General features: G+C 57.5%; 205 protein-coding genes, 4 tRNA genes, 1 other RNA gene, 2 pseudogenes and 1 riboswitch (2 of these 213 cut by a window edge). Of the genes and pseudogenes, 125 read left to right on the forward strand and 87 right to left on the reverse strand.

The annotated features are described in order from the left end of the window. Window positions 1-9, forward strand: partial view of an ornithine decarboxylase gene (locus CSK29544_RS07800; protein ID WP_029038990.1) — the end only. It extends 2,130 nt beyond the left edge of the window; only the last 9 of its 2,139 coding nucleotides appear in the window; its start codon lies beyond the left edge, outside the window; its stop codon occupies window positions 7-9. 367 nt (window positions 10-376) lie between these two features. Here the strand turns inward: CSK29544_RS07800 and CSK29544_RS07805 are convergent, their stop codons facing one another. Together CSK29544_RS07805 and CSK29544_RS07810 are read right to left on the reverse strand one after the other, a co-directional pair. Next, a complete protein-coding gene (locus tag CSK29544_RS07805) occupies window positions 377-1,075 on the reverse strand; it encodes a response regulator (RefSeq protein ID WP_029038991.1) in 699 nt (232 codons plus the stop codon). Further along, window positions 1,065-2,699 (reverse strand): ATP-binding protein, encoded by a 1,635-nt coding sequence (locus tag CSK29544_RS07810; protein ID WP_029038992.1) that lies wholly within the window; start codon window positions 2,697-2,699, stop codon window positions 1,065-1,067. Before CSK29544_RS07810 ends, CSK29544_RS07805 begins: the two co-directional genes overlap by 11 nt. 337 nt (window positions 2,700-3,036) lie before the next feature. Between CSK29544_RS07810 and CSK29544_RS07815 the strand changes: the two genes are divergently transcribed. Genes CSK29544_RS07815 through citG form a run of 8 tightly spaced genes read left to right on the forward strand, consistent with a single transcriptional unit; the run spans window position 3,037 to window position 10,415 of the window. After that, window positions 3,037-4,401 (forward strand): 2-hydroxycarboxylate transporter family protein, encoded by a 1,365-nt coding sequence (locus tag CSK29544_RS07815; protein ID WP_029038993.1) that lies wholly within the window; start codon window positions 3,037-3,039, stop codon window positions 4,399-4,401. Between the two features lie 18 nt (window positions 4,402-4,419). Continuing rightward, on the forward strand, window positions 4,420-5,283 hold the full coding sequence (locus tag CSK29544_RS07820) for a fumarylacetoacetate hydrolase family protein (RefSeq protein WP_029038994.1): 864 nt from the start codon (window positions 4,420-4,422) through the stop codon (window positions 5,281-5,283). Between the two features lie 17 nt (window positions 5,284-5,300). Further along, the gene (gene citC, locus CSK29544_RS07825; protein ID WP_029038995.1) at window positions 5,301-6,332 is read left to right on the forward strand and encodes a [citrate (pro-3S)-lyase] ligase; all 1,032 of its coding nucleotides are present in this window, start codon (window positions 5,301-5,303) and stop codon (window positions 6,330-6,332) included. Between the two features lie 26 nt (window positions 6,333-6,358). Further along, window positions 6,359-6,652 carry a citrate lyase acyl carrier protein gene (gene citD, locus CSK29544_RS07830; RefSeq protein ID WP_029038996.1) on the forward strand — a complete coding sequence of 98 codons (294 nt, stop codon included), beginning with the start codon at window positions 6,359-6,361 and terminating at the stop codon, window positions 6,650-6,652. Beyond that, entirely contained in the window at window positions 6,649-7,524 is an 876-nt protein-coding gene (gene citE / locus CSK29544_RS07835) for a citrate (pro-3S)-lyase subunit beta (protein ID WP_004388225.1), read from the forward strand. The genes citD and citE overlap by 4 nt, the downstream gene beginning before the upstream one ends. A gap of 10 nt (window positions 7,525-7,534) precedes the next feature. Next, window positions 7,535-9,052, forward strand: a complete 1,518-nt coding sequence (gene citF / locus CSK29544_RS07840; RefSeq protein WP_014728058.1) for a citrate lyase subunit alpha — start codon at window positions 7,535-7,537, stop codon at window positions 9,050-9,052. Between the two features lie 3 nt (window positions 9,053-9,055). Beyond that, window positions 9,056-9,595, forward strand: coding sequence for a citrate lyase holo-[acyl-carrier protein] synthase (citX, locus tag CSK29544_RS07845; protein ID WP_014728059.1), 540 nt, complete (start codon window positions 9,056-9,058; stop codon window positions 9,593-9,595). Next, on the forward strand, window positions 9,573-10,415 hold the full coding sequence (gene citG, locus CSK29544_RS07850; RefSeq protein WP_014728060.1) for a triphosphoribosyl-dephospho-CoA synthase CitG: 843 nt from the start codon (window positions 9,573-9,575) through the stop codon (window positions 10,413-10,415). The genes citX and citG overlap by 23 nt, the downstream gene beginning before the upstream one ends. Before the next feature lie 225 nt (window positions 10,416-10,640). On the opposite strand, the gene mltC is transcribed toward citG, so the two are convergent. The 3 genes from mltC to mutY are packed head-to-tail and all read right to left on the reverse strand — an operon-like array spanning window position 10,641 to window position 13,131. After that, a complete protein-coding gene (gene mltC, locus CSK29544_RS07855) occupies window positions 10,641-11,723 on the reverse strand; it encodes a membrane-bound lytic murein transglycosylase MltC (protein ID WP_007870939.1) in 1,083 nt (360 codons plus the stop codon). Window positions 11,724-11,767: 44 nt separating this feature from the next. Then, window positions 11,768-12,043, reverse strand: coding sequence for an oxidative damage protection protein (locus tag CSK29544_RS07860; protein WP_004388230.1), 276 nt, complete (start codon window positions 12,041-12,043; stop codon window positions 11,768-11,770). Window positions 12,044-12,045: 2 nt separating this feature from the next. Then, window positions 12,046-13,131, reverse strand: a complete 1,086-nt coding sequence (gene mutY / locus CSK29544_RS07865) for an A/G-specific adenine glycosylase (protein WP_029038997.1) — start codon at window positions 13,129-13,131, stop codon at window positions 12,046-12,048. Window positions 13,132-13,283: 152 nt separating this feature from the next. Between mutY and trmB the strand changes: the two genes are divergently transcribed. The 6 genes from trmB (at window position 13,284) to CSK29544_RS07895 (ending at window position 16,444) form a co-directional block, all read left to right on the forward strand. Further along, window positions 13,284-14,003 (forward strand): tRNA (guanosine(46)-N7)-methyltransferase TrmB, encoded by a 720-nt coding sequence (gene trmB, locus CSK29544_RS07870; protein ID WP_012123788.1) that lies wholly within the window; start codon window positions 13,284-13,286, stop codon window positions 14,001-14,003. Next, window positions 14,003-14,329, forward strand: a complete 327-nt coding sequence (locus CSK29544_RS07875) for a YggL family protein (protein WP_004388233.1) — start codon at window positions 14,003-14,005, stop codon at window positions 14,327-14,329. Before trmB ends, CSK29544_RS07875 begins: the two co-directional genes overlap by 1 nt. A 50-nt stretch (window positions 14,330-14,379) precedes the next feature. After that, on the forward strand, window positions 14,380-15,096 hold the full coding sequence (locus tag CSK29544_RS07880) for a YggN family protein (RefSeq protein ID WP_007870927.1): 717 nt from the start codon (window positions 14,380-14,382) through the stop codon (window positions 15,094-15,096). 152 nt (window positions 15,097-15,248) lie between these two features. Beyond that, complete coding sequence (locus tag CSK29544_RS07885; RefSeq protein WP_029038998.1) at window positions 15,249-15,602, forward strand: hypothetical protein; 354 nt, start codon at window positions 15,249-15,251, stop codon at window positions 15,600-15,602. A 199-nt stretch (window positions 15,603-15,801) separates the two neighbouring features. Continuing rightward, window positions 15,802-15,990: a type II toxin-antitoxin system HicA family toxin gene (locus tag CSK29544_RS07890; protein WP_007764109.1), complete on the forward strand. Its 189-nt coding sequence runs from the start codon at window positions 15,802-15,804 to the stop codon at window positions 15,988-15,990. Window positions 15,991-16,006: 16 nt separating this feature from the next. Further along, window positions 16,007-16,444 (forward strand): type II toxin-antitoxin system HicB family antitoxin, encoded by a 438-nt coding sequence (locus tag CSK29544_RS07895; RefSeq protein WP_029038999.1) that lies wholly within the window; start codon window positions 16,007-16,009, stop codon window positions 16,442-16,444. Window positions 16,445-16,482: 38 nt separating this feature from the next. Here CSK29544_RS07895 and yjiA read toward each other — a convergent pair whose 3' ends face one another. The 3 genes from yjiA to CSK29544_RS07910 all read right to left on the reverse strand — a co-directional run bounded on the left by yjiA (window position 16,483) and on the right by CSK29544_RS07910 (window position 20,033). Then, complete coding sequence (yjiA, locus tag CSK29544_RS07900; protein WP_029039000.1) at window positions 16,483-17,448, reverse strand: GTPase; 966 nt, start codon at window positions 17,446-17,448, stop codon at window positions 16,483-16,485. An 18-nt stretch (window positions 17,449-17,466) separates the two neighbouring features. Further along, on the reverse strand, window positions 17,467-17,670 hold the full coding sequence (locus tag CSK29544_RS07905; protein WP_029039001.1) for a YbdD/YjiX family protein: 204 nt from the start codon (window positions 17,668-17,670) through the stop codon (window positions 17,467-17,469). A gap of 209 nt (window positions 17,671-17,879) precedes the next feature. Next, window positions 17,880-20,033 (reverse strand): carbon starvation CstA family protein, encoded by a 2,154-nt coding sequence (locus CSK29544_RS07910; protein ID WP_029039002.1) that lies wholly within the window; start codon window positions 20,031-20,033, stop codon window positions 17,880-17,882. An 889-nt stretch (window positions 20,034-20,922) separates the two neighbouring features. On the opposite strand from CSK29544_RS07910, the gene CSK29544_RS25085 reads away from it, so the two are divergent. Beyond that, window positions 20,923-22,863, forward strand: coding sequence for a methyl-accepting chemotaxis protein (locus CSK29544_RS25085; RefSeq protein ID WP_029039003.1), 1,941 nt, complete (start codon window positions 20,923-20,925; stop codon window positions 22,861-22,863). Between the two features lie 174 nt (window positions 22,864-23,037). Next, a complete protein-coding gene (locus CSK29544_RS07920) occupies window positions 23,038-23,580 on the forward strand; it encodes a sterol desaturase family protein (RefSeq protein ID WP_029039004.1) in 543 nt (180 codons plus the stop codon). Here CSK29544_RS07920 and crtB read toward each other — a convergent pair. From crtB to CSK29544_RS07960, 7 genes are all read right to left on the reverse strand, one after another. Further along, window positions 23,468-24,439 carry a 15-cis-phytoene synthase CrtB gene (gene crtB / locus CSK29544_RS07925; RefSeq protein ID WP_029039005.1) on the reverse strand — a complete coding sequence of 324 codons (972 nt, stop codon included), beginning with the start codon at window positions 24,437-24,439 and terminating at the stop codon, window positions 23,468-23,470. The two genes, CSK29544_RS07920 and crtB, sit on opposite strands and share 113 nt — an antisense overlap. Continuing rightward, window positions 24,436-25,914, reverse strand: a complete 1,479-nt coding sequence (locus tag CSK29544_RS07930) for a phytoene desaturase (RefSeq protein ID WP_029039006.1) — start codon at window positions 25,912-25,914, stop codon at window positions 24,436-24,438. The genes crtB and CSK29544_RS07930 overlap by 4 nt, the downstream gene beginning before the upstream one ends. Beyond that, on the reverse strand, window positions 25,907-27,082 hold the full coding sequence (gene crtY, locus CSK29544_RS07935) for a lycopene beta-cyclase CrtY (RefSeq protein ID WP_029039007.1): 1,176 nt from the start codon (window positions 27,080-27,082) through the stop codon (window positions 25,907-25,909). The genes CSK29544_RS07930 and crtY overlap by 8 nt, the downstream gene beginning before the upstream one ends. After that, window positions 27,079-28,353 carry a glycosyltransferase gene (locus CSK29544_RS07940; protein ID WP_029039008.1) on the reverse strand — a complete coding sequence of 425 codons (1,275 nt, stop codon included), beginning with the start codon at window positions 28,351-28,353 and terminating at the stop codon, window positions 27,079-27,081. Before CSK29544_RS07940 ends, crtY begins: the two co-directional genes overlap by 4 nt. Then, the gene (fni, locus tag CSK29544_RS07945) at window positions 28,350-29,393 is read right to left on the reverse strand and encodes a type 2 isopentenyl-diphosphate Delta-isomerase (protein WP_029039009.1); all 1,044 of its coding nucleotides are present in this window, start codon (window positions 29,391-29,393) and stop codon (window positions 28,350-28,352) included. The genes CSK29544_RS07940 and fni overlap by 4 nt, the downstream gene beginning before the upstream one ends. Before the next feature lie 42 nt (window positions 29,394-29,435). After that, on the reverse strand, window positions 29,436-30,341 hold the full coding sequence (locus tag CSK29544_RS07950; RefSeq protein ID WP_029039010.1) for a polyprenyl synthetase family protein: 906 nt from the start codon (window positions 30,339-30,341) through the stop codon (window positions 29,436-29,438). A 261-nt stretch (window positions 30,342-30,602) separates the two neighbouring features. Continuing rightward, on the reverse strand, window positions 30,603-31,151 hold the full coding sequence (locus tag CSK29544_RS07960) for a YtfJ family protein (RefSeq protein WP_029039012.1): 549 nt from the start codon (window positions 31,149-31,151) through the stop codon (window positions 30,603-30,605). Between the two features lie 157 nt (window positions 31,152-31,308). Here CSK29544_RS07960 and CSK29544_RS07965 point away from each other — a divergent pair, with 157 nt between their 5' ends. After that, window positions 31,309-31,515, forward strand: a complete 207-nt coding sequence (locus CSK29544_RS07965) for an STY0301 family protein (RefSeq protein WP_038860519.1) — start codon at window positions 31,309-31,311, stop codon at window positions 31,513-31,515. Between the two features lie 753 nt (window positions 31,516-32,268). Here CSK29544_RS07965 and CSK29544_RS07970 read toward each other — a convergent pair. Continuing rightward, a complete protein-coding gene (locus CSK29544_RS07970) occupies window positions 32,269-32,979 on the reverse strand; it encodes a hypothetical protein (RefSeq protein ID WP_029039013.1) in 711 nt (236 codons plus the stop codon). A gap of 70 nt (window positions 32,980-33,049) precedes the next feature. On the opposite strand from CSK29544_RS07970, the gene CSK29544_RS24545 reads away from it, so the two are divergent. From CSK29544_RS24545 to CSK29544_RS07985, 3 genes and pseudogenes are all read left to right on the forward strand, one after another. Further along, on the forward strand, window positions 33,050-33,307 hold the full coding sequence (locus tag CSK29544_RS24545; protein ID WP_029039014.1) for a hypothetical protein: 258 nt from the start codon (window positions 33,050-33,052) through the stop codon (window positions 33,305-33,307). A 33-nt stretch (window positions 33,308-33,340) separates the two neighbouring features. After that, window positions 33,341-34,888 (forward strand): annotated as a pseudogene (locus tag CSK29544_RS07980) (hypothetical protein); the annotation flags it as partial. A gap of 498 nt (window positions 34,889-35,386) precedes the next feature. Continuing rightward, window positions 35,387-35,716 carry a hypothetical protein gene (locus CSK29544_RS07985; RefSeq protein WP_042390296.1) on the forward strand — a complete coding sequence of 110 codons (330 nt, stop codon included), beginning with the start codon at window positions 35,387-35,389 and terminating at the stop codon, window positions 35,714-35,716. A gap of 132 nt (window positions 35,717-35,848) precedes the next feature. Here CSK29544_RS07985 and CSK29544_RS07990 read toward each other — a convergent pair whose 3' ends face one another. Next, on the reverse strand, window positions 35,849-36,469 hold the full coding sequence (locus CSK29544_RS07990) for a hypothetical protein (RefSeq protein WP_029039016.1): 621 nt from the start codon (window positions 36,467-36,469) through the stop codon (window positions 35,849-35,851). A gap of 200 nt (window positions 36,470-36,669) precedes the next feature. Between CSK29544_RS07990 and CSK29544_RS07995 the strand changes: the two genes are divergently transcribed. Next, window positions 36,670-37,367 (forward strand): IS1-like element IS1B family transposase gene (locus CSK29544_RS07995; RefSeq protein WP_095033700.1). Its coding sequence is split into 2 segments (ribosomal slippage): window positions 36,670-36,919 and window positions 36,919-37,367, totalling 699 coding nucleotides; the frame shifts between segments, so codons are not numbered across the junction. A 427-nt stretch (window positions 37,368-37,794) separates the two neighbouring features. On the opposite strand, the gene CSK29544_RS08000 is transcribed toward CSK29544_RS07995, so the two are convergent. After that, a tRNA-Ile gene (locus CSK29544_RS08000) sits at window positions 37,795-37,870 on the reverse strand. 125 nt (window positions 37,871-37,995) lie between these two features. Between CSK29544_RS08000 and mug the strand changes: the two genes are divergently transcribed. Beyond that, the gene (mug, locus tag CSK29544_RS08005; RefSeq protein WP_004385589.1) at window positions 37,996-38,502 is read left to right on the forward strand and encodes a G/U mismatch-specific DNA glycosylase; all 507 of its coding nucleotides are present in this window, start codon (window positions 37,996-37,998) and stop codon (window positions 38,500-38,502) included. A 52-nt stretch (window positions 38,503-38,554) separates the two neighbouring features. On the opposite strand, the gene CSK29544_RS08010 is transcribed toward mug, so the two are convergent. The 4 genes from CSK29544_RS08010 to rpsU form a co-directional block, all read right to left on the reverse strand. Then, window positions 38,555-38,977: a YuaE family lipoprotein gene (locus tag CSK29544_RS08010; RefSeq protein WP_007897018.1), complete on the reverse strand. Its 423-nt coding sequence runs from the start codon at window positions 38,975-38,977 to the stop codon at window positions 38,555-38,557. 242 nt (window positions 38,978-39,219) lie between these two features. Further along, window positions 39,220-41,064, reverse strand: a complete 1,845-nt coding sequence (gene rpoD, locus CSK29544_RS08015; protein WP_004385591.1) for an RNA polymerase sigma factor RpoD — start codon at window positions 41,062-41,064, stop codon at window positions 39,220-39,222. 239 nt (window positions 41,065-41,303) lie between these two features. Continuing rightward, entirely contained in the window at window positions 41,304-43,049 is a 1,746-nt protein-coding gene (dnaG, locus tag CSK29544_RS08020) for a DNA primase (protein WP_004385592.1), read from the reverse strand. Between the two features lie 112 nt (window positions 43,050-43,161). Beyond that, the gene (gene rpsU, locus CSK29544_RS08025) at window positions 43,162-43,377 is read right to left on the reverse strand and encodes a 30S ribosomal protein S21 (RefSeq protein ID WP_001144069.1); all 216 of its coding nucleotides are present in this window, start codon (window positions 43,375-43,377) and stop codon (window positions 43,162-43,164) included. Window positions 43,378-43,625: 248 nt separating this feature from the next. Between rpsU and tsaD the strand changes: the two genes are divergently transcribed. Further along, window positions 43,626-44,639, forward strand: coding sequence for a tRNA (adenosine(37)-N6)-threonylcarbamoyltransferase complex transferase subunit TsaD (gene tsaD / locus CSK29544_RS08030; protein WP_007778149.1), 1,014 nt, complete (start codon window positions 43,626-43,628; stop codon window positions 44,637-44,639). Between the two features lie 36 nt (window positions 44,640-44,675). On the opposite strand, the gene plsY is transcribed toward tsaD, so the two are convergent. Further along, window positions 44,676-45,293: a glycerol-3-phosphate 1-O-acyltransferase PlsY gene (gene plsY, locus CSK29544_RS08035; protein ID WP_004385594.1), complete on the reverse strand. Its 618-nt coding sequence runs from the start codon at window positions 45,291-45,293 to the stop codon at window positions 44,676-44,678. Window positions 45,294-45,400: 107 nt separating this feature from the next. Between plsY and folB the strand changes: the two genes are divergently transcribed. Both folB and bacA read left to right on the forward strand, forming a co-directional pair. Beyond that, entirely contained in the window at window positions 45,401-45,760 is a 360-nt protein-coding gene (gene folB / locus CSK29544_RS08040; RefSeq protein ID WP_007707315.1) for a bifunctional dihydroneopterin aldolase/7,8-dihydroneopterin epimerase, read from the forward strand. Between the two features lie 127 nt (window positions 45,761-45,887). Further along, window positions 45,888-46,706, forward strand: coding sequence for an undecaprenyl-diphosphate phosphatase (gene bacA / locus CSK29544_RS08045; protein ID WP_007895186.1), 819 nt, complete (start codon window positions 45,888-45,890; stop codon window positions 46,704-46,706). Window positions 46,707-46,711: 5 nt separating this feature from the next. On the opposite strand, the gene CSK29544_RS08050 is transcribed toward bacA, so the two are convergent. Both CSK29544_RS08050 and CSK29544_RS08055 read right to left on the reverse strand, forming a co-directional pair. Continuing rightward, on the reverse strand, window positions 46,712-47,959 hold the full coding sequence (locus CSK29544_RS08050; RefSeq protein ID WP_029039017.1) for a multifunctional CCA addition/repair protein: 1,248 nt from the start codon (window positions 47,957-47,959) through the stop codon (window positions 46,712-46,714). Between the two features lie 95 nt (window positions 47,960-48,054). Then, window positions 48,055-48,669: a TIGR04211 family SH3 domain-containing protein gene (locus tag CSK29544_RS08055; RefSeq protein ID WP_004385598.1), complete on the reverse strand. Its 615-nt coding sequence runs from the start codon at window positions 48,667-48,669 to the stop codon at window positions 48,055-48,057. Window positions 48,670-48,919: 250 nt separating this feature from the next. Between CSK29544_RS08055 and CSK29544_RS08060 the strand changes: the two genes are divergently transcribed. The 3 genes from CSK29544_RS08060 to hldE all read left to right on the forward strand — a co-directional run bounded on the left by CSK29544_RS08060 (window position 48,920) and on the right by hldE (window position 54,573). Further along, a complete protein-coding gene (locus CSK29544_RS08060) occupies window positions 48,920-50,221 on the forward strand; it encodes a CYTH domain-containing protein (RefSeq protein ID WP_007895199.1) in 1,302 nt (433 codons plus the stop codon). Between the two features lie 19 nt (window positions 50,222-50,240). Continuing rightward, window positions 50,241-53,078, forward strand: coding sequence for a bifunctional [glutamate--ammonia ligase]-adenylyl-L-tyrosine phosphorylase/[glutamate--ammonia-ligase] adenylyltransferase (gene glnE / locus CSK29544_RS08065; protein ID WP_029039018.1), 2,838 nt, complete (start codon window positions 50,241-50,243; stop codon window positions 53,076-53,078). Window positions 53,079-53,145: 67 nt separating this feature from the next. After that, entirely contained in the window at window positions 53,146-54,573 is a 1,428-nt protein-coding gene (hldE, locus tag CSK29544_RS08070; RefSeq protein WP_004385601.1) for a bifunctional D-glycero-beta-D-manno-heptose-7-phosphate kinase/D-glycero-beta-D-manno-heptose 1-phosphate adenylyltransferase HldE, read from the forward strand. Between the two features lie 50 nt (window positions 54,574-54,623). On the opposite strand, the gene ubiK is transcribed toward hldE, so the two are convergent. After that, complete coding sequence (gene ubiK / locus CSK29544_RS08075; RefSeq protein WP_007895210.1) at window positions 54,624-54,989, reverse strand: ubiquinone biosynthesis accessory factor UbiK; 366 nt, start codon at window positions 54,987-54,989, stop codon at window positions 54,624-54,626. 123 nt (window positions 54,990-55,112) lie between these two features. Continuing rightward, window positions 55,113-55,296: riboswitch (FMN riboswitch) on the forward strand. A 107-nt stretch (window positions 55,297-55,403) separates the two neighbouring features. Between ubiK and ribB the strand changes: the two genes are divergently transcribed. Then, window positions 55,404-56,057: a 3,4-dihydroxy-2-butanone-4-phosphate synthase gene (gene ribB, locus CSK29544_RS08080; RefSeq protein ID WP_029039019.1), complete on the forward strand. Its 654-nt coding sequence runs from the start codon at window positions 55,404-55,406 to the stop codon at window positions 56,055-56,057. A 64-nt stretch (window positions 56,058-56,121) separates the two neighbouring features. Here ribB and zupT read toward each other — a convergent pair whose 3' ends face one another. Then, window positions 56,122-56,898: a zinc transporter ZupT gene (gene zupT, locus CSK29544_RS08085; RefSeq protein ID WP_007895215.1), complete on the reverse strand. Its 777-nt coding sequence runs from the start codon at window positions 56,896-56,898 to the stop codon at window positions 56,122-56,124. Between the two features lie 191 nt (window positions 56,899-57,089). On the opposite strand from zupT, the gene ygiD reads away from it, so the two are divergent. Beyond that, window positions 57,090-57,881: a 4,5-DOPA-extradiol-dioxygenase gene (ygiD, locus tag CSK29544_RS08090; protein ID WP_029039021.1), complete on the forward strand. Its 792-nt coding sequence runs from the start codon at window positions 57,090-57,092 to the stop codon at window positions 57,879-57,881. 27 nt (window positions 57,882-57,908) lie between these two features. Here the strand turns inward: ygiD and CSK29544_RS08095 are convergent, their stop codons facing one another. The 3 genes from CSK29544_RS08095 to tolC form a co-directional block, all read right to left on the reverse strand. Continuing rightward, window positions 57,909-59,069 carry a glutathionylspermidine synthase family protein gene (locus tag CSK29544_RS08095; protein ID WP_029039022.1) on the reverse strand — a complete coding sequence of 387 codons (1,161 nt, stop codon included), beginning with the start codon at window positions 59,067-59,069 and terminating at the stop codon, window positions 57,909-57,911. Between the two features lie 3 nt (window positions 59,070-59,072). Further along, entirely contained in the window at window positions 59,073-59,726 is a 654-nt protein-coding gene (locus tag CSK29544_RS08100) for a DUF1190 family protein (RefSeq protein WP_007895221.1), read from the reverse strand. A 150-nt stretch (window positions 59,727-59,876) separates the two neighbouring features. Continuing rightward, a complete protein-coding gene (gene tolC, locus CSK29544_RS08105; RefSeq protein ID WP_007895224.1) occupies window positions 59,877-61,364 on the reverse strand; it encodes an outer membrane channel protein TolC in 1,488 nt (495 codons plus the stop codon). Window positions 61,365-61,577: 213 nt separating this feature from the next. Between tolC and nudF the strand changes: the two genes are divergently transcribed. The 6 genes from nudF (at window position 61,578) to katG (ending at window position 68,501) form a co-directional block, all read left to right on the forward strand. Further along, window positions 61,578-62,210 (forward strand): ADP-ribose diphosphatase, encoded by a 633-nt coding sequence (gene nudF, locus CSK29544_RS08110; RefSeq protein WP_004385611.1) that lies wholly within the window; start codon window positions 61,578-61,580, stop codon window positions 62,208-62,210. A 2-nt stretch (window positions 62,211-62,212) separates the two neighbouring features. Then, the gene (locus tag CSK29544_RS08115; protein ID WP_004385612.1) at window positions 62,213-62,635 is read left to right on the forward strand and encodes a DUF1249 family protein; all 423 of its coding nucleotides are present in this window, start codon (window positions 62,213-62,215) and stop codon (window positions 62,633-62,635) included. 24 nt (window positions 62,636-62,659) lie between these two features. Further along, window positions 62,660-63,487, forward strand: a complete 828-nt coding sequence (cpdA, locus tag CSK29544_RS08120; protein ID WP_004385613.1) for a 3',5'-cyclic-AMP phosphodiesterase — start codon at window positions 62,660-62,662, stop codon at window positions 63,485-63,487. Further along, window positions 63,487-64,062 carry an esterase YqiA gene (yqiA, locus tag CSK29544_RS08125; RefSeq protein ID WP_004385614.1) on the forward strand — a complete coding sequence of 192 codons (576 nt, stop codon included), beginning with the start codon at window positions 63,487-63,489 and terminating at the stop codon, window positions 64,060-64,062. The genes cpdA and yqiA overlap by 1 nt, the downstream gene beginning before the upstream one ends. A gap of 42 nt (window positions 64,063-64,104) precedes the next feature. Next, window positions 64,105-65,997, forward strand: a complete 1,893-nt coding sequence (parE, locus tag CSK29544_RS08130; protein WP_004385615.1) for a DNA topoisomerase IV subunit B — start codon at window positions 64,105-64,107, stop codon at window positions 65,995-65,997. Window positions 65,998-66,320: 323 nt separating this feature from the next. Continuing rightward, a complete protein-coding gene (gene katG, locus CSK29544_RS08135) occupies window positions 66,321-68,501 on the forward strand; it encodes a catalase/peroxidase HPI (protein ID WP_007895231.1) in 2,181 nt (726 codons plus the stop codon). A 63-nt stretch (window positions 68,502-68,564) separates the two neighbouring features. On the opposite strand, the gene CSK29544_RS08140 is transcribed toward katG, so the two are convergent. Beyond that, window positions 68,565-68,879 (reverse strand): putative quinol monooxygenase, encoded by a 315-nt coding sequence (locus tag CSK29544_RS08140; RefSeq protein ID WP_004385617.1) that lies wholly within the window; start codon window positions 68,877-68,879, stop codon window positions 68,565-68,567. Window positions 68,880-68,910: 31 nt separating this feature from the next. Beyond that, window positions 68,911-69,492 carry an NAD(P)H-dependent oxidoreductase gene (locus CSK29544_RS08145; RefSeq protein WP_029039023.1) on the reverse strand — a complete coding sequence of 194 codons (582 nt, stop codon included), beginning with the start codon at window positions 69,490-69,492 and terminating at the stop codon, window positions 68,911-68,913. 199 nt (window positions 69,493-69,691) lie between these two features. Between CSK29544_RS08145 and parC the strand changes: the two genes are divergently transcribed. The 3 genes from parC to ftsP all read left to right on the forward strand — a co-directional run bounded on the left by parC (window position 69,692) and on the right by ftsP (window position 74,399). Further along, window positions 69,692-71,962, forward strand: coding sequence for a DNA topoisomerase IV subunit A (gene parC, locus CSK29544_RS08150; RefSeq protein WP_004385619.1), 2,271 nt, complete (start codon window positions 69,692-69,694; stop codon window positions 71,960-71,962). A 239-nt stretch (window positions 71,963-72,201) separates the two neighbouring features. Beyond that, complete coding sequence (locus tag CSK29544_RS08155) at window positions 72,202-72,939, forward strand: 1-acylglycerol-3-phosphate O-acyltransferase (RefSeq protein ID WP_007895237.1); 738 nt, start codon at window positions 72,202-72,204, stop codon at window positions 72,937-72,939. A gap of 47 nt (window positions 72,940-72,986) precedes the next feature. Then, the gene (ftsP, locus tag CSK29544_RS08160) at window positions 72,987-74,399 is read left to right on the forward strand and encodes a cell division protein FtsP (protein ID WP_004385621.1); all 1,413 of its coding nucleotides are present in this window, start codon (window positions 72,987-72,989) and stop codon (window positions 74,397-74,399) included. Between the two features lie 373 nt (window positions 74,400-74,772). Here the strand turns inward: ftsP and hemW are convergent, their stop codons facing one another. The 5 genes from hemW to CSK29544_RS08185 are packed head-to-tail and all read right to left on the reverse strand — an operon-like array spanning window position 74,773 to window position 78,080. Continuing rightward, the gene (gene hemW / locus CSK29544_RS08165) at window positions 74,773-75,909 is read right to left on the reverse strand and encodes a radical SAM family heme chaperone HemW (RefSeq protein WP_029039024.1); all 1,137 of its coding nucleotides are present in this window, start codon (window positions 75,907-75,909) and stop codon (window positions 74,773-74,775) included. Further along, a complete protein-coding gene (locus CSK29544_RS08170) occupies window positions 75,902-76,495 on the reverse strand; it encodes an XTP/dITP diphosphatase (protein WP_004385623.1) in 594 nt (197 codons plus the stop codon). The genes hemW and CSK29544_RS08170 overlap by 8 nt, the downstream gene beginning before the upstream one ends. Before the next feature lie 14 nt (window positions 76,496-76,509). After that, complete coding sequence (yggU, locus tag CSK29544_RS08175; protein ID WP_004385624.1) at window positions 76,510-76,800, reverse strand: DUF167 family protein YggU; 291 nt, start codon at window positions 76,798-76,800, stop codon at window positions 76,510-76,512. Beyond that, entirely contained in the window at window positions 76,797-77,351 is a 555-nt protein-coding gene (locus CSK29544_RS08180; RefSeq protein WP_004385625.1) for a YggT family protein, read from the reverse strand. Before CSK29544_RS08180 ends, yggU begins: the two co-directional genes overlap by 4 nt. Before the next feature lie 15 nt (window positions 77,352-77,366). Next, window positions 77,367-78,080, reverse strand: a complete 714-nt coding sequence (locus tag CSK29544_RS08185; RefSeq protein WP_004385626.1) for a YggS family pyridoxal phosphate-dependent enzyme — start codon at window positions 78,078-78,080, stop codon at window positions 77,367-77,369. 15 nt (window positions 78,081-78,095) lie between these two features. Here CSK29544_RS08185 and CSK29544_RS08190 point away from each other — a divergent pair, with 15 nt between their 5' ends. Continuing rightward, the gene (locus tag CSK29544_RS08190; RefSeq protein WP_007892661.1) at window positions 78,096-79,112 is read left to right on the forward strand and encodes a type IV pilus twitching motility protein PilT; all 1,017 of its coding nucleotides are present in this window, start codon (window positions 78,096-78,098) and stop codon (window positions 79,110-79,112) included. On the opposite strand, the gene CSK29544_RS08195 is transcribed toward CSK29544_RS08190, so the two are convergent. Continuing rightward, on the reverse strand, window positions 79,109-81,367 hold the full coding sequence (locus tag CSK29544_RS08195; protein ID WP_007892659.1) for an FAD-dependent oxidoreductase: 2,259 nt from the start codon (window positions 81,365-81,367) through the stop codon (window positions 79,109-79,111). The two genes, CSK29544_RS08190 and CSK29544_RS08195, sit on opposite strands and share 4 nt — an antisense overlap. 62 nt (window positions 81,368-81,429) lie before the next feature. Here CSK29544_RS08195 and CSK29544_RS08200 point away from each other — a divergent pair, with 62 nt between their 5' ends. Next, a complete protein-coding gene (locus CSK29544_RS08200; protein WP_007892657.1) occupies window positions 81,430-82,122 on the forward strand; it encodes an IclR family transcriptional regulator domain-containing protein in 693 nt (230 codons plus the stop codon). Window positions 82,123-82,281: 159 nt separating this feature from the next. Here CSK29544_RS08200 and ruvX read toward each other — a convergent pair whose 3' ends face one another. The 8 genes from ruvX to metK form a co-directional block, all read right to left on the reverse strand. Beyond that, a complete protein-coding gene (ruvX, locus tag CSK29544_RS08205) occupies window positions 82,282-82,698 on the reverse strand; it encodes a Holliday junction resolvase RuvX (protein WP_007892655.1) in 417 nt (138 codons plus the stop codon). Then, entirely contained in the window at window positions 82,698-83,261 is a 564-nt protein-coding gene (locus tag CSK29544_RS08210) for a YqgE/AlgH family protein (protein WP_004385631.1), read from the reverse strand. The genes ruvX and CSK29544_RS08210 overlap by 1 nt, the downstream gene beginning before the upstream one ends. A gap of 113 nt (window positions 83,262-83,374) precedes the next feature. Further along, window positions 83,375-84,322, reverse strand: a complete 948-nt coding sequence (gene gshB / locus CSK29544_RS08215; protein ID WP_029039025.1) for a glutathione synthase — start codon at window positions 84,320-84,322, stop codon at window positions 83,375-83,377. 12 nt (window positions 84,323-84,334) lie between these two features. Further along, a complete protein-coding gene (gene rsmE / locus CSK29544_RS08220; protein ID WP_004385633.1) occupies window positions 84,335-85,066 on the reverse strand; it encodes a 16S rRNA (uracil(1498)-N(3))-methyltransferase in 732 nt (243 codons plus the stop codon). Window positions 85,067-85,139: 73 nt separating this feature from the next. Beyond that, window positions 85,140-85,847 (reverse strand): deoxyribonuclease I, encoded by a 708-nt coding sequence (gene endA / locus CSK29544_RS08225; RefSeq protein WP_007849015.1) that lies wholly within the window; start codon window positions 85,845-85,847, stop codon window positions 85,140-85,142. An 88-nt stretch (window positions 85,848-85,935) separates the two neighbouring features. After that, complete coding sequence (locus tag CSK29544_RS08230; RefSeq protein WP_004385635.1) at window positions 85,936-86,436, reverse strand: SprT family zinc-dependent metalloprotease; 501 nt, start codon at window positions 86,434-86,436, stop codon at window positions 85,936-85,938. 90 nt (window positions 86,437-86,526) lie between these two features. Continuing rightward, entirely contained in the window at window positions 86,527-87,921 is a 1,395-nt protein-coding gene (locus CSK29544_RS08235) for a sugar porter family MFS transporter (RefSeq protein ID WP_007796137.1), read from the reverse strand. Window positions 87,922-88,333: 412 nt separating this feature from the next. Next, on the reverse strand, window positions 88,334-89,488 hold the full coding sequence (gene metK, locus CSK29544_RS08240; protein ID WP_004385637.1) for a methionine adenosyltransferase: 1,155 nt from the start codon (window positions 89,486-89,488) through the stop codon (window positions 88,334-88,336). Between the two features lie 420 nt (window positions 89,489-89,908). On the opposite strand from metK, the gene yqgG reads away from it, so the two are divergent. The 4 genes from yqgG (at window position 89,909) to speB (ending at window position 93,402) form a co-directional block, all read left to right on the forward strand. After that, entirely contained in the window at window positions 89,909-90,055 is a 147-nt protein-coding gene (gene yqgG, locus CSK29544_RS25215; protein ID WP_419715444.1) for a small protein YqgG, read from the forward strand. An 87-nt stretch (window positions 90,056-90,142) separates the two neighbouring features. Further along, window positions 90,143-90,289 carry an acid stress response protein YqgB gene (gene yqgB, locus CSK29544_RS22600; RefSeq protein WP_004385639.1) on the forward strand — a complete coding sequence of 49 codons (147 nt, stop codon included), beginning with the start codon at window positions 90,143-90,145 and terminating at the stop codon, window positions 90,287-90,289. Continuing rightward, the gene (speA, locus tag CSK29544_RS08245; protein WP_004385640.1) at window positions 90,282-92,258 is read left to right on the forward strand and encodes a biosynthetic arginine decarboxylase; all 1,977 of its coding nucleotides are present in this window, start codon (window positions 90,282-90,284) and stop codon (window positions 92,256-92,258) included. The genes yqgB and speA overlap by 8 nt, the downstream gene beginning before the upstream one ends. Window positions 92,259-92,481: 223 nt before the next feature. After that, a complete protein-coding gene (speB, locus tag CSK29544_RS08250) occupies window positions 92,482-93,402 on the forward strand; it encodes an agmatinase (protein WP_007718896.1) in 921 nt (306 codons plus the stop codon). Window positions 93,403-93,514: 112 nt separating this feature from the next. Here the strand turns inward: speB and loiP are convergent, their stop codons facing one another. Next, the gene (loiP, locus tag CSK29544_RS08255) at window positions 93,515-94,273 is read right to left on the reverse strand and encodes a metalloprotease LoiP (RefSeq protein WP_004385643.1); all 759 of its coding nucleotides are present in this window, start codon (window positions 94,271-94,273) and stop codon (window positions 93,515-93,517) included. A 280-nt stretch (window positions 94,274-94,553) separates the two neighbouring features. Between loiP and tkt the strand changes: the two genes are divergently transcribed. Further along, window positions 94,554-96,545 carry a transketolase gene (gene tkt / locus CSK29544_RS08260; protein ID WP_004385645.1) on the forward strand — a complete coding sequence of 664 codons (1,992 nt, stop codon included), beginning with the start codon at window positions 94,554-94,556 and terminating at the stop codon, window positions 96,543-96,545. Between the two features lie 56 nt (window positions 96,546-96,601). On the opposite strand, the gene CSK29544_RS08265 is transcribed toward tkt, so the two are convergent. Next, the gene (locus CSK29544_RS08265; protein ID WP_007892640.1) at window positions 96,602-97,738 is read right to left on the reverse strand and encodes an ADP-ribosylglycohydrolase family protein; all 1,137 of its coding nucleotides are present in this window, start codon (window positions 97,736-97,738) and stop codon (window positions 96,602-96,604) included. 353 nt (window positions 97,739-98,091) lie between these two features. Between CSK29544_RS08265 and epd the strand changes: the two genes are divergently transcribed. The 6 genes from epd to CSK29544_RS08295 all read left to right on the forward strand — a co-directional run bounded on the left by epd (window position 98,092) and on the right by CSK29544_RS08295 (window position 104,336). Then, the gene (gene epd / locus CSK29544_RS08270; RefSeq protein WP_007892635.1) at window positions 98,092-99,111 is read left to right on the forward strand and encodes an erythrose-4-phosphate dehydrogenase; all 1,020 of its coding nucleotides are present in this window, start codon (window positions 98,092-98,094) and stop codon (window positions 99,109-99,111) included. A 76-nt stretch (window positions 99,112-99,187) separates the two neighbouring features. Further along, entirely contained in the window at window positions 99,188-100,351 is a 1,164-nt protein-coding gene (gene pgk / locus CSK29544_RS08275; protein WP_004385648.1) for a phosphoglycerate kinase, read from the forward strand. Window positions 100,352-100,447: 96 nt separating this feature from the next. Further along, window positions 100,448-101,524: a class II fructose-bisphosphate aldolase gene (gene fbaA, locus CSK29544_RS08280; protein ID WP_004385649.1), complete on the forward strand. Its 1,077-nt coding sequence runs from the start codon at window positions 100,448-100,450 to the stop codon at window positions 101,522-101,524. Between the two features lie 190 nt (window positions 101,525-101,714). Next, window positions 101,715-102,653 (forward strand): small-conductance mechanosensitive channel MscS, encoded by a 939-nt coding sequence (locus tag CSK29544_RS08285; RefSeq protein WP_007892632.1) that lies wholly within the window; start codon window positions 101,715-101,717, stop codon window positions 102,651-102,653. Window positions 102,654-102,798: 145 nt separating this feature from the next. Beyond that, window positions 102,799-103,434: an arginine exporter ArgO gene (gene argO, locus CSK29544_RS08290; protein ID WP_007892629.1), complete on the forward strand. Its 636-nt coding sequence runs from the start codon at window positions 102,799-102,801 to the stop codon at window positions 103,432-103,434. Window positions 103,435-103,538: 104 nt separating this feature from the next. Further along, complete coding sequence (locus CSK29544_RS08295; RefSeq protein ID WP_007870732.1) at window positions 103,539-104,336, forward strand: oxidative stress defense protein; 798 nt, start codon at window positions 103,539-103,541, stop codon at window positions 104,334-104,336. 28 nt (window positions 104,337-104,364) lie between these two features. Here CSK29544_RS08295 and argP read toward each other — a convergent pair whose 3' ends face one another. Beyond that, complete coding sequence (gene argP, locus CSK29544_RS08300; protein WP_004385653.1) at window positions 104,365-105,258, reverse strand: DNA-binding transcriptional regulator ArgP; 894 nt, start codon at window positions 105,256-105,258, stop codon at window positions 104,365-104,367. 167 nt (window positions 105,259-105,425) lie between these two features. Between argP and rpiA the strand changes: the two genes are divergently transcribed. Then, entirely contained in the window at window positions 105,426-106,085 is a 660-nt protein-coding gene (gene rpiA, locus CSK29544_RS08305) for a ribose-5-phosphate isomerase RpiA (RefSeq protein WP_007796106.1), read from the forward strand. A gap of 269 nt (window positions 106,086-106,354) precedes the next feature. Next, on the forward strand, window positions 106,355-107,593 hold the full coding sequence (gene serA, locus CSK29544_RS08310; RefSeq protein ID WP_007892625.1) for a phosphoglycerate dehydrogenase: 1,239 nt from the start codon (window positions 106,355-106,357) through the stop codon (window positions 107,591-107,593). An 80-nt stretch (window positions 107,594-107,673) separates the two neighbouring features. On the opposite strand, the gene CSK29544_RS08315 is transcribed toward serA, so the two are convergent. The 3 genes from CSK29544_RS08315 to zapA form a co-directional block, all read right to left on the reverse strand. Then, window positions 107,674-108,270, reverse strand: coding sequence for a 5-formyltetrahydrofolate cyclo-ligase (locus CSK29544_RS08315; protein WP_032975607.1), 597 nt, complete (start codon window positions 108,268-108,270; stop codon window positions 107,674-107,676). A 15-nt stretch (window positions 108,271-108,285) separates the two neighbouring features. Beyond that, window positions 108,286-108,469, reverse strand: a non-coding RNA gene (ssrS, locus tag CSK29544_RS22610) — 6S RNA. 42 nt (window positions 108,470-108,511) lie between these two features. After that, entirely contained in the window at window positions 108,512-108,841 is a 330-nt protein-coding gene (zapA, locus tag CSK29544_RS08320; protein WP_004385658.1) for a cell division protein ZapA, read from the reverse strand. Between the two features lie 161 nt (window positions 108,842-109,002). Between zapA and CSK29544_RS08325 the strand changes: the two genes are divergently transcribed. From CSK29544_RS08325 to CSK29544_RS08365, 8 genes are all read left to right on the forward strand, one after another. Next, the gene (locus tag CSK29544_RS08325) at window positions 109,003-109,581 is read left to right on the forward strand and encodes a YecA/YgfB family protein (RefSeq protein WP_004385660.1); all 579 of its coding nucleotides are present in this window, start codon (window positions 109,003-109,005) and stop codon (window positions 109,579-109,581) included. A gap of 23 nt (window positions 109,582-109,604) precedes the next feature. Continuing rightward, window positions 109,605-110,921: a Xaa-Pro aminopeptidase gene (gene pepP / locus CSK29544_RS08330; RefSeq protein WP_007892623.1), complete on the forward strand. Its 1,317-nt coding sequence runs from the start codon at window positions 109,605-109,607 to the stop codon at window positions 110,919-110,921. After that, window positions 110,918-112,096, forward strand: a complete 1,179-nt coding sequence (gene ubiH / locus CSK29544_RS08335) for a 2-octaprenyl-6-methoxyphenyl hydroxylase (protein WP_007892622.1) — start codon at window positions 110,918-110,920, stop codon at window positions 112,094-112,096. Before pepP ends, ubiH begins: the two co-directional genes overlap by 4 nt. Before the next feature lie 10 nt (window positions 112,097-112,106). Next, window positions 112,107-113,309 (forward strand): FAD-dependent 2-octaprenylphenol hydroxylase, encoded by a 1,203-nt coding sequence (gene ubiI / locus CSK29544_RS08340; protein ID WP_007892620.1) that lies wholly within the window; start codon window positions 112,107-112,109, stop codon window positions 113,307-113,309. 422 nt (window positions 113,310-113,731) lie between these two features. Next, entirely contained in the window at window positions 113,732-114,829 is a 1,098-nt protein-coding gene (gene gcvT, locus CSK29544_RS08350; RefSeq protein ID WP_029039028.1) for a glycine cleavage system aminomethyltransferase GcvT, read from the forward strand. A gap of 23 nt (window positions 114,830-114,852) precedes the next feature. Continuing rightward, the gene (gcvH, locus tag CSK29544_RS08355; RefSeq protein ID WP_004385667.1) at window positions 114,853-115,242 is read left to right on the forward strand and encodes a glycine cleavage system protein GcvH; all 390 of its coding nucleotides are present in this window, start codon (window positions 114,853-114,855) and stop codon (window positions 115,240-115,242) included. A 129-nt stretch (window positions 115,243-115,371) separates the two neighbouring features. After that, complete coding sequence (gene gcvP / locus CSK29544_RS08360; RefSeq protein ID WP_007892615.1) at window positions 115,372-118,245, forward strand: aminomethyl-transferring glycine dehydrogenase; 2,874 nt, start codon at window positions 115,372-115,374, stop codon at window positions 118,243-118,245. Window positions 118,246-118,412: 167 nt separating this feature from the next. Next, on the forward strand, window positions 118,413-119,156 hold the full coding sequence (locus CSK29544_RS08365; RefSeq protein ID WP_007892613.1) for an SDR family oxidoreductase: 744 nt from the start codon (window positions 118,413-118,415) through the stop codon (window positions 119,154-119,156). Window positions 119,157-119,370: 214 nt separating this feature from the next. Here the strand turns inward: CSK29544_RS08365 and CSK29544_RS08370 are convergent, their stop codons facing one another. Together CSK29544_RS08370 and CSK29544_RS08375 are read right to left on the reverse strand one after the other, a co-directional pair. Further along, complete coding sequence (locus CSK29544_RS08370; RefSeq protein WP_007892604.1) at window positions 119,371-120,804, reverse strand: 6-phospho-beta-glucosidase; 1,434 nt, start codon at window positions 120,802-120,804, stop codon at window positions 119,371-119,373. A gap of 151 nt (window positions 120,805-120,955) precedes the next feature. Next, on the reverse strand, window positions 120,956-121,684 hold the full coding sequence (locus CSK29544_RS08375; protein ID WP_032975612.1) for a MurR/RpiR family transcriptional regulator: 729 nt from the start codon (window positions 121,682-121,684) through the stop codon (window positions 120,956-120,958). A gap of 175 nt (window positions 121,685-121,859) precedes the next feature. Here CSK29544_RS08375 and yqfB point away from each other — a divergent pair, with 175 nt between their 5' ends. Together yqfB and trhA are read left to right on the forward strand one after the other, a co-directional pair. After that, the gene (gene yqfB / locus CSK29544_RS08380; protein WP_007892602.1) at window positions 121,860-122,174 is read left to right on the forward strand and encodes a N(4)-acetylcytidine aminohydrolase; all 315 of its coding nucleotides are present in this window, start codon (window positions 121,860-121,862) and stop codon (window positions 122,172-122,174) included. A 142-nt stretch (window positions 122,175-122,316) separates the two neighbouring features. Then, window positions 122,317-122,970: a PAQR family membrane homeostasis protein TrhA gene (gene trhA, locus CSK29544_RS08385; RefSeq protein ID WP_007777939.1), complete on the forward strand. Its 654-nt coding sequence runs from the start codon at window positions 122,317-122,319 to the stop codon at window positions 122,968-122,970. A gap of 104 nt (window positions 122,971-123,074) precedes the next feature. Here the strand turns inward: trhA and ygfZ are convergent, their stop codons facing one another. Further along, window positions 123,075-124,064, reverse strand: coding sequence for a tRNA-modifying protein YgfZ (gene ygfZ / locus CSK29544_RS08390; RefSeq protein WP_007892600.1), 990 nt, complete (start codon window positions 124,062-124,064; stop codon window positions 123,075-123,077). A 277-nt stretch (window positions 124,065-124,341) separates the two neighbouring features. On the opposite strand from ygfZ, the gene sdhE reads away from it, so the two are divergent. Further along, a complete protein-coding gene (sdhE, locus tag CSK29544_RS08395; protein WP_007892598.1) occupies window positions 124,342-124,608 on the forward strand; it encodes an FAD assembly factor SdhE in 267 nt (88 codons plus the stop codon). Continuing rightward, complete coding sequence (locus CSK29544_RS08400) at window positions 124,589-125,005, forward strand: protein YgfX (protein ID WP_029039029.1); 417 nt, start codon at window positions 124,589-124,591, stop codon at window positions 125,003-125,005. Before sdhE ends, CSK29544_RS08400 begins: the two co-directional genes overlap by 20 nt. A 13-nt stretch (window positions 125,006-125,018) precedes the next feature. Here CSK29544_RS08400 and fldB read toward each other — a convergent pair whose 3' ends face one another. Then, entirely contained in the window at window positions 125,019-125,540 is a 522-nt protein-coding gene (fldB, locus tag CSK29544_RS08405; RefSeq protein ID WP_004385676.1) for a flavodoxin FldB, read from the reverse strand. Window positions 125,541-125,641: 101 nt separating this feature from the next. Here fldB and xerD point away from each other — a divergent pair, with 101 nt between their 5' ends. From xerD to CSK29544_RS08460, 11 genes are all read left to right on the forward strand, one after another. Next, window positions 125,642-126,538 (forward strand): site-specific tyrosine recombinase XerD, encoded by an 897-nt coding sequence (gene xerD / locus CSK29544_RS08410; RefSeq protein ID WP_007892593.1) that lies wholly within the window; start codon window positions 125,642-125,644, stop codon window positions 126,536-126,538. A 22-nt stretch (window positions 126,539-126,560) separates the two neighbouring features. Continuing rightward, window positions 126,561-127,280 (forward strand): bifunctional protein-disulfide isomerase/oxidoreductase DsbC, encoded by a 720-nt coding sequence (gene dsbC, locus CSK29544_RS08415; RefSeq protein WP_004385678.1) that lies wholly within the window; start codon window positions 126,561-126,563, stop codon window positions 127,278-127,280. A gap of 3 nt (window positions 127,281-127,283) precedes the next feature. Next, entirely contained in the window at window positions 127,284-129,017 is a 1,734-nt protein-coding gene (gene recJ, locus CSK29544_RS08420; protein WP_007870697.1) for a single-stranded-DNA-specific exonuclease RecJ, read from the forward strand. A gap of 96 nt (window positions 129,018-129,113) precedes the next feature. After that, a protein-coding gene (gene prfB / locus CSK29544_RS08425; RefSeq protein ID WP_097564053.1) for a peptide chain release factor 2 occupies window positions 129,114-130,212 on the forward strand; the annotation gives its coding sequence in 2 pieces (ribosomal slippage) (window positions 129,114-129,188 and window positions 129,190-130,212; 1,098 coding nt in all). A 9-nt stretch (window positions 130,213-130,221) separates the two neighbouring features. Further along, complete coding sequence (gene lysS, locus CSK29544_RS08430; RefSeq protein WP_007870695.1) at window positions 130,222-131,739, forward strand: lysine--tRNA ligase; 1,518 nt, start codon at window positions 130,222-130,224, stop codon at window positions 131,737-131,739. 141 nt (window positions 131,740-131,880) lie between these two features. After that, complete coding sequence (actS, locus tag CSK29544_RS08435; protein WP_029039031.1) at window positions 131,881-132,639, forward strand: amidase activator ActS; 759 nt, start codon at window positions 131,881-131,883, stop codon at window positions 132,637-132,639. Window positions 132,640-132,748: 109 nt separating this feature from the next. After that, window positions 132,749-132,822 (forward strand) — tRNA-Gly (locus CSK29544_RS08440). Between the two features lie 539 nt (window positions 132,823-133,361). Continuing rightward, complete coding sequence (locus tag CSK29544_RS08445) at window positions 133,362-133,982, forward strand: LysE family translocator (RefSeq protein ID WP_004385683.1); 621 nt, start codon at window positions 133,362-133,364, stop codon at window positions 133,980-133,982. 121 nt (window positions 133,983-134,103) lie between these two features. After that, window positions 134,104-134,763: a helix-turn-helix domain-containing protein gene (locus tag CSK29544_RS08450; protein ID WP_029039032.1), complete on the forward strand. Its 660-nt coding sequence runs from the start codon at window positions 134,104-134,106 to the stop codon at window positions 134,761-134,763. A gap of 147 nt (window positions 134,764-134,910) precedes the next feature. Continuing rightward, a complete protein-coding gene (locus CSK29544_RS08455) occupies window positions 134,911-136,089 on the forward strand; it encodes an acetyl-CoA C-acetyltransferase (RefSeq protein WP_007892582.1) in 1,179 nt (392 codons plus the stop codon). 362 nt (window positions 136,090-136,451) lie between these two features. Further along, a complete protein-coding gene (locus CSK29544_RS08460; RefSeq protein ID WP_007892579.1) occupies window positions 136,452-137,132 on the forward strand; it encodes an oligogalacturonate-specific porin KdgM family protein in 681 nt (226 codons plus the stop codon). Between the two features lie 272 nt (window positions 137,133-137,404). On the opposite strand, the gene CSK29544_RS08465 is transcribed toward CSK29544_RS08460, so the two are convergent. Both CSK29544_RS08465 and CSK29544_RS08470 read right to left on the reverse strand, forming a co-directional pair. Next, window positions 137,405-138,102, reverse strand: a protein-coding gene (locus CSK29544_RS08465) for an IS1-like element IS1B family transposase (protein ID WP_095033700.1) whose coding sequence is annotated in 2 segments (ribosomal slippage) — window positions 137,405-137,853 and window positions 137,853-138,102 — 699 coding nt in all. Because the reading frame shifts where the segments join, the coding sequence is not laid out codon by codon here. A gap of 50 nt (window positions 138,103-138,152) precedes the next feature. Continuing rightward, window positions 138,153-139,328, reverse strand: a complete 1,176-nt coding sequence (locus CSK29544_RS08470; RefSeq protein WP_007901290.1) for an oligogalacturonate lyase family protein — start codon at window positions 139,326-139,328, stop codon at window positions 138,153-138,155. 609 nt (window positions 139,329-139,937) lie between these two features. Between CSK29544_RS08470 and kduD the strand changes: the two genes are divergently transcribed. Beyond that, window positions 139,938-140,699, forward strand: coding sequence for a 2-dehydro-3-deoxy-D-gluconate 5-dehydrogenase KduD (gene kduD / locus CSK29544_RS08475; protein WP_007870604.1), 762 nt, complete (start codon window positions 139,938-139,940; stop codon window positions 140,697-140,699). 276 nt (window positions 140,700-140,975) lie between these two features. Here kduD and CSK29544_RS08480 read toward each other — a convergent pair whose 3' ends face one another. The 4 genes from CSK29544_RS08480 to CSK29544_RS08495 are packed head-to-tail and all read right to left on the reverse strand — an operon-like array spanning window position 140,976 to window position 145,216. Further along, the gene (locus CSK29544_RS08480) at window positions 140,976-142,265 is read right to left on the reverse strand and encodes an ABC transporter substrate-binding protein (protein ID WP_029039238.1); all 1,290 of its coding nucleotides are present in this window, start codon (window positions 142,263-142,265) and stop codon (window positions 140,976-140,978) included. Window positions 142,266-142,278: 13 nt separating this feature from the next. Continuing rightward, a complete protein-coding gene (locus tag CSK29544_RS08485) occupies window positions 142,279-143,406 on the reverse strand; it encodes an ABC transporter ATP-binding protein (RefSeq protein WP_007894378.1) in 1,128 nt (375 codons plus the stop codon). 12 nt (window positions 143,407-143,418) lie between these two features. Beyond that, a complete protein-coding gene (locus tag CSK29544_RS08490; RefSeq protein ID WP_007894379.1) occupies window positions 143,419-144,333 on the reverse strand; it encodes a carbohydrate ABC transporter permease in 915 nt (304 codons plus the stop codon). Next, window positions 144,326-145,216, reverse strand: a complete 891-nt coding sequence (locus CSK29544_RS08495; protein WP_004385692.1) for a carbohydrate ABC transporter permease — start codon at window positions 145,214-145,216, stop codon at window positions 144,326-144,328. The genes CSK29544_RS08490 and CSK29544_RS08495 overlap by 8 nt, the downstream gene beginning before the upstream one ends. Window positions 145,217-145,824: 608 nt before the next feature. Here CSK29544_RS08495 and wzz(fepE) point away from each other — a divergent pair. Continuing rightward, a pseudogene (gene wzz(fepE) / locus CSK29544_RS08500) lies at window positions 145,825-146,966 on the forward strand (LPS O-antigen length regulator Wzz(fepE)). Window positions 146,967-147,022: 56 nt separating this feature from the next. Here wzz(fepE) and CSK29544_RS08505 read toward each other — a convergent pair. Beyond that, window positions 147,023-147,346 (reverse strand): cupin domain-containing protein, encoded by a 324-nt coding sequence (locus CSK29544_RS08505; protein WP_004385694.1) that lies wholly within the window; start codon window positions 147,344-147,346, stop codon window positions 147,023-147,025. A gap of 152 nt (window positions 147,347-147,498) precedes the next feature. Between CSK29544_RS08505 and CSK29544_RS08510 the strand changes: the two genes are divergently transcribed. Continuing rightward, window positions 147,499-148,200, forward strand: a complete 702-nt coding sequence (locus CSK29544_RS08510) for an aspartate/glutamate racemase (RefSeq protein WP_007894393.1) — start codon at window positions 147,499-147,501, stop codon at window positions 148,198-148,200. Here CSK29544_RS08510 and CSK29544_RS08515 read toward each other — a convergent pair. Next, window positions 148,178-149,116 (reverse strand): LysR family transcriptional regulator, encoded by a 939-nt coding sequence (locus CSK29544_RS08515; protein WP_007894396.1) that lies wholly within the window; start codon window positions 149,114-149,116, stop codon window positions 148,178-148,180. The genes CSK29544_RS08510 and CSK29544_RS08515 overlap by 23 nt on opposite strands. Before the next feature lie 202 nt (window positions 149,117-149,318). On the opposite strand from CSK29544_RS08515, the gene lysA reads away from it, so the two are divergent. Then, on the forward strand, window positions 149,319-150,581 hold the full coding sequence (lysA, locus tag CSK29544_RS08520) for a diaminopimelate decarboxylase (protein ID WP_007894406.1): 1,263 nt from the start codon (window positions 149,319-149,321) through the stop codon (window positions 150,579-150,581). Here the strand turns inward: lysA and CSK29544_RS08525 are convergent. Next, window positions 150,558-151,595, reverse strand: a complete 1,038-nt coding sequence (locus CSK29544_RS08525) for a LacI family DNA-binding transcriptional regulator (protein WP_029039237.1) — start codon at window positions 151,593-151,595, stop codon at window positions 150,558-150,560. The two genes, lysA and CSK29544_RS08525, sit on opposite strands and share 24 nt — an antisense overlap. 275 nt (window positions 151,596-151,870) lie before the next feature. Here CSK29544_RS08525 and CSK29544_RS08530 point away from each other — a divergent pair, with 275 nt between their 5' ends. The 5 genes from CSK29544_RS08530 to CSK29544_RS08550 all read left to right on the forward strand — a co-directional run bounded on the left by CSK29544_RS08530 (window position 151,871) and on the right by CSK29544_RS08550 (window position 156,278). Next, window positions 151,871-153,208: a PTS sugar transporter subunit IIC gene (locus tag CSK29544_RS08530; RefSeq protein WP_007700846.1), complete on the forward strand. Its 1,338-nt coding sequence runs from the start codon at window positions 151,871-151,873 to the stop codon at window positions 153,206-153,208. Between the two features lie 7 nt (window positions 153,209-153,215). Further along, window positions 153,216-154,643: a glycoside hydrolase family 1 protein gene (locus CSK29544_RS08535; protein ID WP_007894411.1), complete on the forward strand. Its 1,428-nt coding sequence runs from the start codon at window positions 153,216-153,218 to the stop codon at window positions 154,641-154,643. Window positions 154,644-154,652: 9 nt separating this feature from the next. Beyond that, window positions 154,653-154,970, forward strand: a complete 318-nt coding sequence (locus CSK29544_RS08540; RefSeq protein ID WP_007894413.1) for a PTS sugar transporter subunit IIB — start codon at window positions 154,653-154,655, stop codon at window positions 154,968-154,970. A 61-nt stretch (window positions 154,971-155,031) separates the two neighbouring features. After that, complete coding sequence (locus CSK29544_RS08545; protein WP_004385941.1) at window positions 155,032-155,805, forward strand: FCD domain-containing protein; 774 nt, start codon at window positions 155,032-155,034, stop codon at window positions 155,803-155,805. Further along, window positions 155,802-156,278, forward strand: coding sequence for a GNAT family N-acetyltransferase (locus tag CSK29544_RS08550; RefSeq protein WP_029039236.1), 477 nt, complete (start codon window positions 155,802-155,804; stop codon window positions 156,276-156,278). Before CSK29544_RS08545 ends, CSK29544_RS08550 begins: the two co-directional genes overlap by 4 nt. On the opposite strand, the gene galR is transcribed toward CSK29544_RS08550, so the two are convergent. Then, window positions 156,239-157,255 carry an HTH-type transcriptional regulator GalR gene (gene galR, locus CSK29544_RS08555; RefSeq protein ID WP_007894415.1) on the reverse strand — a complete coding sequence of 339 codons (1,017 nt, stop codon included), beginning with the start codon at window positions 157,253-157,255 and terminating at the stop codon, window positions 156,239-156,241. The two genes, CSK29544_RS08550 and galR, sit on opposite strands and share 40 nt — an antisense overlap. 494 nt (window positions 157,256-157,749) lie before the next feature. Between galR and aas the strand changes: the two genes are divergently transcribed. Continuing rightward, entirely contained in the window at window positions 157,750-159,909 is a 2,160-nt protein-coding gene (gene aas, locus CSK29544_RS08560; RefSeq protein ID WP_014728131.1) for a bifunctional acyl-ACP--phospholipid O-acyltransferase/long-chain-fatty-acid--ACP ligase, read from the forward strand. Further along, window positions 159,902-161,095: a lysophospholipid transporter LplT gene (gene lplT / locus CSK29544_RS08565; protein ID WP_007894423.1), complete on the forward strand. Its 1,194-nt coding sequence runs from the start codon at window positions 159,902-159,904 to the stop codon at window positions 161,093-161,095. Before aas ends, lplT begins: the two co-directional genes overlap by 8 nt. Before the next feature lie 57 nt (window positions 161,096-161,152). Here lplT and CSK29544_RS08570 read toward each other — a convergent pair whose 3' ends face one another. The 4 genes from CSK29544_RS08570 to mutH form a co-directional block, all read right to left on the reverse strand. Continuing rightward, complete coding sequence (locus tag CSK29544_RS08570) at window positions 161,153-162,193, reverse strand: NADP(H)-dependent aldo-keto reductase (protein WP_007894424.1); 1,041 nt, start codon at window positions 162,191-162,193, stop codon at window positions 161,153-161,155. 136 nt (window positions 162,194-162,329) lie between these two features. Further along, the gene (locus tag CSK29544_RS22630) at window positions 162,330-162,548 is read right to left on the reverse strand and encodes a YgdI/YgdR family lipoprotein (RefSeq protein ID WP_004385948.1); all 219 of its coding nucleotides are present in this window, start codon (window positions 162,546-162,548) and stop codon (window positions 162,330-162,332) included. A 128-nt stretch (window positions 162,549-162,676) separates the two neighbouring features. Beyond that, on the reverse strand, window positions 162,677-163,390 hold the full coding sequence (locus tag CSK29544_RS08580) for a TerC family protein (RefSeq protein ID WP_007894426.1): 714 nt from the start codon (window positions 163,388-163,390) through the stop codon (window positions 162,677-162,679). Between the two features lie 78 nt (window positions 163,391-163,468). Beyond that, window positions 163,469-164,155 carry a DNA mismatch repair endonuclease MutH gene (mutH, locus tag CSK29544_RS08585; RefSeq protein WP_004385950.1) on the reverse strand — a complete coding sequence of 229 codons (687 nt, stop codon included), beginning with the start codon at window positions 164,153-164,155 and terminating at the stop codon, window positions 163,469-163,471. 683 nt (window positions 164,156-164,838) lie between these two features. Between mutH and rppH the strand changes: the two genes are divergently transcribed. The 12 genes from rppH to recD all read left to right on the forward strand — a co-directional run bounded on the left by rppH (window position 164,839) and on the right by recD (window position 183,165). After that, window positions 164,839-165,372 (forward strand): RNA pyrophosphohydrolase, encoded by a 534-nt coding sequence (gene rppH, locus CSK29544_RS08590; RefSeq protein ID WP_004385951.1) that lies wholly within the window; start codon window positions 164,839-164,841, stop codon window positions 165,370-165,372. A 12-nt stretch (window positions 165,373-165,384) separates the two neighbouring features. Then, window positions 165,385-167,631 (forward strand): phosphoenolpyruvate--protein phosphotransferase, encoded by a 2,247-nt coding sequence (ptsP, locus tag CSK29544_RS08595; RefSeq protein ID WP_007894428.1) that lies wholly within the window; start codon window positions 165,385-165,387, stop codon window positions 167,629-167,631. 164 nt (window positions 167,632-167,795) lie between these two features. Next, window positions 167,796-168,671, forward strand: coding sequence for a prolipoprotein diacylglyceryl transferase (lgt, locus tag CSK29544_RS08600; RefSeq protein ID WP_029039235.1), 876 nt, complete (start codon window positions 167,796-167,798; stop codon window positions 168,669-168,671). A 6-nt stretch (window positions 168,672-168,677) separates the two neighbouring features. After that, window positions 168,678-169,472, forward strand: coding sequence for a thymidylate synthase (gene thyA / locus CSK29544_RS08605; RefSeq protein ID WP_029039234.1), 795 nt, complete (start codon window positions 168,678-168,680; stop codon window positions 169,470-169,472). A 180-nt stretch (window positions 169,473-169,652) separates the two neighbouring features. Next, a complete protein-coding gene (locus tag CSK29544_RS08610) occupies window positions 169,653-170,126 on the forward strand; it encodes a prepilin peptidase-dependent protein (RefSeq protein ID WP_007894437.1) in 474 nt (157 codons plus the stop codon). Then, a complete protein-coding gene (locus CSK29544_RS08615) occupies window positions 170,117-170,680 on the forward strand; it encodes a prepilin peptidase-dependent protein (protein WP_007894438.1) in 564 nt (187 codons plus the stop codon). The genes CSK29544_RS08610 and CSK29544_RS08615 overlap by 10 nt, the downstream gene beginning before the upstream one ends. Window positions 170,681-170,697: 17 nt before the next feature. Continuing rightward, a complete protein-coding gene (locus tag CSK29544_RS08620) occupies window positions 170,698-171,099 on the forward strand; it encodes a DUF2509 family protein (protein ID WP_007894440.1) in 402 nt (133 codons plus the stop codon). Then, entirely contained in the window at window positions 171,084-171,416 is a 333-nt protein-coding gene (locus tag CSK29544_RS08625) for a prepilin-type N-terminal cleavage/methylation domain-containing protein (RefSeq protein ID WP_029039233.1), read from the forward strand. Before CSK29544_RS08620 ends, CSK29544_RS08625 begins: the two co-directional genes overlap by 16 nt. 12 nt (window positions 171,417-171,428) lie before the next feature. Beyond that, window positions 171,429-174,800, forward strand: coding sequence for an exodeoxyribonuclease V subunit gamma (gene recC, locus CSK29544_RS08630; protein ID WP_007894441.1), 3,372 nt, complete (start codon window positions 171,429-171,431; stop codon window positions 174,798-174,800). A 105-nt stretch (window positions 174,801-174,905) separates the two neighbouring features. Further along, on the forward strand, window positions 174,906-177,794 hold the full coding sequence (gene ptrA, locus CSK29544_RS08635; RefSeq protein ID WP_029039232.1) for a pitrilysin: 2,889 nt from the start codon (window positions 174,906-174,908) through the stop codon (window positions 177,792-177,794). Further along, window positions 177,791-181,333 (forward strand): exodeoxyribonuclease V subunit beta, encoded by a 3,543-nt coding sequence (gene recB, locus CSK29544_RS08640; protein WP_029039231.1) that lies wholly within the window; start codon window positions 177,791-177,793, stop codon window positions 181,331-181,333. Before ptrA ends, recB begins: the two co-directional genes overlap by 4 nt. Continuing rightward, window positions 181,330-183,165 (forward strand): exodeoxyribonuclease V subunit alpha, encoded by a 1,836-nt coding sequence (gene recD / locus CSK29544_RS08645; protein WP_029039230.1) that lies wholly within the window; start codon window positions 181,330-181,332, stop codon window positions 183,163-183,165. Before recB ends, recD begins: the two co-directional genes overlap by 4 nt. A 36-nt stretch (window positions 183,166-183,201) precedes the next feature. On the opposite strand, the gene argA is transcribed toward recD, so the two are convergent. Continuing rightward, window positions 183,202-184,533 carry an amino-acid N-acetyltransferase gene (gene argA, locus CSK29544_RS08650; RefSeq protein WP_007701355.1) on the reverse strand — a complete coding sequence of 444 codons (1,332 nt, stop codon included), beginning with the start codon at window positions 184,531-184,533 and terminating at the stop codon, window positions 183,202-183,204. 227 nt (window positions 184,534-184,760) lie between these two features. Between argA and amiC the strand changes: the two genes are divergently transcribed. Next, window positions 184,761-186,014 carry an N-acetylmuramoyl-L-alanine amidase AmiC gene (gene amiC, locus CSK29544_RS08655; RefSeq protein WP_007894455.1) on the forward strand — a complete coding sequence of 418 codons (1,254 nt, stop codon included), beginning with the start codon at window positions 184,761-184,763 and terminating at the stop codon, window positions 186,012-186,014. Window positions 186,015-186,102: 88 nt separating this feature from the next. Here amiC and CSK29544_RS08660 read toward each other — a convergent pair. Both CSK29544_RS08660 and CSK29544_RS08665 read right to left on the reverse strand, forming a co-directional pair. Further along, window positions 186,103-186,179: transfer RNA gene (locus CSK29544_RS08660), tRNA-Met, on the reverse strand. 41 nt (window positions 186,180-186,220) lie between these two features. Further along, window positions 186,221-186,297 (reverse strand) — tRNA-Met (locus CSK29544_RS08665). Window positions 186,298-186,500: 203 nt separating this feature from the next. Between CSK29544_RS08665 and mltA the strand changes: the two genes are divergently transcribed. Further along, a complete protein-coding gene (gene mltA, locus CSK29544_RS08670; RefSeq protein WP_029039229.1) occupies window positions 186,501-187,598 on the forward strand; it encodes a murein transglycosylase A in 1,098 nt (365 codons plus the stop codon). Window positions 187,599-187,707: 109 nt separating this feature from the next. After that, entirely contained in the window at window positions 187,708-188,517 is an 810-nt protein-coding gene (gene tcdA, locus CSK29544_RS08675) for a tRNA cyclic N6-threonylcarbamoyladenosine(37) synthase TcdA (RefSeq protein WP_007894457.1), read from the forward strand. Here the strand turns inward: tcdA and csdE are convergent, their stop codons facing one another. After that, window positions 188,518-188,961, reverse strand: a complete 444-nt coding sequence (gene csdE / locus CSK29544_RS08680; protein ID WP_004385387.1) for a cysteine desulfurase sulfur acceptor subunit CsdE — start codon at window positions 188,959-188,961, stop codon at window positions 188,518-188,520. It abuts the gene before it with no gap. Further along, a complete protein-coding gene (gene csdA, locus CSK29544_RS08685; RefSeq protein ID WP_007894459.1) occupies window positions 188,962-190,167 on the reverse strand; it encodes a cysteine desulfurase CsdA in 1,206 nt (401 codons plus the stop codon). It lies immediately after the preceding gene. 192 nt (window positions 190,168-190,359) lie between these two features. Here csdA and CSK29544_RS08690 point away from each other — a divergent pair, with 192 nt between their 5' ends. From CSK29544_RS08690 to rlmM, 4 genes are all read left to right on the forward strand, one after another. Then, window positions 190,360-190,587 carry a YgdI/YgdR family lipoprotein gene (locus CSK29544_RS08690; protein WP_004385389.1) on the forward strand — a complete coding sequence of 76 codons (228 nt, stop codon included), beginning with the start codon at window positions 190,360-190,362 and terminating at the stop codon, window positions 190,585-190,587. Between the two features lie 345 nt (window positions 190,588-190,932). Next, window positions 190,933-191,850, forward strand: coding sequence for a glycine cleavage system transcriptional regulator GcvA (gcvA, locus tag CSK29544_RS08695; RefSeq protein ID WP_004385390.1), 918 nt, complete (start codon window positions 190,933-190,935; stop codon window positions 191,848-191,850). Between the two features lie 45 nt (window positions 191,851-191,895). Next, window positions 191,896-192,291, forward strand: coding sequence for a DUF423 domain-containing protein (locus CSK29544_RS08700; RefSeq protein WP_007701398.1), 396 nt, complete (start codon window positions 191,896-191,898; stop codon window positions 192,289-192,291). After that, a complete protein-coding gene (gene rlmM / locus CSK29544_RS08705) occupies window positions 192,284-193,384 on the forward strand; it encodes a 23S rRNA (cytidine(2498)-2'-O)-methyltransferase RlmM (RefSeq protein ID WP_007894464.1) in 1,101 nt (366 codons plus the stop codon). Before CSK29544_RS08700 ends, rlmM begins: the two co-directional genes overlap by 8 nt. 252 nt (window positions 193,385-193,636) lie before the next feature. On the opposite strand, the gene xni is transcribed toward rlmM, so the two are convergent. From xni to queF, 5 genes are all read right to left on the reverse strand, one after another. Beyond that, window positions 193,637-194,392: a flap endonuclease Xni gene (gene xni / locus CSK29544_RS08710; RefSeq protein WP_007894467.1), complete on the reverse strand. Its 756-nt coding sequence runs from the start codon at window positions 194,390-194,392 to the stop codon at window positions 193,637-193,639. Window positions 194,393-194,522: 130 nt separating this feature from the next. After that, a complete protein-coding gene (locus tag CSK29544_RS08715; RefSeq protein WP_007894470.1) occupies window positions 194,523-195,890 on the reverse strand; it encodes an L-serine ammonia-lyase in 1,368 nt (455 codons plus the stop codon). Between the two features lie 66 nt (window positions 195,891-195,956). Continuing rightward, window positions 195,957-197,243, reverse strand: a complete 1,287-nt coding sequence (locus CSK29544_RS08720; RefSeq protein WP_004388154.1) for an HAAAP family serine/threonine permease — start codon at window positions 197,241-197,243, stop codon at window positions 195,957-195,959. A 450-nt stretch (window positions 197,244-197,693) separates the two neighbouring features. Then, the gene (gene ppnN / locus CSK29544_RS08725) at window positions 197,694-199,058 is read right to left on the reverse strand and encodes a nucleotide 5'-monophosphate nucleosidase PpnN (protein WP_004388155.1); all 1,365 of its coding nucleotides are present in this window, start codon (window positions 199,056-199,058) and stop codon (window positions 197,694-197,696) included. A 117-nt stretch (window positions 199,059-199,175) separates the two neighbouring features. Then, window positions 199,176-200,021 carry an NADPH-dependent 7-cyano-7-deazaguanine reductase QueF gene (gene queF / locus CSK29544_RS08730; RefSeq protein ID WP_029039228.1) on the reverse strand — a complete coding sequence of 282 codons (846 nt, stop codon included), beginning with the start codon at window positions 200,019-200,021 and terminating at the stop codon, window positions 199,176-199,178. A gap of 69 nt (window positions 200,022-200,090) precedes the next feature. Between queF and syd the strand changes: the two genes are divergently transcribed. The 4 genes from syd to CSK29544_RS08750 all read left to right on the forward strand — a co-directional run bounded on the left by syd (window position 200,091) and on the right by CSK29544_RS08750 (window position 202,853). Continuing rightward, complete coding sequence (syd, locus tag CSK29544_RS08735) at window positions 200,091-200,636, forward strand: SecY-interacting protein (RefSeq protein ID WP_007894476.1); 546 nt, start codon at window positions 200,091-200,093, stop codon at window positions 200,634-200,636. 640 nt (window positions 200,637-201,276) lie between these two features. Next, a complete protein-coding gene (locus CSK29544_RS08740; protein WP_029039227.1) occupies window positions 201,277-201,606 on the forward strand; it encodes a YqcC family protein in 330 nt (109 codons plus the stop codon). After that, window positions 201,603-202,400, forward strand: a complete 798-nt coding sequence (gene truC / locus CSK29544_RS08745; protein ID WP_007894490.1) for a tRNA pseudouridine(65) synthase TruC — start codon at window positions 201,603-201,605, stop codon at window positions 202,398-202,400. The genes CSK29544_RS08740 and truC overlap by 4 nt, the downstream gene beginning before the upstream one ends. A 3-nt stretch (window positions 202,401-202,403) precedes the next feature. Next, the gene (locus CSK29544_RS08750) at window positions 202,404-202,853 is read left to right on the forward strand and encodes a flavodoxin (RefSeq protein ID WP_007894492.1); all 450 of its coding nucleotides are present in this window, start codon (window positions 202,404-202,406) and stop codon (window positions 202,851-202,853) included. 34 nt (window positions 202,854-202,887) lie between these two features. Here CSK29544_RS08750 and barA read toward each other — a convergent pair whose 3' ends face one another. Continuing rightward, window positions 202,888-205,647, reverse strand: coding sequence for a two-component sensor histidine kinase BarA (barA, locus tag CSK29544_RS08755; protein ID WP_007894495.1), 2,760 nt, complete (start codon window positions 205,645-205,647; stop codon window positions 202,888-202,890). A 57-nt stretch (window positions 205,648-205,704) separates the two neighbouring features. Between barA and rlmD the strand changes: the two genes are divergently transcribed. The 5 genes from rlmD to eno all read left to right on the forward strand — a co-directional run bounded on the left by rlmD (window position 205,705) and on the right by eno (window position 213,425). Then, window positions 205,705-207,003 carry a 23S rRNA (uracil(1939)-C(5))-methyltransferase RlmD gene (gene rlmD, locus CSK29544_RS08760; RefSeq protein ID WP_029039226.1) on the forward strand — a complete coding sequence of 433 codons (1,299 nt, stop codon included), beginning with the start codon at window positions 205,705-205,707 and terminating at the stop codon, window positions 207,001-207,003. Between the two features lie 51 nt (window positions 207,004-207,054). Continuing rightward, entirely contained in the window at window positions 207,055-209,289 is a 2,235-nt protein-coding gene (relA, locus tag CSK29544_RS08765) for a GTP diphosphokinase (protein ID WP_004386865.1), read from the forward strand. Between the two features lie 100 nt (window positions 209,290-209,389). Then, window positions 209,390-210,181, forward strand: a complete 792-nt coding sequence (mazG, locus tag CSK29544_RS08770) for a nucleoside triphosphate pyrophosphohydrolase (RefSeq protein ID WP_007894501.1) — start codon at window positions 209,390-209,392, stop codon at window positions 210,179-210,181. Between the two features lie 225 nt (window positions 210,182-210,406). Continuing rightward, window positions 210,407-212,044 carry a glutamine hydrolyzing CTP synthase gene (gene pyrG / locus CSK29544_RS08775; RefSeq protein ID WP_004386866.1) on the forward strand — a complete coding sequence of 546 codons (1,638 nt, stop codon included), beginning with the start codon at window positions 210,407-210,409 and terminating at the stop codon, window positions 212,042-212,044. An 82-nt stretch (window positions 212,045-212,126) separates the two neighbouring features. Next, window positions 212,127-213,425 carry a phosphopyruvate hydratase gene (gene eno, locus CSK29544_RS08780; RefSeq protein WP_004386867.1) on the forward strand — a complete coding sequence of 433 codons (1,299 nt, stop codon included), beginning with the start codon at window positions 212,127-212,129 and terminating at the stop codon, window positions 213,423-213,425. A gap of 50 nt (window positions 213,426-213,475) precedes the next feature. Here the strand turns inward: eno and CSK29544_RS08785 are convergent, their stop codons facing one another. Both CSK29544_RS08785 and CSK29544_RS08790 read right to left on the reverse strand, forming a co-directional pair. Further along, window positions 213,476-214,585, reverse strand: coding sequence for an SDR family oxidoreductase (locus CSK29544_RS08785; protein WP_007894504.1), 1,110 nt, complete (start codon window positions 214,583-214,585; stop codon window positions 213,476-213,478). Window positions 214,586-214,907: 322 nt separating this feature from the next. Next, window positions 214,908-215,735: a MurR/RpiR family transcriptional regulator gene (locus CSK29544_RS08790; RefSeq protein WP_007894510.1), complete on the reverse strand. Its 828-nt coding sequence runs from the start codon at window positions 215,733-215,735 to the stop codon at window positions 214,908-214,910. Window positions 215,736-215,905: 170 nt separating this feature from the next. Between CSK29544_RS08790 and CSK29544_RS08795 the strand changes: the two genes are divergently transcribed. Together CSK29544_RS08795 and CSK29544_RS08800 are read left to right on the forward strand one after the other, a co-directional pair. Next, window positions 215,906-217,459, forward strand: a complete 1,554-nt coding sequence (locus CSK29544_RS08795; RefSeq protein ID WP_029039225.1) for a PTS transporter subunit EIIC — start codon at window positions 215,906-215,908, stop codon at window positions 217,457-217,459. 8 nt (window positions 217,460-217,467) lie between these two features. Then, window positions 217,468-218,157, forward strand: a complete 690-nt coding sequence (locus tag CSK29544_RS08800; protein ID WP_007894513.1) for an N-acetylmannosamine-6-phosphate 2-epimerase — start codon at window positions 217,468-217,470, stop codon at window positions 218,155-218,157. Here the strand turns inward: CSK29544_RS08800 and CSK29544_RS08805 are convergent. Then, complete coding sequence (locus CSK29544_RS08805; protein ID WP_007894515.1) at window positions 218,143-219,111, reverse strand: TPM domain-containing protein; 969 nt, start codon at window positions 219,109-219,111, stop codon at window positions 218,143-218,145. The two genes, CSK29544_RS08800 and CSK29544_RS08805, sit on opposite strands and share 15 nt — an antisense overlap. A 197-nt stretch (window positions 219,112-219,308) precedes the next feature. Between CSK29544_RS08805 and queE the strand changes: the two genes are divergently transcribed. Beyond that, complete coding sequence (gene queE, locus CSK29544_RS08810; RefSeq protein WP_004386873.1) at window positions 219,309-219,980, forward strand: 7-carboxy-7-deazaguanine synthase QueE; 672 nt, start codon at window positions 219,309-219,311, stop codon at window positions 219,978-219,980. A 183-nt stretch (window positions 219,981-220,163) separates the two neighbouring features. Here queE and queD read toward each other — a convergent pair whose 3' ends face one another. Both queD and CSK29544_RS24845 read right to left on the reverse strand, forming a co-directional pair. After that, window positions 220,164-220,526, reverse strand: coding sequence for a 6-carboxytetrahydropterin synthase QueD (gene queD, locus CSK29544_RS08815; protein WP_004387911.1), 363 nt, complete (start codon window positions 220,524-220,526; stop codon window positions 220,164-220,166). A gap of 180 nt (window positions 220,527-220,706) precedes the next feature. Continuing rightward, entirely contained in the window at window positions 220,707-220,832 is a 126-nt protein-coding gene (locus CSK29544_RS24845; protein ID WP_007701306.1) for a hypothetical protein, read from the reverse strand. Here CSK29544_RS24845 and cysJ point away from each other — a divergent pair. From cysJ to cysH, 3 genes are all read left to right on the forward strand, one after another. Continuing rightward, on the forward strand, window positions 220,831-222,633 hold the full coding sequence (gene cysJ, locus CSK29544_RS08820) for an NADPH-dependent assimilatory sulfite reductase flavoprotein subunit (RefSeq protein WP_029039224.1): 1,803 nt from the start codon (window positions 220,831-220,833) through the stop codon (window positions 222,631-222,633). The two genes, CSK29544_RS24845 and cysJ, sit on opposite strands and share 2 nt — an antisense overlap. Next, entirely contained in the window at window positions 222,633-224,345 is a 1,713-nt protein-coding gene (cysI, locus tag CSK29544_RS08825) for an assimilatory sulfite reductase (NADPH) hemoprotein subunit (protein WP_029039223.1), read from the forward strand. The genes cysJ and cysI overlap by 1 nt, the downstream gene beginning before the upstream one ends. Before the next feature lie 155 nt (window positions 224,346-224,500). Beyond that, window positions 224,501-225,235, forward strand: coding sequence for a phosphoadenosine phosphosulfate reductase (gene cysH, locus CSK29544_RS08830; RefSeq protein WP_004387915.1), 735 nt, complete (start codon window positions 224,501-224,503; stop codon window positions 225,233-225,235). Window positions 225,236-225,266: 31 nt separating this feature from the next. Here cysH and CSK29544_RS08835 read toward each other — a convergent pair whose 3' ends face one another. After that, window positions 225,267-226,256 carry an aminopeptidase gene (locus CSK29544_RS08835; RefSeq protein WP_007894539.1) on the reverse strand — a complete coding sequence of 330 codons (990 nt, stop codon included), beginning with the start codon at window positions 226,254-226,256 and terminating at the stop codon, window positions 225,267-225,269. A 244-nt stretch (window positions 226,257-226,500) separates the two neighbouring features. Here CSK29544_RS08835 and cysG point away from each other — a divergent pair, with 244 nt between their 5' ends. Further along, complete coding sequence (gene cysG, locus CSK29544_RS08840) at window positions 226,501-227,916, forward strand: siroheme synthase CysG (protein ID WP_029039222.1); 1,416 nt, start codon at window positions 226,501-226,503, stop codon at window positions 227,914-227,916. Between the two features lie 9 nt (window positions 227,917-227,925). Continuing rightward, window positions 227,926-228,119, forward strand: partial view of a sulfate adenylyltransferase subunit CysD gene (gene cysD, locus CSK29544_RS08845; RefSeq protein ID WP_004387918.1) — the start only. Its footprint extends 715 nt past the window's final position; only the first 194 of its 909 coding nucleotides appear in the window; its start codon is at window positions 227,926-227,928; its stop codon lies off the right edge, out of view.

Below are 228,119 nucleotides of genomic sequence, written 5' to 3' on the forward strand. Positions count from 1 at the left end.
CGCGAATAAGGCGTTATCGGGCGGGTGTTGGATGTGACGCTGGCGGGTGCGCTGCGCTTACCCGCCCTACATAATTTCAGCGCCTTATGTGTCATTGGTGATGGCGGGGCGTGAATGGTGGGTGCGCTTCGCTTACCCACCCTACGAGAATGCCATCATTTTTATCGTGTAGGGCGGGTAAGCAACGCGCACCCGCCGTACAGTCAGAGCATCACTTTCCGTAGGGCGGGTAAGCAACGCGCACCCGCCGTACAGCCAGAGCATCGTTTTTCGTAGGGCGGGTAAGCAACGCGCACCCGCCGTACAGCCAGAGCATCGTTTTCCGTAGGGCGGGTAAGCAACGCGCACCCGCCGTAAAATCACATCCACCGTAACATCACGCTTCTCCTTCCGCCCGACGGTACAACCGCCGCGGATGGCCAATCTTCCCGTACAGCATCTCCACCGTCAGAAACCCACTCTCCACGCAGTGCTCCAGATACCGCCGCGTGGTGGTTTTACTCAAACCCGTCGCGCTCACCACATCATCGACTGAAAAAATCTGCTCGCGGCTCTCCACAAACAGCCGCTGCACCAGCGTCAGCGTATTCTCCTCAATCCCCTTTGCGCCGGAGTCTGGCCGGAAGCTGCGCGCCTGCAACTGATACAACGAATCCACGTTCTGTTGATCGACAATTTTCCACACCCGCTGCTGCTCGCGAAACTGCACAAAGCGTTCCAGCGAATGGCTGAGGCGCTTCCACGACACCGGCTTTAACAGATAATCGAACGCGCCGTTGCGGATCGCCTGGCTACAGGTGTCCATATCGCTCGCGGCGGTAATAAAAATCACTGAGCAGGCGCTGTTCTTCAGCGTCAGGCTCTCCGTCAGCGTAATCCCTTTGCCGTCCGGCAGATAATTGTCCAGCAGCACCAGATGCGGGCGCTTCTCGCGGATCTGCCGCTCGGCGTCGGCGAGCGTCGCCACCATGCCCACCAGCCGCAAATGCGGGTGCTGCTTTACCATTTCGGCATGCAGCGCCGCCAGCTGGTTTTCATCTTCCACAATCAGTACGTCGGTCATCTCAGGTGGCATAGTCAGGTTCTCCCTGCGGTTGGGCCGGACGAACGTCGGGCGCGTCAGGAATAAAAAGTGAGAAAATCGTGCCGCGCGGCGTATTGGCGGACACTTCCAGCGTGCCGCCTGCGAGCTTCACATAGCTGGCGATAAGATGCAGGCCGATACCGTGATCGCCGCGGCGTTTGGTGGTAAAACCCGGCTCGAAGATCCTGTCGCGAAGCGCGGGCGCGATCCCGACACCGCGATCCGCCACTTCAATGATCAGCTCCCGCTCATTCAGGCGGATCAACACCTCGACCGGATCGTGCGGCCCTTCGGCGCGCTGGGTGGCTTCAATAGCGTTATCCAGCAGATTGCCGATAACCGAAATCAGCTCCGGCTCGCCAAGCCCGCGGAACGCGCGCGCCATCTCGCAGGCCGGATCGAACGTCAGCGTCACGCCTTTCTCGCGCGCTCTGGCGCATTTGCCGATAAGCAGCCCGCATAACGTGGGGGAGTGAAAGCGCCGGGAGATAAAATCGAGCAGCTCCTGGGTGTGCTCGGTCTGGGCCTGAATATAGCTCAGCGCCTGGTCGTAGTGGCCCAGATGCAGCAGCCCGGCGAGCGTCGACATCCGGTTTAACTGCTCGTGACGCAGAATGCGCAGGTTATCCGCGTAGCGCTTCACCTGGCTTAGCTGCACGCTCAGGCTGTCGATATCCTTGCGATCGCGAAAGGTAATCACCCAGCCCTGAAGCTCGCCTTCCAGCAGAATGCGCACCCGGCTTGCGATCACCGTCAGATGGTTAAATACGCAAATCTCATCATGCGTGTCGTTCTCCAGCATCACCTGCGGGGAGAAAAAAGAGACCGGGTTAATCACCGCCTCCAGCGGCTGGCCGCGCAGCGAACGCGACGACATGTTCAGCCCCAGCAGCCGTTTGGCGGCGCGGTTGATCACCGCGATGCGCGAATGCTCGTCGATGGCGATAACGCCTTCGTAGATGGACTCCATCAGCGCCTTTTGCTGGCGCACGAGAAGCCCGATTTCCCGCGGCTCCAGAAAAAACATCTGTTTTTTAATACTGCGGGTGAAAAACCACGAAAAGATAAACAGCGCCAGCAGCAATAACACCGCGCCAATCAGGATATTGACCACTTTGCCGAGCGTAATGGTGTCGAGATAGCTGGTCAGATAGCCGACCGAGACAATGCCGATGACGCGGCCCTGATCGTCAAAAATCGGCGCTTTGCTGCGCAGAGAGACCCCAAGCCCGCCCCGGCGAATGCTGGTAATGGTTTTTCCTTCTAACACATCCTGATTATCGCCACCGATAAGCGGAGTGCCGATGCGGTCATGAAAAACGGAATGAAACAGGTGCAGACCTTTCTCATCGCCAATAACCATAAAACTGGCGTCGCTGTGGCGCGCCATGCCTGTCATAAAGGTGTTAATCGCCGAAATATTACGTTGTCTGACCGCTTCACGTAATGACGGAATGAGCGAAATCTCTTCCGCCTGTATTCTCGCGCGACTGCTCATCTCCTGATAAAGCTGGCGGCTGATATCGAGATAATAATAAACGCCGAGCGCCGTAAACAATACGGAGAAGAATATGATGAGATGAATAAATAACTTTATGCGAAAGGAAAATTTCATCGTTCACTGGCGCGCCGGAATACAAACAATAGAGAACTGTACCATTTTTTCAGGCGCTTACCGGAACAGTGCCTGAAACTTGTGATCCCCGGCACAGGGCGTGGCGCGCGGCGGTAACTGTTTACCCGCGTTACGTTTTTACGCCAAAAACGGTGCTTACTGAATAAACGCCATAAAAACCACGCCCGTAAATTGAGCGCTGATCACATCGCGTTAATTAAAACCATAAACACCATAGGTGCCATTAAATTACCGCTGCCGATTCGGCCTTCCTCACAAATTGTAAGGGTAACCTCTTTTACGCTTGTCGGGAAATATAACTACGGAGCTTAATAAAATGAGCACAACCGATGATTCTTACGTTGTACCCCACACATCGTCTGCTACGAAGCAAATATCTCTGAAAGAAAAGTGGTGGCATATCATGGATACCTGGAAAATCGGGATTATTCCATTGCCGCTGTTTCTGCTCTCCGGCGCGCTTATCGCCATTGACTGCCTCGGCGGCAAACTGCCGAGCGATATTGTGGTGATGGTCGCGACACTTGCCTTCTTCGGTTTCGCCTGCGGCGAGTTCGGCAAGCGCCTGCCGGTGGTCGGCAAAATGGGCGCGGCGGCGATTTGCGCCACTTTCATCCCTTCCGCGCTGGTCTATTACGGCTGGCTGCCGGATGAGGTCGTGGAATCCACCACCAAATTCTATAAGTCCACCAACATTCTCTATCTTTACATCTGCTGCATTATCGTCGGCAGCATCATGAGCATGAACCGCACCACGCTGATTCAGGGCTTTCTGCGTATTTTCTTCCCGATGCTGTGCGGCGAAATCGTCGGCATGCTGGTGGGGATGGGCGTCGGCATCGCGCTGGGTATGGAGCCGTTCCAGATCTTCTTCTTCCTGATCCTGCCTATCATGGCGGGCGGCGTGGGCGAAGGGGCGATCCCGCTTTCTATCGGCTACGCGACGCTGCTGCATATGGACCAGGGCGTGGCGCTGGGCCGCGTGCTGCCTATCGTGATGCTCGGCAGCCTCACCGCGATTATTATCGCTGGTTGCCTTAACCAGCTCGGCAAACGCTATCCGCACCTGACCGGCGAAGGCGAGCTGATGCCGGATCGCGGCGATAAACCGCAGGCCCAGACGCTGAACACCGCGTTCAGCGGCAAGGCTGATGTCACCACCATTGCCTCCGGCGCGCTGCTGGCGGTGCTGCTCTATATGCTCGGTATGCTCGGCCATAAGCTGATTGGCCTGCCCGCGCCGGTTGGCATGCTGTTTATCGCGGTCTTTATCAAGCTGGTGCACGGCGTTTCTCCTCGCCTGCTGGAAGGCTCGCAGGTGGTTTATAAATTCTTCCAGACTTCCGTGACCTACCCGATTCTTTTCGCCGTCGGCGTGGCGATCACCCCGTGGGAAGAGCTGATGCACGCCTTTACGCTCAACAACCTGCTGGTGATTGTCAGCACCGTGTCGGCGCTGGTGGCGACGGGCTTTTTCGTCGGCAAGAAAATCGGTATGCACCCGATTGATGTGGCCATCGTCTCCTGCTGCCAGAGCGGGCAGGGCGGCACCGGCGACGTCGCCATTCTCACCGCGGGCAACCGCATGACCTTAATGCCTTTCGCTCAGATTGCCACCCGCATTGGCGGCGCGATTAACGTCTCGCTCGCGCTGCTGGTACTGGGCAATTTCCTTGTTTAATCGTCAGGATACGTTGTTATGAAACTTGCGAGTTATCTCCATCAGGGCCGCCGCAGTTACGGCATCGTCACGGATAACGGCGTGGTGGATCTCGGCGCCCGTCTCGGGGCGCACTACGCGGATCTCAAAACGCTGCTGGCGCGGGACGCGCTGGAACAGGCGCGCTGCCATGCGCAGGCGCCCGCTGATTTTGCAATTAGCGATGTGACATTTTTGCCGGTTATCGAGCAGCCGGAGAAGATCCTCTGCGTGGGCATGAACTACGCCGAGAAACGCAAAGAGTTCGACCAGCACAACCCGGCGCCGACGCTGTTTGTCCGCTTCCCGGATTCGCAGACTGGCCATAACGCGCCGGTGCTCAAACCGCGCCACTCCAGCGAGTTTGATTACGAAGGCGAGCTTGCGGTGATCATCGGGCGCGGCGGCGAGAACATCGCCCGCGAGGCGGCGCTCTCGCACGTGGCGGGCTACAGCTGCTACATGGACGGCTCGGCGCGCGACTGGCAGCACACCTGGTTTACGGCGGGCAAAAACTGGCGGCAGACCGGCGCGTTCGGCCCATGGATGACCACCGCCGATGAGATCCCCGATCCGCACCAGCTCGCCATCCGCACCTGGCTTAACGGCCGCATGGTGCAGGACGACAACACCCGCAGCATGATCCACGGCGTTGCGGAGCTTATCGAGTACATCAGCACCTTCACTCGCTTAAACGCGGGCGATGTGATCATCACCGGATCGCCGGGCGGCGTTGGCAAAAAACGCACGCCGCCGCTGTTTATGAAGCCGGGCGACAAAATCGAGGTGGAGATCGAGCGGATCGGCCATCTGTGCAATGTGATCGCCGAAGCGCCCGTCGCGCAACCGGCACCCGCCCACTAAAGAGACCGGACGGACGTATGAGCAATCTGGAACTCATCACCGTGGCGCTTGCCCGCCAGCCGCAGGAGAAAGCCCGCGTCGCGGCGTTTCTCGCCAGCCATCAGTTAGGCATGGATGAAGACGTCACGCATGTCGTCATCGCCGTCGCGCAGGGTGAGATCGCAGGCTGCGCCGGGCTTGCGGGCAATGTGATTAAAGGCGTGGCGGTGGATGAGCGCTGGCGCGGCGAAAACCTCAGCGCGCGTCTGCTGGTGGAGGTGGAAAACCTGGCGATGAGCCTCGGCCACTTTCACCTGTTCCTCTCCACGCGTCCGTATAACCTGGAGCGTTTTCGCCGCTGCGGCTTCTGGCCGCTCGCGCAGTGCGACGACATCGCGGCGCTTCTTGAAAACACGCCCTCCGGCATCCGCCGTTACTGCCAGCAGCTTGGCAGGCTGAAACACCCCGGCAAGCGTATCGGCGCGGTGGTGATGAACGCCAATCCGTTTACGCTCGGCCACCGCTTTCTCGCCGAACAGGCGGCGAGTGAGAGCGACTGGCTGCATCTTTTTGTGGTGCGTGAAGAGGCGTCGTTTTTCCCTTACCGCGAACGGCTTGCGATGGTGCGGGCGGGCGTCGCGCATCTGCCGAACGTCACGGTGCATGAGGGCTCGTCGTATCTCATCTCTCGCGCCACCTTTCCGGGTTATTTCCTCAAGGAGCGCGGGCTGGTGGATAAAGCCTGGAGCGGGCTGGATTTGCAGATTTTCCGCCGCTATATCGCGCCGGCGCTTGGCATTAACCAGCGCTTTGTCGGCAGCGAGCCGTTCTGCCCGGTGACACGCGCCTACAACCAGGCGATGCACGCGTGGCTTGAGCGCGCGCCACTTAACACGCCGTCGGTCAGCGTTATCGAAATTCCACGTCTCAGCCACGCCGAAGGCGAGGCGATTTCCGCCTCCGAAGTGCGCCGCCTGCTGCGCGCGCAGCGTTTTTCTTCGATTCGCGAACGGGTGCCGGAGAGCACTTTCGCCCTTCTCGCGCAACGCTATCGCGCTGAAGTGGCCTGAATTCTTATCTGACAGGACAAACCGTAATGAAGATAGTTAAAGAGGCGCTGGCGGGGACCGCCGAGTCCAGCGACCTGATGGTGAAAATCGCCCCGGCGGCGGGCGAGCTGGAGATTGAAATCTACAGCGATGTGATAAAGCAGTTCGGCGATCAGATCCACCGCGTGGTGAAAGAGACGCTCGCGGCGATGGAGGTGTACGAAGGGCTGGTGATTATCGAAGATAAAGGCGCGCTGGATTGCGTTATCCGCGCCCGGCTGCAAAGCGCCGTACTGCGCGCCTGCGAGGCGCAGCCGCTGCGCTGGGAGGCGCTCAAATGAGCAAACTTCGCCGCAGCATGCTGTTTTTACCCGGCGCGAACGCCGCCATGCTCTCCACCGCGTTTATCTACCGGCCTGATTCCATCATGTTCGATCTCGAAGACGCCGTGGCGCTACGTGAGAAAGACACCGCGCGCCTGCTGGTTTTCCACGCCCTGCAACACCCGATGTACCGGGATATCGAAACCGTGGTGCGTATTAACCCGCTCAGCACGCCGTTCGGCTTGCCCGATCTCGACGCGGCGGTGCGCGCAGGGGTCGATGTGATCCGCCTGCCGAAAACCGACTCGCCGGAGGATATCGACGAGCTGGAAGGCCATCTGGCGCGCATTGAGCGCGAGTGCGGCCGCGAGCCCGGCTCGACGCGCATTATGGCGGCGATTGAATCGGCGGTGGGCGTTATTAACGCTGTGGCGATCGCCCGCAGTTCGCCGCGGCTTATCGGCATTGCGCTCGCGGCGTTCGATTACGTGATGGATATGCAGACCGAGCGCGGCGACGGCACCGAACTCTTCTACGCCCGCTGCGCGGTGCTGCACGCGGCGCGCGCCGCCGGCATCGACGCATTCGACGTGGTGTGGTCAGACGTCAACGACGAAGCGGGCTTTTTAAAAGAGGTCGACCTGATTCGCAAGATGGGCTTTAACGGCAAATCGCTGATTAACCCGCGCCAGATAGATCTGCTGCACAACGCCTACGCGCCGACACAAGACGAAGTGGATTACGCCCGCCGCGTGATTGCCGCCGCCGAAGAGGGTGAGCGCAACGGGCTCGGCGTGGTGTCGCTCAACGGCAAGATGATTGACGCGCCGATTATCAACCATGCGCAGGTGGTGCTGGAACGCGCTGCCGCCTCCGGCGTGCGCCGTTAAGGAGAGAACCATGAATCAGACAGAACTTCTGCATGTGCAGTTTCCGCACCTGCGCGACCTTGTGCCGTTCGATACCGCCCATACCGCCACGCCGTGGCTCGCGGATGACGAGTGCAAGCACACCCGCAAACTCTGCGCGTCGCTGGAAGAGGCGGTGCGCAAAAGCGGCCTGCGCGACGGCATGACAATTTCTTTCCACCATGCGTTTCGTGAAGGCGACCGGGTGATCAACCAGGTGGTGGCGACGCTTGCGCAGATGGGCTTTAAAGACCTGACGCTGGCGTCAAGCTCGCTGATGACCTGCAACGAGCCGCTGATTGAGCATATCCAAAGCGGCGTCATCACGCGGATTTACACTTCCGGCATGCGCGGCAAACTCGCCGAGGCGGTCTCTCACGGGCTGATGGCGGAGCCGGTGCAGATCCACTCCCACGGCGGGCGCGTCAAACTGTTGCAGGATGGCGAGCTGAAGATAGACGTGGCGTTTCTCGGCGTGCCGTGTAGCGATGAATTCGGCAACGCCAACGGCAGCCACGGCAAATCCTGCTGCGGCTCTCTCGGCTACGCGATGGTGGACGCGCAGTTTGCCCGTAACGTGGTGCTGCTGACCGAAACGCTTGTGCCGTACCCGAACATGCCTGCGAGTTTGTCGCAGGATCGCGTGGATTTTGTGGTGCCGGTAGAAAGCGTGGGCGACCCGGCGAAAATCAGCGTCGGCGCGGCGCGCGTCACCAGCAATCCGCGCGAGCTGATGATTGCCCGCTACGCCGCTGATGTGATTGAACACGCCGGCTATTTCAAAGATGGCTTCTCGATGCAGACCGGCTCCGGCGCGGCGTCCACCGCCTGTACGCGGTTTCTCGGCGAGAAAATGGCGCGCCGCGGCGTGAAGGCGCGCTTCGCGCTCGGTGGTATCACCGGCAGCCTGGTGGATCTGCATGAAAAAGGGCTGATAGACGTCCTGCTCGACACCCAGTGCTTTGACAGCCAGGCGGCGGCGTCGCTCGCGCGTAACCCGAAGCACATCGAAATCTCCACCAACGTTTACGCCAGCCCCGCCAGCAAAGCGGCCTGCTGCGATAAGCTCGACGTGGTGATCCTGAGCGCGCTGGAAATCGACGTCGGGTTTAACGTCAACGTGATAACCGGCTCCGATGGCGTGATGCGCGGCGCGTCCGGCGGGCACTGCGATGTGGCCGCGGCGGCGAATCTCACCATCGTGGTGGCCCCGCTGTTGCGCAGCCGCATTCCAACGGTGGTTAAACGCGTCACCACCCGCCTGACGCCGGGCGAGAGCATCGATGTGCTGGTTACCGATCACGGCATCGCGGTTAACCCTGCGCGGCCCGAGGTGCGCGAGCGGCTGGTCGCGGCGGGGCTGAATGTCGTCGATATTCATGCGCTGTGCGAACGCGCCGTGGCGATCGCCGGCGAGCCGAAACCCATTGAATTCACCGACCGCATCGTCGGCGTGGTGCGCTATCGCGACGGCAGCGTCATCGACGTGGTGCGTCAGGTTAAGGAGTAACGTATGGAAATTGATACGCCCGTGAATCCGGGCGTCACACTTGATGAGCTGCTGGCGGCGAAAGACGCGCGCGCCCGCCGTCAGCAGGCGTGGCTTACCCGCTACGGCCAGCCGGTGATTTCGCTCTCACTGGTAACGCCCGGCCCGATGAAAGACAGCGTGCGTTACCGCAATGCGTTCGCGGTGGCGGTGCAGGCCTGCGATCAACTACTGTGGCAGCACCGCTGGCCGTGGCTGGCGCGCGAGGTGTTTCACGCGCATACCGGCCCGACGGCGCTCTGGAGCGTGGCGCACCCGGCAAGCGAAATCAAAGCGCTGTGCGTGGCGCTTGAGCAGACGCACCCGCTCGGCAGGCTGTGGGATTTCGACATTCATTGCCCGCAGGCGGGCCAGGTGGGGCGCGCGTCGCTTGACCGTCCAGGGCGGCGCTGTTTGCTGTGTGATGAACCGGCGCACGCCTGCGCGCGTTCGCGCCGTCATCCGCTGGAAGAGGTGGTCGGACGCGTGGAGAAGATGATCGATGACTGGTTTGCCCGCGACTGACCGGCGCTCTGCGCGCCAGCCCGATGTGCCGTCACTCGCGGTGGCGGCGCTGTACGCCGAACTGACCCTGACGCCCAAGCCGGGGCTGGTGGACTGCGCCAATAGCGGTGCGCACCAGGATATGGATCACGCGCTGTTTGTCACGAGCATCAGGGCGATTGCGCCGTGGCTGCGGGTGTTTTATCAGCAGGGCGCGCAGGACGTTGGGCTTGCCGAAAGCGAGATGCTGCGGCGGCTGCGCCCGGCGGGGCTTGCGTGTGAGCAGGCGATGTTCAGCGCCACCGGCGGCGTGAATACGCATAAGGGCGGGATTTTCTCGCTCGGCCTGCTGTGCGCCGCCGCGGGGAGGCTTGCGGCGCAGGGTGAGCCGCTGACGCCAACCGCGCTCTGCATGGCGGTGAGCGCGATGACCCGCGGCATCGTAGCGCGCGAGCTGGCGCACGGGCGGCGGGCGGCGACGGCGGGCGAGCGTTTGTATCGCCAGTTTGGTCTGACCGGCGCGCGCGGCGAGGTGGAGAGCGGCTTTGCGACGGTGCGCCGCCACGTGTTGCCGTTCTGGCAGCATGCGCAGGGCGAGAGAGGGTTGCAGCAGGCGCTGTTGCGGCTGATGGCGGTTAATCCGGATACCAATCTGGTGTCACGCGGCGGGCTGGAAGGGCTGCGTTATGTTCAGAAGTGCGCGAGCGGCCTGCTGGCGCGCGGCTGGGACGACGAGGCGTTACGCGAGATGGACAGGGCGCTGATTACGCGCAACTTAAGCCCTGGCGGCAGCGCGGATTTGCTGGCGGTGAGCTGGCTGCTGGCGGCGCTGGCTTTGTGATTTGGCGTAAAAAAGGCGGGTGCGCTGCGCTTACCCGCCCTACGATTCAGCCACAAACCATTTGTAGGGTGGGTAAGCGCAGCGCACCCGCCGGATAACAGATTATCAGCCTTTTGTAGGGTGGGTAAGCGAAGCGCACCCACCGAATAACAGAGAACCTCCCCGCGTAGGGTGGGTAAGCGAAGCGCACCCACCAAACCAGCGCTACGCATCCACCTCTCACGCTTATTTACGGCGATACATCTTCTGCGCGGTATTGACCTTGTAGAGATAACGCCGCGATTCGGCAGACGGATGACGGTTGGTCAGCGTCTCGTATACATCGCCCGGCGATAACTGGTTGATAATATTCACCGCCTGGTCTTTATCGCTTGAGAACACCCGCAACACGCTGCCCGCGCCGCCGTTATAGGCGGTGATCACGGCGTAACGACGTGAGGTCGGGTTGGTAATGCCGCCCAGATACACATTATTAAGCATCGCCAGATACGCGGTGCCGGTATCAATGTTGCTTTGCGGATCAAACAGATAGCTGCGGCTCGGCGTGCCCCATTTGCCCTGCGAGCGGAAAACGTCCTTACCGGCGCTGTGCTGCACCACCTGCATTAGCCCGAGCGCGTCGGCATGGCTGACCGCATACGGGTTAAACGACGATTCGGTCTGCATAATCGCGAGGATCAGCGATTCATCCACGCCATATTTGCGCGACGCCTGACGCACCATGCCAATGTACTTATGGGCACGTTTGTCGAGGTGGTTCGGCACCAGGTTAATGGTCACGCTGTAGATAATCCGCAGGCCGTTGCTGCGGCTCTTCAGGTGCGTTTGCAGCAGGTAGTCGGCGAATTTCGATGCGCGGCCTTCCCAGCGAATCGGCTGCCCGGTGTTGTCCACCACCTGACCATAAAGGAACGGCTCGCGGGAGATCTGAATGTCATTAACATCAGAATAGAGATCGATAGAGCCGGGGTCGTCGCCCATCAGCAGCGTGGTGATAATCGCCCGACGCAGGCGCGCCGCAGGCTCGGTACCGGCTATCGTCTCAACCGTAATGGTGCCGTCGTCGAAGTTGATGTGGCTGCGCGTCTGGTACTGATCGGTATATTTCACGTAGTCCTTCGGACCCGCGATTAAAACTTCGTTAAATCCCCAGATGTTTTCAATGTTATGGGCAAACTGGCCCATCAGAATGTCAAACCCGTTGGTGTCCTTAATCCAGGCCTCGTTATAGGCGTTTTCGGCGTTTTTTTTGCTGGAGCAGGAGATGAGCAACGGCGCAATCAAAGCGAGCGCAAATATTTTTTTCATCATTCCGGGCGTGCTGTTGGGTTAAGTGAAAGGGCCAGAGGCCCTTACTGTTGTTCCGGCGGCGTGTAGCCTTCGATGTGCACCTCTTTGCCTTCAAACAGGAAATTCACCATCTCCTCTTCCAGCAGCTTGCGATGCTCAGGGTTCATCATGTTGAGCTTTTTCTCGTTGATAAGCATGGTCTGCTTCTTCTGCCATTGCGCCCAGGCTTCTTTCGAGATTTCGTTATAGATACGCTTACCCAGTTCGCCCGGATAGAGCTGGAAATCCTGGCCTTCGGCGTCACGCTGAAGAAAAGTACAAAAAATGGTTCTGCTCATCGTCAATCCTCATGAATGGCGCGAGCGGGGCGGGACGCCACCGGCTCTGCGCGCACTTGCTGTAACAGGCGCTCTACGGGGGCGGCGAGGCCCACCGCTGGCGGCTGCGCTAAGTTATACCAGAGACCCGACGCTTCATCCATGCAGGCGGCGGTCTGCTGCACGCCAAGCCACATCGGCACGATATCCAGATGGAAATGGCTGAAGGTGTGGCGAAAGGCGGTGAGCTGCGTCAGGCCGTCATCGTTAATGCCGCGCGCTGAAAGCCACTCGCGCAGCGCGGCTTCGCTCTCAAACTGCGGGAAACAGTACAGCCCGCCCCATAAACCCACCGGCGGGCGCTGCTGCAAAAAGAGTGCGCCTTCATGCTGAAGCAGTAGAAAATAGCCGGTTTTCTCCGGCAGGATTTGTTTGGGCTTCTTGCCAGGGTATTTCGCATAGCTCTGGTGGGCGAACGCCTCGCAGCCATTATTAAGCGGGCAGATCTCGCATTTGGGTTTCGAGCGGGTGCAGACCATCGCGCCGAGATCCATCATCGCCTGGTTAAAGCGCGCCACGCCCTCGGCGGGCGTTACCGTCTCGCTTATCTGCCACAGGCGGTTTTCCACTTCTTTTTTCCCCGGCCACCCTTCGACGGCGTAGCAGCGCGCCAGCACGCGTTTCACGTTGCCATCAAGGATGGGGAAATGTTTGCCAAGCGATAGCGACAGCACCGCGCCTGCGGTGGAGCGCCCGACGCCCGGCAGCGCGGCCACTTCCTCGAACGTTTCAGGGAATTTTCCGCCGTGCAGCGTCGCCACCTGCTGCGCCGCCTTATGTAAATTGCGGGCACGGGCGTAGTAGCCAAGACCGGTCCACAGATGCAGCACATCGTCGAGCGGTGCATTTGCCAGCGCCGTCACGTCAGGAAAGCGCGCCATAAACCGCTCAAAATAGGGGATAACGGTCGTCACCTGCGTTTGTTGCAGCATGACTTCCGAGAGCCATACTTTGTAAGGGGTTTTTTCCTGCTGCCAGGGAAGGGTTTTGCGACCATATTTGTCGTACCAGTCGAGCACCTGGCGGGAGAACTGCTGTGCCTGCATCATGAACGCGTGGCTTCCGGCTTGAATAAATCAGGGGCTGTGATTCCAGCACAGGCCCTGTGGGCTGTAAACAGGAACTTTCCTGTGCTTGCATCGGGCAACTATCTTTGGATAATGCCCGTTTCCCGAACCACTACTCAAACAGACTAATCGCCATGAATAACGACGTCATTTCACCGGAATTTGATGAAAACGGTCGCCCGCTGCGCCGTATTCGCAGCTTCGTCCGCCGCCAGGGGCGCCTGACCAAAGGGCAGCAGCACGCGCTGGACCACTACTGGCCGGTGATGGGCGTTGAATATCGCGCAGAGCCGCTCGATCTCGTCGCGCTGTTTGGCCGCGACGCGCCGGTGACGCTGGAAATCGGCTTCGGCATGGGCTCGTCGCTGGTGGAGATGGCGAAAACCAATCCGCAGCAGAATTTTTTAGGCATTGAAGTGCATTCGCCGGGCGTGGGCGCGTGCCTGAGCGCCGCGCATGAAGAGGGCGTCGAAAACCTGCGCGTGATGTGTCATGACGCGGTGGAAGTGCTGGAGAAAATGATCCCGGACGGCTCGCTGCATATGGTGCAGCTGTTCTTCCCGGATCCGTGGCACAAAGCGCGCCATAATAAGCGCCGCATCGTACAGGTGCCGTTCGCGCAGCTGGTGCTTCGCAAATTACAGCCAGGCGGCGTCTTCCATATGGCGACCGACTGGGAACCTTATGCCGAACATATGCTCGAAGTAATGTCTTCGGTGGAAGGATATGAGAACCTGTCCCCGACGCAGGATTATGTACCGCGCCCGGCCTCGCGCCCGGTGACCAAATTTGAACAGCGTGGCCATCGTCTTGGTCACGGCGTATGGGACTTAATGTTCGGGAGAGTAAAATAATGGCGAAGAACCGTAGCCGTCGTCTGCGTAAAAAGATGCACATCGACGAATTTCAGGAACTGGGCTTTACGGTAACCTGGCGTTTCCCGCAGGGCGCCACGGATGAGCAGATCAACACCACGGTGGACGAGCTTATCAGCGAGGCTATCGAGCCAAACGGCCTCGCCTTTGGCGGCAGCGGCAACCAGGCCTGGGAAGGGCTGGTGTTCCGCCAGCAGATCGGCAAATGCACCGATGAAGATCGCGAAGTGGTGCGCAAATGGCTGGAAGCGCGCGGCATGACGGATGTCCAGGTGAGCGAACTGGTCGACATCTGGTGGGATTAAGTTAAACAACGGGTCGGCTCTGCCGGCCCGTTAGCATTTCAGGAGCGAGTATGATGCGTAAAGCGCTGCTGGGCGTGTTGCTGGTGACAGCGATGCAGGCCCAGGCGGAATACAAATGCAGCGTCACGCCGCGCGACGACGTGGTGCTCAAGCCCCAGCATGTTCAGGTGGTGGGCGAAAACGGCGATCTGGTGATTGGCCCTGACGGCGCGGTGCAGTTTAACGGCAAGCCGATGACGCTTTCCGCCGCCCAGCGTCAGCAGGCGCTCGACTACCAGAAAGCGCTGCGCGCCACGCTGCCGTGGGTCGACCAGGGCGCGCTGTCGCGCGTGGAAAAAGGCCGCGTCGCGCTGGATAAAATCATCGCCAAAGAGGTGGGTGAAAACAGCAGCATGCGCGGGCGTCTCACCAAACTCGACGCGCAGCTGAAAACGCAGATGAACCGAATCATCGAGCATCGCGACGATGGGCTGACGTTCCACTATAAAGCCATCGATCAGGTGCGCGCCGACGGTCAGCAGCTGGTGAATCAGGCGATGGGCGGCATTCTGCAGGACAGCATTAACGAAATGGGCGCCAAAGCGGTGCTGAAAGGCGGCGGCAACCCGCTGGAAGGCGTGCTGGGGAGCCTGGGCGGCCTGCAAACGGCTATCCAGAACGAATGGAAAAACCAGGAAGCGGATTTCCAGCAGTTCGGCCATGAAGTTTGCACCCGCACCATTCAGCTCGAAGAGCAGCGTCAGGCGCTGGTGGGCAGCTTTAAATAACTGTGACGGGAGCGCTGTCTCCCGTTCTTTACCGTTTCGCCTTGCTCCGTCAGATACATCCCGTTACACAGAATCACAATCGCTTCCTCTTTGTCTTACTTTTTCGCACTACGCTCTACCAGTGACTTCACACGACAAACGCGAGGATGCGGATGAAACGGGATATTTCAGCAGGGAGCCTTATTTCTCTCTTTTTGCTCGCCATCATCACGCTGAACGTGGCCGTGCTCTGGGTGCAAAATTACCAGGCGGAGAGCGTGCCCGTTAGCGCCTCAGCTGACCGCTGTGTTAACGCCGCACCAGAATATTGTGAAGACGATGTACTGCCCGCAGGGCCGCTGCCCGGCGAGCCGCCATTACACGTGACTGAAGATATTTTGCCTCCCGTAAGCCCGCGCTTTTCTCCCGCGCAACTCGCGCTCTACCGTAATGATGATATGTATTGGCCGGACGACCTGCCCGATGATGATTTCTGGCTGGGCGAGGAGTCGGGCGAACCGTGGTAATTCAGGACTCAACTGTCATTACTCTTCTTCCTTTTGCCTGGGCGACGCGGCGTTTCTGAAGACGCCTCGCAGCGTCACGATTCCCTCCTTTACGCCTTTTCATAAACACGCATAGTGATCTTTGTGTTTGTCATCGGCCTGTACAGGCCATTTGTTTTCGTGTGTATGCATGTGTATATTATGAGGGCCAGGAGGGCGGATGAGATCCAGCGAGCTTATCAGGCGGCTGCAGACGGCAGGATGTGAATGCGTGAGGCATAACGGCGGCAGTCATCAAATATGGTGGTCGCCGCTCACGGGCAAAACGTTTCCCGTCCCGCACCCGAAAAAGGATCTGCCGCCGGGAACGCTAAACGCCATCCTGAAAATGGCCGGTCTTAAACCATAACTCGCCGGAGGCAAACATGTTTTTTTCTGTAGGCGTTGAAACGCCCGCGAGCGTTGATATGGCGTGGGGCATCGTGGTGCCTGCTTTATGCAATGAGGAATTTGGCTGTTATTCCGCAGTCGACGACAAAGCGGGTATTGCGCCTGCCGCTCGCGAGGCGATTTTGCTGGTGCTTGAAGAGATGATCCGTAGCGGTAAATATCGCGCGGAGGCGATCAGGGATGCCGGTCATCTCACCTACGCCGCGCACCCGGATTATCGCGCGTATGACAGCTGGTTCGTGATTGAGGTGGATCTGAGCGGGCTGGAAGGGCGTCAGCAGCGCATTAATATCACGCTGCCGGATACGCTTATCCAGCGCATCGACAACCGGGTTAAAGCGAGCGACGGGCGATACCGCGACCGCAGTCACTTTCTGGCGCAGGCGGCGCGCCATGCGCTACAGGGCGAATAATTCTGTTCAGCTGCTCCCTGAGCGCAGGGAGCGCAGGCTCAATCCTTCGGCGCAAGCGATGCAAAGGCGGCGCGGATCTCGTCTTCCGGCAGATGCGCGCCGATAAACACCAGCGTGCTGTGCGGCGTTTCGTCGCTCGCCCATTCGCGGTCCCAGTCGGCGCTGTAAAGCCGCTGGACGCCCTGGAACAACAAACGGCGCGGTTCGTCCTGAATATAGAGCATCCCTTTGTAGCGCATCAGGTTATCGGCGAACTCTAACAGCAGTTCTTCCATCACGCGGGAAACCGCATCCAGCGCCACCGGGTAATCAAAATTCACCACAATAGAGGTGATATCGGTCTGCGCGGGGGGCGCGAAGTGAAAGCGCGGCGCGGGCTGTACGATGCGCTCTTCGAGCATAAAGCCCTGGGTGTCGAAAATCAGCCCCAGAGCCACCTCGCCATGCACCACTTTATGCACCGGCGCGCGGGCGTTAATGCGGCGCAGACGGGCCAGCAGCGCTTCGTCTTCGCCCGCCACATCGGTTTTAGTCAGCAGAATGCGATCGGCGTAGCCGATTTGCGACTGCGCCAGCGCGTAGCGGTCCATCTGCTGTCCGGCGTGTACGGCGTCCACCAGCGTGATGACGCCATCCAGCAGATAGCGCTCGCACAGGGTGTCATTGGAGAAGAACGTCTGGACGATCGGACCGGGGTCTGCCATGCCGGTACACTCGATGATCACCCGATCGAATGTGGTGACGCCGCCGTCCAGCAGTTCCAGCAAATCGAGCAGCGCCGATTCCAGTTCTTCCGAGCGGGTGCAGCAGATGCAGCCGTTGCTGAGCGTTTTCATTTGCGTGGCGCGGCTGCCTAAGATTTCGCTGTCGATGGGCGTTTCGCCGAATTCGTTTTCAATGACCGCGATTTTATAGCCGTGGTTGGCTTCGAGAATATGACGCAGCAGCGTGGTTTTTCCGGCGCCAAGAAAGCCGGTTAATAGCGTGACCGCAACGGGTTGCATGTTTACCTCCGGTAAGTGTCAGCAGCAGCGCATGCCGCCTTCGCTGCTTCCGCCGTAACGCGCTTGCTGGCGCTCGCGGAAGAATTCGTCGTAGGTCATATACGGTTTATCCGGGTGATTGGTCTTCATATGCTCAACGTAGTTGTCATAGTCCGGAATACCAATCAGCATTTTTGCCGCCTGACCCAGGTATTTTTTCGCTTGTCCTAAGTTACCAAACATTGTGTTCCCCAGGCAGAAAAAGCCCGACGGTACGGGCCGGGGCTTGCGATTGTGTCGATGCAAGGTGGGTGCGCTCCGCTTACCTACCCTACGGATGAAATCTGCACGTGCGATGGTGGGTGCGCTCCGCTTACCCACCCTGGACAACAAATGAATCTGTTAAATGTAGGGCGGGTAAGCCTCGCGCACCCGCCGTTTCCGCCATCACATTAATGGTGCGATGAGGTTTTCACGCCGCCTTCCGGTACCGGCACATACGGCGTTTCTCTCGCGCACGGCTGTGCGGAACGACGCGCCTTCATCGCGGTGCGAACACCATAGAAAATGATGCTATACACCACCACCAGGAACAGAATGCTCAGGCCCGCGTTGGTGTAGTTGTTAATAACGATATGGTGCATGTTGGCTACCTGCTGCTCGGTCAGCTCCGCGCCGCCTGCGGCGATACGCGTTTTATATTCGTTCGCCATATAGAAGAAGCCTTCCATCTGCGGATTCACGCTAAAGAGCTTCATGCCGAGCGCCCAGGTGGTGCAGATAAGCAGCCACACCGCCGGCACCACGGTCACCCAGATATAACGGGTGCGCTTCATCTTCACCAGCACCACGGTCGCCAGCACCAGCGCCACGGCGGCCAGCATCTGGTTAGAGATACCGAACAGCGGCCACAGGCTCTTCACGCCGCCGAGCGGGTCCACCACGCCCTGATAGAGCAGATAACCCCACAGGCCGACGCAGCCCGCCGTCCCGACGATGCCCGCCACCAGCGAATCGGTTTTTTTCAGGAACGGCACAAAGTTGCCCACCAAATCCTGGAACATAAAGCGGCCAGAACGGGTACCGGCGTCCAGCGCGGTCAGGATAAACAGCGCCTCGAACAGAATGCCAAAGTGATACCAGAAGCCCATATCCGCGGCCGGAATGATTTTGTGGAACACGTGGGCGATACCGACGGCAAGCGTCGGCGCGCCGCCCGCGCGGTTCAGTACAGACGGTTCGCCGATATCTTTGGCGGTCTGCATGATCTGCTCAGGCGTTATCACAAAACCCCAGGCGCTCACGGTCGCCGCCGCGTGGGCAGAAACATCCTTGAGCTGCGCCAGAATCAGCGGCGCGTTGTCGGTGCCCAGCTCATGCAGGTTCGGCATAGTGATGCCAAGCCCGGCGGGCGGGGTGTTCATCGCGAAATAGAGGCCCGGCTCGATGATAGAGGCCGCCACCAGCGCCATCACGGCGACGAAGGATTCCATCAGCATCGCGCCATAGCCGATAAAGCGCGCGTCGGTTTCGTTCGCCAGCAGCTTCGGCGTGGTGCCGGAGGCGATCAACGCATGGAAGCCGGAGACCGCGCCGCAGGCGATAGTAATAAACAGGAACGGGAACAGCGCGCCTTTCCACAGCGGCCCGGTGCCGTCGATATACTGCGTCACGGCAGGCATTTTCAGTTCCGGATTGAGGATCAGAATGCCCACCGCCAGGCCGACAATCACGCCGATTTTCAGGAACGTCGCCAGGTAGTCGCGCGGCGCCAGAATCAGCCACACCGGCAGCAGAGCGGAGACAAACGCGTAGCCCACCAGCGCGTAAGTGATCGTGGTGTCTTTAAAGGTCAGCGCCGGGCCCCAGTACGGGTCGGCTGCGATCACGCCGCCGAACCAGATAGACGCCACCAGCAGCACCACGCCGATAACCGACACTTCACCCACGCGCCCCGGACGGATAAAGCGCATGTAGATGCCCATAAACAGCGCGATCGGCACCGTCGAGCAGACGGTAAAGACACCCCACGGGCTCTCCGCCAGCGCTTTCACCACGATAAGCGCCAGCACCGCGAGGATAATGATCATGATTAAGAAGCAGCCGAACAGCGCGATGGTACCCGGCACCGGGCCCATCTCCTCTTTGATCATCTCGCCAAGCGAGGCACCGTTCCGGCGCGAGGAGATAAACAGCACCATGAAATCCTGTACCGCGCCCGCCAGCACCACGCCTGCGAGCAGCCACAGCGTACCGGGCAGGTAGCCCATCTGCGCAGCCAGCACCGGGCCCACCAGCGGCCCCGCGCCTGCGATGGCGGCGAAATGGTGGCCGAACAGCACGTAGCGGTTGGTGGGCACATAGTTCAGCCCGTCGTTATTAATGACTGCCGGGGTCGCGCGCGTTGGGTCGAGTTGCATCACGCGGCTGGCGATATACAAGCTGTAGTAGCGGTAAGCCACCAGGTAGATGGAGACCGAAGCCACCACGATCCACAAGGCGCTGACGCTCTCGCCGCGGCGTAATGCCACTACGGCAAGACAAAAGGCCCCGATGACGCCAAGAAGCGCCCAGGGCAGATGTTTCATTACTGTTTTTTTGTCCATAGGAGACCTGCTTGTCAGACAGAGATAAAACCGGCTGTGACGTACATCCCTGGCGGCGCAGACGGCGGATAACCAAAAGATTTAAAACGCGCTTAATGATGACAAAACGCGCAGGCGGACTGGGCAGGGCTTCAACGAGCGGTTACATAGCGGGGCGAACGGTCATATAGCGGAGCGAGCGGTTCGCCAGCGCCATGAGCGGCGCGGGTTCTGTGACGCCAGTCACGGGGGGCGGGTAGGAGGTAAGAGGTGGCATAGGCGTTCGACGCTGGCACACGACCCTATTCTCTTTCCGACCGGCATTCACTTTCCCGCTGGGTAATAATGGTAAAAAGTAAAATAGTTTCGCGTTGGTAATAAGTTGCCTTCTGAATTAATAATACATGATATATTTTAACTGTGATCGCGCGGGGAATGTGATACCCGTATCACTTTCAGTCAGGGTGAACTACGGCGTTATTTTATACGCGCCCCGGAGATAAGCTTGATTATTAAGTGGTAATAAACATGAATTAAGCACTGGTTAATGAAGAGGCGAAAGCCTGAAAATTTATTTGAAAATAAAATCTTCTGATAATCATTAACTTAAAAATATGTGAAAAAAGGAGAACAAATCTGGCCCAAAAATTTACGTTAAAAAGAAACGCATAATTGTTTATTTAATGAACGCCAGATTGCGCTTAAGTCTCTACTTTTGCACTTAATTACCTGCGTGATAATATTTTTTTAACATATATCCTGTGATTATTTTACCCAATATATTTTCTTTTTCTGATAATTATTGAATTTTTTTGAATCTGTTCAAATAGCGTAGGCGCTAAAGGATCATTCTTTCACTGACGATAAACAGTTAAACAATTTTTATCATTTTAACGTGATGGTGAATGCAATGGCTTTAGTGACGTCGTTTGGCGAGAAAGTGAATAATCTGAGCGTCGGCAAAAAACTGACGTCGGGTTTTATTATTGTGCTGTGCATTATGTTGCTGATTGCTGGTGCCGGAATTTATGGCTTTCGCCAGGTGGATGAGAATGCCCGTAAGGAAACGCTGACCGTCAGTATCGTGACTGCCCTGAACGAAGCGCGTATTAACCGCACGATCTTCCAGCTGACCGGCGAGGAAAAATACGCCGAGCTGAACGCCAGTGCGCTGCGTCAGGTGGGTGAGCAGCTCGCGTCGCTGTCGCAATTTAATATGGATACCGAAGGGCGCGCCCGGTTTGCGGCCATGCAAACCAATCTGCAAACTTATCTCGGCGTGCGCGACAAATATATTCAGACGCTGCGCCAGCGTAATACGCTCGCCGCCGATCTGCATGAGCAGTGGCCGTCTCAGTTTATCGATCAGGCATCGGCGTATAGCGAGCAGGCGGACGCCAGCCCGCAGGCGGCGATGCTGGCGGCCCGTCTTGCCGCGAAAGCGCAGCAGATACGGAGCGCCGTCGACGCGCTGATCACTCATGGCGACCGCGAGACGCTGAACAAACTCAACGAGCTGCTGGGCAGTATCGACACAACCGCCGCGCAGCTGGGAGCCAGTACGCGTGATACGCCGCTGCCGTGGCTCTCTGCATTGACCGATCAGACCCGTATGCTGCACAGCAGCGCCGCGCTGTTTGTGTCGGCTTCAGGCGATCAGCAGACACAATCGACCGCGCTCAGCAACGCCGCGACCGCACTTAATGAAACGGTGAGCGAATTCCATGAGTTTCGCAAAATGCGCATGGCCAATTCCATCAGCCATGTTGAAACGCTGATGCTCACCGGGACGCTGGCAGGCGTATTGTTTGGGCTGATTGTCGCCGCGTTCATTACGCGCAATATCACCCGCCCGCTGCGTGAAACGTTAGCAGTGGCGAACCGCATCGCGCAGGGCGATTTGACCGTCACCGTCTCGTCGCTGCGCCGCGATGAACCGGGCCTGCTGATGCAGGCGGTCGGCACCATGAACGACAGCCTGAAAAGCATCATTACCCGTGTGCGTCACGGCGTCGATAACGTCTCGCGCGCGTCGTCAGAAATCGCTGCCGGGAATATCGATCTCTCATCGCGCACCGAAGAGCAGTCCGCCGCCGTGGTGCAGACGGCGGCCAGCATGGAAGAGCTGACATCTACCGTGAAAGAAACCGCCGGTAACGCCCAGCAGGCAAGCCAGCTGGCCGCGCAGGCTTCCACCAACGCCGATCGCGGCGGGAAAGTGGTGAATGAAGTGGTCGAGACGATGCGTAATATCCAGGCGAGCTCCGGGAAAATCGCCGACATTATCAGCGTTATCAACGGTATTGCCTTCCAGACCAACATCCTGGCGCTGAACGCCGCCGTGGAAGCCGCGCGCGCCGGTGAGCAGGGCCGCGGGTTCGCCGTGGTGGCGGGGGAAGTTCGCACCCTGGCAAGCCGCAGCGCCACCGCCGCCAAAGAGATAGGCGCGCTGATTACGGAGGCGAACCAGCGTGTCGAAAACGGCGCGCAGCTGGTGGCGAGCGCTGGTGAAGCGATGGAAGATATCGTCGGCTCCGTCGCCAAAGTGCGTGAAATCATGGATGAGATCGCCCGCGCCTGTACCGAGCAGAGCCGCGGCATCGCGCAGATTGGCCAGGCCATGTCGGAAATGGACACCACGACCCAGCAGAACGCCGCGCTGGTGGAGGAATCCTCCGCGGCCGCCTCGTCGCTCGAAGAGCAGGCGCGCGAGCTGGAGCAGATGGTCGCGATATTTAACGTCGGCACCAGCGCGCCTCGCCGTGCTGAGCCCGCCGCCGTACCGGTCACGGCGCCTGCGCCGAAAGCGCTTGCGGTGGCGGGTGCTCAGGGCGAATGGGAACATTTTTAAGCGTCAGCTCAGGCATACATTAACCCCGGCTTGCCGGGGTTTTTTTATTCGCAGAGGCAGGGCGATTCCCCCGACACTGACGCCTGGGTTGCTATACTCTCTGGGTTGCGGCGCGAACCGCGCTTACGTTTCCCGGCAACAGGACGTTCCCTTCAGGCGGGCCCAGGAGAAATTATGATTGTGCTGTATAACGTGGCGATTGTATTGCTGACGGTCGCGGCGATGGAAATCGTGGCGGCGCTGACGCACAAATATGTGATGCACGGCTGGGGATGGGGCTGGCATCTTTCCCACCATTCGCCGCGCAAAGGCTGGTTTGAAGTCAACGATCTCTACGCGGTGGTGTTTGCGGGCGTGGCGATTTTGCTTATTGCGCTTGGGGCAGGCGGACGCTGGCCGCTACAGTGGATTGGCGCGGGGATGACGCTCTACGGCGCGCTCTATTTTATCGTGCATGACGGGCTGGTTCACCAGCGCTGGCCGTTTCGCTATGTGCCGCGCCGGGGTTATCTGAAGCGGCTCTATCTGGCGCACCGGCTGCATCACGCGGTGCGCGGGCGCGAAGGCTGCGTCTCCTTTGGTTTTCTCTACGCGCCACCGGTGGCTAAGCTGCAGGCGGTGCTGCGTGAGCGTAACGGTCGTCCTGCGCGCGCGGCCGCTGCCAGAGCGCCGAAGGGCGAGGCGACGACGACGCGCCGCGAGAACTCACGGCCATAACCGCGCCTTTCGCCAGCAGGGCCACTTTCTCGGCCTTGCTGGTGCCCTGACGCGTTTCCCACGCGTTAACGCCCGCGCGCTTCACCTTGACGCCAATCTCCCGGTAGACCCCATGCGCGGTGGCGATAGCCCAGGCGCTGCGTAGCGGCAGACCGGCAAGCCCGGCGCGCGCCGAGGCGTAATACGGCTCCGCTTCATCCACCAGACGTGCGGCGAGACGCGCCAGCGCCGGGCGGTGCGCGCGGTCTGTCAGCGTGTCAGCGCGCAGCCCTTCCTCCTGAAGCCACACCTCAGGCAGATAACAGCGCCCGATGGCGGCGTCTTCGACAATATCCCGCGCAATATTCGTGAGCTGAAACGCCAGGCCCAGATCGCAGGCGCGATCCAGCACGGCCTCATCGCGCACGCCCATCACGCGCGCCATCATCAGCCCCACCACGCCCGCCACGTGATAGCAGTAGCGCAGCGTGTCATCAAAGGTGTGATAGCGTTCTTCGCGCACGTCCATCGCGAAGCCTTCCAGATGATCGAGCGCCAGCGCAGGCGGGATCTGATGTGCCAGCGCCACCTCCTGAAACGCCGCGAAATTTGGCTCGCGCATCGGTTTGCCCGCGTAAGCCTCAAGCGTCAGCGCGCGCAGCAGAGCGATGCGCGCCTGCGGGGTGTCAGTCGGCGCGTCGGCCGCGCGAAAACCAAGCGCCTGCCCGTCAGTCACATCGTCGCAGTGGCGACACCAGGCGTAGAGCATCAGCGCGCTGCGCCGGGTTTTCGCGTCAAACAGTTTCGAGGCGGTGGCAAAGCTTTTGGAGCCCGCCTCGATGGTTTCAGTGGCATGCGTCAGCAGCGGTTTGTCACTCATGCATGCCCCTCCAGCATCAGCCCGGCGGTAGCCTTCGCCGAGCCGATAACCCCCGGAATGCCCGCGCCGGGGTGCGTGCCCGCGCCGACTAAATAGAGGTTATCGATGCGGCTGTCGCGGTTATGCGGGCGGAACCAGGCGCTCTGGGTGAGGATAGGCTCTACCGAAAACGCGGAGCCATGATACGCGCCGAGCTGGTCGCGGAAATCGAACGGCGTGAACATACGGTGCGTCACCAGTTGATCGCGAAGGCCCGGCATATAGTGCTGCTCAAGATATTCAAAAATCCGGTCGCGCAGGCGCGGCCCTTCGACATCCCAGTTCAGGTTCGCGGTGCCGAGGTGCGGCACGGGGGCGAGCACGTAATAGCTGCCGCAGCCCGGCGGGGCCAGTGATGGATCGGTGACGCACGGCGCGTGCAGATAGAGCGAGAAGTCGTCCGCGAGTGAGTCGCGTTTGAAGATATCTTCAATCAGCCCTTTGTAGCGCGGCCCGAAGCAGACGGTGTGGTGTGCGAGCTGGCTGTGGTGGTGATTGAGCCCGAAATAGAGCACGAACAGCGAGTTGCTCATCCGCTTGCGGCGCAGCGAGGCCGCCTGCGAGACGCCGCGCGGGTGATGGCGCAGCAAGTTGTTGTAGGTATGTACCACATCAGCATTCGACGCCACGGCGCGCGCGGGAATGCGTCGCCCGTCGGCGAGCGTCACGCCGCTGATTTTGTCGCCCTGGGTATCGAGGCGCGTCACTTTGGCGTTAAGTTCAATCTCGCCGCCCAGATCGGTAAACAGCTTCACCAGCCCCTGCACCAGCGCGCCGGTGCCGCCGCGGGCGAACCAGACGCCCCACTGGCGCTCCAGCGCGTGGATAAGCGTATAGATTGATGACGTCGCAAACGGGTTGCCGCCCACCAGCAGGGAATGGAAAGAGAACGCCTGGCGCAGATGATCGTCTTCGATAAATTTCGACACCATGCCATACACACTGCGCCACGCCTGAAGACGCGCGAGCTGCGGGCCCGCGCGCAACATATCGCGAAACGAGAGGAACGGCACCGCGCCAAGCTTCAGATAGCCTTCTTTAAACACCGCCTGCGAATACGCGAGGAACTGGCGATAGCCTTCGACATCGCGCGGGTTGAAGCGGGCGATTTGCGCCTCAAGGCTCGCCTGATCGTTATCGTAATTAAACACCTGGCCGTTCTCCCAGCACAGGCGGTAGAACGGCGTGACGGGCAAAAGATCGACATAATCGGCGATGTTTTTACCGGCCAGCGTGAACAGCTCCTCAATGGCTGAGGGATCGGTGATCACCGTTGGGCCGGCGTCAAAAGTAAACCCTTTATCTTCATAAACATACGCCCGCCCGCCGGGTTTATCGCGCTGCTCAAGCAGTAAGGTGGGAACGCCCGCCGCCTGTAAGCGGATAGCCAGGGCCAGGCCGCCAAAGCCGGACCCGATAACAACAGTTTTAGTCATGATGAAAAGCTCGCAGCCGGGGAGTTTGCTTTAGCACGGCCTGCATGGCTTCGCCCACCGGAACCGGGGGTTTGCCTGTCAGCAGTCGCGCCATATCCATTGGGGTCAGTCTTCCGGCGTAAAACCGGGCGATAAGCCCCGCATTGAGTCCATAAAAGCGCTGCATTACCTGCCAGCGTTGGTCCGGTTTTCCGGCCAGAAACAGCATCCGGTTCAGCAGCCGGAAAAAGCGCTGACGCCGCCACTGGCGCTGCGCGTAATCTGCCGTCAGCGCATACAGCGCCGCTGAAGAGACTGGCGGCTGCGCGGCGATAAGATCGGCAAGCGTTGCCGCGTGCGGCAGCGAATAGCCGGTCGTCGCGTGGAACAGCCCGGCGCGCAGGCCTGCGCGCGCCACGCCCTGCGCCTCGCGCCAGAATGCCTGCGGCGCGCCGGTAAGCGTAATCGGCAGATTGCCGCGCTCCTCGCGCTCAAGCGTCGCGAGCTGCCAGCCCTGCGAACGCGCGTAGCTGGCGATATTTTCCCGCGCGCGGTCGTGATCGAGTGTGGCGCTGTCGATGTAATGCGTATCTTCTATCAGCAACGTGTCGGGCGTGAGCGGCAGCGTGTAGACAAACCGGTAGCCGCCCTGTTGCGCTACCGTGGCGTCCATCAGAACAGGGCGCGTCAGGCCGTGGGGCGCGGCGAGCCGCCACTGCTGGCCGAGGAACGCCTGCTGGCCTGCGGTGAGATGCGGGCTCGCCTGCCAGCCGCGGCCGTCAATCACCGCGCGGGCGTGCAGCGTGCGCCCGTCGGTGAGCGTCACGCTCTGCGGCGTCAGGCTCGCGACCGGCGCGTTGCGCCAGAGGCGTTCACCCACGGTTTCCTGCAAAACGTGAGCGAAACGCTCAGACGTAACGCTGTAGTAGCCGCCATCCAGCGTGCGCGTCAGCGCCGGAAAGCGCACCTCGTAGCCGTCCCAGCGGTGCGCCACCAGCGGTGTGAGCCAGGCGTGCTGTTCGGCCGTGAGATCCGCGCCGTGAAATGACCAGGTGTGATTACCGCCGGGCGCGTCGCTTGCCTCCAGCAGCAGCACGTTCAGCCCCGGCTGTCGCGCGCGCAGGCGCAGGGCGATCAGCCCGTTCGCCAGACCGCCGCCAGCGAGAATCAGATCCCACTGCGTGTTCATAAGGGAGCCTGCGCGAATACAGGGCGGCGCTCATCCAGCGCCTGTTCAGCGATCTGCGCCGCGCGCACGACGCCACCCGCCTGCGCCAGCGCGCGCTGCATCGCGACGAGACGCGCGCGGCAGCGATCGTCGCCAAGCAGCGTTTTAAGCTTGCGGGCAAAGGTGCGGCGTCCGGCGAAGCGCGAGACGCGCTGCCCGATGCCGCAGTGCTCCACCCGCGCCGCCACGCCGGGCTGATCGAACGCCAGCGGCACCACTAACAGCGGCGTGGCGCTGGCGATAGCGTCCATCACCGTGTTAAGCCCGCCGTGGGTGATGACGGCATCCGACTGGCTGAGCGCCAGCGGCTGATCGGTAAATCCCGTGACCTGTGTGGCACCGCAGGCTTTCAGCGCGCTGGCCTGCGCGTCATTCAGGCCGCCGCAATGCGCGACCAGCAGTTCGACGTCAGCGTCGCGACAGGCGCGGGCGATGGTGCGAAACAGCCCGTAGCGATGCCCCTGTAACGTGCCGAGTGAGGCGAACACGCGCGGGCGTGTCGCGTCTGGCACCGGTTCCGCTACCGGCGGCTGCGGCGGACGCAGCGGACCGACTGCATGAAAGCAGGGCGGCAGTGCGTGGCGCGGGAAATCGAGCGCGCTGAGCGTCTGGCTGATTTGCGCCAGCGGCGAGAGACAATCATGCAGCCCGCGACGGGGCGAGAGCCCGAAGCGCTGCGCGTGGTGGGCAATCACTTTACTCTGGCGACCCATCAGCCAGTCGTGTATCTGCTGGCTGGTCTGGTAAATCTTGCGGGCGCGCGGCGTCTGCGCATAGCGAAACGGCATGACCGGCAGCGGAAGCCCTGCCTCGCGGTTAACCGGCAGGGCGCAGGCGACCGAGACAAACGGCAGCTCCAGCGCGTCGGCGACGATACCGCCCGCGGGCTCCATCTGATCGACAATCAGGCCGTCCACGCCAAGACGCGTCAGCGCGTCGGGCAGCTCCCGGCACAGCATGTCGGTGGTACGCGCCAGGTCGTCAATCAGGCTCAGGATGGCCGGGCCACCCGGGTGCGCCGTCAGGCGTAAGGTGCGGGCGAGGCTGCCGGGCGGATGGCTCGCTTCGCCTACCGGATAAAAGCCGATGTTCGCATCGTCCAGCAGCGTGCGGGCCTCGGCCTGCTGAATAAAGGTGATGCGGTGCCCGCGCGCGATAAGCGCCTGCGCGAGCGCCTGCATGGCATGAACGTGACTGTAAAGCGGGGGCGTAATGACCGCGTAATGGCTCATTCCTCATCCCCGACGCGTACCAGCCGGGCCTCACGCAGCGCGCTGAGGCTGGCGCTGCCGGTGCAAAAACAGGCGACCCGCAACTGTTCAATCACGACTGCGAAATGGTCCAGCACGGCGCTGGTGGAGGTGGTCGCGCTGCCGAGCACCGCCGCGGCCTGCCCGACGAGACTTGCGCCCATCGCCAGGGCTTTGGCGGCGTCGATACCGTCGCGAATGCCGCCAGAGGCGATAAGCGGCATCGACGGGAACGCCTGATGTATCTGGCGCAGCGCCTGGGCGGTGGGTATGCCCCAGTTGGTAAAGGCCATCGCCACGTTACGGGCATGGTCGCTCGCCGCGCGCTCACCTTCCACGGCGGCCCAGCTGGTACCGCCTGCGCCTGCCACATCCAGCATCGTGACGCCTGCCTCCGCAAGCTGGCGCGCCACCGGCACCGAGAGCCCGGCGCCGACTTCTTTCACCACCACCGGCACGGACAGTGCGTTTACGACGCGCTTGATGGCTGCCAACACGCCGCGCCAGTCGCGATCGCCGCCGGTCTGGAGCGCTTCCTGCAACGGATTAAGATGAATAATGAGCGCGTCGGCTTCCACCATCTCGACGGCGCGTTGGGCGTAATCGAGCCCCTGAACGCTGCCGATTTGCGCGGCACCGAGATTCGCCAGCAGCGGGATATCCGGCGCGTACCGGCGCAGTTCGCCCGTCAGCCCCCAGTTGTCCTCGCTTTCCAGCGCCACGCGCTGCGAGCCGACGCCCATCGCCAGCCCCAGCGTCTGCGCGGCTTCGGCGAGGTGACGGTTGATATCGCTCGCGCGCCGCGCGCCGCCGGTCATGGAGCTAATCAGAATCGGCGCTTTCATCACGCGGCCAAACAGGCGGGTGCTGAGATCGATGTCGTCAAGCGCGAGTTCCGGCAGGGCGCAGTGCTCAAAACGCCACTGCTCAAAGCCGGTGCGAATCGTTTGTTTAGCCCGCTCCGGGTGCAGAACGATATCCAGATGATCGTTCTTGCGTTGGCTCAGTTCCTTGTCCTTCATTCATACTCCAGTAACAGTCACTGTCGGCGACACGGCGCGCGTTCAGCCAAACATAGCCAGCTGTTTATCAAACCAGGCGTACATAAAACGGCGGGTGGACGCGCCGCGCGAACAGGCACCGGTGAGATGCTCATCGGCGCGCAGCAGGTGATCGCGCAGGCGCTGATGCACCGCTTCCGGGCCAAGCATCGCCACCAGCGTCGATTTCCCGGCGTCTTTATTAATGTCTTTACCGGTATGGTTCAGGCCATCCGCCAGATCGTCAAGCAGCTGGAACGCCTGGCCGAGATGGCGCGAGAACTCGCGAAGCTTATGGCGCACCGAGGCGGAAGCGCCGGCGGCAATGGCGGCGATTTGCAGCGTGGCGTCGAACAGCACGCTGGTTTTGAGATCGTTGGTGGCGAGTATCGCCTCGGCGCTACGGGCCTGGTTGCCTTCGCTGAGATCGCGAAACTGCCCCTGCACCAGCCCCTGCAACCCGACGGCGCTGGAAAGCTCGCTGACCGCCTGAGTTTTACAGCTGTCGGATAACGGACTGGCCTGGGCCACTACGCCGAATGCCCGGCTGAGTAACGCGACCGCCGCGAGGATCGCCACGCTTTCGCCATACTGGCGGTGGATGGTGGGTTTACCGCGGCGCAGCAGAGCGTTGTCCATACACGGAATATCGTCGAGCATCAGCGACGCGGCGTGCACCATCTCCACGGCGCAGGCGAGATCCATCAACGCGGGCTGACTGGCGTCGCAGCCGAGATCGCGCGCGGCGAGAATGAGCAGCAGCGGACGCACCCGCTTACCGGGCGTCAGCGCGCCTTCGCGCATCGCGGCGCAGACCAGATCGCGCTCCTGGCCCGGCGGCAGAAGCTCGTCAAGGCGGGTTTGCAGCGCATCGCGCAGCGCCTGCAATTCGATTTCCTGCCCTGAAGATTTCACGGCGTTAGCGTTCATGGTTAAGGCCTCTGATGGTGTCCGTTATCGCTGTGGCGTGGAAGGAATGAAAAGCGCAACTGCGCGCGAGTGCCGCCCTCAGGCGCGCGGCAGTCGTCGCATCAGGCGAAATGTGGGATTTTTGGTGTCTGAACAACTGATTATCTTCACGGTAATCTTTCCGGATACGTTCTTAAAAAGCGTAGCGTAATCCCGGAAAATTTCTTCAGCTAACCTCAGTGTGGCACAAAACTTTACAATTCTGTGAGCTGTTGTACAGGTTTATGCGAGCAGAGAGCGCAGCAGCGTCATCACCTGACGGACTTCATCCTGCGTGAGCGCGCCATCTTTGGCGAAGCGGATGCGGCCATCTTTATCCAGAACCACCACGGCGGAACCGCCCGGCTGAAGCCGCCAGGCGCGCTGCACCGCGCCCTGGCCGTCGAGCACAAAGACCGATGAGGGATATGCTTTTTTGGTGCTTTCCAGACTGCGGCGCACAAAGATGGCGCTGCCGGGAATGGCGTCATCGGTGTTGATTATCGTGGTGGCCTGAAATTTATCTGCCGGCAGCTGCGCCGCCGCGATGGCGTCGCTGATGCCTTTATTCAGATCTTTCGCCGACAGCCTGCCCGCCACATGCAGCACCAGGCCCACTTTGCCGCTAAGCCGCGCGCTGTTCCAGTCACGATAATCAATCTCGCCCTGATTCAGCGTCAGCTCGCCGCGCTCAGCCACGCCAACCGGTGCCACCCGTTCGCCTTCTGTAAAATTGTGCGCGCAGGCGAAAAAGGGCAGCAGAGTGCAGATGAGCAGTAACGAACGCAGCATGGGAAATCCTCAATATGGGGAGTTGGGAAAAGTGTAGTGGAGATTGCCCGGTTGGGTTGAGGGATGACAGATGAGCGTGTTCTGACGTTTTGATCGGGAGAAGAGTGAGGTTATTGATTTTGAGGTATAAAGGAAAATCAAAAACAGGGAGACGAGAATGATGGGATGGATCAAAGCCGCGTTGTGTAGTATCGGCGTGATGTTTTTCTCAGGCGCTGCATGGGCTGAAAAAATCCAGTGCCCGACTACTCTGACAGAGAAAAATCACGTCCACAGGCTGAATCTGGTCGATGTGTTTGAAGGCCCGCCGGACGAGCTTGCGTCCTTATTGCCGAGAAAGGCTATGTTGGTTTCAAAGGTGTAACGACCGGCTTTGTTGAAGCCTCTTATATCTTTATGAGTGAGTACGCTTTTACTAAATATGATGCATTAAAGCTCCATGATGTACTGGAATGAGTTTTATCGGTCTTTAGATAAGCTTATTAAAAGCAGTATGAATGATGCACCTCTTATAAACGGGTTTCTACGGTCTATCATCTAATTTTAAATAATACCCGCATACCGTTGTAAAAACCACTTTTCGCAATATTAACGCTTATTGTAGTGTGTTCTAAAAGACCATGGTGGCGCGAATTGATGTGCGAAAAGATGAGATTGTTTCGATACTCAATAATTAAATAATACAGCGAAAGAAAGGCATCGCTCCTGAAACTATACATCGGTATAGGCACCGTTGAGTAATGAGCAGCATGAGATATTAACTTGCTAAGGATATTTTTTCTGGTGGTATCAAAAAAACAATTTTAAAATTCTTCGTTGGTCTTAATATGCTAAATGAACTCTTGAAATTGTTGTGTAGATTATGTGTGGGAATCTTTGGAGAGTAATGATCGCTTAGGTTGTGATTATTATTTTTTAAAAATGATAGCCCTTTTTCAGGGCCATCAATACCAGCGATTGTATTTAATATAGAAAAAAGAAACGATGATGAACCATAATAATGTGAGTATTCCCGAATAATCTTCAATGAAATAAATAAACAAAAAGGCCCCTGCAAGTATAATTGCAATTGGGACCAGGTGGGAATGCGCTGCCCATAAGAAGGCAAATATTTTCTTCATCTTTTTAACATTTCATATAAAGCATCGCCAATAATTTCCTCGTTATTGCCTCCAGATTCAACTTGATAGATGATTTTTGACATTTGTGGTTCAATAAGGAAGTATAACATTTCTATCTTTTCACGAAAAAGTACCTGATAATATACTGCGTCTTGAAATTTAAGTTTATTTGCGGCCAGTGCGGCCACTTCGGCTTTAGAATAAAGAGTCACCACTTTAATAAGCCAGCTGGACATTTCATTAACTTTTTGAATATATGATTCTTGAAACTTGCCACTGCTTACAATCAATTTGGCAATTGTCAGTGACAGAGCCATCTTACTCGTGCGCTCTGCTGATTCATATGCTTTCTCACCAATTTTTTGCTTTATATAAGATACAAGGGTGTTGCTTTTTTCGTCTCCGAGACGCTTAAAAGTTTTCTGGAAATAAAGCTGAACCATATCGAGAACAACATCGTTTCTTTTATAAATTTCTAATAAAGATAAATACAAACGCTTATCTTCACCCCATTGTTCATGACATGTGCTTCTGTAATATTTGTCAGGCATCATGCATGAGCCATAGTTAATAATACGCTGGCTTCCAAGCTTAACGTCTTCGACGGTTTGCATGTGAGTGGCATAGACCTCCTTCACAGCTTTAGTTAAAGCAATTGCCAGCCTTTGATCTGACTGCGCTTTCAATTTGAGATAGTTTTCTGCCATTTCCATGAGCCTTGTTGTAACATTTATGGTTAATGATTGATCATGGTCGCTTGCAGGAGCAAGGATAAAGATGAAAAAAAGTCGTAAAATACTCGTTTACGTTATAGCTGCGATTATTGCTCTCCTAATAATTCCTGAGATCATCTTAAGGGAAGTTCCAAATGACATGCTTGCTAGTCTTGGAGACTTTACAAGTTTGGGCGGTTTAATAAGCCCTTTCCTCTCTGCGATGATTTTTATTGGTGTATCGTCAATACTGATCGGGATTCTCAGCGTGTATGCAGTGAGACAATTTTACCGTTTTTTAGTACGCGTGAAGAGTAAATAACCTGACATGAAATAGGGTTAGGCACTACTCAGATACAGCGACCTATTGCTGCGATGGTTTACCGGATATGAGGGGTGTTAGCAGCCCGCCGAAAAAGGCTTCCAGCGACTTTTTGTGCGTGAACTGGTCGGCGTGTTTGAGCGCAGCTGGCCCTGTTCGTTCCAGCATCCCACGCTGAAAGAAATCGCCGGCTGGCTGACGGAGCATAGCGGCATCACGGTCACGGTGCCGGATGCGGCCTACAGCGACAGGCCGATCCCGCACTTCACCCATTCCGGCAGCGGGTTCCAGTTGCTGGATAATCTGGGCCGCGCGTTTGGTGTGAATGATTACGTCTGGTATCAGCTGCCGGATGGCTCTCTTTATCTGGGCGGCGCGGAAAAGGCGCTGTTTGCCGGGCGGCCCGTGGATATTCCGGCAGACTTTAACCAGGGCGCTGCCGGTGGCAACAGCATGACCATCCCTCTGGTGCAGACCCTGCGCCCCGGTGTGGAGGTGAACGGACAGCGGGTGACGAAAATAAACCTGTCCGGTGACAACATGACCATCACATGGACGCCGCGCGACAAGGCAACCGGCAGGCCGTTACAGAAAACCCCGATTCAGCGCCAGATAGAGGCGCATTATCCTGAGCTGGCCTCCGGGCTGCATCTGCCGAAATTTGCGCGGGTGGTGGCGCACAGCGAGCCGGTGAGCAGCGGGAATTTTTCTGATCCGTTCCGCCCGCGCTATGCCGTTGACGTGCAGCTGCTTGACGCAGACGGTAAGCCGGACGGTAACACGCCGGTTTATTCCGCCGTGCCGCTGCCGGTGCCGATGGCCGGTAATGATTCGGGGATGTTCCAGTTTCCGCCGGAAGGCACGCTGGTTGAAGTGGGCTTTACCGGCGGGCGTGCGGATAAGCCGTTTGTACGCCAGGCCGTGCCGGATGGCACAAGCCTGCCGGACGTGAAGCCGGGCGAGCAGCTGCAACAGCAGCGGGAAGAAGTGTCACAACGCGTCACGCAGGCCGGTGACTGGGTGCGCAAGACTGACCAGACCATCAGCGAAACATCCATGAGCCGCGAAGTGACCGCAGACCTGGAGCGCCGCGAGCTGGTCAGCCGTGAAACCACGGTAAAAGCCACGGATAAAACCACGGTACTGGGAACGGTCAGCCTGCTGGCCGGTGCCGTTCAGCATGTGGCCACCGGCGATTACGCCATCGCAGCCAGCGGCAAATTTCTGGCTCGCGTGGAAGGCGATGCCGAAGCTGAAATTGACGGCCACCAGAAAACGCACGCGAAGGGCGGCATTGAGACGCAGACCGATGGCGGGCTGACCGAGAAAATCGCGCAGCTGCGTAAAAGCGTCGCGGCGGGCGGTCAGCAAATTATGGGGCCAACGGTACACATCGGCAGCGAAAGCGTTAACACGCTGCAAATGATGCTGGATACCATAGACCTGCTGGCACAGCTGGCCAGCCAGTGCGCCAGCCATTCACACCCCGGCACCGGCGGGCCTACCACTGCCGCCGCGTTCAGCCAGACGGCGGCGCAGGCGACACAGACCCGCAGCCGGTACGAAAACATTATCGCCTGATCCGACAAAATGCCCGCCAGTACGCGGGCTTTTTTATGCCTGTCATTAACCCATCCAGAACGCACCACAGCGCCCGCATCGCGTTGACCGCGCACCGCCATCCCTGAAACAGATCCCGCCCGCCTCGTTGCGCTGACGCAGCCACAGCCCCACAAAATAAAACGTTCGCAGACAAAAACGGCACTACACCGCACCCGCCTGCAAGTTTTGGATCACAAAAATTTTTCAGTTTTGTTTTTTTACAAATGATATCGCCAGACCGCGCCAGCGCTGGGGCTTTGCCAGAAAAACGAAACTGAAAAGATTGAAATGAATTTCACTTTTTTTCAGTAAAAAGGATCTCTGATGTTTTAGGTGGATTTCATAACATGCAGAAATAAAAAGGTTTTTTTAATTTTATGCGAAAAGAAAGGATCTGCGGCGTCACGTTATACCGGGGCGCGAGAAGCCGTAAAAGTTAGAGCTGGCGCGGCCTGCCGGTGAAAAGCCTGTTTCCGCATGACTGAAAAAAAACGCATAGCGTATACTGTGATTATATACAGTAAAAATATTCTGCAGGGGTGTGATATGGGGCGTTTGGCCATTAGCGGTGCGCTTTTTATTTTTAAGAAGCGAGGGGAAAAACTGGAGCCGTGGGAATCTGAAACTTGTAACGGCTGGCCTGATCATCGTTATGTGCTCTGGCCACGCGCTGAATGGTGGGATGTTCGTTATCTGAAAAGAACACAAGAGGGTAAAGAGTGGTTGCCTATCGCGGAAAAGCCCTTTGCTGATGAGTCGGCGGCATGGCTGGCTGCATATAGTCACTGGCTGAAACGGTCAAAATAGGAGTAGAGCCTTACCAATACAAAATTAAGCCAGGTGGACACTGGACAAAAAAAGGGACTACGTTCTCACATGTCCCCCTTATTTTATTTTTGGAGCTTGCGTGAGTAGAACGCGCGGAAAATCCCTGCATACTTAATCCGGTTTTTCCGTTTGCCTAGTAGTTACGGCGAGTGTTGAAGAGGAATGATTTTTGGGCATAAGACTCTTAAAACTGGTTTTGTCTGCTTCAAAGAGGCATATAGAGTAATCTTTTAATGATGCGCTGATCCCTTTTGAGCCGTATAAAGATAATAAGACATATTTCTCATTTGGGTCACTACTGCATGCGGTACTGTCTACCATAACCATTGCTTTTTCATCTTTAATGGTACCTTCACCAGTATATCCACCTATGAAATAACAGATAGCGGGGAGTACGCAAATTGCAAACGCTATAATGTAATATTTCTCAGCTTTGTAAAACCCAGAGTCAATACAAAACATGTTAAAAGCAACAAAAACTATAATGCCAGCGGAAGCAATTAAAAATATATTGTAGTAAAGTCTTTCATGACTTCCAAAAAACTTCCAGAGAATTAAAATAGCCAAGCCAATAGTAATTATTGTCAAAAAACCAATTTGAGAAAAAATCATCCTTAATATTTTATTTATTTTTCCTTTTAGGCCAGCAGGTGTCTCTTTGAGTTTTATGGGATGTATTTTTTTTAGTATATCATCGTGTTTAGTAGTCCCGTAAGCATCAATGAAACTCATTAATAATTGCAGCGCAAGTATGCCTATGCCTGATATTATTGGTATGATAAACGATTTGATTATATCTAAAGGTGACAGCAAGCTAAAAACGATTTGCAGATCTATTTTGAAGTTATACCAAAAGCCACATATGAATGAGAATCCGGGTGATGCTGCCAACTTACTGATTTAGTGTATGATGGTGTTTTTGAGGTGCTCCAGTGGCTTCTGTTTCTATCAGCTGTCCCTCCTGTTCAGCTACTGACGGGGTGGTGCGTAACGGCAAAAGCACCGCCGGACATCAGCGCTATCTCTGCTCTCACTGCCGTAAAACATGGCAACTGCAGTTCACTTACACCGCTTCTCAACCCGGTACGCACCAGAAAATCATTGATATGGCCATGAATGGCGTTGGATGCCGGGCAACCGCCCGCATTATGGGCGTTGGCCTCAACACGATTTTCCGCCATTTAAAAAACTCAGGCCGCAGTCGGTAACCTCGCGCATACAGCCGGGCAGTGACGTCATCGTCTGCGCGGAAATGGACGAACAGTGGGGATACGTCGGGGCTAAATCGCGCCAGCGCTGGCTGTTTTACGCGTATGACAGGCTCCGGAAGACGGTTGTTGCGCACGTATTCGGTGAACGCACTATGGCGACGCTGGGGCGTCTTATGAGCCTGCTGTCACCCTTTGACGTGGTGATATGGATGACGGATGGCTGGCCGCTGTATGAATCCCGCCTGAAGGGAAAGCTGCACGTAATCAGCAAGCGATATACGCAGCGAATTGAGCGGCATAACCTGAATCTGAGGCAGCACCTGGCACGGCTGGGACGGAAGTCGCTGTCGTTCTCAAAATCGGTGGAGCTGCATGACAAAGTCATCGGGCATTATCTGAACATAAAACACTATCAATAAGTTGGAGTCATTACCAGAATCCGCAAGTAAATGTATACGTAGTTAAAAAAAGGTTTTAGGTATATCAAGAAGAAATTTATTGGACATTACAATGTATCCATTACTCTTAAAAATTGTTGATTATCAAGTTAACAAAAACTATTAGCACAGCTAGTTATTTGCAAGGATAGCGAACAAGATTTGTATACCTTACTTAACTATAAGCGACAGTGTAGGCACGTACAATGCATACATCTAAGTGCTACCTAAAAAACTCACCCAAGATGCCATGATCATTGACTCGTACATAACACGGCTTGCTTAGCACAAAGCATGTGCTCTAGGTTCCCATTTCTGAATGGGGGACAAAAAGGGGACATTTGGAATCATAAAAGAGAAAGCCACTTACCAAGAAGTGGCTTAACTCTATGATTTTACAGCTAAAATTTGGTGGCCCCTGTTGGGTTTGAACCAACGACCAAGCGATTATGAGTCGCCTGCTCTAACCACTGAGCTAAGGGGCCGTGGCGCTGGATTATAAAGTAACTGGCGACGCCAATCCAGTCTCGGTGTCGCGGCTGCTGAATTTGTAAGCAGGCGCGGCGTTAGGCTTTATACTTTATAGATCCGAGAGTTAACAGGAGAGGACATGATTAACGATATTCTTGAGCCGGGTCTGCGGGTGGTCTTTTGCGGGATCAATCCGGGAAAGTCGTCGGCGCATACGGGCTTTCACTTTGCGCATCCGGGTAACCGCTTCTGGAAGGTTATTCATCTGGCCGGGTTTACGGATCGCCAGCTGAAGCCTGAAGAAGAGCGTCATTTGCTGGATACGCGCTGTGGCATCACGAAACTCGTGGAGCGCCCGACGGTGCAGGCGAACGAAGTGGACGTAAAAGAATTGCATGAAGGCGGGCGCAATCTCATTAAAAAAATCGAAGATTTTCAGCCGGATGCGCTCGCGGTGCTGGGCAAAAAAGCCTATGAGCAGGCATTCAGCCAGCGCGGTGTGAAGTGGGGTAAACAGAAGCTGAAAATCGGTAAGACGGAAATTTGGGTGCTGCCTAACCCGAGCGGGCTGAATCGCGCTTCGCTCGATAAGCTGGTGGAAGCCTACCGGGAGCTCGACGACGCGCTGGTGGCGCGCGGCAGATAACAGAACGGCGCAACTCTCGCTGCGCCGTTATGAGCAGAAAAAGGCAGGTGGTTTAGCCGCCAGCCTGTTCAATAATCAGCTTACCGAGCGACGACTGGATGCGGAAGCAGAGCGTCTTGATTTGCGACTGATACATCGTGATGACAATGTCGTTTAGCTCCGGCGTCATCCCGTCTTTCAGCGCCAGATATTTCCCTGTTTTAGCGGAAAGCGCGTCCATTTCAGCGGCGTAGCGGCTGTAGGTTTTCGGGCCGTAGTGCTTGAGCGCGTCGAGCTCTTTACGGCAGGTCGCCATGCTGTTAGCGCTTTCAGAGGCTGCCGAAAAAGGCTGGCTTTCAGGCTGCTGTGGAGCAGGCGGCGTTTGCGCGGCGACCGGAGCGGGCGCTGGCGTAAGCGGCGTTACCTGGTTTTTTGGCGGCTGGCTGGCGCATCCGGCCAGTAAAACGCATGTCATAAATAACAGCGACTTGTTCATCCCGGTTCCTTGCAATGTTATCAACGCGATGTTTCATTTTTATACGCAAAATCTCACAGCAAATTACTCAGAATCTATAATCCTGACAAATTCTTTTTGCTAATTAATCCACGCATATCACGATGATTTATCGTTGCAGGGCCGCCTGTTGAAAGGTAGCCCGTAAAAGTCGCTTCAGTCATTTCTGGTGCCAATAAAAAAGCCCTCCGAAGAGGGCTTTTTAAACACGTTATTACAGACGATTAATCGTCCAGGAAGCTGCGCAGCACTTCAGAACGGCTCGGGTGACGCAGCTTACGCAGCGCCTTCGCTTCGATCTGACGGATACGTTCGCGGGTTACATCGAACTGTTTACCCACTTCTTCCAGCGTGTGGTCAGTGTTCATGTCGATACCGAAACGCATACGCAGCACTTTCGCTTCACGCGCGGTGAGACCGGCCAGCACGTCGTGCGTCGCCGCACGCAGGCTTTCGGTGGTCGCGGAGTCCAGCGGCAGCTCGAGGGTGGTATCCTCGATGAAATCCCCCAGATGCGAATCTTCATCGTCGCCGATCGGCGTTTCCATGGAGATAGGCTCTTTGGCGATTTTCAGCACTTTGCGGATTTTGTCTTCCGGCATCAGCATGCGCTCGGCCAGCTCTTCCGGCGTCGGCTCGCGGCCCATCTCCTGCAGCATCTGGCGGGAAATACGATTGAGCTTGTTGATGGTCTCAATCATGTGCACCGGAATACGAATGGTGCGCGCCTGATCCGCGATAGAGCGGGTGATGGCCTGACGGATCCACCAGGTTGCATAGGTAGAGAACTTGTAGCCGCGGCGGTATTCGAATTTATCTACCGCTTTCATCAGACCGATGTTGCCTTCCTGAATCAGATCGAGGAACTGCAGACCGCGGTTGGTGTATTTCTTGGCGATAGAAATAACCAGACGCAGGTTCGCCTCAACCATCTCTTTCTTCGCACGACGCGCTTTCGCTTCGCCGATAGACATGCGACGGTTGATATCTTTTACCTGCTCGATGGTCAGGCCAGTTTCTTCTTCGATCTGCTGCAGTTTTTGCAGGCTACGGTGCACATCTTCCGCCACGTCGTGGAGCTTTTCAGACCACGGTTTGTTCATGGCGATAGCCGCGTTGAACCAGGTTTCGCTGGTTTCGTTGCCGGTGAAGAGGGTGATGAAGTTCTTCTTCGGCATTTTGCACTGCTCAACGCACATCTTCATGATGATACGTTCCTGGGTACGCACACGGTCCATCATGGTGCGCATGCTGTTCACCAGATAGTCGAACTGTTTCGGTACCAGGCGGAACTGTTTGAACACTTCAGAAAGCTTCAGGATCTCTTCCTGAGACGCCGCGTTGCTGCGGCCTTTGGCTTTGATGGTGTCGCGGGTCACTTCGTACTGGGTACGCAGCTCGCCAAATTTTTCACGGGCCAGTTCCGGATCGATGCTGTTGTCGTCGTCGCTGCTGTCGTCGTCAGACTCTTCGTCTTCATCTTCGTCATCATCCATCTCTTCCTGAGAGAGTTCTGAGCCGACATGCGTCGCGGTAGGCGCCAGATCTTCTTCGGCGTTCGGATCGACAAAGCCGGTGATCAGATCCGAAAGACGCGCTTCGCCCGCTTCAACGCGATCGTACTGCTCCAGCAGATAGGTGATCGCTTCCGGGTATTCGGCGACAGAGCACTGAACCTGATTGATGCCGTCTTCGATGCGTTTAGCGATGTCGATTTCGCCTTCACGGGTCAACAGCTCAACGGTACCCATTTCACGCATGTACATACGAACCGGGTCAGTGGTGCGCCCGATTTCAGATTCAACGCTTGAGAGCACCTGGGCCGCAGCTTCTTCCGCGTCTTCGTCGGTGCTGTTGGAGTTTTCAGCAAGCAACAGATCGTCGGCGTCCGGCGCTTCTTCCATCACCTGGATGCCCATGTCGTTAATCATTTGGATGATGTCTTCGATCTGATCGGAGTCGACGATATCTTCCGGCAGATGGTCATTGACCTCGGCATAGGTCAGATAGCCCTGCTCCTTACCACGGGTGACAAGAAGCTTAAGCTGTGACTGCGGGTTTTGCTCCATAAGACGGTATCCACACTTATTTCATGAGGTTGGTGTCGGTAGGCGTTGCCGCCAACAATAACGTGTGCCCCGGGGTTCATATCACAACATGTTGCAAGCGACGGCGTTTCAGTAGTGCCTGGACGCTTCGACAGCGATATAAAACCACAGGGCGGTGCGGGCTGTTTTATTATTGCCGCTGCCCGGCAGTGCGGCTCTCGGGTGCACCCGATCGTCAATCGGCAATTAAGCCGCGGAATTTATTTTCTGGCGCGCGCCTCGGTAATGATGCGCACTTCTTCGCGCTCCGCTGCGCTAAGTCCCTGGGTGCGCGAGCGGGCGATCAATTCTGTTAGTCTCAACTCGAGCACTGAATCAAACATATGGTCCAGCGCGTCGGTGAACGTTTTCTCTGCGATATCCTTATCTGCTATATCGTCCCACGTTGAGAGTTTTTCAAGGGTAGCGGCTTCTTTTGTACCGCGATAATGTTCGAGCAACTGCCCGGTGGTCAGACCAGGCTGCGAAAGACAAGTATTGACCAGCTCTGCAAAGAGCTCCAGTCCTGGCAGCTTTGTTTTGTCCAATGCGGCCAGTGAGGGCACCAGGGGTGCCAGCTCAGGATTCTGGACTAATAATCCTATCAGTATACGCATGGTTGTACGCTTTAGCGTCGGCGCAGGCCGCGTTTGCGAATTATCTGCCTGGCGCGTCATCAATCGCTCAAGCTGGCTGTCATCCAGAATGCCGAGCTTGTTGCCTAACTCCTGACGCAGATAGATGCGCAGCGTCTCGCCCGGCACCTGGCTGATTAACGGCAGCGCCAGCGTGCTGAGCTGCGCACGCCCGTCCGGCGTGCTTAAATCTACCTGCGGCAGCAGGCTGTTAAACAGGAACGTCGAGAGCGGCTGTGCCTGCTCCATACGCGCCTCGAACGCCGCTTTGCCTTCCTGACGAACCAGCGTATCCGGGTCTTCGCCATCGGGCAGAAACATAAAGCGTAGCTGACGTCCGTCCGTCATGTAAGGCAGCGCGGTTTCCAGCGCGCGCCACGCGGCGCTTCTGCCTGCTCTGTCGCCGTCGTAACAGCAAATCACGTTATTCGTGACACGAAAAAGCATCTGGATATGCTCTGCCGTGGTCGCGGTGCCGAGCGAGGCGACCGCATAGTTGATGTCATACTGCGACAGCGCCACGACATCCATATAACCTTCGACCACCAGAAGCCGCGGCGGGTTCGGATCGCTTTGCTGCACTTCATAAAGGCCATACAGCTGGCGGCCCTTATGGAAAATATCGGTTTCCGGGGAGTTTAAATATTTCGGCAGCGCATCGCCTAACACGCGGCCGCCAAAGCCTATCACTCGCCCGCGCTTATCGCGGATGGGGAACATCACCCGTTCGCGAAAGCGGTCGTAACTGCGGCCCTGATCGTTGGTCACCAGCATGCCCGCGTCGATAAGCGACTTGCGGTTTTCGCTGTTATTGCCAAAACGCTTGAGCACGTTGTCCCAGCCCGGCGGCGCGTAGCCAATCGCGAAACGTTCAATAACCGATTCGCTCAGCCCACGTTTTGCCAGGTACTGGCGCGCTGGCTCGGCGCTTTGCGCCTGTAAGGCCTGACGATAAAAACCGTTCAGCCCGTCCAGCAGCTCATACAGCGTCTGGCGCTGGTGACGCTCTATTTGCGTCGGTCCGCTACCCGCTTCGAACGGCACTTCCAGATTATGCATGGCCGCCAGCTCTTCGACGGTCTCGACGAATTCGAGCTTGTCGTAATTCATCAGGAAGTCGATAGCGTTGCCGTGCGCGCCGCAACCGAAGCAGTGATAAAACTGTTTTTCGCCGTTTACGGTGAAAGAGGGGGTTTTTTCATTATGGAAGGGACAGCACGCGTGGTAGTTCTTGCCCTGCTTCTTGAGCTTTACCCGTGCGTCTATCAGGTCGACGATATCGGTGCGAGCCAGCAGATCATTGATAAAGACACGTGGGATTCGTCCAGCCATAAGCCCCGTTTTTATCAGCCCATAAACGAGAATAAGCCGCGCATTCCTTTCGGAAGCACGGCCTCTACAACTACTACTCTGTCTGTTTCAGGGGAGAATATCCCCTGAGGAATTAGTACAGACGAGTACGGCGTGCGTTTTCGCGAGCCAGTTTCTTCGCGTGACGTTTCACTGCGGAAGCTTTGGCGCGTTTACGTTCGGTAGTCGGTTTTTCATAGAATTCACGACGACGAACTTCCGCCAGAACACCCGCTTTCTCGCAGGAACGTTTGAAGCGACGCAGTGCTACGTCGAACGGCTCGTTTTCACGTACTTTAATTACCGGCATGTGCCTCTCACCTTTGATTAATTCGGTTCTGCTGGCATCAGATAGCCAGCTTATTTCAAAATGGTGCGGAATTTTACTGCAACTGCTGCTGCTTTGTAAAGCACCGCCAGGACCAGAAACGCGGTTTTTGTGCGGTCTATTCCAGGGGCACGTATTATACACTATCTGGCCGCCTGGGTTGAGCAAAGTTTTACATCGGCCACCGTTGGCCCTACACTGCGCGGCAGGCGAGAGAGGTAAAAAAAACCATGCGTGTACTGGGAATTGAGACATCCTGTGATGAAACCGGCATCGCGATTTATGACGATGAAAACGGGTTATTAGCCAACCAATTGTATAGTCAGGTAAAACTGCATGCCGATTATGGCGGCGTCGTGCCTGAGCTGGCCTCGCGCGATCACGTGCGTAAAACTGTGCCTCTGATTCAGGCTGCCATAAAAGAAGCGGGCCTGACCGCGAAAGATATCGACGCGGTCGCGTACACCGCAGGGCCAGGGCTTGTGGGCGCGCTGTTAGTCGGCGCGACGGTCGGCCGCGCGCTGGCGTTCGCCTGGGATGTGCCTGCGGTGCCGGTGCACCACATGGAAGGCCATCTGCTGGCACCGATGTTAGAAGACAATCCGCCCGAATTTCCTTTCGTGGCGCTGCTGGTTTCCGGCGGCCATACGCAGCTTATCAGCGTCACCGGTATCGGCCAGTATGAACTGCTGGGCGAGTCTATCGACGACGCCGCGGGCGAAGCGTTCGATAAAACCGCCAAGCTGCTGGGGCTGGATTACCCCGGCGGTCCGATGCTGTCGAAAATGGCGGCGCAGGGCACAGCGGGGCGCTTTACCTTCCCGCGTCCGATGACCGACCGTCCGGGCCTGGATTTCAGTTTCTCCGGGCTGAAAACCTTCGCCGCGAATACCATCCGTGATAACGGCACCGACGATCAAACCCGCGCCGACATTGCGCGCGCGTTTGAAGATGCGGTGGTGGACACCCTGATGATCAAATGCCGCCGTGCGCTGGATCAGACCGGCTTTAAGCGTCTGGTGATGGCAGGCGGCGTGAGTGCTAACCGCACGCTGCGCGCGCGTCTCGCGGAAATGATGCAAAAACGCGGCGGCGAGGTTTTCTATGCGCGCCCGGAATTCTGTACCGATAACGGCGCGATGATCGCCTATGCAGGCATGGTGCGTCTGAAAGCGAAAGGCGAAGCGGGGCTTGGCGTGACCGTGCGTCCGCGCTGGCCGCTTTCGGAGCTGCCTGCCGCGTAACGCGTCAGTAAAGTCATAAAGAAAAGGAGTGAATCATCACTCCTTTTTTTGTGGCCGCTTTTTGCGAAACCGGCTCCAGATTTTGCTTTCCTGGCCGCGCCACAGGCGCTGAATATTATCGTGATGGCGCAGAAGAATAAGACACGAGAGCATCGCTACCGGGAATGTAAACTGCGGCTTAAACCACCAGACATAAAACGGTGCTACCAGCGCGCTGACGATCGCGCCAAGCGAGGAATAACCGCTCAGTAACACTGTCAGAAGCCAGGTGCCCGCCATCACGCCGGTGAGATCCCAGCCGATAGGCGCAATCGCGCCGAACGCCGTCGCCACGCCTTTACCGCCGCGAAAATGGAAAAAGACCGGCCAGATATGGCCCAGACAGGCGGCGATGGCGATAAGCCCCAGCCAGAACGGCGTTACGCCCAGCGCATACGCGCCCCAGACCGGCAGCATGCCTTTCAGCACATCGAATATCAGTACCGCCAGGGCTGCTCCCTTGCCGCCAATTCGCAGGACGTTGGTCGCTCCGGGGTTGCCGGAACCGCTGTCACGAGGATCGGGAAGACCCGCGATGCGGCAGACCAGAATGGCGCTGGAGATCGAGCCGCAAAGGTACGCGAGGAGGATCATTCCAGGCGCGATTGCACTCATAACGCTGTTCCGTTGTGAAAATGTCGTTGTATTCTCGGCATCTGTGGATAATACGCATATTTTGCCGGAAGTGGTATCCGGCGGGGCTAAAAACAGGCAGGGCCGTGATGGACATAGTATTTATAGAGCAACTTTCGGTAATCACCACTATTGGCGTTTACGACTGGGAACAGACCATCGAGCAGAAACTCGTGTTCGATATCGAAATCGGCTGGGACAACCGGGCGGCGGCGGCGAGTGATGACGTGCGCGACTGTCTGAGCTACGCGGACGTCACGCAGGCGGTGCTGGAGCATGTCGGTAATGGTCGTTTCGCGCTGGTGGAACGGGTGGCGGAAGAAGTCGCGGAGATCATTCTGACGCGCTTTAACGCTCCCTGGGTGCGCATCAAATTAAGCAAGCCAGGCGCAGTGGCGCAGGCCGCGAATGTCGGCGTGATGATTGAGCGTAGCAATAATCCGAATTAAAACATTTAAATTCATAATGAGTAAACCAAACGCGGGTATACCGGTCATAATGCAGGAACTTACGCGGCCGTCGCGCAGACTGCCGCGTTTTTTAGCGCTTATTTTTTGGGGTACGAGGGTTTACTGAATGACTGATATGCACTCGCTGCTGGTGGCGGCGATCCTGGGCATTGTTGAAGGGCTCACCGAATTCCTGCCGGTCTCCAGTACCGGTCATATGATAATTGTGGGTCACCTGCTGGGGTTTGAAGGCGACACTGCGAAAACTTTCGAAGTGGTTATCCAGTTGGGTTCCATTCTGGCGGTCGTCGTGATGTTCTGGCGTCGCCTGTTCGGGCTCATTGGCATCCATTTCGGGCATCCGCCGCATGAAGGCGTCGGCAAAGGTCGCCTGTCGCTCATCCACATTCTGCTTGGTATGGTGCCGGCGGTCGTGCTGGGGCTGGTGTTCCACGATTTCATCAAGTCGCTGTTTAACCCGATCAACGTGATGTATGCGCTGGTGGTGGGCGGTGTGCTGCTGATTATCGCCGAAGTGCTGAAGCCGAAAGAGCCAAAAGCGCCGGGGCTGGACGATATGACGTACCGCCAGGCGTTTTTCATCGGCTGCTTCCAGTGCCTCGCGCTGTGGCCGGGCTTCTCGCGCTCCGGGGCGACCATTTCCGGCGGTATGCTGGTGGGCGTGAGCCGCTATGCGGCTTCTGAATTCTCGTTCCTGCTTGCCGTGCCGATGATGATGGGGGCCACCGCGCTCGATCTCTATAAAAGCATGGGCTTCCTGACGATGGCGGATCTGCCGATGTTCGCGGTCGGTTTTGTCACCGCGTTCGTCGTGGCGCTGGTGGCGATCAAAACCTTCCTGCACATCATCAAACGTATCTCTTTTATTCCTTTCGCGATCTACCGTTTCATCGTTGCCGCTGCGGTTTACGCGGTTTTCATGTAAACGTCTTAGCCCTCAGCCGCAGGCTGAGGGCATCGCGCTTCCTTCCAGGCCGCCACCGCGCGAATACGCCGTTTTGTCAGTTCTTCCCGAATCGCCGGGCCGGTAAAGCCTGCTTCCACCACCTCTTTTGGCGACACCGCTCGCGCCACCTCCCACGCTTCGCGCAGCAGTCGCGCCTGCGGATAATCTTTCGCTTCAAAGCCGGTGCGTCCGCGCACGTCCGCTTCGCTGGTGATGGCAATCTGCTCCACGCGCTGCGGCTTGCGCCAGGCGTCTATCGAATCAAACAGGCCCACAATGGTCCGCGGCTTGAGTATCGGGAAGGTGTGGATCAGGTCATGGAACTCCGCCACCAGCTTCGCGAGATCGCGAATATCATTCGGCACGCGCAGCCGCTCGCAAACCTGCGCCACCAGCCGCACGCCCGCCGGGCCGTGGCCGTGATGGCGCGGCCAGAGATGCGGCGGCGTCAGCCCTTTGCCGAGATCGTGACACAGCGCTGCAAAACGCACGTCCACCGCCGGGCTGAACATTGCGGCCATGGCGAGCGTCATCAGCGTATGGATGCCGGTGTCGATTTCCGGGTGCCATTTGGCCGGGGCCGGAACACCGAATAGCTTGTCTACTTCCGGGAACAGCACTTTCAGCGCGCCGCACTCGCGCAGCATCAGGAAGTAGATTTGCGGGTTACGGGTGGTGAGCGCGCTTTCGGTCTCTTTCCAGACGCGCTCCGCCGTCAGATGCTCCAGTTCACCGTTCTCCGCCATCTCGCGCATGAGCGAAAGCGTTTCCTGCGCGATGCGAAACCCGAGATGCGCATAACGCGCGGCGAAGCGGGCCACGCGCAGCACGCGCAGCGGATCTTCGTTAAAGGCGGGCGAGACGTGGCGCAGCAGGCGCGCTTTTAAATCGTCGCGGCCGTGGTACGGGTCGATAAATTCGCCGGAATCATCCTGAGCGATAGCGTTAATGGTGAGATCGCGGCGCTGTAAATCCTGCTCCAGCGTTACGTCCGGCGCGGCATAGCAGGTAAAGCCGGTGTAACCCTGGCCTGATTTCCGCTCGGTGCGTGCCAGCGCGTACTCTTCGTGGGTTTGCGGATGCAAAAAGACCGGGAAATCTTTCCCGACCTGCTGATATCCAAGCGCCAGCATTTCGGCGGGCGTGGCGCCCACGACCACCCAGTCTTTGTCTTTTACCGGCAGCCCTAACAGGGCATCGCGTACCGCACCACCAACCAGATAACTCTTCACGCCTTCCACTCCGACATCAATTCAGCCGACAGATAATACGTTAAGTGTAGAGGAGATGGTGAGTGAAAAGGGCAGCGGGCGCTGCCCTGAGAGGATTAGTTCATCCAGCGGTCTTTGCGTTTGCGGCTTGGGATCATGTGCGGGAGCAGCAAACCGAGCAGCAAACCAACGCCCAGCACACCGCCGCCATACATAAACCACTGCATGATGATGGTGCGCTGTTTATCGTCGATCTGGATATTGGCGGCGTTCACTTTCTTCTGCGCCACGATAAGCTCGTTTTTGAGCTTCTGATTCTCATTTTTCAGGCCGTTGATGATGCCATCGCTCGCCGCGACTTTCTTCTGCATCTCCGCCGTGCGCTGATTCCAGGTGGTGTCGATATTCGTCAGCTTATCGGTCAGGGTTTTGACCTGATTTTCCAGCTCCGGCACGCGGGTGCGCAGGCTGGGCTCGCTTTTCAGCTGTTCCAGCGGGATCCACGATGTGCGGCCACTGGCATCACGAATCTGTCCATATTTGCCGTTACTTTCGAGCAGTGCGACTTCTTCGCCGGCGTTGACCGTGCCGACCAGGCGGTAATTGTCACCAGGGCCGCTACGCACCCAGGTGTTGAGTTCATCCGAGACATAGCGTTTTTCTTCGGCAACGGCCTGGAAAGTGACGCTAAGCGCAAGCAGGGAAAAGCAAATCAGACGTAATTTGTGCATCAGTTGGTCGTTATTGTCGTTGAAAGTGGAACGATAGTAGTGGCATCAGTCTGACGATGCAAAGCGTAAACCTGAATGGGAATCTTCCTGGTCAGCCTGTCGCCCGCCACCGCGGCAAATTTCATATTTTGATGGCGTCAAAAAGCCTCAAACATGGCAATTTTTCACAAAATACTATCTACTGACAGATACCAGGCTATTAAGTTCGCTGGAGTTTTCTTCAGTGTGACCCAACGAGTAAAGCAAAGACATGGCTCAGGAAATCGAACTCAAATTTATCGTCGACCCGGAACAGATTGACGCGCTGCGCGCCACGCTGAACGCCCTTGAGGCTGAACACAGCGCTCCGCGCCAGTTGGTCAACATCTACTACGAAACCGCGGACAACCAGTTGCGCCGTCACGATATGGGGCTGCGTATCCGCGGCGATAATGGCCGTTATGAAATGACCATGAAAGTGGCGGGCCGCACGACCGGCGGGCTGCATCAGCGTCCGGAATATAATGTCGCGCTGGAATCCCCGGCGCTTGCGCTCACGCGCTTCCCGGCGGAAGTCTGGCCGGAAGGGTTGTCGCCCGAGACATTGCAGGCGGTGGTGAAACCGCTGTTCAGCACCGATTTCGCCCGTGAAAAGTGGGTGGTTACTTACGGCGAAAGCCGCATTGAGCTTGCGCTTGATCGTGGCGAAGTGAAAGCCGGCGAGCTGGCGGAACCGATCTGCGAGCTGGAGCTGGAACTGCTGCAGGGCGAGGCGGCCGATGTGCTGAAATTCGCCCGTCAGCTGGTGGCGAAACCGGGCCTGCGCCAGGGCAGCCTCAGCAAAGCGGCGCGCGGCTATCATCTGGCTCAGGGGAATCCTGAACGTCCGCTGCGTCCGCTGACGCTTCTTAAAGTGCCTGCGAAAATCACGGTCGAACAGGGGCTTGAAGCGTCGCTGGAATGGGCGCTCGATCACTGGCTGTACCACGAAGAGCTGTGGCTGCGCGGTAACGACAAAGCGAAGCAGCAGGTGCGTGAGGCCATTGCGCTGGTGCGCCATACGCTGGCGCTGTTCGGCGGCATTGTTCCGCGAAAAGCGAGCACTCGCTTACGCGATCTGCTGACCCAGTGCGAAGCGACGCTTGCGACCGACGCATCGGCCCAGACGGTGGCTTTCAGCGCCATTCAGGCCTCTGCGCGCCTGGCGCTCACCGAATGGCTGATTTTCCGTAGCTGGCAGCCTTTCCTTGATGAAAAGGGCCGTCAGAAAATGGCGGATTCCTGGAAACGCTTTGCCGATATCAATCTCTCACGTCACGCCGCCGAGCTGAAAGCCGCGTTTGGTCAGCCGCTCGGCGACCGTTACGTTGATCAGCTGCCGCGTCTTTCGCGCGAGCTGGACGCGCTGCGTCTGCTGGCGGGCGTCTATGACGACACCGTCGCGCTGTTCTGGCTCGATAACTGGCAGGGGCTGCGTCACGCCATTGAAACCGGCCAGCGTATTGAAATCGAGCATTTCCGCAATGAGGCTATCTCGCAGGCGCCGTTCTGGCGGCACAGCGGGAAAGTGTAAATAACCACAGGAAACCCGCATGAGGCCGCTCTCCCTCCCTTTGCAACAGCAGTGGCAAGCCGTGGTGGAGCGGCTGCCGTTTGATGCCGCCGCGCTCAGCGATGACGCGCGCGCGGTGCTCACCTTCAGCGATTTTGTCCGCGAGGCGCTCAGTGCGCACCCGGAATGGCTGAGCGAGCTGGAAGCCGCGCCGCCCGCGCCTGACGAATGGCGTCACTATCCCGCCTGGCTTCAGACCGCGCTTGCGGAGGTGAACGACGAGGCGGCGCTGATGCGCGCGCTGCGCCAGTTCCGCCGCCGGATGATGACGCGCATCGCCTGGTCGCAGACGCTTAAGCAGGCCACCACGCAGGAAACGCTCACGCAGCTTAGCCAGCTTGCGGAAACCCTTATCGTCGCCGCGCGCGACTGGCTCTACGCCGCCTGCTGTCGCGAATGGGGCACGCCGTGCAACGCGCAGGGCGTCCCGCAGCCGCTGATGATCCTTGGTATGGGAAAACTTGGCGGCGGCGAACTCAACTTTTCTTCGGATATCGATCTTATCTTCGCCTGGCCGGAAGGCGGCTCCACCCAGGGCGGACGGCGTGAACTCGATAACGCGCAGTTTTTCACGCGCCTCGGCCAGCGGCTTATCAAAGCGCTTGACCAGCCCACGCAGGACGGTTTTGTCTACCGCGTGGATATGCGCCTGCGGCCATTTGGCGACAGCGGCCCGCTGGTGCTGAGCTTCGCGGCACTTGAGGATTACTACCAGGAGCAGGGGCGCGACTGGGAGCGCTACGCGATGGTCAAAGCGCGCATCATGGGCGATAACGACGACGCCTGGAGCCAGGAAATGCGCGCCATGCTGCGGCCGTTTATCTTCCGCCGCTATATCGATTTCAGCGTGATCCAGTCGCTGCGCAACATGAAGGGCATGATTGCCCGCGAAGTGCGCCGACGGGGGCTGACCGATAACATCAAGCTCGGCGCGGGCGGTATCCGCGAAACCGAGTTTATCGTTCAGGTGTTCCAGTTGATTCGCGGCGGGCGCGAGCCGTCGTTACAGCAGCGCTCGCTGCTGCCGACGCTTGAGGCGATTGAGCAACTGCATCTGCTCTCGCCGGATGACGCTACCTGCCTGCGCGAGGCCTATCTCTTCCTGCGGCGTCTCGAAAACCTGCTGCAAAGCATCAACGATGAGCAAACCCAGACGCTGCCGGGCGACGTGCTGAACCGCGCGCGTCTGGCCTGGGCAATGGACGAAGAGAACTGGGACGCGCTCAGCGCGCGGCTGGAGCGCCATATGGCGGGCGTGCGGCGCGTGTTTAACGAGCTTATCGGCGATGAAGAGCCGGGCACGGGCGAAGAGGCGCTGAACGAAGGCTGGCGCGAGCTGTGGCATGACGCGCTTGATGCCGACGACGACACGCCGGTGCTGAGCGAGCTGGGCGCGGAAAGCCGGATGCGGTTCCTCGCGACGCTCGCGGATTTTCGTAAAGAGACCGAAAAGCGCACCATCGGCCCGCGCGGTCGTCAGGTGCTTGATAATTTGATGCCGCCTTTGCTGAACGCCGTCTGTGCAAGCCCGGACGACGCGGCGCTGGCGCTCTCCCGCGTGACACCGCTGCTCACCGGCATTGTCACCCGTACCACGTATCTTGAGCTGCTAAGCGAATATCCTGGCGCGCTGAAGCACTTAATTCGCCTGTGCGCCGCCTCGCCGATGGTCGCAAGCCAGCTGGCGCGCTACCCGCTACTGCTTGATGAACTGCTCGACCCGAATACGCTCTATCAGCCGACGGCGATGGACGCCTATCGCGACGAGCTGCGCCAGTATCTGCTGCGCGTGCCGGATGACGACGAAGAACAACAGCTTGAGGCGCTGCGCCAGTTTAAACAGGCGCAACTGCTGCGCGTGGCGGCGGCGGATATCGCCGGTACGCTGCCGGTAATGAAAGTGAGCGATCACTTAACCTGGCTTGCCGAGGCGATTATTGACGCTGTAGTGCAGCAGGCGTGGGGCCATATGGTGGCGCGCTACGGCCAGCCGACGCATCTGCGCGGTCGCGACGGGCGCGGTTTCGCGGTGGTGGGCTATGGCAAGCTCGGCGGCTGGGAGCTCGGCTACAGCTCCGATCTCGATTTAGTCTTCCTGCATGACTGCCCGGCGGATGTCATGACCGACGGCGAGCGCGAAATCGATGGCCGCCAGTTCTATCTGCGCCTGGCGCAACGCATTATGCATCTCTTCAGCACCCGCACGTCGTCCGGCATTCTCTATGAAGTGGACGCCAGGCTGCGCCCGTCCGGCGCGGCAGGCATGCTGGTGACCACCGCGGAAGCGTTCGCCGATTACCAGAAAAACGAGGCCTGGACGTGGGAGCATCAGGCGCTGGTGCGCGCGCGTGTTGTGTACGGCGACAGGCCGCTGCAGGCGCAGTTTGACGCGATTCGCCGCGACGTCCTCGCCACCCCGCGCGATGGCGACAAGCTGCAAACGGACGTGCGCGAAATGCGCGAGAAAATGCGTGCGCATCTGGGTAACAAACACCGCGACCGGTTTGATATCAAAGCCGATGAAGGCGGCATTACGGATATCGAATTTATTACGCAGTATCTGGTGCTGCGCTACGCGCCGGAGCAGCCGAAGCTGACGCGCTGGTCCGATAACGTGCGTATTCTGGAGCTGCTGGCGCAGAATGACATTATGCGCGAGGACGAGGCGAAAGCGCTGACGCACGCCTATGTTACGCTGCGCGATGAACTGCACCATCTGGCGCTACAGGAACAGCCAGGTCATGTGGCGCAGACGGCGTTCGGGCCTGAGCGCGAACAGGTGCGCGAGAGCTGGCGGCGCTGGCTGGCCCCGGCGTAACCGTGCGATTGCGCGTAACTGTGCTATCATCGCGCGCAAATTTTGGTGTCTCTCAGGAGAGTCAGGAATGAAAGTAACGCTGCCCGATTTTGAACGCGCAGGCGTCATGGTAGTGGGTGATGTGATGCTGGACCGCTACTGGTATGGCCCGACGAGCCGCATTTCACCAGAAGCGCCGGTGCCGGTCGTCAAAGTGGAAACCATCGAAGAGCGCCCGGGCGGCGCGGCGAACGTGGCGATGAACATCGCGTCTCTGGGCGCCAGCTCGCGCCTGGTCGGCCTGACGGGTATTGACGACGCGGCGCGCGCGCTCAGCCAGTCTCTGGCACAGGTGAACGTGAAATGTGATTTTGTGTCAGTGCCGACGCATCCGACCATCACCAAGCTGCGCGTGCTGTCCCGCAATCAGCAGCTGATCCGCCTGGATTTTGAAGAGGGCTTCGATGGCGTGGATCCCGAGCCGCTGCACGAGCGCATTAACCAGGCGCTGGGGCAGATCGGCGCGCTGGTGCTTTCTGACTACGCCAAAGGCGCGCTCGCAAGCGTTCAGCAGATGATCCAGCTGGCGCGTAAAGCAGGCGTTCCGGTGCTTATCGATCCGAAAGGCACCGATTTCGAGCGTTATCGCGGCGCGACATTGCTGACGCCGAACCTGTCTGAGTTTGAAGCAGTGGCAGGCAAGTGTAAAACCGAGCAGGACATTGTCGAGCGCGGCATGAAAATCATCGCCGATTTCGATCTCAGCGCGCTGCTGGTGACCCGCTCAGAGCAGGGTATGACGCTGCTGCAACCGGGCAAAGCGCCGTTCCACCTGCCGACGCAGGCGCAGGAAGTCTATGACGTGACCGGCGCGGGCGACACCGTGATTGGCGTGCTGGCGGCGACGCTGGCCTCCGGCAATTCGCTGGAAGAAGCCTGCTTCTTCGCCAACGCGGCGGCGGGTGTGGTCGTCGGCAAACTCGGTACATCAACCGTGTCGCCGGTCGAACTGGAAAACGCGGTGCGCGGACGCGCGGAAACCGGCTTTGGCGTGATGAGCGAGGCGGCGCTGAAAGAAGCCGTACTGGCCGCACGCAAGCGCGGCGAGAAAGTGGTGATGACCAACGGCGTGTTCGACATCCTCCACGCAGGCCACGTCTCGTATCTGGCCAACGCCCGTAAGCTTGGCGATCGCCTGATTGTGGCGGTCAACAGCGATGCCTCCACCCGACGCCTGAAAGGCGATACGCGCCCGGTAAACCCGCAGGAGCAGCGTATGATCGTGCTGGCCGCGCTGGAAGCGGTAGACTGGGTGGTGCCGTTTGAAGAAGATACGCCGCAGCGGCTGATTAGCGAAATCCTGCCGGATCTGCTGGTTAAAGGCGGCGACTATAAGCCTGAAGATATCGCGGGCAGCAAAGAGGTGTGGGCGAATGGCGGGGACGTCATGGTGCTGAACTTCGAAGATGGCTGCTCGACCACTAATATCATCAAGAAGATCCAGAAGAACAGCTAACGCGCGTTGCACGAACGCCCCTTGCCTGGCAGGGGGCGTTGTCGTTTCTGTCAGTCCTGTTTATCGAGGCTATCGACCGGCGGGATGGCAGGCGGCGGCGTCACGGCGGTCACGGGCGCGCTGGCGCTGCCTGCGGTCGTGGTCGCTGAGGCGTCAGCCGGTGCGGAGGCCGCAGCACCACGCGATTCCAGCGCGGTCAGACGCTGCTCCAGCGCCGTCAGTTTCTCGCGAGTGCGCAGCAGTACCTGCGTCTGTACGTCAAACTCCTCACGGCTCACCAGATCCAGGCGAGACAGCTGGGCCTGCAGTACCTGGCGGATTTTCTTCTCAACATCTTCCCCGATCTCACGGATCCCTTTTGGCATCGATTCATGGACCTGACGGGCGATCTGTTCAATTTTCTTCGGGTCAATCATAGCGGTTTCCCTGATCTGGTATGGTCTGAAGAGTAATTGTAATCGCTGATCGGAAGGGTATAAACCGGAAATGTTTGAATCTCATGCATTGCCGACGATTATCAATGGCGTTATAGTTATCCCGCTTATTCTCAGGGCGGGGTGAAATTCCCCACCGGCGGTAAATCAGGCTTGTTCTGCTCCAGCGCGAAAGCGAAGACGCAAGATAAACTGAAAGCCCGCGAGCGCTTCAGGTTGTTTCTGAAGGTCAGCAGATCCGGTGTAATTCCGGGGCCGACGGTTAAAGTCCGGATGGGAGAGGGTAACGATCTGCCTGGGCTTGCGCCCACTCACGTTATTTTGCTTGCCGCTTGCCGGCACTCCTAAGACCGCCCTGATTCTGGTAATCCATATAATTAATGAGGTTTCTTTACCATGAATCAGACGCTTCTTTCTGCTTTTGGCGCCGCTTTTGAACGCGTGGAAAACGCGATCGCCGCACTGCGCGAAGGGCGCGGTGTGATGGTGCTTGATGACGAGAACCGTGAAAACGAAGGCGACATGATTTTCGCCGCCGAAACCATGACTGTTGAACAGATGGCGCTGACCATCCGTCACGGCAGCGGCATCGTCTGCCTGTGCCTGACCGAAGAACGCCGTAAACAGCTCGACCTGCCGATGATGGTGGAAAACAACACCAGCGCGTTCGGCACCGGCTTCACCGTGACTATCGAAGCGGCGCACGGCGTGACCACCGGCGTTTCCGCCGCCGACCGCATCACGACCATTCGCGCGGCGATTGCCGACGACGCGAAACCGTCCGATCTGCACCGTCCTGGCCACGTTTTCCCGCTGCGCGCGCAGCCGGGCGGCGTACTGACCCGCGGTGGCCACACCGAAGCGACTATCGATTTAGTCTCGCTGGCGGGCTTTAAACCGGCAGGCGTGCTGTGTGAACTGACTAACGACGACGGCACCATGGCGCGCGCGCCGGAGTGCATCGCGTTTGCCCGCGAACACAATATGCCGGTCGTGACCATTGAAGATTTAGTGAGCTATCGCCAGGCGCAGGAGCGCAAAGCGAGCTGACAAAAAGCCCGGCGAGCGCCGGGCCTGAATGCTTCTGAAAGCCCGGTCAGACCGGGCTTTTTTATTAGCCGCTAAGGCCGCTCGTTTGCAGCAGCGTCAGGCTTAATCCCATCACTGACATGCCGCACAGCACACCGTAGCTTGGGTTGTTATGCGGATCGATCTCTTTGGCAAGCGGCATCAGCTCATCCACCGACAGCGCCACCATGATCCCGGCGACTGCCGCCATAATCGCCGCCATGACCACCGGCGACACCATGGTGCCGAGAATAAGCCACGCCAGCACGCCGCCCAGAATTTCGGCCATCCCGGAGAGGCCCGCCCAGATAACCGCTTTACGGCGCGAGCCGGTGGCCGCGTAAACCGGGCCCGCCACCGCCAGCCCTTCCGGGATGTTGTGTAAGGCGACCGCGAGCGCAATCCCGAAGCCCAGCTCCAGGTTGGTGCTGGCCGTCACATAGGTGGCGATACCTTCCGGGAAGTTATGCAGGCTGATGCCAAGCGTCAGCAGAAGCGCGGTGCGGCGCAGATTGCGCGACGCATGGGCAGGGGGCGAGTCGATAAGATCCTGCGGGTGCGCGTGCGGCAATATGCGGTCGAGCGCGAAATAGCCGAGCAGGCCGACGATAAACATGCCATACCCCAGCACCGGTGACATGCCGTCTTCGCCGAGCGCGGCGGGCAACATTTCCATTAGCGAAATCAGCAGCATAATGCCTGCGGCAAAGCCCAGCGAGAAGGCCAGCAGCCGGTTGGAGGGCTTCTGCCCCAGCACACCGAGCAGCGCGCCGATAAACGTGGCGCCACCCGCCAGTAAGGTCAGGATCAGAGGCACTGACATCGAACACTCCTTTTTGATAATAATTATCATTAATTTATCGGGCGGAACGGAAAAGTCGAGGCCCGTCCGTGGCTTTTACAGATTACTTACATTCAAATTTTCTGACGGTCTTCATCACGGTTATCTCCGTTCTTTCTGTGTGCGATAAGCGTAAGGTAGCGTTATTGATTTTACCGTTTCAGGATATAAAAATGACTGCTTCCACTCGCATGCCCGCACTGTTTCTGGGCCACGGCAGCCCGATGAACGTGCTGGAAGATAACCGTTATACCCGCGCCTGGCGCACGCTTGGCGAAACGCTGCCGCGTCCGAAAGCCATTGTGATGGTCTCGGCACACTGGTTTACGCGCGGCACCGGTGTCACCGCGATGGAGCAGCCGCAAACCATTCACGATTTCGGCGGTTTCCCGCAGGCGCTGTACGATACACACTACCCTGCGCCCGGCTCGCCCACGCTGGCACAGCGCGTGGTCGATCTCCTGGCGCCGCTGCCAGTCACGCTTGATAAAGAAGCCTGGGGCTTTGACCACGGTGCCTGGGGCGTACTGATAAAAATGTATCCGCAGGCCGATATTCCGCTGGTGCAGTTGAGTATAGACAGCACCAAACCCCCGGTCTGGCACTATCAGATGGGCCAGCGCCTTGCGGCATTACGTGACGAAGGCGTTATGCTGGTGGCGAGCGGCAACGTCGTCCATAACCTGCGTACCGCGCGCTGGCATGGCGAAGGCGAACCGTATGCGTGGGCGGAGTCGTTCAATAACTTTGTTAAAGAGAATCTGACGTGGCGCGGCGAGGCGGCGGCACACCCGCTGGTCAACTATCTGGATCACCCCGGCGGCAGCCTGTCGAACCCGACGGCGGAGCATTTCCTGCCACTGCTGTACACGCTCGGCGCGTGGGACGGCAGCGAAAACATCAGCATTCCGGTCGATGGGCTGGAAATGGCGTCGTTGAGTATGTTATCGGTGCAGGTGGGTTAACCATGGCGCCCTGGGGCGCCATTTCGGTTATTCCACAAACATGTGCGGATAGAAGCGGGAGAGATCCTGGGTGATCAGCGCTCTGTCTTCACGAATACCGATCCCGGCGGGCTGATCGTTGATAAGCCAGCTGCCGATAAGCGTGTAGCTGTCACCGAATTTCGGCAGCGGATGGAACTGCTGCACGATGGTGCCTTCTTCGCCATACGGGCCTTCCACCTGCGCGATAGTCTGGCCGTTTTCGATAATCGACACGTTAGCGCCTTCGCGGGAGAAAATGGGCTTCACCACATATTTCTCCATCGGCGGCGGGTTATCTTCGCTGAAGTACGCCGGCAGCAGGTTAGGGTGATTTGGGTAGAGTTCCCACAGCAGCGGCAGCAGCGCTTTGTTGGAGATAATGCTTTTCCACGCCGGCTCCAGCCAGCGCACGCCCGCGTCCTCAAGCTTAGTGGAGAAGGTTTCGCGCAGCATGTACTCCCACGGATAGAGCTTAAACAGGTTGCTGATGACCTGATCCTGGAGATCGGTAAACTGCCCCTTCTCGCCAAGACCGATATCTTCGATAAACAGAAAATCGTTCTCGATCCCGGCTTCGCTGGCGCAATCCTGTAAATACTGCACCGTACCGCGATCTTCCACCGTATCGCGACAGCAGGCGAGATGCAGGCGGTTAAAGCCGTACTGCGCTTTTAGCTCACCGAAACGCTCGATGATCTTCTCCTGGAGGCTGTTGAACTGATCGCTGCCCTGCGGGAGATTCCCGGCGCGCAACTGATCTTCGAGCCAGATCCACTGAAAGAATGCCGCTTCATATAAAGAGGTCGGCGTATCGGCGTTATTTTCGAGAAGCTTTGGCTCGCCGTGTCCGTCCCAGGCGAGATCGAGACGCGAATAAAGTGACGGCTGGCCGCTGCGCCAGGACTGGCGCACAAATTCCCATGTGTGCTTCGGAATGCGGAATTTGGTCATCAGCGCGTCGCTCGCGACCACTTTCTCCACCACCTGTAAGCACATCTGGTGCAGCTCGGCCGTCACCTCTTCGAGCTTTTCGACCTGCGCCAGCGTCAGGCGATAGTACGCGTCCTCACACCAGTATGGCTCGCCGTACATGGTGTGAAAGTTAAAACCGTACTCCGTGGCCTTTTCGCGCCAGTCCGGGCGCTCGCTGATAGCGATTCTTTCCATGTGTCAGCCGCCCATTGAACGAGAAGAAGAACCCGCCGCGCTGCGCTGCATCGTGGCCTGTTTCGCGACGGAATCACCAAAACCACCGCGGGTGATGGTTGACGTGGTCGCCGGTTTCGGTGTCATCGCCGATTTCGGTACGGTCATGGTACGGCCCGGCTGCGCGGCACCGTAGTTGCGGCCGCTGGCGTCGGTATATTTACCGTAAGCCGGGCTTGCCGGGTTGCGCGAGCTGAACAGCGGTTGTTGGGCGAATCCCATGCCGCCGCCCATCAGACGGCCCATCATGTAACCCGCCATCAGCGGCATCCACATGCTGCCGGTCTGCTGCGTGGCCTGGCTGGTATTGGTGTTATTGACTTGTTTGCACTGATCTTCGCCAAATTCCGCCACGCAGTCTTCACGCGTGGCGTATTTCGGCGCGGTGCGTTCCGCCTCTTTCAGGGCGTTGTTATACGCGGTGGTGCATTCAGCGCTTTTGCCGGGGTTGGCCGCCGAGCAGTCGTCTGCGTTTTGATAAAGCTGGACGGTTTCATCGCTCTTTTCGCAACCCGCCAGCATGAATGCTGCGGTGACCGCGAAGGCCACCGGCGTTAAATGACGCGCGTTCCAGCTTTTGCGAAACATCGCGCGGTTAATCTGTTTTGTCCGTTTCATGCCTGCATCCTGACCCAGTGGTATTGCACAGTTATGGTGCTCAGGATAGTGGATGAGTGGTTGAAATTAAAGCGGGAGGCCGGAGGGGGCGGGGATCTTTACGTTGACTTACGTTCAGGCGGGAGGCCGTTGCGCCTCCCGCCACAGCGATTACTGACGGAACGGGTTGCCGCTGTTGCTGTTGCTGCTACGGGTGGCCGCGGCAGGCTGCATGGCAGGCGCATTGCCGCCGCCGTTCGCCATGTTATTCACGGCGGCGTCCTGCTCCGGGTTTTCCGGGGCGACGCTTTCAGGCGCGGTAGAGACCGGTTTGCCCAGCGAGTTATTCAGCGCGACCAGATCCTGCTCGTTAAGCGTACCCAGCGCAGATTTAATATTGAGCTGGTTGATCAGGTAGTTATAGCGCGCGCTGGAGAGCTGCTGTTTGGCGTTGTACAGCGTGGTGGTGGCGTCCAGCACATCGACGATGGTACGCGTACCGACCGAGTAACCGGCTTCCATCGCATCCAGTGAGCTTTGCGCGGAAACGACCGCCTGCTCATAGGCTTTGATGCTGCTGATGGAGGCGTTAACGTTGTTATAAGACGAACGCACGGTCTGCACGACGTTGCGGTGCGCGCTTTCCAGTTTTTCGCTGGCACCCACGAAGCTGTACTGCGCTTGTTTAACTTGTGATGTCACCGAGCCGCCGCTGTAGAGCGGCAGGTTGAAGCTCAGGCCGATGGAGTTCTGGCCGATTTTGCTGTCAGCGTAACGGCTTGCCGCCGCGCCGCTGGTTTTGCTGCCGCTGTAGTCGGTGTCCGACACGCTGCTGGACGCCGTTAAGCCGAGCGTCGGCATATGGCCGGTTTCAGCGTAGCGGATCTGCTCACGCGCCAGATCCTGGCTCAGACGCGCCTGCAGCAGCGTCAGGTTACGCTGTTCTGCCTCTTTCAGCAGCGCGTTAACGGCGGCCGGTTTGGTGGTTTTGAAATTATCGACGTTCAGCGACGCGAGCTGCGGGTAGTAGTTGCCGGTCACCTGACGCAGCTGTTCCAGCGCGTTGTCGAGGTTGTTACGTGCGGTCACTTCGTTCGCCAGCACGTTATCGTACTGCGCGCGGGCGTTCTGCACGTCGGTAATCGCCACCAGGCCCACGTTAAAACGCTGGGTGGTTTGATCGAGCTGGCGGTAGATCGCCTGTTTCTGCGCTTCGGTGTAGGAGAGCGCGTCAATCGCGCTCAGCACCTGGAAATAAGCTGTCGCGGTGTTCAGCATCAGCGTCTGCTGATCGGTCTGGTAGGTCACATCCTGAATGCCTGCGGTTTTTTCCTGCAGGGTCAGGGCGCGCCATTTGGACATATCGAAAATGGTCTGCGTTAATTGCAGCGACGCGCTCTTGGCAGTGCTGTCTACGCCGTCGTTATCGCGAAAACCGCTGTTATAGGTGTAATCTGCACCCAAGCCGAGCTGCGGAAGTAAAGGACTGCGGGCTTCGTTAATTTTTTCGAATGCGGCGTCGCGGTCAGCAGCGGAGCTGCGCAGGTCCGGGTTACTTAAACGTGCCTGCTGGTAAACCTGCAACAGGTTTTCTGCCTGGCTCATAGCGCTGAAGCCCGTCAGGCTCAGGCCGATAAGGATGGGGAGCAGTTTCTTCATTTGCATTCCTTGTTGTGAAGCATAAAGAATTTATTAGCGCTGTCAGAAGCCGAAAAATTGATCGCCGATTCTACCAGAGTCAACCCGCCGTGAGGCTTGGCGTAACGTGCCTTCTGCCGCTAAATTTCCACAATCTATCACATGGGCAATGAAACGGCAGGTAAACTGGCTTGAAATGCCCAGATTCGGCACCATCTCGAACCGGAAACCATCATGAGCAAATCAACCCCACGCCCCGTTACTTTCACCAAAAACGATGTAGAAATTATTGCACGGGAAAAGTTATATCGCGGCTTTTTTTCGCTCGATCTTTACCGCTTTCGCCACCGCCTTTTCAATGGCGAAATGAGCGGGGAAGTGCGGCGCGAAATTTTTGAGCGCGGCCATGCCGCAGTCCTGCTACCCTTTGACCCTGTGCGTGATGAGGTGGTACTGATCGAGCAGATTCGTATCGCCGCTTTCGATACCAGCGACACCCCGTGGCTGCTGGAACTGGTCGCCGGTATGATTGAGCCTGGCGAAACGGTGGAAGAGGTCGCGCGCCGCGAGGCGATGGAAGAGGCGGGTCTTTCCGTCGGGCGAGTAAAAAAATTCATGAGCTATCTGGCAAGCCCTGGCGGCACCAGTGAGCGCCTGTCATTAATGGTTGGCGAAGTGGACGCCACGACCGCGCAAGGCATACACGGTCTGGCTGATGAAAACGAAGATATTCGGGTTCATGTGGTAAGCCGGGAACAGGCATACCAGTGGGTAGAAGAGGGGAGAATCGACAACGCAGCCTCCGTCATCGCATTGCAATGGCTGCAATTACATTATCAAGCATTGAGAAACGAGTGGAACACCTGAATATGAAGCGTTATACACCTGATTTTCCAGAAATGATGCGCCTGTGCGAGACCAATTTCGCGCAGCTGCGCCGCCTGTTGCCGCGTAATGACGCGCCGGGCGAAGCCGTAAGTTATCAGGTGGCGGGCGCGCAATACCGTTTAACTATCCTCGAATCAACCCGGTACACCACGCTTGTACAGATAGAGCAAACCGCGCCGAAAGTGAGCTACTGGAGTTTGCCGTCAATGAGCGTAAGGCTTTACCATGACGCCATGGTCGCGGAAGTGTGTTCAAGCCAGCAGATCTTTCGCTTCAAAGCGCGTTATGATTACCCAAATAAAAAGTTGCATCAGCGCGACGAAAAACATCAAATTAACCAGTTTCTTGCCGACTGGCTACGCTACTGTTTAGCGCATGGAGCAATGGCGGTTCCGGTTTGTTAGCGTCGTGAAACCTAAGGACACCATTTGGAAAGCCTGTTAAATCTTCCTGTTGCTGGTGGGGCCAGCGTCAGGATTCTACAAATTACCGATACTCACCTGTTTGCCGGAAAGAACGATACCCTGCTCGGCGTCAACACCTGGGAGAGCTACCAGGCGGTGCTGGCAGAGCTTCACGCCGAACAGCGCGAGTGCGATCTGATTGTCGCGACAGGCGACCTGGCGCAGGATCATACGCCTGAGGCTTATGAACACTTTGCAACAGGTATCGCCTCTTTGCCCGCACCCTGCGTCTGGCTGCCGGGCAACCACGATTTCCAGCCCGCGATGTACAGCACGCTGCAGGACGCCGGCATTTCGCCCGCCAAGCGCGTGTTCGCAGGAGATAACTGGCAGGTGCTGCTGCTCGACAGCCAGGTCTTCGGCGTGCCGCACGGCGAGCTGAGCGACTACCAGCTCGAGTGGCTTGAGCGCATGCTTCAGGCGGCGCCGGAGCGCCATACGCTGCTGCTTCTGCACCATCACCCGCTGCCGTCCGGCTGCGGCTGGCTCGATCAACACAGCCTGCGCAACGCCCAGGCGCTTGACGATGTGCTGAACCATTACCCGCAAGTGAAGCATCTGCTTTGCGGACATATTCATCAGGAGCTGGATCTCGACTGGAACGGCCGCCGCCTGATGGCGACGCCGTCTACCTGCGTTCAGTTCAAACCTCACTGCGCGGGCTTTACGCTTGATACGGTCGCACCCGGCTGGCGCTGGCTGAATCTGCACCCTGACGGCTCGCTCACTACGGAAGTGTGCCGCCTCGAAGGCGCGCAGTTCCGCCCTGATACCGCATCAGAAGGATACTGATGTCTACGCTCCTTTACCTCCACGGTTTTAACAGTTCTCCTCGCTCGGCGAAGGCCACCAGCCTGCAACGCTGGCTGGCACAGCAGCATCCAGAAATTAATATGGTTGTTCCGCAACTGCCGCCGTATCCGTCTGATGCCGCGGAGCTGCTGGAGTCGTTAGTGCTTGAGCACGGCGGCGAGCCGCTCGGCGTCGTGGGCTCCTCGCTTGGCGGTTATTACGCGACCTGGCTTTCGCAATGTTTTATGCTGCCCGCAGTAGTGGTGAACCCGGCGGTACGCCCCTTTGAGCTGCTGACCGATTTTCTCGGCGCGAACGAGAACCCCTACACCGGGCAGCAATATGTGCTAGAGTCTCGCCATATTTACGATCTGAAAGTGATGCAAATAGAGCCGCTCGAAGCTCCGGATCTTATCTGGCTGTTACAGCAGACAGGCGACGAGGTGCTGGATTACCGCCAGGCGGTGGCGTACTACGCGCCGTGCCGTCAGACGGTGGAAACCGGCGGCAACCACGCTTTTGCAGGCTTTGAAGATTATTTCACGCAGATTGTCGATTTCCTTAGCCTGCGTTAACGCTAAGGCAACGATCCCGTTTTGTGACCTGACGATAAAATCATGACCCAATCCTATAATGCCGATGCCATTGAGGTGCTCACCGGGCTTGAGCCGGTGCGCCGCCGTCCGGGGATGTATACCGACACCTCCCGTCCCAACCATCTGGGCCAGGAAGTTATTGATAACAGCGTCGATGAAGCGCTGGCGGGGCATGCCAGACGCGTCGACGTGATCCTTCACGCCGACCAGTCGCTGGAAGTTATCGACGACGGGCGCGGCATGCCGGTGGATATTCACCCGGAAGAGGGCGTTCCCGCCGTGGAGCTGATCCTCTGCCGCCTGCACGCGGGCGGTAAATTCTCGAACAAAAACTACCAGTTCTCCGGCGGCCTGCACGGTGTTGGGATCTCGGTCGTTAACGCCCTGTCAAAACGTGTCGAAGTGAACGTGAAACGCGACGGGCAGATCTACAACATCGCCTTTGAAAACGGCGAAAAGGTCAAAGAGCTGAGCGTGGTCGGCACCTGCCCGAAACGCCAGACGGGCACCAGCGTCCACTTCTGGCCGGATGAGAAATTCTTCGACAGCCCGCGTTTTTCCGTCTCCCGCCTGACGCACCTGCTGAAAGCGAAAGCGGTGCTCTGCCCGGGCGTTGAAATCAACTTTAAAGATCAGGTGAATAACACTGAACAGCGCTGGTGCTATCAGGATGGTCTTAACGACTATCTCTCCGAGGCGGTAAACGGGCTGATTACGCTGCCGGAAAAACCGTTTATCGGTAACTTCTCCGGCGAGACGGAAGCCGTAGACTGGGCGCTGTTATGGCTGCCGGAAGGCGGCGAGCTGCTGACCGAAAGCTACGTCAACCTGATCCCGACCATGCAGGGCGGCACCCACGTCAACGGCCTGCGCCAGGGCCTGCTGGACGCCATGCGTGAGTTTTGCGAATACCGTAATATCCTGCCGCGCGGCGTGAAGCTCTCGGCGGAAGATATCTGGGAGCGCTGCGCTTATGTTCTGTCGGTGAAAATGCAGGACCCGCAATTCGCCGGCCAGACCAAAGAGCGTCTCTCCTCGCGTCAGTGCGCGGCGTTTGTCTCGGGCGTGGTGAAAGACGCCTTCAGCCTGTGGCTGAACCAGAACGTCCAGGCGGCGGAACAGCTCGCCGAGCTCGCCATCGCCAGCGCCCAGCGCCGACTGCGCGCCGCCAAAAAAGTGGTGCGTAAAAAGCTCACCAGCGGCCCGGCGCTGCCCGGCAAGCTTGCCGATTGCACCGCACAGGATCTCAACCGCACGGAACTCTTCCTAGTGGAAGGGGATTCCGCAGGCGGCTCCGCCAAACAGGCGCGCGATCGCGAATACCAGGCGATCATGCCGCTTAAGGGTAAGATCCTGAACACCTGGGAAGTGTCGTCGGATGAAGTGCTGGCCTCGCAGGAGGTGCATGATATCTCTGTTGCGATCGGCATCGATCCGGATAGCGACGATCTCAGCCAGCTGCGTTACGGCAAGATCTGTATCCTCGCGGATGCGGACTCTGACGGTCTGCACATCGCCACGCTGCTGTGTGCCCTGTTTGTGAAACACTTCCGCGCGCTGGTGAAAGGCGGCCATGTCTACGTCGCCATGCCGCCGCTTTATCGTATCGATCTCGGTAAAGAGGTTTACTACGCGCTGGACGAAGAAGAAAAAGCGGGCGTGCTGGAACAGCTCAAGCGTAAAAAGGGCAAGCCGAACGTCCAGCGCTTTAAAGGTCTCGGCGAGATGAACCCGATGCAGCTGCGCGAAACGACGCTCGACCCGAATACCCGCCGCCTGGTGCAGCTCACCATCAGCGATGACGACGACGCGCGCACGCTGGCGGTGATGGATATGCTGCTCGCCAAAAAACGCTCTGAAGACAGACGTAACTGGCTTCAGGAGAAAGGCGATATGGCAGATATCGAAGTCTGATAACGCCCGTTTTGTAACAACACTCCTTTCAGCGGCGCCTTTTGGCGCCGCTGCTGTTTCCCTGATGTAACTCCTTACTTTTATGGCGGATTGCGTTTTACCGCTTCGTTTGCGATCCCGATCAAACACGCCAGCTTTCATCCGTCGTACTCAACAGGACACGATTCGCCTGCATCTCTTGTTGACGCTTTTGGCTGAAAAACACTGCACCGATTATGCGTCGCATTAGCAAGGCACAGGCTATCGAATCCGTAGATTAATTCAGGTAGGACTTATCAAAAAGCGGGGCTATCGTAGCCTGAAAATGGAAAACGGAGCGAGACATGAGCACGCCATCTGATCAACACAATACGTTATCTGCCGGGAAATGCCCTTTCCATCAGGGCAACAGCAACCAGACCGCGGGCGGTGGCACGTCCAGCCGTGACTGGTGGCCGAATCAACTGCGCGTGGAGCTGCTGGCCCAGCACTCAAACCGCACCAACCCTTTGGGGGAAGATTTCAACTACCGTAAAGCGTTCAGCGAGCTGGATTACGCGGCGCTGAAAGCCGATCTGAAAGCCCTGTTAACCGATTCCCAACCGTGGTGGCCTGCCGACTGGGGCAGCTATACCGGGCTTTTCATCCGCATGGCGTGGCACAGCGCGGGTACCTACCGCTCCGCTGACGGGCGCGGCGGCGCGGGCCGCGGGCAGCAGCGTTTTGCGCCGCTCAACTCCTGGCCGGATAACGTGAGCCTTGATAAAGCGCGCCGTCTGCTGTGGCCAGTGAAACAGAAATATGGCCAGAAAATCTCCTGGGCCGACCTGTTTATCCTCGCCGGTAACGTGGCGCTGGAAAACTCCGGGTTCCGTACCTTTGGTTTCGGTGCCGGGCGTGAAGACGTCTGGGAGCCGGATATGGACGTGAACTGGGGCGATGAGAAAAACTGGCTTGAGCATCGTCACCCGGAATCGCTGGCGCAGGCGCCGCTCGGCGCGACCGAAATGGGCCTTATCTATGTTAACCCGGAAGGGCCGAACCACAGCGGCGACCCGGCTTCCGCCGCCCCCGCCATTCGTGCGACCTTCGGCAACATGGGCATGAACGATGAAGAGACCGTGGCGCTGATCGCAGGCGGCCATACGCTCGGCAAAACCCACGGTGCGGCAGCAGCGAATCACGTCGGCGTCGATCCGGAAGCCGCGCCTATTGAAGCGCAGGGGCTCGGCTGGCACAGCAGCTTTGGCAGCGGCGCGGGGGCGGATGCCATCACTTCCGGCCTGGAAGTGACCTGGACCCAGACGCCAACACAGTGGAGCAACTACTTCTTCGAGAATCTGTTCAAATATGAATGGGTGCAGACCCGCAGCCCGGCAGGCGCCATCCAGTTTGAAGCGGTCGATGCGCCGGAGATCATTCCTGACCCGTTCGATCCGTCGAAAAAACGTAAGCCGACGATGCTGGTGACCGATCTGACGCTGCGTTTCGACCCGGAGTTCGAGAAGATCTCACGCCGTTTCCTTAACGATCCGCAGGCATTCAACGAAGCGTTCGCCCGCGCCTGGTACAAGCTGACGCACCGCGATATGGGGCCGAAAGCGCGCTATATCGGCCCGGAAGTGCCGAAAGAAGATCTGATCTGGCAGGACCCGTTACCGGCGGCGATTTATCAGCCGACGCAGGCAGATATCGACAGCCTGAAAGCGGAGATTGCCAGCGCCGGTTTATCGGTAAGCGAACTGGTCTCCGTCGCCTGGGCGTCGGCTTCGACCTTCCGCGGCGGTGATAAACGCGGCGGTGCCAACGGCGCGCGTCTGGCGCTCGCCCCACAGCGCGACTGGGAAGTAAACGCCTCTGCCGCCCGTGCGCTGGCGACGCTTGAAGCTATCCAGCGTACCGCGAATAAAGCATCGCTCGCTGACATCATCGTGCTGGCGGGCGTAGTGGGCGTTGAGCTGGCGGCGAAAGCCGCAGGCGTTGAGATTACCGTGCCGTTCGCGCCGGGCCGCGTTGATGCACGCCAGGAGCAGACCGATGTGGCACTGTTTGAATTCCTGAAACCGAAAGCTGACGGCTTCCGTAACTATCGCGGCGTGCGCAGCAGCACCCCGACCGAGTCGCTGCTTATCGATAAAGCGCAGCAGCTGACGCTGACCGCGCCGGAACTGACCGTACTGGTGGGCGGGATGCGTGCCCTTGGCGCGAACTACGACGCCAGCGCGCACGGCGTGTTCACAGACCGCGTGGGCGTGCTCAGCACCGATTTCTTCGTGAATCTGCTGGATATGCGTTACGAGTGGAAAGCGACTGACGCGACCGCTGAAGTGTTTGAAGGGCGCGACCGCGAGAGCGGCGAAGTGAAATACACGGCGACCCGCGCGGATCTGGTATTTGGCTCGAACGCGATTCTGCGTTCTTTCGCGGAGGTCTATGCGAGCCAGGACGCGCACGAGAAGTTCGTGAAGGATTTCGTCGCGGCCTGGACCAAAGTCATGAACCTGGACCGCTTCGATATTCAATAAGCGTGATGCGATAAACAAAAAAGGCGATGAATATTCATCGCCTTTTTTATTCGCATTTAAACGTCAGACGCCGCTTTCCAGAATGCGAATGGTGGTGTCCAGCACATCGCCTTTCACCGCGTCACGAAAGCCCAGCATATGCGGCGTTTCCAGGTGCGCTTTTAAGTGTTCTGCGCTCGCCCACTGTTCCACCATCACGATGGAATCCGGCGCGCTGGTCTGAAAATCAAGGCCGGTGGCGCTGTCCACCATCGGCGCGTAGCCGTGGCAGCCTGCTTCCGCGAGCACAACGGGAATGATCTTCTTGAACTCTTCCAGCACCGCCTGACGGTGATGCGCGCCAGGACGGGTACGAATTTCTGCTATTACTGTCAGCATGGTTAACTCCTTTTGTAAAACCGTCAGACAGTTAAGCAAAAATTTTCGCCAGATGCTCGCGATATTCTGCAATGTAGCGCGGCACGTCCGGCATTTTAATCACGTCGTTGGCGATAAACGTCGGCAGCGCGGTCAGGCCAATAAACTCATTCGCCTTGTGGAACGGCAGGTACACGCCATCCACGCCCACGCCGTGGAAGAACTGATCTTTCTCGGTGAACGCTTCCAGCGGCGCGTTCCAGGTGAGCGACAGCATATATTTTTTGCCCTGCAGCAGGCCGCCGGAGCCATACTTTTTCGAGGCGTCAGAGCGGGTGCGGCCATCGCTGGCGTACAGCGAGCCGTGGCCTTCGGTAAAGACATCGTCGATATACTTTTTCACGGTCCAGGGCGCGCCCATCCACCAGCCCGGCATCTGGTAAATAATGACGTCAGCCCAGAGGTAATTCTGCACCTCTTCTTTGACGTCATACTCGCTGTCTGCGCGGGTGACTTTAACATCATGTCCAACGTCGCGCAGGTAGCTCTCCGCGACCTCAGTCAGGGTGTCGTTAAGCTGGCCACTGGAATGCGCGAACTGTTTCGCGCCGTTAATGATAAGTACATTGTTCATTATTTGTCCTCTAATTATCGCGTTTGTCATTAATTTTACCCCATCGGGCGAGACGGTAATATTGGCAAAACGCGCAAAGACATTTGCGAAATGAGCAATAATGAACCCTGCTGTGACTCGGCGTCGCAGATAAGGTACTATCGCGGCAATATTGCCGTTTCCCCCGTGTACGGCTGGCTTGTCTGAGGAATAACGAGTAATGAGTGATTTGACTCATGATGGTGCAGAGCGCCTGGCGCTGCATGAATTCACTGAAAACGCCTATCTCAACTATTCCATGTACGTCATCATGGACCGCGCGCTGCCGTTTATCGGTGACGGGCTTAAGCCTGTTCAGCGCCGCATCGTCTATGCCATGTCGGAACTGGGGTTGAATGCCAGCGCCAAATTCAAAAAATCCGCCCGTACCGTGGGCGACGTGCTGGGTAAATATCACCCGCACGGCGACAGCGCCTGTTATGAAGCGATGGTGCTGATGGCGCAGCCGTTCTCGTACCGCTACCCGCTGGTGGACGGGCAGGGGAACTGGGGCGCGCCGGACGATCCGAAATCCTTCGCGGCGATGCGTTATACCGAATCGCGCCTGTCTAAATACGCCGAAGTGCTGCTGGGCGAGCTGGGCCAGGGCACCGTGGATTATGTGCCGAACTTCGACGGGACGCTGAACGAGCCGAAAATGCTGCCGGCGCGCCTGCCGAACATTCTGCTGAACGGCACCACGGGCATCGCGGTGGGTATGGCGACGGATATTCCGCCGCACAACCTGCGCGAAGTCGCCAAAGCGGCCGTGAGCCTTATCGACAGCCCGAAAACCACGCTTGATGAGCTGCTGGATATCGTGCAGGGGCCGGATTACCCGACCGAAGCGGAAATCATCACTTCCCGCGCTGAAATCCGCAAAATCTATCAAAGCGGCCGCGGCTCGGTGCGCATGCGCGCCGTGTGGAAGAAAGAAGACGGCGCGGTGGTGATCTCCGCGCTGCCGCATCAGGTCTCCGGTGCCCGCGTGCTGGAGCAGATCGCAAGCCAGATGCGCGCCAAAAAGCTGCCGATGGTCGACGATTTGCGTGATGAATCGGATCACGAAAACCCGACGCGTCTGGTTATTGTGCCGCGCTCCAACCGCGTGGATATGGATCAGGTGATGAATCACCTGTTCGCCACTACCGATCTGGAAAAAAGCTACCGCATCAACCTCAACATGATTGGTCTCGATGGCCGTCCGGCGGTGAAAAACCTGCTGGAGATCCTCACCGAATGGCTGGCGTTCCGCCGCGATACGGTGCGCCGTCGTCTGAACTATCGTCTGGAGAAAGTGCTCAAGCGCCTGCATATCCTTGAAGGTTTGCTGGTGGCGTTTCTCAATATCGATGAAGTGATTGAGATTATCCGCAGCGAAGACGAGCCGAAGCCGGTGCTGATGAGCCGTTTCGGCATCAGCGAGACGCAGGCGGAAGCGATTCTCGAACTGAAACTGCGCCATCTCGCCAAACTGGAAGAGATGAAGATCCGCGGCGAGCAGAGCGATCTGGAGAAAGAGCGCGATCAGATCCAGGGCATTCTCGCCTCCGAGCGCAAAATGAATACGCTGCTGAAAAAAGAGATCCAGGCGGATGCCGACGCGTACGGCGACGATCGCCGTTCGCCGCTGCATGAGCGCGAAGAAGCGAAAGCGATGAGCGAGCACGACATGCTGCCGTCCGAGCCGGTGACTATCGTGCTTTCTCAGATGGGCTGGGTGCGCAGCGCCAAAGGTCATGATATCGACGCCAAAGCCCTGAGCTACAAAGCGGGCGACGGCTGGCTCTCGTCAGTCAAAGGCAAGAGCAACCAGCCGGTGGTGTTTATCGACTCCACGGGTCGCAGTTACGCGCTGGATCCGGTATCGCTGCCGTCGGCGCGCGGCCAGGGCGAGCCGATTACCGGCAAACTGACGCTGCCGCCGGGCGCGGTGGTGGAACATATGCTGATGACCGGCGAGGAGCAAAAACTCCTGATGGCGTCCGACGCTGGTTACGGTTTTGTCTGCACCTTCAACGATCTGATTGCGCGCAACCGCGCCGGTAAGGCGCTGATTACGCTGCCGGAAAACGCGCATGTGCTGAAGCCGCTGGAAATTGAGCATGACGACGACATGCTGCTCGCCATCACGGCGGCAGGACGTATGCTGATGTTCCCGGTGGCGGATCTGCCGCAGCTTTCCAAAGGCAAGGGCAACAAAATTATCTCCATTCCTTCCGCCGATGCGGCGAAGGGCGACGATAAGCTGGCGTATCTCACCATCCTGCCGCCGCAGAGCACCGTGACGCTGCATGTCGGCAAGCGCAAAATCAAGCTGCGCCCGGAAGAGCTGCAAAAAGTGCATGGCGAACGCGGTCGTCGCGGCACGCTGATGCGCGGCCTGCAACGCATCGACAGCGTCGAAGTGGATTCGCCGTCGCGCCCGAAAGCTGACGACAGCGAGGCGTAACCCCCCGAAATAGTGGCAAACGCATCGCCGCCACGCTTTCTGTGATTACTGGCAGGAAGCGCGGCGGCCTCGCTTGCGTAATTTTCCCGCCCACGCCATTGTTTGTTAGCGCGTGACGCATAAAAATAAGTGTTTGAGTCTGCTCAACATCATGAGCCGCCAGGGATGCCTGACCGTGAGCGGTGTGTTTTCCGTTAAAGCCGTTATACTGGTCCGCGGCTGCGGCTTCAGAGGTAGTTATGTTATCGATCGTTCGAATAATTATTGTGGTTCTCTACAGCATTGTGGTCTGTATTCTGGGTAGCATCTGGTGTCTGTTCAGCCCGCGCAGTCCGCGCCACGTGGCGACCTTCGGCCATATGTTCGGACGCCTTTCCAGGGTGTTCGGTCTGAAGGTGGAACTGCGCAAACCGCAGGGCGCTGAAAACTACGGCAACGCGATTTACATCGCCAACCACCAGAACAACTACGACATGGTGACGGCGTCGAATATCGTTCAGCCGCCGACCGTGACCGTCGGCAAAAAAAGCCTGGTCTGGATCCCTTTCTTCGGCCAGCTCTACTGGCTGACCGGCAACCTGTTAATCGACCGTAACAACCGCAGCAAGGCGCACGGCACCATCGCTGAAGTGGTGAACCAGTTCCGCAAGCGCGATATTTCCATCTGGATGTTCCCGGAAGGCACCCGCAGCCGCGGGCGCGGCCTGATGCCGTTTAAAACCGGCGCGTTTCATGCCGCCATTGCCGCAGGCGTGCCGATTATTCCGGTCTGCGTTTCCAATACCCATGGTAAAATCAAGCTCAACCGTTGGAATAACGGTCTGGTCATCGTCGAAATGTTACCGCCTGTCGACACCCAGGGTTGGGGAAAAGAACAGGTACGGGAACTTGCCGCCCACTGCCGCCAGCTGATGGAAGAGAAAATCGCCCAGTTGGATAACGAAGTAGCCGAGCGCGAAGCCGCTGGCAAGATCTGAGACTGACGGGCAGACCGTCATTCATTACCCGTTTTCATGGAGCACTTATGTCACTCAGTCGGCGTCAGTTTATTCAGGCATCGGGCGCGGCGCTTTGCGCGGGCGCGGTGCCGCTGAGGGCACATGCCGCAGGTCAGCAGCAGGCGCTGCCGGTGCCGCCGCTGCTGGAATCACGCCGCGGTCAGCCGCTGTTTCTGACGCTCTCCCGCGCGCACTGGTCTTTTGTGCCAGGCACCCGCGCGCAGGTCTGGGGCTTCAACGGCCGTTATATGGGGCCGACTATTCGCGTCTGGAGCGGTGACGACGTCAAGCTTATCTACAGCAACCGCCTGCAGGAAAATGTCGCCATGACGGTGAGCGGGCTACAGGTGCCAGGGCCGCTGATGGGCGGCGCGCCGCGCATGATGTCGCCCGGTGCCGACTGGGCACCCGTGCTGCCGGTACGCCAGGCGGCCGCAACGCTCTGGTACCACGCCAATACGCCCAACCGCACCGGTCAGCAGGTCTATAACGGCCTCGCCGGAATGTGGCTGGTGGAAGATGCCGTGAGCAAAGCGCTGCCGGTGCCGAACCACTACGGCGTAGATGATTTCCCGGTCATTATTCAGGACAAACGCCTCGACAACTTTGGCACGCCGGAGTACAGCGAGCCGGGCAGCGGCGGTTTTGTCGGCGACACGCTGCTGGTGAACGGCGCACAAAGCCCGTATGTGGAGGTGTCGCGCGGCTGGGTACGCCTGCGCTTGCTGAACGCTTCTAACGCGCGTCGCTATCAGTTACAGATGAGTGATGGCCGCCCGCTGCACGTGATCGCCGGCGATCAGGGGTTTCTGCCCGCGCCGGTGGCGGTGAAACAGCTGGCGCTGGCACCCGGCGAGCGCCGTGAAGTACTCATCGATATGACCAACGGCGACGAGGTTTCCATTACCTGCGGTGAGGCGGCGTCGATTATGGACCGCATTCGCGGCATTTTTGAGCCGTCCAGCATTCTTATCTCCACGCTGGTGCTGACGCTGCGGCCCACCGGCCTGCTGCCGCTGGTGACGGATACGCTGCCGATGCGCTTGCTGCCGGATGAAATTATCAACGGCGCGCCGGTGCGTAGCCGCGATATCACGCTGAGTGACGATCCGGGTATTAACGGCCAGCTGTGGGATATGAAGCGTACCGACGTGCAGACCCAGCAGGGGGCGTGGGAGCGCTGGACGGTACGTTCCGATATGCCGCAGGCGTTCCATATGGAAGGCGTGAGTTTTCTGATCCGCAGCGTGAATGGCGCAGCGCCGTTCCCGGAAGATCGCGGCTGGAAGGATACGGTGTGGGTGGATGGCCAGGTGGAACTGCTGGTGTATTTCAGCCAGCCGTCGTGGGAGCATTTCCCGTTCCTCTATTCGAGCCAGACGCTGGAGATGGCCGACCGCGGCTCGGTGGGGCAGATGGTCGTAAACCCGGCCCCGTAAGCCGTTCGATGAATATGAAAAAAGCCGCTGAGAAGCGGCTTTTTTTGTATCAGTTGCATGACGCCCGCGGATGGTAAACGGTGGATGCGCTGCGCTTATCCACCCTACAACGCCCTTTCAGGCTCGTAGGTCGAGCGCACCCGCCGATAGCAGCGTGAAATATAAGAGGTAGCGCGGGTAAGCGCAGCGCACCCGCCATTAGCAGCGTGAAACAGGAGAGTAGGGCGGGTAAGCGTAGCGCACCCGCCGTTAGCAGCGTGAAACAGGAGAGTAGGGCGGGTAAGCGCAGCGCACCCGCCGTTAGCAGCGCGAAACAGGAGAGGTAGGGCGGGTAAGCGCAGCGCACCCGCCATATGCCGCAGCGCCAGGCCTGTTACTCCGCCAGGAACAGCTCCAGCAGCGAGTTAAGAAACAGCTTACCGTGCTCGGTTATCTGCCAGCTCTCCGGCGTCTCCACCATATAATTCAGCGCAATCGCCTCGTCAATCTGCGTGCGGATCGCGGCTTCGCTAAGCCCGGTATAACGGGCAAACTCGGCGCGCGGCGCGGGCTCCAGCAGGCGAAAGCGGTTCATGAAAAACTCGAACGGCTTATCCTGTGCCTCGACCTCATGCTGCTTATCGAGGTAATTACCGGTCATATAGCCGCGCGGATGGCGGGTTTTCGCGGTACGCAAAATACGCCCGTCGGCGAGCGTCACCTTACCGTGCGCGCCGCAACCGATACCCAGATAATCCCCGAAGCGCCAGTAATTCAGGTTGTGCTGGCACTGATAGCCCGGTTTCGCGTAGGCCGAGGTTTCGTACTGCGCATACCCGGCGGCGGTCAGCAACCGATGCCCCTGCTCGAAAATATCCCACAGTGCGTCGTCGTCAGGCAGCACTGGCGGGCGCGAGCCAAACAGCGTATTCGGCTCAATGGTCAACTGATACCAGGAGAGATGCGGCGGGTTCAGCGCAATCGCCTCTCGCAAATCATCGAGCGCCTCTTCGAGCGACTGATCCGGCAGGCCGTGCATCAAATCGAGGTTAAAGCTGCGAAGCCCAAGACCGCTCGCAAGACGCGCGGCGCGCTTCGCCTCTTCCGGCCCGTGAATACGGCCAAGACGCGCGAGTTTCGGCTCGCTGAAGCTCTGCACGCCGATGGAAATGCGGTTCACGCCCGCGCGCTGGTACTCCACAAAGCGGTCAGCTTCGACGGTGCCAGGGTTGGCTTCCATCGTGATCTCGGCATCCGGCGCGAGCGTAAGCCGCGCCCGCACGCCGTCCAGCAGCGTCTGCATCGCAGGTCCTGAGAGTAGGCTCGGCGTGCCGCCGCCGATGAAAATCGTCTTCACCTCGCGGCCCTGCGCCCACGGTGCGTCGTTATCCAGATCGCGTAACAGATGCTGGACATAATCGTCATGCGGCACTTCACCCTTCAGCGCGTGGGAGTTGAAGTCACAGTAAGGGCACTTCTGCACGCACCAGGGGATATGGATATACAGACTCAAGGGTGGCAAATCAGCCATTACGCATTGCTTCCAGTAATAATTTCAGCGCCTGCCCGCGGTGGGAAACCGCGCTTTTCTCTTCACGCGTCAGTTCGGCGGCGGTTTTGCCAAGAGAAGGAACAAAGAAAATCGGGTCGTAGCCAAAGCCGCCCTGGCCTGCAGGCGCGCGGGTAATCACGCCAGGCCAGGCGCCGTGAAAGACCAGCGGTGTCGGATCGTCGGCATGACGCATATAGACCAGCACGCAGTGGAACTGCGCCTGACGCTGCTCGTCCGGCACGTCTTTTAACGCCTCAAGCAGCTTTTCCAGGTTTTCCTGATCGGTGGCGTCGCTGCCTGCGTAGCGCGCGGAGTAAATTCCCGGCGCGCCGCCCAGCGCGTCGACCGCGAGACCGGAATCGTCAGCGATAGCCGCAAAGCCAGTGACCTGAGCCGCGTGACGCGCCTTCAGAATCGCGTTTTCGATAAACGTCAGGCCGGTTTCTTCGGCGGAGTCGACGCCAAGCTCGGTCTGCGCCACGATATCCAGCCCAAACTCCTGCAGCAATGAGGCGAGTTCGCGCACTTTACCGGCGTTGCCGGTCGCGAGGACAACTTTCTGCATAGCGTAATCCTGTATTAATCGGTGACAGCCGCAACTTCCGTTGGGATCTGTTGGGGTTCGATAATTTTGACTTGTTTATGACGGCCCAGTTCGCCTTTTTCAATCACCACCTGGCTTTTAGCCACGCGGAACTGTTTCGCGAGATATTTCACCAGATGGGCGTTGGCCTGGCCGTCAACCGGCGGGGCGGTAATGGCGACTTTCAGCTCGTCGCCATGTAAACCGATAATGCTGTCGCGGCTGGCTTTCGGCTGGATATAGAGCCGTAACACCAGCCCGTCGACGGTTTTACTGACGGCACTCACAGCAAATACCACAGCCCCGGGAAGAGATCCATGGCGAGGTAATTCAGCAGATAGAGCACGATAATCACGCCCATGGCGGAAAAATCGATGCCGCCCATGGCCGGCAGAATACGGCGGATCGGGGCCATCAGCGGTTCAGTCAGTTGAATCAGCACAAACTCAATCGGGCTGCGGCCCTGGCTTACCCAGCTCATCAGCGAGCGGATAATAATCACCCAGAAGACTAACTGGCCTGCGGATTTCAGCAGCGACAGCAGGCCCACCACCAGGTTAAACGGATCGAGCGACAGCGCGCCCGACTGAATCAATAACAGCAGCGGGAATTTCAGCGTCGAGAGAATAAACGCCACCAGCAGCGATGAGGTGTCGATAGGCCCTATCGACGGAATAATACGGCGCAGCGGGCCTATCACCGGCTGGGTAAATTTCACCACCGTCTGGGCGAGCGGGTTGTAAAAATCGCAGCGCGACCACTGCATCCAGATGCGCAGCAGCAGCACCATCACATACAGGTCGATCAGCGTTTTGACCAGGAAAGTCAACGTCAGCATGGCGTTCCTCAGAAGTTATTGTTGAGTGGCGCGGGCGTAATCGCGCGCGCCGAAAATCGCGGTACCAATGCGCACCATCGTGCTGCCAGCGGCGATGGCGGCTTCCATATCATCGCTCATGCCGAGCGAAAGCGTGTCTACCGTCGGGTAGCGCGCTTTAAGGGCCGTGAAGGCCGCCGCCATTTCACAGGCGACGGCAAACTGGCGCGCATACTCTTTTTCCGGTGCCGGAATAGCCATCAGCCCGCGCAGCCGCAGACGCGGCAACGCCGCTATCTGCTCTGCCAGCGCGTCCAGCTCGCTTAAGGCGATGCCGGATTTGCTCTGTTCGTCGCTGATATTAACCTGAATCAGCACGTTAAGCGGCGTCATTTCATCCGGGCGCTGTTCATTCAGGCGAGTGGCGATGCGCAGTCGGTCAACCGTATGGCACCAGTCGAAATGCTCCGCCACCAGACGGCTTTTGTTGGACTGCAACGGACCGATAAAGTGCCAGGTCAGCCCGTCAACGCCCGCGTCGCGGAAGTGAAGGATCTTTTCCACGCCCTCCTGCACATAATTTTCACCAAATTCACGCTGCCCGGCGGCGATTGCTTCTGCTATCGCGCTCGCAGGTTTTGTTTTACTTACTGCAAGCAGCGTAACTTCTTCTGGAGCCCGGCCGCAGCGTTGTGCAGCCGCTGAGATCTTTTGCCGGACCTGCGTTAAGTTGCGTTCTGTCTCACTCATGATCAGGGAAGCTGTATGGAAATGGATGAATTAGTGGCGCTTAGTGTAAAGCATAACGTTTCGGATCTACACCTGTGTAGCGAGCTGCCGGCGCGCTGGCGCAGACAGGGGCGGCTGGAGACGCTGCAGGAGCCTGTCCCGAAGCCGGAAAACCTGCTGGCGCGCTGGCTTGACGACGCCCATCAGCGCGAGCTTGCCGAGCGCGGGCAGACCGATTTCGCGGTCAGTCTGGCGGGCGGCGTGCGGCTGCGCGGCAACGCGTTTCGCCAGATGCAGGGCATTTCGCTGGTATTGCGTCTGCTGCCGCGCGGCTGCCCAAAGCTTGAGGCGCTCGGCGTGCCCGCCGCCGTGCCGGGGTTATTGACGATGCCGGATGGCCTGCTGCTGGTCACGGGCGCTACCGGGAGCGGTAAATCGACCACGCTTGCGGCGATGGTCGGCCATCTGAACGAAACGCTCGACGGCCATATTCTGACGCTTGAAGATCCGGTCGAATTTTGTCATCAGCCGGCGCGCTGTCTTATCCAGCAGCGAGAAATTGGCACGCACTGCCAGAGCTTCAGCGACGGCCTGCGCGGCGCGCTGCGTGAGGATCCCGATGTCATCCTGCTGGGGGAGCTCCGAGACAGCGAAACGATCCGGCTCACGCTCACGGCGGCGGAAACCGGCCATCTGGTGCTGGCGACGCTGCACACCCGCGGCGCGGCGCAGGCCGTCGAGCGGCTGGTGGATGTGTTTCCCGCTGATGAGCAAAACAAAGTGCGCAGCCAGCTGGCGGGCAGCCTGAAGGCAGTGTTAGCGCAAAAGCTGGTGGCAGATGCGCAGGGTGGCAGAACGGCGCTGCATGAGCTGCTTATCAATACGCCCGCCGTGGCAAATCTCATCCGCGAAGGGAAAACGCACCAGTTGCCGGGCCTGATGGAAACCGGCCAGCAGCAGGGGATGCAAACCTTCGCGCAAAGCGTGGCGATGCGCCTGAACGAAGGCAGGCTGGCGCTGCAAAAAGACGCCAGCGCCGGGCACTGGGGCTAACGCACGTGGAGCGCGTAAAGGGCGGGCAGCGCGCCTGCGGTGTTGAGGATTTCAAGGCGTATGACGCTCGCGGTGCGTGGCGCATCGACGCGGTATTCGCAGACGGCGTGATGGTTATCCGTCACGTCCGCCAGCAGCGTCTCATCGGCCCACAGGCGGTAATGCGTGACGCAGTGGGGCGTCACGGCGCAGTCATGGCCCATCTGGACGGTTTCCATCGCATTATCGAAATCGTTATCGAAAATCAGCGTCAGGGTGTCGAACGTTTGCGGCTGCGCCCAGCGCCATTCGACGGTGGGTTGCGGATCGTCCGCGGCGGGTGCCCAGGCGTTGGTTTGCTGTTCGGGCCGCAGGCGGCCGTTAAGCAGGTTTTCGGGCGGATAACAGCGCAGCGGCGCGTCGAGGCGCAGCGCGGGCATAATCTGGTGCGGGCGGCGGCGCGGCAGCCAGAAGTCAAACTCATCCACGCCGTAATCGCCATCGGCCACCTGGCGCGAGCGTTTGGCGACGCGCGCGTTAAGACTGTTAAATACCATCATGATGCCAGGCAAGTGCTGCGCGCTGAGCGCCATTTCAATGGCATCGCATCGCTCGAAAACAATAAACACGTAACAGTCCTGCTCGGCGGTATGGCGCAGCGCCACCCGGTAGGGTGCGGCATCGTGAACCTCCAGCTCGCACTCGTCCAGCCAGCGCTCCGGCGTATAGTTGCCCGGTTTATGGCTGGTGAGCAACTGAACGCGCAGGCGCTGTGGGGTCTCGGCCCGCAATGTAAAGTGCAGGGGCGGCAGCGACTGCCCGGCCCGCAGGGGCAGCAGCAGCGCCGTGCGCGCCGAAAGCGTTGCCCATTCGCCGTTCGGCGTGAGTTCAGTGAGCTGATATTCACTGCTGACGCGAAGCCGCGCGCCGCGCGCCGGGTTGTCCAGCCGCTGGCGGGGAATATAACAGCCGGTCGCCTGCAAGTGCTGTTGCAACGCAGTAATGCGCTCGCGCGCCGCCAGCTGGCGCGGCGTGATGCCCTGCTGATGGCAGAGCGCGGCCGCCCGGCCTACCACTTCGCCCAGCAGCCCACAGGTACACATTACGCGGGCACTGCCGAAGGCCACATGCGAGGCGGAGATAAGCCGCCCGGTCAGAAACAGATTATCCAGCGAGCGGCTGTAGAGGCTGCGCCAGGGAATGGTGTATGTGCCTTTGCTGTGGAACTGGCGGCAGCCGTCATGCGTGCTGTAAACGCCGTCCGCCGGGTGCAAATCGATAGACCAGCCGCCGTAGGCGACAGCGTCGTAATGGTCGCGCTGCTCGATAATATCCTGCTGGCAGAGCAGGTGATCGCCCATAAAACGGCGGCTCTCGCGCTTGCCGGGAATGGTGCCGACCCATTCGATCGTGAGATTTTCCGCATCCGGGAACTGGCCAGAGTTTTTAATGTAATCCCACACACCCCAGACTATTTTCCACAGCTCCCATTTGATCTCTTCGCTCTGATGAACGGTATCAAGACGGCCGCCCCATTCGAGCCACCAGAGATCGCAGCCGTTGAGCGTGGAGGTAAGCCGTTGATAGCGCGGAATATCGGTTATCTCTTTCAGCGCAAACGACGGCGGAACAAAGCGCACCGGGCCGCTTGTCTGTTTGGTGTAGAAGTAAATCGAATGCCCGAGCTTGTGACCGAAGCTGTCGCCCGGTGCCATTTTTTCGCCAAGCTCGTCCGCCTCTTCCGCGCCGACGCGAAACTCGGCACCCGCAAGATAGCCCAGCACGCCGTCGCCGGTGGCGTCGCAAAACTGGGCAGCGGTAATGGTATAAAAAGTTTCGTTAATGGCGTTAAAGCCGCGGACGCGCGCAATCCGCTGGCCGTTATTGACGACGTCAAAGAGCGCGGTGTTCAGCAACAGCGTCAGTCCCGGCTGCGAGCGGGCGAGATCCAGCAGCACCAGATCGAACATCACCGGATTACCCTCTTTGTTGCGCCAGAGGTTTTCTTCGAGGATTTCGCCCATAATGCCGCCCTCGCGCGCCCAGCGGTTGTTATTGCCCATGTGCGAGGTTGCGCCGTTGGCCCACAGCCGCACTTCGCTGGAGGCGTTGCCGCCCAGCACCGGCCTGTCCTGGACCAGAATTACCTGCAATCCGTCGCGGGCGGCCGCCAGCGCGGCGCACAAACCGGCAAGGCCGCCGCCTGCCACCAGCAGATCGGCATGGAGTTGTTCTTCAGGAAAGGTCCGGTCGGCGCTGCGGGGAAAGACGTTCATAAACTTGTATCCTTCTTAACTGGCATTACACTCATGACATTGTCATGCAACGGGACTTCGCTATGTCTTCACAACCCAACCAGAGCCTGATCGATGGGATCCGCTGCCTGCAATACCTGGTCTCCAGCGATCGGGCCATCGGGTGTCGGGAGCTTGCCCGGCTGATGGGCATCAACACCACACGCGTCAACCGCCTGCTGATGACAATGGCCTCTATCGGCCTCACCATGCAGGATGAGCAGCGCCGTTATCTGCCAGGCCCCGGCATTCACGCCCTGGCGGCACAGTCGATTCGTGGTTCTGCGCTTTTCTCCCATGCCCTGCCACTGCTTGAGCGCTACGCCCCTAAAGATGTGGTGGTGGCGCTGGGCGTGCTCTGGGAAGATCAAATCATCTACATTTATCACTCCACGCCCGGCACTCAGATGAGCCAGGCGCTGGCCGGTTTTCGTATGCTGCCTGCCTGGCAGTCGGTCATCGGCATGTCGCTGCTGGCAGCGGAGAGCGACGAGGCGCTGGAAGCGCGCTTCACGCCTGAGCAGTGGGAACAACTCGCACCACACGTGGCGCAGCAGCGCGAGCAGGGCCGGGTGGTCTGGCGCCACGACGACGGTGAAGTCTCAATGGCGAAACCGCTTGGCATTCATAACGCCGCGGTAGCGCTGGCTGGCATGTGGAACATCAGCAATCCTGAAATCCACTCGCGCCTGGAGCAGCTTGATGCGCTTGCCGCGCGGCTGATGAAACCGGTGTGACGTAAACTTGCTATGTTTCTTTTATAGAAACGATCGGCGAGCCGGGCAAAGGCCACACCAGAGAAGTGTGATCCGGGGCGGATTCATGAGTGAAAATAAAGGAATTCGGGCGGATAAGAGAAACACGAACGCAGCGCCTGACACGCTGCGCGTTATGCGTTAGCCGTGTTGCTCGAAGTAGCTTTCCAGGATGACGACTGCCGAGGCGGAGTCCACGCTGCCTTTGTTCAGCGCGCGGAAACCGCCGCGCTCGAAGAGCCCGGCGCGGGCTTCCACGGTGCTTAAGCGTTCATCGTGCAGCGTCACTTTAATGCCGAAGCGGCCATGCAGCCGGTTGGCGAATGTCCGTGCGCGCGCCGTCAGCGGCTGTTCTGTGCCGTCCATATTCAGCGGAAGGCCAACAATCACGTCGTCCGGCTGCCACTCTTTCAGAAGCCGTTCGATGAGCGTCCAGTCCGGGTTGCCGTTTTGCGCTTTGATGGCGGTAAGCGGGCGGGCTGTGGCCGTCACGCGCTGCCCAATCGCCACGCCGATACTTTTCGTGCCAAAATCGAAGGCCAGCAGGGTGCCGCTCATTACGCGTGCCCCGCTTCGCCAGGCATGGTATGGATGTCGATACCGATAAGCTTCGCGGCCTCGCGCCAGCGGTCGGCGATAGGCGTGCGGAACAGAATGTTCAGATCCGCCGGTGCCGTAAGCCAGGCGTTCTCCAGGATCTCTTCTTCAAGCTGGCCTTTCTCCCAGGAGGAGTAGCCGAGCGCCACCAGTACGTCATCGGGCTGTTCGGCGGTACCGAGCGTTTCGAGCACGTCGCGCGATGTCGTGATCACGGTGTTATCGGAAATACGGATGCTGGAGGAGAACGCATCCGGCGGCGTGTGCAGAATAAAACCGCGATCTTCGGCCAGCGGGCCGCCGAGAAACACGGGCTTATCGAGGCGAATTGCCGGGTCGCGCGGCTCGGGCGTGATTTTCAGTTTCTGAAGAACACCTTCAACCTGCAGATTTTCCAGAGGTTTGTTAATGATAAGGCCCATCGCGCCTTCATTATTGTATTCGCAGATATACACCACGGAACGGCGGAACAGCGGGTCCTGAAGGGCCGGCATGGCAATGAGGAAATGATGCTGTAAATTCATCGTCAAAAGTTCTGTAGTCCTGGTTGGAAAATCGGCAGATTCAGTATGCGGGGAAAGTCGCGAGCTGTCACCCCCGGTGGGGTAACGGGCGGGAGAGTTCCCGCCCGAAAGGCTTACTTAGCGAGGCGTTTTTCGATAGCGTCCATCAGCATGCCGGTAATGGAAACCGGGTACTGCGCTTCGATTTCACGCACGCAGGTAGGGCTGGTGACGTTAATTTCCGTTAGCTTGTCGCCGATGATATCGAGGCCGACAAAAATCAGCCCTTTCGCTTTCAGCGTCGGTCCGACGCGACGGGCGATTTCCCAGTCGCTGTCTGTCAGCGGACGCGGTTCGCCACGGCCACCCGCCGCCAGATTGCCGCGGGTTTCGCCGCCCTGGGGAATGCGCGCGAGGCAGTACGGCACCGGCTCGCCGTCGACAACCAGCACGCGCTTGTCGCCGTCTTTAATCGCCGGCAGGTAGTTCTGCGCCATGCAGTAGCGGCTGCCGAGCACCGTCAGGGTTTCTGCGATAACGGAAAGGTTCGGATCGCCTTCTTTAACGCGGAAAATCGACGCGCCGCCCATGCCGTCCAGCGGTTTTAAAATGATATCGCTATGCTTTTCCCAAAAGGCTTTCAGCTGCGCTTTGTTGCGCGTCACCAGCGTATGCGGAGTGAGATCGGCAAACCACGCGGTAAAGAGTTTCTCGTTGCAGTCGCGCAGGCTCTGGGGCTTGTTGACGATAAGCGTGCCTTTCTCTTCGGCGCGCTCAAGGATGTAAGTGGCGTAGATGAATTCGGTGTCGAACGGCGGATCTTTTCGCATCAGCACTACGTCGAGATCGGCCAGCGCAATATCCTGCTCGGTGCCGAACTCGTACCACTTGTCGTAGTTTTGCTCGACGCTCACCAGACGCGTGCGGGCGCGGCCTTCGCCGTTATCGAGGTACAGATCCGCCATCTCCATATAGTGGAGTTCATAGCCGCGGCGCTGGGCTTCCAGCAGCATAGCGAAGCTGGAATCTTTCTTGATGTTGATGTTTGCGATGGGGTCCATCACGATGCCGAGCTTGATCATTATTTTTCTCCTTTAGCCCAGATCGCCAAAGCGCACCTGCAGTGCGGTGATGGCGGTGAGCGCAGTGGTCTCTGTGCGCAAAACGCGTGGTCCTAACAGGATATCAGTAAACTGGTAACGTGCGGTCATGGCAATTTCGTCAGCGGAAAGGCCGCCTTCCGGGCCAATCAGCAGACGCACGCGCTCAACGGGCTGCGGCAGCGTGTTGATGCTGTGGGCGGCGCGCGGGTGAAGATTGAGCTTAAGGCCGCTGTCCGGCTCGGCGCACCAGGCTTCGAGATCCATCGCCGGGCGGATTTCCGGCACCACGTTGCGACCGCACTGCTCGCAGGCGGCAATCGCGATTTTCTGCCACTGCTGCAGCTTTTTATTGAGGCGCTCTTCATCAAGCTTAACGCCGCAGCGCTCGGAGAAGAGCGGGGTAATGACGCTGACGCCAAGCTCAATCGATTTCTGGATGGTGAATTCCATTTTCTCGCCGCGCGACATCACCTGGCCGAGATGTAAAAAGAGCGGCGATTCGCGGTTCGCCTCTTCACGGCTCACCACATTCACCAGCACGCTTTTTTTGCTCGCCTGCGTGATTTCAGCGGCAAAGACGTGATTGCTGCCGTCGAACAGTTGCAGCGCCTGGCCTGCGCTCATGCGCAGCACGCGGCCAACGTGGTTCGCGGCGTCTTCATCAAGAGCGATTTCACGCCCGACGACCAGCGGCTCGGGGTGATAGATGCGGGGAATTCGCATGGGCATTTTCCGGTAAACGGGCTTGCGGCATCGCGCGGCAAGCCCTGCGTTAACAATTGCCCGGTAGTGTAGGTTAGCGGTTTTGCCCCTGGCAAGCCTGCTGTACGTAGGGGTTATGGTTGCCCTGCACCTTCGCGATGCGTTCGTCGCGGGTACACTCCCACGGCGTCACCGGGTAGAGCTTGTTCCAGGCCTCGAAAAGCTGCGTCTGGGCGCGCGACAGGTTGAGCTGATATTTATCGCGCATATAGAAATAGGTACGCGCGATAGCGCCGCGGGCGCGGGCAGGCGGCTCGGCCTGTTTATTTTTAAAGTCGACTTTCATTTCGCACTGGCCGTACTGGCCTTCACCGCCGCGCCACTGGCTGTAAAGGAAATTGCCGCGATCGCCGTTCACCTCGCCAACGGCGGGTTGCAGGTTATGAAGATCGGTTTCCATTTCGCGATAGACCGGGTCTTTATCGCAGTTTTTCCGTCCGCCATCCTGCCAGCACTGGCGCTGGTGGCCGAACTGCCACGCGGGCACCACGTGCTCCCATTCGATGCGCGACGCGCGATTTTCGTTTTTCCGCACCTGATAGCCGCATGCCTTGAGATCGGGGATCCCTTTTTTGCCCTGCCAGGTAATCGGGCATCCGCAGTAGAAATCGCCAGGCGCGTCGGCGTTGATTTTCACGCCAGCCGCTTTGGCCTGGCTGAAACTATGAATACCGGACGCCAGCGCGGCGGGTGCGGCAAAGGCGACGCACAGCGCCGCCGCCAGTGTAATTTTGCGAGACATCTTCCAGCTCCTTGTCCGAAGGTGTTCGCAACGTAACGAAGGCAGGCGCCGGAAGCAATCGGTTATTGCCAGAAATTTCCTGAAGGCGTCAGTTTTCTGCAACCAGCGTATCGCCGCAGCGCACGCAGCGGTACTGGGTTTCGCCGCGCACGACGCGGTTATGACGGCGCACGGTCAGTTGATGCTGCTGGCAACGACAACGGTAGGGGAAGGTGTTAGCTCGCACCGAATCGAGCTCAAACTGATGCGTACGGCGCGCCGGAACGCCAAGCACGCTTTCCATCATCCATTTCCACTCTTTGCCGTGCGGCGGCACACGGCCAAAATGCTTCCAGACCAGCAGGTGCGCCAGCTCGTGCGGCACCACTTCATCAATAAACGCCTGCTGGTTTTCCATCAGCAGTACCGGGTTTAAGCGGATTTCATAGCTTTCGAGCCAGGCGGTGCCTGCAGCGGTGCCGCGCTGTTGATAGACCAGTTTCGGTTCAGGGTAATTGCGGCCAAGTTTGAGGTTAGCGCGTGCGAGCGCGTCGCGCAGGCTGCGCATTACGGCCTGTTGAATGGCGATAGGGAGACGTGGGGTTTTCATAGCGAGAGGATAGAGCTGAGGAGGGGATGGGCGCAAGAGGCGGCAGCCCCTTGCGCATACCGCCCGCGTGAACGGGCGGCAAGGTCAGGCTTAGTCGTTCGAACCGATGTCGCGCAGTTTACGGCCCTGCATCAGGTTACGCTCGATATGCTCCAGCGACACGTGCTTGGTTTCCGGTACCAGCAGTACGGTCAGCACGATGAAGAACAGGTTGAGACCGGCGTAGACCCAGAAGGTCGGCGCGTTGCCCAGCGTGTTGAGCATGGTGAGGAAGGTCGCACCGACAATCATGTTCGCAATCCAGTTGGTCGTGGTGGAGAGCGTGATGCCGAAATCGCGGCCTTTCAGCGGCTGAATCTCAGAGCACAGCACCCAAATCAGCGGGCCGGCGCTCATGGCGAAACCGATGATAAACATCAGCAGCATCGCGACGGCGAAGTACTGGCCAGCCGGGCTGTCGATGCCCATATGCAGCATGGTGCCGAGAATGCCCATACCGGCGGCCATAACGATAAAGCCCAGAATCAGCGTCGGCTTACGGCCCCAGCGGTCAACCAGGCCGATGGCGATAAAGGTCGCCAGGACGTTGGTCAGGCCGACAATCACGGTGCCCCACATCTGCTCGGTAGTGTTGGAGTAACCCGCCAGTTCAAAGATTTTCGGCGCGTAATACATGATGACGTTCATCCCGGTGAACTGCTGCATCACCTGCAACAGAATGCCGAGGAAGACCGCGCGGCGGAAGTTGCTGTTGTCTTTAAACAGCGCCCAGCCGCCCTGTTTTACCTTCAGGCTTTCACGAATCTCTTCCAGCTCGCGTTTGGCTTCGGCGCTGGAGTCACGCAGGCGCAGCAGGACGCGCTCGGCGTCGTGGAAGCGGCGTTTGGCGGCGAACCAGCGCGGGCTGTCCGGCAGGAAGAAAACGCCAATCAGCAGCAGGATGGCCGGGATAGTGATAACCCCCAGCATCCAGCGCCAGGCGCCGCTGTAGCTGAACGCGGTGTCAGAGAGATACGCGCCCAGAATCCCGATGGTGATCATCAACTGATACATAGAAATCATACTGCCGCGGATTTTCTCCGGCGCAATTTCAGAGAGGTACAGCGGCGCGGTGTAGGAGGCGATACCGACCGCGAGGCCCAGCAGCACGCGGGAGATAATCAGCACTTCCACATTCGGCGCGAACGCCGAGCAGAGGGAGCCGATAACGAACAGCACGGAGCCAATCATCAGGCTGTATTTACGCCCGAGACGCGAAGAGAGCCAGCCGCTGCCGACCGCGCCGACCGCGGCACCAAACATCATGGAGCTGACCACCCACTCCTGTTGATGCGGCGTGATATTAAAATCTTTGGCGATAAAGGGCAGTGCGCCCGCAATGACGCCGATGTCGAGGCCGAAAAGAAGTCCTGCCAGGGCCGCCAGAAAGCAGACGAAGAACGTCATGGCCTTGTGTGAACGCCCCTGTTTTTTATTGTCAGGCATACTGCCCTCCAGTTGGGTTATTGGTTTTATCGTGGTAAAGGGTAAGTTAGCGTAACGTAAAAATATGTGATATCAGTCACGTGCGTGTAATCGGTTACACTACTGTCAGCTTGTGTAAAGCGCTTATCCCTTTTTTAATCAGTTAATTAGTGTAGCCAGAAACGAAGCGGCGGAGAGGAATTCAGACTAAACCGAAGCGGGATGTAACAGAATGCAGAAAGGGCATTTGCCTATAGACAATTCTGAAAAAACGCCGCTTTTCCTGCTCATGTAATCGGTTTCAGTGAGATCGTGTCCGTCGCGATGGCAGAAAGTATAGCTGCTGGCAGAAAAGAAGAAGGGGCAGGGGCTATCACTACCCAAAAAGCAAAAGGCCAGCACAAGGCTGGCCTTTAAGAGAATCACGCAGGGATTATTTCAGACCGGCAGCGTCGCGCAGCAGTTGCGCTTTGTCGGTTTTTTCCCACGGGAAGTGTTCGCGACCAAAGTGACCGTAAGCGGCGGTCTCTTTGTAGATCGGGTGCAGCAGATCCAGCATCTGGATCAGGCCGTACGGACGCAGGTCGAAGAACTCACGCACCAGCAGGGTGAGCTGCTCGGTGGCAATTTTCTCGGTGCCGAACGTTTCAACCATGATGGAGGTCGGCTCTGCGACGCCGATGGCGTAGGAAACCTGGATTTCACAACGGTCAGCCAAGCCTGCGGCCACGATGTTTTTCGCGACATAACGCGCCGCATACGCTGCGGAACGGTCAACTTTAGACGGGTCCTTACCGGAGAACGCGCCGCCACCGTGACGCGCCATGCCGCCATAGGTGTCAACGATGATCTTACGACCGGTCAGACCGCAGTCGCCCATCGGCCCGCCGATAACGAAACGGCCCGTCGGGTTGATGAAATATTTGGTGGATTCATTCAGCCATTCCGCAGGCAGAACCGGCTTGATGATCTCTTCCATGACCGCGTCGTGCAGAACGTTCTGCTCGATGTCTTCCGCGTGCTGGGTGGAAAGCACAACGGCATCGATACCCACGATTTTGCCGCCATCATACTGGAACGTGACCTGGCTTTTCGCATCCGGGCGCAGCCACGGCAGGGTGCCGTTTTTACGCACTTCGGCCTGACGCTGTACCAGACGGTGTGCGTAGGTGACCGGTGCCGGCATCAGCACGTCGGTTTCGTTGGTGGCGTAGCCGAACATCAGGCCCTGGTCGCCCGCGCCCTGCTCAAGCGGATCGGTGCGGTCAACGCCCTGGTTGATGTCCGGAGACTGTTTGCCGATAGCGCTCAGTACGGCGCAGGAGTTGGCGTCAAAGCCCATATCGGAATGAACGTAGCCGATTTCGCGTACCGTGTTGCGGGTAATCTCTTCGATATCGACCCACGCGCTGGTGGTGATTTCACCGCCGACCAGCACCATACCGGTTTTCACGTAGGTTTCGCAGGCTACGCGTGCTTTCGGATCCTGCTCAAGAATGGCGTCCAGCACCGCATCGGAGATCTGGTCCGCAATTTTATCGGGATGTCCTTCTGAGACAGATTCAGAAGTAAAAAGGTGTTTTGCCATGTTTTGTATCACCCTGGATAAATCAATTAGCTCAGCATACCGTGTGTCGGTGCCATCTAAGAAGAAAATTCTGCGGCCATGCAGGTAAACACACAGGAAGGCTAAGTGTTAATCAGTATAGATGGATTAACATCTGGACGGCTATTCTAGGTTAAATCTTAAGCCGATTTCCAGCAGTTTTTGCGGCATTGAACAATGCCTTTAACGCCGCGTTGGCAAGAATTCCTGACAAGGACGGCAAACGGCGCTTTTTTGTTTTGCTTTTTACCTGTGTTCCCGGTATAAAACGGCGCGCGCGGCTCCTGCAAAAAAGCGCACGGAAACAGTCTCCGTGTCGCCACTTCCAGCCGGGCTGAGAGTGATTTTTAGCTTTGGCTTATCGCCGGTCTACAAGGGCTGGCGTGGAGGTGATACCAGATAATGAACCGCCGTTATTCGCTTAATCTGCCATGCCGTTCTGGCGTGCGCTTTTCCCCCGCAACCTGCATCTCTTTTTTGCAAACCTGCCGATGTTCTACCCATCTCGGCGCTTCTCAGGATTCCCGGGCCGGTCACGGCTTGCGATAACTGAACAAGGGCTCTCCTGACGTCAGGAGTTTTCTCGTGGTTTCGCCGACCCGTCACACGGAGTTCGGTTACGTGTTTTACAATGATATGAATAAGAAACCGGTCGCGCGGCAGGGTGGTCAGCACTATGTGCTGGATAACTCTGCTGTTTATGGGTTGTTATCACAGTGTAACGCTGCGATAGTAGTTAACTGTTTTACACTTTCGACAAAATTTGAGGTTCGCTATGTCTGACGACATCTTTTCATCTTCGCCTTCGTCAGCGGGCGAACAGGGTGTACTACGTTCCATGCAGGAGGTTGCAATGAGCTCCCAGGAAGCCAGCAAGATGCTGCGTACTTACAATATTGCCTGGTGGGGCAATAACTACTACGACGTCAACGAACTGGGCCATATCAGCGTTTGCCCGGATCCTGACGTCCCCGAAGCGCGCGTCGATCTCGCGAAGCTGGTAAAGGAGCGTGAAGCTCAGGGCCAGCGCCTGCCTGCGCTGTTCTGCTTCCCGCAGATCCTGCAACATCGCCTGCGTTCCATTAACGCGGCGTTTAAGCGCGCCCGTGAATCCTACGGCTATAACGGCGACTACTTTCTGGTCTACCCGATTAAGGTAAACCAGCATCGTCGCGTCATTGAATCGCTGATCCACTCCGGCGAGCCGCTGGGCCTGGAAGCGGGCTCTAAAGCGGAGCTGATGGCGGTACTGGCGCACGCGGGCATGACCCGTAGCGTTATCGTCTGCAACGGCTATAAAGACCGCGAATACATTCGTCTGGCGCTGATCGGCGAGAAGATGGGCCACAAGGTCTATCTGGTCATCGAGAAAATGTCGGAAATCAAAATTGTGCTGGAAGAAGCCGAACGCCTGAACGTGATCCCGCGTCTTGGCGTGCGTGCGCGTCTCGCCTCGCAGGGCTCCGGCAAATGGCAATCTTCCGGCGGCGAAAAATCGAAATTCGGCCTGGCGGCGACGCAGGTGCTGCAACTGGTTGAGATGTTGCGCGAGGCCAATCGTCTCGACAGCCTGCAACTGCTGCACTTCCACCTGGGCTCCCAGATGGCGAATATCCGCGATATCGCCACCGGCGTGCGCGAATCCGCCCGCTTCTATGTGGAACTGCACAAGCTTGGCGTGAATATTCAGTGCTTCGACGTGGGCGGTGGTCTGGGCGTGGACTATGAAGGGACTCGCTCGCAGTCGGACTGCTCGGTCAACTATGGCCTGAACGAATACGCGAACAACATTATCTGGGCTATCGGCGACGCGTGTGAAGAAAACGGCCTGCCGCACCCGACGGTCATTACCGAATCGGGCCGTGCGGTAACCGCGCACCACACCGTGCTGGTCTCCAATATCATCGGCGTTGAGCGTAACGAATATACCGAGCCGACCGCGCCGTCTGAAGACGCGCCGCGCCCGCTGCAAAGCATGTGGGAAACCTGGCAGGAGATGCACGAGCCGGGCACGCGCCGTTCGCTGCGCGAGTGGCTGCACGACAGCCAGATGGATCTGCACGATATTCATATCGGCTACTCTTCGGGCTCATATTCGCTCCAGGATCGCGCCTGGGCGGAACAGCTCTACCTGAGCCTGTGCCAGGAAGTGCAGAAACAGCTCGATCCGCAAAACCGCGCGCATCGCCCGATTATCGACGAACTCCAGGAGCGCATGGCGGATAAGATTTACGTCAACTTCTCGCTTTTCCAGTCGATGCCGGATGCCTGGGGTATCGATCAGCTCTTCCCGGTGCTGCCGCTGGAAGGTCTGAACCACGCGCCGACGCGCCGTGGCGTGCTGCTCGATATTACCTGTGATTCCGATGGCACCATCGATCACTACGTCGATGGCGACGGCATCGCGACCACCATGCCGTTGCCGGAATACGATCCGGAAAACCCGCCGCCGCTGGGCTTCTTTATGGTGGGGGCGTATCAGGAGATCCTGGGCAACATGCATAACCTCTTCGGCGATACCGAAGCGGTGGATGTGTTTGTGTTCCCGGATGGCAGCGTGGAAGTGGAGCTTTCCGATGAAGGCGACACCGTGGCGGATATGCTGCGTTACGTCCAGCTCGACCCGGATACGCTGCTGACGCACTTTCGCGATCAGGTCAAACAGACTGGTCTTGATGCGGCGCTGCAACAGCAGTTCCTGGAAGAGTTCGAGAGCGGCCTGTACGGCTACACCTATCTCGAAGACGAGTAATCAGGTTTTATCCTCCTGCCGGTCGGGAGGCTAAAAAACGCGCGGCGAAATTTCCTGTTCTATACTGACGAGCATGAGCCGCGCGCTATTGAACCTGAACGAAAATCTGGCGATAATCCGCGCCAACAAGCTGTACACGAATCCATCCCTTCCTCGTCGGGTTTAACGACGCGGAGGGGATTTTTTTTATCCCACGTCTCAACCTTAAAAAGAGGTCAGATTCATGAACACCTTAGGCCATCAGTACGACAACTCCCTGGTTTCCAACGCCTTTGGTTTTTTACGCCTGCCGTTGAATTTCATGCCGTATGACAGCGACGCCGAGTGGGTGATCACCGGTATTCCGTTTGATATGGCCACCTCTGGCCGTTCGGGCAGCCGCTTCGGACCTGCCGCTATTCGTCAGGTGTCCACCAACCTCGCGTGGGAAGGCAACCGCTTCCCGTGGAACTTCGATATGCGTAAGCGCCTGAACGTCGTGGACTGCGGCGATCTGGTTTACGCGTTCGGCGATGCGCGCGAGATGAGCGAGAAACTCCAGGCGCACGCGGAAAAACTGCTGGCGGCCGGTAAGCGTATGCTCTCTTTCGGCGGTGACCACTTCGTGACGCTGCCGCTGCTGCGCGCCCACGCGAAGCACTTCGGTAAAATGGCGCTGGTGCATTTCGATGCGCATACCGACACCTATGCGAACGGCTGTGAATTTGACCACGGCACCATGTTCTACACCGCGCCGAACGAAGGCCTGATCGATCCGACCCGCTCCGTGCAGATTGGTATTCGTACCGAGTTCGACAAAGACAACGGCTTTACCGTGCTGGACGCGCCGCAGGTGAACGACCGCACCGTTGACGATGTGGTGGCACAGGTGAAACAGATCGTCGGCGATATGCCGGTATATCTGACGTTCGACATCGACTGCCTGGATCCGGCGTTCGCACCGGGCACCGGCACGCCGGTGATTGGCGGCCTGACCTCCGATCGCGCGCTGAAACTGCTGCGCGGCATTCAGGATCTGAACATCGTCGGGATGGATATTGTGGAAGTGGCACCGGCATACGACCAGTCTGATATCACCGCGCTGGCCGCGGCGACGCTGGCGCTGGAAATGCTCTACATCCAGGCGGCGAAAAAAGGCGAGTAATCTCTGCCAGGCCCGATAGCGTAATGCTTGCCGGGCTGACAGTATTCATTCGCAAAAACGCCGGACAAGGCGAAACTCTGTCCGGCGTTTTCTTTTATATAACGAAAGCCGCTTATTTCAGCCCGTCTGCCTTCATACGATCGCGAATGTGCTGCGCGCGCGCTTCCGAGGCCGGGTGATCGTCGAACATGGAGCTCTGACGGCCTTTTTCCAGCTTCGCGAGTTTCTCAAAGCTGGTGGCAAGCCCTGACGGATTAATGCCGCGTTTACGCAGCAGATCGTAAGAGTAGTCATCCGCTTCAGATTCCTGACGCTGCGAGAACTGCGCGTTCACCAGCTGTTCGCCAAGCTCGCCCAGCTGCGACTGCGACAGGCTGCCCACGATGCCGCCCGCAGAAGCCGCCGCACCACGCAATGCGTTGGTGCCCAGCGCCACCTGCATGCCGCGCTTCACGTGGCCCAGCGCGACGTGGCCCATTTCATGGCCAATCACCGCTTCCACTTCGTTATCGTTCATCATGTCCATCAGACCGCTGTAAACGCGGATGCAGCCGTTCGCCATCGCGAAGGCGTTAACGTCTTTTTCCTCGTAAACCTTGTAGTTCACCGGCTGGCCGTTGATGTTATCGCCAAGCGCCGCGGCGATTTTATTCAGTCGCTGGGTATACTGGCTGTTCGCTGGCGCGATTTTCGCTTTGCTGTCCTGCGATTTACAGGCTTCGTCGCTCAGCGCTTTTACCTGCGCGTCGCTTAAGGTGTAGGCCTGGAACGCCTCGGCGCCTGAGCTCAGCAGGCCGTTGGAATTCATATTTTGGCAGCCGCTCAGCAGCGCTGCTGCGGTCATGCTCAGTACTATCGCGCGCATTTTCATCGTTATGCTTCCACGCTCCATTGAGGTTTTCATTATCGTCGCCGCGAAACGGCTTCGCTGGCTTGCGGCTTAGTATAAAGAGGTTTGCGCACCTGCGGCGAGTGGGTTGCGCAAACTGCGAGCGGCTTCCAGAGATTTCTTATCGGACAAAAGGATGCTCCATGTACATGCCCAGCCGCTTGGGTTACATTGTGGGACACTTTTTCGGGCGTAGCCCATAACGCGTAGTAGTCAAGCCGTTAACAAGGCGTGGCCTTCAACTATCCGATCTGGAGTCAAAATGTCCTCTCGTAAAGAGCTTGCCAATGCTATTCGTGCGCTCAGCATGGACGCAGTACAAAAAGCCAAATCCGGCCATCCGGGTGCCCCGATGGGTATGGCTGACATTGCCGAAGTCCTGTGGCGTGATTTCCTGAACCATAACCCGCAGAACCCGTCCTGGGCCGACCGCGACCGCTTCGTGCTGTCTAACGGTCACGGCTCTATGCTGATTTACAGCCTGCTGCACCTCACCGGTTACGATCTGCCGATCGAAGAGCTGAAAAACTTCCGTCAGCTGCATTCCAAAACGCCGGGTCACCCGGAAGTCGGCTATACGCCTGGCGTGGAAACCACGACCGGTCCGCTGGGGCAGGGGATTGCGAACGCGGTCGGCATGGCTATCGCCGAGCGCACGCTGGCGGCGCAGTTCAACCGTCCTGGGCATGACATTGTCGACCACTACACCTACGCCTTCCTGGGCGACGGCTGCATGATGGAAGGCATCTCCCACGAAGTCTGCTCGCTGGCCGGTACGCTGGGCCTCGGCAAACTGGTGGCGTTCTACGATGACAACGGCATCTCCATCGACGGCCACATTGAAGGCTGGTTCACCGACGATACCGCGAAACGCTTTGAAGCCTACGGCTGGCACGTGGTGCGCGGCGTGGACGGCCACGACGCCGATTCCATCAAGCGCGCCATCGAGGAAGCGCGTTCTGTTACCGACAAACCGTCTCTGCTGATGTGCAAAACCGTTATTGGTTTCGGCTCGCCGAACAAAGCAGGCACCCATGATTCCCACGGCGCGCCGCTGGGCGACGCCGAAGTGGCCGCGACTCGCGAACAGCTGGGCTGGAAATATGAGCCGTTTGTGATCCCGCAGGAAATCTACGCGCAGTGGGATGCCAAAGAGATGGGCCAGGCCAAAGAAAGCGCCTGGAACGAAAAATTCGCGGCCTACGCGAAAGCGTTCCCGCAGGAAGCCGCTGAATTTACCCGCCGTATGAAAGGCGAAATGCCGGCTGATTTCGCCGCGAAAGCGCAGGAGTTTATCGCAAACCTGCAGGCGAACCCGGCGAAAATCGCCAGTCGTAAAGCCTCTCAGAATGCTATCGAAGCCTTCGGTAAACTGCTGCCGGAATTCCTGGGCGGCTCTGCCGACCTCGCGCCGAGCAACCTGACCATCTGGTCTGGCTCGAAAGCAATTAATGAAGATGCCGCAGGCAACTACATTCACTACGGCGTGCGCGAATTCGGCATGACTGCCATCGCGAACGGTATCGCGCTGCACGGCGGTTTCCTGCCGTACACCTCGACCTTCCTGATGTTTGTGGAATATGCCCGTAACGCGGTACGTATGGCCGCGCTGATGAAGCAGCGTCAGGTCATGGTCTACACCCACGACTCCATCGGTCTTGGCGAAGACGGCCCGACCCACCAGCCGGTTGAACAGCTGGCGGCGCTGCGCGTGACCCCGAACATGAGCACATGGCGTCCGTGCGACCAGGTGGAATCTGCGGTAGCGTGGAAATACGCGGTTGAGCGTCACGATGGCCCGACGGCGCTGATCTTCTCCCGTCAGAACCTGGCGCAGCAGGAACGTAGCGAGCAGCAGCTGGCGGATATCGCCCGCGGTGCCTACATCCTGAAAGACTGCGACGGCCAGCCGCAAATCATCTTCATCGCCACCGGCTCTGAAGTTGAACTGGCGGTTGCCGCTGCCGATAAACTGGCTGCAGAAGGCGTGAAAGCGCGCGTGGTTTCCATGCCGTCTACTGATGTTTTCGACAAACAGGATGCCGCTTACCGCGAAGCCGTGCTGCCGAAAGCGGTCAGCGCGCGCGTGGCTATCGAAGCGGGTATCGCCGACTACTGGTTCAAATACGTTGGCCTGAACGGCGCTATCGTCGGTATGACGACCTTCGGTGAATCCGCACCGGCTGAGCAGCTGTTTGAAGAGTTCGGCTTTACCGTGGATAACGTGGTAAGCAAAGCGAAAGCGCTGCTGTAATCGCGCATAGCGTTATAAAAACGAACGGGAGGCCAGCGCCTCCCGTTTTTTTGGGCTCAGTCGCCCGGATATTTTTCCCGCAACGCGATGGCAAACGGTGAGTTATCGTAGTCAGAGACCGGCCAGTCGCGGTAGTCCAGCAAATCATCCGCCATTTCCTGAATCACCGCGTTAAGCTCAAGCCGCGCCAGCCATGTTTCCGGCAGAGCCGTGATGCCGTACATCGCGCCGAGCAGGTTCCCGACTATCGCGCCGGTCGAGTCGGAATCGCCGTCATGGTTTACCGCCATCAGTACGCCCTCTTCAAACGAGCGGGCGCGCAGCGCGCAAAACAGCGCGATGGCGAGCGCCTCTTCGGCCACCCAGCCCTCGCCCAGTGTTTTGATAGCCTCCCGCGGCGTAAGCGGCGCGGCGGCGAGCGTGCGCGCATGCTCCAGTGCGCGCCATGTTTCTTCATGCTGCGGCGCGTTTTTCAGTAAATCCAGCGAGCGCGTCAGCGCAGCGTCAAGGGATTCTCCCTGAACGAGCTGCAAAACCAGCGCGGCCAGCACTCCGCCGGTGAGATAGCCGGTCGGATGACCGTGCGTGAGTGCGGCGAGCTGGCAGCCGGTGTCAAACGCCGCTTTCAGTAAATCGCCGCCAGGGTAACGCATGTAAAAAAGCCCCACCGGCGCCACGCGCATAACGCCGCCGCAGCCCTTGCTGTCGTTACGGGCCGGTTTGCCGAAGGCGCGCATTTCGCGCAGTGCGCTGAGGCACGTATTGCCCGGCGCGCGGGCATGGAAAAGCGCGTTATGCCCGGCAAGCCAGCCGGACATCTGCGTTTTATCCAGCAGATTGTGGCGGTTGCGCTCGCCCTGCGTCAGCAGCCAGCGTAAATACGCGTGAGCGGTCACACCGGTGAACGACGGGCCGATGCCGCGCATCGCCGCACGCATCCAGGCCCGCAGCAACCCTTCAGCGGTAAAGAGCGTCATCTGCGTGTCGTCCGTGATTTTCCCGATGCCGCCCCATGCATATTCATAATCCGTGACGCCCTGCGCCCCGAAGCGCGCGGTGATTTCCGCAAGCCGTAAAAATTCCACCGGGCCGCCGAGCGCATCGCCCACGGCGCCGCCAAGCAAGCAGCCGCGAAAGCGCGCGCGCAGGGCGGCGAGACTTCCTGCGTTTTCGTACTCTTCTGGATACGCCATCACCATCCCTTTGTTAATGTGGAGCCGTGACCATTGTAGGATGCGGCGGCGGGCGCGTAACGTCGATATTGACTGCCGTTATGGTTTATTTCTGTCCGTCATTCACCCCGGCAGGTGTAATGGTGGAATTTATTCCAGAAAAAATGTGATGCAGGTCAGAAGTTAGTGTCATTTCGCTGCGTTATCATTCCTTTTATTCCACGTTTCGCTTATTCTTGCTGAAGCGTTTCAGTCGACTGATTGTTCGACAATCCATCAAACGGTTGTAGTTTGTGACGGGCGAGGATTCCCCTTCAAAGGTGGCTGCATTACTCTGTCAGCTCCTTTACATCCGGGATTCTGGCAGGAGAGATATGACCTTACGCGTAGCGATTAATGGCTTCGGTCGCATCGGGCGCAACGTAGTTCGTGCGTTGTATGAGTCCGGCCGTCGCGCGGAAATCAGTGTGGTCGCCATTAATGAGCTGGCCGACGCTGCGGGCATGGCGCATTTGCTGAAATATGACACCAGCCACGGCCGTTTCGCGTGGGATGTTCGTCAGGAAGGCGAGCAGCTCTGGATTGGTAACGATGTCATTCGCCTGCTGCATGAGCGCGACATCAACGCGCTGCCCTGGAAAGCGCTGGATGTGGACGTGGTGCTCGATTGCACCGGCGTTTACGGCAGCCGCGCCGATGGCATTGCCCATCTCGAAGCGGGCGCGCGCAAAGTGCTGTTCTCACACCCGGGCGGCAACGATCTCGATGCTACTGTCGTTTATGGCGTTAATGAAGAGGAACTGCGCGCTGAGCACCGCCTTGTTTCTAACGCCTCCTGCACCACCAACTGCATTATTCCGATTATCAAGCTGATGGACGACGCCTTCGGGATTGAATCCGGCACCGTGACGACCATCCATTCCGCCATGCACGATCAACAGGTTATCGACGCTTATCATCCGGATCTGCGCCGCACTCGCGCGGCCAGCCAGTCCATCATTCCGGTCGATACCAGGCTTGCCGCCGGTATAACGCGTATTTTTCCTAAATTTCATGACCGCTTTGAGGCAATTGCGGTGCGCGTGCCTACCATTAATGTGACGGCCATTGATTTAAGCGTGACGGTTAAAAAACCGGTAAAAGCCCATGAAGTCAACCTGTTGCTGCAAAAAGCGGCACAGGGTGCATTTCATGGTATAGTTGACTATACGGAATTACCGTTGGTCTCAACAGATTTTAACCACGATCCGCACAGCGCCATTGTGGACGGCACCCAGACACGGGTGAGTGGAGCGCACCTGATTAAAACACTGGTCTGGTGCGATAACGAATGGGGCTTCGCTAACCGGATGCTCGACACCACGTTAGCGATGGCAGCTATTGGTTTCAGGTAAGATTTCATGCGTTACGGCCTTAAGGCCTGTGCGTATGGTGTCTGCAAAACTTTAAGAATCAACGAGAGGATTCACCATGTCTGTAATTAAGATGACCGATCTGGATCTGGCAGGTAAACGCGTTCTGATCCGCGCCGATCTCAACGTTCCGGTAAAAGAGGGCAAAGTTACCTCTGACGCGCGTATCCGCGCCTCCCTGCCGACCATCGAACTGGCTCTGAAACAGGGCGCTAAAGTGATGGTGACGTCCCACCTGGGCCGCCCGACCGAAGGCGAATACAACGAAGAATTCTCTCTGCTGCCGGTAGTTAACTACCTGAAAGACAAACTGAACTCCCCGGTTCGCCTGGCGAAAGACTACCTCGACGGCGTTGAAGTGGCTGAAGGCGAGCTGGTCGTTTTAGAAAACGTTCGCTTTAACAAAGGCGAGAAGAAAGACGACGAAACACTGGCGAAAAAATACGCGTCCCTGTGCGACGTATTCGTAATGGACGCGTTTGGTACCGCGCACCGCGCGCAGGCTTCCACTCACGGTGTCGCGAAATTCGCTGACGTCGCGTGCGCAGGCCCGCTGCTGGCAGAAGAACTGGACGCGCTGGGTAAAGCGCTGAAAGAGCCGGCTCGCCCGATGGTTGCTATCGTGGGTGGTTCTAAAGTTTCTACCAAACTGACCGTACTGGACTCCCTGTCTAAAATCGCTGACCAGCTGATCGTGGGCGGCGGTATCGCCAACACTTTCGTGGCAGCCCAGGGCCACAACGTCGGTAAATCTCTGTACGAAGCGGATCTGGTTGACGAAGCGAAACGCCTGCTGGGCACCTGCGACATTCCGGTTCCGACAGACGTTCGCGTAGCGACCGAGTTCTCTGAAACCGCACCGGCTACCCTGAAATCTGTTACTGAAATCAAAGATGAAGAGCAGATCCTGGATATGGGCGACGTTTCCGCTGAGAAACTGGCTGAAATCCTGAAAAACGCCAAAACGATTCTGTGGAACGGCCCGGTAGGCGTGTTCGAGTTCCCGAACTTCCGTAAAGGCACCGAAATTGTGGCTCGCGCTATCGCTGAAAGCGACGCGTTCTCCATTGCCGGCGGCGGCGACACCCTGGCGGCTATCGACATGTTCGGCATCGCCGACAAAATCTCCTACATCTCCACTGGCGGCGGCGCATTCCTCGAATTCGTGGAAGGCAAAGTCCTGCCGGCAGTTGCGATGCTCGAAGAGCGCGCGAAGAAATAATCTAAGCAGGCGGGGCATCCCGCCTGTTTTTCAGCGCGCCTGACAGCTCGCTTACCCTTTTCAACGGTCGAAGATACACATACAGGACAACGCAATATGTCTAAAATTTTTGATTTCGTAAAACCGGGCGTCATCACTGGCGACGACGTACAGAAAGTATTCCAGGTAGCTAAAGAGAACAACTTTGCGCTGCCGGCAGTTAACTGCGTGGGTACCGATTCCATTAACGCCGTTCTGGAAACCGCTGCGAAAGTTAAAGCGCCGGTTATCGTTCAGTTCTCTAACGGCGGTGCCGCGTTTATCGCAGGCAAAGGCTTCAAAGGCGAAGGCCAGCAGGCAGCCATTCTGGGCGCTATCTCCGGTGCGCATCACGTTCACCAGATGGCTGAACATTACGGCGTGCCGGTTATCCTGCACACCGACCACTGCGCGAAGAAACTGCTGCCGTGGATCGACGGCCTGCTGGACGCGGGTGAAAAACACTTTGCCGCTACCGGCAAACCGCTGTTCTCTTCTCACATGATCGACCTGTCTGAAGAGTCTCTGGAAGAGAACATCGAAATCTGCTCCAAATACCTGGAGCGCATGTCCAAAATGGGCATGACCCTGGAAATCGAACTGGGCTGCACCGGCGGTGAAGAAGATGGCGTGGACAACAGCCATATGGACGCTTCCGCACTCTACACCCAGCCGGAAGACGTTGACTACGCGTACACCAAACTGAACGCGATCAGCCACCGTTTCACCATCGCGGCGTCCTTCGGTAACGTACACGGCGTTTACAAGCCGGGTAACGTAAAACTGACCCCGACCATCCTGCGCGACTCTCAGGAATATGTTTCTAAGAAACACAACCTGCCGCACAACAGCCTGAACTTCGTGTTCCACGGCGGTTCCGGTTCTTCCGCTCAGGAAATCAAAGATTCCGTCAGCTACGGCGTAATCAAAATGAACATCGATACCGACACCCAGTGGGCAACCTGGGAAGGTATTCTGAAGTACTACAAAGAAAACGAAGCTTACCTGCAGGGTCAGCTGGGCAACCCGAAAGGCGAAGACCAGCCGAACAAGAAATACTACGATCCGCGCGTATGGCTGCGCGCCGCGCAGACCAGCATGGTGACTCGTCTGGAGCAGGCGTTCAAAGAACTGAACGCGGTAGACGTACTGTAATCTTTTCTACAGCGTCATCTGAAAAAGCCCACCTCTGGTGGGCTTTTCTTTTTGGGAAGAGCAACATACCGAAATCTGATTCGCGGGTGGTCGACTGGCAGAGCGGCGGGGTTTTGTTTACCCTTTAACGACTGGCGCTGCCGCAATCCGGGCAGTTTATCAATCACCCGACCAGGGGAAAGGATGTCGAATGGATGATTTACACGTAATAGACAGCATTAATAACGCCGGCGGCTGGCTGGTGCGCAACCAGGCGCTGCTTATCAGCTACGCCGTGAATATTGTGGCGGCCATCGCCATTATTATTGTCGGGATGATTGTGGCGCGCGCCATCTCCAATACGCTTAACCGCGTCATGATCGCCCGTCATATTGACGCCACCGTGGCGGATTTCCTCTCAGCCCTGGTGCGCTATGGGATCATCGCCTTTACGCTGATTGCCGCGCTGGGCCGCGTCGGCGTGCAGACGGCGTCCGTCATCGCCGTACTCGGCGCCGCCGGTCTGGCCGTCGGTCTGGCTTTACAAGGCTCACTCTCAAACCTCGCGGCAGGCGTTCTGCTGGTCACGTTCCGTCCGTTCCGCGCGGGTGAATATGTCGATCTTGGCGGCGTCGCGGGCTCGGTGCTGCATGTGCAGATCTTCTCCACTACGCTTCGCACGCCGGATGGGCGTATCGTCGTGGTGCCGAACGGAAAAATCATCGCAGGCAACATCATTAATTTCTCGCGCGAGCCGGTACGCCGTAATGAATTTATCATTGGTGTGTCTTACGACGCGGATATCGATAAAGTCCGCGCTCTGCTGACTGAGATCATTCAGTCCGAAGACCGCATTCTGAAAGATCGCGAAATGACCGTGCGCATGAACGAACTGGGCGCGTCGTCTGTGAACTTTGTTATTCGCGTGTGGAGCAAGAGCAGCGATCTGCAGGAGGTTTACTGGGACGTGCTGGAGCGCATCAAGAAAACGCTGGATGCCAACGGTATCGGCATTCCTTACCCGCAGATGGACGTGCATTACAAGCCGGTAAAAATCGAGGCTGAAGAAAAAGCGCAGCCGCAAGCGCCGCAGTCAGCGATTATTACGCAGCCTGACGCGCCGAAAGAAAAACCGGCCGACGGCCAGTAAGCTCAGGACGGTCTGCCACGCGCAGGCCGTTTTTTTACGCCTCACTATTAGCGTTGCTTATTGGTGATTAAAACTATTCGTTTTTGCTAATAAAAAGCAGCCCGTACACTGAGCGCCAGACATCACCACTCTTCAGGAACGCAACGTGTTAAGTTTTTATTTTCAGGGGCTTGCCCTGGGGGCAGCGATGATTTTGCCGCTCGGCCCGCAAAACGCTTTTGTACTCAATCAGGGCATCCGCCGCCAGTATCATCTGATGATCGCCTCGCTCTGCGCGCTCAGCGATGTCGTCCTGATCTGCGCCGGAATTTTTGGCGGCAGCGCTGTCCTGATGCAGTCGCCCTGGCTGCTGGCGCTGGTCACGTGGGGCGGTGTGGCGTTTTTGCTGTGGTACGGCTTCGGAGCGCTGAAAACCGCGCTGGCGGGCAACCCGGAGCTGGCATCGGCAGACGTTCTCAAACAGGGCAGGCTGCGTATTATCACCACGATGCTCGCGGTGACCTGGCTTAATCCGCACGTTTATCTCGACACCTTTGTGGTGCTCGGCAGCCTGGGCGGGCAGCTTGACGCCATACCGAAACGCGCCTTTGCGCTCGGCACCATCAGCGCGTCGGTTATCTGGTTTTTCAGCCTTGCGCTTCTGGCCGCCTGGCTTGCGCCGCGGCTTCGTACCGCACGCGCGCAACGGATGATTAATCTGTTAGTTGGTCTGGTGATGTGGGTTATCGCCTTCCAGCTGGCGCGCGAAGGGATAGAAAATCTGTCTGCGCTCGGCCTCTAAGCCTTCTCTGATGGACATTCGGCACTGAACCGCTAAGCTTGCAGGCAGATGCCCGACACTCTCTGGCGGGCAGTTTTACTTGCACGCAGCATGGAGGAAGAACAGTGAAGTTTAAAGTGATGGCCCTTGCGGCAATGATTGGTTTCGGCGCGGCGTCTGTGCAGGCGAATGAACTGCCCAACGGCCCGCATATCGTCACCTCCGGCACGGCGAGCGTGGATGCGATACCGGATATCGCGACGCTGGCTATTGAGGTCAATGTTTCCGCGAAAGACGCGGCGGCGGCAAAAAAACAGGCGGACGAGCGAGTAGGGCAGTACCTGACTTTCCTGCAAAATAACGGCGTTGAGAAAAAAGACGTTAATGCCGCTAACCTGCGTACCCAGCCGGAATATGAGTACCTCAAGGATGGTAAAACCCAGCTGAAAGGCTATCGTGCGGTACGTACCGTCGACGTGACGTTGCGCAAGCTCGATAAACTGAACGAGCTGCTGGATGGCGCGCTGAAAGCGGGCCTGAATGAAATCCGCTCCGTCTCTTTAGGCGTGGCGCACCCGGATGAATATAAAGATAAAGCCCGCAAAGCGGCTATCGATGACGCGGTGCGTCAGGCGCAGCAGCTGGCGAGCGGCTTTAACAGTAAACTTGGCCCGGTTTACAGCGTGCGTTATCACGTCTCTAACTACCAGCCGACGCCTGTGATGCGCATGATGAAAGCCGAAGCGGCAGCGCCGGCTTCAGCGCAGGACACCTACGATCAGCAGACTATCCAGTTTGACGATCAGGTGGATGTAGTGTTTGAACTTGAGCCTTCTCAGGCGCAGAGCGGTACGGCGAATCAGAATGGTTCGGGAAGCCAGGGCACTGCGCCTGCGGCGACCAACGCGCCATCACAGCAGTAAACGAAAAACCCGCCATCCGGCGGGTTTTTTAATCCTGACGCAACACTTTGTGGCCGTATTCCAGCAGCGCATCGGTAACCTTGCGCATCATTCTGCTTTCCGGCGCAAATCGGTGCCAGAAGAGCATCCGGCGCTGGTACAGCCCCGGCGTGAGATCGATAAGCTCACCGCTTTGCAGCTCTTTTTCAATTTGCAGGTGCGGGATCATACAGCACGTAGTGCCCTGACGGGCCAGCTGTACGAAGGCTTCTGACGAGTTAACGATGTGGCAGGGCACGCTGCCTGGCGGCAGATCGAAATTCTGCTGTAAAAACGCCTGATGCATATCATCCAGATGGTCGAACGCGACGGCGGGCGCTTTCAGAAGCGACGCGCGCGTCACGCCGTTTGGAAAGTAGCGATCGGCAAAAGGTTTCGAGGCGACAAAGAGATAGTCCAGCGCGCCCAGTTGATCGACAAGGCAGCTTGGCAACGCCTGCGGCTGAATACTTACCGCGCCGACCACTTCACCGCGGCGCAGCCGCTCCTGGGTACGGGTTTCATCTTCCACCTGCAAATTGAGACGCACTGGCGAATCTGCAAGCACGGGGGCAAGCGCGGGCAAAAGCCAGGTCGCGAGACTGTCGGCGTTGACCGCAAGCGACAGCAGCAGCGGCGTTGAGCCGGTCTGTTCATCGCCCAGCCACTCTTCTTCCAGCAGCTCAACCTGGCGCAGCAGAGCCAGCAGCTTTTGCCCTTGCTCGGTCGGGCGCGGTGGCACGGTGCGCACCAGCAGCGGCTGGCCGAAGGTGTTTTCCAGCTGTTTAATACGTTGTGACACGGCGGACTGCGTAATACACAGCTTTTGTGCGGCGCGCTCAAACCCGCGCTCTCTGATTACCGCATCCAGCGCCTGTAGTGTTCGGTAGTCCGGGCGTTTCATCTCTCTGGTGTGCTCCCTGTCTCGTTATGTTCCGCACTATGACATAAATTTGCACCGGATACAGACCCAAACGCAAACATCGGAGCTGTGCCGCAGAATGACTCCCCCATTGCCCGGCGGGTTGTTTTATAATGCGCCACAGTTTTTACACCACAGGCAAAACTCTCATGACGCAGGATGAACTTAAAAAAGCCGTCGGCTGGGCCGCACTGAAGTACGTCGAGCCGGGCACGATTGTCGGCGTAGGCACCGGTTCCACCGCCGCGCATTTTATCGACGCGCTGGGCACCATGAAAAACGAGATTGAAGGCGCGGTTTCCAGCTCTGACGCCTCCACTGCAAAGCTCAAAAGCTTAGGCATTACTGTTTTCGATCTTAACGAGGTGGATTCACTGGGCATCTATGTCGATGGCGCAGATGAAATCAACGGCCAGATGCAGATGATCAAAGGTGGCGGCGCGGCGCTGACGCGCGAGAAAATCATCGCGTCGGTGGCACAAAAGTTCATCTGTATCGCGGATGCGTCCAAACAGGTGGATGTGCTCGGCACTTTCCCGCTGCCGGTAGAAGTGATCCCGATGGCCCGCAGCGCGGTCGCGCGTCAGCTGGTAAAGCTCGGTGGTCGCCCGGAGTATCGCCAGGGTGTGGTGACGGATAACGGCAACGTGATTCTGGACGTTTACGGTTTAACCATTCTCGACCCGATCGCGCTGGAAAATGCCATTAACGGCATTCCGGGCGTCGTTACCGTTGGTCTGTTTGCCAATCGCGGCGCGGACGTGGCGCTCATCGGCACCGCCGATGGCGTGAAAACCATCGTAAAATGATCTGACCGGGGCGCTCCGGCGCCCCTGCGGTTAAAAAAATTCCCCTGCGTTAAATTTGGTGACATCTCTCACATTTTTGTTTCCATCCTGTTAATCCTTCCGTCATATTTCTGCCATGCAACATTTTCTTCTGCCTTTTATCTCTGCGTGATGTTTCTTCAACGTCGCGACGCAAACGTTCATATTGCCGGGAACGCAAATTTTGATATGTTGGCAGAAGGCTGGCTTATTTCAGCTTCATAACAGTTCAGACAAGACAGGGTCGGGAAATGGCAAAAGTATCGCTGGAGAAAGACAAAATTAAATTCTTGCTGGTGGAAGGGGTTCACCAGAAAGCCATCGATAGCCTGCGTGCCGCAGGTTATACCAATATCGAATACCACAAGGGCGCGCTCGACAGCGAACAGCTGAAAGCGTCCATCCGCGATGCGCACTTTATCGGCCTGCGATCCCGTACTCATCTGACTGAAGAGATTTTTGCCGCGGCGGAAAAACTGGTGGCGGTCGGCTGCTTCTGCATCGGCACCAATCAGGTGGATCTGGACGCGGCGGCGAAGCGCGGCATTCCGGTCTTCAACGCGCCGTTCTCCAACACCCGATCGGTGGCCGAGCTGGTCATTGGCGAGCTGTTGTTGCTGCTGCGCGGAATTCCTGAAGCGAACGCTAAAGCGCACCGCGGTATCTGGAATAAGCTCGCGACGGGCTCGTTTGAAGCGCGTGGTAAAAAACTCGGCATTATCGGCTACGGCCATATCGGCACCCAGCTCGGTATCCTCGCGGAATCGCTGGGGATGAACGTGTTTTTCTATGATATCGAAAGCAAGCTGCCGCTCGGTAACGCCACCCAGGTGCAGCATCTCTCCGATCTGCTCAATATGAGCGACGTGGTGAGCCTGCACGTGCCGGAAAACGCGTCCACCAAAAATATGATTGGTGCCGAAGAGCTGGCGCTGATGAAACCCGGCGCGCTGCTGATTAACGCTGCGCGTGGTACGGTGGTCGATATCCCGGCGCTGTGCGAGGCGCTCTCCAGCAAACATCTGGCCGGCGCCGCGATTGACGTTTTCCCGGTTGAGCCTGCGACCAACAGCGATCCGTTTAACTCGCCGCTGTGCGAATTCGACAACGTGATCCTGACGCCGCACATCGGCGGTTCCACCCAGGAAGCGCAGGAAAATATCGGTCTCGAAGTGGCGGGCAAACTCGCGAAATACTCCGATAACGGCTCTACGCTCTCGGCGGTGAATTTTCCGGAAGTTTCTCTGCCGCTGCACGGCGGCAGCGTCAGCCGTCTGCTGCATATTCATGAAAACCGCCCGGGCGTGCTGACTGCCATCAACCAGATCTTCGCTGAGCAGGGCGTCAACATCGCGGCGCAGTATCTGCAAACTACGCCGCAGATGGGTTATGTGGTAATTGATATTGATGCGCCGGAAGACATCGCGTACAACGCGCTGCAAAGCATGAAGGCGATTCAGGGCACGATCCGCGCGCGTCTGCTGTATTGATGTGATAAGGCCGGGCATTTTACCCGGCCTGCTGAACGAGATGTTGAGCCGGGTGAGCGTAAGCGACCCGGTTTTTTATTTCACCAGCGCCAGGTTTGGGTGGGTGTCACTACCACTGGCAGTGGAATGTCCCACTCCTGCACAGGCAGGCTTTCTACCTGCTGGCAGTCGTGCGCGTAGCCGACCGGCAAGAATCCGTGCGCGCGCCAGTTTTGCAGCGTGCGGTCGTAAAAACCGCCGCCCATGCCGAGGCGCTGCCCTGTGCGGTCAAACGCCACCAGTGGCGTGATAAGCACGTCGAGACGGTCTAACGGCAGCACATGGCGCACATCAAGCGCAGGCTCAAGAATTTTCAGACGATTCGTGGCGAGCAGGCTGTCCGGCAGGTAACGCAAAAACAGCAAATTGCCGGGGCTGAAAGGGTGAAGTACAGGCAGGTATACCTGTTTTCCGGCGCGCCACAGGCCTTCGATCAGCGGTCGGGTATCGAGTTCGCCATCAAATGAGAGAAACACCGCCACGCTTTTCGCTTCCACCACCGGCGCGAAGCCCAGCATACGGGCAGCGGCCTGTTCAGCGAAATGCGCCTGCTGCTCAGCCGTCAACGCGCGACGCTTCTGGCGGATCTCTTTACGGATGTGCTGACGAAGGTCTGAAGTAACGGGAAGTTCTGTCATGGTAGTAAAAGAAGGGGAATCTCCGAGATGCCGCCGCAGGCTGTAACCCTTGAACCCGCGGTTCAAGGTGAATGCGTCGTCACGGTTTTCAGGCTTCTCGGACGAACCGAGCATGCTCACCAACCGTGGAGCGTCACATTCTGTTTTTTTGAAATATCGGCTCAGGGGACTGGCCCGCTTGCGAACATCTCAGAGAAATTTTTTGCTTCACGGTCACTCTACCATAGTAGACCCAGAAGCGTTATTCAAACTTAGGCTCCGCTCTTTCGCTTATGCGACCTTGCTCAAGTAATGCTTGTTCAATGGTCTGCTGGAGCATCCGGATACGCTGTTCCATGTTGGCCGCGTAGTCTCGGGTTTTCACTTTTTCCTGAGCGAGTTCATAACATATGTTTAATGCTGCGATGAAAACTAACTGCTCAGTATTGGTGACTCTAGTGCGAACTTTCAGATCTTGCAACCGTTGATTCAGCTCGTCCGCAGCCTGATTCAGTGCATCTCGCTGTTCAGGCGGGCAATTCACCCGCAGTGAACGCCCAAAAATTTGGATATCGACTGGTTGTGCAGACATTCCACTTTCCTGCTGTTGACTCGCCAACCATTCGCGCCGGGGCTGCGAAGGGGCGACACTATAGCTACCCTGATATGAAGACACAAGCCCTTTTCTGGTATCACCAGGGCACGAAGTGGTAGCATAACACGAACTCATCCTCCCAACGACGACGAATGCGCATGTCTATACAGAACGAAATGCCTGGTTACGACGAGGTCGGCCAGTTGCTTAATCAGCAAGGCGTGGGCCTGACCCCCGCAGAAATGCACGGCCTTATCAGCGGAATCCTGTGCGGCGGCAATCATGACAGCAGCTGGCAACCGCTACTGCACGACCTGACCAACGAGGGGCTGGCGTTCGGCCAGCAGCTCGCTCAGGCGCTGCGTCAGCTGCACGCCGCCACCAGCGATACGCTGGAGGATGACGGTTTTCTGTTCCAGCTCTGGCTGCCGGACGGCGACGATGTCTCGGTCTTTGATCGCGCCGACGCGCTGGCAGGCTGGGTAAACCATTTCCTGTTGGGCCTCGGCGTCACCCAGCCGAAGCTCGACAAAATCACCGGCGAAACCGGCGAAGCCATCGACGATCTGCGCAACATCGCTCAGCTCGGCTATGACGAAGGCGAGGATCAGGAAGAGCTGGAGATGTCGCTTGAGGAGATCATCGAATATGTGCGCGTCGCGGCGCTGCTCTGCCACGACACCTTTACGCGCCAGTCACCGACCGCGCCGGAAGTGAAAAAGCCCACGCTTCACTAACATTCGTTTACTCAGGAGGTGCAATGACACAGCAAGAGTTTCTGCGACGCCGTCAGGCGTTGCTGGCGAAAATGGCTCCGGCCAGCGCGGCGCTGATTTTCGCCGCGCCGGAAGCGACACGCAGCGCCGACAGCGAATACCCGTACCGTCAGAACAGCGATTTCTGGTACTTCACCGGCTTCAACGAGCCTGAAGCGGTGCTGGTGTTGATCAAAAGCGATGAAACGCACAGCCACAGCGTGATTTTCAACCGCCTGCGCGATAAAACCGCGGAAATCTGGTTCGGCCGTCGTCTCGGCCAGGAGGCTGCACCGGCGAAGCTTGGCGTCGACCGCGCGCTGGCGTTTAACGAAATCGACGAGCAGCTGTATCAACTGCTGAACGGGCTGGATGTGGTCTACCACTCGCAGGGCGAATATGCCTACGCCGACGCCATCGTGTTCGCCGCGCTGGATAAACTGCGCCGCGGCGCGCGTCAGAATCTCTCCGCGCCCGCCACCCTCACCGACTGGCGGCCCTGGGTACACGAAATGCGCCTGTTTAAATCACCGGAAGAGCTGGCCGTTATGCGCCGCGCCGGTGAAATCAGCGCGCTGGCTCATACCCGCGCGATGCAGAAGTGCCGTCCGGGCATGTATGAATACCAGCTCGAAGGCGAAATTCTGCATGAGTTCACCCGCCACGGCGCGCGCTTTCCGTCTTACAACACCATTGTGGGCGGCGGCGAAAACGGCTGCATCCTGCATTACACCGAAAACGAAAGCCAGCTGCGCGACGGTGATTTAGTGCTTATCGACGCGGGCTGTGAATACAAAGGCTACGCGGGCGATATCACTCGCACCTTTCCCGTGAACGGCAAATTCACACCCGCCCAGCGCGCGGTTTACGACATCGTGCTGGAATCGCTTGAAACCGCGCTGCGTCTTTTCCGTCCGGGCACCTCGATTCAGGATGTGACCGGCGATGTGGTGCGCGTGATGGTGAAAGGGCTTATCGGGCTTGGCATTCTGAAAGGCGACGTGGAACAGCTGGTCGCCGAGAACGCGCACCGTCCGTATTTTATGCACGGGCTCAGCCACTGGCTGGGGCTGGATGTGCATGATGTCGGCTTCTATGGCCCGGATCGTTCGCGCATCCTGGCACCAGGCATGGTCATTACCGTTGAGCCGGGGCTTTATATCGCACCGGACGCCGACGTGCCTGAAGAGTACCGCGGCATTGGCATCCGTATCGAAGACGATATCGTCATTACCGAAACCGGCAATGAGAACCTGACCGCCAGCGTGGTGAAATCGGCGGACGATATCGAAGCGCTGATGGCGGCGGCGCGTCGCTCATGAGCGTGATTATCGCCGGCGGCGGCATGGCTGGCGCGACACTGGCGCTGGCGCTCTCTCGTTTTACTCATGGCGCGTTGCCGGTGCATCTGGTGGAAGCCAGCGCGCCGGAATCCGCCGCGCATCCGGGCTTTGACGCCCGCGCCATCGCGCTTGCCGACGGCACCTGTCGTGAGCTGGCGCGCGTTGGCGTCTGGCAGGCGCTCGCCCCCTGCGCCACGCCTATCACCACCGTTCACGTCAGCGATCGCGGCCACGCCGGTTTTGTGACGCTGAACGCGCGCGATTACCAGACGCAGGCGCTGGGGAACGTGGTGGAGCTGCACGACGCCGGGCAGCGGCTCTTCAGCCTGCTGCGTAAAGCGCCTGGCGTTCATCTGCACTGCCCGGCGCGCGTGACGGCTATTACCCGCCGTGACGAGACAGTCAGCGTACAGCTTGATAACGGCGAGACGCTGGAAGGGCAATTGCTGGTCGCGGCTGATGGTTCGCGCTCGTCTATTGGCGCGCAGTGCGGCATCGAGTGGCGTCAGCAGCCTTATCATCAGGCGGCAATCATCGCGAATGTTGCGACGGCGCTGCCGCATCAGGGCCGCGCGTTCGAGCGTTTTACCGAACACGGCCCGCTGGCGCTGTTGCCGATGTCGGGCGGTCGCAGTTCGCTCGTCTGGTGCCATCCTCTCGATAAACAGGCCGAGGTGCTTGGCTGGAGCGATGAGCGTTTCTGCCGCGAATTGCAGACCGCCTTTGGCTGGCGGCTGGGGCGCATTACGCACGCGGGCGCGCGCAGCGGTTATCCGCTCGCGTTAAGTCTCGCCTCGCGGGTGATTTCTCACCGCACGGCGCTGGTCGGCAATGCCGCCCAGACGCTGCACCCGATCGCAGGCCAGGGGTTTAACCTCGGGCTTCGCGATGTCATGACGCTCGCCGAGACGCTGGCACAGGCTTTCGTGCGCGGCGAAGATATCGGCGCATATCCGGTGCTTGGCGCGTATCAACAGCGCCGCGAGCAGGATAAAGCCGCAACCATCGGCGTGACCGACGGACTGGTGCAGCTTTTCGCCAACCGCTGGTCGCCGCTGGTCGTTGGGCGCAACCTTGGCCTGATGGCAATGGATCTATTTACCCCGGCGCGTGACGCGCTGGCCAGACGCACCCTCGGTTGGGTGCCGCGCTAAGGAGTCGAATGTGCAAAGTGTAGATGTAGCGATTGTTGGCGGCGGCATGGTTGGGCTGGCGGTGGCCTGCGGGCTGGAAGGCAGCGGGCTGCGTGTCGCGGTGCTGGAGCAGCGCGCGCCGGAACCGCTGGAGGCGAGCGCGCCGCCAGCACTGCGGGTATCAGCGATTAACGCCGCCAGTGAAGCGTTGCTCAAAAAGCTTGATGTCTGGGATGCCATTCTTCGCCAGCGCGCTGCCGCCTATCACGGCATGGAAGTCTGGGAGAAAGACAGTTTCGGGCGCATCGCGTTTGATGACGCGTCGTTTGGCTTCAGCCATCTCGGGCACATTATTGAAAACCAGGCGATCCACTACGCGCTGTGGCAAAAAGCGCAGCAGTGTAAATCGGTGACGCTGATGGCACCCGCGACGCTGCAGCAGGTCGCGTGGGGAGAAAACGAAGCCTTCCTTACGCTTGAAGACGGCAACATGCTGACGGCGCGTCTGGTTATCGGCGCAGATGGCGCGAACTCCTGGCTGCGTACAAAAGCGGAAATTCCGCTGACGTCCTGGGATTATCAGCATCATGCGCTGGTCGCCACGATCCGCACCGATGAGCCGCATGGCGGCGTGGCGCGCCAGGTGTTCCACGGCGACGGTATTCTGGCGTTTTTGCCGCTAAGCGACCCGCATCTGTGTTCCATCGTCTGGTCACTTTCGCCTCAGGAAGCCGACCGGATGCAGCAGGCACCGGTGTCGACGTTTAATCAGGCACTCTGCGTGGCGTTCGATAATCGTCTCGGCTTATGCTCGCTTGAGAGCGAGCGTCAGGTCTTTCCGCTCACCGGGCGTTACGCGCGCCAGTTCGCCGCGCACCGTCTGGCGCTGGTCGGTGACGCGGCGCACACCATCCATCCGCTGGCCGGGCAGGGCGTTAACCTCGGCTTTATGGATGCCGCCGAACTGATAAGCGAACTGCGCCGTCTGCATCAGCAGGGCAAAGATATCGGCCAGCACCTTTATCTGCGCCGCTACGAGCGCAGCCGTAAACATGCCGCCGCGATGATGCTGGCGGGCATGCAGGGTTTCCGCGAGCTTTTCTCCGGCGCTAACCCGGCGAAAAAGCTGCTGCGCGATCTGGGCTTAACGCTTGCCGATAAATTGCCGGGCGTTAAACCGCAGTTGATTCGCCAGGCGATGGGGCTTAACGACCTGCCGGAGTGGTTGCGTTAACTGCGTCACACTTCTCTTTCCGGCGCACGGAAAGAGAAGTCTCTCCCCGTTTGAAATATTCTAATTTCACCCTCTTTTTCGGATTAGTTTTTTTAATCTCTGAATTTTTCTCTTTCCATTATTTTCCCTTCAAAACAGCGTTTTCTGCCCGGTTATTTTGATAAGGCGGCAAAGCGTTAGCGTTTTGACGGCACCTGAAACCATTCAGGCAGTGTTTCATGCTGCGGCGTGAAAAAGGATTTTGCGCCATAAGCTAATCTGATGACACAGCCTGGCTTATGGTTTACGCCCTCGTTCGGTGATAAGTTCAGATGCAAGTTAACGTTTGCGTCGCCGCCGGGATCGGCGTCGGCGCCGGGTTTCATTCAGCGCGTTGCGCCGTTCGAAACCCACACCAACCCGGCTGACAGGATGAGGAAAAGATGGCTCAACAAACCCCGTTGTATGAACAGCACAACCTCTGCGGCGCGCGCATGGTGGATTTCCACGGCTGGATGATGCCGCTGCATTACGGCTCGCAGATTGATGAGCACCATGCGGTGCGTAACGACGCGGGGATGTTTGATGTCTCCCATATGACCATTGTCGACCTGCGCGGCGCGCGTACCCGCGACTTCCTCCGTTACCTGCTGGCAAACGATGTGGCAAAGCTCACCCAGCCGGGCAAAGCGCTCTACACCGCCATGCTCAACGCCTCCGGCGGCGTGATTGACGACCTGATTGTCTACTTCATGACCGAGGACTATTTCCGCCTGGTGGTGAACTCCGCCACCCGTGAAAAAGACCTCGCCTGGATTAACGAGCACGCCGAGCCGTATGGCGTGTCCGTCACGGTGCGCGACGATCTCTCCCTTATCGCCGTCCAGGGGCCGAACGCGAAGGCGAAAGCCGCCACGCTCTTTACCGACGCGCAGCGTAAAGCCACAGAAGGCATGAAGCCGTTTTTCGGCGTACAGGCGGATGACCTGTTTATCGCCACCACCGGCTACACCGGCGAGGCGGGCTATGAAATCGCGATGCCGAATGAAAAAGCGGCCGGCTTCTGGAGCCAGCTTGTGGAAGCGGGCGTCAAACCGTGCGGGCTTGGCGCGCGTGATACGCTGCGCCTTGAGGCGGGCATGAACCTTTATGGCCAGGAGATGGACGAAGGCGTTTCGCCGCTCGCCGCCAATATGGGCTGGACGATCGCCTGGCAGCCGGAAGACCGCGCGTTTATCGGTCGCGATGCGCTGGAAGCCCAGCGTGAGAACGGCACGGAACAGCTGGTTGGTCTGGTGATGACAGAAAAAGGCGTGCTGCGCGGCGAGCTGCCGGTGCGTTTTACCGATGCCGATGGCAACGCCCGCGAAGGCATCATTACCAGCGGCACCTTCTCGCCAACGCTTGGCTACAGCATTGCGCTGGCTCGCGTTCCTGCGGGTATCGGCGATACTGCCATTGTGCAGATCCGCAACCGCGAAATGCCCGTGAAAGTCACTAAACCCATTTTCGTGCGCGCCGGTAAGCCGGTCACGCAGTAAGTTTTGTTATCAGGAGAGAAGCAATGAGCAATGTGCCAAACGAACTGAAATACAGCAAAGAACACGAATGGCTGCGTAAAGAAGCTGACGGCACTTACACCGTCGGGATCACCGAGCACGCGCAGGAACTGCTGGGCGACATGGTGTTTGTCGATCTGCCGGACGTCGGCACGACCGTTAACGCGGGTGATGACTGCGCCGTCGCGGAATCCGTCAAAGCCGCCTCCGACATCTACGCGCCGGTCAGCGGCGAGATTGTGGCCGTCAACGACGCGCTGAGCGATTCGCCGGAGCTGGTTAACAGCGAGCCTTACGGCCAGGGCTGGATCTTCAAAATCAAAGCCAGCGACGAGGCCGAAGTGGCTGCGCTGCTGGATGCCAGCGCGTATGAAGCGCTGTTAGAAGACGAGTAATTCACGGACCTCGCCCCTGCGTAACGTCAGGGGCAGGCGCGGGCGCGCTTCGCCTGCGCCGCTCCCGCCGGGAGCAAGACTGACCATCGCATTTATTTGCCTCACTGCACGTTTCAGGAAATATCGCCCATGACCCAGACCCTGAGCCACCTGGAAAATCGCGACGCTTTTATCGAGCGCCATATCGGACCGGGTGTTGACCAGCAGCAGGAGATGCTGCGCACCGTTGGCGCGGACTCGCTGGATGCGCTGATTTCGCAAATCGTTCCTGCGGATATCCAGCTTGCGACGCCGCCTGATGTCGGCGATGCCGCCACCGAATTCGCCGCGCTGGCGGAGCTGAAAGCCATCGCCGGGCGCAACAAGCGCTTTAAAAACTATATCGGCATGGGCTACACCTCAGTCCACACGCCGCCGGTTATTCTGCGCAATATGCTGGAGAATCCGGGCTGGTACACGGCCTATACGCCGTATCAGCCGGAGGTGTCGCAGGGGCGTCTGGAAGCGCTTTTGAACTTCCAGCAGGTGACGCTGGATCTGACGGGGCTTGATATCGCCTCCGCCTCGCTGCTCGATGAAGCCACCGCGGCGGCGGAAGCCATGGCGATGGCCAAACGCGTCAGCAAACTGAAAAACGCCAACCGTTTCTTCGTGGCGGCGGATGTGCATCCGCAGACGCTGGATGTGGTTCGCACCCGCGCCGAAACGTTCGGCTTTGAAGTGATCGTCGATGACGCGCCAAAAGCGCTCGATCATCAGGATCTCTTCGGCGTGCTGTTGCAGCAGGTCGGCACCACCGGTGAAGTGCATGACTACCGCGAACTGATTAGCGAGCTGAAATCCCGCAAAGTGATTGTGAGCGTGGCGGCCGATTTTATGGCGCTGGTGCTCCTGACCGCGCCTGGCAAACAGGGTGCGGATATCGTTTTCGGCTCCGCCCAGCGTTTTGGCGTGCCGATGGGCTACGGCGGCCCACACGCCGCGTTCTTTGCCGCCAGCGATGAATTTAAACGCTCTATGCCGGGGCGCATTATCGGCGTGTCAAAAGACGCCGCCGGGCGCACCGCGCTGCGTATGGCGATGCAGACTCGCGAGCAACACATTCGCCGCGAGAAAGCGAACTCCAATATTTGTACCTCTCAGGTGCTGCTGGCCAATATCGCAAGCCTCTACGCCGTGTTCCACGGCCCGGCAGGGCTGAAGCGCATCGCCAGCCGCATTCACCGCTTCGCCGATATTCTGGCGGCGGGCCTGCAACACAAAGGGCTGAAACTGCGTCACGCGACCTGGTTCGATACGCTGTGCGTCGAGGTGGCGGATAAAGCCACTGTTCTGGCGCGCGCCGAGGCCAGTGAAATCAACCTGCGCAGCGATATTCCGGGCGCAGTGGGCATCACCCTTGATGAAACCACAACCCGCGCCGATGTGCAGGCGCTGCTGCGCGTGGTCACGGGCGAGGACGCGACGTTTGATATCGACGCGCTGGATAAAGAGGTGGCGCATGACAGCCGCTCCATTCCGGCCGCAATGCTGCGCGATGACGCTATCCTGACGCATCCGGTCTTTAATCGCTATCACAGCGAAACCGAGATGATGCGCTATATGCACAGCCTCGAGCGTAAAGATCTGGCGCTGAACCAGGCAATGATCCCGCTTGGCTCCTGCACCATGAAACTCAACGCGGCGGCGGAAATGATCCCGATCACCTGGCCGGAATTCGCCGAACTGCATCCGTTCTGTCCGGCGGATCAGGCGGAAGGGTATCTGCAGATGATTGGGCAGCTCTCCGACTGGCTGGTGAAACTCACTGGTTATGACGCGCTCTGCATGCAGCCGAACTCCGGCGCGCAGGGGGAATACGCGGGACTGCTGGCGATTCGCCATTATCACGAGAGCCGTAACGAAGGCCATCGCGATATCTGCCTTATCCCGAGCTCCGCCCACGGCACCAACCCGGCTTCTGCACAGATGGCGGGGATGCAGGTGGTAGTGGTCGCCTGTGATAAACAGGGCAACATCGATCTCGCCGATCTGCGCGCCAAAGCCGAAACGGCGGGCGATAAGCTCTCCTGCATTATGGTGACGTACCCGTCCACCCACGGCGTGTATGAAGAAACCATCCGCGAGGTGTGCGACATCGTGCATCAGTACGGCGGCCAGGTTTACCTCGACGGTGCCAACATGAACGCTCAGGTAGGCATCACTTCGCCGGGTTACATCGGCGCGGATGTGTCGCACCTTAACCTGCACAAAACGTTCTGCATTCCGCACGGCGGCGGCGGCCCGGGCATGGGCCCGATTGGCGTGAAAGCACATCTGGCGCCGTTTGTACCGGGCCACAGCGTGGTACAGATTGAAGGCATGCTGACCTCGCAGGGCGCGGTTTCCGCCGCGCCTTTCGGCAGCGCGTCGATTCTGCCGATTAGCTGGATGTATATCCGCATGATGGGATCGCAGGGGCTGAAAAAAGCGAGCCAGACGGCCATCCTCAACGCGAATTACATCGCAAGCCGCCTGAAAGACGCCTATCCGGTGCTCTACACCGGCCGTGATGGCCGCGTGGCGCACGAATGTATTCTGGATATTCGTCCGCTGAAAGAGGCGACCGGTATCAGCGAGCTGGATATCGCCAAGCGTCTTATCGACTACGGCTTCCACGCGCCGACCATGTCCTTCCCTGTCGCGGGTACGCTGATGGTTGAACCGACCGAATCGGAAAGCAAAGTTGAGCTGGACCGCTTTATCGACGCGATGCTGGCTATTCGTGGCGAAATTGACCGCGTGGCGCAGGGCGAATGGCCGCAGGACGACAACCCGCTGGTGAACGCGCCGCACGTGCAGCGCGAACTGGCGCAGGAGTGGGAACACGCCTATAGCCGCGAGCTGGCGGCTTTCCCGGCAGGTTTTGAGAATAAATACTGGCCGACCGTGAAGCGTCTCGATGACGTCTACGGCGACCGTAATCTGTTCTGCTCCTGCGTGCCGATGAGCGAGTATCAGTAACGTCAGGCTTTAAATACAGACCACAGAGGGCGCTCCGGCGCCCTTTTTTATTCTGTAGCGCCCGTTTTTATAGCCACACTACCTGATTGGTAGAGTGTTCCTGTGGCGCGCGGATGGGTAAGGTACTGCAAGCTTTCTGTATCCCATACCATGAAAAGGAGAGAAGTATGTCCGTTGCACTTATCACCGGCGCGAGCCGCGGCATTGGCAGAGCGACGGCGCTTCTGCTGGGCGCGCAGGGCTACACCGTGGCGGTCAATTATCTGCATAACGCCGCGGCGGCACAGGAGGTAGTTGAGCGCATCGTGGCGAGCGGCGGACGTGCGTTTGCCATTCAGGCCGACATCAGCGACGAGCCGCAGGTGATGGCCATGTTCCGTGAGATTGATGAGCAGGACGAGCCGCTGGGTGTCCTGGTCAATAACGCGGGCGTGCTGTTTACCCAGTGTATGACGGAGAACCTGACGGCGGAGCGTATCAACAAAGTGCTGGCGACCAACGTAACGGGCTACTTTCTGTGCTGCCGTGAGGCCGTGAAGCGTATGGCGCATCATCACGGCGGGCAGGGCGGCGCGATTGTCAATGTGTCGTCCGCCGCCTCGCGGCTTGGCGCGCCCGGCGAATATGTCGATTACGCGGCATCAAAAGGGGCGGTGGATTCGCTGACCATTGGGTTGTCGCTGGAAGTGGCGGCGCAGGGTATCCGCGTCAACGGCGTGCGTCCGGGCCTTATCTATACCGATATTCATGCCAGCGGCGGCGAGCCGGGGCGCGTTGACCGTGTGAAATCCGCCCTGCCGATGCAGCGTGGCGGGCAGCCAGAAGAGGTGGCGGAAGCGATCGCCTGGTTGTTGAGTGATAAAGCCTCGTACGTGACGGGGAGTTTTCTCGATCTCGCTGGCGGGAAATAGGGGCGTTTAAGGCGGGTGCGCTGCGCTTACCCGCCCTACGTTCGGCCAAACGCTATTGTAGGGTGGGTAAGCGCAGCGCACCCACCGGATAGTCGCGCCACGCCAGCAAATCCGGCCGGTTTTCAGCATCGTAGTGTGGGTAAGCGCAGCGCACCCACCGGGATAGCTGTGCCACGGCTGCAAACCTGGCGCAACTCTCCGCGGTAACATCACATCAAAGCGTCTCGCCGTTGCTCGCAATCACCGCTTTATACCAGGCAAAACTCTTTTTGCGCGAGCGCGACATATCGCCCGTACCGTCGTCGTGCTTATTCACATAAATAAAGCCGTAGCGTTTGCTGTACTGTCCGGTGGTAAACGACACGCAGTCGATACAGCCCCACGGCGTATAGCCCATCAGATCGACGCCATCATACGTCACCGCTTTCATCATCTGCTCAATGTGGGCGCGCAGATAATCGATGCGGTAATCGTCATTAATGCTGCCATCCGCTTCCACGTTGTCATACGCGCCGAAGCCGTTCTCCACAATGAACAGCGGCTTCTGATAGCGCTCGTAAAGCTCGCACAGCGCGTAGCGCAGGCCCACAGGGTCAATCTGCCAGCCCCAGTCGGAGGCTTTCACATGCGGGTTCGGCACGCTGCCCTGGAAACCGCTCAGCGCATCGCCGCTGCCGCCGTCGGCTTTCACTGCGTTGGTCATGTAATAGCTGAAACCCAGGTAATCGCAGCAGCCTTCACGCAGGATTTGCGCGTCGCCTTCTTCCATCTTGATATTGAAACCACGGCGCTCCCACTCGTTCAGCACGTAAGAGGGGTAGTAACCGCGCAACTGAACGTCGGTAAACACATAACGCTCGCGCATCGATTCCTGCGCATACATTACGTCTTCCGGTTTGCAGGAGAACGGATAGAGCGGCACCATCGCCAGCATGCAGCCGATTTGCATCTCCGGGTTGATGCGATGGCCGATTTTCACCGCCATAGCGCTCGCCACGAACTGATGATGCAGCACCTGATACATCGTCTCTTCCGGGTTGTCGTGCTCGGTGTAAACGACGCCGGAACAGCAGTAGCCGAACAGCGGCGCGCGCCAGTTGCGCTGGTTGTTGATCTCATTAAAGGTCATCCAGTATTTGACCTTATTCTTGTAGCGCTCAAACACCACTTCGGCGAAGCGGACAAAGAAATCCACCACTTTGCGGTTGGTCCAGCCGCCATACTGCTTCACCAGATGCAGCGGCATTTCAAAGTGAGAAAGCGTAATCACCGGTTCGATATTGTATTTCAACAGCTCATCGAACATATCGTCGTAGAACTGAAGGCCCGCTTCGTTAGGCTGCGTCTCGTCGCCGTTGGGGAAAATACGCGTCCAGGCGATCGATGTGCGGAAACACTTAAAACCCATTTCGGCGAAGAGTTTAATGTCTTCTTTGTAATGACCGTAAAAGTCGACGGCTTCATGGTTCGGATAATATTTGCCCGGCACCACCTCCTGCGTAATTTCACGCGGTACGCCATGCGCGCCGCCGGTCAGGACGTCACAGATGCTTGGTCCTTTGCCGCCCTGATCCCAGCCGCCTTCTACCTGATGCGCCGCGACCGCGCCGCCCCATAAAAAGTCTTTCGGTAATTTAAGCTGTTTCATCGTGTCATCTCATTAACAGAAATAGTAAAAGGGAATAATAACGATAAAGTTATTGAGGCTGATTGCGAGTCTAACAAAGGAAAAAGAAATGTCACGCTATAACAAATAGCGCATGGTGTGACTTGTTACAAATGAAAAACAGGATGTTTTTTTATGCGAGTTTTTTCGCCAGCTTGCGACCGAGTGTTTCGAGAATATAAATAACGGGGATTTGCGTCGTAATATCATACACGCCCGCGATACGCGTTTGCGGAATATGCCAGGAGAGATTAAAGTCCGCGAGTTTCGCCAGCGATGAGTTCTCGTGGCTGGTAACAGAGAGCACTTTGCAGTTATGCAGGCTAAACTGGCTGGCAAAACGCAGGATCTCTTCTGTCTCGCCAGACACTGAAAGCACAATCGCCAGCGCATTTTTCGCCATGTCACTGGTGACCGGAAAATAGGGGTCATCGATATGGTTACTGAATTTACCGACGTTTGAGAAGAATCGTGCGCCATATTTAGCAAGCGCGCCGGAGGTTCCTGCACCAACGAAAATAATACGCTCAGACTGTAAAATAATGTCGGTCGCCCGATCCAGTAGCGCGTCAAATTCATCATTATTTACGCTTCGGAAAAAACTAATTATTTCGCTGGCACCAAAATTGGCCTGCTGCGGTTCATTTTGTTCCAGATATAATTTAAAGCGTACGCGGAATTCAGAATATCCATCGCAATTCATCTTGCGGCAAAAACGCAGCACGGTGGTGGTGGAGACGCCTGCCGCATCCGCCAGTTCGCGAATGGTCATGTACATGACCTTATCACGGTTTTTGACCACAAAATTGTAAACCATCATCTCAAGATTATTGAGGCTGGCGACAGCGGAATGGGTAAACATCGTCACGGCGCAACATCCTTTGGTCAAAGCGTTCGGGCTCCGGCACGGGCACTCTCAGCCGCATCGGTTCGCTTATGCTGCCATAATTTACGCAGGCGCGCGTCACTCTTTGCGCCGCGAATAGCGCCTGCGCGCCATCAGACTTATCATAGGCCGTTACTTTGAGAGAGAGACAATGAAAAACGACATCACGTTTTATACCCGTTTCCAGCAGGACATCCTGGCGGGCACGAAGACCATTACCATCCGTGACGAGAGCGAAGCGCACTTCACGCCAGGCCAGCGGCTGCGCACCGGCCGTTATGAAGATAATGGCTACTTCTGCACGCTGGAGGTTCTGAGCGTGACGCCGGTCACGTTAGCACAGTTGGATGAGGAACACGCGCGGCAGGAGAACATGACGCTGGCTGAACTCAAAAAAGTTATCGCTGACATTTATCCGGGAAAAAATGAGCTGTATGTGGTTGCTTTTAAAAAGGTTGAAGGGTAACGCCCGGCGTTGCGGCGAACGTTGAACAAAACGGTAACGGACTGTCACAGATTTATTTTAGCGAACAGGTGTTCACTGGAATCATTCTCAGTTAGGCTATGTGGGCTGCGTTTTTTTTATTCAGTTTTACCGGAGTCGCCACATGGTTCGTAAACCATTACTTGCGCAGGGATATTCACTGGCTGAGGAGATAGCCAACAGCATCAGTCACGGGATTGGACTGGTGTTCGGGATAGTCGGACTTGTCCTGTTACTTGTTCAGGCCGTGGACAGCAATGCCAGCGCCACCGCCATTACCAGTTACAGCCTCTATGGCGGCAGCATGATTTTGCTGTTTCTCGCCTCGACGCTGTACCACGCCATACCGCATGCGCGCGCCAAAACCTGGCTTAAAAAGTTTGACCACTGCGCGATTTATCTATTGATTGCAGGCACTTATACGCCGTTTTTGCTGGTAGGGCTGAAATCCTCACTGGCACACGGCCTGATGATTGTCATCTGGAGCCTGGCGCTGCTTGGCATCCTGTTTAAGCTCACAATCGCACATCGCTTCAAAGTGCTGTCGCTGGTCACTTATCTGACGATGGGCTGGCTGTCGTTGGTGGTGATTTATCAGATGGTGATGAAACTCGCGCCTGGCAGCGTCACGCTGCTCGCGGCAGGGGGCATTATCTATTCGCTGGGCGTCATTTTTTATGTCTGTAAGCGGATCCCGTACAATCACGCCATCTGGCACGGCTTCGTGCTGGGCGGCAGCGTTTGCCATTTTCTGGCCATTTACCTCTACATTCGCTGAGGATTGCGCGCTGCGCAAATCGCTTCACTCACTCCCTCGAAGACCCACCGCCAGGCGGCAGATGCCCCTGGCGGCGTGACTGCTTTTATAAAGCCATCAGACGGTTACGCTTCTTCAAGCGAGTAGGGCAGCGGTTCGATGTGCAACGTATGCGCACCGCTCTCTTCGCGAACGCGGAAGAGCGTACCGGCTTCCAGATCGTTATTCATCACTACCTGCGCCAGCAGACGCCCGTCATCCAGCTGTACAGCGGCAAGCACGGTGCCGGTGCGACGCCAGTTCTCACCCATCTGCATTTCGATATCTTCGCCAGGCTGCGGCACACGGCTGCCGTGGCCTGCCAGATACCAGAGCGCGCGTTTATTCGCACCGCGGAATTTTGCCCGTGCCACCATCTCCTGGCCTGCATAACAGCCTTTTTTGAAGCTGATGCCGCCCAGCGCCTGAATGTTGGTTGCCTGTGGAATAAACTGATTGCTGTTCGGCGCGTCGATCACCGGGAAACCGGCTTCGATATCAAGCGCCAGCCACTGCGCGCTGGCGTTGAGCTGCGCTTCGCCATGGAGTTTGTCACTCAGCTGGCTTGCGGTTTCAGCATCAGTAATCACCATAAAACGCTCTGCCGGCAGGCCGAACCACAAAAGTGTGGTGGCACCGTCCACGACACGCGGATTCTGCTCATCCGGTAGCGTAGCGAAATGGTTCGCCAGCGCCGCACGCGCCTGGAAACCGGCTACACCCAGCAGCACGGCGTCGTCGTTCGGCGCGATGGTGACTTTTGAGAACACCGCATATTTTTTCATTTCCGCGAGCTGCGTGTCACGCACGCTGCGGCGTTCAATCCAGGCGAAACCGTCGCCATGACGGAACAGGCGCAGGTTGCTCCACATTTTGCCTTTGGCATCGCAGTGCGCCACCAGCAGATGCTGATTCTCGCCAAGCTCGGTAACGTCCGCCGTCACCTGGCCCTGCAAATATTTTTCGCTGTCCGGGCCCGTTATCGTCGCCAGCGCCCAGTCTTCCAGCGAAATGAGCGTCAGCGGCAGGCGCGCGCTGGCGGCTGGCTGACGGGGAGGAAATGGAGTAAATGCCATAAATAAAGTCCCAGTGTGCTATCGCAATAATGCTCCACATGAGTGGAGAGATAGCTTCATATTGTTAAAGAGCGGGCGAAGTTTGCAAGCCTTTTAGCATTCCCTTTTGTGCCGTTAATGCATTCTTCGAGACGGCTCGAAAGAAAAAATGTCGATTGCATCAGAGACGTCATATTCAGGATAACGCCTCGCAAATACGCACATTCGGCTGAAGGATGGATGAAAAACGGGTTACACTAGCAGCCGTCATCCAATGGTGGTTTAGCAGGTAAAAGACATGGATATTAATAATAAAGCCCGTATTCACTGGGCATGTCGCAGAGGTATGCGCGAGCTGGATATTTCCATCATGCCTTTCTTTGAATATGACTATGACTCCCTGAGCGACGAAGACAAACGCGTTTTTGTCCGCCTGCTGGAGTGTGACGATCCTGATTTATTCAACTGGCTGATGAATCACGGCAAGCCAGCTGATTCGGAGCTGGCGCGAATGGTGGAATTAATCCAGCAGCGGAATCAGGCACGTGGTCCTGTGGCACTCTGATCTTCGCGTTTCATGGCGCTCGCAGTGGCTATCGCTGCTGCTGCACGGCGCCGTGGCCGTTATTATTTTGCTGCTCCCCTGGCCGCTGCGGTATCTGCCCGTGTGGATGCTGTTGCTGTCTCTGGTGGTGTTTGACTGCGTACGTAGCCAGCGGCGTATCAATGCGTTCCAGGGCGAGGTCAGCCTGACGGCTGATTATCACCTTCGCTGGCAGGGCGTTGACTGGCAGATTTGCGCCACGCCCTGGATGCTGCGCAGCGGAATGATGCTGCGGCTGGGTCATCCTAAAACGACACGCCGCCATCATGTCTGGCTGGCGGCGGATAGCATGACGGAAGCAGAGTGGCGCGATTTGCGTCGCCTTCTGTTGCAACAGCCCGTAGGCGACAAACGCTAATGAAGCCCTGAAATCAGGAGAAGTGCGCCGCCATTTCGCCGAGGATTTGCTCGCACCAGCTTTCGATACGGGCGTCGCTCAGGTCATACTGGTTGGTTTCATCCAGCGCGAGGCCGACGAAAAGCTCACCATCGGCGATAACGGGTTTGGCGCTCGTGAACTCATAGCCTTCTGTAGGCCAGTAGCCGACAAACTTCACGCCCTTAGGGCTCAGTTTGTCATGTAGCATGCCGAGCGCGTCGAGGAACCATTCGCCATAGCCTAACTGATCGCCCATGCCGTACAGCGCCACGATTTTTCCGTCGAGGTTTAGTGCGTCCAGCTGTTCCCAGATGGCTTCCCAGTCTTCCTGGAGTTCGCCGAAATCCCAGGTAGGAATGCCGAGGATCAGCACATCATACTGTTCCATGAGCGTCGGCGAGTCGTCTTTAAGGTTATGCAGCGTGACCAGTTCGGGACCAATAATATCGCGGATTTTCTCAGCCGCCATTTCGGTGTAACAGGTGCTGGAACCATAAAAAAGACCAATGTTCATAACGATAACGTCTCATTTCCTATTCTGCAGAAGCGTCAGTGTATCAGATCCCGCTTCCTGTCAGGCATAATGCAGCGACCGGGAGCGTAAGAGAGGTGGCAGTGGAACAGGATTTAGTCCGTATCGAACAATTTCTCGATGCGCTCTGGCTTGAGCGCAACCTGGCCGAGAACAGCCTGAGCGCGTACCGGCGGGATCTCAGCATGGTCGTGGAGTGGTTGCACCATCGCGGGTTATCCCTGGTAACGGCACAGAGCGGCGATCTCCAGACGCTGCTGGCAGAGCGCGTCGAAGGCGGTTATAAGGCGACCAGCACTGCGCGTATGCTCAGTGCAGTACGTCGGTTGTTTCAGCATCTCTACCGTGAAAAAATTCGCGACGACGATCCGAGCGCGTTGCTGGCGTCGCCTAAGCTGCCGCAGCGTCTGCCAAAAGATTTAAGCGAAGCGCAGGTGGAAAGACTCCTTCAGGCGCCGACGGTCGAAGAGCCGATTGAGCTGCGTGATAAAGCCATGCTGGAAGTGCTCTATGCCACCGGTTTGCGTGTCTCTGAACTGGTCGGGTTGACCATGAGCGATGTGAGCCTGCGCCAGGGCGTGGTACGCGTTATCGGTAAAGGCAACAAAGAGCGGCTGGTGCCGCTTGGCGAAGAGGCCGTTTACTGGCTTGAACAGTATCTCACGCACGGCCGCCCGTGGCTGCTTAACGGGCAATCGCTGGATATCCTCTTTCCAAGCAACCGCGCCCGGCAGATGACCCGTCAGACCTTCTGGCATCGCATCAAACATTATGCTCAACTGGCGGGCATTGATAGTGAAAAGCTTTCGCCGCACGTTCTACGCCATGCGTTCGCAACGCATCTGTTAAATCATGGCGCCGATTTGCGCGTGGTACAGATGCTTTTAGGCCATAGCGATCTTTCCACCACGCAGATCTATACGCACGTGGCGACGGAACGGTTGCGGCAACTTCATCAACAGCACCACCCCAGAGCGTGAGTGCCGAATTTAAGGACATGTTATGAAAAAAACTATTGCGCTGCTCTCCGTTACGCTGGCGGCTTTTTCAGGATTTGCCCAGGCGGATGACGCGGCCATCAAACAGTCACTCACCAAACTGGGTGTGGCAAATGCCGAAATTCAGCCCTCTCCGCTGGCAGGCATGAAAACCGTACTGACCGAAAGCGGCGTTATCTATGTCACCGAAGACGGCAAACATATCATTCAGGGCCCGCTGTATGACGTCAGCGGTGGCCAGCCGGTCAACGTGACCAATCAGATGCTGATGACCAAACTCAACGCGCTCGAAAAAGAGATGATTGTTTATAAAGCGCCGCAGGAAAAACATGTCATCACCGTCTTTACCGATATCACCTGTGGCTATTGCCATAAGCTGCACGAAGAGATGAAAGACTATAACGCGCTGGGCATCACCGTGCGCTACCTGGCTTTCCCGCGTCAAGGGCCGCGCAGCGAAACAGCGAAAGATATGCAGGCTATCTGGTGCGCGAAAGATCGTAATAAAGCCTTCGATAACGCGATGAGCGGAGGCAAAGTTGAAGCGGCAAGCTGCGACGTCGACACCGCGAAACATTATGAGCTCGGCGTGCAGTTTGGCGTCCAGGGCACACCGGCGATCGTGCTGAGCAACGGCGCGATGGTGCCGGGCTATCAGGGGCCAAAAGAGATGAAAGCGTTTCTTGATGAGCATCAGAAACAGCTTCAGGCGAGCGGAAAGTAACGGGTGAGCAGACAGACACAACTTCGCAGGCGTTCTCCGGATGAGTCTATTACGCTGCCGGATACCCTGCCGCCGCTGCTGCGCAGGCTCTATGCCAGCCGCGGCGTGCGCGGCGCGCAGGAGCTTGAGCGCAGCGTAAAAGGCATGCTCCCCTGGCAGCAGCTCTGCGGCATCGATAAAGCCGTTGCGATGTTGCATGACGCGCTGCGCGAAGGGCTGCGCATTATCGTTGTCGGCGATTTCGATGCGGACGGTGCTACCAGCACCGCGCTTAGTGTGCTGGCGCTTCGCGCGCTTGGCGGCAGCAACGTGGCGTATCTGGTGCCTAACCGGTTTGATGACGGTTATGGGCTGAGCCCGGAAGTGGTCGATCAGGCCCACGCGCGCGGCGCGCAGATGATCCTGACCGTTGATAACGGCATTTCATCTCATGCGGGTGTCGCGCGCGCGCATGAACTGGGCATTCCGGTGCTGGTTACCGATCACCACTTACCCGGCGATACGCTTCCGGCGGCGGGCGCTATCATCAATCCGAACCTCGCGGAGTGTACCTTTCCTTCGAAATCACTCGCAGGCGTCGGCGTCGCGTTTTACCTGATGCTGGCGCTGCGCGCGCATTTGCGAACCGTCGGCTGGTTTACGGAAAAGGGTATTCCGGAGCCGAATCTCGCGGAGTTTCTTGATCTGGTGTCGCTTGGCACTGTCGCAGACGTGGTGCCGCTGGATGCCAACAACCGCATTCTTATCTGGCAGGGGCTGAGCCGCATCCGGGCAGGTAAATGCCGCCCTGGCATTCGCGCGCTGCTGGAAATAGCCAATCGCGAGGCGCACCGACTGACCGCAAGCGATCTCGGTTTTGCGCTGGGCCCGCGTCTTAACGCGGCAGGCAGGCTGGATGATATGTCTGTCGGCGTCGCGCTGCTTCTGTGCGACAACATCGGCGAAGCGCGCATGCTGGCAAACGAGCTGGACGCGCTGAACCAGACCCGCAAAGAGATTGAGCAGGGAATGCAGGCGGAGGCGTTAACGCTCTGCCAGCAGCTTGAGCGCAGCGGGGAAACGCTGCCGAGCGGAATTGCGATTTTCCATCCCGAATGGCATCAGGGCGTGGTCGGCATTCTCGCCTCGCGTATCAAAGAGCGTTTTCACCGCCCGGTTATCGCGTTTGCGCCTGCGGGCGAGGGGATACTCAAAGGCTCGGGCCGTTCGGTGCAGGGGCTACATATGCGCGACGCGCTGGAGCGTCTCGACACGCTTTATCCCGGTATGATGCTTAAATTCGGCGGCCATGCGATGGCGGCAGGACTTTCGCTTGAAGAGGCGCGTTTCCCGGAGTTTCAGGCGCGTTTCGCACAGCTGGTTAACGACTGGTTAGATCCGGCGATGTTGCAGGGCGAAATATGGTCTGACGGCGCGCTCGCGCCACAGGAGATGACGCTGGAAGTGGCTGAGATGCTGCGCGACGCGGGCCCGTGGGGGCAGATGTTTCCGGAGCCGCTGTTTGACGGGCGTTTTCGCATTCTGCAGCAGCGTCTGGTCGGCGAGCGTCATCTCAAGCTGATGCTGGAGCCGGTCGGCGGTGGGCCATTGCTTGACGGCATCGCGTTTAACGTCGATACCACCTGCTGGCCCGACCCCGGCGTGCGTGAAGTCGAGCTTGCCTATAAGCTTGATGTGAATGAGTTTCGCGGCAACCGCAGCCTGCAATTAATTATTGACCATCTCTGGCCCGTTTAGCGCCAGGATAAACTATAAAAGGCGGCGTAAATCCGGTAAACTTTCCGTTTTACGACCGCATTTTGCCCATCTTCATCACTAAAAGATTCTACAGCCATGTTTGAAATTAACCCGGTAAAGAACCGCATTCAGGACCTCACGGAGCGCTCAGACGTTCTTAGGGGGTATCTTTGACTACGATGCTAAGAAAGAGCGTCTTGAAGAAGTAAACGCCGAGCTGGAACAGCCGGACGTCTGGAACGAGCCCGAGCGCGCGCAGGCGCTGGGTAAAGAGCGTTCATCCCTTGAAGCTATCGTCGAGACGCTGGATCAAATGTCCCAGGGGCTCGATGACGTCGCGGGCCTGCTTGAGCTTGCCGTTGAAGCGGACGATGAAGAAACCTTCAATGAAGCGGTAGCCGAGCTGGATCAGCTTGAAGCCAAACTCGCGCAGCTCGAATTCCGCCGCATGTTCTCCGGCGAATATGACAGCGCCGACTGCTACCTGGATATTCAGGCTGGCTCCGGCGGCACCGAAGCGCAGGACTGGGCCAGCATGCTGCTGCGCATGTATCTGCGTTGGGCCGAAGCGCGCGGCTTTAAAACAGAAATCATTGAAGAGTCCGAAGGCGAAGTGGCTGGCCTTAAATCCGCCACCATTAAAATCTCCGGCGATTACGCATTCGGCTGGTTGCGCACGGAAACCGGCGTACATCGTCTGGTGCGTAAGAGCCCGTTTGACTCCGGCGGTCGTCGCCACACCTCCTTCAGCTCCGCGTTTGTCTACCCGGAAGTGGAAGACGATATCGATATCGAAATCAACCCGGCGGATCTGCGTATCGACGTGTACCGCGCGTCAGGCGCGGGTGGTCAGCACGTTAACCGTACGGAATCCGCGGTGCGTATTACCCACATTCCGACCGGTACGGTCACACAGTGTCAGAACGACCGTTCGCAGCACAAAAACAAAGACCAGGCCATGAAGCAGATGAAGGCGAAGCTGTACGAGCTGGAAATGCAGAAGAAAAATGCTGAGAAGCAGGCGCTGGAAGATAACAAGTCCGACATCGGCTGGGGCAGCCAGATCCGCTCCTACGTGCTGGACGATTCCCGTATCAAAGATCTGCGCACCGGCGTTGAAACCCGCAACACACAGGCGGTGCTGGACGGCGATCTGGATAAATTCATCGAAGCAAGTCTGAAAGCAGGGTTATGAGGAACCAACATGTCTGAACAACAAGCACAAGGCGCAGAAGCGGCGGTCGATCTTAATAACGAACTGAAAACGCGCCGCGAGAAGCTGGCTGCGCTTCGCGAACATGGCGTCGCGTTTCCGAACGATTTTCGTCGCGACCATACCTCAGACCAACTGCACGCTGACTTCGATGGTAAAGAAAACGAAGAGCTGGAAGCGCTGAACATTGAGGTCTGCGTGGCAGGCCGTATGATGACCCGTCGTATTATGGGTAAAGCGTCCTTCGTTACGCTGCAGGATGTTGGCGGCCGTATTCAGCTGTATGTCGCGCGCGACGATCTGCCGGAAGGCGTTTACAACGAGCAGTTCAAAAAATGGGATCTCGGCGATATCCTGGGTGCCCGCGGTAAGCTGTTTAAAACCAAAACCGGCGAGCTTTCCATTCACTGCACCGAGCTGCGTCTGCTGACTAAAGCGCTGCGCCCGCTGCCGGATAAATTCCACGGTCTGCAGGATCAGGAAGCGCGCTACCGCCAGCGTTACCTCGATCTCATCGCGAACGATGAATCCCGCAAAACCTTTAAAGTGCGCTCGCAGATCCTGGCGGGTATCCGTCAGTTCATGGTTGGCCGCGGCTTTATGGAAGTGGAAACCCCGATGATGCAGGTGATCCCGGGTGGCGCGTCCGCGCGTCCGTTCGTGACGCACCACAACGCGCTGGATCTCGACATGTATCTGCGTATCGCGCCGGAGCTGTACCTCAAGCGTCTGGTCGTGGGCGGTTTCGAGCGCGTGTTTGAGATCAACCGTAACTTCCGTAACGAAGGCATCTCTGTGCGCCATAACCCTGAGTTCACTATGATGGAACTCTATATGGCGTATGCGGATTACAAAGATCTGATCGAGCTGACCGAATCCCTGTTCCGTACTCTGGCGCAGGATGTGCTCGGCACCACGCAGGTGCCTTACGGCGAAGAGACGTTTGATTTCGGCAAGCCGTTTGAAAAACTGACCATGCGCGAAGCCATCAAGAAATACCGCCCGGAAACCGATTTAGCGGATCTGGATGATTTCGAGAAGGCCAAAGGCATTGCGCAGGCAGTCGGCATTAAAGTTGAGAAAAGCTGGGGTCTCGGCCGCGTTGTGACCGAAATCTTCGAGGAAGTGGCCGAAGCGCACCTGATTCAGCCGACCTTCATCACCGAATACCCGGCAGAAGTCTCTCCGCTGGCGCGTCGTAATGATGAAAACCCGGAAATCACTGACCGCTTTGAATTCTTCATCGGCGGCCGCGAAATCGGCAACGGCTTTAGCGAGCTGAACGACGCGGAAGACCAGGCGCAACGCTTCCAGGATCAGGTTGCCGCAAAAGACGCGGGCGATGACGAAGCGATGTTCTACGACGAAGACTACGTCACCGCGCTGGAGCACGGCTTGCCGCCGACGGCGGGTCTCGGCATCGGGATCGACCGTATGGTGATGCTGTTTACCAACAGCCACACTATCCGTGACGTTATCCTGTTCCCGGCGATGCGTCCGGTGAAATAAGCCATCCGGCTTTATCGTGAAAGCCGCGCGCTCCTTCGGGACGCGCGGCTTTTCTTTTAGGGTTACGGGTTTGGGTCATCCGGGCGTAGCTGCTAAGATAACCGCCGTTATTTCAAGGTGTCACTGAATTAAGGAGCCGTTTTGAACACGGACTGGCTGGCCGCCCGCACAATTCTGAAAACGCTGTGTTTACTGTTTTGCCTGTTTCTGACTGCCTGTTCCAGCAACAAAGCGGGCGTCTCAGATGCGACAAAAGGCGGCTATAGCGGCTCTGTCTATACGGTCAAACGAGGCGACACTCTCTATCGCATTTCCCGCATTACCGGATCCAGCGTCAGCGAACTGGCGCGACTGAACGGTCTCTCTGCGCCTTACACGATTGAGGTTGGGCAGCGGCTGCGCGTGAGCAGTTCCTCTGGTTCAGCCTCTTCCCGTAAAACCGCCTCCCGCCAGACAACGGCCGCACGCAAAACCGCCTCGTTACCGAAAGTGGACGCGCCACCGCCGGGTCAACGCTGCTGGCGCTGGCCGACCAGCGGTAAAGTGGTGATGGGATATTCAACCGCTGATGGCGGCAATAAAGGCATCGATATCGCCGGCCGCCGCGGCCAGCCGATTTACGCCTCGGCAGCGGGCAGGGTGGTCTATGTCGGCAATCAGCTGCGCGGTTACGGGAATCTCATCATGATTAAACATAATGAAGAGTACATCACCGCCTACGCGCACAACGACACGATGCTGGTGAACAATGGCCAGCAGGTGAAAGCGGGGCAGAAAATCGCGACGATGGGCAGCACCGGCTCCGATTCCGTCGGCCTGCATTTCCAGTTGCGCTATCGTGCGACGGCCATCGACCCACTGCGCTACCTGCCGCCGCAGGGCAAATCGCCTTCCTGTTAACGGTATACCGCCCGCCTGCGCGCGGGCGGTTGCTTATAAATCCGTCAGTTAACGTGCCGGGGGCTTGTCAGCCATGGGTGAAGGCCTATAATGCTTATCGCACCTCATCGCGGGCGTAGTTCAATGGTAGAACGAGAGCTTCCCAAGCTCTATACGAGGGTTCGATTCCCTTCGCCCGCTCCAGAATCCTTCCTGGCACTCCCTGATTTCTGTGTAATAACACATTTATGTTATGACACTGCACAGGTGCTTAAGACAGGCTGAACATGCCCTGTTCTCACAAATCCTGTTAAGTAATTCATTATGTATGGTGTCCTGACCTTTCAGGATAATGGCTCTGCTGCCTGGCGTTGTTCCATTTTCATTGCGCCAATCCTCCCTGACAAAAATTTAAGCCCTGCAACTGTCTGTCATCACGCTATTCAGTGAGCCAGCAAACAAAAAAGCGCCTGATAATATTTATCAGTGAAGCGGTGGGGAGCCACATGAATCATGCTGACGCATTAATATGTCATCACAGATATCAGGTAAAACTATAAATGCGGTGAACCTGCCGATGACTTTTATCATGGTGCTAATCTTTCTGGAGCGTTAAACATCAAGTCTGCTTTCTGGTCACAGCATCCGATTTGCCCATACTGTTAATATCCCCCTGCGTAACTAACTCCCTGATTGCCGGGTCTGTTTTTCTTCTATAAGATTTTTCTTTTCGGAGGATAAATATGTCGGTTACTGATGCTCTGCTTGCCTATACTCTTGCGGCGACGCTGTTAACCCTGACGCCGGGGCTGGATACGGCGCTCATATTGCGAACCGCGGCGGCGGACGGGGGTAAGAAAGCCGTTCAGGCGGCGCTTGGCATCGATGTTGGCTGTTTTATCTGGGGCGCGCTGGTGGCGTTTGGTCTGGGAGCGCTGTTCGCTGTGTCTGAAATGGCGTACTCCATTCTGAAATGGTGCGGCGCAGGCTATCTCTGCTGGCTCGGTATTCAGATGCTGCTGCGCCCGCGCGCCACGTTTGATACCCGCGTGGGAAATGAAGCGCGCGCCAGCAACAGTTTTCTGCGCGGTATGCTGGGCAACGTACTGAACCCGAAAATGGGCGTGTTCTATGTCTCCTTTCTGCCGCAGTTTATCCCGGCCGGGCATTCGCCGATGGTCTGGACATTCCTGCTGGTGGCCATCCATGCGCTGATCGGCACACTCTGGTCGCTGACGCTGATTGTCGCAACTCGTTACGCGTCAGGCGTACTAAAAAAACCAGGCGTGGTGAAATGGATGGATCGCGTCACTGGTGGGGTGTTCCTGCTGTTTGCCGTAAAGCTGGCCTTAAGTAAACGCTAATGCGGTGCTGGCGCCAGCGCGTTTAAGAATATTAAACGTAAATAAGCTCTTTCTTTAGTGGTTTTATTAATGCGCCGTCTCATTGTGAAAAAATAAGGCGGCGCGCAATCAAGTTTTTACTATGCTGATCGTAACGTTATCTCTGGTGCGTGTTATCAGAATGGAAACATATCCGCTTCCTGAAAGGCCCGAAGAGGCCATCAATCAGCTTATCGACGCCCTGAAAATTAGCGGTGAACTGCGTCGTTTCGCCAGTGGTGCGCATATTCCTGTGCAGCCTGATCATATTACTGTGATAGAGCAGGGCGCACTGTCGATGCACCGCATGATGGATGGCCTGATGATGATCGAGTCGACGCGGCCTCAGTTGCTCGGCATCACCTACAATAATCAGTTCAGCCACCATTTCACGATTAAAGCCGAATCAGTTTGTGAGGCGCGTCTGGTGCCGCGTAGCGATTTTGAAGCCATTATTGAGACGCGTCAGCTCTGGCGCGAACTGTTGCTGGTCGTCTCCTGGTACTACGATGTGCTTTACTGGAAGAGTTACCACTATCTTGGGCGGCAATCCTATACGCTTATTCGCAACTGCTTAATAGAGCTGGCAGCCAAAAACGAGCAGGAGCGAGAGGAGATTAACGCCTGTGATTTTATTCGTGGTAAAACCAATCTTTCTCAAAGTTATATTCTCAAAGTCTTAAGCGATTTAAGAAAAGGCGACTACATCGATATTTCACGCGGACGCCTTAAATCAATTAATAAACTGCCAGAACGCTATTAGCTCTGCGTCACTGCCTTAAACCTGTGCCGACGCCCGATGGGGTGCGGCGCAGATTCCTTGTGATACCCCTCACCAATTTTTAAACATTTACGAAATGATTTTATAACAAGCGGCTACTATGTCCCGGTTCACTTCCCGGAGATAACAATGAAAGATGTGGTAATTGTCGGGGCTGCTCGCACGCCCATTGGCTGCTTTCAGGGCCAGCTTACGCGTCGCTCGGCGGTCGAGCTCGGCGCGGTGGTCATTGAGGCACTGCTGACGCGCACCGGGCTTAACCCTCAGGATGTCGATGAGGTTATCCTGGGCCAGGTGCTGACGGCAGGCGCAGGCCAGAATCCGGCGCGGCAGACTGCGCTCAACAGCGGCCTGCCGTGGTCGGTTTCGGCGATTACCATCAATGATGTGTGCGGCTCTGGCCTGAAGGCGCTGCATCTGGCGACGCAGGCGATCCAGTGCGGTGAGGCGGATGTGGTGATTGCTGGCGGTCAGGAAAATATGAGCCGCGCGCCGCATGTGCTGACCGAAGGGCGCACCGGCGGGCCCGGCGACAGCCATATTATCGACAGCCTGGTGCATGATGGGTTGTGGGATGCGTTTAACGATTACCATATGGGCGTCACGGCGGAAAATCTGGCGCGCGAATATAACATCAGCCGTGAACATCAGGATGCTTACGCGCTTGCATCACAGCATAAAGCGCGGGTCGCTATCGACAGCGGACGCTTTCGTGACGAAATCGTGCCCGTCGTGATCGAACAGATGCAGGGCGCGCCGTTGGTGGTCGATACCGACGAGCAGCCACGCGCCGATACCAGCGCGGAAGGGCTGGCGCGCCTGTCGCCCGCCTTTGACCGGCTGGGAAGCGTTACTGCGGGCAACGCCTCGTCAATGAATGATGGCGCGGCGGCGGTGCTGATGATGAGCGCCAGCAAGGCGCAGGAAATGGGGCTGCCGGTGCTCGCGCGCATACGCGCTTTCGCAAGCGTGGGCGTTGATCCGGCTCTGATGGGCATCGCGCCGGTCTACGCTACGCGGCGCTGTCTGGAGCGCGCGGGCTGGCAGCTCAATGATGTCGATCTTATCGAGGCCAATGAGGCATTCGCGGCACAGACGTTGTCGGTCGGTAAGCTACTGGAGTGGGACGAGCGCAAGGTGAACGTTAACGGCGGTGCGATTGCCCTGGGACATCCGATTGGCGCGTCCGGCTGCCGCATTCTGGTTTCTCTGGTCCATGAGATGGTGAAGCGTCAGGCTCGCAAAGGGCTCGCCACGCTTTGCATTGGTGGCGGCCAGGGCGTGGCGTTGGCGATTGAACGCGATTAATCCTTTCCTTTCTTATTAAGAAATGTGCCGTCACTTCACGGCGCACTTTCTTTGTCAGCTAATAGTATTGAAAGAGCAATTATATTCCTGATATCAGTTGCTCTGTTTACTATTTCCTTCATTTAAGTTAATTCGCAGATTGCAGTCACTATCGCCGCTTTTCATGGGTGAATTTAAAAACAAACTGTGACTCAAAACATCATTTTATGGTCGTTTGTTGATTTTTTATTGAGCGCAATCACGTGCTTTCTTTTCGTTATTTTTGAAACAAAGTATTGCGATCCGGATCGCTAAAATAACCAATATTAAAAAATAAAATACAGTTTCATAAAAAAGAAACGATATTTCATTGAGGGTATTTTATGTTTAATAAAGCTCTGGTACTGACTGTCCTCTGTGGTTCATCATTCGCGGCGCAAGCCGTAACCGTTGATTTACGTCACGAGTACATTGATAGCGGAATCAATGCCGATCGCGTTGCGGTTTCACATCGTTTTGATAATGGATTTGGTTTTTCCGTGGAGGCGAAATGGAAAACCGGCGGAGACGATCAGTCGCGTCCATTTAATGAAGTCGTGGGTAACGGTCATGAAGATCAGATAAGCTGGCGCTGGAAAGCAACCGACGCTATCGCTATCACGCCAGCATTTACTATTGAAAGTGTTGATAGTAAAACCATTTATAAGCCAAACATCCATGTGCAGTACAGCTTTGAGAATGGCTTCTATGTCGCGGCCCGTTATCGTTATGAGTATACCCGCGTCCCGGAAGGTAAAGATGATGACGATAAAGTTAACCGTGGTGATGCCTGGGTAGGATTTGCGCTCGGCGACTGGCGCACTGAGCTGAACTATGTGTATGCCCAGAGCGAAGAAGGCTTTACCCGTAATAACGGGAAAAACTATTCCAACGAATATAACGCCAAAGTGGCTTATAAAATTGATAAAAACTGGGCACCTTATTTTGAAGTCGGAAATATTGGCGTAAAAGAGTCTGACGAGCGCCAGACGCGTTTACGTGTCGGCGTGGCATACAGCTTCTGATAAAATTAGCCTCCGCCAGTGCGGGGGCGTTAATTCTGTTTTGCTGTTTCCTGATAGCGTGCTCCTGAGAATAAGCACACCGCCCATGCAGGGGCGGTTTTTTTATGCCCGCTGTAAATTATTTTTTTTCGCATGCGCTCATTCTTATTAAGCTGCCGGGTTTACCTTAAACATGAAAAAATAAAAAAGCCCTCCAGGAGAGGAGGGCAAAGGTCAGTAATGGAAACAGGACGCTTATTATTATGACACGCTCAGCAGGTAATGACTCCAACTTATTGATAGTGTTTTATGTTCAGATAATGCCCGATGACTTTGTCATGCAGCTCCACCGATTTTGAGAACGACAGCGACTTCCGTCCCAGCCGTGCCAGGTGCTGCCTCAGATTCAGGTTATGCCGCTCAATTCGCTGCGTATATCGCTTGCTGATTACGTGCAGCTTTCCCTTCAGGCGGGATTCATACAGCGGCCAGCCATCCGTCATCCATATCACCACGTCAAAGGGTGACAGCAGGCTCATAAGACGCCCCAGCGTCGCCATAGTGCGTTCACCGAATACGTGCGCAACAACCGTCTTCCGGAGCCTGTCATACGCGTAAAACAGCCAGCGCTGGCGCGATTTAGCCCCGACGTATCCCCACTGTTCGTCCATTTCCGCGCAGACGATGACGTCACTGCCCGGCTGTATGCGCGAGGTTACCGACTGCGGCCTGAGTTTTTTAAATGGCGGAAAATCGTGTTGAGGCCAACGCCCATAATGCGGGCGGTTGCCCGGCATCCAACGCCATTCATGGCCATATCAATGATTTTCTGGTGCGTACCGGGTTGAGAAGCGGTGTAAGTGAACTGCAGTTGCCATGTTTTACGGCAGTGAGAGCAGAGATAGCGCTGATGTCCGGCGGTGCTTTTGCCGTTACGCACCACCCCGTCAGTAGCTGAACAGGAGGGACAGCTGATAGAAACAGAAGCCACTGGAGCACCTCAAAAACACCATCATACACTAAATCAGTAAGTTGGCAGCATCACCCGCTCAGCATTTCACGCTGTTCGGGTAATTTTGCAAGATAGACCGCCGGTTTGCCGTCTTTATCGGTACTGAAAAGAATGGCGTTGCCGTCCGGCGTGAAAGAAGGGTGTGGATGCGTCACCTGACGGCTGCCGGCAAATGTCTCCCAGGACGTATCGTGACGCGCCACACGGTAATAGGATTTATTATTTACATCAAAAACATAGAGATAAGGGTCGTTGTCAATGGTATAGCCGCCGGTGTCTTTCACATCGACCGGTGTGCCAGAGCCGTCGCCCACCAGCAGCGTGCCGTCGAAATTACTCATCAGGTGCGAGCATGCCGGGATTGGCATGATCTCTTCATTAACGCCGCGCTCCGGCAGGTAGCGGTAAACCGTGCGGCCCTGCTGGCCCTTGAGATAAGAGACATAAACCAGCGCTGAGCCGTCCGGCACCCAGAATTCGTGAGTGCAGCTTTCACCCTCGGCGTGTTCCTTCACTTTGCGCACATTGCTGCCGTCTTCATTCACCATCCACATACGGGCATCGATCAGATCGTGCGGGCCTTCATGACAGAACGCGACGGTATTGTCGTCGAACGGGCGATAAATCGGGTGCCCCAGCCAGATTTTCTCTTCGTGGATCGTCTGGCTGGCGCCGGTTTGCAGGTCAATACGCAGCAGGCGGCAATGCGGCCCTTTGTGGAAGAAATCATGGAAGATTTTCCAGTCGCTCAACGGCACATAGTCGCTTTTTGCGATTTCGATCCCGACCAGTTTGGTGCAGTCGCTGTTCGCCACCCAGGTGCCGTAGCCGACCCACGCTTCCGGCACGCGATAGACGTCGCGCTCGGCAAGTGTGGTGAGGTTAACTTCGCGCAGGACGCGATCGTTTTTCACATAGTAAAGATAGTTGTCGTCCGGCGAGAGAAAACCGCCAAAGGTATTGTCGCCCGCGCCTTCGGTGAGCTGTACCGCTTCGGCGTTTTCCAGATCCAGCAGATAGTAGTTCCAGTGCCCGTCGAATTCGCCGGCAAACAGCAGGTGGCTGCCATCGTTAAAAAAGCATTTCTGGTAGAAATAATTGCGGTGACACGTCACTTCCGGTGGGGTTAAACGCGTGACTTCCGCCCCGGTATCCGGGTCAATGCTTACCTGATACTGAAGTTTCACCCGCATGCCTTTGGCCATACTCTGCTCCTTACGTTACCGGCTGGCGTTCGCTGATTAAATTTCGAAAACAGTAATATAAATTATCAAAACAGTGTTTCAATGTGTGTGACTGTGGGCGCATTTCTGCTCAACTGTTCTAATGGAAAGAGTATTTTTGGACAAAATCAGCGCGAAAGCGGTATCGAGGGATGCCGGGCGACGGGCGGTAGACTTTTCATTAAAACCGCGCCATAAAATTTTATTTAACTGATTTTAAAACGAAAATTTGCAGATTGTGTAAAGGCTGTCTGTCGGGCCAACGCGATAAACGTGACCGCAACATCAAATCCGGCAAGATGTAACCATAAAAATGAAACAATGTTTTATTTATAATTGAAAACGCGTTTCGTTACGTTTAAGATGGATGTCATCCCAAAAAAAGAAACGCTGTTTCGCTGTTTTATTTCCTTCTGCGGTCTCTCTTTTGATGCGCGGTGAGTGGCAGATGTCTAACGCGATACGTGCCGGGCTGCCTGTTACCTGGCGTTTTATGGCATCGATATCCGTGATGAAGAGAGGGCGTAAGCGGCGGACAGCCTTATTACGGTCACGCCTGTCACAGACAGGCCCGATAACAAGGAAACACACATGATTCTCGATGCATTCTCTCTTCAGGGTAAAGTCGCGATCGTTACCGGTTGTGATACCGGTCTTGGTCAGGGTATGGCGCTGGGCCTCGCAGAAGCAGGCTGCGATATCGTGGGCATTAATATTGTCGAACCGGCGGAAACCATTGAGCGTGTGACTGCGCTGGGCCGCCGTTTTCTGAGCCTGACGGCCGATCTGCGTAAAATCGACGCGATCCCGGCGCTTATCGGACGCGCGGTGGCAGAGTTCGGGCATATCGACGTGCTGGTCAATAACGCAGGGCTTATCCGCCGCGAAGACGCAATTAACTTCAGCGAGCAGGACTGGGACGACGTGATGAACCTGAATATTAAGAGCGTGTTTTTTATGTCTCAGACCGTGGCGAAGCAGTTCATCGCTCAGGGCAACGGCGGCAAAATTATTAATATCGCGTCGATGCTCTCCTTCCAGGGCGGCATTCGCGTGCCGTCTTACACGGCGTCTAAAAGCGGCGTGATGGGTATTACACGCCTGATGGCGAACGAGTGGGCGAAGCACAATATCAACGTGAACGCCATCGCGCCCGGGTATATGGCGACCAACAACACCCAGCAGTTGCGCGCCGATGAGCAGCGCAGCGCCGAGATCCTTGACCGCATTCCGGCAGGCCGCTGGGGTCTGCCGAGCGATCTGATGGGGCCGGTGGTGTTCCTGGCGTCCAGCGCGTCAGATTACATTAACGGTTATACCGTTGCGGTTGATGGCGGCTGGCTCGCGCGGTAAGCGTAATGTGCAGTTAAAAAACCTCCCGCGTGGAGGTTTTTTTTATGGGGAACGTTTAGCGGTGCGGGATGCGGTGGGTGCGCTTTGCTTACCCACCCTACAAAACACATAGCCCTTTTCGCTCGTAGGGTGGGTGCGCTTCGCTTACCCACCCTACAAAGTAGGTAATCCTGATGTTAGCGTAGGGCGGGTAAGCGAAGCGCACCCGCCGGACACCATCTTTACCACGTTTACCTAACCCCGCCCACACAGGCGGGGTTGCAACAGAAACTACGCTTAGCGCATCGCGCGTTTCAGAATACGCTCTGCCTGGCGCTGGAATTCCGCCGCGGCGTCTTCAACGGATTTCTGGCCATAATCGATATATTGCAGCGCGGTGCCGAACTGCGACACGATTTGCGGATCGTCAAAATAGGGCGAAACGGCAAGCGTGGTCGGCAGCGACTGCGCCAGCTTCAGGCCAGACACCGACGGATCGTCATCTTTAATCACGCCCGCTTCGGTAAGCTGCGCCACCGCGGCCTTGCTGAGCGGCACGCCGCGTTCAAGCCCCAGCGCCGCCACGCCCTCTTTGCTGTTCAGCAGGAAGTTAATCAACTGCGCAGCCTCTTTCGGGTGTTTAGTGGATTTACCGATTGAGAGCATCTGTGCCGGTTTAAAGAACAGGCCCGCATCTTTGGCGCCCGGCAGCATCGGGTAAGCACCCAGCTCAAGCTTCGCGGGCGGCTTTAAGTTGTCGGAGTATTTGGTAATGGTGGAGTTCCACATATAGGTGCCCGCCCACTCGCCCTGGATCCACGGCTTCATCTCATACATGTTGCTCTTGCCGAACGAGGCATAATATTTAGTATCCGGCATCACGTGGCTGTCGATGAGCTTTTTATACATGCCGAAAAACTCGACCCACTGCGCTTTGCTGTAGGCGAATTTTTTGGTTTTCTCATCCACCGCCGGAATATTGTATTTCTGCACCATGTAGGAGTTGAGCAGGGCCAGCACATCCTGATGCTCCAGCACGACCGGGTAATACTGTTTGCCGAGTTTCGACTCGAACGTTTTACCGGCGGCCATCAGCTCATCCCAGGTTTTCGGGTAGTCGACGCCCGCTTTCTTCCAGGTTTCATTGTTGTAGTAGAATACGCGGGCGGTGACGGAGATCGGAATACCGTTGAGCTTGCCGTTGACAGTAGTGGACTTCAGCTCTTTCGGGTCGAACTGGCTCAGGTCGATGACATCTTTTACCTGATTTAAATCGTAAAACCCGTCGCCGTTTTTGGAGAAGATCGGCAGCCAGTTCCAGTTGGTTTGCATCACGTCCGGCTCGGTGCCGCCCGCGATTTGCGTGGTAAGACGCGAAAGATGGCCGTCCCAGCCGGTGTATTCCGGCTTAACGCTAATTTCCGGGTGCTGTTTGTGAAATTCCTCCAGCGCTTTCAGCGTGACCTGGTGACGGCCATTGCCGCCCCACCAGGACATACGCAGCTCGACGTTTTCCGCCGAGTGCGACGGCAGCGCGCAAAGGGTGAGGGTAGACGCTAATGCTGTGCTAACGAGGGCTTTTTTCATTATAAGATTCCTGTCAGAGAGTGAGGTTCTGTTCTGTTTTGGCGTCAAAAAGATGACACTTATTCATGTCGAACTTAAAAAACACCTTGCGGTGAAGGCCCTTTTCAATCATCGGCTTAGCTTCATCGGAAGGGATGCGGCAGGTCATTTCGAAATCCGCGACCTTGAGATAGACGAAAAACTCGTGACCCATATTCTCCACGCGCACCAGTTCACCGGTGCCGCAGGGTTCGGCATAGGGCGTGTCGGAAATTGAGACATATTCCGGGCGAATGCCGAAGAAAACCTGTTGCCCGGCGTATGCGGTCACTTTCTCCTGCTGGCGTGGCGTCAGCGCCAGGCGGTCATCGCCGATGCAAATTCGCAGCTCGCCTGCTTCTTCCACCAGTTTGCCGGGTTTAATGTTCATCTCCGGCGCGCCGATAAAGCCCGCCACGAACATGTTTTTCGGGTAGTGATAGAGATTATCTGGCGTGTCCACCTGCATAATATGACCAAGCTTCATCACGCAGATGCGATCGCCCATAGTCATTGCCTCGGTCTGATCGTGCGTGACGTAGACCGTGGTGGCCGGTTTGCCGCTCTTTTTCAGCTGTTTATGCAAATCGGAAATACGGATGCGCATCGAGGCGCGCAGTTTGGCGTCGAGGTTAGAGAGCGGCTCATCGAAGAGAAAGACATCCGGCTTTTTCACAATCGCGCGGCCCACCGCCACGCGCTGGGCCTGGCCGCCGGAGAGCTGACGCGGCAGACGGTCGAGCAGCTCTTCCAGCTCAAGGATTTTCGCGGCTTCATCCACCTGGCGGTTAATCTGATCTTTCGGCAGTTTGCTGAGCTTCAGGCCGAATGCCAGATTTTCGCGCACCGTCATATGCGGGTAGAGCGCGTAGTTCTGAAACACCATCGCGATGCCGCGCTCTTTCGGTGCCAGGTTATTCACCAGCTTCTCGCCGATGCGCACTTCGCCGCCGCTGATGGTTTCAAGGCCTGCGAGCATACGCAGCGTGGTGGATTTGGCGCAGCCTGACGGGCCGACAATCACCATAAATTCACCGTCGGCGATTTTCAGGTCGATACCATGAACCGCTTTAAAGCCGTTGGAATAGACTTTTTCTAACTTATTGAAAATAACTTCAGCCATGATATTCCCCTGTTAACCTTTGATTCCGCTGCTGGCCACGCCCTGTACGAAGTAACGCTGAGCCAGGAAAAAGACGATGATGGACGGCAGAATGGAAATACTCGCCATTGCCAGAATTTCGTTCCACGGCGCGCCTTCGGTCACGTCGATGGACATCTTGAGCGCCAGCGCTATCGGGTACTTATCGACGCTATAGACGTAAATCAGCGGGCCGATAAAGTCGTTCATCGACCACATAAACTGGAACAGCGCGACCGAGATCATGGCGGGCTTGAGGATAGGCACCACCACATACCACAGCACCTGGAAGGAGTTGCAGCCGTCGATTTGCGCCGCTTCTTCCATGTCGCGCGGCACGCCGCGCAGGAACTGGATCAGCATAAAGACGAAGAACCCCTGGGTGGCGAAGGCCATCGGCAGCCAGAGCGGCAGGTAGCTGTTGAGCATCCCCATTTCGCGGAACATCAGGTATTGCGGGATAAGCAACACGGTGCTCGGCAGCAGCATGGTGGCGATAAGCGTGGCGAACCAGAATTTCTTCCACGGGATTTCAAAGCGCGCGAAACCGTACGCCACAATGGTGGAGGAGATAACCGTCAGCACCACTTTCGGGATCACATATTTAAACGTGTTCATCATGTAGTGGCCGAAGTTATATTCAGTGCCGGTTTTCCAGCCGTTAATAAAGCCATCCCAGGTCGCGTGCGTCGGCCACAGGCCGAGCGTGGTGAAAATCTCGTGGTTGGGTTTAAACGACGCAGAGAACATCCACGCCAGCGGGTAGAGCATCAGCAGGCCGACGAACAGCAAAATTACGTAACGGATGGCGCGGCTTGCTTTTTCGCGCCGTAGCGTGCGCGCCACTTCGCGATCGCCCGCGCTCATGGCCGGGCGGCGAGCCAGCGTTTCCTGTTGGATATCAGCCATTTTTGCCTCCCTTATCGGCGGAGTAGAAGACCCAGTATTTCGAAGACTTAAAGGCGATGGAGGCGAAGAGCGCCACCACCAGGAACAGCACCCACGCGAGCGCCGCGCCGTAGCCCATGTCGAAATATTTAAAGGCGGTGTCGTAGATATAGAGCGAGAAGAGATAGGTGTAATAGGTCGGGCCGCCGCCGGTAATCACATACGGGCCGGTAAATTCCTGGAACGCCTGAGTGGTCTGCATAATGAAGTTAAAGAAAATGACCGGTGTGATCAGCGGGACTGTCACTTTCATAAACATCTGCCACTTCGAGGCGCCGTCGATCATCGCCGCCTCATACTGCGACTGCGGCACGTTTTGCAGCGCGGCCAGGAAAATCACCATCGCGGAGCCAAACTGCCAGACGCGCAGCAGCGTGACGGACATCAGCGCCAGCGAGGGTTCACCAAGCCAGTTCACCGGATCGAGCCCGAACACGCCGATAAAACTGTTCAGCAGGCCATCAATGGCAAACAGCGCGCGCCACAGCACGGCGATGGCAACAGAGCTGCCGAGGATCGACGGGATGTAATAGGCCGTGCGGAAAAAGCCGATGCCGCGCAGTTTAAAATTGAGCACAAACGCAATGCCAAGCGCGAAGGCGAGCTTCAGAGGGATAGTCAGGAATACATAAGCGAACGTCACGCCCATCGATTTCCAGAACAGATCGTCATCCATCAGCATATAACGGTAGTTTTCGATGCCGTTAAACACCGGCGGATTCATCAGGTCGTACTCGGTAAAGCTGAGCGCGAAAGAGGAAACAAACGGGAAGGCCGTAAAGACTATCAACCCGATGATATAGGGCGATATCCAGGCCAGACCCAGGAGCTTGTTTTCATTCATACATACCTACCTGGCATTCAAGGGTTCGTTAATCGGATGTGAGATGGTGTTTAAAGCGTGACAGCGAATGCGCCAGGCTCGTAAGGGCGTGGCTGGACTGCCATGCCATCGCGATGCCAGCAACGTATCGCCATGGAAACCGGCGGGCGTAACGTAATGAATATCGCGATTTTTATAATTTATTGAACCGTTGTTTCTTGTTTCTAAAACAGCGTTTTAATTTATTTTATTGCTATTTGTTTCGCCGTCATTCGATAAATAGTGGAAATGTGATCGTGGTCGAAACGCTGTTCTGGTTTTTTGAAGCAGCGCCGTTTTCGGGGCAAGGGCGGTGATACAACTTTTGGTAGGCACGCAAATTAGTGTTTGCTCTCAATTAGGATTATTCGTAATAATGATGATTACGGACGTAATACCTCTCCTCACAACAAGGATATGTTTCTTTGTTTTGCATAGTTTTTCCTTTTTTGTCAAAGAGATAGTTGTGTGCGCCCGTTCACTTTCTCAAAACAATACATTTGACCGATGAAACAATTCGCACGCATATTGTTTTTGGCGGAAATAATTTCGACTTCATCAGCAGCTTAATTAAACGTAACGCACTCACTATGTCATCGATAGATATCAAAAATAATCCGCTTACTTCGTCTGCGGATTATCCGCTCCTGGGGCAGCCGCGCGCTGAGTTAGATCTGTTTGCGCTGGTCGACGTGCTTTTCAAATCCCGTAAGGTGATCCTCTCCATTACGGCATTGTTTATCGTGATGGGTCTGGCGCTGGCCTTTTTGCTCCCGCAAAAATGGACCAGTGACGCCGTGGTGTCCATTCCTGAAACGCCGCACTTATTGAATTAAAGCGCGTGCTGGTTGATCTCCAGGTGCTGGATGTGGATGCCGCTATCGATGCCGCGTCGCTTGAAAATATGTTCCTGAAAAAATTCGATTCGCGCGCGCTTCAGGAAAAATTTCTCCGCACCTCGCCGTGGGTGCAGGCGCAGGTGAAGGAAGCGCAGGGGGATACTGAAAGCCTGCAGCGCGCGATTACGCTTGTGGCGCAGCGGATAAAAATGGTTTCTAACGACAACCCGAAAGCGGCGTCAGCCTCGCCTTACAGCTCCTGGACGCTGAGCTTCACCGCGCCGAAAGCGCAAGATGCGCAGCGCGTGCTGAAGGAATACATCAATTATGCGGCGCTGGCGGTACAGCGAGAGGTGCTTGAGAACCTGCGCTCGACCATTGAGCTTAAAGTGAAATCGGAAGAGAGCCGTCTGATCCTTGACCGTAACACGCTCGCTAACGAGCATAAAATCGCGATTCAGCGACTGAACTATTCATTGCAGGTTGCCAATGCCGCGGGCATTAAAAAGCCGGTGTACAGCAATGGACAGGCGGTGAAAGACGACCCGGATTACTCCATTGCGCTTGGCGCGGATGGGCTTGCGCAGAAGCTGGCTATTGAGCGCTCCATTACCGACGTGACGGCGCTGAATGCGGCCATCCAGAACCGCGAATATCGTCTGGCAGAGCTGAAAAAGCTCAACCTGGCGGACGTGGATTTCCAGCCCTTCCACTATCAGATGGCACCTTCGCTGCCGATGAAAAGCGACGGGCCGGGAAAAGCGCTGGTACTTATCCTTGCCGCGATGCTGGGCTTTATCATTGCCTGCGCGACGGTGCTGGTGCGTGATGTCTTCACGAAGCGTCAGGTTATGACGCAGCACGCAAGCGACGTCGACGCGCTGCTCTCCTGATACCGTTCGTATGACAAAAAAGCCGCCTGATGAGGCGGCTTTTTTATGGGCGCGATTTACTTCAGAAAATCTTCCCGTACCGGCGTAAAGGTATCAAGCAGCGTGCCGGGTGTAATACAGACGCAGCCATGCATAATATTCGGCTGTTTATAAAGCGTATCGCCTGCGCTCACGCGGCGGGTTTCTTCGCCGATGGTGAATTCAAATTCACCAGAGAGCACATACGTCAGTTGCTCATGCGGGTGGCAGTGCATCGGGCCGACCGCACCGGCGTCAAAATTCACTTCCACCGCCATCATTTTTCCGCCATGGGCCAGAATGCGGCGCGTGACGCCATTGCCTAAATCTTCAAGCGTCGTCTCTTTGTGATAGATAAACATGCCGTGCCTCTGATTTGTGAAACGTTGTTTCAATTAATCTATCCTGGCAGGAAAAAGATGAGAACGCGCCGGCGTGTGAAATGGCGGGCAGATCACATTTGTTCCGCTCTGTGAGCATGTTATAACCGGGGAATCGCAAACAGGAGGCAACGATGAAGACAGTAGGCTTGCTCGGCGGCATGAGCTGGGAATCGACCATTCCTTATTACCGGTTAATTAATGAAGGCGTGCGCGACCGGCTCGGCGGGCTGCACTCCGCGCAGTTACTGCTGCACAGCGTCGATTTTCACGATATCGAAGCCAGCCAGGCGAGCGGTGAATGGGAAAAGGCGGGCGAGATGCTGGCGCAGGCGGCGCTCGGTTTAGAACGCGCCGGTGCGCAGGCCATCGTGCTCTGTACCAACACGATGCATAAAGTGGCGCACCAGATTGAAGCGCGCTGCGCGCTGCCGTTTTTGCATATCGCCGACGCGACGGGCCGCGCGATTGCGCAGGCGGGGCTGCGCCAGGTTGCGCTGCTCGGCACCCGGTACACCATGGAGCAGAATTTCTATCGCGCGCGGCTGGAAGAGGGGTTTGGCGTCACCTCGATTATCCCGGATGCGCCCGCACGTTTGCGCATCAATCAGATTATTTTCGATGAGCTGTGTCTTGGGAAAATCACGACGGAGTCAAAACGCTACTATCAGCAGCAGGTAGAAATTCTGGCAGAGCAGGGCGCGCAGGGCGTGATTTTCGGCTGTACCGAAATCGGTCTGTTGCTCGGTGCGCAGGATTGCCCGCTGCCGGTGTTCGACACCGCCGCGCTGCACGCCGCCGATGCGGTGAACTTTATGCTGAGCGACCAGAACTGACCAGCATCGCCTCCAGCGTATCGCTAAGCCCTCTCATCTGCTGCTGTAAGTGCTGGCTGAACGCGTCCACCAGCGCCGAAGCGGGGCGGTGCAGAGGGCGGATGAGGCTTACCGTGAAGGGCACCGCCACGCTGAAGCGGCGCACCACAATGCCCGTCGCCGCGTAATCCAGCGCGGTGAGCGGGTTTACTATCGATACCCCGACGCCTGCACGCACCATCGCGCAGACCGACGCGGCGCTGTGCGTTTCCAGCACCATGCGGCGCTGCACGTTATGCTCCTGAAAGAGCGAATCAAGCAGTTGCCGGTAGCTGTCTGTACGCGACAGGCTGATGTAGTTCTCCCCTGCGAAATCCTGCGGCGTCAGCTGCGGTTTATCGGCCAGCGTATGGCCTGTGGGCAATACGCACACCTCATTTAACGTCAACAGTGTCAGCCGCTCGGTGCCGGCGGGCGTGGCGGTATTTTCCGTAATGCCTAAGTCGTGACGCTGCGCGGAGAGCCACTCTTCAAGCAGCGGCGACTCCTGGGGCACGATGTTCAGGCTCACGTCCGGGTAGCTATCCAGAAAGGGTTTTAACACCAGTGGCAGTAGCGACTGTGAGAAAACCGGCAGGCAGGCGATGGAAAGCTCGCCCTGGCGGAACTGGCGCAGGCTTTCGGCGGCGCTGATGATGCGGTCAAGCCCGTACCAGGATCGCTGGACTTCTTCAAACAGGCGCAAGCCCTGGACGGTGGGATGCAGCCGCCCGCGGCTACGGGTAAAGAGCGACAGGCCAATGAGTTTTTCAAAGCGCGCCAGTTCGCGGCTGACGGTGGGCTGCGAGGTGCGCAGCAATGCCGCGGCTTCCGTGAGATTGCCCGCCGTCATGACCGCGTGAAAGATTTCAATATGGCGAAGCGTGACGCCAGGCATAAGTGAACCCTTGTTTGTGTGAACATACACCGCTGGCGATCCGGCGGCGGGTGCGCTTTGCTTACCCGCCCTACAACAACTACGGGTTAATCTGCGGACTCCAAAATCCATATCATTTTTGCATAGACTCACGAGAAAACGATATTTTTTCTTCGTTAACGGCTGTGGCGTAATAAAGGCATCAGCTTAAAGGAGTCTCGCCATGCCACGTTCGCTTTATCACACCGACAGCGCCCTTAACGCCGACACGCTGCTGCCGCTGCCCGCGCAGTACGGCGGCCCGGTCTGGGTTTATGACGCGCAGATCATCCGCGCGCAAATCGACCGCCTGCGCCAGTTCGACGTTATTCGTTTTGCGCAGAAAGCCTGCTCGAATATTCATATTTTGCGTCTGATGCGCGAGGCGGGCGTTAAAGTGGATTCCGTGTCGCTCGGCGAGATCGAACGCGCTATCGCCGCGGGCTACGATCCGCGCCAGAACCCGGATGACATCGTATTTACGGCGGATGTGCTGGACGACGCTACCATCGCCCGCGTGCATGAACTGGGCGTGCCGGTCAACGCAGGCTCGGTGGATATGCTGGCGCAGCTCGGCGCGGTATCGCCGGGGCATCGGGTCTGGCTGCGCATTAATCCGGGCTTTGGCCACGGCCACAGCCAGAAAACCAACACCGGCGGCGAGAACAGCAAGCACGGTATCTGGTACAGCGATCTCCCGGCGGCGCTGGCGGTGATGCAGCGCTATCAGCTGAAGCTGGTTGGCATGCACATGCATATCGGCTCCGGCGTCGATTACGGACATCTGGAACGCGTATGCGGCGCGATGGTAAGCCAGGTGATCGAGTTCGGCCAGGATCTGGAGGCGATCTCCGCCGGCGGCGGGCTGTCCATTCCTTACCGCGAAGGCGACGAAACCATCGATACCGACCACTATTTCGGCCTGTGGAATCGCGCCCGCGAGCAGATCGCCGCGCACTTTGGCCACCCGATCAAGCTTGAGATTGAGCCTGGGCGTTTTCTGGTGGCGGAAGCGGGCGTGCTGGTGGCGCAGGTGCGCAGCGTGAAAGAGATGGGATCGCGCCACTTTGTGCTGATCGACGCGGGCTTCAACGATCTGATGCGCCCGTCGATGTACGGCAGCTATCACCATATTTCCGCGCTGGCGGCGGATGGGCGCGATCTGCGCGCCGCGCCGCTGCTGGAAACGGTGGTTGCCGGGCCGCTGTGTGAGTCAGGCGATGTGTTTACGCAGCAGGAAGGCGGCAAAGTGGAAACCCGCGCGCTGCCGGCGGTGCGTCCGGGCGATTATCTGGTGCTGCACGATACCGGCGCGTATGGCGCGTCGATGTCATCAAACTACAACAGCCGTCCGCTGTTGCCGGAAGTGCTGCTGGAAAACGGCGAGGCGCGCACCATTCGTCGCCGTCAGACGATCGACGAATTACTGGCGCTTGAGCGCTTTTAACGGCGTGACGGCGTAAGGGCCGGGTGCGACGGAATCCCGCAATACCAGCGTGCCGGTAAATGGCGGGATCGCGGCGAGCGGTTCGTCGCGCGCCAGCCGCACCGCGCTCTCAATCGCGGTGGTTATCATATCTTCGATCGGCAGACAGACCGTCGAGAGCCCAGGCTCAAGCCAGGCGGCGCTCGGCGCGTCGTCGAAGCCGAACAGCGACACATCTTCAGGAATACGCAGGCCCGCCTGGTAGAGCGCCTTTGACGCCCCGAGCGCCATATCGTCGTTGCAGGCGAACAGCGCGGTGAAGCGCACGCCGCGCTCCAGCAGCTCTTTACAGCGCGCGTGGCCGCCGCTCATGCTTGAATCGCCGTTTTTAATCAGCGCCTCGTTCCCGGCGATGCCGTGCTTTTCCAGCGCGCGACGATAGCCGAGCAGACGCGCCTGCCCGGTGGGCGTGGCGAGCGACACCGTGATGCAGGCTATCTCCCGGTGCCCCTGTTCAATCAGATATTCCACCGCCTGAAAAGCCGCGTCCTGCTGTTCGAAAAAGACGCAGCGTTCGCGCGCCTGGCTGACGTCGCGGTTGATAATCACCAGCGGCACGGCGGTGTTATCGATAAGTTCCATAATCGCGGTTTCGCTCATATGGCGGGTATAGAGGACGATGGCGTCGCACTGTCTGTCCGCCAGCATCTGCACGGCTTCCAGCTCGCGCGCGGGCGTGTCGTGGCCGTCGGTGACGATGAGCTGTTTGCCGTGCGCCTCGGTCTGGCGCGACGCCTGCTGCAACAGACGCCCGAAGTAAAAGCCGTTAAAGCTCGATACCACGAGGCCAATGCTGTTACTGGTGCGGTGTGCCAGCGAACGAGCCAGCAGGTTAGGGCGGTATCCCAGTTCTTCCATCGCCCGGAACACCTGCGCGCGGGTGCTCTCTTTCACCTGGCCTGTGTTGTTCAGCACGCGTGAAACGGTCGCTTTGGAAACGCCTGCCCAAACTGAAACATCCCGCATTGTCACCATTCCCTTCGCTCCCGTTGTCGTCGTGATTCGATGGAGTTTAACACACAAGCCGGACCGCGACGGAGCCGCCCACGCACGCTGTCGGCGCGTTCACACCGGCCCCGTTTCTGGTATACCAAATTTCATAAATTGCATTTTTTGGAATACCAATGGCCGGTTGTGGGAGAAGCGTCACAGATAATTGTGCCAGTCGATCCTATTTTTTGGCATACCAAAAAAGGTGTTCAGCGGTAACCTTTCCATTAAAAAAGCCACATTCAAAGAGGGCACACCCTATGGCGTTCCAGGAAAAGTTGATCGATTCTCTGGGCAGTTTCGCGACTAAATTCAACAGTTACCGCTATATCATGGCGATCAAAGCGTCGTTTATTACGCTGATGCCGGTGATTATCGTCGGCGCGTTTTCGGTGCTGATTTCCAATATGGTACTGGATCCGAAAAACGGGCTGGCGAGCTTTCAGGCGCTGTCGTTCCTGGCGGCGCTCAAGCCCATCACCAGCGCCATTAACTACGCGACGCTGAACTTCTTAAACATCGGCGCGGTGTTTTTGATTGGCATTGAGCTTGGGCGCATCAACGGCATCAAGACGCTTTTCCCCGGCCTGCTGGCGGTGATCTGTTTTATCTGCGTGACGCCAACCACGGTCGAAATGCTGGTGGATGGCGAAATGCATGTGGTTAAAGATGTGCTGCTGCGCCAGTTCTCTGACACCCGCAGTTTGTTCCTCGGGATGTTTATCGCCATTCTCTCCGTTGAGATCTATACCTGGCTTGAGCACCGCGACGGGCTGAAAATCAAAATGCCTGATACCGTGCCGCCAAACGTCTCGGCGTCGTTTTCGGCACTGATCCCGGCGATCATTACCACTACCGCTATCGCCACATTCGGTTTCGTGTTCCATCAGGTGACCGGCATGTATCTCTACGACGCGGTCTATCAGGTGGTGCAGCAGCCGCTGGAGCGCGTGGTGCAAAGCCTGCCGGGTATTCTGCTGCTGATGTTCGTCGCCCAGCTTTTCTGGGTTATCGGCATTCACGGTAACCAGATGATTAAGCCGATTCGCGAACCGCTGCTGCTCGGCGCGATTACCGTCAACATGAGCGCGTTCGAACAGGGCAAAGAGGTGCCGAACATCATCACGATGCCGTTCTGGGATGTCTATATGAGCATCGGCGGCTCCGGGCTGACCATCGGCCTGCTTATCGCGGTGATGATCGCCACCAAACGCAAAGAGATGAAAGAGATAGCCAAGCTCTCGTTTGGCCCCGGCATTTTCAATATTAATGAACCGGTGATTTTCGGGATGCCGATTATGCTCAACCCGATCCTCGCGGTGCCGTTTATCATCACGCCGCTGGTGACCGGCACGATAGGCTATTTCGCAACGGTCATGGGCTTTGCCGGGAAAGCCGTGGTGATGGTGCCCTGGACCACGCCGCCGCTGATTAACGCCTGGCTCTCCACCGCAGGCTCAATGGGCGCGGTCGTCACGCAACTGGTCTGCATTCTGGTCTCCATTCTTATCTATCTGCCGTTTGTGAAGATCGCGTCGCGCCGTGCCGAACAGGCGCAGGCAGAAGCCACTCGCGTTGAAACCGCGAAAAACGTATGAGGACCGCATGAGCGAAAAAACTCTCGCCATCCCGCAGGATTTCATTCTCGGCGCGGCGTCGTCCGCCTGGCAGACCGAAGGGTGGAGCGGCAAAAAACCGGGCCAGGATTCGTGGCTCGATCTCTGGTATCTGAACGATCGCCACGTCTGGCACGACGGCTACGGCCCGGCGGGCGCGACGGATCTTATCAATCGCTACGAAGAAGACGTGGCGCTGATGAAACAGGCGGGGCTGACGCACTATCGCACGTCGATCAACTGGTCGCGCTTTTTCACCGACTATGAAAACGGTGTTGTCGATGAAGAGTACGCGGCGTATTACGACCGCTTTCTGGATGCGATCAGGGCGGCGGGCGTCGAACCGATGATCTGCCTGGAGCATTACGAGCTGCCGGGCTATCTCTTTGAAACCTACGGCGGCTGGTCGTCCAAAAAGGTGGTCGAGCTGTTCGTTCTCTACGCCGAAAAAGTCTTTGAGCGCTACCACCACAAAGTGTCGCGCTGGTTTACCTTTAACGAACCGATTGTGGTGCAGACGCGCGTCTATCTCGATGCGCTGCGCTGGCCCTATGAGCAGAACACCGCGACCTGGATGCAGTGGAACCACCATAAAACGCTCGCCACTGCGAAAGTGGTGCGATTGTTTCGCGAGAAGGGCTACGCGGGCAGCGTGGGGGTGATTCTGAACCCGGAAGTGACCTATCCGCGATCGCGTGCGCCGCACGATGTCAGCGCCGCCGAACGCTACGATCTCTTCTATAACCGTGTTTTTCTCGACCCGTTAGTCAAGGGCGTCTATCCGCCTGAACTTATGGAGCTGCTTGAGAAACATGGCGTCATGTGGGAATACAGCGAAGAGGAGCTTGCGATTATTCGCGACAACACCGTGGATGAGCTTGGCATCAATCTTTATTACCCGCATCGCGTCAAAGCGCCGTCGCGCGCCTGGCACCCGGAGACGCCGTTCCATCCGGCGTATTACTACGAGCCGTTTGAACTGCCGGGGCGGCGAATGAACAAATCGCGCGGCTGGGAGATCTACCCACGCATTATTTACGACATGGCGATGCGGCTCAAAAACGACTACGGCAACATCCCGTGGTTTGTCGCAGAGAGCGGAATGGGTGTCGAAAACGAAGCGCAGTTTCGCAACGCCGACGGCATGATTGAAGATGATTACCGCATCGGGTTTATCGGCGAGCACCTGTACCAGACGCTGCTGGCGCGCGAGGCGGGGGCCAATTGCCAGGGTTATATGCTGTGGGCGTTTACCGATAACGTCTCGCCCATGAACGCCTTTAAAAACCGTTATGGTCTGGTCGAAATTGACTTAGCAAACCAGCGCGCGCGGCGGCCGAAAAAATCCCTGCACTGGTACAGGCGGCTGCGCGAGTCGCGCACGCTGACGCTTACGATTGATGATGAATGGAAATAAGGACCGCTGATGAAACGTATCGTACTGTGTTGTTCCGCTGGCATGTCCACGTCGCTTGTGGTCACCAAAATGGAAAAAACCGCCGCCGAACGCGGGCTTGAACTGAACATCTACGCTATTCCCGAGCAGAATCTGCGCGATGAACTGGAACTCCACGGCGGCGATATTCAGGCGGTGCTGCTGGGGCCGCAGGTACGCTTTAAGCTTGCCGAAAATAAAAAGCTGACTGACGAACACCAGATCCCGATCGCGGTCATTGATTCTGTCGCTTATGGCACGCTTAACGGCGCGAAAGTTCTCGATCAGGCGTTATCTCTGGTAATCTAACGCGCCGCGAAGCCCGCTTGCGGCACGCGAAATTGGGTCCATTCAGAGCACAGGTGATCACGTGGAGAAGGCAGTCGTTCCGCCGGAGAAAAAGCAGTATCAGGAGATTGGTGAGGATCTGCGCGCGCAAATTATCCAGGGCCACTACCCGGTCGGCTCCCGTCTTCCGCCGGAGCGCAATATCGCCGAGAAATATGGCGTCAGCCGCACCATCGTGCGCGAGGCGCTGCTGATGCTGGAGCTACAGGGCACCGTGGATATTCGCCAGGGGTCCGGCGTCTATGTGATGCGCATTCCGGCGGAGCACGAAGCCGAAGAGGAGCGCTTTTTCTCAAGCGATATCGGCCCGTTTGAAATGCTGCAGGCGCGGCAATTGCTGGAGAGCAATATCGCGGCGTTCGCGGCGAAAATGGCCACCAAAGCGGATATCGACAACCTGCGGCGCATTCTGGAGCAGGAACAGCGCGCCATCGCCATGAATGACACCACGCAGGATAACAACAAGCTGTTTCATCTGGTGCTGGCGGGCGCGTCGCAAAACCAGATGCTGCTGGCGACGGTGGAAAGCATCTGGCATCACATGGACAGCAGCCCGCTCTGGCAGCAGCTGCGCGCCCATATCGAAACCCGCGCGCATCGCCTGAAATGGCTTGGCGATTACCAGACCATTCTCGCGGCGCTGCGTCGTCGCGACGTCATGGGGGCCTGGCAGGCGATGTGGCAACATCTGGAAAATGTGAAAAACAGCCTGATGGAGCTGTCTGATGCCGACGCGCCCGATTTTGACGGCTACTTGTTTGAATCGGTGCCCATTTTCCAGGGAAAACTGCAATGAACATAGTGCCGCTCTATGAAGCGCCGCAACATGCGGAGCAGGTGACCGACTGGCTGTGGCAGGCGTTCGGCACCTCGCTGCCGCGCGCGTTTTTTGCAAGTATCGTCACGCACAGCCAGCGGCCGGGTCAGTTGCCACTTACTTTTGTGGCGATTAATGGCGAACGAGTGCTCGGTACTGTCGGGCTTTGGCGCTGTGATTTAATCAGCCGTCAGGATCTCTTTCCGTGGCTGGCAGCGCTTTACATCGATGAGGCGCAGCGCGGCAGAGGGCTTGGCGGGGCGTTACAGCGCGCGGTGATGGACTACGCGCGCGAGCAGGGGTTTTCGGAGCTGTTTCTCTACTCCGCCTGCCGGGATTACTACGAGCGGTTTGGCTGGGCGTATATCGGCGACGGTCTGGACTATCCGGACCAGACCGTGCATCTGTATCGTTACGATTTATCCGGCTCGGCGGGTGCCACCACGGAGTGACGGCGCACCAGCGTCGGGGTAAAGATATTGGTGATTTCCGGTGCGGGGCGGTTATCCGCGAGCGCTAACGCGAGTTCCGCCGCCTGGGTCGCCATCGTGACGATCGGGTAGCGGATGGTTGTCAGCCGCGGGCGCACGTAGCGCGACACCAGCACGTCATCAAACCCTATCAGCGAAATCTCCTGCGGCACCGCGATGCCGTTATCGTTCAACACGCCCATCGCGCCCGCCGCCATCGAGTCGTTATAACAGGCCACGGCGGTAAATTGTTTTCCCTGCCCGAGCAGCTCGGTCATCGCCTGCTCGCCGCCGCTCTCGTCTGGTTCCGCCCAGGCGACCAGACGGTCGTTACACGGCAGACTGTGCTCGCGCAGCGCATCGTAGTAACCCTGCAAACGGTCCTCGGCATCCGAAATTGCATGATTTGAACAGAGATAACCGATGCGCGTATGGCCCTGCTGAATCAAATGGCGAGTGGCAAGCCTGGCGCCGTAGCGGTCGTCGAGCGCCACGCAGCGTGATTCAAACCCCGGCAGAATGCGGTTAATCAGCACCATGCCTGGGATCTGTTTCATGAGCGGGATAAGGTCTTCATCGGGAATGGTTTTGGCATGGACCACCAGCGCCGCGCAGCGGTGACGAATCAGTTGTTCAATCGCCTGACGCTCTTTTTGCTCGCTATGGTAGCCGTTACCGATAAGCAGAAAATTCCCGGTGTGGTAGGCCACCTGTTCCACCGCTTTGACCATTGCCCCGAAGAACGGGTCCGAGACATCGCCCACCACCAGACCAATGGTTTCTGTGGTCTGCTGGGCCAGCGCCCGGGCATTGGCGTTAGGGTGGTAATTGAGCTGTTCCATGGCGCTCAGCACCGCCTGGCGGGAGGCGTCACTGGCTTTGGGGGAGTCGTTAATAACGCGGGAGACCGTCGCAACAGAGACTCCCGCAAGCCGCGCAACATCCTTAATAGTCGGCATTCAGTACCTTCAGGGGTAAGCGTTTACACTGCGGTAAGTGTTACGGAAAAGCGCAGTCACTTCAAGCCGAATGCCGGTCGGGCGGGCGCTTGCTCACAAAAGACCGGGAGAAAAATAAGAAGAAGACCCTGTGGATGTAAACAGAAAAAGCCAAATAATTTCAGGTAAAACCTTTAGTTACACTTTGCGATGGGCTGTTGCGATTGCTGGCTGGCGGGGAGTGTGGGCGGGTTGCTACATTTGAGATCCCAGAGGTATTGATAGGTGAAGTCAGCGACTTAGCTGATCACAACACTTACACCAACCTGCGCGGATGCGCAGGTTTTTTTTTGCCTGCTTTCCGCCTCGCTATAGCCCTCCCGCTGCCTGAATCACTCACCACATTATTTATCGCGCTGGGCGTGACAATTTCTCCTGTCGCCCCTGTTCGCCGAGTCGTGTAATCTGCGATAACTATACTTAACCCTCGCTAAAGGAAAACAAAGGGCGTTGATATGGTTTTGAAATTTTTTCGTTGGCTGTTCCGTTTGCTCTTTCGCATTCAGGTATACGGAGATACCGGGCCGCTGACTCAGCAGCGCGTGCTCATCACGCCAAACCACGTATCGTTTCTGGACGGCGCGCTGATGGCGCTGTTCCTGCCTGTCCGCCCGGTGTTCGCGGTCTACACCTCTATCAGCCAGCAGTGGTATATGCGCGCGCTGAAGCCGCTGATTGATTTTGTTCCGCTCGACCCGACCAAACCGATGTCGGTCAAACAGCTGGTGCGTCTGGTGGGCGAGGGGCGTCCGGTGGTGATTTTCCCGGAAGGGCGCATCTCTATCAGCGGCTCTCTGATGAAAATCTACGAAGGGGCGGGCTTTGTGGCGGCGAAATCGCAGGCCACGGTGATCCCGGTGCGTATCGAAGGCGCGGAGCTGACCTTCTTTAGCCGCCTGAAAGGCCTGGTGAAACGCCGTCTCTTCCCGCGTATTTCCATTCACATCCTGCCGCCGACCAGTATCCCGATGCCTGACGCGCCGAAAGCGCGCGACCGCCGCAAAATGGCGGGCGAAATGCTGCATCAGGTAATGATGGAAGCGCGCATGGCGGCGCGCCCGCGCGAGACGCTGTTTGAGGCGCTCATTAATGCGCAAAAGCGCTATGGCGAGAGCAAAAACTGCCTGGAAGATATCAACTTCACGCCGGACACCTATCGCAGCCTGATGATGAAAACGCTGTTTGTGGGGCGCATTCTCGATAAATACAGCGCGCCACGCGAGGCCATCGGCCTGATGTTGCCGAACGCCAGCATCAGCGCCGCGGTGATTTTCGGCGCGGTGATGCGCGGGCGAATTCCGGCGATGATGAACTACACGGCGGGCGTGCAGGGGCTGACCAGCGCCATTACGGCGGCGCAGATCAAAACCATTTTCACCTCGCGCCAGTTCCTGGATAAAGGCAAGCTCTGGCATCTGCCTGAGCAAATCACCTCTGTGCGCTGGGTCTTCCTGGAAGATCTGAAAGGCGAAGTGACGGCGAAAGACAAAGCGTGGATCTTCGCGCATCTGTTAATGCCGCGCCTCGCGCAGGTGGAGCAGCAGCCGGAAGACGCGGCGCTGATCCTCTTTACCTCAGGGTCAGAAGGCAACCCGAAAGGCGTGGTGCACAGCCACAAGAGCCTGCTCGCGAACGTGGAGCAGATCCGCACCATCGCGGATTTCACCGCCGACGATAAATTTATGTCGGCGCTGCCGCTGTTCCACTCTTTTGGTCTGACGGTCGGGCTGTTTACGCCGCTGCTGACCGGCGCGGAAGTCTTCCTCTACCCAAGCCCGCTGCATTACCGCGTGGTGCCGGAGCTGGTGTATGACCGCAACTGTACGGTGATTTTCGGCACATCCACTTTCCTCGGTCACTACGCACGCTTCGCGCATCCGTACGATTTCCATCTGGTGCGCTATGTCGTGGCCGGTGCCGAGAAGCTGCAAGAGAGCACCAAACAGATCTGGCAGGATAAATTTGGCCTGCGCATTCTGGAAGGCTACGGCGTGACCGAGTGCGCGCCGGTGGTGTCCATTAACGTGCCGATGGCGGCGAAGCCGGGCACCGTCGGGCGTATTCTGCCGGCGATGGACGCGCGGCTCGTTGAAGTGCCGGGCATTGAGCAGGGCGGACGTTTGCAGTTAAAAGGCCCGAACATCATGAAAGGCTATCTGCGCGTGGAAAACCCGGGCGTGCTGGAAGCCCCGGCGGCGGAAAACCCGCAGGGCGTCAGCGAGCCGGGCTGGTATGACACCGGCGATATCGTCGCTTTTGACGAGCAGGGATTTGTGCAGATCCAGGGGCGCGCCAAACGCTTTGCCAAAATTGCGGGTGAAATGGTGTCGCTTGAGATGGTGGAAAGCCTGGCGCTCGCCGTCTCGCCGGAGAAAATGCACGCCACGGCGATTAAACACGATGCCGCGAAAGGCGAGGCGCTGGTGCTGTTCACCACCGACCCGGAACTGACCCGCGAAAAACTGGCGCAGCAGGCCCGCAGTAAAGGCGTGCCGGAACTCGCGGTGCCGCGTGATATCCGCTTCCTCAAGCAACTGCCGTTACTTGGCAGCGGCAAGCCGGATTTCGTGTCGCTGAAAAAACTTGTCGACCAGGAAGAGACGCATCATGCCTGATTCGCAAAGCCCGAACGGCTCGCTGTTTTCGCGGGGAATGATGGCGGTTATCGTCGCGCAGTTTCTCTCGGCGTTTGGCGATAACGCGCTGCTGTTTGCCACACTCGCGCTGCTTAAACAGCAGTTCTACCCGGAATGGAGCCAGCCGGTGCTGCAGATGGTGTTCGTCTGCGCTTACATTCTGCTGGCGCCGTTTGTAGGCCAGGTGGCGGATAGCTTTTCCAAAGGCCGGGTGATGATGGTCGCCAACGGTCTGAAGCTGCTCGGCGCGGTGGTCATCGTCTTTGGCGGCAACCCGTTTGTCGGGTATACGCTGGTGGGCGTCGGCGCGGCGGCGTATTCGCCCGCCAAGTACGGCATTCTCGGCGAAATCACCACGGGCGATCGTCTGGTTAAAGCGAACGGGCTGATGGAATCGTCGACGATCGCGGCGATCCTGATTGGCTCTATGGCAGGCGGCATGCTGGCGGACTGGCATGTGGGCGCAGCACTTGGCGTCTGTGCGCTGGCCTATGCGGGCGCAGTTGGCGCGAACCTGTTGATCCCGAAACTGGGCGCCGCGCGCCCTGGCCAGTCGTGGCGCTTTGGCCCGATGACGCGCAGCTTCTTCACGGCCTGCCGCACGCTGTGGCATAACGACGAAACCCGCTTCTCGCTGGTCGGCACCAGTATGTTCTGGGGCGCGGGCGTGACGCTGCGTTTCTTGCTGGTGCTGTGGGTGCCGGTGGCGCTTGGCATTACCGATAACGCCACGCCGACCTACCTGAACGCGATGGTGGCGGTCGGCATTGTGGCGGGCGCGGGGGCTGCGGCGAAGCTGGTGACGCTGGAGCGTGTGTCGCGCTGTATGCCGGCGGGCATTCTGATTGGCATTGCGGTTATCTTCTTCTCCCTGCAGCAGGCGGCGCTGCCCGCTTATCTGTTGCTGCTGCTGATAGGCTTTTTCGGCGGGTTTTTCGTGGTGCCGCTCAATGCGCTGTTGCAGGAGCGCGGCAAGCGCTCCGTCGGCGCGGGCAACGCGATTGCGGTGCAAAACCTCGGCGAGAATACCGCGATGCTGCTGATGCTGGGGCTCTATTCGCTGGCGGTGAAACTCTCGCTGCCGGTGGTGGGAATTGGCGTCGGCTTCGGGGCGATTTTCGCGCTGGCCATCGCTGGCCTGTGGCTGTGGCGACGTAAACAGTAAAAAAAGACCCGCTCCGGCGGGTCTTTTTTTTATCACCAGCAAATTACGTTGCCGCGCTTACGGCGCCGGGTAGGTATAGACCTGATGCACTGCTTCCAGCTCCGCCAGCACATCTTCACTGAGCGTCAGGTGCAGGCTTTCAACGTTGGTTTTCAGCTGTTCCATCGTCGTGGCACCGAGCAGCGTACTCGCCACAAACGGCTGCTGGCGCACGAACGCCAGCGCCATCTGCGCCGGATCCAGCCCGTGGCGCTTCGCCACATCAACATACGCCGCCACCGCTTTTTGCGACTGCTCGCTGCTGTAGCGCGTAAAGCGGCTGAAAAGCGTATTGCGTGCGCCTGCGGGTTTCGCGCCTTTCAGGTATTTGCCGGTCAGCGTGCCGAACGCCAGCGCGGAATAGGCCAGTAGCTCCACGCCTTCAAACTGGCTCACTTCGGCAAGTCCTACCTCAAAACTACGGTTCAGCAGGCTGTACGGGTTCTGGATGGTGACGATGCGCGGCAGATCGTGTTTATCCGCCAGATGCAGGTAGCGCATCACGCCAAAAGCGGTTTCGTTCGAGACGCCGATATAGCGGATTTTCCCGGCGCGCTGGAATTCCGCGAGCGCTTCCAGGGTTTCCAGCAGCGTGACGACCGGCGCGCTGTCGGTCCAGGTGTAGCCGAGCTTGCCAAAGCAGTTGGTCGGGCGCTGCGGCCAGTGCACCTGGTAGAGATCGAGATAATCGGTCTGTAAACGTTTCAGGCTGGCGTCGAGCGCGTCGCGGATATTTTTGCGATCCAGCGCCTGATTGGGGCGAATGCCGCTGTCGTTGTTGCGGCTCGGTCCGCTGACTTTGGAGGCGATCACCAGCTTTTCGCGATTGGCGCGTTTTTTCAGCCAGTTGCCAACATAGGTTTCCGTCAGGCCCTGCGTTTCCGGGCGCGGAGGCACGGGATACATTTCGGCGACATCAATCAGGTTTATGCCCTGGCTTACGGCGTAATCGAGCTGTTCGTGGGCGTCGGCCTCGCTGTTTTGTTCACCAAAGGTCATGGTTCCCAGCCCCAGCGTGCTGACTTCAAGTGAGCTATGAGGAATACGGTGATAATGCATAGCCGGCCTACCTTCTGTTGTTCAGTCCGCGTCAGGCCATTCCTGACAAAGGAATATAAACATGGCAGAGGGGAGACAAAAGGAAAAGAGGCAAGGGAGAAAAAACCAAAAGGTCAGCGCGATGCTGACCTTTTATTTAACGCTCAATGATTTGCGAAACCTGATCGCGGTTTATCTGCATCTCGTTACCCTGTGGGTCACGATAACTGACCAGACCGGTTTCGTCATCAACCTGCGGTTTGCCTTCAGTCAGGATCATCCGGCCATCTTTGGTCGCCATGACGTAATCACTGCTACAGCCTGAAACCGCGAAGGCCAATCCGACGGCAGAAATTGCTACAGCCCATTTATTCATTGTTTTTCGCCTCATCAGGAAGGGGTCCACGTAGAGTCTAGTAAAAAGCAGCGAGGCGGCGCGAAAAAGCAGCAAATTCTTAAAAGTTCAGGGGAATAAACAAAAACGCTCCCGAAGGAGCGTTCTGATTACAGCGGTCTTTTCTTGTTGCGCAGCAGATTGAGGCTTTCCACGGCGATGGAGAAAAACATCGCGAAGTAAATGTAGCCTTTCGGCACGTGAATATCGAAGCTCTCCAGCATCAGGGTAAAACCCACCAGGATCAGGAAAGAAAGCGCCAGCATCTTCACGGACGGATGGCGTTCAACAAACTCGCCGATAGGGCGCGCGGCGAACATCATTACGCCCACTGCGATCACCACCGCCGCCATCATAATAAACAGATGATCGGAGAGACCCACCGCGGTGATAACCGAATCCAGACTGAAGATAATATCCAGCAGCATGATCTGAATAATGGCGCCAAAGAAAGAGTGCACGTTGGTTTTCAGGCCTTCCTCTTCGCCTTCGATAGTCTCGTGGATCTCTTTACTGGCTTTCCAGATAAGGAACAGACCACCCAGTAGCAGGATCAGATCCCGCATCGAGATCGCCTGATCGAAAACGGTAAACAGCGGATTTGTGAGCTTCACGACCCAGGCGATCGACGCCAGAAGCGCGAGGCGCATAATCATCGCCGCGCCGAGGCCCATTTTGCGCGCCAGCGCCTGCTGAGATTTCGGCAGTTTCGCCACGACCAGAGAGAGAAAAATAATATTGTCGATCCCAAGCACAATCTCCAGCAGCGTCAGCGTACCGAGTGCCAGCCAGGCGTTGGGATCCGTTATCCATGCAAACCACATTCAAAAAAGTCCTGCTCAAAGAAACAAAACGCTAATTATATGCGTCGGGGGAGGGCTGTTGACAAAATTTTAAGGGATTCATAACAAAAAATGGCGCGCCAGCAGGGCGGCGGTGAAGTTTTTCTTCAGATAAAAGCCGCGCGGCAGCGTCATTATCGGCTCGCCATGTGCGCCGAACGCGGGCGTCAGCGCTTTGCTGTTGGCGGCTTTTGGACGCAGCTGCAATACCTCGCCGTGACGCGCGGTGATGCGCTCTACCTGACCTAACACAATCAAGTCCATTAACTCTTCCCAGTCACGACGCAGCTGATCGTCTTCCTGTGGCGATGGGCTCCAGAGCAACGGCGCGCCAACGCGGCGCTCTGCCAGCGGGATTTCGCGCTCGCCTTCTACCGGCACCCACAGTACGCGTTTGAGCTTGTGGCGCACGTGACTGGTTTCCCATGTCACGCCGGTATTGCCGGTAAGCGGAGCGACGCACACAAACGTCGTCTCAAGCGGGCGGCCCTGGCTGTCGATGGGGATCGTTTTCAGCTCTACGCCAAGCGCTGCGAAATCCTGCTCGGGTTTACTGCCTGCGCTCGCGCCAAGCCAGCGCTCCAGCAGCACGCCGATCCAGCCCTTATCACGACGCAAATCGGCGGGCGTTTCGAGGCCTGCCAGCGCCGCCAGTTCGCCAAGCGTCAGCCCCGCCAACTGCTGCGCCTGATGCAGCAGCTGCGCTTCATCGACGGGCGGTTGAACAAGAGGAGCAAGGGAAGTCATAACGATTACCTTCTGTTTAAAAAATGAACAGCAAAATGCCTGCTTGTGGAAAGAGTTTACCTGCTTGTGAGCAAGCAATTCAATTACATGATTTTAAATGATTTTTATGAAAAAGAAGGATTTCTCAGACGTCAGAAATAAAGGTTGTTCAAATCTGGTCACCGACAATAAACAGGATCTTACACCAGTTTATCCACAGAAAAATGGGATAACTGTGTAAATCCCTCACTACTGTTTCGATTTACAGCCTTGACGGACGGGGGAAAACGCCTTTTTCAACAAATTGTGACTAAGTTATTGGCATAATCTGTGGATAAAAACGACGCTGGTCGATCTTTCGTCAGAGTAAGGATCGTGAGTGTGACGATCGTCACACTGAGCGGTGAGTATCACGTTTTTTGTATTATAATTGTTTGAATAGCAATGCAATTTTTTCTATAAGAATAATCCCTGGTTTTGGGTTGTTTTGGGTTTTCCCTGGGAAATAAGACACTTCTTCACAAAGATATCCACAGAAAAAGTGAATAAAAGCGGGTCTTAATCGCTTCCCCTGTTTATAACCCCGCATATTTTTGTGAGTTATTCAAATGTTATTCCTGTTCACAGCGGCTAACAGAGTGGTTTACCGTCAATGAGGAGTATGAAACAATCGTTACTATCCAGGTTTATTTTGAGGTAGTCCGGTGATCGATGATGATGGCTACCGCCCGAATGTTGGTATCGTGATCTGTAATCGTCAGGGACAGGTAATGTGGGCCAGGCGTTTTGGTCAGCACTCCTGGCAATTTCCGCAAGGGGGTATTAATCCTGGCGAGTCGGCGGAGCAGGCGATGTACCGCGAGCTTTTCGAAGAGGTCGGTTTACAACGAAAAGATGTGCGCATCCTTGCGACTACCCGAAACTGGTTACGTTACAAATTACCAAAACGTTTGGTGCGTTGGGACACAAAGCCGGTATGTATCGGCCAGAAACAAAAGTGGTTTCTTCTGCAGTTAATGAGCAACGACGCCGATATCAACATGCAAACCAGCAGTACGCCAGAATTTGACGGCTGGCGGTGGGTAAGCTTCTGGTATCCGGTGCGCCAGGTGGTCTCTTTCAAGCGCGATGTCTATCGTCGAGTGATGAAAGAGTTCGCAAGCGTTGTGATGCCGTTGCAAGAGAGCGCGCCACCGCAGCGTAATCCTTCGCCTGCCTGGCGACGTAAAAGAGGTTAAGCCACGCAAATTATGCTCACCCGGTTGCGAGAAATAGTCGAGAAAGTGGCCAGCGCCCCGCGCCTCAACGAGGCGCTGGATATTCTCGTTACGGATATCTGTCTTGCGATGGATACCGATGTTTGTTCGGTTTATCTCGCCGATCACGACCGGCGTTGCTATTACCTGATGGCAACGCGTGGGCTGAAAAAACCGCGCGGGCGCACCGTAACGCTGGCCTTTGATGAAGGTATCGTCGGCCTGGTCGGGCGCCTCGCCGAGCCGATTAACCTTGCCGATGCGCAAAAACACCCCAGCTTTAAATACATTCCCTCTGTGCGTGAAGAACGTTTTCGCGCTTTTCTCGGCGTGCCGATTATTCAGCGCCGCCAGCTGCTTGGCGTTTTAGTCGTCCAGCAGCGCGAGCTGCGCCAGTATGACGAGAGCGAAGAATCCTTCCTGGTGACGCTCGCCACCCAGATGGCGGCGATTTTGTCGCAGTCTCAGCTGACCGCGCTGTTTGGCCAGTATCGTCAGACGCGTATCCGCGCGCTGCCGGCCTCGCCGGGCGTGGCGATCGCGCCGGGCTGGATGGACGCCACACTGCCGTTGATGGAGCAGGTCTACGAAGCCTCGACGCTCGATACCGGGCTTGAGCGCGAACGCCTGACCACCGCGCTTGAAGAAGCCGCTGGCGAATTCCGCCGCTACAGCAAACGTTTTGCCGCAGGCGCGCAAAAAGAGACGGCGGCGATTTTCGATCTCTATTCCCACCTGTTGTCCGACGCGCGGCTGCGTCGTGAGCTTTACGACGAGGTGGATAAAGGCTCGGTCGCCGAATGGGCGGTCAAAAAAGTTATTGAGAAATTCGCCGAGCAGTTTGCCGCGCTGACCGATGGCTATCTGAAAGAGCGCGCAGGCGATTTGCGCACGCTCGGGCAGCGGTTGCTGTTCCATCTCGACGATAATATTCAGAGCCCGAACACCTGGCCTGAGCGTTTTGTGCTGGTGGCGGATGAGCTTTCCGCCACAACGCTCGCCGAGCTGCCCCAGGACAGGCTGATGGGCGTCGTCGTGCGTGACGGGGCCGCCAACTCCCATGCCGCTATTATGGTGCGCGCGATGGGCATTCCAACCGTGATGGGCGCGGATATTCAGCCTTCTGTGCTGCATCATCGTATGCTGGTGGTCGATGGTTATCGCGGCGAACTGCTGGTCGACCCGAGCCCGGTGCTGCTTCATGAATATCAGCGGCTCCTCAGCGAAGAAAATGAACTTAGCCGGATTGCCGAAGATTATGTCGAACAGCCCGCCTGCCTGAAGAGCGGCGAGCGGGTGCAGGTCATGCTCAATGCGGGTTTGAGCCCGGAGCATGAAGAAAAACTCGGCAGTCGTATCGACGGCATTGGGCTTTATCGCACCGAAATCCCGTTTATGCTGCAAAGCGGTTTTCCGTCCGAAGAAGAGCAGGTAGCGCAGTACCAGGGCATGTTGCAGATGTTTAACGACAAGCCAGTGACGCTGCGCACGCTTGATGTCGGCGCGGATAAACAGCTGCCCTATATGCCCATCAGCGAGGAGAACCCTTGCCTTGGCTGGCGCGGGATACGCATCACACTCGATCAGCCGGAGATCTTTTTGATCCAGGTGCGCGCCATGTTGCGTGCCAATGCTGCAACGGGCAATCTCAGCATCCTCTTACCGATGATCACGAGCATCGACGAAGTGGACGAAGCGCGTCGGCTTATCGACAGAGCTGGCCGCGAAATGGAAGAGATGCTCGGCTATGAGATCCCTAAACCGCGGCTGGGCATTATGGTAGAAGTCCCATCGATGCTGTTTATGCTGCCTCACCTGGCAAGCCGCGTTGACTTTATTTCCGTTGGCACCAATGACCTCACCCAATATCTGCTGGCGGTAGATCGCAATAACACGCGGGTCGCCAGTCTCTATGACAGCCTCCATCCGGCGATGCTGCGCGCGCTAAAAATGATTGCCCTTGAGGCACAGCGCCTCGGCATCGATCTCTGCCTGTGCGGCGAAATGGCGGGTGACCCGATGTGCGTCGCGCTGCTGGTTGGCATGGGCTATCACCATCTCTCGATGAACGGCCGCTCGGTCGCGCGCGTGAAGTATCTGCTTAGACATATCACGCTGGAAGAGGCCGAGACGCTCAGCGCGCGCAGCCTCGAATCGCAATCAGCCACAGAAGTGCGTCACCAGGTGGCGGCGTTTATGGAGCGTCGCGGCATGGGCGGTCTCATTCGCGGCGGCCTGTAACACTGCTATAACCGGTTGTGCTCTTACATATCTTTTACAACTTCCTGCCCTCGCCCACGCCAGGCTTTATGCTATGATCCGCAGCCTCAGGAGCGTCCGGAAAAGGGCGCAGCATCTCACCCGCTGTCCACTTTCAGCGGGATAACAACAGGTTTTGGTGACAGATGAATAGTGGCTATCTGCATTTTCCCGATTTTGATCCGGTAATCTTCTCTCTTGGACCGGTTTCGCTTCACTGGTACGGGCTGATGTATCTTGTGGGCTTTGTGTTCGCCATGTGGCTCGCCGTTCGTCGTGCTAATCGTCCTGGCAGCGGCTGGACAAAAAACGAAGTGGAAAACCTGCTGTATGCGGGCTTTCTCGGCGTCTTCCTTGGCGGGCGTATCGGTTATGTGCTGTTTTACAATCTGCCGCTCTTCCTCGAAAACCCGCTTTATCTGTTCCGCGTCTGGGATGGCGGGATGTCCTTCCATGGCGGACTCATCGGCGTAATCTGCGTGATGATCTGGTTTGCGAAGCGCACCAAACGTAACTTCTTCCAGGTCTCCGATTTTATCGCGCCGCTGATCCCCTTCGGGCTTGGCGCGGGCCGTCTGGGTAACTTTATTAATGGCGAGCTGTGGGGCCGTGTCGATCCGGGCTTCCCGTATGCCATGCTTTTCCCCGGTTCGCGCAGCGAAGATATCGGCCTGCTGGCCTCGCATCCGGAATGGCAATCGCTGTTTAATACTTACGGTGTGCTGCCTCGCCATCCGTCGCAGCTTTATGAGTTGTTCCTCGAAGGCATCGTGCTGTTTATCATTCTGAATCTGTTTATCCGTAAACCGCGTCCGATGGGGGCGGTCTCCGGCCTGTTCCTGATTGGTTACGGCGCATTCCGTATTATTGTTGAATTTTTCCGTCAGCCGGACGCGCAGTTTACCGGCGAGTGGGTGCAGTACATTAGCATGGGGCAAATCCTCTCCATTCCGATGATCGTCGCAGGCGCAGCCATGATGATCTGGGCTTATCGCTGCCGCCCACAGCAGCAACTTTCGTGAGACGCCATGAAACAGTATCTTGAACTGATGAACAAAGTGCTCCATGAGGGAGCACAAAAAGATGACCGTACCGGCACCGGGACGCTTTCGATTTTTGGCCACCAGATGCGTTTTAACCTGCAGGAAGGTTTTCCGCTGGTTACGACTAAACGTTGTCATTTGCGCTCCATCATCCATGAGCTGCTTTGGTTTCTGAAAGGCGACACTAATGTCGCTTATTTACATGAAAATAACGTCACCATCTGGGACGAGTGGGCAGATGAAAACGGCGATCTGGGCCCGGTATACGGCAAACAGTGGCGCTCATGGGCGACACCCGATGGCCGCCATATCGACCAGCTGGAAACCGTCCTGAACCAGCTGAAAAACGATCCGGACTCGCGCCGTATCATTGTTTCTGCCTGGAACGTCGGTGAGCTGGATAAAATGGCGCTGGCGCCTTGCCACGCGTTTTTCCAGTTCTACGTAGCGAACGGCAAGCTCTCTTGTCAGCTCTACCAGCGCTCCTGCGATGTGTTCCTTGGCCTGCCATTTAACATCGCCAGCTACGCGCTGCTGGTGCATATGATGGCGCAGCAGTGTGACCTTGAGCCCGGCGATTTCGTCTGGACGGGCGGCGATACGCACCTCTACAGCAATCACCTGCAGCAGGCGCGTTTGCAGCTCACACGCGAGCCGCGCCCGCTGCCGAAGCTGGTTATCAAGCGTAAGCCGGAATCGCTCTTTGATTACCGGTTCGAAGACTTCGAAATCGAAGGCTACGATCCTCACCCGGCCATCAAAGCGCCCGTCGCGATTTAATGCTTACCCTGCCATAACCGACGCACTTCCGCGTCGGTTTTTTTATTCCTGTTATTCATTCTTCGGCACATCTTCCAGCGCTTATGCAAGCACATGCAAACGAGTCGATTTCTTTCGAGATGTCTTCCGGTTTCGCGGATTACCGCTGGTCACGTTTACTGGCAGTGGCACACTTGCGCCATGAACCGAAAACAGCAGGGCTATAGCCTGATAGAAGTGATGGTGGTGCTGGTGATTATTATCAGCATGAGCGCGGCGGGCGTGTATGGCTGGCAGCGCTGGCAAAACCAGCAACGTTTATGGCAGACCGCGCAGCAAACGCGTGATTTTCTTGAAGCACTCAGGGAGGAGGCGAACTGGCGTAATGTTGACTACAAACTCTGGGTAAATCGTGGTTCGCAGGGATGGTGCCTGGGTACACAGACGAGTAGCGAGCAGACGTGTCGTAAAGGAGCAAAGGATCAGTTTTCACCGCCGTGGCCGGAAGTGGAGATCGCTGAAATGACGCCCGGGCTGGCCTTCTTTGGATTACGCAATACGGCCTGGCCAGGACACATCATTTTACGTAGCCCCGTTGGGGAGTGGCGCATCATTATTTCGGTCTGGGGGCGGATCCGGCTATGCGAGCCAGGAGAAGGGACATCATGCGTGTAAAGGAGAAAGGATTCTCTCTGCTTGAGGTGCTGATTGCGCTTGGCATAAGCAGCGTATTGTTAACCGGAGCCGCAAGGCTGCTTCCCGCGTTGCAGCTCGGCATACTGCGTCAGGCGCAACAAACGCTCTTGCAAGAAGAGCTCTGGCAGCTGGCATTTACAGTGGGCAAACAGATACAGCGAGCTGGTTACTGCTACGGCGGTTGTGATAGCCGCGCACTGCAACTCAATAGCGACGGCAGCTGTTTGCTGGTGCAGTGGGATGCGAACAGCAATGGCCGTTTCGAGAGCGCGCCTTCAGCCGATGCTGAGCAAACGGGGTATCGCCTGCGCGACGGCAGCGTTGAGACGCTAAGGGGCGCTACATCCTGCGAGGGGAAAGGGTGGGAGAAAATGACGAATCCCGCCATGGTGCGCATCGACAAATTTCAGGTGCGGGAAAAACGGCGGCCCGGCTTCCCTGCGCTATTTACCGTGGCATTGCGCGCAATAATGCTCCGCTACCACGGCGATCCGGTGGCTGTGGAGCATAGCGTCAGTGGGTTTAACTTATGAACGCCAGAGAGAAGGGCATGTCGACCATTGCTATGGTTCTGGCTTTGTTGCTGCTGGGCAGTCTGATGTTAGGTGGGCTTCAGCAGCAACTGGACAGCCGTTTTGGCCGCGCGGCAAACGAAAGTGCGGCGATTAAAGCGTTTAACGCGGCGCTTTCAGCGCTGGCATTGTCGCAAAGCCAACGCTGGGTGTTTACACCACAGTGGCAATGTCAGACTTTGCCTGAAGTCAAAGGACGGGCCTGCGTCAGGCAGATGCAAACGTATCTGCTGGTCGCAGCAGAGGGCGCGGATGAGAATGCCGTGCCCCTCACGCTCTGGCGCTGGGCGCAGCCTGACGGTGATCGCCTGCGTTTTATGCCGCATGGCTGGAGCGACTTCTGCCCGCTCACGGAGGCGAAGCAATGCCAGTTACCTTAGCTCGCCAGCGTCAGGCCGGGTTTAGCTTGCCCGAAGTGTTGATGTCTCTGGTTTTGTTCATCGTCATCATCGGGGCGTTAACGGGGTATTACCAGGTACTGGCGCAAGGGTTTCTTAATCAGTGGCACTATCGGCAGCTCTGGCGTTTTGCGAGTCAGCAGGCAGAAATCAACCCGCCACCTTTGCCTGAAGGCTGGAAAGCGACGCGGGTGGAGACTTCCGTAGCGGGATGTGTCAGCATTTCGGTTATTGTGTCGAGCCCTGGGGGCAGGCAAGGGCAGTTAAGACGTTTACATTGCCCCTCTGAAAAGCAGTAGTCAGGAGTCACTATGTTACGGGTTTATCACTCCAACCGGCTTGATGTGCTGGAAGCGATTATGGAGTTCATTGTTGAACAACAGCCGCTTCCCGATCCCTTCGAGCCTGAGATCGTCCTGGTGCAAAGCACCGGTATGGCGCAGTGGTTGCAGATGAGCCTGGCACAGAAATTTGGCATCGCCGCGAATATCGAGTTTCCACTTCCGGCAAGCTTCATCTGGGACATGTTCGTGCGCGTGCTGCGTGATATTCCGCAGGAGAGCGCCTTTACCAAACAGAACATGAGCTGGAAACTCATGAAGCTTTTGCCAGGTATGCTCACTTCGCCTGACTTCGACATGCTGCGGCACTACCTGCACGATGACGAAGATAAACGCAAGCTGTTCCAGCTCGCCTCACGCGTGGCGGATCTCTACGATCAGTATCTGGTGTATCGCCCCGAATGGTTAACCCGCTGGGAGGCAGGAGATGTTGTCGATGGTCTTGGCGAGCCACAGCGCTGGCAGGCGCCGCTCTGGCGGGCGCTGGTTGAACACACCGCAGCGCTCGGGCAGCCGCAGTGGCACCGCGCCAACCTTTATCAGCGTTTTATTCGTACGCTTGAGACGGCGGAAAGCCGCCCGGAAGGGCTGCCCGCCCGCGTGTTTATTTGTGGCATTTCGGCGCTGCCCCCTGTCTATCTACAGGCTTTACAGGCGCTGGGTAAACACATTGATGTGCATCTACTTTTTACTAACCCGTGCCGTTATTACTGGGGCGATATACAAGATCCGGCTTTCCTCGCGCGCCTGTTAAGCCGCAAGCGTAAACTGCATGCGAAAGAGGGAACGGCACCGCTTTTTAAAGACAGCGAAACGGCCCCTGCTCTGTTCAATGAAGAAGGCGAGCAGGAAGTGGGAAACCCGCTGCTTGCTTCCTGGGGCAAATTAGGCCGTGACTACACGTACCTGCTTTCAGGCCTTGAGCGTTTTGAGGAGATGGATGTATTTGTCGATCTCGAACCCGATAACCTGTTGCACAGTCTGCAGTTCGATCTGCTGGAACTACGTAATCAGGCGCAGGCGGGCGTGACGCTTGAGGAGTTTGAGCGAAGCGATGGAAAACGCCTGCTGGATCCTGACGATCGCAGTATCAGTGTGCATGTCTGCCATAGCCCCCAGCGCGAAGTGGAAATTCTCCATGACCAGCTTCTGCAAATGCTGGAGGCCGATCCACAGCTGACGCCGCGCGATATCATCGTGATGGTGGCGGATATCGACAGCTACAGTCCGTTTATTCAGGCTGTCTTTGGCAGCGCGAGCCAGGAGCGATACCTGCCGTTCGCCATCTCTGACCGGCGCGCGCGTCAGGCGCACCCTGCGCTTCAGGCATTCATTACGTTACTCTCGCTGCCGGACAGCCGTTTTGTCTCTGAAGATGTCCTGGCATTGCTGGAAGTCCCGTCGCTTGCCGCCCGTTTCAATATCAGCGAAGAGGGGCTGCGCTTCCTGCGACAGTGGGTGAATGAGTCCGGCGTACGCTGGGGCATTGATGATGACAACGTGCGTGAACTGGCGCTGCCAGCGACCGGTCAGCACACCTGGCAGTTTGGTCTTACCCGTATGCTGCTGGGCTACGCCATGGAAAGCCATCTTGGCGAATGGCAGTCGGTGCTGCCGTATGATGAATCCAGCGGGTTAATTGCTGAACTGGTCGGCCATCTTGCTGAACTCTTAATGCAGCTTAACCTGTGGCGCAAAGGGCTTTCGCAGGCGCGGCCGCTGGCAGAATGGCTACCGGTCTGTCGGGAAATGCTCGATAGCTTCTTTGCACCTGATGCTGAGACCGAAGCCGCGTTGGCGCTCATCGAACAACAGTGGCAGGCGATTATCGAGCAAGGCATTAGCGCACATTATGAAGATGAAGTGCCGCTCACGTTGCTGCGTGATGAGCTGGCGAAAATGCTCGACCAGGAGCGCATCAGCCAGCGTTTTCTCGCCGGGCCGGTAAACTTCTGTACGTTGATGCCGATGCGCTCGATTCCTTTTAAGGTCGTATGCTTGCTGGGCATGAACGATGGCGTTTATCCAAGAACACTCGCGCCACTGGGGTTTGATCTTATGAGCCAGAAGCCGCAGCGCGGGGATCGCAGCCGTCGCGACGACGATCGTTACCTCTTCCTGGAGGCGCTGATTTCCGCTCAGCAGCAACTTTACATCAGCTACATTGGCCGTTCGGTACAGGATAACAGCGAAAAGTATCCATCAGTGCTGGTGCAGGAGCTGGTGGATTATCTTGCCCAGAGCCATTATCTGCCGGGCGACGAGGCGCTCAACTGTGATGAAAGCGCGAAAAAGGTCAAAGCCCACCTGATGCGGCTCTACCCTCGAACACCTTTTGATGCGGAAAACTTTCAGCCTGCCAGAGAGACTCAGAGCTACGCCCGCGAATGGCTGCCCGCCGCCAGCGAGCAGGGTGAGGCGCATCCGGAATTTATCAAACCGCTGACGCCAGTCACGCTTGAGGAACTGCCATTTGAACAGTTCCAGCGCTTCTGGCGCCACCCGGTGCGAGCCTTTTTCCAGTTGCGGCTGAAAGTTAACTTCCGCACGGAAGAGAGCGAACTGCCGGATGCTGAGCCTTTTACCCTGGATAGCCTCGGCCGCTACCACATGAATCAGCAGCTACTGAATACGCTGGTGGAGCAACAAGATCCTGAAGCCCTCTATCGTCGATACCGTGCGGCAGGTGAGCTGCCCTATGGCGCGTTCGGCGAGCTGTTCTGGGAAAGCCAGCTACAGGAAATGCAGGCTCTGGCCGAGCGAGTGCTGGCTGAGCGCGATGGCGGCGAAAGCCAGGAGATTGCGCTTGAGCTTGGTAATGTCGAAATGACGGGCTGGTTGCAGCATGTGCAGCAGGACGGGCTGTTACGGTGGCGGCCTTCCATACTGCGTGTTGAACATGGAATGCAACTTTGGCTTGAGCATCTGGTCTACTGTGCCTGTGGCGGTGAAGGAACCAGCCGCCTTTATGGCCGTAAAGATAGCTGCTGGCGCTTTCCGCCTGTACCGCGTGAGCAAGCGGAACACTATTTGCGCGAGCTTACCGAGGGGTATCAGCAGGGAATGCGCGAACCGCTGATTTTGTTGCCGCAGAGTGGTGGTGAGTGGCTAAAAGCCTGTTATGACGTGAAGAATGATGCCATTTTGTGGGATGAAGAAACCCAGTTGAAAGCACGTAATAAGCTGATTCAGGCCTGGACGGGTAACCAGATGGTAGAAGGCGAGGGGATGGATATCTGGTATCAGCGTCTGTGGCGTCACCTGGAGCCGGAGTATTACGAGGCCATCATCCGCGAGGCGCAGCGTTATCTGCTGCCGCTGTTCCGCCATCACCAACCCTGACCATTAAGCGCAGACGGCGACGTTGACGCCCTCATAAGAAGGACGTAGCCGTATGCGCCGCATGTTAATGATGAATAGCAGAAGCAGTAAATGAGAGGTTTATTGATGCCTGGATGTCGTAACTGGTACAAAGCGCTGTTGTTATGCATGGCCTTCTGGGCTCCCTTGTCTCAGGCCGATACAGGCTGGCAACCACTGAAAGAAACGATCCGTAAAAGCGATCGTGATAACCGTGAATACCAGGCTATCCGGCTCGATAACGGAATGGTGGTTTTACTGGTCTGCGATCCGCAGGCCGTAAAATCGCTCTCCGCGCTGGTGCTGCCGGTAGGTTCGCTGGAAGACCCTGACGATCATCTGGGGCTTGCGCATTATCTTGAGCACATGACGCTCATGGGCTCCAAAAAATACCCTGAGCCTGACAGTCTGGCGGAATACCTGAAGCTCCACGGCGGAAGCCATAACGCCAGCACGGCACCTTACCGCACCGCCTGGTATCTGGAAGTAGAAAATGACGCTCTCGATGGCGCGATGGACAGGCTTGCGAACGCGATCGCTGCGCCGAATCTCGATAAAACTTATGCCGATCGTGAACGCAACGCGGTAAATGCGGAATTAACCATGGCGCGTGCGCGCGACGGGATGCGTATGGCGCAAATCAGCGCCGAAACGTTAAACCCGGCGCATCCGGGCTCGCGTTTTTCCGGCGGCAACCTGGAGACGCTGCGTGATAAGCCTGGCAGTCCGCTCCATCAGGCACTGGTGGGCTTTCGGGATAAATACTACTCCGCGAACCTCATGAAAGCCGTGGTCTACAGTAACCGCCCGTTGCCGGAGCTTGCCCGCATGGCCGCGCAAACCTGGGGACGCGTGCCGAATAAAAACCTGACGGTGCCTGAAATCACTACCCCTGTCGTAACACCCGCACAGCAAGGCATTTTTATTCACTATGTCCCTGTGCAGCCGCTTAAGGCGTTGCGCGTTGAGTTTCGCATCGATAACAACAGCGACAAATTCCGCAGTAAAACCGATGAACTCATCGGCTACATGATAGGCAGCCGCAGTCCTGGCACATTATCTGACTGGCTGCAAAAAGAGGGGCTTGCCGAAAGCGTCAGAGCGGACTCCGATCCGGTTGTCGCCGGAAACAGCGGCGTGATGGTCATTTCCGTCTCGCTGACGGATAAAGGACTCGCGCAGCGCGACAACGTCGTAGCAGCCATCTTCCGTTACCTTCAGACGCTTCGTGATAAAGGCATTGATAAACGCTATTTCACCGAGCTTTCTCATGTGCTGGATCTCGATTTCCGCTATCCCTCCATCACCCGGGATATGAATTATGTTGAGTGGCTGGCTGACAGCATGCTGCGCGTGCCCGTTGAGCATACGCTGGATGTGGTAAATATTGCGGATCAGTTCGATCCCCAAGCGGTGAACGCGCGCCTTGCGATGATGACGCCGGAAAACGCCCGTATCTGGTATATCAGCCCTGACGAACCGCACAACAAAACGGCCTATTTTGTCGGCGCGCCGTATCAGGTGGATAAAATCCCGGCGGCAACGCTAAAACAGTGGCAAACGCTCGGGCAGCAGATTTCGCTTACTTTGCCGGAGCCAAACCCTTATATCCCGAGCGATTTCAGCCTGATTAAACCGCAGAAGCCGTATGCGCATCCTAAGCTGCTGGTTCAGGAGCCGGAGCTACGCGTGCTCTATATGCCAAGCCGCTATTTCGCCAGCGAGCCGAGAGCGGATATCACCCTGGTGCTGCGCAATGAGCAGGCGATGAACAGCGCGAAAAACCAGGTGTTGTTCGCGCTGAATGATTATCTGGCCGGGATTGCCCTTGATCAGCTGAGCAACCAGGCCTCCGTAGGTGGCATCAGTTTCTCCAGCAGCGCCAACAGCGGGCTGATGATTAGCGCGAATGGCTACACCCAGCATTTACGTAAGCTGTTCCTGACGTTGCTGGACGGCTATTTCAGCTATGAGCCTACCGAGGATCAGCTGGCGCAGGCGAAATCCTGGTATAAGCAGATGCTGGCATCGGCGGAGCAGGGCAAAGCCTACGATCAGGCTATTATGCCGGTACAGATGGTCTCCCAGGTGCCGTATTTCCAGCGTGAAGCGCGCCGCGCGCTGTTGCCTGAAATCACACTTAAGGACATTCTCGCTTATCGCGAGAGCCTGAAAACCCATGCCCGCGCGGAATTCCTTGTGGTCGGCAACCTGGCCCCTGAGCAGGTGAAAAATTTCACACAGGAGGCCGTTCGTCAGTTGGGCTTGAAAGGGAAAAGCTGGACGCGCACCCGGGACGTCAGCGTAGATAAAGCGCAGCAGGCTATCTTTAACAAAGCGGGCAGCAGCACGGATTCCGCCCTGGCCGCGCTGTTTGTGCCAGTCGGGTATAACGAGTCGACCAGCTCTGCCTGTAGCGCCATGCTTGGACAGATTATTTCGCCCTGGTTCTACAACCAGCTGCGTACGCAGGAGCAGTTAGGTTATGCCGTCTTCGCCTTCCCGATGCCTGTCGGCCGCCAGTGGGGGATCGGTTTCCTGCTGCAAAGCAGCGAAAAGCAGCCCGATTATCTCTGGAAGCGCTATCAGGCTTTCTTCCCGCAAGTGGAGTCGCGGCTTCGCACGCTTAACGCGCAGGATTTTGCTCATATTCAACAAAGTATCATTAACGACATGCAGCAAGTGCCCCAGACGCTTGGCGAAGAAGCCTCGCAGGTGAGTAAAGACTTCGATCGGGATAATTTAAACTTCGATTCTCGTGATAAAGTTGTGGCCGAAATCAGACAGCTGACGCCGCAAAAACTGGCCGACTTTTTCCATCAGGCCGTACTGGCCCGACAGGGTATGACCATCCTCTCACAGGTCTCCGGCAGCCAGAGCCCGCAGGCGCGTTATGCAGCGCCTGAAGGATGGCCGGTGTATCAGAGCGTCAGCGACTTGCAACAATCTTTACCGCTTCTGAGTGATACGCAATGACCGATGAGCCCGCAGCCTCCCTTGATCCCCTCCGCCTGCCCTTAACGGGCGAGCGGTTGATAGAAGCCTCTGCTGGCACCGGGAAAACCTATACCATCGCAGCGCTGTATCTGCGTCTGCTGTTAGGCCTGGGCGGCGAGGCGGCTCACCCGCGCCCGTTAACCGTTGAAGAGCTGTTAGTCGTAACCTTTACCGAAGCCGCGACGGAAGAGCTACGCGGGCGTATCCGCAGCAATATTCACGAACTGCGTGTGGCCTGCCTGCGCGAGCGCACCGACGATCCACTCTACCAGCGGCTGCTGGATGAGATTCCGGATAAACCACTGGCGGCCCGCACGCTGCTGCTGGCGGAACGGCAGATAGACGAGGCGGCCATCTTTACCATTCACGGCTTCTGCCAGCGCATGCTGAGCCTGAATGCCTTTGAATCGGGGATGCCATTCGAGCAGCAGTTAATTGAAGATGAATCGCTGCTGCGTTATCAGGCCTGCGCCGATTTCTGGCGTCGCCACTGTTACCCGCTCGCCAAACCCCTGGCGCGCGTGGTCTGCGAACAGTGGGACGGGCCGGAATCGCTGCTGCGCGATGTAAACAGCTTTCTGCATGGCGAAGCGCCGAAGCTCAAAACGCCACCGCCGGATGACGAAACGATTGAATCGCGCTATGAAAACGCGATAGCGCGTATTGACGAGGTCAAAGCCCTGTGGCGTGAAAACGCTGAAGAGCTGGCGGCGCTGATTCAGAATTCGGGCGTCGATAAGCGCAGCTACAGCAGCCGTTATTTGCCCGCATGGCTTGACCAGATGGCCGCCTGGGCGCAGGAAGAAACCACTTCCTGGCAATTGCCGGGCGCGCTTGAGAAATTTGCCCAGAGTACGCTGCTTGAGAAGACTAAAAAAGGCGACGCGCCACGTCACGCGGTGTTTGATGCAATCGATGCGCTGCTGGCAGAGCCTTTCACCATCCGCGATCTGCTCATTGCCAGAGCGATGGCGGAAATCCGCTACACCGTCGCGCAGGAGAAGCGCCGCCGCGGCGAGCTGGGCTTTGACGACATGCTTAGCCGTCTTGACGAGGCGCTGAATCAACCGGGCGGCGAGGCGCTGGCGGCGGCGATTCGCACCCGTTACCCGGCGGCGATGATCGATGAGTTTCAGGACACCGATCCGCAGCAATACCGTATTTTTCGTCGCATCTGGCTGGGCCAGCAAGAGACCACATTGCTGCTCATCGGCGACCCGAAACAGGCGATTTACGCGTTTCGCGGTGCGGATATCTTTACTTACATGCGTGCTCGCGGGGAAGTAAACGCTCACTATACACTTGATACGAACTGGCGTTCGGCACCAGGCATGGTGGAGAGCGTCAATAAAATATTCAGCCAGATGGAAAACGCGTTTATGTTTCGCGATATCCCTTTTCTGGCAGTGAAGCCTGCCGCGCGTAATCAGTCGTTGCGTTTTACTTTTGCCGGGAAAACACAGCCCGCCATGAAGCTTTGGCTTATGGAAGGCGACGGCGCAGGAGTAAGTGATTACCAACAAACAATGGCGCGCGTCTGTGCGCAGCAGATCCGCGACTGGTTAAGCGCGGGTATGAAGGGTGAAGCGCTGTTGTGGCGCGAAGAGCGTGCGAGACCGGTTCAGGCGTCAGATATTACGGTGCTGGTGCGTAACCGCATCGAAGCGAATCTGGTGCGCGAGGCGCTGAATGCGTTAAACATTCCCTCTGTTTATCTTTCTAACCGCGACAGCGTCTTCGCCACCCAGGAGGCGCTGGAGATGCTCTGGCTGCTCCAGGCCGTGCTGGCACCAGAGGTGGAGACGCGGCTTCGCAGCGCGCTGGCAGCAAGTATGCTCGGGCTGGATGCGCCAGCCATTGAGGCGCTCAATGAAAATGAAAACGCCTGGGATGCGCTGGTAGAGGAATTCGACGGCTACCGGCAGATCTGGCTGCGGCGCGGCGTGATGCCGATGCTGCGCGCGCTGATGACGCACCGGCAGGTGGCGGAAAATCTGCTCGCCACACCGGGCGGCGAGCGCAGGCTGACGGATATTCTCCACCTGAGCGAATTACTCCAGGAGGCTTCTGCGCAGGCCGACAGCGAATATGCGCTGGTGCGCTGGTTAGCCCAGCATATCGCCGAGCCGGACGCGAGCGCCTCCAGCCAGCAGTTGCGTCTGGAAAGTGATAAACATCTGGTTCAGGTCGTCACTATTCATAAATCGAAAGGGCTTGAATATCCGCTGGTCTGGCTGCCCTTTATTGCCGATTTCCGCGAGCAGAAACAGGCCTTTTACCACGATCGCGAGACGTTTACGCCGATGCTCGATCTGAGCAACGCTGAAGAGAGCCTTGAACTGGCGGAGATGGAGCGGCTGGCGGAGGATTTACGTCTGCTTTATGTGGCGCTGACGCGCTCCATCTGGCATTGCAGCCTGGGCGTGGCGCCGCTCTTTCGCCGCCGTGGCGCAAAAGAAGGGGAAACCGATCTCCACCGCAGCGCGCTTGGCAGGCTGATTCAACAAGGCGAAGCGCTGGATGCGAACGGCCTGCGTCGCTGTATTGAAGCCTTATGCGATGAAAATCTGGCGCTGGAGATCCCGGGCGAGCCGGATAACACGCCCTGGATGCCGCCGGAGTCAGCGCCGCCGACGCTTGCCGCACGTGAGCTGCAACGACGCATTATTGATGAATGGCGCGTCACCAGTTATTCAGGTTTACAACAGCATGGTGCAGGGCGCGCGCTGGATCTGCTGCCGAAGCTGGATCTGGACGGCGCGGGCGCGCGTGACGTGCCTGATGAACCGGTAATGTCGCCGCATACGTTTCCACGCGGCGCGTCGCCAGGCACTTTCCTGCACAGCCTCTTTGAGGAGATCGATTTTACCCAGCCGGTATCAGCGGAGTGGGTAACGCAGCAGTTGCAACTGGGCGGTTTCGACGAAGCCTGGCAGCCGGTTTTGAGCCGCTGGATAGATGACGTGCTGAGCGCGCCCCTGAACGAGACCGGCGTGTCGCTGAATCAGCTTGGCGCGAAAGATAAACAGGTGGAGCTGGAGTTTTACGTGCCGATTGACGCCGCGCTGCGCCCTGAGGCGCTTGACGCGCTGATTCGCGAGTACGACCCGCTTTCGGCGCAGTGTCCGCCGCTCGATTTCCGCCAGGTGCGCGGCATGCTGAAAGGCTTTATCGATCTGGTTTTCCGCTGGCAGGGGCGTTATTACCTGCTGGATTATAAATCGAACTGGCTTGGCGACAGCCCGGAAGCGTATACGGTGGAAGCGATGTCGCAGGCGATGCAGACGCACCGTTACGATCTGCAGTATCAGCTATACACGCTGGCGCTGCACCGCTATTTGCGCCATCGCCTGCCGGACTATGATTACGAGCGTCACTTCGGTGGCGTGATTTACCTGTTTTTGCGCGGCGTGACGAAAGAAGATATGCGCCAGGGCATCTTTACGACTCGCCCGGCGCAGGCGCTGGTCACGGCAATGGATGCGCTGTTTGCCGGCGCGGAGGAGAAAGCGTCATGAAAATGCATCAACTGATCCAGCAGGCCGTAGTGCAAAAGCTTTTGCGCCCGCTGGATGCCCAGTTTGCGATGATGGTGGCAAGCGATGATGAACCGGCGGTGATGCTCGCCGCCGCGCTGGTGAGCCGCGATGCCGGTGAAGGCCACGTCTGTATGCCGCTCTCCCGGCTGTGTGCAGCGCACTGCTTCGCCGGGCGTCACGATGAAATGGCGCAAACGCTATTTGAGGCGGCGGGCAATCCGGACGACTGGCGCTCGCTCTTACTGGCATCGCCTGCGGTGAGTGAGGACGACGCGCCGACGCCGCTGAAGCTCATCGGCGAGCGTTTGTATCTGAACCGTATGTGGCGTCATGAGAGGGCGGTCGCGGCGTTCTTTCGCGAGCGTAACCATAGTATTGAACTGGAAGAAGCGCGCCTGAGCGCGGTACTGGAGGCGCTTTTTGGGCCACCAGGCGATGAAGTGGACTGGCAGAAAGTGGCGGCGGCAGTCGCGCTCACCCGGCGCATCTCGGTGATTTCCGGCGGGCCGGGCACCGGGAAAACCACCACGGTTGCGAAACTGCTGGCGGCCATGGTGCAGCTCTCGGAAGAGAAACTGCCGCGTATCCGCCTTGCCGCGCCGACCGGTAAAGCCGCGGCGCGCCTGACGGAATCGCTCGGTGCTGCGCTGCGTCGTTTGCCACTGAGCGACGCGCAGAAAAACGCGCTGCCGGAAGAAGCCAGCACGCTGCACCGCCTGCTGGGTGCGCAGCCGGGCAGCCAGCGTCTGCGCTACCACGAAGGTAACCCGCTGCATCTGGATGTTCTGGTGGTGGATGAGGCTTCGATGATAGACCTGCCGATGATGGCGCGGCTTATCGCGGCGCTGCCGGACCATGCGCGGGTGATTTTTTTAGGCGATCGCGATCAGCTGGCGTCCGTGGAGGCGGGCGCGGTGCTCGGTGATATCTGCCACTACGTGAACCACGGTTTTACCACTGAACGCGCCACCGAGCTTGCCCGCATCACGGGGTGTCACATTAACGGCGGTGAGCCGCATCCGGCCGGGGCGCTGCGCGACTGCCTGTGCCTGCTGCAGAAAAGTTATCGCTTTGGCAGCGATTCCGGCATTGGGCAGCTCGCGTTTGCCGTTAATCGCAGCGATCATCGCGCCGCCAGAGCGACGTTTAGCCGGGGCTTTGACGATATCGCCTGCAAGACGCTGGCGGGTAACGATGACTACGCCCAGATGATTGACGAGACGCTGGCAGGCTACGAGCGGTTCTTAACGCTGGTACGCGAACGTGCCGAGCCGGAGGCGATTCTTGCGGCCTTCAGCGAATTCCAGATGCTCTGCGCGCTGCGTGAAGGGCCGTTCGGCGTCGCCGGGCTTAACGAGCGTGTGGAACATGCGCTGGCGCAGCGGCGTCTGATTCGTCGCACGCCGCTGTCGCGCTGGTATGAAGGGCGGCCGGTGATGATTTCGCGCAACGACAGCGCGCTGGGGCTGTTTAACGGCGATATCGGCGTGGCGCTGGATCGTGGCGACGGCCTGCGCGTCTGGTTCCCGATGCCCGGCGGCAAGCTGAAACCCGTCGTGCCAAGCCGCTTGCCGGATAATGACACCGCGTGGGCAATGACGGTGCATAAATCACAGGGTTCGGAGTTCGATCATGCGGCGCTACTCCTGCCAGGGCAGTTCGCGCCGGTGGTCACGCGGGAGCTGGTCTATACGGCGATTACGCGCGCGCGGCGGCGGTTGTCGCTGTATGCGGATGAGCGGGTGCTGGAGATGGCCATCGCGACCAGAACAGAACGGCGCAGCGGCCTGATGGCCTGCTTTGAACAATAAGCGCGGCCCGGCGATGGCCAGGCCGCAGCGGGGCTGTCAGGTTAAATCCGCCATCAGCACCTTTGAGCGGCGCTGATAGTTGTACATCTGTTTTTTGCTTTCGGGCAGCAGGTCGATATCCACCGGCGCGAACCCGCGCTCCTGGAACCAGTGAATGCTGCGGGTGGTTAGCACAAACAGTTTGGATAAACCCATCTGTTTGGCCTGGGTAGCGATGCGCTGCAACAGGACTTCGCCGCGCGCTGAACTGCGATAATCCGGATGCACGGCCACGCACGCCATCTCGCCGATTTTCTCTTCCGGGAAGGGGTAGAGCGCGGCGCAGGCGATGGTCAGGTTATCGCGCTGGATAATCGTGAATTTGTCTATTTCCATCTCCAGCTGTTCGCGCGAGCGGCGCACCAGAATGCCCTGTTGCTCAAGTGGCCGGATAAGCTCCAGAATGCCGCCGATGTCATTAATGGTGGCGCGGCGGATCTGCTCGGCGCTTTCCATCACAATCTGCGTGCCGATGCCGTCACGGGAGAACAGCTCCTGCAGCAACGCGCCATCTTCCTGATAGCTAATGAGGTGGCAGCGACGCACGCCGCTGCGGCAGGCTTTAACCGCGCCACGCAAAAAGCGCACGGTACCGGAGTGATAGTCGCCTGCCGCTTCCAGCGTGTCGAGCCGCGCCTGCGCCTCGTTCGGGAACAGCTCGGAAATAATGTCGCCGTCGTCGCTCATCACGCCCTGCGACGAGCAGAACCCAATCATCTTCTCAGCCTTGAGCTTGATGGCAAGCTGGGTGGCGACTTCTTCAGACGTCAGGTTGAAGCTCTCGCCCGTCACCGACACCGCCACCGGCCCGAGCAGCACAATCGCGCCGCTGTCGAGCTGGCGGTGAATAGCGTCTTCATCGATGCGGCGAATACGCCCGCTGTGGCAGTAATCGACGCCGTCATCCACGCCGAGCGGCTGTGCGATGATAAAGTTGCCGCTCACCACATTAATATGCGCGCCCTGCAGCGGCGTGTTGCCGAGGCTCATTGAGAGACGGGCGGTGATATCGAGCTGCAACAGCCCGGCGGCCTGCTTTACCAGCTCCAGCGTTTTGGCGTCGGTGACGCGGGTGTGTTTGTGATAAACCGGTTCATGATGGTGTTCGGCAAGGTTAGCGTCGATTTGCGGACGCGCGCCATAGACCACCACCAGGCGGATGCCAAGACTGTGAAGAAGACCTATATCGTTGACGATACTGGAAAAGTTTTCATGCTCAATGGCCTCGCCGCCAAGCATGATGACAAACGTTTTGCCCCGATGGGCATTAATATAGGGAACAGAATGGCGGAATCCCTGGACCAGTTCAGTTCGACGCTCCTTCACCACGGCAAAACCTCTCAGTGAATGGTTATTCGTAATTTGTGTATTTTTATTCTTTTATTATCCCATGCGCAAGTGGCAATTTTATGGCGGCGGCGCGTCATTACCGCGAACTTAGACGTTCAAAGGCATTTGTTTACCCTTTTATAGATGACAGTTTCGCTACCATTCGCTAAAGTTTTTGGCCATTTTGGTCGTAAGTTGAGTTATTCGCATTAGTGCTCGGGAGTGGCATGTCAGGTTCCAGTCATCTTTTTAGTCGCCGCCAGCTGTTACAGGGCGCGGGGGCGATGTGGTTATTGAGCGTCAGCCAGGCAGGCCTGGCTGCGTCGGGCCAGGTTATTGCGGTGCGCGTCTGGCCTGCTTCCGCCTATACCCGCGTGACGCTGGAATCTAACCGTGTGCTGAAATATCGCCAGTTCGCGCTAAGTAACCCGGAACGCATCGTGGTCGATCTCGAAGGCGTTAACCTGAACGCGGTGCTAAAAGGCGTGGGCAGCCAGATCCGCGTCGACGATCCGTTTATAAAATCCGCGCGCGTCGGGCAGTTTGACCCGAAAACCGTGCGCATGGTGTTTGAATTAAAGAAAAACGTGACGCCGCATCTTTTTGCGCTGGCACCGGTCGCGGAATTCCGCGAACGTCTGGTTATCGATCTCTACCCGGCTAATGGCACTAACGAGCAGGATCCGCTGCTGGCGCTGCTTGAGGATTACAACAAGGGCGAGCTCGATAAACAGGTGCCGCCTGCCACCAGCGGCCCGCAGCCGGGCAAAGCAGGGCGCGATCGCCCGATAGTCATTATGATCGACCCCGGCCACGGCGGCGAAGACCCCGGCGCGATTGGCAAGAATAAGACGCGTGAGAAAGACGTGGTGCTGCAAATCGCCCGCCGCCTGCGCGCGCTGATTGAACGCGAAGCGAACATGAGAGCGTTCATGACCCGCAACGAAGATATTTTTATTCCGCTGAAAGTGCGCGTGGCGAAGGCCCAGAAGCAGCGCGCCGACCTGTTCGTCTCTATTCACGCTGACGCCTTTACCAGCCGCGCCGCGCGCGGTTCGTCCGTTTTTGCGCTCTCAACCAAAGGCGCGACCAGTACGGCGGCGAAATACCTGGCGCAAACCCAGAATGCCGCGGACCTGGTGGGCGGCGTGAGTAAAAGCGGGGACGTTTATCTCGATCACACCATGTTCGATATGGTGCAGTCGCTGACGATTTCCGACAGCCTGAAATTTGGCAAAGAGGTGTTAGGGCGTCTCGGGCGGGTCAACAAACTGCATAAGAACAAAGTGGATCAGGCGGGCTTCGCCGTGCTGAAAGCGCCGGATATTCCGTCGATTCTGGTCGAAACCGCGTTTATCAGTAATGAGGAAGAGGAGCGTAAGCTTCGCACCGCGACATTCCAGCAGGAAGTGGCGGAGTCGATTCTGGCAGGGATAAAAGCGTATTTCGCCGATGGTGGGACGCTGGCAAGGCGCGGATAACGCGCCTTTTTGACTGGCCGTAAAAGGCAGTCAAAGGGAATGCTGAATTGCAGGCATAAAAAAACACCCGTCAGGGTGTTCATTTTATTGGTTGCGGGGGCCGGATTTGAACCGACGACCTTCGGGTTATGAGCCCGACGAGCTACCAGGCTGCTCCACCCCGCGTCCGTCTTACTGCTTCACATTGTCGCGCTGTGCGCGTTAATTGGTTGCGGGGGCCGGATTTGAACCGACGACCTTCGGGTTATGAGCCCGACGAGCTACCAGGCTGCTCCACCCCGCGTCCGTGGATGCGCACTATACTCCGCTGAGCTTTCGTTGCAACCTTTTTTTAAAACAATAAGCTGAATCGGCGTCAGCTTGCCGAAATATTATCCGTCTTGATGATTCTTTAATCCCGATGCCTGTCTGAAAGGGCTTATGCGTTTCCTTGCGAGCGCCGGTTTGCTATCTTCGCCTGCGGACAGCGCAATAGCGGAGAGAGTCATGAAAGGACGTTGGGCAAAATATCTGGCGGCAGGGGCGATGATCGCGCTGCTTTCCGCCTGTTCCTCCAAACCGACCGATCGCGGTCAGCAATATAAAGACGGCAAATTTACGCAGCCGTTTTCGCTGGTAAACCAGCCGGACGCCGTTGGTGCGCCCATTAACGCCGGAGATTTCTCCGAGCAGGTCGCGGCTATTCGCAGCACCTCTCCGCGTCTTTTTGGCTCTCAAAGCAGCGTCTATAACGCCGTGCAGGAGTGGCTGCGCGCCGGTGGCGATACCCGTTCGCTGCGCCAGTTCGGCATCGATGCCTGGCAGATGGAAGGGGCGGATAATTACGGTAACGTCCAGTTCACTGGCTATTACACGCCGGTGGTGCAGGCGCGCTATACCCGTCAGGGCGAATTCCAGTACCCGATTTACCGTATGCCGCCGAAACGCGGACGCTTGCCGTCGCGCGCCGAGATTTACGCCGGCGCGCTCAGCGATAACTACGTGCTGGCGTACAGTAACTCGCTGATGGATAACTTCATTATGGATGTGCAGGGCAGCGGCTATATCGATTTCGGCGACGGACGCCCGCTGAATTTCTTCGCGTATGCCGGTAAAAACGGCCATCCGTACCGCAGCATCGGTAAAGTGCTTATCGATCGCGGTGAAGTGAAGCGTGAAGATATGTCGATGCAGGCGATTCGCCACTGGGGCGAAACCCACAGCGAGCAGGAAGTACGCGCGCTGCTGGAAGAAAACCCGTCTTTCGTTTTCTTTAAACCGCAAAATTACGCGCCGGTGAAAGGCGCAAGCGGCGTACCGCTGATTGGCCGCGCGTCGGTGGCCTCTGACCGCTCGATTATTTCGGCAGGCACCACGCTGCTGGCAGAGGTGCCGCTGCTGGACAATAACGGCAAGTTCAACGGACAATATGAGCTCAGGCTGATGGTGGCGCTGGATGTCGGCGGCGCGATTAAAGGCCAGCATTTCGATATTTATCAGGGCATCGGCCCGGACGCCGGGCACCGCGCAGGCTGGTATAATCACTACGGCCGCGTCTGGGTGCTGAAAACCGCGCCGGGTGCCGGCAACGTGTTCAGCGGCTGATTATGCTATTCTGAGCAACCTGTCGCCCGGCGGCGTAACGTCTGCCGGGCCTGCGGATTTCTGAGCAAGGGTGAGGGAGAACTCTCACCCTTTTTACATCTGAGGTTTTATGGCTGTAGTTATCACAGACGCCTGGCGCAGCCGCTTTGGCGGCACGGCCCGTTTATATGGCGAAGCGGCGTTGCAGCTCTTTGCCGACGCGCATGTCTGCGTGGTGGGGATCGGCGGTGTCGGTTCATGGGCGGCGGAAGCGCTGGCACGCACCGGTATCGGCGCGATTACGCTTATCGATATGGATGACGTGTGCGTCACCAATACCAATCGTCAGATCCATGCGCTGCGCGACACGGTCGGGCAGGCAAAATCCGAGGTGATGGCCGAGCGTATTCGCCAGATCAACCCGGAGTGCCGCATCACCGTGGTGGATGATTTCGTCACTGTCGATAATGTGGCGCAATACATGAACGCCGGGTTTAGCTATGTCATCGACGCTATCGACAGCGTGCGGCCAAAGGCGGCGCTGATTGCGTACTGCCGTCGTAATAAAATTCCACTGGTCACCACCGGCGGCGCGGGCGGACAGACCGATCCGATGCAGATCCAGGTGGTTGATCTCGCCAAAACGATTCAGGACCCGCTTGCCGCAAAACTGCGCGAGCGGCTGAAGAGCGATTTCGGCGTGGTGAAAAACAGCAAAGGGAAACTTGGCGTGGACTGCGTTTTCTCCACCGAAGCGCTGGTCTATCCGCAGGCCGACGGCTCGGTGTGCGCGATGAAAAGCACGGCGGAAGGGCCGAAGCGTATGGACTGCGCTTCAGGTTTCGGCGCGGCTACGATGGTGACCGCCACGTTTGGTTTTGTGGCGGTGTCGCACGCGCTGAAGAAGATGATGGCGAAAGCGGCGCGCAGCGCCGTGTGATCAGGCGTTGCGGGCGGCATTCTGTACCGCCTGCGCCAGCGCCGCCAGGCCCTGGCCGCGAGACGCGCTGAGCTGGGCGCGCAGCCCTAACTCGTCAAATAACGCCAGCGGAGAGTGTTCCTGTAGCTCCTGCGGCGTTTTGCCTTCCACGGCGGTGAGCAACACCGCCAGCAATCCGCGCACGATGCGCCCCTCGCTGTCGCCATAAAAGTGCAGGCCGCCGTCGGGGCGTTTTTCATAGCCGAGCCAGACCCGGTTTTCACAGCCGGGGATCTCCTGTGCCTCTTGTTTTAATTCCTCCGGCAGCGCCGGAAGCTGTTTGCCGAGCAGGATCAGCTGGCGATATTTATCTTCCCACTGGGTGAGCGGGCCAAACGTCTCACGCAGCGTGTCAGAGGTAATGGAAGCGCCGAACGGGTGTCCGGCAAGGTAAGCAGTCGTCATTTAATCCACCAGTATGTCCAGCGCGCGGTCGATGGCGGCGATCAGCGCCTCGACGTCGCCTTGCGTGTTATAGGGCGCGAAAGAGGCGCGCAGCGTGCCACTGACGCCAAGCGCCGCCAGCAGCGGCTGGGCGCAGTGCTGGCCGGCGCGCAGCGCGATGCCGGATTCCGCGAGCAGTGTCACCAGATCGCTGTGGTGCACGCCTGCGAAATCAAACGCCAGCAGGCTGGAATCCTGACAGCGAAACGAGCGAAAGCCCGGGCGTTTCGCCAGCTCCGACTCGGCAAGCGTCGCAAGCCCCCGGCTGTAACTTTCAGCTTTCACTAGATCGATTTCCTCAAGCCAGGCGAGCGTGGCGCTAAGACCGATAACGCCCGCGACATTCGGCGTGCCCGCCTCAAAGCGGTACGGCACCGGCTGGGTTTTAAAGCCAGCGAACGTCACTTCAGTCACCATTTTTCCGCCGCCCAGCCACGGCGACATCTGCGCCAGCAGGTCAGTTTTGCCATACAGCACGCCGATGCCGGTCGGGCCATAAAGTTTGTGGCCGGAGAAAGCGTAAAAATCGATATCCAGATGCTGAACGTCAGGCGGGCAGTGAACCACGCCCTGCGCGCCATCCACCACCACCACCGCGTCTGCAGCATGGGCACAGGCAATCGCCCGCGCGAGATCCGGACAGCCGCCGGTGACGTTGGACATCTGCCCGAGCGCCAGCAGGAATGTGCGTTCATTGATAAGCGTGGGCAGAGCCGTGAGATCCGGCAAACGATCGGCACCCAGCGGCAGTTTCACAACCTTCGCGCCGGTCTGCTCCGCGACCATCAGCCACGGCACCAGGTTGGCATGATGCTCTGCTTCGCTGACGATAATCTCATCGCCCGGCTTCAGGCGCGGACGCGCGTAGCACTGGGCAATGAGATTAATGGATTCGGTGGTGCCTCGCGTCCAGACGATATCGCGGCTGTCTGGCGCGTTAATTAAGCGAGCAACGCCGTCACGCGCGGCTTCGTAACGCTCGGTAAGGCGCTGCGCCTCGGCAAACTGGCTGCGATGCACATTGCCTGCGCTCAGCGAATAGAACTGCTGGCTGGCGTCGATAACCGGCTGTGGCTTTAACGCCGTGGCGGCGCTGTCGAGATAGACGCCCGCGTCACGAAGCGAGGGAAACTGCGCGCGAAATTGGGCGGGACTGAATGCTTTCATGATACTCCTCTTTCCAGTCCTTCGATCGTGGCCCATTTGACGTCGTTAAACAAGGTCATTGATAACCATCGGATAAGTCTGTTTATTCTGGCAAACGGCAGAAAGCAGGTTATGCTGAATAGTGTTAGGTGAATATTTCAGCCTGTTAGCAGACGAAGTTTACATAGCATTAAACTCTAAAGGAGAAGAACCATGAATAAACTTGCCGCTGTAGTATCAGCATGCATGATGACTTTTGCTCTGAGCGCTTGTTCCGGTCCTAACTACGTAATGCATACCAATGATGGCCGTTCTATCGTGACCGACGGGAAACCGAAAACCGATGACGATACCGGTATGATCAAATATAAAGACGCCAACGGTAATCAGCAGCAGATCAACCGTACTGACGTGAAAGAGATGGTTGCGCTGGAGAAATAATCGACTCGCGCAGGCAAAAAAAAGCACCGCAAAGTGCGGTGCTACATTAATCACTATGGACAGACAGGGTAAATGTACAGGAAGTGAAAGAGTAGCTTAGCTACGATGGTCTGAATCGCAGACCAAATGCAAACACAACAACACAACATCACAACCGTAAGCCAAAAGCCCTCCAGAACTCTCATTCCTAAAGACTTTTCGTTCCGGCTCAGGAAGTGCCGCCACTATAGGTATTTGCTGGTGTAACCTCAACGGACAAATTATAATGGCTCAGATAAAAAAAACTAATGGGTGACGACTTGTTTCTCGTTTGTTAATACGCATTTACACATAAGCCAAATCATCATGTCCAAGCGATTACCGCCGTTAAACGCATTACGTGTTTTTGATGCCGCCGCACGCCATTTAAGCTTCACCAAAGCCGCCGAAGAGCTGTTTGTCACCCAGGCTGCCGTCAGCCATCAGATAAAATCACTGGAAGATTTCCTGGGGCTTAAGTTATTCCGCCGACGCAACCGTTCTCTTCTGTTAACGGAAGAGGGGCAGAGCTATTTCCAGGATATCAAAGAGATTTTCTCACAGCTGACGGAAGCGACGCGCAAACTCCAGGCGCGCAGCGCAAAAGGCGCGTTGACGGTAAGCCTGCTGCCGAGTTTCGCGATCCACTGGCTGGTGCCGCGGCTCTCCAGTTTTAACAGCAGCTGGCCTGGGATCGACGTGCGTATTCAGGCGGTGGACCGGCAGGAAGATAAGCTTGCCGATGACGTAGACGTGGCGATTTTTTATGGGCGAGGCAACTGGCCGGGTCTGCGCGTAGAAAAACTCTACGCCGAGTATCTGCTGCCGGTCTGTTCGCCGCTGCTGCTCACGGGCGACAAGCCGTTAAAAGCGCCGGAGGATTTAGCCCGCCACACGCTTTTGCATGACGCTTCGCGCCGCGACTGGCAAACTTATACGCGCCAGCTTGGTCTCAATCATATTAATGTCCAGCAGGGGCCCATTTTCAGCCACAGCGCGATGGTGCTGCAGGCGGCCATTCACGGCCAGGGCGTGGCGCTCGCCAACAATGTGATGGCGCAGTCGGAGATCGAAGCGGGCCGCCTGGTCTGCCCGTTCAACGATGTCCTGGTCAGTAAAAACGCTTTTTACCTCGTTTGTCATGACAGCCAGGCAGAACTGGGTAAAATAGCGGCCTTTCGACAATGGATACTGGCGAAGGCGGCGAGTGAACAAGAAAAATTCCGTTTTCGCTATGAACAATAACGACGATTCGCGCGATGTAATCGCGCTTTACTGTAGGGTTACATCATGACCAGCCGTTTTATGCTGATTTTCGCCTCAATCAGTGGCTTTGTTTTTGTGGCGCTGGGTGCCTTCGGCGCGCACGTCTTACGTAAAACGCTCGGCGTTGCGGAGATGGGCTGGATCCAGACCGGACTTGAATATCAGGCGTTTCATACGCTCGCGATTTTAGGGCTGGCGGTCGCGATGCAGCGTCGCATCAGCATCTGGTTTTACTGGAGCAGCGTTTTCCTGGCGCTCGGCACGGTACTTTTTAGCGGCAGCTTATATTGTCTGGCGCTCTCTCATCTGCATTTATGGGCCTTCGTTACGCCGGTCGGCGGCGTAAGTTTTCTGGCCGGTTGGATATTAATGTTAATTGGCGCGGTGCGTCTGAAGCGTAAAGGTTCGGTTCATGAATAAGGTCATTTTGTACTGCCGTCAGGGTTTTGAGAAAGAGTGCGCGGCAGAGATAACCGACAAAGCCGCGCAGCAGGGCGTGTTTGGTTTCGCCCGCGTCAAAGAAAACAGCGCCTATGTGATTTTCGAATGTTATCAGCCGGAAGAGGCCGATAAGCTCGCGCGCGAGCTGCCATTCAGCTCGCTGATTTTTGCCCGCCAGATGTTTGTGGCAGGCGAGCTGTTGCAGGATCTGCCCCCGGAAGATCGCGTCACGCCGGTCATCGGAATGTTGCAGGGCGTGGTAGAGAAGGGCGGTGAGCTGCGTGTTGAAGTGGCGGACACCAACGAAAGCAAAGAGCTGATGAAGTTCTGCCGCAAATTCACCGTGCCGCTGCGTACTGCGCTTCGCGACGCGAAGATTCTGGCAAATTTCGAAACGCCAAAGCGCCCGGTGGTGCATGTCTTTTTCATCGCGCCGGGCTGCTGCTACACCGGATATTCGTATACCAATAATAACTCGCCGTTTTATATGGGCATTCCGCGCCTCAAATTCCCGGCAGACGCGCCAAGCCGTTCAACGCTGAAGCTGGAAGAGGCGTTTCATGTGTTTATCCCGGCGGATGAGTGGGATGAGCGTCTGGCAAACGGCATGTACGCAGTGGATCTGGGCGCCTGCCCTGGCGGCTGGACCTATCAGCTGGTGAAACGAAACATGTGGGTCGCGTCCGTGGATAACGGCCCGATGGCGCAGAGCCTGATGGATACCGGGCAGGTGACGTGGCTGCGTGAAGACGGCTTTAAATATCGCCCGACCCGCACCAACATTACCTGGATGGTGTGCGACATGGTGGAAAAACCGGCCAAAGTCGCGGCGCTGATGGCGCAGTGGCTGGTGAACGGCTGGTGCCGCGAAACCATTTTCAACCTCAAGCTGCCGATGAAAAAGCGCTATGAAGAGGTGTCGCAGAATATCGCCTCGATTCAGGCGCAGCTGGATGAACACGGTATTAACGCGCAGATCCAGGCGCGTCAGCTTTATCACGACCGTGAAGAAGTGACCGTTCACGTGCGCCGCTGGTGGGCTGCCGTCGGCGGGCGTCGCGACGAGCGATAAGCGCGTTGAATGACGCATAAGGAAACGGCGGGTGCGCTGCGCTTACCCGCCCTGGGGAATATGCGGTTAAATAATTATGGTATGGCGGGTGCTCGGCGCTTACCCACTCTACGGGATATGCTGTTGAATAATTATGGTATGGTGGGTGCGCTGCGCTTACCCACCCTACGGGATATACGGTTGAATAACTAATGTAGGGCGGGTAAGCGTGAGCGCACCCGCCTTTTTTATGGAGCGCATAGCGCCCTGAAATCATCCATGCAACCGCAGCTGCTGCAAATTCCCGTCGAGCTGTAGATCCGTTTTCAGCGTCGCCACCGCGCGGCAAACAAAGGCGCTCTCACGGTGCGCTTCGAGCTTTTTACGCCACTTCTCCGGCACGTCGTCGAGCCGCTCGTAGAGCGCTTCGAGCGTGCCGAAATCGTTAATCAACTGCGTGGCGCTTTTCGGGCCAATCCCCGCAACCCCCGGTATTTTCGAGCTACTGATCCCCGCAAGCCCCCAGAAATCTGCCAGCTGGCCTGGTGACACGCCAAATTCACTCTCGATAAACGGCGCGTCCAGCCAGCGTTTCTGGAAATAGTCGCGGATGCGAATTTCCGGACGTAAGAGCTGGCAATAGCCTTTATCGGTCGACACGATAGTCGCCTCATGGCCCGCTGCCGCCACTTTCACTGCGAGCGTCGCGGCGAGATCGTCGGCCTCGTTGCCTTCCACATGCCAGCAGGGCACGCCGCGGCGGGTAAAAGCGTCGCGAAGCGTGGGCATCTCCTGATGCAAATCGTCCGGCATTGGCGGGCGTCCGGCTTTGTAATCGGGCAGAAGCTGGTGACGCCAGCCCTGCGCGCGGGCTTCATCGTCAAACACCGCGACGGCGTGTGTCGGCTGACTGTTACCAATCAGTTGCTCCAGCGCGTGCAGACAGGTATCCACGCACGGCGTGCCCTGCACCGCATGTATCCGGCGGATCAGGTTTAGCGCATCGACAATCAGCAAATGAACGGGCATGGCGGCATCCCTTACGAAAATGACAGGCCGTTACCGTAACATTTTTGCCGGATGCTCACCATTAAGCCGTGTGGATTCAGGAAGATAACGCGCAAAAAAACGCCCTGCGAACAGGGCGGTGAGGAGGGGGTTAATCGCAGGCGACCACTTTAACTGCCAGTCCGCCGCGTGAGGTTTCACGATAGCGGGCGTTCATATCCTTGCCGGTCTCGAACATGGTTTCGATGACTTTATCGAGGCAGACGCGCGGCTCGCTGGTGCGGCGCAGCGCCATGCGCGCGGCATTGACCGCCTTCACCGAGGCGATGGCGTTACGCTCAATGCACGGCACCTGTACCTGCCCTGCCACCGGGTCGCAGGTCAGCCCCAGGTTGTGCTCCATGGCAATTTCCGCCGCGATGCAGACCTGCGCCGGGCTGCCGCCGAGCAGTTCCGCAAGACCTGCCGCCGCCATCGAACAGGCGACGCCCACTTCGCCCTGACAGCCAACTTCGGCACCCGAGATAGACGCATTCATCTTATAGAGTGAGCCAATCGCGCTCGCCACCAGTAGGTAGCGCGCCAGTGAGTTAGCGTTTACTTCACGGATAAATTTGTCGTAGTACGCCAGTACCGCCGGCACGATACCGCACGCGCCGTTGGTCGGGGCGGTGACCACGCGACCGCCTGCGGCGTTCTCTTCATTGACTGCCAGCGCGAACATGTTGATCCAGTCCACGACGTTCATCGGATCGGCGTCGTTCTTGTCGTGGCTGACAAGCATACGACGCAGCGCGGCGGCGCGACGCGGGACGCGCAGTTTGCCGGGCAGAACGCCTTCGGTGGTGGTGCCGCGCTCAATGCCTGCGCGCATTACGTCCCACACCTGCGAGAAATGGGCTTCGAGTTCTTCTTTACTGTGCAGCGCCAGCTCGTTTTTCATCATCAGGCCGGAGAGTGACAGGCCGGTTTCACGGCAGTGGCGCTGAAGATCCGCGGCAGTGTTATACGGATACGGTACATCGATTGCGGACGATTGCGTCTGGCCGAAGTGTGCTTCGTCAACAATAAAGCCGCCGCCAATCGAGTAATAGGTCTGGCTGTAGACAACATCGTCGCCCGCAAGCGCGGTAATACGCATGCCGTTTTCATGCAGCGGCAGGTTATTGGCATGAAAATTCATGCACTGATCTACCGGGAACGCCACTTCGTGCGCGCCGTTCGCCAGCATCAGACGGCTGTGGGTATTCACGTCCTGAATGAAACCGGGAATGGCGTCGATGTCTACGGTGTCCGGCAGGTTGCCCGCGAGGCCCATAATAATGGCGATATCGGTATGGTGGCCTTTGCCGGTCAGCGACAGGGAGCCGTACACATCCACCACCACTTTCGTCGTCTTATACAGCAGGTTCTGCGCGACAAGGTCGTCGGTGAACTGTTTGCCCGCTTTCATTGGCCCTACGGTATGGGAGCTGGAAGGACCAATACCGATTTTGAAAATATCAAAAACGCTGATCATGATGTGTACCATCGAATAAATAACGGGGGAGGGCTCGCGCCGCCGGGCGGCGGCGCGGACAAAACATTAGCTGAAGAGTGAGTAGAAAATCGCGGAGATGGCGATAAGACCCATGATGGTCACAAATACGTTGCTGATGTGGCCGCTGTATTTGCGCATCGCCGGGACTCTTGCAATGGCGTACATCGGCATCAGGAACAGGATCATCGCGATAATCGGGCCGCCCAGCGTTTCGATCATGCCGAGAATGCTCGGGTTCAGGGTCGCTACGATCCAGGTGGTGATCAGCATGAACAGCGCGGTGATGCGGTTCAGTTTGTTTACTTCGATGGTTTTGCCACGGCTGCGCAGCGATTTAATCACCATGCCGTTGAAGCCTTCACGTGCGCCCAGATAGTGGCCGAGGAACGATTTGGTGATGGCGATGATTGCGATAACCGGACCTACCCAGGCGATAACCGGCACATTGAAGTGGTTAGCCAGGTAAGACAGGATGGTGATGTTCTGTGCTTTCGCTTCCGCCAGGTTTTCCGGGGAGAGGCTCAGTACGCAGCTGAATACGAAGAACATCACGGTAACGACCATCATGATGTGCGCGTATGCCAGAATGCGGGAGCATTTTTTCTCCGCTTCAGCGCCGTACTCTTCACGTTTCGCCACGGCGAAAGCGGAGATGATCGGCGAGTGGTTAAAGGAGAACACCATGACCGGTATAGCCAGCCACAGGGTCATCAGCAGGCCATTACCGGTGGAAGCATGGCTGAAAGAAAGAGTTTCCAGCGCTGCACCACTCCAGTTCGGGATCAGGAAGCAGGCCATCAGCATCAGGACAGCAACGAACGGGAACACCAGTACGCTCATCGCTTTCACAATCATCTGCTCGCCGAAACGCACGATAGTCATCATGCCGACAATCAGAATCAGAGAAAGGATCGCGCGCGGCGGAGACGCCAGCCCCAGCTGGTGCGTAATGAAGCTATCAACCGTGTTAGTGATCGCTACGCTGTACATCAGCAGGATAGGGTAAATCGCGAAGAAATAGAGCAGAGTGATGACTTTACCTGCACCAACGCCGAAATGTTCTTCGACCACTTCGGTGATGTCTTCACCCGGGTTTTTACCGGACAGCACGAAGCGGGTCAGCGCGCGGTGTGCGAAGAAGGTCATCGGGAATGCAAGAATTGCCATGATAATCAGGGGAATCAGGCCACCAACACCGGCGTTGATCGGCAGGAAAAGCACCCCTGCGCCAATCGCGGTGCCGTACAGGCCAAGCATCCACATGGTATCAGTTTTTCGCCACGCGCTGCTTTTGGCTGCTGTAGCAACATTGACGGTTTGAGTCGTTTCCATCTGTGTATCTCCTGGAGGAAGCAAAAACGAACTTTAAAGTGACATTCAATAAATTTGCGACGAACGGTAAAACGAAATCCTGTAGAGCGGGATTTTTTTGTAATTTTTCCCCAAATCTCTGGCGGTGCGAAAGATACATTCACGCACTGAATCTATCAGTGATCCCGATCCCAATTGCAATAATCCACTTTTTTATTACGCGTTTTTTAGATCATATCACTGGCTTTGGGCGCGACACCGTTATTAATGCGCGCAGAGCCTGACACTGACGGCAGATGAGGTAAATAGAGCGGAAGAAAATGATGATTAATTTTCTGTAAAAACCAGCAAAAACAGCACGTCCGGATTCTTTCGCAGAAATTTCCGGGATTATGCGCGGTGTTTTTTAGAGCGCAAACGTTTTGGTTAAGTGACAGATGATAAAAAAGGCGGCCTCGCGGCCGCCTGATTTCAGGTACAGATTTCGTAGCAGGGAATATAGGCAGAACCAGGCAGTTTCATGCGGTGCTGGGCGACGAACCCTTGCAGGAGATCGTCCATGCGCTTCATCATCTGCGCATCCCCATGAATTTTATAGCGTCCGTACTTCTCAATGGCGCGGATGCCCACCTCTTTCACGTTACCCGCGACGATACCAGAGAAGGCGCGGCGCAGGTCGGCCGCCAGAATTTCCGTCGGCTGATCGGGGTAGAGCTTCAGGTTAGCCATGTTTTCGTGGGTCGGCTCGAACGGCACCTGGAGATCCGGCGAAATGCGAATCGCCCAGTTAAAGCTGTACGCATCACCCGTTTCGCGGCGGCACTCTTTCACCAGCGGCATCGCTTTTTTCATTTCGCGCGCCACTTCCGCCGGGTCGTCGATGATGACGCGATAATGGCGGCGGGCCTTCTCGCCGAGCGTGTTGACGATAAAGTCGTCCAGCACGCGGAAGTAATCGGCGCTCTCTTTCGGGCCGGTCAGGATCAATGGCAGTACCTGATCCGCATTGTGTGGGTTCATCAGAATACCAAGCAGATAAAGCAGCTCTTCCGCCGTACCAACGCCGCCTGGGAAGATGATGATCCCGTGGGCGATACGCACGAACGCTTCGAGGCGTTTTTCGATATCCGGCATGATGATAAGTTCGTTCACCAGCGGGTTAGGCGGCTCGGCGGCGATGATGGAAGGCTCGGTCATGCCGATAAAACGCCCTTCTTTATAACGCTGCTGGGCATGGCCGACCGCCGCGCCTTTCATCGGCGCTTCCATCGCGCCCGGCCCGCAGCCGGTGCAGATGTTCAACTCGCGCAGCCCCAGCTGGTTGCCGACGCGTCGGGCGTAGAGATATTCGGTTTCGTTAATGGAGTGGCCGCCCCAGCAGACCACCATATTCGGCGCCTCGCCCACGTGCAGCGCTTTCGCGTTTCGCAGGATAGAAAACACCAGGTTGGTGATATGAATGGAGTCAGTCAGATTCAGATGCTGAAAGCGCCCGGCGTTATGGATTTGCCCGTTGACGAACAGAATGTCGCGCAGCACCGCGAAGAGGTTGGCCTGCAACGAGCGAATGATCTGCCCGTCGACGAAGGCCTCTTCCGGCGGGTTAATCAGCTCAAGCTTTACGCCGCGTTCGCGGCGCAGCACATTGATATCGAAATTTTCAAAGCGCGACAGCAGCGCTTTGCTGTTATCGGTCTGGCTACCGGAATTGAGAACCGCGAGCGAACAATTGCGAAACAGTTGATACAGGTCGCTGCTGGCGGTGCGCTTAAGCATGTCCACTTCCAGCTGCGACAGCAGATCCATCGAGCCCAGCGGGCTAATATGTGTAATCAAGTAAGCTCCTTACGGGGCGATAAACGCCGCTCCCTCTGATTACAATAGCCCCGCCATGTGACATTTAACAACCCACCCCGCACCGCCTTCATGACGGATTTGCGGGATGTTTAGCAATTACTGACGCGCCAGACGGCCGGTGGCTGGCGTAAAGTCGCCGTTGCTGCGCCATGGGTTGATATCCAGACCGCCGCGGCGGGTGTAGCGCGCATACACACTGAGCTGTTCCGGCTGGCAGAATCGCGTGATGTCGTTAAAGATGCGCTCGACGCACTGCTCGTGAAATTCGTTGTGATGGCGGAAAGAGACCAGATAGCGCAGCAGTTTTTCCCGGCAGATTTTCGGCCCGCGATAGTGAATTTGTACGGAGCCCCAGTCCGGCTGGTGCGTGATAAGACAGTTGGATTTGAGCAGGTGGCTCACCAGCGTCTCATCCACCGTCTCTTCACCTGCTGCTCCGGAAAGCAGCGCGGCGTCGAATTCATAATCGGTGATGTTAATATCCTGATTATCGATGCAGTCGCCGCTAAGACGCGCGACCGGCTCGCCTTCCACATCCTCAAGGCGGCGAAGCGTGACGGAGACATCGCCCTGCGCGCAGGCGCGTAAATCGCGCTCCAGCGTCTCGCGTACCGCGTCCAGGCTTTCAAACTGCGTCTGGTTAAAGCTGTTGAGATAGAGCTTAAAGCTTTTCGATTCCACCAGGTTGACGCTGGTGGCGTTAATCTCAACCTGACCTATCGCCACCTGCGGCAGGCCGTTGCGGTTAAGCCAGGATAGCTCATACATCGTCCAGATATCCGCGCCGTGGAAGGGCAGGGCATCGGCGCGCAGGCCCAGCGGATCGCGGTTTAAACTGCGCGGAACTGGCTGGAGCAGCGAGGCGTCGTAAACGTCGCGATAATCAGTGGATTTGCCGAGCGTCAGGCCGTGAAGCGCCTGATGATTTTCATAAGAAGTCATGTGTCACCGTGATAATACAGGTACAATACAGGGTTCAGTGTATCTTACCTGACCTGAAGAGAGAATCTGGTGCAAAACGAAGTCCAACAGGCGCTGGCGGCATTCAGCGCGCGCTACTGCGAAGCGTGGCGGCAACAGCGGGGCAGCCTGCCCGTCAGTGAAGAATATATCGGTATTTCCTCCCCGTGCATTGTATCCACCCACCCGGACGCGGTAGAGTGGGAACCTCAGCCGTTTACGCCTGAAGAATCGCTCGGCGCGGTTGAGAAGGCGCTCGACATTGTGATTCAGCCGGACGCCCATGCCTTTTACGCAAGCCAGTACGCTGGCGATATGACCGCGCAGTATGATGACGTAGCATTAACGCTGTTACAGGCCTGGAGCCAGGACGATTTCCGCCGTGTGCAGGAAAACCTGATAGGCCACCTGGTAACGCAAAAACGCCTGAAGCTGTCGCCGACCATTTTTATTGCTACGCTTGATAGCGAGCTGGATGTGATTTCGCTGTGTAACCTGACCGGTGAAGTCGTCCAGGAGACGCTCGGCACCCGCAAGCGCCGCGTGTTGGCACCGTCGCTCAGCACATTTCTGAGCCAGCTTACCCCCTTCGTGTAATCCTTTTTTGCCTGCACCCGTGTAAGAGATCTCTCACAAACCCTGTGAGAGATCGCCGTCAGAGTAAGGGTTTTCTTACGTCAGCTAAAAATGAATAGTCTTATAATTCAAAGGCCTTTGTGCTCACGCTTCGCTTGCGAATGAAACTTATCTTAAATTGAACCTGTAAGCCGCCTTGTAAGTGCAGGCGGATTGCGAGATTCTATCCCTGCCGACACGGAGTGGCGCTGAAGCGAACATCAGGATGATGGCGCTTCAAAAAGGACACGCCGGAGGGCGATTCAGGGAAGGCTTCAGGATGAAGCGAAAGGACGGCGCAGGAGCGCTGAGGGACACCTCCAGGAAGGAGAATGTGAGCCGGTCAGGATTACCGGTGGGTCAGGAAGACCAGGGACACGCATCAGGATGATGCACCAGTGACATCAGGACGATGTGGGCAGGACGCGTAAACGGACGTAAGGCCGAAAGGCCGCAGGAAAAGTTGTCACGGACGAGCAGGGAGCACCGAAAAGTAGCCGGACTGCTGCGAAACGAACCGGGAGCACTGTGTTATCACAGTGCTCCCTTTTTTATGCTTTTTTTTCTTCCGCCGGGAAATGGTATGCTGCGCGCCCGGTTTTTTTGATTCACAGAGGTTGTTATGGAACGCCATCAACGGGTTCGCCAGCAGTTGCAGCGCGTCGAGCAGGTGTTGCGTCATCATCAGCAGTGGCAAAGCGCCGCGCCGCATTCCTCCGCGTTTGAAAGCACGCAGCCTTTTTGCATGGACACGCTTGAGCCTTACGAATGGCTGCAATGGGTGTTGATCCCACGCCTACACGCGCTGCTGGACGCCGGCGCGCCGCTGCCGCAGACGTTTGCCGTTGCCCCTTATTATGAAGTTGCGCTTGAAGCGAGCCATCCGGCGCGCGACGCTGTACTGGTGACGCTGGTTGAGCTGGACGCGCTGTTCGCCGGTGACGACGCGTGAGCCTCGAAATCCTTTATCAGGATGAATGGCTGGTGGCGGTCAATAAGCCGTCCGGCTGGCTGGTCCACCGCAGCTGGCTCGATCGCGATGAAAAAGTCGTCGTCATGCAGACGGTTCGCGATCAGATAGGCCAGCACGTTTTTACCGCTCACCGTCTCGACAGGCCCACATCCGGCGTGCTGCTGATGGGGCTTTCCAGCGAGGCGGGAAGGCGGTTAGCGCAGCAGTTTGAACAGCATCAGATCCAGAAACGCTACCACGCTATCGTGCGCGGCTGGCTCACCGACAGCGCCGTGCTGGATTATCCGCTGGTGGAAGAGCTTGATAAAATCGCCGATAAATTCTCACGGCAGGATAAAGAACCGCAGCCAGCCGTAACGCACTATCGCGGCCTTGCGACCACCTCGCAGCCGGTCGCCGTCGGGCGTTATGATTCAGTGCGCTACAGCTTGGTGGAGATGCTGCCGCAGACCGGCCGTAAACATCAGCTGCGCCGCCATATGGCGCATCTGCGCCACCCGATTATCGGTGACTCAAAGCATGGCGATCTGCGCCAGAACCGCGCGGCGGCCGAGCACTTCGGCTGTAACCGCTTGATGCTTCACGCCAGCGAGCTGACGCTGACGCACCCGTTTACCGGCGCGCCGCTCACCATCCGCGCAGGTCTGGATGATGTCTGGCGTCTGGCGCTGGCGCATTTTGGCTGGCAGACGCATCTCCCCGCTGCCGATGGGGTTGAGTTTCCCGCTGCGAACCCTCACGATGAAGACAGTCTGCATTCAAAAGGAGAGTAAGCGATGGCAAGCGTAGGGATTTTTGTCGGCACCATGTACGGGAATTCACTGCTGGTGGCGGAAGAAGCACAGGCGATCCTGAAAAATCAGGGACATAACGCAACGGTATATGAAGATCCTGATATCACCGACTGGGAGCGTTATAGCGATGGGTACGCGCTCATTGTCACTTCCACGACCGGTCAGGGCGATCTGCCGGACAGCATCGTGCCGCTCTATCAGGCTATCAAAGATCAGCATGGTCATCAGCCGACGCGGCGTTACGGCCTGATTGCGCTCGGCGACAGCAGCTACAGCCATTTTTGCGGCGGCGGCAAGAAATTTGACGCGCTGTTGCAGGAGCATGCGGCGCAGCGCGTCGGCGAGGTGTTATACATTGACGCCGCGGAATATCCGGAGCCGGAAACGCTCTCCAGCCCCTGGGTCGAGCAGTGGAGCGCGCTGCTTAAGTAAACCATGCGGTCGGCGCTTTGTGCGCCGACGCGGTTTATATCCCGGAGATCCGCTGCGCTTCACGCGCCACGTTATCCATTTCATCCAGCAATTCCAGCAACTCCGGCTCCAGGTCGCTTGCGGGAACGCCGCTGCGCAACTGCTGTTCAATCAGCTGGCAGAGGTTTTTCAGACGCGGCACGCCGCTGTAGCCGCAGCTCCCGTGCAGTTTATGGATAAGATCGGTCAGCCCTTCCGGGTTTTCACCGACCAGCTGTTCTTCCACGCGGTTGCGAACTTCCGGTAAAAACGCCAGCAGCATGTGCAGCATATCGCGCGCCAGATCGGGTTTATTGGCGGCCTGTCGCAGGGCCAGACTCCAGTCGAGCGTGGCGTCAGCCTTCACCGCGGGGGGCGCTATCGCGGGTACACTTGCCACAACCGGCACGGCGTAGCCGGGCTGATAACGCAGCAGCATGGCGCGCAGTTTCTCTTCTTCAATGGGTTTCGCCAGATAGTCGTTCATCCCGGCGCTGAGCAGCTTTTCCTTCTGCCCCGACATGGCATGCGCCGTGACCGCGATAATCGGCGTATGCTGCTGTTGCGGCAGTTGGCGGATAAGCTCGCAGGCGTGAATGCCGTCCATATCCGGCATCTGGATATCCATCAGAATAATGTCGAACGGCTGCAGCATGGCGCGCTCCACCGCCTGATGCCCGCTTTCGCACAGCACCACATGCTGAACCATATCTTCAAGCAGCGCGCCGATAAGCTTCAGGTTGGCCGGGTTATCGTCCACGGCCATCACCGTCATCGGCATCCGGCTTTGATCGCCTTCCGGCAGCTCACGGGCGTGAATGAGCCGGCAGTGCTCCAGCAACAGCGGCATTAATCGCGTGGCGGTCACTGGTTTCAGCAGGCAGGCGCTGGCCCCCTCTTTTTTCAGCATCTCAGCGTTAATTTGGGCGTGGCACGGCAGCGCGAGGATCAGGCAATCGGTGAACGTCGCCGCGCGGGCCAGCTGATCGTGGCGCATCGACAGCGGCTCGCGATCCGTAACGGGCGCGGCGTACAGCAAAATGTCGTAATGCGCCTGCGGCAGTGACGCCAGATCGGGGCTGTAGACGACCGTCAGCGGCGTATTGGCCAGCAAATCGCGTGTGCTTTTCGCCGCGGCTTCGTTCTTCTCAACATACGCCAGGCGCATTCCCGCCAGCATATCGGTGGCGTGGCGGTCCACCAGCGCGTTCGGGTTGAGATCAAGGCTGATATGGAACCAGAACGTCGAGCCGCGATGCGGTTGGCTGTGGAAGGAGATATCGCCGCCCATTTCGTTCACCAGCTTCTGGGTGATCACCAGCCCAAGCCCGGTGCCGCCGTGGCGGCGTGAAATGCTGGCGTCGGCCTGGCGAAACGCCTGGAACAGACGCGACTGATCGCGCTCCGGAATGCCGATGCCGGTATCGCGGATTTGCACCTCGATCTGCACCTTGTTGTTACTGATAGCGCGCTTCTCAACCACGATGTCAATATTGCCGTGGTCGGTAAATTTAATCGCGTTACCCACCAGATTCGTAATCACCTGCTGAAGACGCAGCGGGTCGCCAATGACATTGTCCGGTACGTCGTGGCGCACGCTGATGGTCAGCTCCAGCCCTTTATCATGCGCGGAGTGCGCGAGCAGCGTGACCACTTCATCCAGCGTACTGCGCAGCGGGAACGGAATGCTCTCCAGCAGCAGTTTCCCGGCCTCAAGCTTCGAGAAATCCAGCACGTCATTGATAATGCTGAGCAGGTTATTCGCCGAGCGCTCGATGGTATTAAGATGATCGCGTTGGGTGGGCGTGAGGTCAGTTTTCAGCGTCAGGCGGGTAAAGCCAATCACGCCGTTCAGCGGCGTGCGCAGCTCGTGAGACATATTGGCAAGGAATTCAGACTTGATGCGCGCCGCTTCCTGGGCGCGTTTTTTCGCCAGATCCAGCTCGACGTTCTGAATTTCCATCTGCTCCAGCGTTTCACGAAGATCAGACGTTGCCTGGTCGATATTGTGCTGCATCTCTTCATGATAAGCGGCAAGCGACATCGCCATCGAGTTGATGCCGTTTTTCAGCATATCCAGCTCGCCCAGCATAAAGCCTTCCACGCGGCTGTCGAGCTGGCCGCGGCGAATGCGGTCGACGGTATTAACCATATTGCGGATAGGCGCGGTGACGTCGCGCATCAGACGCCAGGCGAACAGCACCGCGCAGGCCATGCAAATCAGCATCATCAGCAGCGAAATCGCGATCTCCTGGTACTGCTGCAGTCGCACTGATTTCAAATCAAGCTCCAGCGCGACATAGCCCAGCGGGTTAGTGCTGAGCTTGGCCTCAGAGATTTCAGACTCATCAGGAGAATAGCGCTCGGAGACCACGGGCGTGCGCAAAATCAGCATGTCGTCGCGGCGAGTCACGCTAAGCCCGGTCGGCATGGATGCGCCGTCAGGAAGCTGCAGTTCGGAAGGGTCAAGCTGATAATTGGAGATGACAAACAGCTTATTGTGCCGATCGTAAACCGAAATGGCGCGTACAATTTCTGAATGCCGACGATGCAGTACGCTGACCAGCTGGCGCACCGACTCCTTATTTTGCAGGCTCATGCCATATTCGCTGGCGACCGCGAGCGGCTCGATAATACTGGCACCGGCGTCTTCCAGCTGACGCTGCAAATCATGATAGCGGTGCACAACGAAAAAAACGCTGAGCAGCAGGCCGATGATAAAGGTGGGCGCCAGGATAAGAATCATCATCCGCGCCCGCAGGCTGTAGTTGGTCATGGGGTTCCGTTATGGGACAATCAGCGACATTCAGTTTATGTGAGAAATTTCCTGGCGATGGCGCAATTCTACTCTGCAAAGCGACGCGTGACGACGCGTGAAATCATAACCGTGACGGCCGACGGCCTCGATGCCTTCGGGCAGGGCGTGGCGCGCCACCACGGTAAGGCGTTGTTCATCGCCGGTCTACTGCCAGGCGAGCGCGCGGAAGTGGTGCTCAGCGAAGATAAAAAACAGTTCGCCCGCGGCGACGTGAAAAAGCGGCTTTCAGAAAGCCCCGAGCGCGAGACGCCGCGGTGTCCGCATTTTGGCGTATGCGGCGGCTGCCAGCAACAGCACGCCAGCGTGGCGCTACAGCAGCGCAGCAAGGCGCAGGCGCTGAGCCGCATGATGAAGCGCGAGGTCGATGAGGTCATCAGCGGGCCTGCGTGGGGCTACCGCCGCCGGGCGCGTCTGAGCTTGAATTTCATGCCGCGCAAACCAGGCTTACAGATGGGTTTTCGCAAGGCGGGCTCAAACGATCTGGTGGATGTGCATCGCTGCCCTGTGCTTGTGCCCCGTCTTGAGGCGTTGCTGCCGAAACTTCGCGACTGCCTGAGCAGCCTTGATGGCGTTCGTCATCTTGGCCATATCGAACTGGTAGATGTTACCAGCGGTCCGCTGATGGTCTTGCGTCATCTCAAGCCGCTAAGCGCCGCCGATCGCGAAAAACTGGAATGCTTTTCGCATTCCGAAGGCGTGGCGCTGTACCTTGCGCCACAGAGCGATACCCTTGAGCACCTTAATGGCGAGATGCCGTGGTATGAATCCGACGGCCTGCGGCTTACCTTCAGCCCGCGCGATTTTATTCAGGTCAACGATGCTGTAAATCAGCAGATGGTGGCCCGCGCGCTGGAATGGCTGGAGATTCAGCCCGGCGAGCGGGTGCTGGATCTCTTCTGCGGCATGGGTAACTTTACGCTGCCGCTGGCCCGGCGCGCGGAAAGCGTGGTGGGCGTTGAGGGCGTTGGGGCGCTGGTGGAGAAAGGCGACTATAATGCCGGTCTTAACGCGTTGAAAAATGTCACTTTCTTTCAGCATAACCTGGAAGAAGACGTCACCCGCCAGCCGTGGGCGCAGCAAGGGTTCGACAAAGTGCTGCTCGATCCCGCGCGTGCGGGCGCGGCGGGCGTGATGCAACATATTGTGAAATTAAAACCGCGTCGGGTGGTCTATGTCTCCTGTAACCCTGCCACGCTGATGCGTGACAGTGAGACGCTGCTCGCGGCGGGCTATCGCACGGTACGGCTGGCGATGCTGGATATGTTTCCACACACTGGCCATCTGGAATCGATGGCGTTATTTGAAAGAGATTAAGTAGTCAGGCCACCGCGCGGTGCGGGCAGGCTGTCCCGAAAGGAGAGGACGATGGTTGCGGTAAGAAGTGCACATCTTAATAAAGCTGGCGAATTTGACCATGAAAAATGGGTGGCGAGCCTCGGCATCGCCAGTCAGCCGTCGTGTGAACGCTTAACCGAAACCTGGCGCTATTGCGAGCAGCAGACTCAGGGCCATCCTCAGGCGGATCTTCTGCTCTGGCGCGGTGTGGAGATGGTCGAAATCCTCACCACGCTCAGTATGGATATCGATACGCTGCGCGCCGCGCTGCTCTTCCCGCTGGTGGATGGCGGCGTGGTTAGCGAAGAGGTGCTCAAAGAGAGCGTGGGTAAATCCGTTGTCGGGTTAATCCACGGCGTGCGCGATATGGCCGCCATTCGCCAGCTTAAAGCCACGCATCACGACTCTGTCTCTTCTGAACAGGTCGATAACGTGCGCCGCATGCTGCTGGCAATGGTCGATGATTTCCGCTGCGTGGTGATAAAACTTGCGGAGCGCATCGCGCACCTGCGCGAAGTGAAAGACGCGCCGGAAGATGAACGCGTACTGGCGGCGAAAGAGTGCACCAACATCTATGCGCCGCTGGCGAACCGTCTTGGCATCGGCCAGCTCAAGTGGGAGCTGGAAGATTTCTGCTTCCGCTATCTGCACCCCGAAGAATACAAGCGCATCGCAAAGCTGCTGCATGAGCGACGCATCGACCGCGAGCACTATATTGACGAGTTTGTGACGCATCTGCGCACCGCCATGAAAGAAGAGGGCGTTAAGGCAGAGGTTTACGGGCGTCCGAAACATATCTACAGCATCTGGCGCAAGATGCAGAAAAAGCATCTGGCGTTTGATGAACTCTTCGACGTGCGCGCCGTGCGCATTGTCGCGGAACGCCTTCAGGACTGCTACGCCGCGCTCGGGATAGTTCACACGCACTATCGCCACCTGCCGGATGAGTTCGATGATTATGTCGCCAACCCGAAACCCAACGGCTACCAGTCCATTCATACCGTGGTGCTAGGCCCTGGCGGCAAAACCGTGGAAATTCAGATCCGCACCAAACAGATGCACGAAGACGCTGAACTCGGCGTGGCGGCGCACTGGAAGTACAAAGAAGGCGCGGCAAGCGGCGTGCGTAACGGTCACGAAGACCGTATCGCCTGGCTGCGTAAACTCATCGCCTGGCAGGAAGAGATGGCTGATTCCGGCGAGATGCTCGATGAGCTGCGAAGCCAGGTGTTTGACGACCGCGTTTACGTGTTTACCCCGAAAGGCGATGTCGTCGATCTGCCCGCAGGCTCCACGCCGCTTGATTTTGCCTATCACATTCACAGCGATGTCGGGCACCGGTGCATCGGCGCGAAAATCGGCGGCAGGATCGTGCCGTTTACTTACCAGCTGCAAATGGGCGATCAGATTGAAATCATCACCCAGAAGCAGCCAAACCCAAGCCGCGACTGGCTGAACCCGAACCTCGGCTACGTTGGCACCAGCCGCGCGCGCGCGAAAATTCACGCCTGGTTCCGCAAACAGGATCGCGATAAAAACATCATCGCTGGTCGCCAGATCCTCGACGACGAGCTGGCGCATCTCGGCATCAGCCTGAAAGAGGCCGAAAAACACCTGTTGCCGCGCTACAACTTCAATGAAGTCGATGAGCTGCTGGCGGCGATTGGCGGCGGCGATATTCGCCTTAACCAGATGGTGAATTTCCTCCAGGCGCAGTTCAACAAGCCCAGCGCGGAAGAGCAGGACGCCGCAGCGCTGCGCCAGTTGCAGCAAAAAACCTATACGCCGCAGGGGAGAAACACACGAGATAATGGCCGCGTTGTCGTCGAAGGCGTGGGTAATCTGATGCACCATATCGCCCGCTGCTGCCAGCCGATCCCTGGCGACGATATTGTCGGCTTTATCACCCAGGGGCGCGGGATTTCCATCCACCGCGCCGACTGCGATCAGCTGGCGGAGCTTCAGTCGCATGCGCCGGAGCGTATCGTTGACGCCGTCTGGGGCGAAAGCTATTCAGCAGGCTATTCGCTCATTGTGCGCGTAACGGCGAACGACCGCAGTGGCCTTTTGCGTGATATCACGACGATCCTCGCTAACGAAAAGGTCAATGTGCTTGGCGTCACCAGCCGCAGCGATACCCGTCAGCAGCTGGCGACCATCGATATGGAAATCGAAATCTATAACCTCCAGGTTCTCGGGCGCGTGCTGGGTAAGCTCAACCAGGTGCCTGATGTCATTGATGCGCGCCGCCTGCATGGCGGCTGACGCGCGGCGGCGCAGTCGGTAACGGCGTCGCCGCCTTTTATTTTTCCTCCAGCTTGAGGCGCGTGGCGATATCGCCACGCCTGTTTTATAAGGATTTTCCATGACTCAAATCGACCGCCTGCTCGGCATTATGAAGCGTCTGCGCGACCCGCAAACCGGCTGCCCGTGGGATAAAGAGCAAACCTTCGCGACCATCGCTCCATATACCCTTGAAGAAACCTACGAAGTGCTTGATGCCATTGCGCGTGAGGATTTCGACGACCTGCGCGGCGAACTGGGTGACCTGCTGTTCCAGGTGGTGTTTTACGCCCAGATGGCGCAGGAAGAGGGGCGTTTTAATTTCAACGACATTTGCGCCGCCATCAGCGATAAGCTTGAGCGCCGCCATCCGCATATCTTTGGCGACGCGGATTTCGGCAACAGCGCCGAGGTGCTGGCCAACTGGGAGAAAACCAAGAGCGCCGAGCGCGCTGAAAAAGCGCAGCACTCGGCGCTGGACGATATTCCGGAAAGCCTGCCTGCGCTAATGCGCGCGCAGAAAATCCAGAAGCGCTGTTCGGCGGTCGGCTTTGACTGGACGTCGCTTGGGCCGGTGGTCGACAAAGTGCATGAAGAGATAGACGAAGTGATGCACGAAGCGCAGCAGGCGGTTATCGACGAGGCGAAACTCGAAGAAGAGATCGGCGATTTGCTGTTCGCGACCGTCAATCTTTCCCGCCATCTGGGGGCGAAAGCGGAGACCGCGCTGCAAAAAGCGAACCGCAAGTTTGAGCGTCGGTTCCGTCAGGTTGAGGCGATTATTCGCGCACAGGGCCTGGAAATGGAGCAGGCGAGCCTCGATCAAATGGAAGCGGCCTGGCAACGTGTTAAACGCCAGGAAATTGATAGTTAACGTTTTTTCGCATCAAGCGCCTGTTGTTAACACTTATTTCAAACAAGCGCTTGATTTGCGTCAAAAACATTTCTGAGAAAAGGGCTATTTTCTTCCGGCTTGGGTCTGGCGAGGCCGGCGGATATTCGTGCAGAATGAAAGTTTGTGAGCCCCGTCCTGTTCGGGTATACTACTTTCCCGTCCTGGTTATTCCATCGTCTTTAAACCTAACTTCTCAGGTTCAGCATGACAACGAACTATATTTTTGTGACCGGCGGGGTCGTTTCCTCTCTGGGTAAAGGCATTGCCGCAGCCTCCCTCGCAGCCATTCTTGAAGCCCGTGGCCTTAACGTGACCATCATGAAACTGGATCCGTATATCAACGTCGATCCTGGCACCATGAGTCCAATCCAGCACGGGGAAGTGTTCGTTACTGAAGACGGCGCTGAAACCGATCTGGACCTGGGGCACTATGAGCGTTTTATCCGCACCCGCATGACGCGCCGCAACAACTTCACGACAGGCCGTATCTACTCTGAAGTTCTGCGCAAAGAGCGCCGTGGCGACTATCTGGGCGCCACCGTTCAGGTTATTCCGCACATCACCAACGCTATCAAAGAACGCATTCTTGCGGGCGGCGAAGGCCATGACGTGGTACTGGTCGAAATCGGCGGCACCGTAGGTGATATCGAATCCCTGCCGTTCCTTGAAGCCATTCGTCAGATGGCGGTTGAAGTGGGTCGCGAACACACGATGTTCATGCACCTGACGCTGGTGCCATACATGGCGGCGGCAGGTGAGGTGAAAACCAAACCGACCCAGCACTCCGTTAAAGAACTGCTGTCTATCGGTATTCAGCCGGATGTGCTGATTTGCCGTTCCGATCGCGCGGTTCCGGCTAACGAACGCGCCAAAATCGCTTTGTTCTGTAACGTTCCGGAAAAAGCGGTCATTTCTCTGAAAGACGTCGATTCCATTTATAAAATTCCGGGCCTGTTGAAATCGCAGGGGCTGGACGATTATATTTGTAAACGATTCAGCCTGAACTGCCCGGAAGCTAACCTGTCTGAATGGGAACAGGTTATTTATGAAGAGGCGAATCCGGCGGGCGAAGTCACTATCGGTATGGTCGGCAAATACATTGAACTGCCGGACGCCTATAAATCGGTTATCGAGGCGCTGAAACACGGTGGCCTGAAGAACCGCGTGACCGTCAATATCAAGCTTATCGATTCGCAGGACGTAGAAACCCGCGGCGAAGAACTGCTGAAAGGTCTGGATGCGATCCTTATCCCTGGCGGCTTCGGTTATCGCGGCGTGGAAGGCAAAATCGCCACCGCGCGCTACGCCCGTGAAAACAACATTCCTTACCTCGGCATCTGCCTCGGTATGCAGGTTGCGATGATTGAATATGCACGCAATGTTGCGGGCATGGAGAACGCCAACTCCACCGAATTTGTGCCAGACTGTAAGTACCCTGTCGTGGCGCTCATCACCGAGTGGCGTGATGAAAACGGTAATGTCGAGACGCGTAGTGAAAAGAGCGATCTCGGCGGGACGATGCGTCTGGGCGCGCAGCAGTGCCAGTTGTCCGATGACAGCCTGGTGCGCAAGCTGTACGGCGAGCCAGTGATTACAGAACGTCACCGTCACCGTTATGAAGTCAACAACATGTTGTTGAAACCGATTGAAGCAGCTGGCCTGCGCGTTGCGGGCCGTTCCGGAGATGATCAGTTGGTCGAGATCATCGAAGTGCCGAATCATCCGTGGTTTGTCGCTTGTCAGTTCCACCCGGAATTTACTTCCACACCGCGCGACGGGCATCCGCTGTTTGCAGGCTTCGTAAAAGCCGCCAGCGAGTACCAGAAACGCCAGGCGAAGTAAGCAGAGTTAAAACGGCAACGCGCGACGATTTCGCGCGTTGTTTGTCTGGAGTTTTAGTTTAACTTGTACTGAGGAAAATCTAATGTCCAAAATCGTTAAAGTCATCGGTCGTGAAATCATCGACTCCCGTGGTAACCCGACTGTTGAAGCCGAAGTTCACCTGGAAGGCGGTTTCGTAGGTATGGCTGCTGCCCCGTCAGGTGCTTCCACTGGTTCCCGCGAAGCGCTGGAACTGCGCGATGGCGACAAATCCCGTTTCCTGGGCAAAGGCGTAACCAAAGCGGTTGGCGCGGTTAACGGCCCGATCGCTCAGGCTATCGTTGGCAAAGATGCTAAAGATCAGGCTGGTATCGACAAGATCATGATCGATCTGGACGGTACTGAAAACAAATCTAACTTCGGTGCAAACGCCATTCTGGCCGTTTCTCTGGCTAACGCTAAAGCTGCTGCTGCTTCCAAAGGCATGCCGCTGTACGAGCACATCGCTGAACTGAACGGCACTCCGGGCAAATTCTCTATGCCGGTTCCGATGATGAACATCATCAACGGCGGCGAACACGCTGACAACAACGTTGATATCCAGGAATTCATGATCCAGCCGGTTGGCGCTTCCAGCGTTAAAGAAGCCATCCGTATGGGTTCTGAAGTTTTCCATCACCTGGCGAAAGTGCTGAAAGGCAAAGGCATGAACACCGCTGTGGGTGACGAAGGCGGCTACGCGCCGAACCTGGGTTCTAACGCCGAAGCTCTGGCTGTTATCGCTGAAGCGGTAAAAGCAGCAGGCTACGAACTGGGCAAAGACATCACCCTGGCGATGGACTGCGCAGCGTCTGAATTCTACAAAGACGGTAAATACGTTCTGGCGGGCGAAGGCAACAAAGCGTTCACCTCTGAAGAGTTCACCCACTTCCTGGAAGACCTGACCAAACAGTACCCGATCGTTTCCATCGAAGACGGTCTGGACGAGTCTGACTGGGACGGTTTTGCATACCAGACCAAAGTGCTGGGCGACAAAATCCAGCTGGTGGGCGACGACCTGTTCGTTACCAACACCAAAATCCTGAAAGAAGGCATCGAGAAAGGCATCGCTAACTCCATCCTGATCAAATTCAACCAGATCGGTTCTCTGACCGAAACTCTGGCTGCGATCAAAATGGCGAAAGACGCTGGCTACACCGCTGTCATCTCTCACCGTTCTGGCGAAACCGAAGACGCAACCATCGCTGACCTGGCGGTAGGTACTGCGGCAGGCCAGATCAAAACCGGTTCCATGAGCCGTTCTGACCGCGTTGCTAAATACAACCAGCTGATTCGTATCGAAGAAGCGCTGGGCGAAAAAGCACCGTACAACGGCCGTAAAGAGATCAAAGGCCAGGCATAATCGCCCGACCTTTCTCTGTGAAAATGCCAGTCGATTGACTGGCATTTTTTTTACTTAAAATCGACTTCCATCTGCTGCGGAATGGTCAACCCGTTCGTGGTCTGCACACAGCGTGCAATATAGTCGGTAAAGCGCGGCGGTTTCGGCATACCGAGCTTCAGCAGCTTATCATTAGAGAAACGCACGTTCAGCGTGGCGAACGCGCCATATAAACGCATCGCTTTCAGCATCAGACGCTCATTACACGGCCCGAAAATTGTTTTCAGCTCACGGCGCATTTTCACTAACGTTTCATAACTCACCTGCGCATAGTTATCCGCGATAGGCGCTTTTTCCTGGGCCTTCGCCATGGCGATATCAATGTCAGCGAAACGCACGCTGTTCTCTTCGCCGGCAGAAATATGCACCACTTCGCCTTGCGCGATATCTTTATCAAGCAGCAACAGCAACGCCGCGGCGCAATAATCTACCGGGATCACATCCACGCGGTCTTCCAGCGAGCACATAAATTTCTGAAGCATCAGCCCCATGCTGAAAACCCAGAAAATACTGGTGGAAGGCTGGCAGCCGTGATGGGTATGGCCAACCACGATAGAAGGGCGGGCGATCACCAGCGGCAGTTGCGGACAGTGCTGGCGCATCAGCTGTTCAATCGTCGATTTCGAATGCGTATAGGTCACCAGGTGCTCGGCGTTTTCACGAAACTCGGTGCTTTCAGGCACCAGCGAATGCGGCTCAGGCGTACAGGACATCGCCGTGCCCACATGCAGAAAGCGCTGCAAACCTGCAACCTCAGCCATGCGGCGGGCGAACGCCAGGGTTCCTTCAACATTCACTTTCCAGATAAGCGGATTGTTGCCAAACGACGCCACGGCCGCGCAGTTAATGACATGCGTGACGCTATCAAGGCGGGTATCGTGCAGAAAACTCTCCGGCTCGCCTAAATCACCGCATAAAACTTGCGTGGTGTTCAGCATCGCAAGCTGTGCCTCGCTGAGGTTGAACTTGCGCATATTGCTGAGCACGCGCGCCAGTCCGGCTTCGCTGTTCTGCGCACGCACCAGCAGCAATAAATTGATCTTTTCAGTGCGCTGAAGAATTTTTTCTAATACTGCACCGCCCAGAAAACCCGTTACGCCCGTTATTAATAAAGTCTTCATTTCTGTTATTCCACCTGGGTTAATTGGGCGGATTGTAGGAGCAGAAAAGTAAACGGCGTTTAAATAACAATGAGGCGGAAAAAGAGGAAAATTAAGGTTATTTTAAGGAAAGTCGCATGAGGCATTTTTCTATGACATCGTAATGATGGGAAAAATCCTTTCACTATAATAAAAATATTTATCTTATTGAATTTATGTGATTTTATTAGGCTAATAGAAAATACTATTTAACCGAAAAATTCCACGAAAATTACGTCTGGTTACATTATTGTAGATTTAAAAAAGCCGTTGCAGATTATTCGCATCTTGCAACGGCTTTTTATTACAGCAATAACGGCAGCGTGGCGCTGGCGGTTTGTTGGCTGATTTCACGGTAATGGCTATCCGTCGCTATCAGCCCTGCTGTTAATAACTCCACCAGCAGCATCGCGCCCACTTTGGCGTTCAGCGCGCCGGCGTTAAGCGGCCCTTCCGGTTTGGCGGCCACAAGCAGCATATTGCTTAGTGATGCCAGCGGGCTGCGCGGCGTATTACTGAGCGTAAGCACCGGCGCGCCCGCCTTACGCGCGAGCGTCACGGCATGCAGCAGGTCGCGCGTGGAGCCCGAGCTGGAAATGGCGACCACCAGATCGGTTTCGCCAAGCGTAGTTGCGTTCATCGATGCGCGGTGCATATCGCTAAACAGATGCGCCGCTTTGCCAAGGCGCAGCAGCTTGTAATGCAAATATTCGCCAATAATGGCGCTCGCCGCGACGCCGTAAATCTGCACCGACCGCGCCTGATGCAGCGCCTGCGCGGCTTGTTCCAGCACGGCGCGATCCAGCAGTTGCGCGGTATCACGCAGCGCCTGCACCGATTCCTCCACCAGCGCGTCCAGCGCATCGCCGCTCTGCGCGCGCGGTGCCTGCCCGCGCTGAACATCCAGCGCCAGCGCCATTTTAAATTCGGTATAGCCTTTGCACCCGAGCGCGCGGCAGAGCCGCGTCACGCTGGCTTCACTGGTGTCACTCTCGCGGGCGAGTTCGGTGATAGTGAGATAAAGCACGCGCGCCGGGTCGCTCAGCACATAGTCCCCGAGTTTGCGCTGTGTGGGGCTAAACCCTGACAGCGCCTGGCGCAGCTTAAGCAGTAAATTTTCATGGTCAGACATAACAGGATCCTGAAGCACCGACGACTGCCGATGAGTGTGCGGGAAAGCCCGCCAACAATGCCAGCCATTTTAAAAAAGTATGATCGGCTTCGCTATTATTGGTGATAATTTTCACAATATATTTTTATTGTGATAAATATTTTCATCAAAATTACGGCGGGGGATTCACCATGGCATTTTTCAGCGGAACATCGTCAGGGCGCTGGTTTGAAAAGGCGCAGCGTTTTGGTAAATCGTTTATGTTGCCGATTGCCGTGTTACCGGCGGCGGGCCTGTTGCTTGGCGTGGGTGGCGCGCTCTCCAATCCCAACACGCTCACGGCGTATCCTTTTCTCGATGTCGGCTGGCTGCAGGCGATTTTCACGATCATGAGCAGCGCCGGGGCGATCGTCTTTGCGAATCTTTCGGTGCTGTTTGCCGTTGGCGTGGCGGTGGGGCTCGCGCGTACCGATAAAGGCACGGCCGGTCTTGCCGCGTTACTGGCGTTTCTGGTGATGAACGCCACCATCAATGCGCTGCTGACTTTGACCGGCCAGCTCGCGCAGAGCAATCCTGGCGCGGTCGGCCAGGGAATGGTGCTCGGCATTCAGACGCTGGAAACCGGCGTTTTCGGCGGCGTGGTGATTGGCCTTGTGACCTGCGCGCTGCATCAGCGGTTTAATAAAATCGCGCTGCCGCAGTTTCTGGGCTTTTTTGGCGGCTCGCGGTTTGTGCCCATCATCAGCGCGCTGGCGGCGATTGTGGTCGGCGCGGCGATGACCGTCATCTGGCCGCATTTTCAGAAGCTGATTTTCGGGCTTGGCGGGCTGGTTGAGGCGACTGGTTATGTCGGCACGCTGCTGTATGGTTTTATCCTGCGTATGCTTGGCCCGTTCGGCCTGCATCATATCTTCTATCTGCCTTTCTGGACGACGGCGCTCGGCGGCAGCGAAATTGTCAACGGCCAGTTGGTGGAAGGCACGCAGCGTATTTTCTTCGCGCAGCTCGCAGACCCGACCACGCAGCAGTTTTATATCGGCACATCGCGGTTTATGTCCGGGCGCTTCATTACCATGATGTTTGGTCTGATCGGCGCGTGCCTTGCGATGTACCACACCGCGAAGCCTGAGAATAAAAAGCGCGTCGCCGGTCTGCTGCTTTCTGCGGCGCTGACCTCATTTCTCACCGGCATCACCGAGCCGATTGAGTTCTCCTTCCTGTTTGTCGCGCCCGTGCTCTATGTCATCCACGCCTTCTTCGATGGGCTGGCTTTTATGCTGGCGCACATTTTGCACATCACTATCGGCCAGACATTCTCAGGCGGTTTTATCGATTTCATGCTCTTTGGGGTGTTGCAGGGCGAGGCGAAAACGCACTGGCTGATGGTGCCGCTGGTCGGCGTGCCGTGGTTTTTCCTCTATTACTTCACGTTCCGCTTCCTCATTACACGTTTCGATTTCGCCACACCCGGCCGGGAGAAAGAAACCCAGGACAGCGTGGCGATGAAAGACAGCGAGCGGGCGCAGGCCGTCGTGGCCGGGCTCGGCGGGCGGGAGAACCTTCAGGAGGTCGACTGCTGCGCCACGCGGTTGCGCGTCACCGTGAACGATGGAACCAAAGTCGATGAGGCCGCGCTGAAGGCGACCGGCGCGCGCGGCGTAATCCTTCGCGGCAACGGCGTGCAGGTCATCTACGGCCCGCATGTCACGATTATTAAGAACGAAGTCGAAGAGCTATTAAGCTGAGGTCAACGATGTTAGAGCAGATTAAAGGAAAGCTGGTGGTCTCCTGCCAGGCCCTGGAAAACGAACCGCTGCACAGCCCGTTTATTATGGGGAGGATGGCGCTGGCCGCCGCACAGGGCGGAGCGGCGGGGATCCGCGCTAATAGCGTGGCGGATATTAAGGCAATTAAAGAACAGGTGGCGCTGCCGGTCATTGGCATCATTAAACGGGATTACCCCGCAAGCGACGTGTTTATCACCGCGACGATGCGCGAAGTCAGCGAGCTGATGGAAGCCGCGCCTGAAATGATCGCGCTGGATGCCACCGCACGTCCGCGCCCTGGCGGCGAAACGCTCGAACAGTTTGTCGGGCAGATCCGCCGTACCTGGCCTGATGTACTGCTGATGGCGGATGTCTCAAACGTTGAAGAGGCCGTAACGGCCGAGGCGCTCGGCTTCGACTGCGTGGGCACCACGCTTTATGGCTATACGGCGAAGACCCAGGGGCATCGTCTGCCAGAAGACGATTTCGCACTGTTAAAAGCCGTGCAGGCGGCGGTGACGGTCCCGGTTATTGCCGAAGGGAATGTGGACACGCCGGAGGCCGCGGCGCGCTGTCTGGCGCTTGGCGCACATGCTGTGGTGGTGGGCGGCGCTATTACGCGCCCGCAGCAAATCACCCGCCGCTTCGCCGACGCGCTGCGCTCACCAGTTGTCTGACGAGCCGCCGCCGTCACTTGAGCCGCCATCGCCTGAGCTGACGCTGTGGTGGCTGCTGTGGTGGCTGGCGCTGTCCCCGCCTGAGGACGAGTGAAGGTGGCTGGTCGCAAGCCAGGCGGCGGAGGTATCGCCGGACGATGAGCCGTTACCTGTCGCGCTGAGCCGATAATTCGGAAAGGCAAACACCACGACCAGCGCGAGAATCATCAGCAAAAAGGGCACGGAAAAGCTCAGCCAGAGAAAGGGCTCCACCCACGGGAAAAAGTTGCTGGTGATGGCAAGCGCGGGCGTCAGCAGGCAGGAGGTGCCGAAAAAAAGCGTCACCAGCGTTTTCTTTTTGCGCAGCATGATTAAGGCAAACAATACGATGGCGAGAACAGGCAGCGCCAGCCAGTAAGAGAAATTCAGCAGCAACGGCTTAAGCCAGGCCTGTACCCACGAGGGCGATGTCGCGGGCGGCAGCGGCTGATGGCTGAGCAGCGCATCGATACCGGTCAGCCCATGACGCAGGCCCGCGGTGAGATCGCCCGCCCTGAACCAGGGCAGCATCTGTTCTTTGATTACCCGACTCGCCAGTGCATCCGGAATCGTCTTCTGCAGCCCGCGGCCCGTTTCGATACGCACCAGACGATCGTGCCAGGCGACCAGAATCAGCACGCCATCGTTGCGCTGCGCATTGCCGAGCCGCCAGGTATTAAAAGTGCGCGTCGCAAAACGCTCCAGGTTGTCGCCTTTTAATTCCGGTAACACCAGAATCGCTGTTTGCGCGTGGGTGCGGGTATTGATTGCCGACACGTCGTCAAGCAAGGCCACGTATTCCTGCCCGCTCAGCAGATCGGCGGGATCGTTGATAACACCACGCATCGGCGGTACGTCGAGGGGCTGCGCCAGCCCGCTTACGCTCACTAACGTCAGCGCTATTGTTAAAATGAATGACGTTAATATGCGTACCATAACTCTCGCCTTGTCCTTGTTATCCGGCTGGCCGTCCCGCGCCATAGTAACTGCCGATTTACAGGCCTGCCAATGCCCTGGAATTCGGGGGAATTCTTATCGGGCCTGGCAGCGGTGGCCCGGATAGCGCAAATGGCACATGCCAGTCCGACGGTTATCTGTAATAATTACCGTTTTAGTCATCAACTGAGTGAATCATGCAGTACCCGATTAATGAGATGTTTCAGACCCTGCAGGGCGAGGGTTATTTTACCGGCGTGCCCGCCATTTTTATTCGTCTGCAGGGATGCCCCGTAGGTTGTGCCTGGTGCGACACCAAACACACCTGGGAGACGCTCGCCGATCGGGAAGTGTCGCTTTTCAGCATTATCGCGAAAACCAAAGAGAGCGATAAATGGGGCGCGGCGAGCCCGGAAGATTTGCTGGCGGCCATTGAGCGCCAGGCTTATACCGCGCGCCATGTGGTGATCACTGGCGGTGAGCCGTGTATTCACGACCTGCTGCCCTTAACGGAGCTTCTGGAAGCGCACGGTTATAGCTGCCAGATTGAAACCAGCGGCACCCATGAAGTGCGCTGTACCACGGGCACCTGGGTGACGGTTTCGCCGAAAGTGAATATGCGCGGCGGTTACGAGGTGCTGGATCAGGCGCTGATGCGCGCCGATGAGATCAAGCACCCGGTGGGGCGTATGCGTGATATCGAGGCGCTGGATGAACTGCTGGCGCGTCTGCATGACGAAAGACAGCGGGTGATCGCGCTGCAGCCGATTAGCCAGAAAGAAGATGCGACCCGCTTGTGTATCGAAACCTGTATCGCCCGCAACTGGCGGCTGTCGATGCAGACGCATAAGTATCTGAATATCGCATAAACAAAAAAGAGGGGCATGGAGCCTCTCTTTTTTGTGTGTGGCATGTGAGCGGTGAGCGGTGAGCGGTGGGTGCGCTGCGCTTACCCACCCTACGAGAATTCCAGGGCGTTTGTCTTGTAGGGCGGGTAAGCGCAGCGCACCCGCCATCAGAACGTGTATCTGCCATCATCAACAACTAACGCCCTATTCGCCGCGATACACGCAACCGGCGGTGCAGGTCTCTTTAATCATCACCGCGCTCAGCAGCGGCAGACGGGGTTTCATCTGATCCCAGATCCAGCGCGCCAGCACTTCGCTGGTCGGGTTTTCAAGGCCCGGAATATCGTTCAGATAATAGTGATCCAGGCTATCGTAAATCGGTTTAAACGCCGCTTTTAGCTCGGCGAAATCGATAATCCAGCCGGTATGAGGGTCCACCTCGCCCGTTATCTCCAGGCGCACCATAAAAGAGTGTCCGTGCAGACGACCGCACTTGTGGCCTTCGGGGACATGGGGGAGTCGGTGAGCGGCTTCGAAGATAAAATCTTTAAACAGGGTGGTAGGCATAACGCAGTCTCAGTCTTGCTAAAAAACCGCCGCATAGTACCGGAATTGACCGTTTTTAGCATTAACTAAAACCCTCATAAACGATAAGCGCACAAAACGCATCGCTATTTAAAAAAATAATCATTAATTTCAATTGATTGGTTAACCCGTTTTTACGCTTATGCTTATTGGTAAAACTGGTTAGTCCATTTGGTTATTTATTATTTCCATCCCTTCTTTAATTGTTATTCTTGCCGCCGTTACCCTTACTTTCTCTTCTGTTTTTGCGATAAAAAACAGCTTTGCTACTGGAACATAACGACGCATGACGACTCAGGCCCCACCGAACGCTTTGCTCCCGCTCAGCCCGGAGCAGCTGGCTCGCCTTCAGACGGCGACTCATGATTTCACCCCCACGCAGCTCGCCTGGCTTTCGGGCTATTTCTGGGGAATGGTAAACCAACAGCCAGGTGCGGCGGTGATGCAAAAGCCCGCGGCGCCGGCGTCGGTGATTACGCTGATTTCCGCTTCCCAGACCGGCAACGCGCGCCGCGTGGCGGAAGCGCTGCGCGACGATCTGCTGGCGGCGCAGCTCAATGTGAATCTGGTAAACGCGGGCGACTATAAATTCAAACAAATTGCCCAGGAAAAACTGCTTATCGTCGTGGCCTCAACCCAGGGCGAAGGCGATCCGCCGGAAGAAGCCGTCGCGCTGCACAAATTCCTGCTGTCGAAAAAAGCGCCGAAGCTTGATGGCACGGCTTTCGCCGTCTTTGGCCTTGGCGACACCTCTTATGAACACTTCTGCCAGGCCGGTAAAGATTTCGATACCCGTCTTGCGGAACTCGGTGCCGAGCGCCTGCTGGACCGCGTGGATGCCGATGTCGAATACCAGGCGGCCGCCCAGGCGTGGCGTCAGCGCGTGGTTGACGTCCTGAAAGCGCGCGTACCAAAAGAAGCGCCGTCCCAGGCGGCGATCACCGCCAGCGGCGCGGTCAATCTGGTCGATTCGACCCCCTATACCAAAGAATCGCCGCTTACCGCGACGCTCTCGGTGAACCAGAAAATCACCGGTCGTCATTCAGAAAAAGACGTGCGCCATATCGAAATCGATCTCGGCGATGCGGGCCTGCGCTATCAGCCGGGCGACGCGCTCGGCGTCTGGTATCAGAACGATCCCGCGCTGGTGCAGGAACTTCTTGAGCTGCTGTGGCTGAAAGGCGACGAGCCGGTGACGGTGGGCGAGAAAACGCTGCCGCTCAGCGAAGCGCTGCAGTGGCATTTCGAGCTGACGGTGAATACCGCCGCTATCGTTGAAAATTACGCGACGCTGACCCGCAGTGAAGCGCTGCTGCCGCTGGTGGGTGATAAAGCGAAGCTGCAGGACTATGCCGCCAGGACGCCCATCGTCGATATGGTGCGCTTCGCACCGGCCCAGCTTGAGGCCGACCAACTGCTCGGTTTGCTGCGCCCCCTTACGCCGCGCCTCTATTCCATCGCTTCGTCGCAGGCGGAAGTCGAAAACGAAGTGCACATTACCGTCGGCGTGGTGCGTTTCGACATCGAAGGCCGCGCGCGTGCGGGCGGGGCGTCGAGCTATCTTGCTGACCGTCTGGAAGAAGATGGCGAAGTGCGCGTGTTCATCGAGCACAACGACAACTTCCGCCTGCCGACAACGCCTGAAACGCCCGTCATTATGATTGGCCCCGGCACCGGCATCGCGCCGTTCCGCGCCTTTATGCAGCAGCGCGAAGCCGATGGCGCGACCGGTAAAAACTGGCTTTTCTTCGGCAACCCGCACTTTACGGAAGACTTCCTCTACCAGGTCGAATGGCAGCGCTATGTCAAAGAAGGGCTGTTGACCCGCATCGACCTTGCCTGGTCGCGCGATCAGGACCATAAAATTTACGTACAAGATAAAATCCGCGAGCAGGGCGCGGAGCTGTGGCGCTGGATCCAGGAAGGCGCGCACCTTTATGTCTGCGGCGACGCCAATCGCATGGCGAAAGATGTCGAGCAGGCGTTACTGGAAGTGATTGCGGCTTACGGCGGGATGGATGCCGAAGCGGCGGATGAATATTTAAGTGAGCTGCGCGTTGAGCGCCGTTACCAGCGAGACGTCTACTGATGAGCGAAAAATACCCAGGACCTTTGGTGGTCGAAGGAAAACTTTCCGATGCGGAACGCATGAAGCGTGAAAGTAACTTCCTGCGCGGCACCATTGCCGAAGATTTACATGACGGGCTGACCGGCGGGTTTAATGGCGACAACTTTCTGCTGATCCGCTTTCACGGCATGTATCAGCAGGATGACCGCGATATCCGCGCCGAGCGTGCGGCCCAGAAGCTGGAGCCGCGTCACGCGATGATGCTGCGCTGCCGTCTGCCGGGCGGCATCATGACGCCGCAGCAGTGGCTGGCTATCGACAAATTCGCTGAAGAAAACACGATTTACGGCAGCATTCGTCTGACCAACCGCCAGACGTTCCAGTATCACGGCCTGCTGAAGAAAAACGTCAAGCCGGCGCATCAGATGCTGCATTCCATCGGGCTTGACGCGCTGGCGACCGCCAACGACATGAACCGTAACGTGCTCTGCACCTCGAACCCGGTCGAGTCGCAACTGCATGCCGAAGCTTACGAGTGGGCGAAGAAGCTCTCTGAGCATCTGCTGCCGCGCACCCGCGCCTATGCGGAGATCTGGCTCGATCAGGAGAAAGTGGCGACCACCGACGAAGAACCGATCCTCGGCGCGACCTATCTGCCGCGTAAGTTCAAAACCACCGTGGTGGTGCCGCCGCAGAACGATGTCGATCTGCACGCGAACGACATGAACTTCGTCGCCATTGCCGAAAACGGCAAGCTGGTCGGCTTTAACCTGCTGGTGGGCGGCGGTCTGTCCATTGAGCACGGCAACAAGAAAACCTACGCGCGCACCGCGACCGAGTTTGGCTACATTCCGCTGGAGCATACCCTGGCGGTAGCCGAAGCGGTGGTGACGACGCAGCGCGACTGGGGCAACCGTACCGATCGTAAAAACGCCAAAACCAAATATACGCTGGAGCGCGTCGGGCCTGACGTCTTCAAAGCGGAAGTGGAACGCCGCGCAGGCGTGACGTTTGAGCCGGTGCGTCCGTATGAATTTACCGGCCGCGGCGATCGCATCGGCTGGGTGAAAGGCATCGATGATAAATGGCACCTGACGCTGTTTATCGAAAACGGTCGTATTCTCGATTTCCCGGACAAGCCGCTGAAAACCGGCCTGAAGGAAATCGCCAGAATCCATAAAGGCGATTTCCGCCTGACCGCCAACCAGAACCTGATCGTGGCGGGCGTGCCGGAAGGCGATAAGGCGAAGATCGAACAGCTCGCCCGCGCCCACGGCCTGATGGCGGGTGTGACGCCGCAGCGTGAAAACTCGATGGCGTGCGTCTCTTTCCCGACCTGCCCGCTGGCGATGGCCGAGGCGGAGCGTTTCCTGCCGCAGTTTATCGATAAAGTCGACGGGATCATGGCGAAGCATGGCCTGGCGGAAGAGCACATTGTGTTGCGCGTGACCGGTTGCCCGAACGGCTGTGGCCGCGCGATGCTGGCGGAGCTGGGCCTGGTGGGTAAAGCGCCGGGGCGCTACAACCTGCACCTTGGCGGCAACCGCATTGGTACGCGTATTCCGCGAATGTATCGTGAAAACATTACCGAATCGGAGATCCTCGATAATATCGACGAGCTGGTTGGCCGCTGGGCGCAGGAGCGTGAGCCAGGCGAAGGGTTTGGCGATTTCACGGTGCGCGCCGGGATTATCCGTCCGGTGCTCGACCCGGCGCGGGATTTCTGGGAATAAACGGTTAGCGCGGTGGGCGGTAACGGTGGATGCGCTGCGCTTATCCACCCTACAACGGGCTGCCATTCCGTAGGGCGGGTAAGCGTAGCGCACCCGCCAGCGCGCCTGGCGCGTCACCGCCACACCGGTATCACATTCATGCAAGCGAGGTTCACATGTCCGTACTCGATCTACATGCGCTGAACGCACTGGAAAAAGACGCCCGTGCCGGGGCGCTGGCCGACACCAACGCGCAGCTTGAGGCGTTAAGCGCCGAGGCGCGCGTCAGCTGGGCGCTGGAAAACCTGCCGGGCGAGTTTGTGCTCTCCTCAAGCTTCGGCATCCAGGCGGCGGTCTGCCTGCATCTGGTCACGCAGCAGCGCCCGGATATTCCGGTGATCCTCACCGATACCGGCTATCTCTTCCCGGAAACCTATCGCTTTATCGACGAGCTGACCGAAAAGCTCAACCTGAACCTGAAAATCTATCGCGCCGAGCAAAGCCCGGCCTGGCAGGAGGCGCGCTACGGCAAGCTGTGGGAGCAGGGCGTTGAAGGGATCGAGAAATACAACGACATCAATAAAGTCGAGCCGATGAACCGCGCGCTGAAAGAACTTAACGCGCAGACCTGGTTTGCGGGCCTGCGCCGCGATCAGTCCGGTAGCCGCGCGAATCTGCCGGTGCTGGGCGTGCAGCGCGGCGTCTTTAAAATTCTGCCGATCATCGACTGGGACAACCGCACGGTTTATCAATACCTCCAGAAGCACGGGCTGAAATACCACCCGCTGTGGGACGAAGGCTATCTCTCGGTGGGCGATACCCATACCACCCGTAAATGGGAGCCCGGCATGGCGGAAGAAGAGACCCGCTTCTTTGGCCTGAAACGCGAATGCGGCCTGCACGAAGGCTAATAAAAAAAAGCGCGCCCTGAGGCGCGCTTTTTTACTTCTCCGCTTTCGCCAGCGTTTTCACCAGCGGCAGCAGTACGCGCATCACGTCGCGACAGCGTTTGTCGATACGCCCCGGCAGCGTCTGATCCAGATATTGTAGGCTATCCTCGCGGGCGTTGCGCGCCACCGGCGCGAGCGCGTGACGCCCGCGATGGCGGGTGGCGTCATTGACGGCGGCAATCGCCAGCACCGGAATGCCCGCGTTATCAAACGCGGCGGCGTCGTTATCCGCAGGCAGCACGCTGTTTGCCGCGACCGGAATGCCAAAACGGCGCGCAAGCTTCACCGCGCTGTCGCGCGTTAGCTGGCGCACTGCGGCAGGCGTACGCTTACCGCTGGTAAACGCGAGTTTATCGCCCGCCACCAGATGGCTGAGGTTAATCACCAGCAGCGTCTGTTTTTTCTCAATGTCGCTCATCCGCTTAAGCAGGTTCTCCGCGCCCATGCCGCCTTCTTCTTCGCCGCTGGTGGCGATAAAGCGCACGCCGTAGCGCGTCGGCACATCTTTCAGGCGCTCCGCCAGCTCCAGCATCACGCCGACGCCCGCCGCGTTGTCATCCACGCCCTGTAGCGTCAGCCCGCCAAGATTGTTATCGACATCCGCGTCGCTCTGCGGCGCATAGGTATCAAAATGCGCCATCACGATAATCTGTTGCGGCGATGTGCCTTCGTGGGCGGCAATGACAGTGCTGCCGGTCACGTTCTGCCAGTTGGTACGATGGTTTCCGGCGGTGTAGATATAGCGGCTGTGAAACGCGCGAATATCGCTCTGGTAACCGAGACGCACAAACTGCTGACGCAGATAATCTGCAGCGAGCATCTCAGCGGGTGACCCGGTCATGCGGCCTGGAAATAACGTCGCGATATGACGGGTTTGCTCACTGGCGATATCGCCGGGATGAAGGGGGTGCGAGAAAGCGGGCAGGGTGAAGCATACGCTCAGCGCCAGGCTCAGGGTGCAGTGGCGCACTGCGGAAAACATAGAACGTCCTTACTCAAAAAAGCGCGACCAGTTAATGGCGCTTAGTATGAAACTGTGACGTCGGTTACACAATTTGATTTACCGTTAAACGCCAGAAATTTCACGGCTTAAGCACTTTTTGATATTTGCATTTCTGCGGCCTTATTCCTTTGTGGAACTATAAATGCCAATTCGTAATTTCATCTGCGATCGGCCTCCCCCTATAGTCCCCTCTGGTCCCCTGTTGTTAGCGAGTTGTATCGTCGTGGAATATCTCCCGTTATTTGCTCAACTGAAACAGCGCCCGGTGCTGGTGGTCGGTGGCGGCGAAGTGGCGCTGCGTAAAATCGCGCTGCTGCGTCGCGCGGGTGCCTGCGTCTCTGTCGTGGCGAAAAAGCTGCACCCGGAACTCGCAGCGCTTGAGCAGGAAGGCGCGCTGCGCTGGCTGGCGCAGTCGTTTGAGCCTGCGCAGCTCGATGCGGTGTTTCTCGTTATCGCGGCAACCAGTGACGCAGCGCTCAACCGCCGGGTCTTTGATGAAGCTAACGCCCGTCAGCGCCTGGTCAACGTGGTGGACGATCAACCGCTGTGCTCGTTTATTTTCCCCTCAATCGTTGACCGCTCGCCGCTTATTGTCGCTATCTCCTCCAGCGGCAACGCGCCGGTGCTGGCGCGGCTGCTGCGCGAGAAAATCGAATCTCTGCTGCCGGCAAGCCTAGGACGTATGGCCGAAGTGGCGGGCGGCTTTCGCGATCGGATTAAAGCGCGCATTCCCACGACCGACGGACGCCGCCGCTTCTGGGAAAAAGCCTTTCGCGGACGCTTTGCGAGCCTGATGGCCGCAGGCGACACCCGCGCCGCCGAAGCGGTGCTGGAAGCCGAACTCGATGCGCCGCAAGGCCCGCAGGGGGAAATCATTCTGGTGGGCGCAGGCCCTGGCGACGCGGGGCTGTTGACGCTGCGCGGTTTGCAGGTGATGCAGCAGGCGGACGTCGTGCTTTACGACCATCTGGTGAGCGACGGCGTGCTGGATCTGGTGCGCCGCGACGCCGACCGCATTTGTGTGGGCAAACGCGCGGGCGCGCACGCGGTGGCGCAGCATGAAACCAACCAGATGCTGATTGATTTCGCCCGTGAGGGCAAAACCGTCGTGCGCCTGAAAGGCGGCGACCCGTTTATTTTCGGGCGCGGCGGCGAAGAGCTGGAAGCGGCCAAAGCCGCAGGCGTGCCGTTTCAGGTCGTGCCCGGCGTCACGGCGGCCAGCGGCGCCACGGCCTACGCCGGTATTCCGCTGACCCATCGTGATTACGCCCAGAGCGCGGTGTTCGTCACCGGCCATTACAAACCGGACAGCGAGCCGTTCGACTGGGCGTTGCTCGCCAAAAGCCGTCAGACGCTCGCCATCTATATGGGCACCATGAAAGCGGCGGAGATAAGCCAGCAGCTTATCGCGCATGGCCGCGACGCCAAAACGCCGGTCGCGGTCATCAGCCGCGGCACGCGCGACGACCAGCGCGTACTGACCGGCACGCTCGACACACTCAACATTCTTGCGAAAGATGCGCCCATGCCCGCGCTGCTCGTTGTGGGCGAAGTGGTGCAGCTCCACCAGCAGCTCGCCTGGTTTCAACATTCAACCGACGCGGAAAACCTTCGTTCTTCCGTGGTGAATCTGGCTTAAGGAAAGGTTATGGATCAAAAACGACTCACTCACCTGCGGCAACTGGAGGCGGAAAGCATCCATATCATTCGTGAAGTGGCTGCGGAATTCGCCAACCCAGTGATGATGTACTCCATCGGTAAAGACTCCAGCGTCATGCTGCATCTGGCGCGCAAGGCGTTTTACCCCGGCACGCTGCCGTTCCCGCTGCTGCATGTGGATAC

The organism is Cronobacter sakazakii (assembly GCF_000982825.1).
Lineage (GTDB): Bacteria > Pseudomonadota > Gammaproteobacteria > Enterobacterales > Enterobacteriaceae > Cronobacter > Cronobacter sakazakii.

What these genes read in the sequence shown, in the direction of transcription:
- tkt (WP_004385645.1), top strand. Translation starts at nt 94,554, where the DNA reads ATGTCCTCTCGTAAAGAGCTTGCCAATGCTATTCGTGCGCTCAGCATG.
- CSK29544_RS08715 (WP_007894470.1), bottom strand. Translation starts at nt 195,890, where the DNA reads ATGATCAGCGTTTTTGATATTTTCAAAATCGGTATTGGTCCTTCCAGC.
- citG (WP_014728060.1), top strand. Translation starts at nt 9,573, where the DNA reads ATGACTGGTTTGCCCGCGACTGACCGGCGCTCTGCGCGCCAGCCCGAT.
- pgk (WP_004385648.1), top strand. Translation starts at nt 99,188, where the DNA reads ATGTCTGTAATTAAGATGACCGATCTGGATCTGGCAGGTAAACGCGTT.
- CSK29544_RS08525 (WP_029039237.1), bottom strand. Translation starts at nt 151,595, where the DNA reads ATGGTGACAATGCGGGATGTTTCAGTTTGGGCAGGCGTTTCCAAAGCG.
- citF (WP_014728058.1), top strand. Translation starts at nt 7,535, where the DNA reads ATGAATCAGACAGAACTTCTGCATGTGCAGTTTCCGCACCTGCGCGAC.
- CSK29544_RS07920 (WP_029039004.1), top strand. Translation starts at nt 23,038, where the DNA reads ATGATTGTGCTGTATAACGTGGCGATTGTATTGCTGACGGTCGCGGCG.
- CSK29544_RS08580 (WP_007894426.1), bottom strand. Translation starts at nt 163,390, where the DNA reads ATGTGGTTTGCATGGATAACGGATCCCAACGCCTGGCTGGCACTCGGT.
- CSK29544_RS08485 (WP_007894378.1), bottom strand. Translation starts at nt 143,406, where the DNA reads ATGGCTGAAGTTATTTTCAATAAGTTAGAAAAAGTCTATTCCAACGGC.
- tcdA (WP_007894457.1), top strand. Translation starts at nt 187,708, where the DNA reads ATGGCTGTAGTTATCACAGACGCCTGGCGCAGCCGCTTTGGCGGCACG.
- lysS (WP_007870695.1), top strand. Translation starts at nt 130,222, where the DNA reads ATGTCTGAACAACAAGCACAAGGCGCAGAAGCGGCGGTCGATCTTAAT.
- recD (WP_029039230.1), top strand. Translation starts at nt 181,330, where the DNA reads ATGAAAATGCATCAACTGATCCAGCAGGCCGTAGTGCAAAAGCTTTTG.
- queE (WP_004386873.1), top strand. Translation starts at nt 219,309, where the DNA reads ATGCAGTACCCGATTAATGAGATGTTTCAGACCCTGCAGGGCGAGGGT.
- CSK29544_RS07880 (WP_007870927.1), top strand. Translation starts at nt 14,380, where the DNA reads ATGATGCGTAAAGCGCTGCTGGGCGTGTTGCTGGTGACAGCGATGCAG.
- CSK29544_RS08550 (WP_029039236.1), top strand. Translation starts at nt 155,802, where the DNA reads ATGAACATAGTGCCGCTCTATGAAGCGCCGCAACATGCGGAGCAGGTG.
- CSK29544_RS07895 (WP_029038999.1), top strand. Translation starts at nt 16,007, where the DNA reads ATGTTTTTTTCTGTAGGCGTTGAAACGCCCGCGAGCGTTGATATGGCG.
- nudF (WP_004385611.1), top strand. Translation starts at nt 61,578, where the DNA reads ATGAGCAAATCAACCCCACGCCCCGTTACTTTCACCAAAAACGATGTA.
- queD (WP_004387911.1), bottom strand. Translation starts at nt 220,526, where the DNA reads ATGCCTACCACCCTGTTTAAAGATTTTATCTTCGAAGCCGCTCACCGA.
- yqgG (WP_419715444.1), top strand. Translation starts at nt 89,909, where the DNA reads ATGAACCGCCGTTATTCGCTTAATCTGCCATGCCGTTCTGGCGTGCGC.
- CSK29544_RS08285 (WP_007892632.1), top strand. Translation starts at nt 101,715, where the DNA reads ATGGATGATTTACACGTAATAGACAGCATTAATAACGCCGGCGGCTGG.
- rpiA (WP_007796106.1), top strand. Translation starts at nt 105,426, where the DNA reads ATGACGCAGGATGAACTTAAAAAAGCCGTCGGCTGGGCCGCACTGAAG.
- rlmM (WP_007894464.1), top strand. Translation starts at nt 192,284, where the DNA reads ATGAATAAGGTCATTTTGTACTGCCGTCAGGGTTTTGAGAAAGAGTGC.
- loiP (WP_004385643.1), bottom strand. Translation starts at nt 94,273, where the DNA reads ATGAAAATGCGCGCGATAGTACTGAGCATGACCGCAGCAGCGCTGCTG.
- CSK29544_RS08445 (WP_004385683.1), top strand. Translation starts at nt 133,362, where the DNA reads ATGTCGGTTACTGATGCTCTGCTTGCCTATACTCTTGCGGCGACGCTG.
- CSK29544_RS08530 (WP_007700846.1), top strand. Translation starts at nt 151,871, where the DNA reads ATGGCGTTCCAGGAAAAGTTGATCGATTCTCTGGGCAGTTTCGCGACT.
- ftsP (WP_004385621.1), top strand. Translation starts at nt 72,987, where the DNA reads ATGTCACTCAGTCGGCGTCAGTTTATTCAGGCATCGGGCGCGGCGCTT.
- CSK29544_RS08510 (WP_007894393.1), top strand. Translation starts at nt 147,499, where the DNA reads ATGAAGACAGTAGGCTTGCTCGGCGGCATGAGCTGGGAATCGACCATT.
- CSK29544_RS24845 (WP_007701306.1), bottom strand. Translation starts at nt 220,832, where the DNA reads ATGCGTCGTTATGTTCCAGTAGCAAAGCTGTTTTTTATCGCAAAAACA.
- thyA (WP_029039234.1), top strand. Translation starts at nt 168,678, where the DNA reads ATGAAACAGTATCTTGAACTGATGAACAAAGTGCTCCATGAGGGAGCA.
- CSK29544_RS08455 (WP_007892582.1), top strand. Translation starts at nt 134,911, where the DNA reads ATGAAAGATGTGGTAATTGTCGGGGCTGCTCGCACGCCCATTGGCTGC.
- mltA (WP_029039229.1), top strand. Translation starts at nt 186,501, where the DNA reads ATGAAAGGACGTTGGGCAAAATATCTGGCGGCAGGGGCGATGATCGCG.
- rpoD (WP_004385591.1), bottom strand. Translation starts at nt 41,064, where the DNA reads ATGGAGCAAAACCCGCAGTCACAGCTTAAGCTTCTTGTCACCCGTGGT.
- CSK29544_RS07965 (WP_038860519.1), top strand. Translation starts at nt 31,309, where the DNA reads ATGATGGGATGGATCAAAGCCGCGTTGTGTAGTATCGGCGTGATGTTT.
- CSK29544_RS08490 (WP_007894379.1), bottom strand. Translation starts at nt 144,333, where the DNA reads ATGGCTGATATCCAACAGGAAACGCTGGCTCGCCGCCCGGCCATGAGC.
- argP (WP_004385653.1), bottom strand. Translation starts at nt 105,258, where the DNA reads ATGAAACGCCCGGACTACCGAACACTACAGGCGCTGGATGCGGTAATC.
- CSK29544_RS08805 (WP_007894515.1), bottom strand. Translation starts at nt 219,111, where the DNA reads ATGGTACGCATATTAACGTCATTCATTTTAACAATAGCGCTGACGTTA.
- CSK29544_RS07940 (WP_029039008.1), bottom strand. Translation starts at nt 28,353, where the DNA reads ATGAGCCATTACGCGGTCATTACGCCCCCGCTTTACAGTCACGTTCAT.
- mug (WP_004385589.1), top strand. Translation starts at nt 37,996, where the DNA reads ATGATTAACGATATTCTTGAGCCGGGTCTGCGGGTGGTCTTTTGCGGG.
- cysI (WP_029039223.1), top strand. Translation starts at nt 222,633, where the DNA reads ATGAGCGAAAAATACCCAGGACCTTTGGTGGTCGAAGGAAAACTTTCC.
- CSK29544_RS07950 (WP_029039010.1), bottom strand. Translation starts at nt 30,341, where the DNA reads ATGAACGCTAACGCCGTGAAATCTTCAGGGCAGGAAATCGAATTGCAG.
- mazG (WP_007894501.1), top strand. Translation starts at nt 209,390, where the DNA reads ATGACTCAAATCGACCGCCTGCTCGGCATTATGAAGCGTCTGCGCGAC.
- citC (WP_029038995.1), top strand. Translation starts at nt 5,301, where the DNA reads ATGAGCAATCTGGAACTCATCACCGTGGCGCTTGCCCGCCAGCCGCAG.
- citD (WP_029038996.1), top strand. Translation starts at nt 6,359, where the DNA reads ATGAAGATAGTTAAAGAGGCGCTGGCGGGGACCGCCGAGTCCAGCGAC.
- CSK29544_RS08155 (WP_007895237.1), top strand. Translation starts at nt 72,202, where the DNA reads ATGTTATCGATCGTTCGAATAATTATTGTGGTTCTCTACAGCATTGTG.
- CSK29544_RS08835 (WP_007894539.1), bottom strand. Translation starts at nt 226,256, where the DNA reads ATGTTTTCCGCAGTGCGCCACTGCACCCTGAGCCTGGCGCTGAGCGTA.
- CSK29544_RS07820 (WP_029038994.1), top strand. Translation starts at nt 4,420, where the DNA reads ATGAAACTTGCGAGTTATCTCCATCAGGGCCGCCGCAGTTACGGCATC.
- trhA (WP_007777939.1), top strand. Translation starts at nt 122,317, where the DNA reads ATGGTTCGTAAACCATTACTTGCGCAGGGATATTCACTGGCTGAGGAG.
- CSK29544_RS08480 (WP_029039238.1), bottom strand. Translation starts at nt 142,265, where the DNA reads ATGAAAAAAGCCCTCGTTAGCACAGCATTAGCGTCTACCCTCACCCTT.
- CSK29544_RS07860 (WP_004388230.1), bottom strand. Translation starts at nt 12,043, where the DNA reads ATGAGCAGAACCATTTTTTGTACTTTTCTTCAGCGTGACGCCGAAGGC.
- pyrG (WP_004386866.1), top strand. Translation starts at nt 210,407, where the DNA reads ATGACAACGAACTATATTTTTGTGACCGGCGGGGTCGTTTCCTCTCTG.
- CSK29544_RS22630 (WP_004385948.1), bottom strand. Translation starts at nt 162,548, where the DNA reads ATGAATAAATGGGCTGTAGCAATTTCTGCCGTCGGATTGGCCTTCGCG.
- gcvP (WP_007892615.1), top strand. Translation starts at nt 115,372, where the DNA reads ATGACCCAGACCCTGAGCCACCTGGAAAATCGCGACGCTTTTATCGAG.
- CSK29544_RS07875 (WP_004388233.1), top strand. Translation starts at nt 14,003, where the DNA reads ATGGCGAAGAACCGTAGCCGTCGTCTGCGTAAAAAGATGCACATCGAC.
- CSK29544_RS08365 (WP_007892613.1), top strand. Translation starts at nt 118,413, where the DNA reads ATGTCCGTTGCACTTATCACCGGCGCGAGCCGCGGCATTGGCAGAGCG.
- CSK29544_RS24545 (WP_029039014.1), top strand. Translation starts at nt 33,050, where the DNA reads ATGAAAAAAAGTCGTAAAATACTCGTTTACGTTATAGCTGCGATTATT.
- csdE (WP_004385387.1), bottom strand. Translation starts at nt 188,961, where the DNA reads ATGACGACTGCTTACCTTGCCGGACACCCGTTCGGCGCTTCCATTACC.
- CSK29544_RS08060 (WP_007895199.1), top strand. Translation starts at nt 48,920, where the DNA reads ATGGCTCAGGAAATCGAACTCAAATTTATCGTCGACCCGGAACAGATT.
- CSK29544_RS08325 (WP_004385660.1), top strand. Translation starts at nt 109,003, where the DNA reads ATGTCTATACAGAACGAAATGCCTGGTTACGACGAGGTCGGCCAGTTG.
- recC (WP_007894441.1), top strand. Translation starts at nt 171,429, where the DNA reads ATGTTACGGGTTTATCACTCCAACCGGCTTGATGTGCTGGAAGCGATT.
- CSK29544_RS08505 (WP_004385694.1), bottom strand. Translation starts at nt 147,346, where the DNA reads ATGTTTATCTATCACAAAGAGACGACGCTTGAAGATTTAGGCAATGGC.
- crtY (WP_029039007.1), bottom strand. Translation starts at nt 27,082, where the DNA reads ATGAACACGCAGTGGGATCTGATTCTCGCTGGCGGCGGTCTGGCGAAC.
- CSK29544_RS08180 (WP_004385625.1), bottom strand. Translation starts at nt 77,351, where the DNA reads ATGCTGACGTTGACTTTCCTGGTCAAAACGCTGATCGACCTGTATGTG.
- fbaA (WP_004385649.1), top strand. Translation starts at nt 100,448, where the DNA reads ATGTCTAAAATTTTTGATTTCGTAAAACCGGGCGTCATCACTGGCGAC.
- CSK29544_RS08230 (WP_004385635.1), bottom strand. Translation starts at nt 86,436, where the DNA reads ATGAAAACCCCACGTCTCCCTATCGCCATTCAACAGGCCGTAATGCGC.
- CSK29544_RS07885 (WP_029038998.1), top strand. Translation starts at nt 15,249, where the DNA reads ATGAAACGGGATATTTCAGCAGGGAGCCTTATTTCTCTCTTTTTGCTC.
- relA (WP_004386865.1), top strand. Translation starts at nt 207,055, where the DNA reads ATGGTTGCGGTAAGAAGTGCACATCTTAATAAAGCTGGCGAATTTGAC.
- cysH (WP_004387915.1), top strand. Translation starts at nt 224,501, where the DNA reads ATGTCCGTACTCGATCTACATGCGCTGAACGCACTGGAAAAAGACGCC.
- CSK29544_RS07970 (WP_029039013.1), bottom strand. Translation starts at nt 32,979, where the DNA reads ATGGCAGAAAACTATCTCAAATTGAAAGCGCAGTCAGATCAAAGGCTG.
- zupT (WP_007895215.1), bottom strand. Translation starts at nt 56,898, where the DNA reads ATGTCAGTGCCTCTGATCCTGACCTTACTGGCGGGTGGCGCCACGTTT.
- CSK29544_RS08700 (WP_007701398.1), top strand. Translation starts at nt 191,896, where the DNA reads ATGACCAGCCGTTTTATGCTGATTTTCGCCTCAATCAGTGGCTTTGTT.
- parE (WP_004385615.1), top strand. Translation starts at nt 64,105, where the DNA reads ATGACCCAATCCTATAATGCCGATGCCATTGAGGTGCTCACCGGGCTT.
- epd (WP_007892635.1), top strand. Translation starts at nt 98,092, where the DNA reads ATGACCTTACGCGTAGCGATTAATGGCTTCGGTCGCATCGGGCGCAAC.
- CSK29544_RS08185 (WP_004385626.1), bottom strand. Translation starts at nt 78,080, where the DNA reads ATGAGTGAGACAGAACGCAACTTAACGCAGGTCCGGCAAAAGATCTCA.
- speB (WP_007718896.1), top strand. Translation starts at nt 92,482, where the DNA reads ATGAACACCTTAGGCCATCAGTACGACAACTCCCTGGTTTCCAACGCC.
- hemW (WP_029039024.1), bottom strand. Translation starts at nt 75,909, where the DNA reads ATGGCTGATTTGCCACCCTTGAGTCTGTATATCCATATCCCCTGGTGC.
- CSK29544_RS08740 (WP_029039227.1), top strand. Translation starts at nt 201,277, where the DNA reads ATGGAACGCCATCAACGGGTTCGCCAGCAGTTGCAGCGCGTCGAGCAG.
- CSK29544_RS08720 (WP_004388154.1), bottom strand. Translation starts at nt 197,243, where the DNA reads ATGGAAACGACTCAAACCGTCAATGTTGCTACAGCAGCCAAAAGCAGC.
- serA (WP_007892625.1), top strand. Translation starts at nt 106,355, where the DNA reads ATGGCAAAAGTATCGCTGGAGAAAGACAAAATTAAATTCTTGCTGGTG.
- CSK29544_RS08535 (WP_007894411.1), top strand. Translation starts at nt 153,216, where the DNA reads ATGAGCGAAAAAACTCTCGCCATCCCGCAGGATTTCATTCTCGGCGCG.
- CSK29544_RS07810 (WP_029038992.1), bottom strand. Translation starts at nt 2,699, where the DNA reads ATGAAATTTTCCTTTCGCATAAAGTTATTTATTCATCTCATCATATTC.
- lgt (WP_029039235.1), top strand. Translation starts at nt 167,796, where the DNA reads ATGAATAGTGGCTATCTGCATTTTCCCGATTTTGATCCGGTAATCTTC.
- CSK29544_RS08795 (WP_029039225.1), top strand. Translation starts at nt 215,906, where the DNA reads ATGGCATTTTTCAGCGGAACATCGTCAGGGCGCTGGTTTGAAAAGGCG.
- gshB (WP_029039025.1), bottom strand. Translation starts at nt 84,322, where the DNA reads ATGATCAAGCTCGGCATCGTGATGGACCCCATCGCAAACATCAACATC.
- yjiA (WP_029039000.1), bottom strand. Translation starts at nt 17,448, where the DNA reads ATGCAACCCGTTGCGGTCACGCTATTAACCGGCTTTCTTGGCGCCGGA.
- CSK29544_RS08210 (WP_004385631.1), bottom strand. Translation starts at nt 83,261, where the DNA reads ATGAATTTACAGCATCATTTCCTCATTGCCATGCCGGCCCTTCAGGAC.
- lplT (WP_007894423.1), top strand. Translation starts at nt 159,902, where the DNA reads ATGCCTGATTCGCAAAGCCCGAACGGCTCGCTGTTTTCGCGGGGAATG.
- CSK29544_RS08615 (WP_007894438.1), top strand. Translation starts at nt 170,117, where the DNA reads ATGCGTGTAAAGGAGAAAGGATTCTCTCTGCTTGAGGTGCTGATTGCG.
- speA (WP_004385640.1), top strand. Translation starts at nt 90,282, where the DNA reads ATGTCTGACGACATCTTTTCATCTTCGCCTTCGTCAGCGGGCGAACAG.
- metK (WP_004385637.1), bottom strand. Translation starts at nt 89,488, where the DNA reads ATGGCAAAACACCTTTTTACTTCTGAATCTGTCTCAGAAGGACATCCC.
- csdA (WP_007894459.1), bottom strand. Translation starts at nt 190,167, where the DNA reads ATGAAAGCATTCAGTCCCGCCCAATTTCGCGCGCAGTTTCCCTCGCTT.
- endA (WP_007849015.1), bottom strand. Translation starts at nt 85,847, where the DNA reads ATGTCTCGCAAAATTACACTGGCGGCGGCGCTGTGCGTCGCCTTTGCC.
- CSK29544_RS08460 (WP_007892579.1), top strand. Translation starts at nt 136,452, where the DNA reads ATGTTTAATAAAGCTCTGGTACTGACTGTCCTCTGTGGTTCATCATTC.
- tolC (WP_007895224.1), bottom strand. Translation starts at nt 61,364, where the DNA reads ATGAAGAAACTGCTCCCCATCCTTATCGGCCTGAGCCTGACGGGCTTC.
- CSK29544_RS08145 (WP_029039023.1), bottom strand. Translation starts at nt 69,492, where the DNA reads ATGAACAATGTACTTATCATTAACGGCGCGAAACAGTTCGCGCATTCC.
- kduD (WP_007870604.1), top strand. Translation starts at nt 139,938, where the DNA reads ATGATTCTCGATGCATTCTCTCTTCAGGGTAAAGTCGCGATCGTTACC.
- CSK29544_RS08515 (WP_007894396.1), bottom strand. Translation starts at nt 149,116, where the DNA reads ATGCCTGGCGTCACGCTTCGCCATATTGAAATCTTTCACGCGGTCATG.
- CSK29544_RS08095 (WP_029039022.1), bottom strand. Translation starts at nt 59,069, where the DNA reads ATGGAAAGAATCGCTATCAGCGAGCGCCCGGACTGGCGCGAAAAGGCC.
- CSK29544_RS07910 (WP_029039002.1), bottom strand. Translation starts at nt 20,033, where the DNA reads ATGGACAAAAAAACAGTAATGAAACATCTGCCCTGGGCGCTTCTTGGC.
- ptrA (WP_029039232.1), top strand. Translation starts at nt 174,906, where the DNA reads ATGCCTGGATGTCGTAACTGGTACAAAGCGCTGTTGTTATGCATGGCC.
- CSK29544_RS08055 (WP_004385598.1), bottom strand. Translation starts at nt 48,669, where the DNA reads ATGCACAAATTACGTCTGATTTGCTTTTCCCTGCTTGCGCTTAGCGTC.
- CSK29544_RS08800 (WP_007894513.1), top strand. Translation starts at nt 217,468, where the DNA reads ATGTTAGAGCAGATTAAAGGAAAGCTGGTGGTCTCCTGCCAGGCCCTG.
- CSK29544_RS08470 (WP_007901290.1), bottom strand. Translation starts at nt 139,328, where the DNA reads ATGGCCAAAGGCATGCGGGTGAAACTTCAGTATCAGGTAAGCATTGAC.
- citX (WP_014728059.1), top strand. Translation starts at nt 9,056, where the DNA reads ATGGAAATTGATACGCCCGTGAATCCGGGCGTCACACTTGATGAGCTG.
- CSK29544_RS08370 (WP_007892604.1), bottom strand. Translation starts at nt 120,804, where the DNA reads ATGAAACAGCTTAAATTACCGAAAGACTTTTTATGGGGCGGCGCGGTC.
- gcvH (WP_004385667.1), top strand. Translation starts at nt 114,853, where the DNA reads ATGAGCAATGTGCCAAACGAACTGAAATACAGCAAAGAACACGAATGG.
- folB (WP_007707315.1), top strand. Translation starts at nt 45,401, where the DNA reads ATGGACATAGTATTTATAGAGCAACTTTCGGTAATCACCACTATTGGC.
- zapA (WP_004385658.1), bottom strand. Translation starts at nt 108,841, where the DNA reads ATGTCTGCACAACCAGTCGATATCCAAATTTTTGGGCGTTCACTGCGG.
- CSK29544_RS25085 (WP_029039003.1), top strand. Translation starts at nt 20,923, where the DNA reads ATGGCTTTAGTGACGTCGTTTGGCGAGAAAGTGAATAATCTGAGCGTC.
- CSK29544_RS08690 (WP_004385389.1), top strand. Translation starts at nt 190,360, where the DNA reads ATGAATAAACTTGCCGCTGTAGTATCAGCATGCATGATGACTTTTGCT.
- yqfB (WP_007892602.1), top strand. Translation starts at nt 121,860, where the DNA reads ATGAAAAACGACATCACGTTTTATACCCGTTTCCAGCAGGACATCCTG.
- hldE (WP_004385601.1), top strand. Translation starts at nt 53,146, where the DNA reads ATGAAAGTAACGCTGCCCGATTTTGAACGCGCAGGCGTCATGGTAGTG.
- CSK29544_RS08265 (WP_007892640.1), bottom strand. Translation starts at nt 97,738, where the DNA reads ATGGCGTATCCAGAAGAGTACGAAAACGCAGGAAGTCTCGCCGCCCTG.
- bacA (WP_007895186.1), top strand. Translation starts at nt 45,888, where the DNA reads ATGACTGATATGCACTCGCTGCTGGTGGCGGCGATCCTGGGCATTGTT.
- mltC (WP_007870939.1), bottom strand. Translation starts at nt 11,723, where the DNA reads ATGAAAAAAATATTTGCGCTCGCTTTGATTGCGCCGTTGCTCATCTCC.
- gcvT (WP_029039028.1), top strand. Translation starts at nt 113,732, where the DNA reads ATGGCTCAACAAACCCCGTTGTATGAACAGCACAACCTCTGCGGCGCG.
- rsmE (WP_004385633.1), bottom strand. Translation starts at nt 85,066, where the DNA reads ATGCGAATTCCCCGCATCTATCACCCCGAGCCGCTGGTCGTCGGGCGT.
- gcvA (WP_004385390.1), top strand. Translation starts at nt 190,933, where the DNA reads ATGTCCAAGCGATTACCGCCGTTAAACGCATTACGTGTTTTTGATGCC.
- CSK29544_RS08625 (WP_029039233.1), top strand. Translation starts at nt 171,084, where the DNA reads ATGCCAGTTACCTTAGCTCGCCAGCGTCAGGCCGGGTTTAGCTTGCCC.
- CSK29544_RS08610 (WP_007894437.1), top strand. Translation starts at nt 169,653, where the DNA reads ATGAACCGAAAACAGCAGGGCTATAGCCTGATAGAAGTGATGGTGGTG.
- plsY (WP_004385594.1), bottom strand. Translation starts at nt 45,293, where the DNA reads ATGAGTGCAATCGCGCCTGGAATGATCCTCCTCGCGTACCTTTGCGGC.
- sdhE (WP_007892598.1), top strand. Translation starts at nt 124,342, where the DNA reads ATGGATATTAATAATAAAGCCCGTATTCACTGGGCATGTCGCAGAGGT.
- parC (WP_004385619.1), top strand. Translation starts at nt 69,692, where the DNA reads ATGAGTGATTTGACTCATGATGGTGCAGAGCGCCTGGCGCTGCATGAA.
- galR (WP_007894415.1), bottom strand. Translation starts at nt 157,255, where the DNA reads ATGCCGACTATTAAGGATGTTGCGCGGCTTGCGGGAGTCTCTGTTGCG.
- CSK29544_RS07805 (WP_029038991.1), bottom strand. Translation starts at nt 1,075, where the DNA reads ATGCCACCTGAGATGACCGACGTACTGATTGTGGAAGATGAAAACCAG.
- CSK29544_RS07960 (WP_029039012.1), bottom strand. Translation starts at nt 31,151, where the DNA reads ATGCTGCGTTCGTTACTGCTCATCTGCACTCTGCTGCCCTTTTTCGCC.
- CSK29544_RS07985 (WP_042390296.1), top strand. Translation starts at nt 35,387, where the DNA reads ATGACTGAAAAAAAACGCATAGCGTATACTGTGATTATATACAGTAAA.
- CSK29544_RS08495 (WP_004385692.1), bottom strand. Translation starts at nt 145,216, where the DNA reads ATGAATGAAAACAAGCTCCTGGGTCTGGCCTGGATATCGCCCTATATC.
- CSK29544_RS08570 (WP_007894424.1), bottom strand. Translation starts at nt 162,193, where the DNA reads ATGCATTATCACCGTATTCCTCATAGCTCACTTGAAGTCAGCACGCTG.
- pepP (WP_007892623.1), top strand. Translation starts at nt 109,605, where the DNA reads ATGACACAGCAAGAGTTTCTGCGACGCCGTCAGGCGTTGCTGGCGAAA.
- ygfZ (WP_007892600.1), bottom strand. Translation starts at nt 124,064, where the DNA reads ATGGCATTTACTCCATTTCCTCCCCGTCAGCCAGCCGCCAGCGCGCGC.
- queF (WP_029039228.1), bottom strand. Translation starts at nt 200,021, where the DNA reads ATGACTTCTTATGAAAATCATCAGGCGCTTCACGGCCTGACGCTCGGC.
- dsbC (WP_004385678.1), top strand. Translation starts at nt 126,561, where the DNA reads ATGAAAAAAACTATTGCGCTGCTCTCCGTTACGCTGGCGGCTTTTTCA.
- ubiK (WP_007895210.1), bottom strand. Translation starts at nt 54,989, where the DNA reads ATGATTGACCCGAAGAAAATTGAACAGATCGCCCGTCAGGTCCATGAA.
- aas (WP_014728131.1), top strand. Translation starts at nt 157,750, where the DNA reads ATGGTTTTGAAATTTTTTCGTTGGCTGTTCCGTTTGCTCTTTCGCATT.
- CSK29544_RS08790 (WP_007894510.1), bottom strand. Translation starts at nt 215,735, where the DNA reads ATGTCTGACCATGAAAATTTACTGCTTAAGCTGCGCCAGGCGCTGTCA.
- citE (WP_004388225.1), top strand. Translation starts at nt 6,649, where the DNA reads ATGAGCAAACTTCGCCGCAGCATGCTGTTTTTACCCGGCGCGAACGCC.
- CSK29544_RS08375 (WP_032975612.1), bottom strand. Translation starts at nt 121,684, where the DNA reads ATGTTTACCCATTCCGCTGTCGCCAGCCTCAATAATCTTGAGATGATG.
- tsaD (WP_007778149.1), top strand. Translation starts at nt 43,626, where the DNA reads ATGCGTGTACTGGGAATTGAGACATCCTGTGATGAAACCGGCATCGCG.
- CSK29544_RS08540 (WP_007894413.1), top strand. Translation starts at nt 154,653, where the DNA reads ATGAAACGTATCGTACTGTGTTGTTCCGCTGGCATGTCCACGTCGCTT.
- CSK29544_RS07990 (WP_029039016.1), bottom strand. Translation starts at nt 36,469, where the DNA reads ATGAGTTTCATTGATGCTTACGGGACTACTAAACACGATGATATACTA.
- ptsP (WP_007894428.1), top strand. Translation starts at nt 165,385, where the DNA reads ATGCTCACCCGGTTGCGAGAAATAGTCGAGAAAGTGGCCAGCGCCCCG.
- fldB (WP_004385676.1), bottom strand. Translation starts at nt 125,540, where the DNA reads ATGAACATTGGTCTTTTTTATGGTTCCAGCACCTGTTACACCGAAATG.
- ribB (WP_029039019.1), top strand. Translation starts at nt 55,404, where the DNA reads ATGAATCAGACGCTTCTTTCTGCTTTTGGCGCCGCTTTTGAACGCGTG.
- CSK29544_RS08140 (WP_004385617.1), bottom strand. Translation starts at nt 68,879, where the DNA reads ATGCTGACAGTAATAGCAGAAATTCGTACCCGTCCTGGCGCGCATCAC.
- dnaG (WP_004385592.1), bottom strand. Translation starts at nt 43,049, where the DNA reads ATGGCTGGACGAATCCCACGTGTCTTTATCAATGATCTGCTGGCTCGC.
- CSK29544_RS07890 (WP_007764109.1), top strand. Translation starts at nt 15,802, where the DNA reads ATGAGATCCAGCGAGCTTATCAGGCGGCTGCAGACGGCAGGATGTGAA.
- amiC (WP_007894455.1), top strand. Translation starts at nt 184,761, where the DNA reads ATGTCAGGTTCCAGTCATCTTTTTAGTCGCCGCCAGCTGTTACAGGGC.
- mutH (WP_004385950.1), bottom strand. Translation starts at nt 164,155, where the DNA reads ATGACTTCCCTTGCTCCTCTTGTTCAACCGCCCGTCGATGAAGCGCAG.
- CSK29544_RS08100 (WP_007895221.1), bottom strand. Translation starts at nt 59,726, where the DNA reads ATGAAACGGACAAAACAGATTAACCGCGCGATGTTTCGCAAAAGCTGG.
- yqgB (WP_004385639.1), top strand. Translation starts at nt 90,143, where the DNA reads ATGAATAAGAAACCGGTCGCGCGGCAGGGTGGTCAGCACTATGTGCTG.
- CSK29544_RS08235 (WP_007796137.1), bottom strand. Translation starts at nt 87,921, where the DNA reads ATGCCTGACAATAAAAAACAGGGGCGTTCACACAAGGCCATGACGTTC.
- CSK29544_RS08750 (WP_007894492.1), top strand. Translation starts at nt 202,404, where the DNA reads ATGGCAAGCGTAGGGATTTTTGTCGGCACCATGTACGGGAATTCACTG.
- lysA (WP_007894406.1), top strand. Translation starts at nt 149,319, where the DNA reads ATGCCACGTTCGCTTTATCACACCGACAGCGCCCTTAACGCCGACACG.
- CSK29544_RS08620 (WP_007894440.1), top strand. Translation starts at nt 170,698, where the DNA reads ATGTCGACCATTGCTATGGTTCTGGCTTTGTTGCTGCTGGGCAGTCTG.
- glnE (WP_029039018.1), top strand. Translation starts at nt 50,241, where the DNA reads ATGAGGCCGCTCTCCCTCCCTTTGCAACAGCAGTGGCAAGCCGTGGTG.
- recB (WP_029039231.1), top strand. Translation starts at nt 177,791, where the DNA reads ATGACCGATGAGCCCGCAGCCTCCCTTGATCCCCTCCGCCTGCCCTTA.
- CSK29544_RS08450 (WP_029039032.1), top strand. Translation starts at nt 134,104, where the DNA reads ATGCTGATCGTAACGTTATCTCTGGTGCGTGTTATCAGAATGGAAACA.
- crtB (WP_029039005.1), bottom strand. Translation starts at nt 24,439, where the DNA reads ATGAGTGACAAACCGCTGCTGACGCATGCCACTGAAACCATCGAGGCG.
- barA (WP_007894495.1), bottom strand. Translation starts at nt 205,647, where the DNA reads ATGACCAACTACAGCCTGCGGGCGCGGATGATGATTCTTATCCTGGCG.
- CSK29544_RS08010 (WP_007897018.1), bottom strand. Translation starts at nt 38,977, where the DNA reads ATGAACAAGTCGCTGTTATTTATGACATGCGTTTTACTGGCCGGATGC.
- xni (WP_007894467.1), bottom strand. Translation starts at nt 194,392, where the DNA reads ATGCCCGTTCATTTGCTGATTGTCGATGCGCTAAACCTGATCCGCCGG.
- CSK29544_RS08200 (WP_007892657.1), top strand. Translation starts at nt 81,430, where the DNA reads ATGTCTTCACAACCCAACCAGAGCCTGATCGATGGGATCCGCTGCCTG.
- ubiH (WP_007892622.1), top strand. Translation starts at nt 110,918, where the DNA reads ATGAGCGTGATTATCGCCGGCGGCGGCATGGCTGGCGCGACACTGGCG.
- mutY (WP_029038997.1), bottom strand. Translation starts at nt 13,131, where the DNA reads ATGATGCAGGCACAGCAGTTCTCCCGCCAGGTGCTCGACTGGTACGAC.
- CSK29544_RS07815 (WP_029038993.1), top strand. Translation starts at nt 3,037, where the DNA reads ATGAGCACAACCGATGATTCTTACGTTGTACCCCACACATCGTCTGCT.
- CSK29544_RS07905 (WP_029039001.1), bottom strand. Translation starts at nt 17,670, where the DNA reads ATGTTTGGTAACTTAGGACAAGCGAAAAAATACCTGGGTCAGGCGGCA.
- CSK29544_RS08115 (WP_004385612.1), top strand. Translation starts at nt 62,213, where the DNA reads ATGAAGCGTTATACACCTGATTTTCCAGAAATGATGCGCCTGTGCGAG.
- CSK29544_RS07930 (WP_029039006.1), bottom strand. Translation starts at nt 25,914, where the DNA reads ATGACTAAAACTGTTGTTATCGGGTCCGGCTTTGGCGGCCTGGCCCTG.
- trmB (WP_012123788.1), top strand. Translation starts at nt 13,284, where the DNA reads ATGAATAACGACGTCATTTCACCGGAATTTGATGAAAACGGTCGCCCG.
- cysJ (WP_029039224.1), top strand. Translation starts at nt 220,831, where the DNA reads ATGACGACTCAGGCCCCACCGAACGCTTTGCTCCCGCTCAGCCCGGAG.
- CSK29544_RS08785 (WP_007894504.1), bottom strand. Translation starts at nt 214,585, where the DNA reads ATGAAGACTTTATTAATAACGGGCGTAACGGGTTTTCTGGGCGGTGCA.
- CSK29544_RS08195 (WP_007892659.1), bottom strand. Translation starts at nt 81,367, where the DNA reads ATGAACGTCTTTCCCCGCAGCGCCGACCGGACCTTTCCTGAAGAACAA.
- yqiA (WP_004385614.1), top strand. Translation starts at nt 63,487, where the DNA reads ATGTCTACGCTCCTTTACCTCCACGGTTTTAACAGTTCTCCTCGCTCG.
- eno (WP_004386867.1), top strand. Translation starts at nt 212,127, where the DNA reads ATGTCCAAAATCGTTAAAGTCATCGGTCGTGAAATCATCGACTCCCGT.
- rlmD (WP_029039226.1), top strand. Translation starts at nt 205,705, where the DNA reads ATGGCGCAATTCTACTCTGCAAAGCGACGCGTGACGACGCGTGAAATC.
- CSK29544_RS08170 (WP_004385623.1), bottom strand. Translation starts at nt 76,495, where the DNA reads ATGCAGAAAGTTGTCCTCGCGACCGGCAACGCCGGTAAAGTGCGCGAA.
- fni (WP_029039009.1), bottom strand. Translation starts at nt 29,393, where the DNA reads ATGAAGGACAAGGAACTGAGCCAACGCAAGAACGATCATCTGGATATC.
- CSK29544_RS08190 (WP_007892661.1), top strand. Translation starts at nt 78,096, where the DNA reads ATGGAAATGGATGAATTAGTGGCGCTTAGTGTAAAGCATAACGTTTCG.
- ruvX (WP_007892655.1), bottom strand. Translation starts at nt 82,698, where the DNA reads ATGAGCGGCACCCTGCTGGCCTTCGATTTTGGCACGAAAAGTATCGGC.
- katG (WP_007895231.1), top strand. Translation starts at nt 66,321, where the DNA reads ATGAGCACGCCATCTGATCAACACAATACGTTATCTGCCGGGAAATGC.
- rpsU (WP_001144069.1), bottom strand. Translation starts at nt 43,377, where the DNA reads ATGCCGGTAATTAAAGTACGTGAAAACGAGCCGTTCGACGTAGCACTG.
- ygiD (WP_029039021.1), top strand. Translation starts at nt 57,090, where the DNA reads ATGACTGCTTCCACTCGCATGCCCGCACTGTTTCTGGGCCACGGCAGC.
- CSK29544_RS08315 (WP_032975607.1), bottom strand. Translation starts at nt 108,270, where the DNA reads ATGACAGAACTTCCCGTTACTTCAGACCTTCGTCAGCACATCCGTAAA.